A 230,686-nucleotide genomic window follows, 5' to 3' on the forward strand; every position below is an offset into this window, starting at 1 on the left:
ACAGACGATAATTTTTCACCAGAAGAATTAGATGTAGAAAAAAAGTTAAGACCTTTATCATTTGATGATTTTACGGGTCAGGATCAAGTGTTGGAAAATCTTCAAATTTTTGTTCAAGCAGCAAATTTAAGAGCAGAAGCACTAGACCATACATTATTTCACGGTCCTCCAGGATTAGGAAAAACAACCTTAGCGCATATTTTAGCTAACGAATTAAGCGTTGGAATTAAAGTAACCTCAGGACCTGTGTTAGATAAACCAGGAGATTTAGCTGGGTTACTTACAAATTTAGAAGAACGTGATGTGTTATTTATTGATGAAATCCATCGATTAAGTCCAATAGTAGAAGAGTATTTATACTCTGCTATGGAAGATTACAAAATAGATATTATGATTGAATCTGGACCAAATGCCCGTTCGGTTCAAATCAATTTAAATCCATTTACATTAGTTGGTGCAACAACACGCTCAGGTTTGTTAACAGCGCCTATGCGCGCACGTTTTGGTATTCAAAGCAGATTGCAATATTATAAAACCGATTTACTAACAACCATTGTACAGCGAAGTGCAGAAATTTTAGATGTTCCCATTTCTATGGAAGCAGCAATAGAAATTGCAGGACGAAGCCGAGGTACACCTCGTATTGCTAATGCCTTATTGCGTCGTGTTCGAGATTTTGCTCAAATAAAAGGTAATGGTTCAATTGATATTAAAATTGCAAAGTATGCTCTAGAAGCTTTAAATGTTGATGCACACGGATTGGATGAAATGGATAACAAAATTCTATCAACAATTATAGATAAATTTAAAGGAGGTCCAGTAGGTGTTTCAACTATAGCAACTGCGGTTAGTGAAAGCTCAGAAACTATTGAAGAGGTTTATGAACCTTTTTTAATTCAGCAGGGTTTTATAATGCGTACACCTCGAGGAAGAGAGGTTACAGAAAAAGCTTATAAGCATTTAGGAAAAATTAAAGGACCAACTCAAGGTGGTTTGTTTTGAACTAATTTTACCATTTTAAGAATTAATTGTTATATATAATAATTAAGAAATTAATTTTATTTGTATGCAATAATTTAAATTAGAATTAGTTATTTAATTAAGCTTCATATTATTTCTTATTCTTAGAATATGCCAATTTATATGGATTTACATATAGTCCCAGGGGTTTCTGCTAAAATGGCTGCTGAAGCTCATCGAGAAGATCATAAAGTCCAAAATGAATTTGGATGTCGGTGTATGACCTACTGGGTTGATGAAGAAAGAGGACGCGCATTTTGTTTAATAGAAGCACCAAATAAAGAAGCTATTAATAAAATGCATACTAAGGCATATGGAGCAAAGCCTCTGGAAATAATTGAAGTAAATAGCTCTGCTGTAGAAGCCTTTTTAGGTAGAATTCATGATCCTGAAACCATTGTCGATTTATCAAATCCTGATTTAAAAATTTTTAATGATCCCGCATTCAGAATTATTTTGGTAATCCAAATGATAGATGAAAAATTACTTGAATTTCAAGTAGGAAAGGAAAAATCTAAAGAATTACTCTTTCTTTTTAAAAATGTTGTTAGATCACAAATAAAAAAATATGGAGGTAATGAGGCTATTTCTAAAGGTGTAAGTATTATTTCTTCATTTGGATCGTCATTTCAAGCGGTAAAATGCGCCTCTGCTATTAAAGATGAACTTCAAAAAGAATCAAAAATCATCAATTTACACTTAGGTTTACATGCAGGTAATCCAGTTACAAAAGATGGAAGTTTATTTAGCGATGTTGTAAAATTTGGAAAATTTCTTTGTTCAATTGGTAACGAGAATGAAATTATTTTATCTCCAATCACTTTTGATTTATATAAAAAAGAATATCAAAGAATAGTTGAACCTGAGAGTTTTAGGTATATTGACGCTGAAGATGAAAAATTCCTTGAATCTTTAATGAATACTCTTTCAGAAAATTGGAATGACACAGCATTTAATGTTGTCCAATTAAGTAATAAAATGATATTGAGTAAATCAAGATTATATAGAACATGTATATCAAGGCTTGGAAAGTCTCCAAATTCAATAATTCTTGAGTATAGGCTAAAAAAATCACTTCAATTATTAATAAGAAAAAATACAAATGTTGCACAAACAGCTTTTGATGCTGGATTTAGTAGTGCTTCTTATTTTACTAAATGTTTCCGAAAGCACTTTGGACTACAGCCTTCAACCTATCGTTTAGGTTAATTTTCTTTGGTCAATTTTTACTACTATTAGAATTATTTTTAATAGATTCTTCAAATTTAACTATATAATTTAGTGCTGTTGATAAGGCAGATAGAATTTGTTTTAAATAGCAGTCTATTAATTTTTCAACATAATTACTAACGTTTAGAAAATAGAAATCATGTCCATTCACGATGGTAGTTTAAGTACAATTATGAGTGTGACTATATCCGAAAATTTAGGAGTCAAACCTATAGGTTTTACAAGTTGGAGGCAAGATTTTAATGTTAAGTCAGTATTTTTTATGATGTCTATAAAATGAAAGAATTTGAGAATAGCATTAAATGATAAACCGAATTTCGGAAAATATTATCGGAAGCATAAAAATCAAATATTAATTTAAAAACCTTCTTTATGAAAAATTTAAAAACTTATAAAATGTTACAGCATTATAACATTTTAGCTACTATTATATTAGCTTTTTTTTTGGTAGGCTGTAATAACGATGATGATTCTACTCAGGTTCTTGAAGCCTGGGAAATTGAAGTAAATCAACTTAAAAGTACAATAATTCCAATAAGTGATATTGATGATGCAATGGCAGCTGGCTGGAATATTGATGCCACTGGATATAGACCACATATGGGACATCATTTTATTAAGTTAGAATTAATAGATAATGTTTTTGAGTTAGAAAAACCAGAAGCGTTATTGTTTGTTCCCGATGAAAATGATGTTATGCAGTTTGTGGGAGTAGAATATTTAGTGCCAATAGAAAACCTAGATAATCCACCACCAACTCCTGAAGGCTACACTGGCAATAAAGATGTTTGGGAAATAAGTACAATAGATAGCATGTGGACACTTCACGTATGGATTGGTTTAGAAAATCCTGATGGAATTTTCGCAAAACTAAATATGACGCTGGATTAATCTTGTAATATTTTTTAAAAGCGTTAAAATAAATTAATTAGTTTTTTTGATTATTAGATAGTCGTACATTGGTCTTAAAGTTATTGAGATTATTTGATGAATCAAAAAGTAAGTTACACAAACCTTATCAAAACCGAAGCCAAACGCCTCGGTTTTTTGTCTTGCGGCATTAGTAAGGCTCAATTTTTAGAAGAAGAAGCACCTCGTTTAGAAAAATGGTTAAACAAAAATATGCATGGAGAAATGCGTTACATGGAAAATCATTTCGATAAACGTTTAGACCCAACTAAGCTTGTTGAAGATTCTAAAAGTGTTATTTCATTATTGCTAAATTATTATCCAGAAGAAAAACAAAATGAAAACAGTTTTAAGTTGTCAAAATATGCTTTTGGAAACGATTATCATTTTGTAATAAAAGATAAACTTAAATCACTTTTAAATTTTATTCAAGAAGAAATAGGTGAGGTTCATGGACGTGCTTTTGTAGATTCTGCGCCAGTTTTAGACAAAGCTTGGGCGGCGAAATCTGGTTTAGGCTGGATTGGTAAACATAGTAATTTGCTAACACAACAGGTAGGATCTTTTTATTTTATTGCTGAATTAATAATCGATTTAGATTTAGAATATGACACACCAGTTACAGACCACTGCGGAACATGTACAGCGTGTATTGATGCATGTCCAACACAAGCAATTACAGAGCCATATGTAGTTGATGGAAGCAAATGTATTTCTTATTTCACAATAGAATTAAAAGAAAATATCCCATCAGAATTTAAAGGAAAAATGGACGATTGGATGTTTGGTTGCGATGTTTGTCAAGACGTTTGCCCATGGAATCGGTTTTCAAAATCACATAGTGAACCGCTATTCAATCCGCATCCAGAATTACTTTCAATGACAAAAAAAGATTGGGAAGAAATTACCGAAGATACCTTCAAAAAAGTATTCAAAAATTCCGCAGTAAAACGCACAAAGTTTTCAGGCTTAAAAAGAAACATCAATTTCCTAAAAGAATAGTAATTTCCTTAATAGGATTATTATATTTGTTGGTTTAGTTAATTAACCATTCTTATGAGCGAAGAAAGCAAACGTAGAGAAGCCCTTATATATCACGCAAAACCAACTCCAGGGAAAATTAAAGTTGTACCAACCAAAAAATATGCGACTCAAAGAGATTTGTCTTTAGCATATTCTCCAGGTGTTGCAGCACCTTGTTTAGAGATTGATAAAAATAAGGATGATGTTTATAAATATACAGCTAAAGGTAATTTAGTTGCTGTAATTTCTAATGGAACAGCCGTTTTAGGTTTAGGAAATATTGGTCCTGAAGCTTCAAAACCTGTTATGGAAGGTAAAGGATTGCTTTTCAAAATTTTCGCAGATATAGACGTTTTTGATATTGAAGTAGATACTGAAAATATTGAAGAGTTTATTCAAACCGTAAAAATGATTGCTCCTACATTTGGTGGTATTAATCTTGAAGATATAAAAGCGCCAGAAGCTTTTGAAATTGAAAGACGCTTAAAAGAGGAATTAGATATTCCTGTTATGCATGACGATCAACACGGTACTGCTATTATTTCGGCAGCAGCTTTATTAAACGCGGTTGAACTTGCAGGAAAAAAACTAGAAGAAGTTAAAATAGTTATAAGTGGCGCTGGTGCTGCGGCTATTTCATGTTCACGATTATACCAAGCTTGTGGTGCAAAACGTGAGAATATGGTAATGCTAGATAGTAAAGGCGTTATTAGAGATGATAGAGAAGTATTATCTACAGAAAAAGCAGAATTTGCTACACATAGAAAAATAGATACACTTGATGAAGCCATGAAAGATGCCGATGTTTTTATTGGTCTTTCAATGGCAAATATTGTGTCGCCAGAAATGTTACTAGCTATGGCAAAAGATCCAATTGTATTTGCGATGGCTAATCCAGATCCTGAAATTAAATACGATATCGCTATTGCGACACGTAAAGATATTATCATGGCAACGGGTAGAAGTGATCATCCTAATCAAGTAAATAATGTACTAGGATTTCCTTTTATTTTTAGAGGTGCATTAGATGTTAGAGCTACAAAAATTAACGAAGCTATGAAAATGGCTGCCGTAAGAGCTTTAGCAAAATTAGCCAAAGAACCAGTTCCAGAGCAAGTTAATATTGCTTATGGAGAAACTAGATTAACTTTTGGTAAAGATTACATCATTCCAAAGCCTTTCGATCCACGTTTAATTGCGGAGGTTCCACCAGCAGTTGCAAAAGCAGCTATTGAAAGCGGTGTTGCTAAAAAACCAATTACAGACTGGGAACGTTATACAGATTCATTATTAGAGCGTTTAGGTTCCGATAATAAATTAGTTAGACTATTATTAAATAGAGCTAAACTAGATCCAAAACGTATTGTTTTTGCTGAGGCAGACCAATTAGATGTTTTAAAAGCAGCGCAAATAGTTTATGAAGAAGGTATCGCGACTCCTATTCTTTTAGGTAGAAAAGAAACCATAGAATCTTTAATGACAGAGATTGAGTTTGATGCAGATATTCTAATTATTGATCCTAAAACAGAAGAAGAAAACGAGCGTAAAAATAAATACGCTAAGGTTTATTGGGAGCAACGCAAACGTAGAGGAGTGACTTATTATTCGGCACAACGTTTAATGCGAGAACGAAACTATTTTGGTGCAATGATGGTTAATGAAGGTGATGCAGATGGTTTAATTTCAGGATATTCTCGAAATTATCCAACGGTAGTTAAGCCTATGTTGGAGCTTATTGGTATGATGCCAGGCGTAAGTCGTATAGCAACAACAAATTTAATGATGACAAAAAGAGGTCCTATGTTCTTAAGTGATACCTCAATAAATATAGATCCAGACGCTAAAACGTTAGCTAAAATTACACAAATGACTTCTAGAGTCATTAAAATGTTTGGCTTAAAGCCTGTATTAGCCATGGTTTCTTATTCTAATTTTGGATCATCAAGTAATGATAAAGCATCCAAGGTAAGAGAAGCAGTATCTATGTTGCATCGCAGTCATCCAGAAATGGATGTTGATGGTGAGTTGCAAACAGATTTTGCTTTAAATGATACTATGCTTCGCGAAAAATTTCCGTTTTCAAAGCTTGTTGGTAAAAAAGTAAATGCGCTTATTTTTCCAAATTTAGATTCTGCAAACATTACTTATAAGTTATTAAAAGAATTAAACGAAGCAGATTCTATAGGACCCATAATGATGGGAATGAGAAAGCCAGTTCACATTCTGCAACTAGGAGCTAGTGTGGATGAAATAGTAAACATGACAGCTATTGCTGTTATTGATGCTCAGCATAAAGAAAAATGGGAGGAAGAACATCCCGAAATCAACTAAATCTAATGCAAATAATTTTATTACTTTTGGTAGGTTAACCAATAACAATTCATGATAACACACATTCAAGGAAAACTTACTGAAAAAAATCCAACTCACGTTGTTATTGATTGTAATGGTGTTGGCTATATGCTTCATATTTCATTACATACATATTCTCAAATTCCAGAAGGAGAAAACTTAAAATTGTATACACATCTTCAAGTTAAAGAAGATTCGCATACATTATATGGGTTTTCATCACTTGCAGAACGTGAAATTTTTAGACTATTATTATCCGTAAGTGGTATTGGCGCTAGTATTGCACGTACTATGTTATCATCTTTAACTCCAAAACAAGTAAGAGAAGGGATTGCGAGTAGTGATGTGGCTTTAATTCAATCTATAAAGGGTATTGGAGCGAAAACAGCACAGCGTGTTATTATAGATTTAAAGGATAAAATATTAAGGATTTATGATATTGATGAAGTTTCAGTTTCTAAAGACAATACCAATAAAAATGAAGCGTTATCTGCTTTAGAAGTGCTTGGATTTGTCAAAAAACAAGCTGAACGTGTTGTGGATAAAATTATGATAGCTCAACCAGATGCTAGTGTTGAAACTATTATAAAGCAAGCCCTTAAAAATTTATAATATATTTTGAATAGAACTAAACTAACTTTTTATAAGCCACTTAAACAGTATACTTTTTTTGTTTTTGTGCTATTTTGTTCAGTTGTTGGCTGGTCTCAGGAACCCGTTCAAGATTCTGTTCAAACAGGTTTTAGTTTAGGTAAAATAAAATTACCAAATCCCAATAGTGTAGAGTCTAAATATACTTATGATCCAGAAACAAATAGATATATTTACACTGAAAAAATAGGAAGTTTCAATATAAATTATCCAGTTATATTAACGCCTAGAGAGTATTATGATTTAGTTGCTAAAGAGAATCTTAGAAGTTATTACAAAGAAAAAATTGATGCTTTTGATGGCAAAAAAGAGGGTGCAGATGATGCGCAAAAAAATCTATTACCAGAGTTTTATGTGAAATCAGATTTTTTTGAAACTATTTTTGGTAGTAATACAATTGAAGTAACGCCTACTGGTTCTGTTGAAATGGATTTAGGAGTGTTATTTTCAAAACAAGATAACCCATCATTTTCACCAAGAAATAGAAGTAATTTTACCTTTGATTTTGATCAACGTATCAGTTTAAGTTTGTTGGGTAAAGTTGGAACTAGATTACAAGTAACGGCAAATTACGACACACAATCTACATTCGATTTTCAACAACTTATAAAATTAGAATACACACCAACCGAGGATGATATTATTCAGAAAATAGAAGTAGGTAATGTTAGCATGCCATTAAACAGTTCTCTAATAACAGGAGCACAAAGTTTATTTGGTGTAAAAACACAATTACAGTTTGGTAAAACTAGTGTAACCGCTGTGTTTTCGGAACAAAAATCCCAATCTAATACGGTTGTTGCTCAAGGTGGAGGAACCTTAGAAGAATTTGAATTGTTTATTAGAGATTATGATGAAAACAGGCACTTCTTTTTAGCACAATATTTTAGAGATACTTATGATACCTCATTACAGAATTACCCTTTAACAAATAATCGTGGATTGCAAATAACCCGATTAGAAGTTTGGATGACTAACAGAAGTAACCGAACAGAAAATGTTAGAAATATTATAGCGCTTCAAGATTTAGGTGAAAGTGGTAAAGTGGGTTCTGCGGTTAATGTTTTTGCTGCTCCAGGAGCTTTTCCAAATAATGCAAATAATGCATTCGATCCAACCAATATTAATGCATCAGCACCTAATTCTCAATTAAATCAAAATATTAGAGATATTTCTACTGCTCAGTCTGGTATAGAAGTCGCAAATACCAGAGAAGGTTTTGATTATGCAAAACTTGAAAACGCAAGAAAATTAACCAATGGGCAAGAGTATACTTTAAATACCGATTTAGGTTACATTTCTTTAAACCAACGTTTAAATAATGATGAGGTTTTAGCAGTTGCATTTCAATATACTTTAGGAGGAAAAGTGTATCAAGTAGGTGAATTTGCAAATGATGGAATTGATGCAACTAATGTAACCACCAATGCTGATGGTGATGTAACAAATGTGGTAAATTCCAATTTAGTTTTAAAAATGTTAAAAAGTAGCATCACCAATGTAAACCAACCAGTTTGGGATTTGATGATGAAAAACATCTATGATACAGGGGCTTATAATTTAAGTCAAGATGATTTTAAATTAAATATTTTTTATAACGAAGCATCACCTTTAAACTACATAACACCCGTTGGCACAACTCCATTTCCAGCACCAGCAACAAATGAAGATCCTTTAGAAGAGACGCCGTTATTACGAGTTTTTAACTTAGATAAACTAAACTTTAATAATGATCCACAATCAAAAGGAGATGGGTTTTTCGATTTTGTTCCAGGAATTACGGTAATACCTCAAAACGGAAAAATAGTTTTTACAAGTGCAGAACCTTTTGGAGAATATCTCTTTAATAAGTTATCCCTAAATGTAAGCGAAGATTATAACGACACTAGTTCGTATAATGAAAACCAAGCCAAGTATGTTTACGATGTGCTTTACAGTAGTACAAAAACAGCAGCTTTAGAAGAGATTGAAAAAAATAAATTCAAACTAAAGGGACGTTATAAATCTACAGGTGGTGATGGTATTCCTATTGGGTCTTTTAACGTGCCAAGAGGTTCGGTTAGAGTTACTGCTGGTGGTCGTGTTTTAGTAGAAGGAATTGATTATACGGTTAATTATAATTTAGGTCGTGTTCAAATTTTAGACGAAGCGTTAAAAGCATCAAACACTCCAATAGAAGTTTCTACCGAAAATAATGCTGTTTTTGGGCAACAAACAAGACGTTTTACAGGCTTAAATGTAGAGCATAAATTTAATGAAAACTTTGTTTTAGGTGGAACGCTTTTAAATTTAAATGAACGTCCAATTACTCAAAAAGCTAACTATGGTACAGAGCCAATTAACAATACTATTTTTGGGCTAAACGGAAATTACTCAACCAAAGTCCCATTTTTAACACGATTAGCCAATAAGTTACCAAATATAGATACCGATGTAGAATCAAATTTATCACTCAGAGGAGAATTTGCATATTTAGCACCAGGAGCTCCAAAAGGCACAAATCTTAACGGAGAAGCCACATCGTATGTTGATGATTTTGAAGGATCACAAAATGGTATCGATTTAAAATCGCAACAATCTTGGTATTTATCTAGTAGACCTGCAGATTTAGATGGAGATGGAGAAACAGATCCAGAATATGTTAATGGTATTGAAAGTGGTTATGATAGAGCGTTGCTGAATTGGTATAGTATTGATCCTATTTTTTATAGTAGCCAGCGTCCTAGTGGTATTTCAGATGATGATGTTTCTGGCTTGTATACAAGTCGTGTATTTATAAATGAACTTTTCCCAGATAGAGATTTAGTTCAAGGACAAAATTCGGTATTATTCACACTAGATTTAGCATATTATCCAACAGAAAGAGGGCCTTATAATTTTGAGCCTAATGCTGCCGGTGGTACAATTAGTAATCCTCAAAATGCTTGGGCAGGAATTACACGTCAATTAACATCTACAGATTTTGAACAACAAAATGTTGAGTATATTGAGTTTTGGTTACAAGATCCATTTCAAGAAAATCCATCAAACCCTGGAGGAAAGTTAGTATTCAATTTAGGTAATATATCAGAAGATATCATTAAAGATGGTAAAAAATTATATGAAAATGGATTGCCAAAAGATGGAGATGTAAGTTTACTTCAGCCTACAACTTGGGGAACTGTGGTGCCACAAAATCAGTCCTTAATTTATGCTTTTGATACAACAGGGCAAGAACGAACCAATCAAGATGTTGGTTATGATGGTTATAACGATGTTGAGGAACGTACTATATCTGATGCTTTTAGCGCTTTAGAAGATCCATCAAACGATAATTACGCATACTTTTTAAATGCAGAAGGAAATGTTTTTGATCGTTATAAAAAATATAATGGAGCAGATGGAAACACACCAGACACGTTTTCAGACACCAATAGAGGTGCTAATACACAACCCGATGTAGAAGATATTAATCGTGATAATACCATGAACACGATTGATAGTTATTATGAGTATGAATTAGATATTACAAGACAAAACTTGCCAATATCTCAAGCGGATTTTGAGAATCTACCCAATAGTAACCCTTTAAAAGAGTATTTAAGAGATTTTAAAGATAGACCACGTATACTACCAAACGGAGAAAGTGTTAATGTAAGATGGTATCAATTTAGAATTCCTGTTCAAGGAAGCTTAGCAACACCAGTTGGAGGAATTACAGATTTAAGATCTATTCGTTTTACAAGATTATATCTTAAAGAATTTACACAACCTACAGTATTTCGTTTTGGTACTTTAGACTTAGTTAGAAGTGATTGGAGACGTTACTCACAAACTTTAGAGTTTGATAAAGATGATCCGGCTGATGATGATACCGATTTTTCAGTTGGTGTTATTGGTACATTAGAAAATGAAGGAAGTTATGATAGACCTCCAGGAATTGAGCCAGAGGAATTATTTAATAATAATACTGTAGTTCGTCAAAATGAACAATCGTTAGTTGTAAAGGTTTGTAATTTAGAGTCTGAAGATTCTAGAGCAGTTTACAAAAACATAAATGTAGATATGCGACAGTATAAACGTATAAGAATGTTTATGCATGCTGAAGATGGCGAATCTGGAATAGGAAATTTAAATGATGATGACTTAGTAGGTTTTATTCGAATGGGTAACGATCTTACTGAAAATTATTATCAAATAGAAATACCATTACTAATTTCACAATCAACAACAAGAGATGGATTGTGGCCAACAGAAAATGAAATTAACTTACCTATTGATATTTTAGGAAAAGTTAAAGCACAAGGTATTTCAGATATGACCTTGAGTAATGTAAATCCAACGTTTTATGATGTTATTAATGGCGATATTGTACTGGCTACAGACCCATTTAGTGGTTATGCTATTGGCCAGCATCGTGTAGGAATTAAGGGAAATCCTAATTTTGGAGATATTAGAACCCTTATGGTTGGTGTTAAAAATAGATCTAACGGTGAAGTTTGTGCAGAACTTTGGTTTAACGAATTACGTTTATCAGATTTAGATAACGAAGGTGGTTGGGCAGCCGTTGTAAGTATGGATACTAATATTGCAGACTTTGCAAATATTAGCGCAACAGGAAGACAAAGTACTTCTGGTTTTGGTTCGTTAGAGCAAGGTCCTAGTCAGCGTAGTTTGGAAGATGTACAACAATATGATGTTGTTACTAATATAAATATTGGGCAGTTATTACCAAAAAAATGGGGTATTCAAGTGCCATTTAATTATGGACAGAGTGAGGAGTTGATTACACCAAAATATGATCAGTTTTATAAAGATTTAACTTTAGACTCTAGACTTGAGGCTGCTAATGATAATGCTGAAAGAGAGAGAATAAAAGAGCAATCGGAAGATTACACAAAACGACAAAGTATCAATTTTATAGGGGTTAGAAAAACCAGAACAACCGATGCTAAACCACGTTTTTATGATGTTGAAAATGTCACTTTTAACTATTCGTATAACAAAGTTGAGCATAGAGATTTTGAAATTGAAAACTCAGTTAATAAAACCCTTCGAGTTGGTGCTAATTATGCACATAATTTTAATCCAGTAACTGTTGAGCCATTCAAGAAAAACGATTCCTTATTCACGGGTAAGTATTGGAAGTTTTTAAAAGATTTTAATTTTAACTTACTACCTACAAGTTTTACAGTTAATACAGATATTAACAGGCAATTCAACAGGCAAAAATTTAGAGAAGTAGATTTAACAGGTTCAAATATTGGTATTGAGGAATTATTCAGAAGAAATTACACTTTCGATTTTCAATATGGTGTAAACTATAATCTAACAAAATCATTACAATTCAATTTTACAGCAGCAAACAATAATATTGTTAGAAATTATTATAAGGATAATGATTTAATAAGAGGAGAACAAGATGATGAGCTTGATGTTTGGGATGGTTTACTTGATATTGGAGATCCAAATAGACAAAGTCAAAATTTGGGTGTCACCTATCAATTGCCAATAAACAAAATACCAACATTTAGTTTTATAGATGCCACTTATCAATATACTGGAAGCTTTTTATGGCAAAAAGGTTCAGATTTATATGGCGATTTAGATCTTACTTATACAGATCCTAACGACCCTAATAATCAACTTACAGGAAACTTCGATTTAGGAAATACTATTCAAAATTCAAACGTTCATAATATTAGTACCACTTTAGATATGAACCGTTTGTACAAATATATTGGATTAGTGAAAAAACCTATTAGAACGGTTAGAAGAAGAACAACTCCGGGAGGAGGACCTCCAGGACCAGATCAAAATAAATCACCAACACCAAAAGCAAAAAATCAATCGGTTACAAAAATATTAAATGCAGGAGTTGATATTTTAACAAGTATTAAGAGAATTCAGTTTAATTATTCAGAAAATAATGGAACATTTTTGCCAGGTTATACACAAACTCCAGGTTTTATAGGCACTTTAAAACCAACTACAGGTTTTACTTTTGGTAGCCAAAGTGATGTTAGATATTTAGCAGCAAGAAGAGGTTGGTTAACATTATTTCCAGAATTTAATCAGCAGTTTACAACTACTAATACAAAACAATTGGATGTTTCTGCTAGCTTAGAGCCTATTCAAGATTTGAAAATTGATTTAGTTGGAAATAGAGCTTATTATGAAAATTATACTGAGAATTTTAGAGTAAATGATATAGGTGGGAACTATGAGTACGAATCCTTAACACCTAATACATTTGGAAACTTTAATATCTCAACCATTTTAATTAAAACAGCATTTAGTAAAAGTGATGAAAATATAAGTGATGCTTTCAATGATTTTAGAGCTAACCGATTAAAAATAGCTGATAGATTAGCTGAGGATTTTTATGGTACACCTTCTTTTGATAGAGATGCAGAAGGTTACCCACTAGGTTTTGGTAAAAATAACCAAAAGGTTTTATTGCCAGCATTTTTAGCTGCTTATTCAGGACAAGATGCTAGCAAAATTAAAACCAGTGCTTTTAGAGATGTGCCTATTCCAAACTGGGATTTAAAGTATACAGGTTTTATGAAATTCAATTGGTTTAAAAAGCGTTTCAAACGTTTTTCATTAACCCATGGCTACCGTTCTACATATACAATCAATCAGTTTAGCACTAACTTAAATTTGGAGGATGGTAATAGGCCAGTACAAGGAATGCCTTATACAAGTCAGCCACAGGGAGCACTAGACCAATCAGGAAATTATAAAAACGAGCGTTTATTTAGTAATATCAACTTAACAGAAATGTTTAGTCCTTTAGTTCGATTAGATTTTGAAATGAAAAATTCAGTTAAAATTCTAGCTGAAATTAAAAAGGATAGATTGCTATCATTGAGTTTTGACAATAATTTAATGACCGAAGTTCAAGGAAACGAATATATTATTGGTTTAGGTTACAGAATTAAAGATTTACGCATTCGTTCTAATTTGGCAGGCCCACAAAAACGTATTGTTAGTGATTTAAATATGAAGGCAGATATATCTGTAAGAGATAATAAAACTATTATTAGATATTTAGATTTAGAAAATAATCAAATTACATCAGGTCAAACCATTTGGGGTTTAAAATATTCGGCAGATTATGCGTTTAGCAAAAACTTAACTGGGATTTTCTATTTTGATTATACGTTTTCAGAATATGCTATTTCAACAGCATTTCCACAAACAACAATTCGTTCAGGATTTACCATCAGATATAATTTTGGGAATTAACAAATAAGGGTTTGAATTTAAACTTTGAATAAATACATTTGTTGAATAAACGAACTTAAATTAAAAACATGAATATTCCATCAGATTTAAAATATACTAAAGACCACGAATGGGTTAAAATAGAAGGCGATGTAGCAACTATTGGTATTACAGATTTTGCACAAGGTGAGTTAGGTGATATTGTTTACGTAGAGGTTGAAACTCTAGATGAAACTTTAGACGCAGAAGAAATTTTTGGAACTGTTGAAGCTGTGAAAACTGTATCAGATTTATTTTTACCATTATCTGGTGAGATTATTGAGTTTAATGAAGCTTTAGAAGATGAACCAGAAAAGGTAAATTCTGATCCTTATGGAGATGGTTGGATGATAAAAGTTAAGTGTTCTGATATGTCTCAAACAGAAGCACTAATGTCTGCCGATGATTACAAAGCATTAATTGGTGCTTAAAAAATTAGCGCTAATACTAACAATAATATATTCAATAGCATTAGCTACAGTTAGCTTAATTAGAATGGATGATCTTCCTGATATAGGGGTTTCTTTTGGAGACAAAATATTTCATTTTTCAGCTTATTGTTTACTAACCTATTTGTGGTTTAGTGCGTTTTTATATTCTTTTAAATTTAAAAAAAAACAGGCTATTTTTTTAGCATTTATAGTATCAGTAATATTTGGTATAATTATTGAAGTATTACAAGATACCATGACAGTTTCAAGAACCTTAGATGTTTGTGATATTACAGCTAATACCCTTGGAGCATTATTGGCATCGACAGCACTGTGGTTTAAAAAGGGTTTACACGTTAAAAACTATTAAACACTTGCTTTTTTGATAAATAAATAGTTATTTTAGCAATCTTGATAAATGATTTAAATTATGGAACCTAAAAAAAATCCTAAAGCAAATGTTGGACGTAACAGTTCACTTTATTTCGCAATTGGTCTAGCTTTAATGTTATTTTTAACAAATTATGCTATCAATTACAAAACGTATGATAAGTCTAACATAGATATAGGGCAGTTAAACCTTGATGAGTTAGATGATGAAGAAATTCCAATCACAGAACAATTACAAACACCACCACCACCACCACCACCACCTGCAGCGCCAGAAGTGATAGAGATTGTTGAGGATGAGGTTGAAATTGAAGAAACAGTTATTGAATCTACAGAGGTAGATCAAGAAACTGAAATTGTAGAGGTTGAAGAAGTAGAAGTAGAAGAAGTAGAAGAGGATATTGACGTGCCTTTCTCAGTAATTGAAAACGTACCAGTATTTCCAGGATGTGAGAGTGGTAATAATACTCAAAAAAGAGATTGTATGTCTCAAAAAATATCACAATTTGTAAATAGAAAATTTAATACAGACTTAGCTAGTGATTTAGGATTATCAGGAAGACAACGTATTAATGTAATTTTCAAAATAGACAAAACAGGTAATATTGTAGGTATACGTGCAAGAGCACCACACCCAGGTTTAGAAAAAGAAGCAGCTCGTGTTATTGGGTTGTTACCAAAAATGAAACCAGGAAAACAACGTGGTAAACCAGTAAACGTTCCATATTCGTTACCTATTATTTTCCAAGTTCAAGATTAACATAAAGAGAAATTTCTTTATATATAAAATCCCGTTACAATTTTGTAACGGGATTTCTTTTTTGGTATACTTATTGTGACTTTACCATAATATTAACATTTAAACTATAAATATTATGAGTAATCTTAAGAAAACTCACGAAACCATTCGGCAAAATGGAGAAACCGTGAAAAAATCACAAAAGCATGAAGCAAATTTACAAAAAAACTCCACCCTTTATTTTCAAATAGGGTTAATTGTTTGTTTACTGGCAGCCTATGGTTTGCTTGAAATGAAATTTGAAACGACTATTCCTAAGCTTGTTGAAGTTATTCCGTCAGATGGTCCTATTGAAATTTCAATTGAAAACTTCAAGGTTTATGAAGAACCTTTGCCAAAGTCTGAACCTGAAATTCAAAAAAAGACTGTTTTGATTGATAAGATAAAAGAAGTAGACAATGATTATGAAATTAAAAAAGCATTAGAAATTATTACAAGTGACCAAAACACATCACCAGATGCTCCAATAGATCCAAGTCAAGTTAGTGTAATTGATATGCCAGATGATGAAACAAATGTCCCTTATAATTTTATACAAAATGTTCCAATTTACCCAGGTTGTGAAAAAGCAAAAGGTAATGATGAAAGAAAAAAATGTATGTCTGAAAAAATAACAAAGCTAATTCAACGCAAATTTAATAGTGATATCGCTTCAGATTATGGTTTGTCAGGAAGACAAAAAATTGATGTACAGTTCACAATTGATAAAACAGGTCATGTAAACAATATTAAAACTAGAGCACCACATCCTAAATTACAAGACGAAGCTGTTCGTGTTATTAATATGCTGCCAGAAATGACACCTGGCAAACAAAACGATAAAAATGTAGGTGTTATTTACACGCTACCAATAGTATTTCAAGTGCAGTAAAAAGTAAAAATTATAATTTCAGGCTTTCAAAACCGTTATCAATTTAGTGATAGCGGTTTTTTAATGTTGCATTATTAAAAATATAGTATCTTTCACTTTTAAATTAATTCTCAATCATAAAAAATGAAGCAATTCATTGTACTACTCCTACTTTTAGTTCAATATAATAGTTACTCTCAAAATGCTTTTTTACCAGAAAAACCACCTGTGTTTCCAAATTGCGAGAACATAGAAATAGATTCTTTACAGAATTGTTTTGATAAGAATGTTTACAGACTCATTTATGAGAGCTTTAAAGTGCCAGAGCAAGTTGTTAAAGAAAATTATAAAGGTGAAGTTGTGGTGCTCTTTGAAGTTGATACTATTGGAGAATTTAAAGTTATTTATACAGATGCTGTTTACAAGGAATTAAAAGAAGAGGCTAAAAGAGTTTTTTCGGCCTTTCCAAAAATAAAACCAGCAACCTATAATGGTAGAAAAACTTTTAAACAATATTCTTTACCAATTAAAATTCCTTTGGTAAATCAAAATGTGGTTACACAAGATGTAGAAAAATTAAAAGAAATATCTAAACTAGAAGATGCTGCAAAAAAAGAGTTTGATAATGTGAATTCTAGTCTAAAAGCTTTTGAAGATAAAGCATATAGTAGTCAATTAAATATTCAATTTACACATAGTGATTATTCTAGGTTTGATAGAAGTATGAATCTTGTTGGAACAAATAGTCATACAGCATCAAAACCTTTTGTTTATGAGGAAGTTTCAAAATATTACGATTTTAAAGCCGAAAAAGAAAAACTAAAAAAAGAAACCGATGCTTGGGCTGGTAGAAAACTCTGGAATGAACATTTAGTTCAATTACAAACTGAAGATTATTGGTTTACTATAGATCCTATTTTCGATTTAGAAGTTGGTAAAGATTCTGAAGCCAATTTTAGTTCTACTTATAACAATACCAGAGGGTTTTTGGTTCAAGGTGGACTCGGGAAAAAGTTTAATTTTTATGCTTCTGTTTTTGAAAGTCAAGGGCGTTTTGCACAATATGTAAATGAGTATGCTGAAAGTTTAAGGGGTTTTGGTCCAGATCCCGCTATAATTCCAGGGCGTGGTATTGCGAAACGTTTTAAAACAGATTCTTACGACTATCCAGTGGCAGAGGCTTATTTATCGTATGCACCAGCAAAGTTTATTAATATTCAATTTGGGCATGGTAAAAATTTTATTGGTGATGGATATCGTTCTTTATTACTTAGTGATGTAGCAAGTCCACACCCATTTTTAAAGTTAAATACAAAATTCTGGAAAATAAAATACACCAATACTTGGATGTGGTTAAAAGATGTAAGACCAGAAGTTACAGAAGATGGTGCTTTTTTAACCAAATATATGGCAAACCATTATTTAAGTTGGAATGTTTCTAAACGATTTAATTTAGGGTTATTTGAATCTGTAATTTGGACAAACACAAATGATCGTGGTTTTGATGTGAACTATTTAAACCCTATTATTTTTTATCGCGCTATTGAGTTTGAAACAGGTCAAGCTTCTGGTAATGCTATAATGGGAGCTTCAGCAAAATATAAATGGAATGATAATGTCAATTTATATAGCCAGTTTGTTTTAGATGAATTTTCGCTAAATGATGTAAAAGGTGGAGAAAAAAGTTGGAAGAATAAGTTTGGCTATCAATTAGGAGTTAAATATTATAATGCTTTTAAAGTTGATAACTTATTACTTCAATTTGAATATAACCGAATTCGACCTTATACCTATTCCCACAATACTATAGCAACAAATTATGGGCATAATAACCAATCTATGGCACATTTATGGGGCGCTAATTTTAGTGAAGCTATTTTAATTGGACGCTATCATTATAAACGTTGGTTTGCCGATGCTAAATTAATTTTTGGTACTCGCGGATTGGATATTAATGATGGAACCGATAATTTTAGTTACGGAGGCGATATTTATAGAAATTATAATGACAGACCTTTTGATACGGGTGTGGAAGTTGGTCAAGGTATTAAAACAAAAATATTTAATGGTAATTTACAGGCAGGTTATCTTATAAATCCAGCATCCAATTTGAAGATTTTTACAGATATTACGGTTAGAAATTTTAATCCTGATGCAACAACATCTTCAACGTTTAAGAGTGATACGGTTTGGTTTAATTTTGGAATTAGAACCGATTTGTTTAATTGGTATTTTGATTATTAGAAAATTACTTTTTCAAACTCTTATAAAAAGTTCGTCGTATTTTTTCGCCATTAATAAATCCAGTGCCATAACCTAAATCGTCAAACGTTTTGGTAATGCTTTCATTGTTTGCCACATCATCTTCAGTTTTGCCTTTTTTAATTTCTTCTAAAACATTTGTTTTTAGTGTTTGAAGCATTTTTAAAAAAGAATCATATTCTGCTTTGTTTGATAAGTCTCCATGTCCGGGGATAATTTTAGTATTATCGTCTATAACCATTAAACTAGATTTCACTGCATTAATATAACCATCAACACTTCCTCCAGAATTTAAATCGATATAAGGAAAGCGTCCATTAAAATAAGTATCACCTGTATGTAACACGTTACTATCAGTAAAATATAGCATAATATCACCATCAGTGTGTGCATTTTCAACATGAAAAACAGCAACTTGTTCTCCATTAATTTCTAAGTTCAATTTATCATTAAACGTAATAACGGGTAGTGCTATTTTTGGTCTTTCGCTTTCAAGACGTTTTCTAACATTATCATGTGCAATAATAGTTGAGCCTAATTCCCCGAAATTCTCATTACCACCAGTGTGATCTCCATGATGGTGTGTGTTCATTACAATTTTCACAGGTTTATCACTAAGTTTTTTTATGGTCTCTAAAATTTTAGGTGTTAATGGTGCAAATTGGTTGTCAATAACTAGTACGGTATCATCGCCAGCCGAAACGCCAATATTACCACCGCTTCCAACTAGCATATAAATATGGTCTGAAAGCTTTGTGGTTACAATGGTTACATCATCAAAATTGCGTTGCGCACAACTTGAAAAAGATATTGAAATAAAGAATAGAAAAGTTAAGCATTTGAATACTTTCATGAAATGGAATTTTTTATCATTATTATAAAGATATTAAAAATACACTTACCATTGCTCAAATTGCTTTTATGAAGTATATTTGCACTCGCAATACAAAAGCGATTAAGGTAACAACATATTGAGTAATTCAAAATCTTCATTAACAAGCCCTTCTGTAATTACAGATTTTAAAGAAATCACAAAAATGCGATTAGCATTAAGTGTTGTTTTTTCATCTATTGCAGGTTACTTGCTTGGGGTTGATACGGTTGATTATAAAACCTTAATATTACTAGCGTTTGGTGGTTATTTTATGGTTGGAGCTTCTAACGCTTTTAATCAAATTATTGAAAAGGATTTGGACGCCTTAATGGATCGTACTAAAAACAGGCCTATTCCAGCAGGACGCATGTCGGTAACTACTGCTTTTATTATTGCTTCAATTTTTACACTCGCAGGTATTATTATTTTATACACTATAAACAAGCAAACGGCTATGTTTGGTGCTATTTCTATTTTTTTATACACCTGTGTTTATACACCATTAAAAACTAAAACACCTTTATCTGTTTTTGTAGGAGCTATTCCGGGAGCTATTCCATTCATGTTAGGTTGGGTTGCTGCTACAGATGATTTTGGAATTGAGCCAGGAACCTTATTTGCATTACAGTTTTTTTGGCAGTTTCCTCATTTTTGGGCAATTGGGTGGTTTTTATTTGAAGATTATAAGAAAGGTGGGTTTTTTATGCTACCAACAGGAAAGCAAGATAAAGGAACCGCTGTACAAACTATTATGTACACCATTTGGACAATAATAGTTTCAATTATTCCAGTATTTGGATTTACTGGACGATTAGAATTATCGATAGTAGCTGCAGTTATAGTATTTGTAATAGGTTTGTGGATGCTGTATTTTGCTATAAGATTATTTAAAAAAATGACCGAAAAGGCTGCAAAACAATTAATGCTGGTAAGTGTATCGTACATTACTTTAGTTCAAATTGTTTATGTAATAGATAAATTTATAAGATAACCATGGATTTAACTCAAGGTACTCAAGAAGAAAAAAATAATAGAGCGAAAAAAATGATGCTATGGTTTGGTATTATTTCTCTTGTCATGTCGTTTGCAGGATGGACAAGTGCTTTTGTGGTAAGTAGTTCTAGACCAGATTGGTTAAAAGATTTTGTGTTGCCAAATGCTTTTATAATTAGTACCGTGGTAATTGTATTAAGCAGCATATCTTTTCTTTTGGCTAAAAATACTTTAAAAAAAGGGAATAACTCAATGACTACAGTATGGTTATTTGTTACCCTTATTTTAGGTGTTGTTTTCATTTATAATCAATTTTCAGGCTTTCAACAAATCATAGATTTAGGCTACAATTTTACAGGACCAACCAGTAATGTAACCATGTCTTACATTTATTTAATAGCAGTTGTGCATATTTTGCACGTTATTGTTGGATTAATTTGTTTGTTAGTAGTAATTTATAATCATTTTAAACAAAAGTATAATGCAACTAAAATGCTTGGTTTTGAACTAGCAGCAACTTTTTGGCACTTTATAGATATACTTTGGGTGTATCTCTTTTTGTTTTTATATTTCATTAGATAAATAAATTGATTATTTTTGTGCAACTTTTAAATAACAACCATTATATATGAGTACTACAGTTGTAAATACTGGAACAGAAGGTAAAGCATGGGGAGGCGGTAACCAACCACTTAATGCAAGTTATGGCAAAATGATGATGTGGTTTTTCATCGTATCAGATGCTTTAACATTTTCAGGTTTTTTAGCAGCCTACGGGTTTTCAAGATTCAAATTTATTGATGCATGGCCAATTGCCGATGAGGTATTTACCCACGTGCCATTTTTACATGGGCAAGAGTTGCCTATGATTTACGTAGCTTTTATGACATTTGTTCTTATTATGTCATCAGTTACAATGGTACTAGCAGTTGATGCAGGTCATCATTTAAACAAAAGTAAAGTAACCATTTACATGTTTTTAACCATTATTGGTGGTTTAATATTTGTTGGTTCTCAAGCTTGGGAATGGGCAACATTTATAAAAGGCGATTATGGTGCTATTCAAACAAAGGGAGGTAATATTTTACAATTTGTTGATACAGATGGACGCCGTGTAGCATTAAGAGATTTTGTGGTTGCAGGAGAGCATGAGCGTGTACAGCAAGAACAAAAAAACGGAATATGGTTTGTTAGTGAAGGAACTTTACCAACATATACAGTAGAAGAAGTTATACATGGTCTAGAAGCTCATGATAATATATTAATTAGAACTCAAACGCTTACTGAACATGGGCACAAAACAGTTCTATCTAGAGAAGAATCATTAAAACAAATAAAACTAAACGGTAAGGCAGTAGTAGAGGGAGCAAATTTACATGTTAATGAATATGGTTCGCCATTGTTTGCAGACTTCTTTTTCTTCATAACAGGATTTCACGGATTTCACGTATTTTCAGGAGTCGTAATAAATATCATTATTTTCTTTAATGTTATTTTAGGAACTTATGAAAGAAGAAAAAACTACGAAATGGTTGAAAAAGTTGGTTTATACTGGCACTTTGTAGATTTAGTTTGGGTATTTGTATTTACATTCTTTTATCTGGTTTAATTTTTATAATTGTATTAAAAAATGGCACACGCACATAAATTAGAAATATTTAGAGGTTTAGTTAAGTTCAAATCCAATACTCAAAAAATTTGGGGTGTTTTAATTTTCTTAACAATTGTTACAACTATAGAGGTCGTATTAGGTATTTATAAGCCAGAACCTTTAATGGCTCATTTTTTAGGAATGAAAATATTAAACTGGATTTTCATTATACTAACTTTAGTAAAAGCCTATTATATTACATGGGATTTTATGCACATGAGAGATGAGGTAAAAGCATTGAGACGTATGGTGGTATGGACAGCAGTTTTTTTAATTATATATTTAATCTTTATATTATTACAAGAAGGTGGTTATATTTTTGAAGTATATGATAAAGGTTTTATTAAAAGAGATTTTTAACAAATTCCATAGTTAAAATATAGATATTAAGGCGGTTTTTAAACCGCCTTTTTTTATTTTTGTAAAGTAAAAATCACAGAAGAAACACATTAATTAAATGGATAAAAAGAAAGTTAGCAGATATGTTGTTTTAGGAGTTTTATTCTTTCTTCCTGTAATATTTTTATTGTTTTTATATCCTGCAACACATAATTATACTCCGCTAGATATTGTAAATGAAAATGTTTTAGATTTAGATAAATTTTCATCAAACACTCAAGAAAAAATACTTTTAAAAGATCATATTACAGTTTTAGGTTTTTTAGGAACTAATCCTATTGACAAAGTAATTACGGCGTCTAATTTAAAAGAACTAGTGTACGATAAGTTTAAAGGCTTTAAAAAATTTCAAATCGTGATTTTAATGCCAAGAGGAACAGAAGATGCCGTTGATAATCTTAAAGCCGAAATTAACAAGTATGAAGATTTGAGGTTTTGGTATTTTGTTTTTGCTGGATCAAATGATATTCAACAAGTATTTTATAGTTTAAAAAGTAAAACAAAACTTAATTCAGATTTATCATCAAATAATGTATTTTTAGTTGATAAAGATTTAAACCAAAGAGGACGATTAGACGATAGAACAGATAATGAATTAGAAAAAAACAAACCTAATTATGGTTTGTATTCTTATGATTGTATTGAAGTAGCAGAAATTAAAAATAAAATGAGTGATGATTTACGTATTTTATTCACAGAATATCGCCAAAAAAGAAAAGGTGAGTTTAACTCTGATACAAGAAGAGCAAACGATTTAAACAAACAAGATGAAGAAAACTAATTATTCATACATAGGAATTGCTTTTATTATTCTAGTTTTTGGAATCATTTTTATTCCTAAAATTGTTGATAGAATCTCTAATGGAGATATAATAAGAAATGAAAGCAGAAGTGATTATGCCGATGATAATAAACCTACCATTTCAGATTTAGTTTTTATTGAAAATAATGGAGAAAAAAGAAAAGTTCCAAATTTTAGCTTTACAAATCAAGATGGAAAAACTATTACCAATCAAGATTATTTAGGAAAAGTTTATGTTATAGAATTCTTTTTTACAACCTGTCCTACTATATGCCCAAGAATGAATTTAAACTTAGTTCAAATTCAAAATACTTTTAAAGATTTCGAAAATTTTGGTGTAGCGTCTTTCACTATAAATCCAGATCATGATACGCCTGAAGTTCTTAAAGCATATGCTGAAAAATATGGTATTACAAACCCGAACTGGAATTTGTTAACAGGTAATAAAGAGGAAATTTATAGTCTTGCAAACGGTGGTTTTTATATTTATGCAGCCGAAAATAAAGATGTTTTGGGCGGTTTTGAGCATTCAGGTAATTTTGCTTTAATTGATAAAAAAGGGTTTATACGATCCAGAAAAGACGAATTTGGAAACCCAGTTATTTATTATAAAGGTATAATTTCTGAAGCTGAAAAAACAGATGATGATGGCGTTGAAGAAGAAATAAGTACATTAAAAGAAGATATAAAAAAATTGCTTAATGAATAAAAATCAGAAAATTTTAGACGATAAAAAATATAATAAATTAATTGTAATATTATCTATTGCTATACCAATAGCTGTTGCAATTTTATTTGGTGTTAGAATTCCTAATGTAGAACCCTTGTCATTTTTGCCACCAATTTATGCTACCATAAATGGTTTGACCGCTGTTATTCTTGTTATTGCTTTTTTTGCGATTAAAAATAAAAACGTGGTGCTTCATGAGAATTTAATGACAACAGCCATCTGGTGTTCAGTTGTTTTTTTAGTAATGTATGTTGCTTACCATATGACGAGTGACTCTACAAAGTATGGAGGCGAAGGTATTTTAAAGTATATATATTATTTTATTCTTATAAGCCACATATTACTATCTATTATCATTATTCCTTTTGTGCTTATTACTTATGTTAGGGCTATAACTAATAATATTGAAAAACATAAAAAAATAGCAAAAATCACGTTTCCATTATGGCTTTATGTGGCAGTAACAGGAGTCATTGTTTATATTATGATTTCACCTTATTATATTTAAAATGAAGCAAAGAATTGTCTTTTTTCTTTTATCTCTTTTCCTTTTTATAGAAGGTAATGCGCAATGCGCAATGTGTCGTGCCGTTTTAGAAAGCGAAGAAGGGCAATCTGCAGCAAAAGGTATAAATGATGGAATTGTTTACTTAATGACAATACCATACATACTTGTTGCGGGTATTTGTTACTTCATTTATAGAAAATATAGTACGTTAAAAAAGTAATAAAAATTTTTCTACTAATTTTTTGTAACATTTCTTTGCTTCGCTAGTCTAACTAAAAAGACTATTTAGCTCCAAAAATTAATCAAAGTAATGCTTAAAATTAATCAACTTCACAAATCCTATCCCATAGGTGACTCTAGTTTACATGTTTTAAAAGGAATAGATCTTACAGTAGATGAGGGTGAGATGGTTGCTATTATGGGGTCTTCGGGCTCAGGTAAATCAACACTTTTAAATATTATTGGAATGTTAGATGAAGCCGATGAAGGTGAGTATATCTTAGATGGCTTACCAATAAAAAATTTAACCGAAAAAAAAGCTGCAGTTTACAGAAATAAGTTTTTAGGATTTATTTTTCAGTCCTTCAATCTTATCAATTATAAAACAGCACTTGAAAACGTTGCATTGCCTTTATATTATCAAGGAATGAAACGTAAAGAACGTTTAGAGAAGGCATTATTTCATTTAGAAAAAGTTGGTTTAGCAAATTGGTCACATCATCTCCCAAAAGAGCTTTCTGGAGGACAAAAACAACGTGTAGCCATTGCTAGAGCTTTAGCCGCAAATCCCAAATTATTATTGGCAGATGAACCAACAGGAGCTTTAGACACTAAAACTTCTTATGATATTATGGCGTTTATTCAACAATTAAATGATGAAGGAAAAACTATTTTAATGGTAACACACGAAGAAGATATTGCAAATATGTGCAAGCGTATTGTAAGACTTCGAGATGGTGTTATTATGGAAGACAAAAAAGTAGAACAAGTAAGGGCAGAACAATATGTTTGATTTAGATCTTTGGCGAGAAATATTCCAAAGTATTAATAAAAACAGAACTAGAAGTTTACTTTCTGGATTTACTGTGGCATTTGCTATACTTTTATTTGCCATACTTTTTGGGATTGCTAATGGATTAAAAAACACATTTAAAGAAGCATTTGGAACAGATGCAAATAATTCTATTATAGTATATCCTGGCAGAACTACCAAGGCTAACAACGGTTTACAAGCAGGTAGGCAAATTCAGTTTAAAAATGAAGATGAGCAATTTGTGTTAGATGAGTTTGGAGAAAAAGTACAGTACATAACCTCAAAAGTAAATAGAAGCGTAACAGCTTCTTTTAAAGGCGAAAAAAACAATTACGAGCTTAGAGCAGTTCAGCCAGACTACATGTTTATTGAAAACAATAAGGTAAGCGATGGGCGTTATATAAATCAAAATGATTTAGATAATAGAACCAAGGTTGCTATTATTGGTCGCATTGTTAATGATGATTTGTTTTTAAAGGAAAGCGCAATAGGCAAGTATATAAATCTAAGTGGTATCCCTTATAAAGTTGTAGGTGTTTTTACCGATGATGAAGGCGATAACGAGGAAAGAGTTATATACATACCTATTACTACAGCTCAATTTGTATATGGTAATAATGATTATATCGATTTATTGCATTTAACATATAATCCTGACATGAATGTTGATGAAGCTTTATCTTTTGGTTCATTACTTACAAAAAAATTAAAGGATAGATTTTCGGTAGCCAATAGCGATCAGCGAGCGATTAGAGTGCAAAACATGGCACAAGGAATGAAACAAGTAGATATTATGACTTTCAGTTTAACAGTAATAATATTAGTTATTGGTTTAGGCACTCTTATAGCAGGTATAGTTGGAATTAGTAATATTATGATTTTTATAGTAAAGGAGCGTACTAAAGAAATTGGTATACGAAAAGCCTTAGGAGCATCACCAAAATCAATTGTTTCAATCATTTTAATTGAATCTGTACTAATCACAACAATAGCAGGTTATGTTGGTTTATTAGTAGGTGTAGGTGTTTTAGAGATTGCAGGCCCTAGTTTAGAAACTTATTTTATAAAAGATCCAGGAGTAAGTAATAGTCTTGTTTTTGGAGCAACTTTTACTCTAATAATTGCAGGAGCAATAGCAGGTTATTTACCTGCCAAAAAAGCATCACAAATTAAACCCATTGTAGCACTTAGAAACGATTAATTATGTTTAAATTTTTATTCGATAGAGATACTTGGCAAGAAGTTTTTGATAGCTTAAGTAAAAACAAACTAAGGTCAGCACTTACTATGGTTGGGGTTTGGTGGGGGATTTTGTTATTGATTGGGCTTTTAGGATCTGCAAGAGGATTAGAAAACTCATTCAATCGATTATTCGGAGACTTTGCAACAAACAGTGTGTTCTTTATGGGAAGCACTACAAGCATGCCTTTTAAGGGTTTTCAAGAAGGAAGAAGAGTACAGCTAAAAATTCCAGACATAAAAAAGGTAGAAGAAAATGTAGAAGGAATTGAATTTGTAGTGCCAAGAAATATGAACTTAGGCACTGTTAATAGAAACTTACTTTCAGGTACTTTTAATGTTTTTGGAGACTTTCCAACTTTAGATGAAGTTCAAAAAAAGAAATTAATTCATGGCCGTTTTATCAATCAGAATGATATTGATAATAGAAAAAAAGTAGCAGTTATTTCAAAAAATATTTATGAACAACTTTTTGAAAAAGACGAACAAGCCGTAGGGACTCGTATAGAAATAAATAATATTAGTTACATGGTAATTGGTTTATTTGATGTTGGTAATGTGAATTTCGGACCAAGTGAAGATGTACATATACCCTTTACTACATTTCAGCAAGTATATAATCAAGGTGATAAAATTGGTTTTATGATGATTACTGGTAAGCCAGAATATGATATTACACAAATTCAAAAAGACACAGAATTAATACTTAAAAACCTTAATAATGTTCACCCAGAAGATACAAGAGGTTTTAGAAGTTTTAACCTAGGTAAAGAGTTCGGAAAAATTACAGGGTTTTTAACAGGTATGCAATTTTTAACTTGGTTTGTAGGTATTGCTACATTAATTGCAGGAGTATTTGCTATTGGTAATATTTTACTAATTACAGTAAAAGAGCGTACTAAAGAAATTGGTGTACGCCGAGCCTTAGGAGCAACACCTTTTGAAATTAAAAGACAAATAGTTGTTGAAGCTGTGTTTTTAACATTAGTAGCTGGAATATTAGGAATTATAACAGGTGGATGGATATTAATTTTATTAGACCATTTCTTTGGTCAGGGTGATGATGCCGCCATAGTTAATGCATCAGTATCCATTGGTGTTGTATTTATAGCATTAATTATATTAGTTATTTTAGGAAGTTTAATAGGTTTAATTCCAGCGTTTAAAGCAACAAGTATAAAACCAATAGAAGCATTAAGAGAAGAATAAACAATCAAAAAAATGAACAAAACAGTAAAAATTATTTTAGTTTTAGTTGCTATTATAGCATTAGCTTTCGTGTTAAAGTATTTTAAAGATGCTAACTCAAAAGCCATTGAAGATTTTAAAGTAGAAGAGCCTTTCTATACCTCAATAAATACAAAAGCAGTTGCTACAGGGAAATTAAACCCTGAAGAAGAGATTGAATTAAAACCACAAATTTCTGGAATTGTTGACGAAATACTAGTTGAAGAGGGAGATATTGTTAAAAAAGGCGATTTAATTGCAAAAATTAGAGTGGTACCAAACGAGCAAAGTTTAGTAAGTGCAAAAAGTAGAATTTCATCATCTAAATTGTCATACGACAACTCGAAAATTCTTTATGATAGAAACAAATCCCTTTTTGAAAAAGGTGTAATCTCTCAACAAGATTTTGAAAACAGCTCCTTGTCTTTTAATCAAGCGAAAGAATCACTTAACCAAGCCCAAAATGATTACCAAATAATCAAGCAAGGGTCATTATCTGGCGGTAATTCTGCAAACACAAATATTATAGCACAAATATCTGGTACCGTATTAGAAATTCCTGTTCGAGAAGGCGATCAAGTTATAGAAAGCAACAACTTTAATGCAGGTACTACTATAGCAACTGTTGCCGATATGAGTAAAATGATTTTTGAAGGAAAAGTTGATGAAGCAGAAGTTGGTAAATTACAAGAAGGCAAAGAAATTAAAGTATTACTTGGAGCCATTATGGGTAAAGAATTTCCAGCAAAATTAACTTTTATTGCACCAAAAGGAAACGAAGAAAATGGCGCAGTTCAATTTACTGTAAAAGCAGATGTTACTATCGAAGAAAACACAAAAATAAGAGCAGGCTATAGTGCAAATGCTGAAATTGATATAGAAAGTAAAGACAGTGTTTTTGCCATTAAAGAAGCATTGCTTCAATACAATAGAATAACAGAAAAACCTTTTGTTGAAATATTAGAAGACAATAATAAGTACAGAAAAGAGAATGTTGAATTAGGCTTATCTGATGGTATTAATGTTGAAATTCTTGAGGGCGTTAAAAAAGGTGATAAAATTAAGGTTTGGAATAAAGCTTCAAAAGATGATGAAGGTGATGAAAAAAAGAATGACTAATTTGAATGTAAAGTTTATGAAAAATAGTTTAATAATATGTTTGTTGTTGGTTGCTGTATCGTCTTTTGCACAACAAAAGAAATGGACATTACAAGAATGTGTAGACTATGCACTAGAAAATAATATTTCTATTAAACAATCATCTTTAGACATAGAAATTTCAGAAGAAAATATAACAAGTGCAAAGGGTAATTTTTTACCAAATGTAAGTGGTTCAACGTCTGGTAATTTTAATTTTGGATCCTATCTTGGTCAAGATGGAAGTAGAATTTCTAGTAACACATTTGGCTCCAACCTAAGTTTAAATGTTGGTGTTACATTATTTAACGGTTATAGAAATACAAATTTATATAAGCAAGCAAAATTAGGTTTAAAATCTAGCGAATTACAATTCCAAAAACTTAAAGATGATATTTCATTATATGTTGTAAATAGTTATTTAAACGCATTGTTAAGTAAAGAAAATTACAAAATAGCCGAAGATCAAGTAAAGGTTACACAACAGCAAATAAATAACATACAAACCTTAGTTGATGAAGGTGTAAATCCAAAATCAGATTTATATAATGTTCAAGCTCAATTAGCAAGTAATAACGAACAGTTAATTACAGCTCAAAATGGTATTGATTTGGCTTTATTAAATTTAGCACAATTATTACAAATACCTCATTCTGGATTTGATATTGAAGATGTTACATTTAATTTGTCATCAGCTGAATTAGCCTATGAAAATACCGACAAGATATTTAATAAAGCAGTACAAGATAGACCGGAAATAAAAGCAGCTGAAATTAATATAGAAAATTCTGAATTAGATATAGAATTAGCAAAAGCTGCATTTTTCCCAACTGTAAGTTTAGGTGGTGGTTTAGGCACATCATATCAACATACTTTAGGTGAAAAAGATAGACGTACAATTATAGACCCAAATACGGGTATGGTTAGTTCTATTCCAAATGGTTTTGGTAAACAATTTGACGATAATCTGGGTTACAATATTGGTGTTAGTGTGAGCATTCCTATTTTTAATGGAAATAGAACAAGATCTAGTGTAGACAGAGCTATTATAAGTAATAAACGTGTGGCTTTTGGATTGGAGCAAGCTAAACAAGATTTGCTTTCTACCATTGAAAATGCATATCTTGATGCAAGAGCAGCATTAAATCAATATCGTGCTTCAGAAGCATCATTAACAGCGCAAGAAGAAGCTTTTAGAGCTGCTCAAGAAAGTTATAACTATGGAGCAATGACTTCTTTTGAATTTGAACAAGTTCGTAATAGATTGATAAGTGCTCAATCTACATTAGCAAATTCAAAATTTAATTTTGTATTTAAAACAAAGTTATTAGAGTTCTATTATGGGATTCCAATAACCTTAGAATAAAAAATATTTCTTTAATTTGTAATTCCCGCTTTTGTCGGGAATTACTTTTTTAAATAATATACAATTGGCATTAATACTCAATATAGAAACCGCAACTACAAATTGTTCAGTATCACTTTCAAAGGATGGTAAAACATTAATTTTAAAAGAAGATAACGATAAAAGCTATTCGCATGCAGAAAGACTTCATGTTTATATTGGAGCTATTTTAAATGAAGCCAATGTAAGCTCAAAAGATTTAGATGCGATTTCTGTAAGTAAAGGACCTGGGTCTTATACGGGTTTGCGTATAGGCGTTTCTGCAGCAAAAGGACTTTGTTTTGCTCTAGACAAGCCTTTAATTTCAATTGCTACTTTAGAGGCTTTAGCTCGTCAAGTTGAAGCTAATGAAGGTGTTATTGTTACTATGTTAGATGCTAGACGCATGGAAGTGTATTCTGCTATTTATGATTCAGATTATAATCAATTAAGAGAAACCCAAGCACAAATTTTAGATGAAAGTGCTTTCGCTGAATATTTAGAAAAAGGGAAAGTCTATTTTATTGGCAATGGTGTTGAAAAAACTAAAAGTCTAATAAGTCATCCAAATGCTATTTTTATTGAAGACAAACTACCATCAGCCAATGAAATGAGTTTGTTAGCATATAATAAATACAAAAAAAGCGACACTGAAGATGTCGCTTATTTTGAACCTTATTATTTAAAAGATTTTGTGGCTTTAAAACCGAAGTCTAAATCTTAACCTTTCTTTTGTATTTCAACTTGATGTGGATAAGGAATATCAATTCCAGCAACATCAAGAGCTTCTTTTGTTTGTTCTGTAACATCAAAATACACCGACCAGTAATCAGCAGTTAAAGACCATGGTCTAACAGCAAAATTAATAGAGCTATCCGCTAATTCTAATACCGTAACAGACGGTGCTGGATCTTTTAATATTTTTGGATGCGAGGTTAAAACGTTCATTAAAACCTCTTTAGTTTTCTTAATATCAGAATCATAACCAACACCAAAAACTAAATCTACACGTCGAGTTCCTTCAGTAGAATAATTAACAATATTCCCGTTAGATAATGCGCCATTAGGTATTATAATTTCTTTATTTGAAAGACCTGTTAACTTGGTTGTAAAAATTTCAATTTGTTTAACAACACCAATTTCACCTTGAGCTTCAATTAAATCACCAATTTTTATGGGTTTAAAAATCATAATTAAAACACCACCAGCAAAATTACCTAAAGAGCCTTGTAAAGCTAAACCAATAGCTAAACCTGCTGCTGCAATAATAGCTGCAAATGATGTAGTTTCAACTCCAACTGTGCCAAGAACGACTATAATTAAAACTATTTTTAAAACCCAATTTAATAGATTTAATAAAAATTTTTGAAGACTTTCATCATAACTTCCTTTGGTCATAACTTTTCTTGTGCCTTTCAATAATTTTTTAATAACCCAAGAGCCAATAATCCAAATAGCAACAGCAGCTATTACTTTTGGGCCAAAGTTTATAATTATTTCGTAACCTTTATCAATCCATTTTTCTAAATCCATAATTTTTATTTTAACTTTTAATATACAAAACTAAGGCTATTGTAAGTTTTTAGCTATTTGATAAAGTGAAAAAATAGTTAAACTTCTAATAAAAGAGACTTATCAAAGCCAGAATAGCAGGAATTGCTTGAATATAAAACAACTTTATTTGCTTTGTAGAATAAGACCCATAAATACCAGCAATAGTCACACAAATTAAAAAGAAAGTTGCAATTTTAATATCATTTTGTATAATAGCAAATATGAGTCCAGATGCTAAAAAACCATTATATAAACCTTGGTTTGCAGCTAAAACTTTGGTGTCTTCGGCAAATTGATTAGACTTTAATCCAAATGCCTTAATACCTTTGGGTTTTGTCCAAAAAAACATTTCTAAAATTAAAAAATAGATGTGTTCAATAGCAACAATTGCTATTAAAATGATTGTTAATAGTGTCATTTTTCTATGAATTTTAAAGCGTCATTTACTTCTGAAACAGGAAGCTTACAGGCTTTGTTTACACATACATAAATTAAAGTTTTTTCAGGATTATATCTGTTTTCTAATAAAGCCATATTGTTTTCTGATGTACTTGCTGCAATTAGCTTATTTGGTATATAGGTGTTATTTAAGTCAGTTATTTTTTGCTTAGCATCTTTACCAACTATAGCAACTTCGTAAAAAGGATTGGAATAATTTAACATTAAATCAAACCAATTTGAATACCCAGAAGGGTATTCCTGCATTTCAGGTTTTACATTATTTAGCATAGTGATAGCTGTATTTTCGAAATGTTCGTTATCAAAATAATGCGATAGTTTAAATAAGCTTTTAGCTATTATGGAGTTACTTGATGAAATTACATTATCTCGATATTCAATACTCCTTGAAACTAATGAAGCATCTTCATTAGAAGTGAAAAAGAACATTTTGCTTTTCTCATCATAAAAATGATCAAAAGAATAATTAGCTAAATCTCTTGCATTTGTTAGCCATTTTCCATCTAAAGTACTTTCGTAAAGCGCTAAAAAGGCATCAATTGTGGTTGAATAGTCTTCTAAATAACCATTTATTGTACTTGTACCATTTTTATAATTATGATACAAACCTCCATCTTCTTTTAATTGATTATTTAAAATGAAATTTGCATTTTTTTCTGCTGAAGCAAGATAATCAGAATCATCTAATACGCGATAAGCATCTACATAGCCTTTTAGCATAATTGCATTCCAAGAGGTTAAAGTTTTATCATCAAGTCTTGGTTTTGCTCTCTTGTTTCTAACTTCAAGAAGTATAGTTTTCCATTTAGTTTTCTTTTCACTTAAAACAGCCTCGGTTATATTGTGTTTTTTTATAATAGAAGCGTCATCATCTTTTCTAATTAACACATAATTATCATGTTCCCAATGGCCATAACTATTTACATTGTAGTAATCTGAAAACAATTCGAAATCTTCTTTTAAAAGAGTTTTAAGTTCCTCTTTTGTCCATACATAAAAAGCGCCTTCTTCTAGCTCACCTTCGGGTGTGTTGCTATCTGCATCAAGAGAAGAGTAAAATGCACCATTTTGGGTAGTCATATCACGTTTTATATATTCTAATGTTTCTGTAACAACTTCTTTATATAATTCGTTTTTTGTGATGAGATATGCATCGGAATATAAACTGACTAATTGCCCGTTATCGTAAAGCATTTTTTCAAAATGAGGAACATGCCATTTTGTATCAACCGAGTATCTTGAAAAACCACCACCAATTTGATCAAAAACACCTCCATGAGCCATTTTTGTGAGTGTTAAGTTTACATAATCTTGTAGCTCTTTGTCATTGTTTTGGAAAGCATATCTCAATAAAAAATGATAATTATTAGGCATCATAAATTTTGGAGCACGGTTCATTCCGCCAAAACTGTTATCAAATTGTTTTGACCAATTTTCAACAGCTTCTTCTATGTAATTTGTTTCAAAAACGGGTTCATTAGTATTAACCTCCACAACATCTAAAGCCTTTATGCCATGTTCTAATTTATCAGCATATTCTTGAAGTTTTTCAGGGTTTTCAGTATATAATTTAGAAATTTGTTCTAAAGCACTAATCCATTGCTCTTTTTTAAAATATGTGCCACCCCAAACTGGTCTGCCATCTGGTAAAGCCACAACATTCATAGGCCAACCACCTTGACCCGTCATAAGTTGTACAGCGCTCATATAAACTTGATCGATATCTGGACGTTCTTCTCTGTCAATTTTTATATTTATAAAGTTTTTATTCATGACTTGTGCCACTAAGCTATCTTCAAAACTTTCGTGTTCCATAACATGACACCAATGACATGCTGCATAACCAACACTGATTAGCATTAATTTATTTTCAGATTTAGCCTTTGCCAACGTTTTTTCATTCCAAGCATTCCAATTCACTGGATTGTGAGCGTGCTGTAATAAATACGGGCTAGTTTCATTTATGAGGGCATTTGTATATTGATGTTCCATGGATTTTGAATTCTGTCCTTTACAACTTATAATTAAAATAATAAGCGTTAATAATTGTAGATACTTCATGTATCAAAGTTAGCGAAATTTGGGCATAAAAAAAGCGTTCAGTTAATGAACGCCTTTATAAATTTTTAAGAATGTTATTCTACTTCAAAAGTGATTTTTAAGTTTACTCTAAAGTCTACTACTTCGCCATCTTTAACGCTGGCACTATGCTCTTTTACATAAACAGATCTTATGTTCTTTAAGCTTTTTGATGCGTGTTTTACTGCTTTTTTTGTTGCATCTTCCCAACTTTTATCTGAGTTTGATAAAATCTCTATTACTTTTAATACTGCCATAATTATTATATTTATTTAACTTAATTGTGTTCTTTAAATATAATGGTTTTTTCTCACAAAAACAATATAAAAGCAGATTGATTTTTAGCCATTAATAGCTTCAACCATCTCTACTTTACCAGGAAGCATTTCTTTAAGCATATTTTCAATACCGCTTTTTAATGTGTAGGTTGAAGAAGGACAACCACTGCAAGCACCTTGAAGCATAACGCTTACATTTTTAGTGTTTTCATCATAAGAAATAAATTGAATGTTACCACCATCACTAGCGACAGCAGGTTTTACATATTCTTCAAGAATATTTATTATTTCTTTTGAAATATCATCTAAATTTTCAAAATGGCTATCTAACTGGGTAGTTGATTTTTGAAGTGTTTCAGCTGCATTTGGTAAAACGACTTCTTTGCCATTTTCAATATAACTTCTTATAAATTCACGAAGTTCAATAGTGATGTCTTGCCATTCGGCTATATCGTATTTTGTTATTGATACGTAGTTTTCGTCAATAAAAATACTTTTAACAAAAGGGAAATGAAACAATTCTGTTGCTAAAGGTGATAGTTTTGCATCATCAATTGATGTGAATTCAAAAAGGGTAGTTACTATTTTTTTATTAGCAACAAACTTCATCACAGATGGGTTTGGAGTGCTTTCTGCATAAACGGTTACAGGAACTTTTTTAGCTGCAGCAGATTCTTCAACTACAATGCCACCATCGTTTAAATAGGCTTCAATTTGTTCTGCTACTTCATCTTGTACATCATTCCATTCAACAATATTATAACGCTCTACAGCAATAAAATTACCAGAAATGTAAACTTTTTTCACAAACGGTAAATAAAATAATTGTTGTGCTAAAGGTGATTTTTTAGCTTCATCAATATTGTTAAATTCGAAACTTTGATGTTGTGTTATAAATTGATTTAATTCGAATTTTACTATAGTATTATTTGATGTCTCCTGCACGGAAACCTTGAAAGTGTTCATTTTAACTAATTTTTTACAAAAATACTAAAAGAAAACCTTACTTGTTTATATATTTGGGTTTTGTTCCCTGTTAATAAAACCTAAAAAGATAAATATAAACTTTGTCTTTTTTTATGTGTAATTTTTTAAGAAACAGCACGTTTATATTAAACTATAATCAACTTGGTAATAAATTTATGAAATTGAAAAATAACATTATAGCACTACTTTTTATATTAGTATCTTATTTAGGAACTTCGCAAGAAGGATTGCCAATATACACTGATTACCTTACAGATAATTATTATTTAATTCATCCATCAATGGCTGGTATTGCTAATTGTTCTAAACTTAGAATAACTGGTCGCCAACAGTGGTTTGGGCAAGATGATGCGCCTAAACTATTAACCATGAGTGTTAATGGTAGAATTGGAGACTCTCCATCTGCTATTGGAGCTATTTTGTTTGCAGATGAGAATGGATATCATTCTCAAAAAGGAGCTTATTTTACTTATGCCCATCACCTTTTGTTTTCAAGAAGTGAAGTAGATTTGAATATGCTTTCTTTTGGTTTAAGTGCAGGTTTTATACAATATCAGCTAGACGAAACGACCTTTTTATTTGATGGCCCAGATCCTATAGTTGAAGGAATTGTGCAGAACGAAACGAACTTTAATATTGATTTTGGATTCTCATATCATTATCTTGATTTTTATGCGCATGGTACTATTAAGAATGTGCTTAAGAATGCTGGAGTGAATAATGATATAGAAATAACTAGTAATTTAACACGTTATTTATTGTCTTTAGGAAATGTGTTTAGCAAATTTGGAAGCACCTGGAGTTATGAGCCTTCTGTAATGTTTCAATATAAAGATGGAACTAAAGAATCTACAATAGATTTGAATGCTAAGGTTTATAAACAAATGGATTTTGGTAAAGTATGGGGTGGTTTATCTTATAGACAAAGTTTAGACGGAGCTGAATATTTAACTAGTTCAAATAGCGTTAATAGTCAAAAACTTCAACAGCTTTCACCAATTTTAGGGGTTAATTACAACAACTTTATGTTTGCTTATAATTATACCTATCAAACAAATTCTGTAGTGTTTACAAGCGGAGGTTTTCATCAATTAACATTAGGATATAACTTTAATTGTAGACGAGAACGATATGAATGTAATTGCCCTGCAGTTAATTAAGTATCGTCAAACTGAACTTGTTTCAGTTTCTCATAATTTTTTAGATAAGCTATTTTGTTTTAACACTAAAATAAATTCAGAATGACGTCTTAATAGGAAATTATTCCCAAGTGTATTTTTTCTTTTTAGCCTGTTCTTTAATAGCTTTTGTCATGGCGTTTTCTAAGCTATTAGAGTTTTCTTTTTGATGTTTTAAAACATAATCTTTACGTTTCGTATTTAATTCTTGAATTTGTTTTTGAATCGATTCTCTTTCTTTACTTTTTTTAGAAACATAAGTTTTAATTTCTTCTTTTGTTTTTCCTTTTAATTCTGTTGGTAGAGCATCATCTTTTAAATCTTCAACTACAACTTCCTCTAATTCCATAGCATCTACTAAATCCCAACTTTCATTTTTATATAAATGCGAACTTTTGCTTACTGTTCTTTTTACGGCATTAGCTTTACTGTATGAACCAGCATTAGTGTCTTGTTCTGCTTGTAGCGCTTGTTTTTGACTTCCTTTAGAACCATAAATAACATAGGTTTTGTTTAGTTTTTGATTTAAAATTAAAATGTCATCATCATAAGGTGAAACAATATGTACTGTTTTACTGTTTTGATTAATTGCCATATAATCACCATTGGTTAATTGAGCACCATCTTTCCAATAGGTTGAAATTCCTTGGTTATAATCACCACAGAATATAGTATTTACAGTCACGTCTTTCTCATTAGCATTTACAGAGGCATCTTTATAATTTATCTCTCCTTGGGTAAAGGGTTCATTTCCTGCAATAAAAATTAGTTTTAAATCATCAGCGTTTTTGCCCCAGTTTAGTTGATTTAATGAAGTTTGTATAACCTGTCCACAATACTCATTTCCGCCATTTGTGGTTAATGAGAATAACTCTTTTGATATTTCATCTAAATCATCGCTAAAAGCTAATACTTGTCTAATAAAACCTTCATCACCATTTAATCTGTCATTTCCATATTCATATAAAGCAATTTGTAAATTGGGTTTATTAGCACCACATTTAGCATAAGATAATTCGTTTACAATATCCCAAAGTTGTGCTTTAGCTTGATCTATAAGCCCATCCATACTATTACTAGTGTCTAATAATAAGGCTACTTTAATAAACTGTTTATTAGGTTCTATTTTGAGTGTTTTTACTTCGTTATAAGCCGTGTTTTGTTTTTTAGTATTAGCGTTACACGAAGTAATTGCGATTAATGCGCTACAAAATAGAATTGTTTTAATTGATGTTTTCATAATGTCTTTGTTTTTTTGATTAACACTATAAAACTATGCGTAACATAGTTCTTAAAAAAAGTAGAATGAGTTAAGTAATCATTTCATTGAGTAAACCAAACCTTTAAATGCGTGGGTGCGCATTCTTAGCATAAAAAACTGTGTAATTTGTAAAATCACCATTTTAATATACCAAGTAAAGTGCGTAAGTTTAGCTATTATAAATGAGTGTATGCAGTCAGTTTTTAAATACATATGGGTTTTAGGTGCTTTGTTAAGTACTGTTTTTTTGTTTTCACAAGAAAATAGTGGGTTTTCAAATCAAGGACCAAAATTTACAATAAGAGGATCGGTTATTGAAAGCGATACAAAACAGCCTATTCCAAATGTAAACATTGAAGTCAATGGTGGTGCATATACTATAACAGATAGATTTGGTGATTTTAGAATTGAAGCCAAAAAAGGTGATGAACTTACTATAAGACATAAAGATTTTGAAACCGTTTATTACATCATACAAAGTAATGAGCGTATTAAAGTTGAGGTACAGCCAAATAAAGAAGAAACTAAATATTCTAAGCTTAAAAAGGAATCAAGGTCCAAAACAGAATCGTTTAAAACATTGATAGACTCTGCGGAAGCATATTTAAAAAAAGACGCTAAGACAAGTATTCAATTTGCAGGAGAAGCCCTTGCCGTAAGTAAGTCTGTAAAAGAAAATGGCGAAGCTTATGAGGTTTTAGGTGATATTTATATGTTTTGGAAACAGTATGATTTAGCAGTTTCAAACTATAGAATTAGCCTTCAAAACATAAGCACTAATACCGTTAAATTAAAACTTGCAAAAGCTTATAAACAAAATAAAAACTATCAAGAAAGTTTAGAAATATATAACAACACTAATAAAAATGAATTATCCAATTGGCAATTAATTGAACTCTACGAAGGAATTGGTGATGTGCATTTTTCAACCAAAGGGTATCAATTGTCAATTAATGCTTATGAAGAAGGCTTAAAAGTGGCAAAAATATATATAATTACCCCTAAAATAACCGACTTAAATTCTAAAATTGCTCAAACTTATAATGCAAAGGGGGAAACTGAAAAAGCTAAAGGATTTTTTAATAAATCGATGAAATTGGCTAATACAGAAAATCAAAAAAGGGCGGTTGAAGAAAAAATAAAGGTAGCAGATTTCGAGAGTGAAAATCGGAATTATTCTGATGAAATTGAATTAAGAAAAGAAGTTTTAAATTCAATAAGTGAGATAGAATCAGATTCAGTTTTCGATAATGAAAGCGCATTAACATCACAAAAACAAAATTATAAAATAGGTAATGCCTACGCTTCTCAAAAAGATTTTGGTAATGCTATTCCATACCTCCAAAAAAGTATTGCTGAAGCAGACAGTAAAGACGATTTAATTGTTCAAAAAGATGCTACTAGAAGATTGTCTGAAGTATATCGAGATGCTGGACAATTTGATAAAGCCTTATCTGCTTACCAAGAATATGTAGAATTGGTAGATAAGCTTTATTCTAAAAAAGAACAAGAAATATCGCAGGCAGCAAGGTTTAGTAAAGATATAGTTAGTAAGCAAAATAGAATTTTAAGTTTAGAAAGCGATAGAGAGCTTTCTGAAAGTAAATATGAACTTACCATAGAGCAATCAAAGCGCCAAAAACTCATTATTTATTCATTAATTGGTGGTGTTTTGTTATTATTAGTTACTGCATTTTTAATGTTTAAATATATTAAGCAACAACGTTTGGCAAACAATTTATTGGCCTTAAAAAGTTTGCGAAGTCAAATGAATCCACATTTTATTTTTAATGCATTAAACTCTGTAAATAGTTTTATAGCATCAAATGATGAGCGGACAGCAAATAAATATCTTACCGATTTTTCATTACTCATGCGGGCCGTTTTAGAAAATAGTGAAGAAGATTTTATTCCGTTGGAAAAAGAAATTGAATTAATACAACTATACACAAAACTTGAGCATTTTAGATTTCAGGATAAATTTGATTATGAAATAAATATTAATGAGAATATTAACGTTCAAGATTTTGTAATTCCGCCAATGTTATTACAACCTTATATTGAAAATGCAGTTTGGCATGGCTTAAGATATAAGAAAACGAAAGGACATTTAGAAATTAGCATTGCCCAAAATACTGCTGATGAAATTAAAATTACTATTAGCGATAATGGTATTGGAAGAGAAAAATCAAAAGCTTTAAAAACTGAGAATCAACAAAAGCAAAACTCAAAAGGTATGGGGAATATTAAAAAGCGCGTGTCTATTTTAAATAATATGTATAAAGATAAAGTAGATGTGTTTATTGACGATTTTCAAGATGAAGAAGATACTGGAACCAAAGTTGTTGTAACTCTTAAAAAGGATTAAATGAAACTAACATCAATAATAGTTGAAGACGAAGAAACAAGTAGAGATATTCTAAAAAATTATCTCAAAAAATACTGTCCAAACGTAACTGTTTTAGGAGAAGCGGCAAACGTGGAAGAGGCTTTAGTTTTGATAAGAAATAACGACTTAGATTTAGTGTTTCTAGATGTAGAAATGCCATATGGCAATGCTTTTGATTTATTAGACAAGGTAGGCGACATTAATTTTGAAACCATTTTTGTAACTGCCTATAATCATTATGCAATTGATGCTTTAAACGCTCACGCATCATACTATTTAATGAAACCTATTTCAATTGATGAGCTTATTAAAGCAGTAGATTATGTTACTGAAATTAAAACCAAAGAAGATGCGCTTCAAGATCAAGTATTAATTCCAAAAACAAATAGTGTTAATGGTAAAATAACCATTCCGCAGTTAGATGGGTTTGAAGTATTAAATACTTCCGATATTTTATACTGTAAAGCAGACGATAATTATACAGAAATCTATCTTAATAATCATAAAAAGAAATTGGTAAGTAAAACACTAAAACACTTCGAAGATATTTTATCAGGTTCTAGTTTTGCCCGTGTACATAAATCTTATTTAGTTAATGTAAATGAAGTTGTAAAATACATAAAAGGAAAAGGAGGAAGCGTTGTACTTAGTAACGGAAAAGAAATTATGGTTTCAGCTTCAAAAAAATCAGAATTATTATCATATTTTAAATAAAAACCAATGCCAATTATAAAACCAGTAAACGGAAAATCACCTCAATTACCAGACGATTGTTATATAGCCGAAAACGCTACCATAGTTGGCGATGTCGTTGCCGGGAGCCAATGTAGTATTTGGTTTAACGCAGTTATTCGTGGCGATGTAAACTATATAAAAATGGGCAACAAAGTAAATGTGCAAGATGGCGCAGTTATACATGCCACTTATTTAACGGCGCCTACAAATATTGGAAATAATGTCTCCATTGGGCACAATGCCATAGTACATGGTTGCACGATTCACGACAATGTTTTGGTAGGTATGGGAAGCATTATTATGGACGATTGTGTGATAGAAAGTAACAGTATTATTGCAGCTGGAGCAGTAGTTACACAAAATACTAGAGTAGAATCTGGGAGTATTTATGCAGGTGTTCCGGCAAAAAAAATTAAAGATATTAGTCAGGAATTAATTTCTGGTCAAATAGATAGAATTGCCAATAACTATATAAAATATTCCAGTTGGTTTAAAGAATAGGGCGTTACCACAAGGGTCGCGCTTTCCATTTCAATCTTTTGCGAAAAGCAAAAGGATTTTCATTGCAATCGCTAACGCAAATAAGAGATTAAATTAAAAATCTAAATATTCAACATCAAACTTATTATCTAAAAGTGATGCCATAACTTCTGTATTGCCGTTTGTGAAGAATTCATTTTTTTGCTTATTGAAACCTAAGTTTAATATATCATGTTTTTCTAAAATAGCTTTTGTTTGTCTCGCCACAGCTTCACCAGAGTCTATAATTTTTACATGTTTGGGAAGTAATTCTAATAGCAAAGGCATTAAATAAGGGTAATGCGTGCAACCTAAAACCAAATAATCAATACGTGCATTAATCATAGGTTTTAAATATTCTTTTAAAAGTGAAGTCATTTCATTAGAGAATAGTTTTCCACTTTCAATAAGTTCTACAATACCATCACCATGTTGCTCAATAACATTAACATTACTAGCAAATAGGTTTGAGGTTTTAGAGAATAGTTGGCTACTTAAAGTGCCTTTTGTTGCTAAAATACCAATAGCATTACTTTTGGTTTGTAAAGCAGCTGGTTTTATAGCAGGCTCTATACCAATAAAAGGGATTTTGTAGTTTTCTCGAAGATAATCTATCGCATTTGTGGTAGCGGTATTGCAAGCTATTACAATGAGTTTGCATTTTTTTTTTAGTAGGTATTCGGTGTTTTTAATACTTAAATCTATAATAGCATCTTTACCTTTTGGTCCATAAGGCGCATTAGCACTATCGGCTAAGTATAAAGTGTTTTCATTGGGTAAAAGCGCATGTATTTCTTTCCAAATAGATGTGCCTCCTACACCAGAATCAAAAATGCCAATAGGTTGTGTGTTCATAGTTTAACAAAAATAAAAAAGCTGCCTTGTAAAAGACAGCTTTAAGTATATTTTATTTGTAATCTAAAATTAGATACCTAATTGTTTTTTAACATCAGCTAAAATATCTTTTCCATCAGCTACAATTAAAGTAGCTCTGTCTAAAACATATTGATAACCTTGAGCTTTAGCAACTTCGCTAATAGCTTTCATTGCAGCTTCTTGAATTGGTTGAAATAACTCAGCTTCTTTTTCAGCTAAATGTTTTTGAGCATCTGCTCTAAATTGTTGAATACGCTGTTGCTTTTCTTGTAACTCTAAACCTCTTTTTTGGTTTTCTTCATCAGTTTTAGTTGCAGCTTCTGCTTCGTATTGTTTTACAGTGTTTTGGTATTCTGTAATTGAAGCTTGAATATCTGTTTGATATGTTTTTCCTAAAGTTTCAATTTCAGCTTGTGCTACTTTAGCTGCGGGCATTGCTGAGATTAATTCTTGTGTATTTATATGAGCAACTTTGCTTTGTGCTTGAGTAAAGCTAATAGTTCCAATGCATAATGCAGTTGCTAATAAAATAGTTTTTAATTGTTTCATTTTAAATAGTATTAATAGTGTTATAAATTGTTAATTGTTATTTGTACTGTCCTTTGCTTTTTGACGGTCTTCTATAATCTTTTTCTTTTTATCTTCAAGAGCTTTTTTTCTAGCTTCTCTTTCTGCTAATTTTTTTTGTCTATTTTCTTCGATTAATTGTTCTTTTGTTTTTGTTTCACCTTCAGCTTTTGTTTCCTCAGATTTTGTGCTTTCACCCTCATTTTTTACCTCTTCATTTGTACTGTTTTCAGCACCTAATTTATCTTGTTTCGCTTTTTTACGATCGTCTAATATTTTTTGACGCTTTTCTTCTGCAGCTTTTACTTTAGCGGCTCTTGCATCAAGTTTTTCTTGTCTAGCTTTTTCAATAGCACTTTCTCGTTCAGCTTTCTTTTCCTCAAGGGCTTTTTGTCTTGATTCTAATTCTTCATTAATTTCAGGAATTAATTCCTCCTCTTCTGCCGTTTTACGTTCTGCTTTTGATTGTGCTTGTGTACGTTTTGAAGCTCTTGTTATACTACGCAATATTTGTTCACTTACATCGTAGGCTTTGTTAGAATATAACAGATTAGTTTCAGACTTATCTAAAACAAGGTCATATTTTCTACCTTCTGCCAAATCTTGAACTGCTGAAAATATTTGATCTTGTAAAGGTTGCATTAATTGCTTTTGTTGAATAAATAAATCACCATTTGGACCAAAGCGTTTTTGTTGGTAATCTAAAATTTCTTGCTCTTCAAAATCAATATCTTCTTCACGCTCATCAATAAGCTCTTTTGTTAAAAGGGCTTTTTCATTGCTCAAATCTTTTCGCTTTTGTTCAATTACAGCTAATTTTTGATCAATTTCAATTTTCCATTTTTGAGCTTTATCATTTAATTGCGTTGTAGCTTCTTGATATTCTGGAACATTCTCTAAAATATATTCAGTATCTATATAAGCTATTCTCACGCCACGTTGTGCGTAAGTTGAAAGGCTTAGCATAAAAACTAATGTCAGTAAAAAAAGAACTTTGTTTCGCATCTGTTTATATTTTATAATTTATCAACTTGTAAATTCTAAAAAATGACAGATGATTTTTTCTGCCTTTTTGAATTGTGTCTTCAAAATTAACGAATTTTAATCTTAAAAATTTTAATCCTCATGCAAATCATTAAAGTGTTATTAGAAAATATCGTGCCAAAGTGTTTTTTTTGATTAAAACTGTTGTCCAATAATGAAGTGAGTTTCCCAACCATGTTTAACAGTTTCTCCAGGTAAAGGGTCGAAACCATGACCAAAATCAATACCTAATAAACCAAATGCTGGCATGAAAATACGAATACCTAATCCCGCAGAACGTTTAATGTTAAAAGGATTATAATCTCTAAAATTATCATATGAAGCACCACCTTCTAAAAAGCCTAGGGCATAAATTTTAGCTGATGCTTTTAGAGTAACAGGATAACGAAGCTCTAAAGAAAACTTATTATATATAGTACCACCATCTTGATTTGAAAGAGATTGATTTGGATAGCCACGTAATTGGATAGATTCTCTACCATCTAAACTATAGTTACCTAATCCATCACCTCCTACAAAGAAACGTTCGAATGGAATAACACCTCTAGCATTGTTATAAGCTCCTAAAAACCCAAATTCTACACTTGGTCTTAATACAAGGTCTTTAGCAAGCTGAGTGTACCAATCACCTTTAAAATTTATTTTATAAAATTCTAACCACTTGTAACGTTCTTGGTCTATTTCTGTTATTTGTTTATTAGCTTCAATATATTCTCTATCTGCAGTACTAGTTGCATTTGCTCGTCTTACTAAAGCATCATCATAATCCTCAGATAATTGATCATAATCAACACCATTAAATAAAGAGTAAGGAATAGATAATTTAGCTGTAACCCCAAAGCTAGAACCAGCTGTTGGATAAATAGGATCTACGCTCGTGTTATTTCTGCTTAGACCTATAGTATATGATAAGTTATTAGAATATCCATCTCCAAAAGTAAATAGGCCAGTGTTATAATTATTTAAATCATAACGTTGGAAACTTACAGCTTGTGAAAGTGTAAAATAATCATCTGGAACAGATAAACGTTTTGCTAAACCAAATGTAATTCCTGTAATGTTGAAACTTCTACTTTTATCTGCATTTCTTGTACTAGGATTGTATAAAAACTGTTTTGTATGAGATAAAGAAGTTGAAAATTGAACAGGGCGTTTCCCTCCTAACCAAGGCTCAGAAAATGAAAAGCTATAGGTTTGGTAAAATCTACTAGCTTGTAAACGTAACGCTAGTTTTTGTCCGTCTCCCATTGGGATTGGTTTGTAAGCATCTTTCTTAAAAATATCTTTTATAGAAAAGTTATTAAAAGATAACCCAAGCGTACCTATAAAGCCACCACCACCGTAACCACCTTGTAATTCAATTTGGCTAGATCCTGTTTCTTTAACAGCGTATTCCATATCTATAGTACCTTCATTTGGATTTGGATTAATGAAGTTTGGAGATATTTCTTGAGCATCAAAAAATCCTAATTGACCAAGTTCTCTTACTGTACGAACTACATTTGCTTTGCTATATAATTGTCCTGGACGAGTACGTATTTCTCTGTATACAACATGATCATTAGTTTTGTCGTTTCCAACAACTGAAACACTATTAAAATAAGCTGGTTTTCCTTCAGATATTCTAATTTCTATATCAATAACGTTATTATCTGCACTAACTTCAACAGGGTTTATACTAGAAAATAAATAACCATTATTTTGATATTGATTTGTTATATCGAAAGCATCAGGTTTTGAATTATCTGCAATACGTTTTTGTAATTCAATACCATTGTATGTATCGCCTTTTCTAATACGTAATAGTCTACTTAATTGCTCATTAGTATATACGGTATTACCAATAAATGTAATATCTCCAAAAGTATAAAGTTCACCTTCGTTTACATCAATTTTTAGAGATATGGTTTTGTCGTTATTTATTATGACACTATCAGAAATAATACGCGCATCTCGATAACCATTTTCTTTATATTTATCTATAAGATGACCTAAATCTGCCTGATAAGCAGAATCAATAAATTTAGAGCGTTTTAAAATTCGAAGACGGTTAATTTTTTTAGTGTTTTTCATGGCTTTTCTAAGTTTTTTATCATTTAAAACTTCATTGCCATTAAATACAATATTTTTAATTTTAACTTTCTCTCCCTTGTCTATATTAAGTACCATATTAACTCTTGCTGTTTCAATAGAGTCTTTAACTTCTATGGTGTTAATATGTACTTTAGTATTTATAAAACCATCTTTTTTATACTTTCTTGTAAGGAAATTTTTTGTAGTTGTTATAAGATTTTCGGTTACTTTAACACCTTTATTAAGCTTTGCTTCTTTAATGATGCTTTCTTTTTTACCTTTTTTTACACCGTTAATTTTTAGCTCGTTAAGTTGAGGTAAATCAGACAATCTTATTTGTAAATAAGCGACATCACCTTCTATTTTGGTAATGTAGACTTCTATGTCATTAAATAATTTAGAGTTCCAAAGTTTTTTAATAGCATTACTAATATCTTCACCAGGAATAGTCATTTCCTTTCCTTTTCTTAAACCAGAGTAGGTGATAATAGTTTGCTCGCTAAATGATGTATTTCCAGAAACAGAGATGTCTCCTAAAATGTATTTTTTACCGTTGCTATATTCTAACTCTTGTGCTTGAGTGCCGAAGCTTAGTACAAAAAATAATATTGCTGTGCAGTACTTTAAATATGTTTTTACTGGTAAAGTATTAACTAAGTTGTTCACTTGTTTTCCCAAATCGTCGTTCTCTTTTTTGATATTCAATAATAGCTTCATACAAATGTTGCTTGGTAAAATCTGGCCATAATACACTTGTAAAATATAATTCGGCATAAGCGATTTGCCACAACAAAAAATTACTTATACGTTGCTCCCCACTTGTTCTAATAAGCAAATCTACATCTGGTAAATTTCGCGTGTAAAGATGCTCATTTATAATTGATTCTTCAATATTTTCGGGCGAAATTATATTATTTTTAACTTTAATACTAATCTCTTTAACAGTATTTATGATTTCTTCTCTAGAACCGTAGCTTAAAGCAAGTGTTAGAGTCATTCTAGTGTTATTCTTTGTGTTTTCTATAACCTCAAGTAGTTCTTTGTGTACCTTTTTTGGTAGTGAGCTTAGATTGCCTATAGCTAAAAGCTTGATGTTGTTATCTTGAAGTGTTGCAATTTCTTTTTTTAATGAAGACACTAAAAGCCTCATTAAGGTTTGAACTTCTAGTTTTGGTCTGTTCCAATTTTCAGTTGAAAAAGCATAAAGGGTTAGGTTTTCTATGCCTAATTCTGCACAAGTTTCAACTGTTTGACGTACAGATTTTGTGCCATTTTCATGTCCAAAAGCACGCATCATACCTTTTTGTTTTGCCCAACGCCCATTACCATCCATAATAATGGCTATGTGTTTGGGTAATAATTTTTTATGTATGCTGTCTTTTAAATCCATTTTATTCTACACAATAACAAGGGTTTTCTCCAAAGGTGTAAGTTAAGGTAATGCCAGTAAACATATACCAGTCGTTATTGTTTATATTTCCAAATCTGTATTGTTGTCTAAATTCAGCATCAGGAATGCTTCCGTCAAGCTCATCAGAAAATGTATAACGTGCACCAACTTCAAGTCCTAAAATTAAATTTCCTAAAAAATTTGTTTTAAAACCTATTGCCATAGGAATTCCATAGGCCCAACTAGATGTGTTTTCAGGAGTTTGTGTGCCATTTAAAAAATAATGGTTATCATGGTTTGTTACACTTAATCCTGTATATAGATATGGTGTGCCAATTTTTTCGCCAGAATGCAGGTCGAAATCCATAAAGGTAAACTCCATACCTATTGAAGCTTCTATGATTTTGCTAGAAAACTCATAACCTCTTTGAATTCGCCTTGGGTCATCTGAATTTACATCAATACCTTCTAATTCACTAAAAATTAAAGAAGCTCTATAAGAGTGTCTTTTACTTCTATTCCATTTGTAAATACCACCAATAGCTAATTGGTTTGGTGAAATGTAATCTGTGGCTCCAACATCTCCAATAAAATTACTACCGCCAACAAAAACACCTATTTCATTAATTTGAGAATAGCTTAAATGTGCGCTTAAAATGCTTAATGTCAATATGATTAAATGCCTCATAAATATTGAAAAGTTTGCAAATATAATAAATAAGATTAGTTCATAACAATCTGAACCTATTAGTATGAGTTTAAAACAGTTTTTCTTTTGAATTATTGTTTAATTGCGCTTGTCTTCCCCCCAAAGTAGTTTTTTTCTAAGCGTGTCTAAAAAGCTTTCACCAAAAAGATCAATCATTTTAATTTTAAAATTTGCCTTTTTAATTTTAATGAGAGTACCATTATCTAAAGTTGCTATTCTTGAATCTAAAGAGACTAAATGCTGATCTTCTCTTCCGTCAACTTTTAAATGAATTTCGGTTGAATCTGGAATTACTAATGGTCGTGCACTTAAATTATGTGGCGCAATTGGCGTTAAAACAAAACTATTGGTGCCAGGTGTTATTACTGGTCCGCCACAACTTAAAGAATAACCTGTAGATCCGGTTGGAGTAGAAACAATTAAGCCATCACTCCAGTACGATGTTAAATATTCGCCATCTAAATAGGTTTCAACAGTAATCATAGACGTTGTATTTTTTCTACTTACTGTAATTTCATTTAATGCGAAATTAAGTGATGTGATATCGTTATTTTCTGGAACAGTTTCAATTGAAAGTAAACTGCGTTCTGATATTTTGTATTTGCCATCAATTATATTTTGGATAGCATGTTCTATGGCATCCACTTGAATGGTTGCCAAAAAACCAAGGCGTCCAGTATTAATACCTACAATAGGTATATCTATATCTTTAACAAAGGTTATGGCTCTTAAAATAGTACCATCGCCACCAATGCTAACAAGTAAATCGAAAGAAATATCTAAAGTGTCAAACTTTTTAAAAGATTCAAAATCTTTAATGTTATGAGACTCATCTTTTATAAGATTATAGAATTCGGTTTCTATATAAGCATCTGCATCTTTTTTTGTTAGATAATTAAAAAGAGTTTCTACCGAAGTACTTGTGGTTTTATTATAAAATCGTCCGAAAACAGCAACCTTCATATTTTAAATGTTTAAATATCGTTTTAAGTAATCAGAACGCTCTTTCAAACTTTCAACATAACTATCTTCTTCATGTCCAGAGACTATGTTGTAGCTATATCTGCGAAAGGTTTGTATAATTTCATTAAGTCCTGTGTTGCCAATTTTTAAAGTTATTTGAATCAAGTCAGTATTCATTTTAGATATGAAAGCGCCTAGTAATTTCCCGTCGTTAGACTCAACTATTTGGCTTATTTCACTAAAAGAATAGTCGTTTACGCCTTTTTCAACAACTAGAATACCTCCAGCTTCAGAGAAAAAGGGTGATTCATTAAATAAACTAATAACATCGTTAAGCTCATAGTAACCCAAATACTTATTCTGTTCATTTAAAACAGGCATAATATTAGCAGAATTTACTGCAAATGCCTCTAAAACATCAAGCCATAATGTGTTGTCTCGTACAAAAAAATCTTCAAGAGCATATTTGTATTCGTCAAGAGGTTTTTTACTTTCAAAGCAATGCGCATCGGTTTCAGAAAAACATCCTAAGTATGTTTTATTCTCATCTTCAATAGGGATATGAGAAAAAGTTAACTGATTAAATAGTAATTGTAAATCGCTGACTTTGTTTTTACTATTTAATGGTTTTATGTCGTTTATAATGAGTTCTGAAAGTTTCATGCTTATGCTTTAATAGAAGTGCAAATTAATCAAAAAAATAGTATGTAAGCGTGTTCTACTTTGTATTTTTGTAATTTAAAATTTGTTAAATGACAAAGTTAAGTGTTAATATTAATAAGATTGCTACATTAAGAAACTCAAGAGGTGGCGATGTGCCAAATGTTGTTGAATTTGCAAAAGATGCGCAACGTTTTGGAGCCGAAGGAATAACTATACATCCAAGACCAGACGAACGCCATATTCGTTACCAAGATGCACGCGATTTAAAACCTCAAGTCTACACCGAATATAATATTGAAGGAAACCCAATAGAATCTTTCATGAAATTGGTTTTAGAAGTAAAACCAACGCAAGTTACTTTAGTACCCGATGCTCTTGATGCTATAACTAGTAATGCAGGTTGGGACACTATTAAGCATAAAGATTTTTTAATTGATGTGATTAAAGAATTTCAACAAAATAATATTCGTACTTCTATATTTGTCGATCCTGTTTTGAAACAAATTGAAGGCGCAAAGGAAACAGGAGCAGATAGAATTGAATTATATACAGAAAGTTTTGCGCATCAATACGATTTAGGACATAAAGATGCTATAAAGCCTTATGTTGAAAGTGCAGAATTAGCCAATAAGCTAGGTTTGGGAATTAATGCCGGACACGATTTGGCGTTAGATAATATTAAATTTTTTAAAGATAATATTCCAGGTTTGTTAGAAGTATCTATTGGGCATGCTCTTATTGCAGAAAGTTTGTATTTAGGTGTTGAGAATGTTATTCAAATGTATTTACATAAACTTAAATAATGCAATTATATTCCAATATATTAGGAGAAGGGAAGCCATTTATTATTCTGCATGGATTTTTAGGTATGAGTGATAATTGGAAAACATTAGGAACTCAATTTAGCGAACAAGGTTTTCAAGTACACTTAATAGATCAGCGAAATCATGGGCGTAGTTTTTGGAGCAATGAATTTAATTATGAAATTCTTGCAGAAGATTTAAAGCAGTATTGTGAGGAGCATGATTTAAAAGATATCATTTTACTTGGGCATTCCATGGGCGGAAAAACAGCGATGTTATTTGCAACAGAATATCCAGAACTTCTTTCAAAATTAATGATTGCAGATATTTCACCACGTTTTTACCCAGTACATCATGATGCTATTTTAAATGGTTTAAGTGCTTTAGATTTTAGTGAAATTAAAAGCAGAGGACAAGCCGATAAAATTTTAAGCAATTACGTAAGTGATTTGGGTACACGTCAATTCTTATTAAAAAATTTGTATTGGGTTGAAAAAGGTCAGTTAGGATTACGAATTAATTTAGATGTTCTTAAAAATGAAATAAGCGAGGTTGGAGAGGCGTTACCAAGTTATGCGACTTTTAGTGGCGATACCTTGTTTTTAAGAGGAGACCGATCGGAATATATTGGTGTAGGAGATGATGGTATTATTAAAAATCATTTTCCAAAAGCTGAAATTGCCACAATTTCTAATGCAGGACATTGGCTGCATGCCGAAAACCCAAAAGACTTTTTTGAAGCCGTCATGAAGTTTGTGGTATAGTTTTTTGTATATTTAATAAAACACATAATTTATGAAATTAATCATCAGACTATTATTAAATGCTATAGCAGTATTTGTTTTAGCACAGGTTTTAAGCGGAGTAAGTGTAGATACTTATATTACTGCAATTATTGTAGCCGTTGTTCTATCTGTTCTAAACTTATTAGTAAAACCTATTTTAGTAATTTTAACATTACCAATAACTATAGTCACATTAGGCCTATTTCTACTAATAATTAATGCTATAATAATATTATTAGCCGATAAGTTAATCGACGGTTTTTCGGTAAGCAGTATTTGGACTGCAATATTATTTAGTATTCTGCTTTCTATCTTACAATCTATACTACATTCACTTTTTAAAGAAGATAAAAAATAGCTCTAAATCAAGCAATTAAAAACTTTGTTGGGATGTAAAAATATACTATTTTTGCATCCCAATTTTGGTTACAAAATATAGGCTTAAAAACCAATTGTTAAATTCCCGTAAAGGGTTTCATATTATTTAAAATGAATATTACAAGAGAAAACGTTGATGCATTAAATGCTGTAGTAAAAGTAGATATTGCTAAAGAAGATTATAGCGATAAAGTTGAAAAAATCTTAACAGATTACCGTAAAACAGCAAATATTCCAGGTTTTAGAAAAGGACATGTTCCAATGGGTATGGTAAAAAAGCAATATGGAAAAGCAGTTTTAGTTGATGAAGTAAATAAGCTTTTACAAGATGCTTTAAATAAATACTTAACTGAAGAAAAGTTAGATGTTCTTGGGCAACCATTACCAAAAACACAAGATGAAATAAACTGGGATGCTGATAAATTTTCTTTCGAATTTGAATTAGGTTTAGCACCAGAATTTGATGTTGAGTTAAAAAGTAAAAAATCGATCACACAATATAATATCGTTGCTGATGATAAAATGATTGATGAACAAATTGAGCGTATCCAAAAGCAATACGGTAAACTAGTGTCTCAAGATACTGTTGAAAAAGACTCTGAAATCACAGGAACTTATACAAACGAAGAAAAAGAGATTGATAATAAAGTAACTTTAACTTTAGATAAATTTAAAGGAAAAGCAACAGAAAAGCAGTTTATTGGAGCAAAAGCAGGTGATGTTATTACTTTAAAAACAAAAGGACTTTATGACGATGAGCATGAATTAATGCATGCTTTAAAATTAAGTCATGATGATGTTCATGGTCTTGATATTGAGGTTAATTTTACAATTAATGAAATCAATACACGTGAGTTAGCAGATCTAGATCAAGATTTGTTTAACAAGCTTTTTGGAGACGGAACAGTAACAAGTGTTACCGAATTAAAAGCAAAAATAAAAGAAGATGCTGAAAAGCAATTTGTGCAACAAGCAGATCAAAAATTGTTAAACGATGTTACTGAGTATTTAGTAGAAAATACAAAGTTTGATTTACCAGCTGAGTTTTTAACAAAATGGATGCAAACTGCAGGTGAACAAGAAATGGATGCAGACCAAGCTAAGGAAGAATATGAAAAGTCTGAAAAAAGCTTGCGTTACCAATTAATTGAAGGTAAGTTAATTGAAAGCAATAACGTTCAAGTCACTATGGACGATATTAAAAATCATGCAAGAGAAATGATTAAAGGGCAAATGGCTCAATTTGGTCAAATGAATCCTTCAGATAAAGAGTTAGATGATATCGCAGAACGTGTATTATCAAATCAAGATGAAGCACGTCGTATTTCAGAGCAATTAATTAGTCAAAAACTATTAAATGTTTATAAAGAAAAAGCAAATCTTAAAGTTAAAGAATTAAGTTACGAAAACTTTGTTAAAGAAGTTTATGGTGACAAATAAGTAAAGAATAATTGCTTATATTTAGGCGCTTAAATCTATTGATTTAAGCGCCTTTTCATTCAAAAGTAAATCTTGATTAAATAAGATTTTAGTGCATCTTAATGTAAGTCAAGACTTTAATCAAAATAAATTACAAAATAAACTATGGATTACGCAAAAGAATTTGAAAAATTCGCGATAAAAGACCAAGGTATAAGTAGCACATACTACAATAAAATTATAAGTAGCATGTACCCAGAAAATATGACGCCTTATATTATTGAAGAGCGCCAATTGAATATTTCTCAATTAGATGTGTTTTCTCGTTTAATGATGGATCGTATTCTTTTTCTAGGAACAGGAATAAATGATAATATTGCTAACATTGTGCAAGCACAGCTTTTGTTTTTAGAAAGTGTAGATGCTAATAAAGACATACAAATGTACATTAATTCTCCAGGAGGAAGTGTTTATGCTGGGTTAGGAATTTATGATACTATGCAATTTATTAAACCAGATGTTGCAACTATTTGTACAGGTATGGCAGCATCAATGGGAGCTGTATTATTATGTGCTGGTACAAAAGGAAAACGTAGTGGTTTAACACATTCTCGTGTTATGATTCACCAACCATTAGGTGGTGCTCAAGGTCAAGCAAGCGATATAGAAATTACAGCTAGAGAGATACTTATTTTAAAAGAAGAACTTTATAAAATTATAAGTAAGCATTCAGGTCAGGATTACGACAAAGTATATGAAGACAGTGATAGAGATTACTGGATGAAAGCGGATAAAGCTAAAGAATATGGCATGATTGACGAGATTTTAGCCCGTAATTAAATAAAAATTAGTAATTTTAAAGAATTGTTATAGAGGGATTTATAATTAATTACTCCCAAAATAGATAAGATTAATGGCAAAAGAAGAATTAGAATGTTCATTTTGTGGTCGTAAAAAGCCTGAAACAAACTTGTTAATTGCTGGACTAGATGCTCATATATGCGATAGATGTATAGAGCAAGCACACGGTATTGTAATTGAAGAATCTAAACAAAGTGATAGTAGTGATTTATCTGCAGAATTAAAACTTCGTAAACCACAACAAATTAAGGGTTTTCTTGATGAATATATTATTGGGCAAAACATGACTAAAAAGGTTATGTCTGTTGCTGTATATAATCATTACAAACGTTTATTACAACCTGCTACAAAAGATGATATTGAAATACAAAAAAGTAATATCATTATGGTTGGTCAAACAGGTACAGGAAAGACATTAATGGCAAAAACAATTGCCAGAATGTTAAATGTTCCTTTAGCTATAGTTGATGCTACTGTTTTAACAGAAGCAGGTTATGTTGGAGAAGATGTAGAAAGTATTTTAACACGTTTACTTCAAGCAGCAGATTACAATTTAGAAAAAGCTGAAAAAGGCATTGTTTTTATAGATGAAATAGATAAAATAGCTCGTAAGAGTGATAATCCATCTATTACAAGAGATGTGTCTGGTGAAGGTGTGCAACAAGCGCTTTTAAAACTTCTAGAAGGTACGGTTGTTAATGTGCCACCAAAAGGAGGACGTAAACACCCAGACCAAAAATTCATTGAAGTTAATACAGAAAATATTTTATTTATAGCAGGAGGTGCTTTTGATGGTATTGAACGTGTTATTTCTAAACGTTTAAATATGCAAGCTGTTGGTTACAGTGCGTCAATATCTGATGATGTTGTAGATCAAAATCACTTATTACAATATATTATTCCTAAAGATTTAAAAGACTTTGGTCTAATTCCTGAAATTATTGGGCGTTTACCAGTTTTAACATATATGGATCCTTTAGATGCAGATACACTAAGAGCGATTCTTACTGAGCCTAAAAATGCTATTATTAAACAATATAAGAAGCTGTTTTTGATGGATGAAATAGATTTTAGTATAACAGATGGTGCTTTAGATTTTATTGTAAATAAAGCTATTGAATATAAACTAGGAGCAAGAGGATTACGTTCACTTTGTGAAGAAATTTTAACAGATGCTATGTTCGAATTACCAAGTAGCGACGAGAAAAGTTTAAATGTAACTAAAGTTTACGCTGAAGATAAATTAACTAAAACTACTTTAAAGAAACTTAAAGCAGTTTCATAAGAAAGTTTATAATTTTAGACATAAAAAAACCACGCTATTAGCGTGGTTTTTTATTTGTTATGGATTTTAATTAATAATGGACATTATGGATAAATTTTCATTCTGCTATTATAACTTTTGGTAAAGGTATATGTTACTTAGAAGCTGTGCAAAGGGCTTTGTTAGCTTTTAGATTATAAGACGAAATACTCGTTTAAAAACTTTTCAAGAAACACTTCATCGTTTTTATAACAAATCAACGGATTTTTATTCTTTTAAAATAACAAATTCAACACGTCTGTTAGCTTGTAAATCTTCATCAGAACAATCATTTTTACAATCTACTAATGGTTTAGTTTCTCCAAAACCATTAGACTGTAGTCTCTTTTTACTAATACCATTTTTAATTAAATACTTAACCGCTGATACAGCACGTTTTTGAGATAAGCCTAAGTTATAAGAATCTCTACCTTTATTATCTGTATGGGCATTAATTGCTAATGTCATTTCTGGATGATCTTTAAGGACTTTAATTATTTTATTTAATGAAATAAATGATTCCTCTTTTACATTCCATTTATTGAAATCAAAATAGATGTTTTCTAAAACAATTCTTAATTCGTTATCAACTTTGGCAATTACAGGTTCGGTGGTAAGTAGTTCTATATTTTTATTATAGTTGTTTCAATTCCTCTGTAAGCCAAAAAACCTACCAAAGTATCTTTAAACCCATCTTTATAGGTTGAGATGGTATAGTTTTCAAAAGGGTCTACTTTAAAGCTATAAATGGCATCTTCTCGAGTTATTGTTCTATCTATTTCTATACCATCAATATCTTTTAAAATAACAACTGTATTTGGAAGTTTTATTTTTGTTTCTAAATCTAGAATTTCACCTTCTATTTTTTGAGTCACTTCTTCATTAATAGCCGTATAAATATCATAACTACCCTTTCCGTTTTGTCTGTTTGATGATACATAGCCTTTATTTCTGGCGGCTAAAAAATAAGCAACTTCATCATATTCAGTGTTTATGGTGTTACCTAAATTTCTAGGTATACTATATCCATTATTAGAAATTCTGCTTGCAAAAAGATCAAAGCCTCCAATATTATCATGTCCTTTTGATGAAAAATATAAGTATTTATCATCAATTGAAAGTGAAGGGTATTTGTCGTCCAAATTAGTATTAACAGTACTTCCTAAATTTTTAGGCGTTCCTAAAGAGCCATCTGCATTAATTTCTGAAACATAAATATCGTATCCACCAATAGCATCTGGCATATTTGCAGAAAAATACAGTTTATCACCTTTATGGGTTACATAAGGGTTTTCAATAGAAATATTTATATTGTTTATATCTAGTAATTCTTGATTTATCCAATTACCATGTGAGTCTTCTTCTAAAACAGCCTTATATAATTTGTATTCTAAAGAGTTTTCTCTGCTACTTCTTGTATAATAAACTGTTTTTTGATCAGGTGAAAAGGTTAATTGGTCTTCACTATCGTTAGTGTTTAATATTCTTGAAAATAGTTGTGGCGTACTTAAATGTCCATTTTGTCAATGTTTAAGCAAAATAATTCTTTGTAAGCTTCATTAGTATTAGGGTCAATTTTTGCTAAACCACCTAATTTTTTTGAAGAAATCATAATTAATTTATTTCTAAAAAAACCTGAACCAATTTCAGAATATGGAGAATTAACTCCTGCATCTAGAAGTTCAAACCCAAATCCATTGGTGTCAATTACTGTTTCAGACAGGGTTGAAAACGTGGTACTATTATTTGTATAATAGGAATGGTTTGTTGCAATTAAATCTGAGGGTTCTTGACTAATTACAATATTGGATAAAAGGAAAATGAAAAAACATAATTTAGTTTTCTTCTTGAGAGAGGGTTTGGATTAGTTAAACATAAATATAGAACTACTACTAAGATTTTTATAAAAATCTTAGACCAATAGCCATTTAATTCGGTAAGTTATTGTTTTACAGGCGTTTATTGTTAAAAATCTTACAAATTCATTTTTAAGAGCTCTTCCATGTAATCTCTTGTATTCGATAGTCTTGGTATTTTGTGTTGTCCTCCTAATTTGTTGTTTTGTTTTAACCAATCATAAAACAAATTTTCTCTGGCTATATTAATTTTAGGCTTGTTGAGTGTAATGTTGTTAAAGCGTTTAGCTTCATAATCAGAGTTTAAAGATTTTAAAGTGTCATCAAAAATTTTATTAAAATTTTCTATGTCTATAGGTGGTGTTTTAAATTCAATTAACCATTCATGTGCTCCTTTTTCTTTGCCTTCCATAAAAATAGGAGCCGCAGTAAAATCCTTAATTTCGGCTTGGGTGTGTTTGCATACTTTCTTTAATGCATCCTCTGCATTTTCAATAATAAGCTCTTCGCCAAAAACATTAATATGATGTTTTGTTCTTCCCGAAATCTTTATTCTGTATGGATTTAATGATGTAAACCTAACTGTGTCGCCTATTTTATAACGCCATAAACCAGCATTTGTAGTAATAATAACAGCGTAATTTATGTTGAGTTCTACCTCACTAAGCGGAATTGCTCTTTCTTCAATAGTGGCGTAAACATTCATGGGAATAAATTCATAGAAAATCCCGTAATCCAACATGAGTAATAATTCATTTGAATTGTTTTGATCTTGAATCGCGAAAAAACCTTCGGAAGCATTGTAAATTTCATAATATTTAAAATCCTTTTTAGGAAGTATTTTTTTGTATTGATCTTTATAAGGTGTAAAGCTAACGCCTCCATGAAAATATACTTCCAAATTAGGCCAAATGTCAAGCAAACTTTCCTTTGCCGTGGTTTCTAAAACATTGTTAAGTAAAACCAACATCCAGGAAGGGACACCTGCAAGGCTTGTAACATTTTCATTAATGGTTTCATTAACTATAGCCTGCATTTTATGCTCCCAATCGCTCATTAGCGATACTTTACTACTTGGAGTGCTACTAAATTCTGCCCAAAAAGGCATATTGTCAATTAAAATAGCCGACAAATCGCCAAATGCGGTTCCGTTTTCTTTGTATAATTCTTTACTTCCGCCAAGTCGTAAACTTTTACCTGTAAATAATTGAGAATCTTCATTGTTGTTTAAGTACATACAAAGCAAATCTTTACTAGCAGCATAATGGCAATCTTCTAGAGATTCTTGACTTACAGGAATAAATTTGCTTTTTGAACGCGTTGTTCCGCTAGATTTTGCAAACCATTTTATTGGTGTAGGCCAAAACAAATTATTCTCACCACCACGAGAACGCTCTATAATATCTTGCCAACCATCGTAATTTTTTATGGGAACACGTTCTGCAAACGTGTTATAATTTTTTATAGATGCAAAATCATGTTGTTTACCAATTTCGGTATTTTTTGCCATATCTATTAGGCTTAATAGCAGCTCGTTTTGAACTTCATTTGGGTATTTTAAAAACAATTCTATTTGATGGAATCGCTTTTTTAAAAACCAAGAAGCAATCGAATTCACTATAGGTATTGGCATATTTAGTTTATCTTTAAGATTTTTAAAAATAATACTTTTTTTTCATGTTCTACCAAGGTGTTTTAACAAAAATGGTAACCGAATTTTCGCAGCCTATACAATACTATTTAGTTTTTGAAAACGATTTTATAAATATGAATCAGTTACTAGATAAAAACATTACAATTCAATTTGTTAAATACCAATGTTTGAACTGTAAATTAGATAAACCTATTTACCGACAAGGGTTTTGTAAGAGTTGTTTTTTTGATATTCCACAAGCAGCCGATTGGATTATGAGACCAGAATTAAGCACTGCGCATTTAGATCAAGAAGATCGTGATTTAGAGTACGAAAAGAAAGTGCAACTACAACCACACATTGTTTATTTAGCAAACTCTAGCAATGTTAAAGTTGGTGTAACTAGAAAAAGTCAAGTGCCTACACGTTGGATAGACCAAGGTGCTCATGAGGCAATTGAAATTGTTGAGGTGCCAAATAGATATTTAGCAGGTATTACAGAGGTGGCCTTAAAAGATTATGTAAGTGATAAAACCAATTGGAGAACCATGCTTAAAAATGAAATTGTAGATGAAAATTTAGTAGAGTGGCGAGAACGGTTGAAGCAATATATTCCTAATGAAGCAAAAGACTATTTTATTGAAAATAATACTGAAACTAATTTAGATTTTCCAGTTAATAAATATCCAGAGAAACCAAAGAGTTTAAATATAATTAAAGAACAGCAATACAAAGGAAAACTAGTAGGGATTAAAGGGCAATATCTTATTTTTGATGATCAAACCGTTTTTAATATTCGAGCTAATGAAGGTTTGGTTGTAAATCTTTCTATAAAATAAAAAATCCCACTTACAACTTATAGGTAAACGGGATTTATATTTTGTTTCAAACAAATAGGAGATTAAATATCTTCTTGATCTCTTAAGTTTTGAATGTATTCTGCTTTTTGAACTTCGCGACGTCTTCTAACAGATGGTTTTGTGAAAAATTGACCGTCTCTTAAATTTTGCATCACTTTAATGTTACGGTGTTTTCTTTTATAACGTTTTAATGCACGTTCTATGTTTTCTCCGTCTTTTACAATAATTTTTAACATGTATTTTTTTTAATTATTTAATTTACTTTTTAGGATTATCCTAAATACGTTTTTAGTACTTTACTTTTTGAGGCATGCCTTAATCTACGAATACCTTTTTCTTTTATTTGTCTTACTCGTTCTCGAGTTAAACCAAAAGAATCTCCAATTTCTTGAAGGCTCATAGGTTGTTTTTTACTAATACCATAATAATGGCGAATTACTTCAGACTCTTTTTCTGAAAGTGTATCTAATGCTCGATTTACTTCAACATTTAAAGAATCTTTCATTAAATCACTATCTGGTCTAGGCGATTCACTCGAATTTAAAACATCATATAAATTTGACGTTTCACCTTCTTTAAAAGGCGCATCCATTGATAGATGTCTGCCAGAAATTTTCATAGATTGCTTTACATCGTTAATGGTAAGGTCTAATCTCTTTGCTATTTCATCTGCACTAGGTGGTCTTTCATGTTCCTGTTCTAAAAATGAATAAGCTTTGTTTATTTTATTAATAGAACCAATTTTGTTCAAAGGTAATCTAACTATTCGAGATTGTTCTGCTAAAGCTTGAAGAATTGCTTGTCTAATCCACCAAACTGCATAAGATATAAATTTAAAACCTCTAGTTTCATCAAAACGTTTAGCCGCTTTTACTAAACCAGCATTACCTTCGTTTATTAAATCTGGTAGGGTTAAACCTTGATTTTGATATTGTTTTGAAACAGAAACTACAAAACGTAAGTTAGCAGTTGCGAGTGTGTCTAAAGCTTTTTGATCTCCTTTTTTAATGCGTTGTGCTAATTCTACTTCTTCCTCGGCAGTAATTAAAGGTATTTTACTAATGTCTTGTAAATATTTGTCTAGAGATTTAGATTCTCGGTTGGTAACTTGCTTTGTGATTTTTAATTGCCTCATATATTATATTAAAGTTTAAAATTTATCCCAATGTATAATGTAACCTTTTTATTGAGAAAACCTAATAAATACGCGACTTTATTTTAGAAAACACTAAAATTAATACAGAATATTATTTAACGGTATCTTGTACTTTTTTCTTTTTACCTAATAGGCCACCAAGTACATTTTTAACGGCGTCTTTTGTTGTATTTGTTTTGGTAGTAGAATCGGTTTCTGTTTTATTGTTGCCAATAATGCCTTTTAAAACATCTTTAACAGTGTTGTCTTGCTCTTTTTTAATAGAGTCTGTTTTTGTTTTATTACTACCAATAATATTACCTAACATGCCCTTTACTTTGTCTTTACCTTGATTAAGTAGTTTTTGCTTTTCAATTTCAATAAGTTGTTTTGTTAAATTTGAAATACCACTAGTTAAATCGGTTTTAACATTTGGGCTAGTTAATGTACCACCAATATTTGCGGTTATTGGTATGGTTATGTTTTTTGCTTCATCAGTATCTATTTTACCAATTAAGCGGTTTACTTCACTACCTAAATATTTTGCAGGGACATTAAAAACAGCGTTGTAATCCATAGTTTTATCAAAACCATGAGCACCAGAAACTGTAATAGCAATGTCTTCATACTTTAAATCGAAAGGTTTTACACTTACTTTGCCATTTGCAAAAGTTAGATTGGTTTTTAAATCTTTTAAATTGAGTTTGTCAAAATTTATAAAACTTAATGCGCCTTCCAGTTTATTAAATAACTCACCTTTATTGGCGTTAATTTGAGTTGTTAAAAGTTCTGCTAAAGCATTTCCAGACATGGTGCTTAAATTGGGCGAGAACTCTTTGTCTAATTCTCCTGAAAGATTAAGAGTCGTGTTTAATTTTCCGTGAAACAATTTAGCAATAGGTGCTAAGTTTTGTAGTAACTCTAAGTCTTTAAATGATTTTGCAATGTCAAATCCATTGGCTCCAAGATTTAAATTAAAAGTAGGTGTTTCGTTTTTTGTTGAAACATCTCCCGAAATAGATAATGCGCCATCAAAAATACTTGATGTCATATTTTGTAGTGATGCTTGCTGATCTTTTATATATAATGTGCCTGTAACGTCTTTTAAATTTAAATTATCGTAAACAACTGTTTTTGCATTGGCATTTATGGCACATTCCAAGAAAGCAGGAATTTTTAATGAAGCTTTATCAGAAGTTGTTTTGTTTTCAGTTGCTTTTTCATCATCGGCACTCATAAAATCACTTACTTTAAAGAGGTTTGAATTCACATTAAATTCACCTTTTAGAGTATTATCGCTTAATAAAAAGCCAAGTAAATTTTTTATTGTTCCTGTGGCATTCAAGTCACTTTCTCCTGTTTTAGCTTTAAAGTTGTTAAGTGAAACGGTTTCAGGATTGAATGTCATACTTGCCTCTGAAATATGGATAGGATTTACAATATCTTCAGAAGAAAAAACAAAATCTGTAATACTTGCAGAACCATTATTTTTAATGCGTTCGTAGGCATTAGTTTCAATCGCATTCATATCAAAAGATGTATTTATTTTTCCTTTTAAAATACCACTTAACGTATTATCAAATTCAATAGGGTACACTTTTGTAATGTTTGCTAAATTTAATATACCATCAATATTAGCATTTACAAGCATGTTTTTGGTAATGTTTTTTATGGTAGCAGACGATTTAAAAATATCATCATCAATTTTAAAATCTAACCTTTTAATATCAACATAGGTGTCATCAACATTTCCTGTTGTATTTTTTATAGAAGTATTTATAGTAATATTACTTACACGTTTTGGTAAATCTGGATATTTAAAAGATGAATTGTTTGATGTAATACTTATGTCTAAATTAGGAATAGTTTCATCTGAAATTAAGCCTTTAACAATACCTTTTATTTTAAAATCTCCCGTGGTTTGAACGTTTTCAATGGTTTTAGAATATTCTTTTGGAATAACAGCTAAGAAATCTTTAAAATCAGAGCCTGGATTTTCAAAAGAAATATCAATATCCTGTCCGTTTTCAAGCTGTTGTACATAACCTTTAAATTCTATTGGCAACTGATTTATAAATGCTTTATTTTCTTTAAAAGTGTACTTGCTGTTGTTTAAGTCTAGACCAATTATAGCGTCTAATTTTACCGGATTGCTGCTTAAGTAGTTTGTGCTATCTAAGCTAAAACTTACATTCGCTTCACTTTTTGTGTCTAGTTCTGAAACATCGGTAGAAAATATACCTTTTCCTTCGTGGTTTAATTCGGTAATATAAATTTGAGTTTTAGAAACTTCATCTATATACGTTAACGCACTATTGTTTATTTTGTAATCTTCAATATCAAAAGCGAAACTTTGGCTGTTATCTGCGGCAACTTGATTTTCTTTTTCTTTAGTAATATCATAATTGTTATTACCAAATTTATCTGTTTTTAAAGTTAAAAGCGCTTCATCAATATTTATTGAATTTACAATAATAGGATCTTCTTCCGCTTTTTTAAACAACTCTTTAATAGACATGGTAAACGAAATGTTTTTAGCTGTTACAAAAGTTTCATCTTCAAAAGGTTTAAAGTTTGTAATAACCAGGTCTGAAACACTTACATGAGCTTGTGGAAAACTTCTAATAAAACTTAAACTAACATCGCTAAATTCAACTTTTGCGTTTAAGTTATCATTTATAAAACGTTTCACTATATCTTTTATTTGACCTTGAAAAGCAAAAGGAATAGCTACTAAAAGAGCGATAACAATAAGTAATGTAATGCCAATAATTTTTAAAGCCTTTTTCATTTGGTTAATTTGTTTATCTGTTAAATGTATTTTGCCAAGTAACTAAAGATTATTTTTTGAAGTTAATTTTATGCTCAGTTATTAACACACATTTTATATAAATATACGTTGGTGTTTATTTTTTAGGCTAAGTAAGAGAAAAGTTTAATATAAATTTAACCTAAGTCGTATTAATATTAACGCATACCATTATAGTAAGTTAATCTCTTCGTTTACCTTTAAATTAAAGCGTTTTTTGAATAAATAAACACCTAAATACATAAAAGGAGTATCGCAAATAGCGATGAGTACTTTAAATAAAAAACCACTAATTAGTAATCCTGTGAATTTATCCCACTCAATAATATTAAATGAACAGAGTAAAATTAAAATGGTAAAAGTGTCTATAAATTGTGATAAAAAAGTAGAAAAGTTGTTACGTAACCATAAATGTTTGCCTTTAGTTAACCGTTTCCAAAAGTGATAAATTTGGATGTCTATAAATTGCGCAAATAAATAGGCTAGCATACTTGCGGTTACAGCTATAACAGTACTACCAAAAACATCATTAAATATTTTATCTGATACAGGTGACCAATTTGTAGCCGGAGCAATATCCGCAATAAGAACAATTGAAAGCGAAAAAATAGAAGCAAAAATACCGGTTGCAACAACATCATTAGCTCGTTTTTTACCATAAATTTCACTTATTAAATCGGTGATTAAAAAGGTAATTGGGTAAGGTAAAATGCCTACTGAGATTTCAAATAGTTTGGTTCCAAAAATTTCAATATGAAATGGGTGCCAATAAAAAAATTTCTGAAAAATGAGGTTTGAAACAACTAAAGATGTGATGAATAGAGCTCCTAAAAGCATGTAAATACGTTGTGCCGCGAGTTTGTCTTTTACAGTCATTTATAATTGTGAATAAATAGGTCTTGTAAATATAAAGTATTAAAAATTGTTTTAGTTATTTTGCTCTCCATGATTAAACCAACAACATATTATATTGCTTTAGGTAGTAATAAGGGTGATAAATTTAAAAATTTGCAAGATGCCATTGATGCTATACACCTAGCCTTAGGTAATGTTAAGCTAATTTCTAAGGTTTATAAATCGCCTGCATTTGGTTTTGAAAGCGACGATTTTTTTAACTGTTGTTTGGTTTTAGAAAGTTATTTAGAACCCCAAGAAGCACTTGATATTTTATTAGAAATTGAAACAGCTTTGGGGCGTGTTAGAACTAAAAAGAACACTTACGAAGCTAGAATAATAGATTTAGATATTGTTTTTGTTGAAGATAAAATTATAGACACAGAAACATTGCAATTACCACATCCTGAAATGCAAAAACGTAAGTTTGTTTTGCAACCGCTAAACGATGTGGCTTCAAAAGTAAAACACCCAACGTTTAATAAAGAAGTGGCTGTTTTATTAAATGAATGTGAAGATGATTCTGTTTTAGAACCTATAAGTATTTGGTTGAAAAACCCAAGTAAAAACTTCAACTTTACACAATATAATTACATTGCTATTGAAGGAAATATTGGTGCAGGAAAAACCAGTTTAGCTAAAAAAATAGCACACGATTTTAATGCGAAACTCATTTTAGAGCGTTTTGCAGACAATCCGTTTTTGCCAAAGTTTTATGAAGATGCTCACAGGTATGCCTTTACTTTAGAAATGTCTTTTCTAGCAGACCGTTACCAACAAATTAGTGACGATTTATCGCAACTCGATTTGTTTAAAGATTTTATTGTGAGTGATTACGATGTGTTTAAATCGCTAATATTCTCTAAAATTACTTTGCAGGAAGATGAGTTTAAACTCTATCGAAAGCTTTTTTACCTGATGTATAAAGATTTACGAAAGCCAGATTTGTATGTGTATTTATACCAAAACACAGAACGCTTACAAGAAAACATAAAAAAACGCGGACGTGACTACGAACAAAATATTGATAACAACTATCTAGAAAAAATTAATACAGGGTATTTAGATTTTCTAAAATCGCAACCCGATTTTAACGTAAAAATTATTGATATTTCTGACAGAGATTTTATAGATAATAGATCTGATTATTTATGGGTTTTGGGTGAGATTTGTGGGGAGTAAGTAGCAATTAAAAAGAAATAGATTTAATCAAAATATTCAATTTCACGATATATTGATTTAACTAATGATTTCTTTTCATAGCATTTGAGGATTGTCCAGTTATTCTTAGAGTCAAAAATATATTTATAAATATTTGTTTTTATTAGATTGCCATTTTTATCATATTCCTTTTCTTTAGTGATTCTTCCTTTTCGATTTCTAAAATGCACTATTCTATTATACTTATAGCTGCTATCAGATTTAGTCCAATCAGATTCAATTAACTGTTCTTTTTTATTATATGTAAAGAGAGCATTTAAATCTCTTTGACCAATATAAGAATCTAAATATTTTTCTAAATATAAATAATTGCTTTTTGTTAATTTCCCATCTTTATCATAAGAATATTTTTCATTATAATTTATTTCCTTTTCATTAATAATGTAGTAAGCACTTTTCTTAACAAGTTTGTTGCTTGTGTAAAAGTAGTTCACCTTGTATCGAATAGAGTCTTTTAAATTAAAGTTATCTGTGTAGTCAATTTGATCTTCTTTGTTATAAAAATAATTAGTTTGAGTAGTTCTGTATGGTTTTTTATTATAATATGTCTTTGCAAGATTAGAAATCTCTTGCCCCTTAATGTTGTAATTGTATTCATTAATTTCAGACGTATAAACATACCTTTTATTATCAGATGAAGTGACTTCATAAGTTTGAGTTTCAATAATTTTTTTAATTTTTGAGTTAGAAGAATTATTTTGGCTAAAGCAAGCAAAAAACATGGAATAGAAATAAAAGCAAAAGAATTTTTTTTTCATTTAGAGTGTTTTATTCGCTTTACTTTTAGTGTGATATGTTTGTTTTTAAGGCTGCATTTTCTTTATATATTTAGCAACATCTACCATAGGTGCAATCCATATATCGTTTTCATGTTCAGCTAAATATTTAATTAATTCGTTATGTGCTTCAAGCGATACATTAATATTATGTTCGCCACCAACACCATGAAATAAAAAAACAATTAAGGTTTTAGATTCTACTGCTTTTTTAACAAGATCAATCATATAATCTCCTGAATTCCCATCAATATAATAGCAATTAACATCATCTAAATCAACATTATTTAATGGTTGCATACCTGCATTAACGCCTCTTGCTGCAACGAAATCATTTTTTAAAGCATCATAATAATTTACACTATCAATTTTTTTGTCTCCACAAGGGTAAGCAAAAGTTCTTTCTGTTTTGCCATCAATGGCTCGTAAAAGTGTATTGGTAATTCTTATTTCGTTTACAGCGCGTTCAACAGAATAGGTGCTTAAATCTTTTTCGGGTTGTACCCACGATCTGCCTTCAACTTGTCCGTTACAAGGATGTGTTAAACTATGGTTTCCCAGTTCGTGTCCATTTTTAGCAGCAGCTCTCCAATCTAATAACCTATTACTAGTTACTTGAGCTTCTCCAATTAAATAAAAGGTTCCTTTAATGTTGAATTTATTAAGATATGGTATCACATTATCTAAATGTACATTAAGAGCGTCATCATAGGTTAAAACAACGGCGCTACGTTTACCATTCCATATATTCTGTTCTTGCGCTTTTATTGTTTTACAACTGGTGATTAATAAAATTAGAAGTAGAATAGAAGTAACTCTCATAATTATAAATTTAAATCGGTTTTATATTCAGTGATAAGCTAAGTTATATTTTTTAGTTTTAAAACCAAGCTTAATTCTAATTAAAACACTCTATATAATGTTGTAACAATACGTCCTTTATTATTTTCTAAAATATATTCTTCAAGGACTGTTTCTTCTTTAGTTTTAAAATTAAAAGGTGCTTCTAGAATATTAACACCACTGTTTTGTTTTATTCTAATACCTTGTCCCGAAATAATGTCTTGGTTTGGAATGAAGTTTCCTAAAGGGATATGTTCGGTTAAAATGATATATTTATAAGCAGCCATTTTTTTAATGATGATTTGTATTTCTTTATTAGATAAATGCTGTAAAACTTGACGTAATATAATACAATCACCATGCGGAACCTCTTCTTTAGCAATATCTAAACAGCTAAACTCTAGGTTGTCTTCTTTATATTGTTTTTTATTTCTAGTAATAAGTTTTTCAACAATATCTATTGCAATATATTTTTTGGCGTATTTAGTTAAGTGTTTTCCAATATTGAAATCACCACAGCCTAAATCGCAAACAATTAAATCGTTGTTGTGTGATTCTAAAAATGAAATTAAAGTACTTAAATAAGGGTTTATAATTTTTGGATCGTGAGAACCTGCTCCAGAATAAAAATCTAATGTTGTACCACCCCAAAGTTTCATTTCATAAACCTGATCCATCACATCTTTAGTAGGCCAAGGTTTCTTTGTTTTTTTAACCACTTTTAGCTGTTCACTTTTAATTTTGAGAAAATATCCCAAACTACAACACCACAACTCACAGATATATTAAGTGAATGTTTGGTTCCAAATTGTGGGATTTCAATCACCACATCACTCTCGTTAACCACATTTTGAGCCACTCCTTTTACTTCATTTCCAAAAACTAAAGCGTATTTAGTATTGGGTTCAACCTTAAAATCATTTAGCATTGTGGCGTTTTCAGCTTGTTCAATAGCGCAGATTTTAACGTTTTCAGCTTTTAGTTTTTCAACTAAATCCATCGTGTTTTCAATATATTCCCAGTCAACTGTATCGGTGCTTCCTAAAGCAGTTTTATGAATATCTTTGTTTGGAGGAGTTGCTGTAATACCGCAGAGGTAAATTTTTTCAATTAAAAAAGCATCACTTGTTCTAAATACCGAACCAATGTTGTTTAAACTTCTAATATTATCCAATACAATAATAATGGGTGTTTTTTTCGTGTCTTTAAATTCATCAACACTCAATCGGTCTAATTCGCTATTTTTTAGTTTACGCATTTAATAATTGGTTAATAATTGTAGATAACTTCTAAAGGATGTTCTTCAAAAAAAAACAAAATAATGCTACATTAGCATTCTTACAATTTTCACAAAAATAAGACTAAAAAACCACTTTTCCATTGGCTAAAAAAGCAAAAAAAGAAACTCCGTTAATGAAACAATACAATGCAATAAAAGCAAAGTATCCTGATGCTTTGTTGTTGTTTCGTGTTGGCGATTTTTATGAAACCTTTGGTGCAGATGCCGTTAAAGCTGCTGGCATTTTAGGTATTATTTTAACCAAGCGAGGTGCAGGAAGTGATAGTGAAACGGAGTTGGCAGGATTTCCGCATCATTCAATAAACACTTATTTGCCAAAGTTGGTTAAAGCAGGACAACGTGTTGCTATTTGCGACCAATTGGAAGACCCAAAATTAACTAAGAATATTGTAAAAAGAGGTGTTACCGAGTTGGTAACTCCTGGTGTTGCTTTAAATGATGAGGTTTTAGTATCTAAATCTAACAACTTTTTATGTTCGGTTTATTTCGATAAAAAATATATAGGAATATCGTTTTTAGATATTTCAACAGGGGAGTTTTTGACTTCACAAGGTAATGCGGAGTATATAGATAAGTTGCTTCAAAATTTTAGCCCAAGTGAAGTGTTGGTTTCTAAACAAAAACGAACACTTTTTAAAGATACTTTTGGTGATGATTTCCATACGTTTTATATGGAAGATTGGGTATATCAAACCGATTATGCTTATGAAACTTTAATTAAGCATTTCAATACAAAAACACTTAAAGGTTTTGGCGTTGAAGATTTATATGAAGGTATTATAGCTTCAGGTTCTATTCTCCATTATTTAGGTGAAACACAGCATAAAAAATTACAACATATTACCTCAATTTCTAGAATTGCTGAAGATGATTATGTGTGGATGGATAAGTTTACCATTAGAAATTTAGAGCTTTATAATTCTACAAATAATAATGCTGTAACGCTTTTAAATGTTATTGATAAAACCATTTCGCCAATGGGCGGAAGACTTTTAAAGCGATGGTTGGCATTGCCTTTAAAGAATGTAGAAAAGATTAAACAGCGCCATGAAGTGGTTAGTTTTTTAACTAAAGAAAACACCGTTCTACAAAAAATTCAAAATCACATAAAGCATATTGGAGATTTAGAGCGATTAATATCTAAAGTTGCGACGGGAAAGGTGAGTCCGCGAGAGGTTATTCAACTTAAAAATTCTTTAGAGGCTATTGTTCCTATAAAATCACTAGCATCCAATTGTGATAACGAATCGCTTAAAATTATTGGAGATACGCTTCAAAGTTGCGATGTGCTTCGTGAAAAAATTAAGGAAACTTTAAACGAAGATGCACCAGTAAATGTATTGAAAGGACATAGTATTGCTGCTGGTTTTTCTGTGGAATTAGATGAATTAAGAGGGTTGTCAAAATCAGGGAAAGATTACCTAGACAAAATGTTGGAGCGTGAAAGTGAGCGTACCGGTATTACATCTTTAAAAATAGCATCAAACAACGTATTTGGTTATTATATAGAAGTTAGAAATACACATAAAGACAAAGTGCCAGAGGAATGGATTAGAAAACAAACCTTGGTAAGTGCAGAACGCTATATCACAGAAGAACTAAAAGAATACGAGGCTAAAATTTTAGGTGCGGAAGATAGAATTCAAACCATAGAACAACAATTGTTTGGAGAGTTGATCGGTTGGATGAATCAATACATAAAACCGGTGCAGCAAAACGCTTATTTAATTGGTCAGTTGGACTGTTTATGTGGATTTGCACAACTTGCCAAGGATAATAATTACATCTATCCTAATATTGATGATTCTTTTGATTTAGATATTAAAGATGGACGCCATCCAGTTATTGAAAAGCAATTGCCAATAGGCGAGGCATATATAGCTAATGATGTATTTTTAGATAGAACTTCTCAACAAATTATTATGATTACCGGTCCCAATATGTCTGGTAAATCTGCGATTTTGCGTCAAACCGCTTTAATCGTTCTATTGGCTCAAATAGGGAGTTTTGTTCCTGCAAAAGAGGCTAGAATAGGTTTGGTTGATAAAATATTTACCAGAGTAGGAGCAAGTGATAATATATCAATGGGCGAATCTACTTTTATGGTAGAAATGAATGAAACAGCGTCTATTTTAAATAATATTTCTGATAGAAGTTTAGTATTGCTTGATGAAATTGGACGTGGTACAAGTACTTATGATGGTATTTCTATAGCTTGGGCAATTAGTGAATACATTCATGAGCATCCTGCAAAACCAAAAACGCTTTTTGCAACGCATTATCATGAGTTAAATGAAATGAGTGAAACTTTTGAGCGAATTAAAAACTTTAATGTTTCTGTAAAAGAGTTAAAAGACAATGTCCTCTTTTTAAGAAAGCTTGTTGAAGGAGGAAGTGCACATAGTTTTGGTATTCATGTTGCAAAAATGGCAGGAATGCCACAGCAAGTTTTGCATCGTGCTAATGCTATTTTGAAGAAATTAGAGAAGTCTCATTCAAGTGAAGAGCTCACAGATAAGGTGAAATCGTTAAAAGATGAAATGCAACTCAGTTTTTTTAATTTGGATGATCCATTATTAGAAAATATTAAAGAAGAGATTTTACACATTGATATTGATACACTTACACCCGTTGAGGCACTCATGAAATTGAATGAAATTAAGCGTATGTTAGTCAAGAAAAAACGCGCTTAAAATATTTTATATTTATTTTTCTAAAAAGGCTTTGGTTTTAGGAGAAAAATTTTAAATTTGCATCCGCAATAGCGATATTGCTCGTTCATTAAAAACTGCGAAAGTAGCTCAGGGGTAGAGCATCACCTTGCCAAGGTGGGGGTCGCGGGTTCAAATCCCGTCTTTCGCTCTGAAACTTTCTTAAAAATATACCAATGCTGAAGTGGTGGAATTGGTAGACACGTTGGACTTAAAATCCAATGTCCATTAGGACGTACGGGTTCAAGTCCCGTCTTCAGTACTAAAGCCTTATCTTTTATTAGATGAGGCTTTTTTTATTCAATACATTTTAGTTTATCAATAAAAAATTCTTTGTAATCAATATCAGAAATAGTTACAGATTTTTTTGTCCCTCTTAGTTCTAAGGATTTTATTGGAGAATTTTTTAATTGGTCTATTTTAGATGCTGATATTATAGCCTTTAAGCTAAAATCATTACAATCTAAACTACCGGAATGGTATAAAATAATTACCTCATTGTTTTCAAGTGTAATTCTTGCACTAGACCTACTGCTTGGAACGTAATTAGTACAACCTAAATTTTCCAATAAATTTATGTGAATTCTAGAAGTACTTCCTTCTCTTAATAATTCAATATTCAAATTTTGGTTAATAAAATATTTATCTGTTATTATAACCTCTCGTTTATAATATTGATCATATTCGTTTATTAAATAATGGCAAGTACTTCGAGAGTTTAATTTTTCTTGTTCCTCTTCAGTATTTTTAACAATAGAATTTGGTTTTTTTTGTTGCTCTAGTTGAACTTCATTTAAGTAGTCTTGTTTTCTTTGCTTTTCTCTAGCAATTTTTTGGATTTCAATTTGTTTCTTTAGATCATCTTCAGCTTTAGCAATGGAATCAATCTTTCTTTGTTTATTTAATTGAATATGCTTTTCATTGGCAATTCTGAGTGTTTCAATTTGTTTTTGTTGTTCATCTTCAGCTTTAGCAATGGAATCAATTTTTCTTTGAGTATTTAACTGAATTAATTTTTCATTGGTAATTCTGAGTGTTTCAATTTGTTTTTGTTGTTCCTCTTCAGCTTTAGCAATGGAATCAATCTTTCTTTGTTTATTTAATTGAATATACTTTTCATTAGCAATCCTAATTGCTTCAATCTTTTTTTGTTGCTCTTCTTCAGCTTTAGCAATAGAATCGAGTTTTCTTTGCTTGTTTAATTGAATATACTTTTCATTGGCAATCCTAATGGTTTCAATTTGTTTTTGTTGCTTTTTTTCGGCTTCAGTAATAGAATCGAGTTTTCTTTGCTTGTTTAACTGAATATACTTTTCATTGGCAAACCTAATAGCTTCAATTTGTTTTTGTTGCTCTTTTTCGGCTTTAGCAATAGAATCGAGCTTTCTTTGCTTATTTATTTGACTTTCACCTGCTTTTGCAATATTTTTTCTTTCTTTTAGCCTGTTTTCTTTTTCATTAATAGCCTTAAGTCTTTGTTTTTCCTCAAAATCAAAATACAAATCCATCATACTTTCATTAACAAGTATGTATTGATCTTTAACATAGCCTTCCCATTCTTTATATTTTATTTTATAAATATTTTGACCTAAATAATCGGTTACTATACAGTTTTCTCCCTCTTTAAATTGTGTTAGTGGCTTAGAGAAGTCGTTAAAATTTGCATAAAGTTGACCGTTCTCAATAAATTTAGTAGAAATAGAAGTCTCTTGTGTGAAAGAGTCATAAGTAGTTAAGGAAAAAAGAAATAAAGAAAATACTACTTTTGAAATTAGTTGCATGTTATTAATTAGAATCAATTTGGGTTAAGAAGATAAAATTAATAAAAAAAACCGCCAATTGGCGGTTTTTAAAATTGAAACAGTCTAATTAAATTAGTGTTCTGCTTTTACTTCATTTATTTTATTTTCTGCAGTTTCACCAGCTTTTTTAACAGCATCAGCAGCTTTGTCCATAGTTTCTCCAGCTGCATCAACAGCACTATCTACAGCTTCTCCTGTTGCATCAACAGCATCGTCAATAGCATCACCTGCATCATCCATAGCATCTTCTGTAGCATCAACGGCATCGTCAACAGCATCTTGTACATCATCAGCAGCGTTTTCAAGAGTTTCTTCAATAGAGTCTCCTTTTTTAGTGTCTCTACAAGATGTGAAACTTAAACTTAAAGCTAATAATAAAACGGTACTTAATAATAATTTTTTCATCGGTTTTTGTTTTAGTGTTAATTATTTATAGTAAAAGTCAATTTTATGACTTTTTATTAAAAATTAATAGTTTGCTAAATAATTCTTAATATAAATACACTATATACGAAGGTGATTAAGTATTTGGATGACAGCGCCTTTGTTTTTTTTAATAAAATCACTGTTTTTATTTCCAGAGTTAGATCTTTTTTCTTTATTCTCAATTAATTCTTTTAAAATAATATCAAATTCTATTTGATTTGAAACTGAAAACATGCCGCCATTATCTATCATGGCTTTAGCTTCGGGAAATTTTTGATGGTTGTTGCCTATAATTATTGGAACTCCAAAAACGGCAGCCTCTAAAGTGTTATGTAAACCAGTGTTTCCAATAGCTCCACCAATGTATGCGATATCTGAGTAATTATAAATTTTTGAAAGAATTCCTATAGTATCAATTATAAATACTTTTGCGTTTAATACTTTTTTTTGATCTTTTTCTGAAAACAATATAACTTCATCATTAATATTATCCTTAATGTTTTTTATTTGAGAAGGTTTAATATTATGTGGTGCAATAATAAATTTAACTTCAGTTGATGCTTCAGAGTTTATGAAATTAATTAATAACGTTTCGCCTTCAGGCCAAGTGCTTCCTGCAACAACACAAAGTTTTCCATCTTTAAATTTTTCAATATAATCTAAAGTATTATCTAATTTTAATTGACTAGAAACACGGTCGAACCTGGTGTCCCCAGAAACGGTTACATGATTGTAATTTATAGATTGAAGTAGTTTTTTTGAACTTTCGTTTTGTGTAAAAATATGTTCAAACGCAAATAATGCTTGTCTAAGTTCTTTTCCATAAAATTTAAAATAAGATTGATTTTTTCTAAATACTGCAGAAATTAAAATAGCTTTTAAGTTTCTACGTTTTAATTCATTTAAAAAATTGGGCCAAATATCATATTTAACAAATACAGTAAGTTCTGGGTTTAAAATATTTAAAAATTGCTTTGCATTGCTTTTGGTATCTAAAGGCAAATAAACAACCACATCTGCAATAGGTGAGTTTTTTCGAATTTCATAACCCGATGGCGAAAAAAAACTTAATATAATTTTATGGTTGCTATAATGTTTTCTAAGCTCTTTAAAAGCGGGTAAACCTTGTTCGTATTCACCTAAAGAAGCACAATGAAACCATAGTGTCTTATCGCCTTCAGTTATGCTTTTTTGAAGAGTTTTAAAAGTTCTTTTTCTGCCGGCAACACCATTTTTAATTTTTTCGTTAAAAATGGAACCACATTTTAGAGCAAAATGGGTTAAATGTATTCCGATGTTATAAATTAGGCTCAATTTTTTTTATGCTAAAATACATTTCTTTAAAATAATTTCATTGGTTAACGTAAACGAATTTCGTAATTTTGATGCTTATGAAAAAAATACAAATGGTTGACCTTAAAGGTCAGTATAACGATATAAAAGATGAGGTAAATGCTTCAATTCAGGAAGTTATCGAAACTACATCATTTATAAATGGACCAAAGGTTCATGAATTTCAAAAAAACTTAGAATCATATTTAGGTGTTAAACATGTTATTCCTTGTGCAAATGGCACTGATGCTTTGCAAATTGCTATGATGGGTTTAGGTCTAAAACCAGGTGATGAAGTTATTACTGCAGATTTTACTTTTGCAGCAACAGTTGAAGTGATTGCGTTGCTCCAATTAACACCCGTTTTGGTTGATGTAAATGAAGACGATTCTAATATAAACATTGAGGCTGTAAAAAAGGCCATTACTCCAAAAACAAAAGCAATTGTTCCAGTTCATTTATTTGGGCAATGTGCTAATATGGAAGCTATAATGGAGATTGCTAAAGCACATAATTTATATGTAATTGAAGATAATGCTCAAGCTATTGGCGCAACTTATACATATCAAAATGGCGAAAAAGTTAAAGCAGGAACTATAGGTAATGTTGGAGCAACATCATTTTTTCCTTCTAAAAACTTAGGATGTTATGGTGATGGAGGAGCAATTTTTACAAATGACGATGATTTAGCACATACCATTAGAGGTATTGTAAACCATGGCATGTACGAGCGTTATCATCATGATGTTGTAGGAGTGAATTCACGATTAGATAGTATTCAAGCAGCGGTATTAGATGCAAAATTACCGCTTTTAGATACTTATAATAAAGCAAGAAAAAATGCTGCAAGAAAGTATAATGATGCTTTTAAAACTATTGAAAGTATAATTACACCTAAAACTGTAAATGGTTGTGAAGGAATATGCGATACTTGTGATTGTCATGTTTTTCATCAATATACTTTAAAACTTAAAGGTGTAGATAGAGATGCTTTGGTAAAACATTTAAGTGAAAAAGGTATACCTTGTGGTGTGTATTATCCAATTCCGCTTCACAGGCAAAAAGCGTATTTAGATGAAAGATATAATGAAGCTGATTTTACAGTGACAAATCTCTTGGTTAAAGAAGTTATTTCATTGCCAATGCACACAGAATTAAATGATGAACAAATAGAGTTTATTACTTCAACAATTATAAAATTTATAAATGGATAAAATATTAGTTACGGGAGGATTAGGATTTATCGGTTCACATACCGTTGTAGAATTACAAAATGAAGGCTACCAAGTTGTTCTTATTGACGATTTATCAAATTCTTCAATTAATGTTTTAGAAGGTATTACTGCTATTACAGGTAAAACACCAATTTTTGAAAAGCTAGATTTAAAAGAAAAATCTGGAGTTGAAGCCTTTTTTGCAAAACATAAAGATGTAAAAGGTGTTATTCATTTTGCAGCTAGTAAAGCAGTTGGCGAAAGTGTAAAAGAGCCTTTATTGTACTATGAGAATAATATTAATACTTTGGTTTATGTTTTAAAAGAATTGAAAAAATTACCTGAAGCTAGTTTTATATTTAGTTCATCATGTACGGTATATGGTCAAGCAGATGAATTACCAATAACTGAAAATGCACCAGTAAAGCAAGCTGAATCGCCTTACGGAAATACGAAACAAATTGGTGAAGAAATAATAAAAGACACTTGTAAAGTTATGCCTAATATTAAAGCTATTGCCTTACGCTATTTTAATCCAATTGGTGCGCATGAATCTGTTAATATTGGTGAATTACCAATGGGAGTTCCACAAAATTTAGTGCCATTTATTACGCAAACAGCAATTGGTTTGCGTGAACAATTATCTGTTTTTGGAGATGATTATCCAACTTCTGACGGTACTTGTGTTAGAGATTATATTCATGTAGTAGATGTCGCAAAAGCGCATGTTATAGCTTTAGAGCGCTTGCTTGAAAATAAGAATAAAGAAAATTACGAAACCTTTAATTTAGGCACAGGAAAAGGAAGTTCTGTTTTAGAAGTTGTTAAATCTTTTGAGAAGGTTTCTGGTAAAAAATTGAACTATAAAATTGTAGCAAAAAGAGAAGGAGATGTTATTTCTGCATATGCAGATACTAATAAAGCTAACAATGAACTAGGTTGGAAAACCGAATTAACATTAGATGATGCTATGAGTTCTGCATGGAAGTGGGAGCAAAAAGTTAGAGCTAAAAAATAAGTTAGATTCAACAAACATGAATAAAAAAAAGGTTGCTAATAAATTAGCAACCTTTTTTTTATTCAATAATTTTCTTCTTCCTAAAACTCACAAAAACTAATATAATCATACCAGTAGTAACCGATAAATCGGCCATGTTGAAAATACCTGTTTTAAAAACACCTCCTAAGTCTACGAAAAAAAAGTCGGTTACAGAACCACGAACTATTCTATCAAAAACATTAGCAATACCGCCACCAATAATACTAGCAAAAGCAAAAAGGGACCAATTGTCTAAGTTTTTATCTTTTAAAATATAACGAAGTACAAAGCCGAGAACAAATATTGGTAAAATAAGTAATAATATAATCCTTAAAGTGGGATTCAAATCACTACCCATTCCTAAAAAAGCGCCTTCATTTTCGACATTCAACATGATAAAGGCATCACCAATTAAAGAAATACGTTCACTTGCTCTAGTTTCAGTTTGTCCAATAATGTTTGCTCTAACAATTATTTTTGAAATTTGGTCAACCGCAATAGTTAAAATAGTAACTAGTGTAATAAATATTGAGCGTTTAGATAATTTCATTTAGCTATTAGTCTCTAAAGTTGCTGAAGTTGTTTCAGATTCTCTGTTAATTTTCTTTACTAAACCTTGTAATACTTTACCAGGGCCAACTTCAGTAAATAGAGTTGCACCATCTGCAATCATTTGTTGTACAGATTGTGTCCAACGCACAGGTGCGGTTAATTGAGAAATTAAATTTGCTTTTATTTGAGCTTCATCAATTACAGCATTGGCGGTTACATTTTGGTAAATAGGACAGTTTGGTTTACTAAAAGTAGTGTTTTTAATAGCTGCAGCTAATTCTTCTCTTGCAGGTTCCATTAATGGCGAATGAAAAGCGCCACCAACCGGCAATATTAAGGCGCGACGAGCTCCTTCTTGTTTTAAAGTTTCACACGCTTTGTTTACGGCTTCTACCTCACCAGAAATAACTAATTGCCCAGGACAGTTATAATTAGCAGCGACAACAATACCATCGGTTGTTGCACATATTTTTTCAACAATATCATCATCTAAACCTAAAACTGCCGCCATTGTACTTGGTTGCAATTCACAAGCTTTTTGCATAGCTAAAGCACGTTGAGATACTAATTTTAATCCATCTTCAAAGTTAAGAGTGCCATTTGCCACTAATGCTGAAAATTCGCCAAGCGAATGCCCTGCAACCATATCTGGTTTAAAACTATCACCTAAAGTTTTAGCTAATATTACCGAGTGTAAAAAAATAGCAGGTTGTGTTACTTTAGTTTCCTTAAGAGCTTCAGCAGATCCCTCAAACATAATATCAGTAATTTGAAATCCTAAAATTTCATTTGCTTGTTCAAAAAGTTCTTGTGCTAAAGATGAGTTTTCATAAAGATCTAAACCCATTCCAGAGAATTGGGCACCTTGACCTGGAAATATATATGCATTCATTTTGATTCGTTTTTTGTGGTGCAAAAATAGGAATAATATTAGGAATTAAAATATTAAGCGCTTAATCGTTATTTATAGTTTTAATAATTTTTGCCGGATTACCAGCAATCATTACGTTGTCTGGAAAGCTTTTAGTAACCACAGCTCCAGAACCAACAACAACATTGTTTCCTAAAGTTACTCCAGGGCATATAGTGGCATTACCACCAATCCATACATTATTTCCAATAGTGACAGGTTTTGCATATTCTTTGCCACTATTTCTTAATTTAAATTCTAAAGGGTGTGTAGCTGTATAAATTTGTACATGTGGAGCAAACATACAATTATCGCCAATAGTCACTTGAGCGACATCTAAAATACAGCAGTTGAAATTCATAAACAGGTTTTTACCCGCTTTGATATTGGTGCCATAATCACAATGAAAGGGAGGTTCTACGATTAAATTTTCGTCTGCATTTTTGAATATTTTATATAATATGTTTTGACGTTCTTCTAAATGTTCTTCACTTAAATTATTGAATTTATGAAATAATAATCTAACAGTATGCCTTTCTTTTGCTAATTCAGGATCTGATGGATTGTACATTTCTCCTGCTAACATTTTATCTTTTTCTGTCATAATTTTCAATAATTATTAGTGTTATTAAAAAATTGCACTAGCAGCTTCTGCACAGCGTTCACCATCCATGGCAGCAGATACAATACCACCAGCATAACCGCCACCTTCCCCACAAGGATATAAATTTGAGATTTGGGGATGTTCTAAAGTTTCAGTTCTTGGAATTGAAACAGGAGATGAGGTTCTAGATTCTACGCCCACAATATTAGCTTCTTCGGTATAATAACCTTTCATTTTTTGTCCGAATGCTTGAAATCCTTTTCGCAATCTACTTCCTATTAGTTTTGGTAAAAGTGAATGCAATGGCGCTGAATTTAATCCGGGTTGATAAGAGGTTGGATTCAAATCTATTGATAACTTACCATCAACAAAATCTGTTAAACGTTGTGCTGGCGCAACTTGACTTCTGCCGCCAGATGTAAACGCTAATTTTTCTAAGTTTTTTTGGTATTCTAAGCCTTTTAAAGCACCAAATTGTTCGTATTTTGGTAAATCTTTATTAACATCAATTTCAACAACAATTCCCGAATTTGCATATAGATTATTTCGTTTAGATGGAGACATACCATTTACAACGATCTCTCCATTTGCAGTAGCAGCAGGAACAATAAAACCTCCTGGGCACATACAAAATGAATATACACCACGTTCATTAACTTGTTGCACTAAACCGTAAGATGCCGCAGGTAAAAGGGCATCGCGTTCTCCTGAACAATGATATTGAATAGAATCAATAATATGTTGTGGGTGTTCAACTCGAACCCCCATAGCAAACGACTTAGCTTCTAAAGCAATTTGTTTTTTGTGAAGTAGATAAAAAATATCTCTGGCTGAATGTCCTGTTGCCAAAATTACTTTTTCAACAGTTATTTCTTCACCATTATTAAGTTGAATGGCTTGAATTTTATTGTTTTTTATAATGAAATCTGTAACTCGTGTTTCAAAATGAATTTCACCACCATAATTCAAAATGGTTTCACGAATATTTTGTACCACTTTAGGAAGTTTATTTGTCCCAATATGTGGATGTGCATCAATTAAAATTTGATCTGTAGCACCATGAAACACAAGGTTTTCAAAAATACGACGAACATCACCACGTTTTAAACTTCGTGTATAAAGTTTACCATCACTATAAGTTCCTGCACCACCTTCTCCAAAGCAATAGTTGGAATCTTCGTTTACAAAATGATCTTGATTAATGGCTTTTAAATCTCGTCTGCGGTCTTGCACATTTTTACCACGTTCTAAAACAATGGGTTTAAAACCAAGTTCTATACAGCGTAATGCAGCATACATGCCTGCTGGACCAAATCCAATAATATGAATAGATTTCGCTTTGGAAACATCTTTATAATTAAACTGATATTCAGAATTTTTTGGAAGAGCCTCTCTAATATAAACGGCTACTTTGTAGTTAAGTATTATTTTAGGCTTTCTTGCATCAATAGATTTTCGTAGAATTTTTACACCTGTAATATCTTCTCTATCAATATCTAATTTTAAGGCTGATTTTAAAACTAAAATATCACTACGCTTTTCATCTTTAAGTGTTATACGTAACTGAACTTCTTTTATCATGAGACAAAATTAATCATTAAAAACTCTTATCAAATCGTTTGTAAAGCATTTATGCCAAACATCCCAATCATGACCACCATTAATTACTAAAACTTCATTTTTTATATTCTGTTCAATAAAAAAAGCTCTTAAATCTGCAATGACTGTAAAAATATTATATGAATCATCATCACCAGTAGATATATAAAATGTAGGATAATTAGTGATTTCTTTATTGGAATCTATTAGTTTTTTATATGAGTAGGATTGCCAAACGGAATCGTTAAATATACCATCTGTTTTGAAAACATCTATTTTTAGAGAAGAAGAAGTTTCTGGAGGTGATGGATAATAGGCTGCGGGACTTAATAAAATCGCTGCTTTAAATAAATATGGATATTTTAAACTATAACCTAAAGCACCGTAGCCACCTGCTGAATTGCCTGCAATTAGTCTAGTTTCCTGATTAGTTTTAATATTGTAATTTGTTTCTATAAAAGGGATGAATTCTTTTATATAAGCAGATTCCATATTTGTTTTGCTGTCTACATACCACGAGTTTTCTGCATTAAGAGTTACAGCTATTAAAGGTTTTATGGCTTTAATCTGGATAAGGCTATCTAGTAGAATTTTTGTGTTACCTTCTTTTTTGCTAAACCAATCGTCTTCGCTTCCTCCATGACCATGAAGCAAATATATTATATGATTTTTTTTTTGGTTATTGTAATTAGCAGGAAAATATATTTCATAATTAACCGATTTATTTAATTCTTTAGAGAAGAAGCTTTTTTTTAAAACTTTTGATTCTAAATTTTCATTTATTTTAGAAGCATGACATCCTAGAAGAAAAATAAAACAAATAAAAATTACTTTCTTCATTTTTTTTGATACGTTATAAACGAAAATTCAAAGGCATGATTATCGTCTTTTGCATGAAATGTATTTGCAGTTTCTTTCCAAATTGATGTATCGATAGATGGGAAAAATGTATCAGCTTCAAAACTTTCATGAACACGTGTTAATTCAATTTTATCTACAATAGTTAATGCTTGTTTGTAAATTTCGCCACCACCAATTATAAAAGGCTGTGAATCATTTTTTGAAGCATCAATAGCATCTTCTAAACTATTAACTACAATAACACCGTCTGGTACTTTGTAATTTGCTTGTCTTGTAATTACAACATGCGTTCTATTAGGTAATGGTTTTGGGAAGCTTTCAAAAGTTTTGCGTCCCATAATAATATGATGTTCGTTTGTTAGGTTTTTAAAGCGTTTTAAGTCATCACTTAAGTGCCAAATAAGCTGGTTGCCTTTTCCAATAGCATTATTCTCAGCAGCAGCAACAATAATAGTAAGTTTAGACTTTTTAGTCTCATTTTTAGATTCGTTATAGACCTCACTTTTAGCGATTATTTTTTCTTCTTTTACAAAACTAGATTTAAGTTCTTCTATGCGTTGTTTTTGTTTAGAAACTAATTTTTCTAATTGTTGTTTTTCCCAAGCTTTACCCATAAATTTATGAGTGATAAACACATTAAATAAATGATAAAGAAAAAAGAATAACCATAAAAGTATGGCATATAAAAACCATTCTTTCCCAAAAAATGTTACATTTTCGCCAATACCAAGAACGGTATTAGCAACAATTAAAAAGATGGCTCCAATTAAAAAAACTACAAAATGTACATATAAACGTTTTTTTTGTTTGATGCGTTTTTGAGCATTTTCAATTAGCTCTAATTGATCTTTATCTATTTGCGGAGTTGGTTTCTTTTTTCCAAACATAAAATTAAAATAATAGGCGTAAAGTTAAGGCTTTTTTATAGATGTTTTAATGATTTAATAAATAGCAAAAAACAAGAGATTGGTGAAAATGTATTCATTTAAAAACTCCTGAAAATCAGTTAAAAACATTTTTTTTCATTGATAATAACATAATTTTTGCATTGATTTTTTTTGTTACATTAAATTTATGTGAATTCATATTATTAAATTGATAATTCTTTGTAAGTAAGGTTTATAAATCACTTTGCGTAATAATTGTTTTATAAATTTGCGCTGTAAAACAACACTTTAAAATTAAAATTATGTCTATTAAAAAGCAATATTTAAAAAGTAAACCAGTATGTAAAGTAACTTTTTCTTTACCAACTGAAGATGCAAAAAAAGTATCAGTTGTAGGAAGCTTTAATGAATGGAATGAAAAAAAATTGCCTCTTAAAAAATTAAAAAATGGAACTTTTAAAGGAACTATTGATTTAGAAACTGGAAGTTCTTATGAGTTTAAATATATTGTTGATGGTGTTTATGTTAATGATGATGCCGCTGATGCTTATGCTTGGAATGATTTTGCTGGTGCGGAAAATAGTATTATAAATCTTTAGTTACTAAATAATTAAAAATAATATAAAAAAAGCACTTTAAGGAAAGTGCTTTTTCTGTTTTATACTGCCACAACACCTTTTATATGTGGGTGTGGATTATAATCTACTAAAGTAAAATCATCAAAAGTAAAGTCAAAAATATCTTTTACTTCAGGGTTTAGTATCATTTTTGGAAGAGGTCTTAAATCTCTTGAAAGTTGAAGCTCTAATTGCTCGTAATGATTGCTATAAATATGAGCATCACCAAAAGTGTGTATAAACTCTCCTGCTTCGTAGCCACAAACTTGTGCCATCATCATAGTAAATAGAGCATACGAACCAATATTAAATGGTACACCTAAAAATATATCGGCACTTCTTTGATATAATTGGCAGGATAATTTTCCGTCAGCCACATAAAATTGAAAAAAGGCATGACAAGGAGGTAATGCTGCTTTGCCATTGGCTACATTTTCACTAAACGATTTTGAAGTGTCTGGTAATACAGAAGGATTCCAAGCAGAAACTAACATTCTACGGCTGTTTGGATTATTTTTTAGAGAATGTATAACTTCTTTAATTTGATCAATTTCATCATCATTCCAGTTTCTCCATTGATGACCATAAACAGGACCCAAATCACCATTTTCATCTGCCCATTCATTCCAAATCCGTACACCATTTTCAGTTAAATAGTTAGTATTTGTGTCGCCTTTTAAAAACCAAAGCAACTCATAAACAATAGATTTTAAATGTAGTTTTTTTGTAGTTACCATAGGGAAACCTTCACTTAAATCAAATCTCATTTGGTATCCAAAAACACTTTTAGTGCCTGTTCCTGTTCTATCTCCTTTTTCGTTACCGTTTTCTAAAACGTGTTTTACTAAATCGTGGTATTGCTTCATAATTTTTCCCACGAAAATGGGAATCTCATTAAATTAAACTTGATTTTACAATCGAAATGGAATCTTTAATAATAGATGCTTCAATTGTGGTTAGCATGACATAAATTTATCAGCGGTTAAAAATAAAAAAAAGCATCAAAAACGAGTCTTGATGCTTAAATATATTATAATAAAGTTATTAACTTAAATTTTATAAGAGAGATTTCTACCCTTCGAAGGAATTTGTTAGCCAATAATCATTCCTGCAATAGTTGCAGAAATTAATGAGGCAATAGTGCCTCCAATTAAAGCTTTCATTCCGAATTTAGATAACGTTTTACGTTGCCCAGGAGCCAAAGAACCAATACCTCCAATTTGAATACCAATAGAAGCAAAATTAGCAAAACCACAAAGCATATAAGTCGCCATAATTATTGACTTTTCATAGTTAAGGTGAACAGCGTTAGTTACATTTTTTAAATCTCTTAATTGAATGTATCCAATAAATTCACTAGCAGCTAATTTAATTCCTAAAAGTTGCCCCATTAATGCGATATCTTCACTAGCAACACCAATTAACCACATAAGTGGAGCAAAAACATATCCTAGTATAAGTTCTATTGAAAATTTATCGTATGATGTGTTGTTTGCAATCCAATTATTTATAGTAGTAATATCTCCAACCCAACCTAAAATTCCATTAAACATAGCTATAAAGGCAACAAAAACCAATAGCATTGCACCAACATTAACCGCTAGTTTTAAGCCTTCGGTTGTACCATTAGCAATAGCGTCTAAAAAGTTTGAACCAATTTTTTCTTGAGAAACAGTTACATCTGTATTTACATCTTCGGTTTGAGGATATAATATTTTAGAAATAACAATAGCGCCGGGAGCTGCCATTACTGAGGCTGCTAATAAGTGTTTTGCATAAAAAAGTCTTAAAACAGGATCATCACCACCAAGAAAACCTATGTATGCTGCTAATACGGCACCTGCAACAGTTGCCATACCGCCAATCATAACTAAAAGCATTTCAGACTTATTCATCTTTTCTAAATAAGCTTTTATTAAAAGAGGTGCTTCAGTTTGTCCCAAAAAAATATTTCCTGCAACACTTAAACTCTCTGCTCCAGAAATTTTTAAGGCTTTGGATAACAACCAAGCCATTGCTTTAACTACTTTTTGAATAATGCCTAAATAAAATAATACAGATGTTAATGCCGAAAAGAATATAATAGTTGGCAATACTTGAAATGCAAATATGAAACCGAAAGTATCCATATCTACAACTAAACCTTCGAATAAAAATTTACTACCAGCTCTCGTAAATTCTAGTACTTCAACAAATAGACCTCCAACAAATTCAAAAATATTTTTAATGAATTCAACTTTTAATACACCTATGGCAATAAGTAATTGAAAGGCTAAACCAATACCTACAATTTTCCAATTAATGGCTTTTCTATTACTACTAAAAAGGAAGGCAACGAAAACTAAAGTAACCATTCCTAAAACACCTCTCCATAAACTGTTTATTGAAAATCCTTGACTAGGTATAATAGCATTTGCTGGTGTGTTAGTAATATTGGATTTAGATGTTTCTTCAATTTTAACTTCAGAAATATTATCGCTAATTGAATCTATTGCTTCAGTTTCAACAATAGAAGTACTTTGAATAGTATCTGAGTTTTGCGATGTAATTATTGAAGTAAAAAGTAAAAATAGGGTAACAAAAAACAAATACTTCTTTCTCATAATTTAAAATGGGTGTTATTCTCTTTTGGAGATTTCGTCACGAATATGTGCTGCCTTTTCATAATCTTCGTTAGCAACTGCTTCGTCTAATAAACTATGAAGCTCTTCAAGTGTTTTTGATTTAAAATTTTCGCGAGGTTCGTTTGGTTCAAGCTCGTTAGCAACTAGCTCGTCCATTAAAATGCTATCTTGATTTTCTTCATCTTCATCCTCTTTTTTAGGATTCACTTTTAGGTAAATTCCTGCTTTATCAAGAATGTTTTTATATGTGAAAATTGGCGCTTGAAAACGAAGTGCTAATGCAATAGCATCACTAGTTCTGGCATCAATAATCTCTTCAATTTTATCGCGTTCGCATATTAAACTTGAATAGAAAACACCATCAACTAGTTTGTGAATGATCACTTGTTTTACAACAATTTCAAATCTATCAGCAAAATTTTTAAATAAATCGTGGGTTAAGGGTCTTGGCGGGCTAATCTCTTTTTCTAAGGCTATTGCGATAGATTGAGCTTCAAAAGCACCAATGACTATGGGAAGTTTACGGTCTCCATCTACCTCATTCAAAATTAAGGCGTATGCCCCATTTTGGGTTTGGCTGTAGGATATTCCTTTTATATTTAATCTTACTAAACTCATAATTTATAAAAACGCAAAGAACTGTTTAAATTGGGACTTTACCAAACTGCTTTTAACAGATAGGGAACAAAAATACCAATTTTAACAGCCTTTTTGTTAATACAATTTATAAAAAATAATTTATTGTTGCGCTTTAAACGCTTTTAATTTTTCAATAAGCTCTGGTACAACTTGAAAAGCGTCACCAACTACTCCATAATCTGCAGCTTTAAAGAAAGGTGCTTCAGGATCAGTATTAATTACCACTTTTACTTTTGATGCGTTGATACCTGCTAAATGTTGAATAGCACCAGAAATACCAATAGCAATATAAAGGTTTGAAGCTACAGGTTTACCTGTTTGCCCAACATGTTCACTGTGTGGTCTCCATCCTAAATCTGATACAGGTTTAGAGCATGCTGTTGCAGCACCTAAAACATCTGCTAATTCTTCAATCATTCCCCAATTTTCTGGGCCTTTTAAACCACGACCTGCTGAAACTACAATTTCTGCATCTGCAATAGTTACTTTATCTGTTGCTTTATCTACTGACTCAACAGTAACGCCTAATTCAGGAATTGAAGGTGAAAAGTCTTCGGCAGAAGCGCTACCACTATTTTCAACCAATCCAAATGAATTATTAGAAACACCAACAATTTTTACATCGGTATTTATTTGAGCTATTTCAAAAGCTTTGTTTGTAAATGCTGAGCGTTTTACTGTAAATGGACTAGTGTTAGAAGGAGCTTCAACAACATTTGAAGCATAACCAGCATTTAAACCTACAGCTAAAAGCGGTGCTAAATATTTGCTATCAGCACTTGAGCTAACAACAACTACTTTTGAACTTTCACTTTCTGCGGCTTGCTTAATTGCAGCAGCATAAGCGTTAGCATTAAATTTATCTAACTGTGCATTTTTTACACTTAAAACTTTATCAACACCATAGTTTCCTAAAGTAGAAACATCATCTGCATTTATAGCAATAGCTGTAACGGTTGTTCCTAATTGGTTGGCAATGGCTTTAGCGTAAGATGCTACTTCTAAAGCTGTTTTTTTAAAGCTTCCTTTTTCTGATTCTGTATATACTAAAACTGACATATATCTTTATTTTTTAAATCACTTTAGCTTCGTTATGAAGCAAGCTTACTAGTTCATCTAAATTATCTGGAGACACTAAAGTAACCGCGCCTTTTGGAATCGGTTTTTCAAACGAAACAGAAGTTGTTTCAGCACTCACATCAATTGGTTCAACAACAGTTAATGGTTTTTGACGTGCCATCATAATACCTCTCATGTTTGGAATACGTAAATCACTTTCTTCAACCAATCCTTTTTGTCCGCCAATAACTAGTGGTAACGATGTAGAGACAGTTTCTTTTCCGCCATCAATTTCTCTTATCGCTTTCGCGGAAGTCCCATCAACTTCAAGATTTATACAGTTATTTACAAAATTAGCTTCGGTTAAACCCGCAATCATACCAGGAACCATTCCACCATTATAATCAATAGATTCACGACCGGCAATAACCAAATCATAACCACCATCTTTTACAACTTTTGCTAATTGTTTTGCTACTGAAAAAGCATCAGTTGCTGGAGTATTTACTCGTATTGCTGCGTCTGCACCAATTGCTAAAGCTTTTCTTAATGTAGGTTCTGTTTCTGCACCACCAACATTCACAACACTTACAGTTGCACCTTGTTTTTCTTTAAACCACATAGCTCTTGTTAATCCAAATTCATCATTTGGGTTGATAACAAACTGTACACCATTGGTATCAAACTTTGTGTCACCATCAGTAAAATTGATTTTTGATGTGGTGTCTGGTACGTGACTAATACACACTAATATTTTCATAATTAATATATTAAAATGTCTTATTTTTTATATGGCTACGAAGTTAATTATTTTATTTTGAAAAATACTATGCACGCATAATAAATTTTAAAAAAATCTTTTGAAACGGTAACTCATTTATTGTTATTTTTGCTATTCGAATTAAAAAGAACTTTAATGAAGACAATTCAATTTAGAGAAGCTATTTGCGAAGCGATGAGCGAAGAAATGCGCAGAGATGAAAGCATTTATTTAATGGGTGAGGAAGTAGCAGAATACAATGGTGCTTATAAAGCCTCAAAAGGTATGTTAGATGAGTTTGGTGCTAAACGTGTTATTGATACGCCAATTGCAGAGCTTGGTTTTGCAGGTATTGCGATAGGTTCTACAATGACAGGAAACAGGCCAATTGTTGAGTATATGACCTTTAACTTCTCGTTAGTTGGAATTGATCAAATAATAAACAATGCTGCAAAGATTAGACAAATGTCTGGCGGGCAGTTTAAATGTCCAATTGTTTTTCGTGGACCAACAGCTTCTGCAGGACAATTAGGAGCAACACACTCACAAGCTTTTGAAAACTGGTTTGCTAATACACCTGGTTTAAAAGTGGTAGTACCTTCAAATCCATATGATGCAAAAGGTTTATTAAAAGCAGCTATTCGCGATGACGATCCAGTTATTTTTATGGAAAGTGAGCAAATGTATGGTGATAAAGGCGAAGTGCCAGAAGGAGAATATATTTTACCTTTAGGTGTTGCCGATATTAAACGTGAAGGAACTGATGTTACTATCGTTTCTTTCGGAAAAATAATTAAAGAAGCATACAAAGCGGCTGATGAACTTGAAAAAGAAGGCATCTCATGCGAAATAATCGATTTACGTACTGTTCGTCCAATGGATAGAAAAGCTATTATAGAATCGGTTAAGAAAACAAATAGATTAGTAGTTTTAGAAGAAGCATGGCCTTTTGGAAATGTAGCTAGCGAAATTACATATTTGGTTCAAAATGAAGCTTTTGATTACTTAGATGCCCCAGTTCAAAGAATAAATACAGCTGATACACCAGCACCATATTCACCAGTGTTATTGGCAGAATGGTTGCCAAACTATGAAGATGTTATTAAAGCTGTTAAAAAAGTAATGTATAAATAAATCGTAATTTTTTACGTTATATAAACTTCATTAGCACATTTGTTGATGAAGTTTTTTTGTAATATGAATATAAGACTACTTATTGCCCTTTTTTTTCTCGGAATAATTTCCGCTTTCTCACAAACCAAAGTTAGTGGTTATGTGTTTGACGAATATAATGAACCCGTATCTTTTGCAAATGTTATATTTAAAGGTTCTACACAAGGAACTATTACTAACGAAGAAGGAAGATTTTATTTAGAATCTGATGAAACTTGGGAAACTTTAACTGTATCGTTTATAGGCTATGAAACTTTAACTATCCCTTTGGATAAAAAAGTAAACTACAATTTAAAGTTCACGCTTAAAGAGGAAGCTGCTCAATTAGATGCAGTTGTTATTGTATCAGGAAAACAATCAAAAAAGAATAATCCAGCTATAGATTTACTCAGAAAAATTTGGGCAAATAAACGTAGTAATGGTTTAAAACAATTTAAACAATACGAATTCGATAAATACGAAAAGGTAGAATTCGATATCAATACCATAGATAGTGCACTTATTAAAAGTAAGCTTTTTAGAGGTATGGAGTTTGTTTTTAATGAAGTAGACACCTCGCGAGTTACGGGTAAAACCTATTTACCTATGTTTATTAATGAAGCAGTTTCAAAGGTTTATGGTGATAATTTAATTAATAAAACTAAAGAGGTTTTAGAAGGAAACAAAAACTCTGGTTTTAGTGATAATCAAATTATTATTGATTTTGTAGATGATTTGTATTCAGATTTTAATGTTTACGATAATTACTTAAAATTCTTTGATAAAAGCTTTGTAAGTCCACTATCAAGAACAGGCATAAACACCTATAATTATGTATTGTCAGATAGTGCTTTTATAGATAATAAGTGGTGCTATAATGTTATTTATTATCCAAGACGAAAAAACGAATTGACTTTTAAAGGTGATTTTTGGGTTGCAGATACTACATATGCGATTAAAGAAATTAATCTTCAAGCTTCAAAAAGTGCCAATATAAACTGGGTAAAAGAGATTTATATTGAGCAAGAGTTTGAGGTGTTAAATGACTCATTATTTCTTGTAAAAAGAGATTATATGATGTCCGATTTTGCCTTCAACAAAAAAGAAAAGTCAAGAGGTGTTTATGGGAAGCGAACTACATTATATGATAATTATAAATTCGATTTAGAAAAAGATAAAAAATTCTATGAAACCGAAGTTTATAATTACGATAAAGATGTGTACGATAGAGATGATGCTTTTTGGAAAGAAAACCGATTAGAGTCTTTAAATAAAGATGAACAAGGTGTTTACAAAATGCTAGATACCTTAAAAACGGTTAAAAAGTTTAAAAGGCTTTATAACCTAGGAAGCATTTTAGCATCAGGATATATTGAGTTTAATGAGTTGCCTTTAGATTACGGTCCCATTTTTTCAACTTTTGGTTATAATGAAGTCGAAGGACTTCGTTTGCGTGCAGGAGGACGTACTTATTTTGGACGAAACGATCTTTGGAGACTTGAAGGCTTTTTAGCTTATGGTTTTAAAGATGATAAATTTAAATACGGTATTTCAGGAAAATGGTTGCTAGACAAAAAAAATCGTTTAATTATATCTGGAGGAAATAGGCGTGATGTCGAGCAAATAGGTGCCAGTTTAACCACAAGTACCGATGTTTTAGGACGTAGTTTAGCATCATCATCAGTAGTTGGTACAGGCGCGAATGATAAATTAACATCTATTAACTTAACTAGTTTAGCAGTTGAAGCAGAACCTTGGCGGAATGTTATTTTTAGATTAGGCGGAAATTACAGAACTCTTGAATCGGCTTCTTCAACATTTAGCTTAGATTATAACACAGTAAATGGAGTTGAATCTGAAATAAAACAATTTGAAAGTTCTCTTTCAGTATCATATTTTCCAAAACGAAAAATGACAGGTTTTGGTGTAGAACGACAAACAGCTAATGACGATTTTGCGCATTTGTTTGTACAACTAAGTCGTGGAGATAAAAGTATATTTAATAGTGATTTTAATTATACAAAAGCTCAATTCTCATACACACAACCATGGCAAATGGGAGGTTTTGGAAGGCTGTATACTACTGTTGAAACAGGGAAAACCTTTGGTGAAGTGCCACTTGGTTTACTAAGTGTTATTCCAGGGAACCAATCATATTTTTCAATTTATCAAACTTTTTCTCAGTTAGATTATTATGAATTTGTATCTGATACATATGCTTCTTTTCATTTAGAGCATAATTTTAACGGACGTTTATTTTCTAGAATACCTTTTTTAAGAAAGTTTAATCTTCGTGAGATTGTAAGCTTAAGAGGTGTTTGGGGAGATATTTCAGAGGAGAATATTGCATTGAATACTACAAATAACCCAAATAATATATCGCTTATTGCACCAAATAATAAACCTTATTACGAGTATAGTTTTGGGGTAGGAAACATTTTTAAAGTGTTTAGAATAGACTTTAACTTTAGAGGTAATTATTTAGATGAAGTTAAAAACCCTGATGCTCGTAAGTTTGGTGTTACTGGTTCTTTTGGGTTTTATTTTTAAAAGTATTCTACTATAATTTTAGCAAAAAAAGAGGCTTTTTTAAAAGCCTCTTAGTAAGTTTAATTTTGTTAAAATAATAATTTAATTATTATTCACGTAATTTCTTAATTCCAAAAGCAGCAGCTCCTACTAATAAAATAGAAAGACCACCATCTAACGGAATTGAATCACCAGACCCATGATCACAATTTTTGTTGTGAACGTGCCCATAACCATTTCCATTTCCATGGCTCGTATGACCGTAACCATTTCCGTTTCCATGACTTGAATGCCCTTTGCCGTTTCCGTTGTTTCCTTTTTTATTGTTTGACAAAGCATTCATGTTAATTGAAAATGCTAGAATCGCTAGCAGTACAATTAGTTTTTTAAATATATTTTTGTTTTTTGTCTTCATTTTAATTACTTATTAATTTAAGCAAAAATATTACAACTTAAAGTACTAATTTACTTTTTTCGATATAATGCATTTTTAAACTTCAAATTGATTTGAGTTTTAATTTAATCCCTTATTATCTTGTTTTCAACGTCTGTGCTATGAATAAAAGTATATAAATACGAGCGGGTTACAATAAATTAATGTTCCTTTTTATTATCTTTAAAAGTGTCAAATTCCGATTTGGTTTCTTCTTTTGGAAAAGTATTGTTATCCATATTAGTATCGGCAAATTCGAAATTTGGATCTAAATTTACTTTGCTAACCTCTTTCTCTTTTATAAAAGTATGTTGAATTTCATACTCATTTCTACGCCAAATTTCAACAGGTAAAGTGTCAATTTCTGTAGAGCCATCAGTAAAAACCCATTCAATAGTAACAGGCATTACAAGCCCACCTTTATTTTTTATTGTGATTTCATAAATGTTTTTATTAGAAAGTTGTTTTCTAACTTCGGGTTCATCTAAACGGGATAAAAACTGACCATAAGCGGCATCAGGTGTAGAAGTCATAGTTATTACTTCAGGACCATTTGAAAAATCTTTTGATTCAGCCTCAGTGCTATTGCTATTTGCTTTAATTTTTACTTGTGATGATTTATTTTGATCTTCAATATTTGTGTTTTCTTCAAAAACCTTAAACCATTTTACATTGCTAAGTTCCATGTCTACATTATCGGTAGTAAAAAACCAACCTCGGTAAAACCAATCTAAATCTGTAGCAGTGGCGTCTTCTAAAGTTCTGAATAAATCTGATGGATTTGGGTGCTTGTATTTCCATCGGTTAGCATATTCTTTAAAAGCTTCATCAAACAATTCTTTTCCAATAATTGAGTTTCGCAGCATTTGCAAGCCTACAGTTGGTTTTTGGTAAAAATTTGCTCCAAACTGTTGAAGTAATTCATTATCTGAAGTCGTCATAACTGGGCGTAAAATGTTTTTATCACCACTCATAAACGGAACAATACTTTTTGGAGTTGTGTGGTTGAAATCTGGATAACGTTCTGCTACAGTGCGTTGGTGTAAAAAAGTATTTAGACCTTCGTCCATCCACATCCATTTGCGTTCGTCTGAACTCACAATCATAGGAAACCAATTGTGTCCAACTTCATGAATAATGGTTCCTATCATACCTTGTTTTGCACGATCACTAATTTCTCCATCTTTATCAGGGCGTCCACCATTAAAGCTAATCATTGGGAATTCCATACCAATATTTGACGTATTGACTGAAATAGCTACTGGATATGGATAATCAAAAGTAGCTTCAGAATACACTTCCAAGGCTTGAGTTATTGCTTTTGTAGACTCTCCTTGCCATACAGGTAGGCCTTCTTTAGGGTAAAAAGACATAGCCATTACTGTATTGGTTGGTAGTTTTACCGCTTGAGCATCCCACATAAATTTTCTTGATGAAGCAAAAGAGAAGTCTCGAACATTGGTTGCATTAAACTTCCATGTTTTTTGTTTTGTAGATTTTTGTTTTTCGTTAGCTAAAGCTTCTTCTTTTGTAATAATCATTACGGGTTTGTCAAAAGATTTTTTAGCGTCATCAAAACGCTTACGCTGTGTTTTAGTTAAAACTGACTCACTATTTTGAAGCTCTCCAGTTGACGCTATAATATGATCTTCTGGCACAGTAATTTCAACTTCATAATTGCCAAACTCTAATGCGAATTCCCCCAATTTTTGAAATTGTTGGTTTTGCCAACCTTCGGTATCATTATAAACAGCCATTCTAGGAAACCAATGTGCAATTAAGTAAACTGTATTGTCATCTTCTGGAAAATATTCATAACCTTCTCGAGATAGTAAATACATGCTTCTATCTGTAATTGGATAAGACCACGAAATAGCTAAAGTTGTTGACTCACCAGATTTAAGAATGGTATTTAATTTAACCTTCATCATGGTATTATTTACCATAGTTCTTAAATTATTACCAGTGGCATCTTTTACATATTTAATAGAATAACCAGCAGGAAAATTAATAGCTCTAGTTAAAAATTGCATTTGCCTAGTGGTTATAGAGTCTTTTATGCTATTATTTATAGCACCAAAATCTTCATTGCCTTTTTTGTTAACATTTTGTTCCAGTTGCATCCAAACATAACTTAAGTCATCAGGTGAATTATTAAAATAAGTAATGGTTTCTTCGCCCGTTAGAGTGTTGTTGTTCTCGTTAAGTATAGCTTTAATTTTATAATCGGCACGTTGTTGCCAATAGGCTTTTCCTGGTGCGCCACTTGCAGTTCTGTAAGTGCTTGGTGGTGCAATCATGTTGTCAATAGGTTCAAATTTTCCTTGCCAAGGCTGAGTTTGAGCTTGAAAATTAGAATAGGAAAAAGTAGTAATAAGAAGTAATAATAGTAGTCGCATTTTTATTGAATTAGTCATTTTCAAATTAGAGCAACAAGATAATAATATTATGAGTAAAATTTAGTATTTGTCTATGATAATCAGTTGACTTATTAATAAATCCGACATGCTTAGTTTGAAATTTAAAGTATTCAAAAAAATCAAATTTTTAAAATGCGAGAATAGTTTTAACGTTAAGAAGGGATGAATTTAGATTAAACACCTAAAAAATCCTTTAAAACAACAGGTTTTGACTTGTTTGCTGCTTTGGTGTTCAGTACATTTGTAGCCCTAAATAGAAATAAAAATCATGAGTAAAAAAGAAATATTAACGTTTGATGTTTTAATAGAGATCCCTAAAGGAAGTAGAAATAAGTACGAGTACGATTTTAAATTACATAAAATTCGTTTTGATCGTATGTTGTTTTCATCAATGATGTATCCTGGTGATTATGGATTTATTCCAGAAACATTAGCTTTAGATAAAGATCCATTAGATGTTTTAGTGTTAGGTCATCAACCAACATTTCCAATGGTTGTTATGGAGGTAAGGCCTATTGGTGTTTTTCATATGACGGATGAAAAAGGTCCAGATGAAAAAATTATTTGTGTTCCTGTTTCAGATCCTATATGGAGCAATAATCACGACATAAGTGATTTAAATCCACACAGATTAAAAGAAATTGAGCACTTTTTTCAAGTATATAAAGATTTAGAAGAGAAAAAAGTAGATACAGGAGGTTGGGGAAATGCAGAAGAAGCTGTTAAAATTTACCATGAATGTGTAAAAAGATACGACGATAGCGAACATAAAGAAAAACGCACTTTCACTATCTAATAAACACATATATTAGCATATTCTTAATATATCTCAATATAATTGAACCATCTTAAATTTAAGGTGGTTTTTTTTATCACTTATATTTTCCTATTTTTAGCTTTGTTAAAAAATCAATTAACTTAAACTAACTAACTAATATGGAATTAATAGTAAAAATTTTACCGCTTTTTGGTGTTGTAGCTTTAATTTTCGTTTTTCTAAAAAGCGGATGGGTTTCAAAACAAGACGTAGGTAATGAGAAAATGTCACGTATAGCTAAGAATATAGCCGATGGCGCCATGGCATTTTTGAAAGCCGAATACAAGGTTTTAGCAATTTTTGTGGTAGCAGTAGCTATCTTACTTTTTTTTAAAGGCACAAATGAAGTAGGCTCAAACGGTATGGTAGCAGTATCATTTGTTGTTGGAGCTATCTGTTCTGCCTTAGCAGGGTTTATAGGTATGAAAGTAGCTACCAAAGCCAATGTTAGAACTACGGAAGCTGCAAGAACATCATTAGGACGTGCATTAGAAGTAGCGTTTGCTGGTGGCGCTGTAATGGGATTAGGTGTTGTAGGTTTAGGTATTTTAGGATTAAGTGGTCTATTTATAGCATATCAAATGATGTGGCCTGGGGCTGAAAATTTATCAATGGTACTAAATGTACTTTCAGGATTTTCATTAGGAGCTTCATCTATAGCTTTATTTGCACGCGTTGGTGGTGGTATTTATACCAAAGCAGCAGATGTTGGTGCTGATTTAGTTGGTAAAGTTGAAGCTGGTATTCCAGAAGATCATCCGTTAAACCCTGCAACTATAGCAGATAACGTTGGAGATAATGTTGGAGATGTTGCTGGTATGGGAGCCGATTTATTCGAATCGTATGTGGGTTCTATTATAGGAACTATGGTATTAGGAGCTTTTATTTTAACACCAGATTTTGATGGCTTAGGAGCTGTGTACTTACCTTTAGTACTTGGTGCTGTAGGTATAATAATGTCTATACTAGGAACCTTTTTTGTAAAAGTAAAAGATGGTGGAAATCCACAAACAGCATTAAATATTGGAGAATTTGGTTCAGCTGGATTAATGGTTGTGGCGTCTTATTTTATTATTAATGCTTTAATCCCTGAGACTGTTGAAGGTTTACCTTTCGGAGCAATGGGTGTATTTTGGGCAACAATAGCTGGTTTAGTTGCTGGTTTAGGTGTTGGTAAAATAACAGAATATTATACAGCTACTGGAAAAAAACCTGTAATGTCTATTGTTAAACAATCTGAAACAGGAGCTGCTACAAATATTATTGCAGGTTTAGGTGTTGGTATGATGTCAACAATGATTCCTATTCTTTTAATTGCTGCAGCTATTATGGTTTCACATCATTTTGCAGGTTTATATGGTATTGCAATTGCAGCGGTAGGCATGTTAGCAAACACAGGTATTCAATTAGCTGTTGATGCTTACGGACCGATTTGTGATAATGCAGGTGGTATTGCTGAAATGGCTGAATTACCAAAAGAAGTGCGTGAACGTACAGATAAATTAGATGCTGTTGGTAATACAACTGCTGCAGTTGGTAAAGGTTTTGCTATCGCTTCTGCTGCCTTAACAGCTTTAGCATTATTTGCTGCTTTTATGAAGACTGCTGGTGTAATAGCAATTGATGTGTCTCAGCCTAAAATTATGGCGGGATTACTCGTAGGTGGTATGTTGCCATTTGTGTTTTCTGCTTTATCTATGAATGCTGTTGGTCGTGCTGCTATGGCAATGATTGAAGAGGTAAGACGTCAATTTAGAGATATTCCACAATTAAAAGCTGCACTAGAAGTTATGCGTAAGTATGATTCTGATATGACCAAAGCATCCGAAGCAGATAGGAAAATATTTGATGAAGCTGACGGTGTTGCAGATTATGGAAAATGTATTGATATTTCTACGAAAGCATCTATTAAAGAAATGGTGTTACCAGGTTTATTAGCTATTGTTGTTCCCGTAGCTGTTGGGTTTTTAGGTGGAGCAGAAATGTTAGGAGGTTTGCTTGCTGGTGTAACAACTTGTGGTGTACTTATGGCAATCTTCCAATCGAATGCTGGTGGTGCATGGGATAATGCTAAAAAAACTATTGAAGAGCAAGGTAAAAAAGGAACAGACGTTCATAAAGCAGCTGTTGTAGGAGATACTGTTGGAGATCCTTTTAAAGATACTTCTGGACCATCTTTAAATATTTTATTAAAATTAATGTCGGTTGTGGCACTCGTTATAGCACCAAGTATTGCAATGTCTTCAGATGTTGTTACTGCTTACGCTGATGATGTTAATAAAAATGAGATGACTAAAGAAGTTAAAGTTGAAATGACTATAAACACTGATAATACCGTTAAAGCAGTGGTAACTACTATTACTAATAAAAATGGGAGTGAAACAACAAGTTATGAGACTTTTGAAGGAACTGAAGAAGAAGTTAAAGCTAGTATTGAAGCATTAAAAGGTAATGCTAACAACATTAATTTGAAGGTTGAAAAAGTTGTTGAAGAAAAAAATGTAAACTAAATAAAATAGTTGCTTTTTAAATATAAAACCACGCGAATAGCGTGGTTTTTTGTATTTTTATTTCAAAATAAGAACATTGAATGTTTAAAAAAGATGCGCTTCAAATAATTGTTTTTCAAACTTACGGGACTTCAAATCATTTGTATTTAAGAGGAAGAGCTATTGAAGATGAAAGCATTAATCTAGAACAAAAAGGGGCGTTTAAATTACTTTTCAACGCTTGGAAACGCTTTGAAACTGACGAAATAAAAAATACTCAAATTAGAGTAAAAGTTGGAGATGATAAATTCTTCTATACAAATACTGATGATAGAGGTTATTTTTTATTAGATGAAAAAGTTGAAAATTTAAGTGATTATGTAACTGAAGAAGGTTGGATTCATTTAGTGTTTTCTTATAGTGCTGAAAATCTTAAAAGAACTATTCAATCGGATAACAGATTTCCAGGAGAAATACTTATTCCATCTAAAAAAGCAGCTTTTGGTGTTATAACAGATATTGATGATACTATTTTACACACTGGATTAGTTTCAATATTAAAATGGCGAGTTCTTTTTAATACCCTATTAACGTCAGCAGGAAAACGTATGCCTTTAGATGGTGCTCCAGAGTTTTACCATTTGTTACACCAAGGAAAAACAGGTGAAGAATCTAACCCTATTTTTTATGTAAGCCATAGCCCATGGAATTTATACCGATATTTAGAATATTTTTTAAAGAAGAATAATTTTCCAAAGGGCCCAATTATTCTAAGAAATTTCCCAAAACCTTTTTCGAAAAAAGCTAAAGGCGAAATACCTCAAAAGCAAAAGGAGATTTCAAATATATTAAAAACATACCCTGAATTAAAGTTTATACTTATTGGTGATAGTGGAGAACATGACCCCGACATTTATATGCAAATAGTGAATTTATTCCCAAATAGAATATTAGCAATTTATTTAAGAAGCGTTAATCACAAAAAGAAAATGCTTCGTGTAAAAGGTCTTTATGAAAATTATAAAACTATTCCTGTCTTGTTGGTGGACAAAAGTGAAGAAGCTATAGAACATGCGAAATTGCATGGCTTCATTTCACTAAAATAATTTTATTGAATATACTTTTAGAACTGGTTAAAATAGTCCGTTTATTTCAGCGTCAATAGTATTTATAATGCTTCCTAAATCTTCGGGATTATCTACAAAATCTAAGTTATCTACATCTATAATAAGAAGTTTTCCTTTATCATAACCATGTATCCAAGCTTCATAACGCTCGTTTAATCTACTTAAATAATCAATACTAATAGAGTTTTCATAATCACGCCCGCGTTTGTGTATTTGCGATACTAAATTAGGTATTGAACTTCGTAAATAAATCAAAACATCAGGCCCTTGAACTAACGACTCCATTAAATCGAAAAGAGATTTATAATTCTCAAAATCACGATTTGTCATAAGACCCATAGCATGTAAGTTGGGTGCGAAAATATGAGCATCTTCATAAATGGTTCTATCTTGAATAATTTCTTTTCCGCTTTCACGAATTTGTAAGACTTGACGAAACCTACTATTTAAGAAGTAAACCTGTAAATTAAAACTCCAACGTTCCATTTGATTGTAAAAATCATCTAAATAAGGGTTGTCTACAACATCTTCAAGTTGTGCTTCCCATTTATAATGTTTTGCTAGTAATTTAGTGAGCGTTGTTTTTCCAGCGCCAATGTTTCCGGCAATAGCAATATGCATAGTTTATTTGATTTTTAATTGGAGTTGTTGCAAGGTTTCATGGCTGTAAATATACAAGGTTTGATTGGTTACAAAAAACTGATTTATCAACAAATTTGATGTTTTGATTGGCTGAGGTTTATCGGCATCTTTTTTTAGATAAAATAATGCATTTTCACTTTTTAAGATGATATTCTCGTTGCTTTCAACAATTGATGTGTAACCTTCATTTTTTATTTTCTTAACCAAACTTCCAAAGTAATTATACATGTAAAGAAATTTCTGTGTAAGTAACCAGCAATAATTATAATTGCTTTTTAAATCTAAAACTTGGCTTTGTACAGGTAAAGTTTGCGCCCGGATAGTTTTAGATTTGTAATCGAAAAGTTCTAGTTTTTGTAAATCTTGATTAAATAGCCACACTGTATTGTCTGAACCTGTTGAAACATACGACACATTTTTATAAGGCGTAAGCGTATTAAAATCTATTTTAAATATTTCGGCTAATCTATTATCAAGAATAATAACAGTATTAAAATCTTTGTAAAAAAGATTTATTTTTAATGGATTAAAAGCGTTAGCAAAAGTAAGATTACCAAGTTGTATATTGTTGTAGGTTATAGTTTTATTAGCTGTTTTTTTACTAAAAACGTTATTGTTTACATAATATATAGTTTCAAAATTATCTATTGAAATTAGATCATTTGCCTTAAAAACGGTTTCTTTTATAAAAGAAGTTTGAATACTATCTTGAGCATTTATTATAGCAGAAAGAAAAAAAAGAATGTAAATTGTGTATTTCATTGTAGTTTGAAAAATACAAAAATCAAACCACTTTCAACAAATTAGTTTGTAACCAAAACCACGAACATTAATAATTTCAATATTACTATCTTGTTTGAGTCTTTTTCTAAGTTTTGTAATAAATACATCCATACTTCGTGCATTAAAAAAATCGTCGCTTCCCCAAAGTTTATTTAATATTAAAGACCTATCTAAAACCTTGTTTTTGTTTTTTATAAGATGAAACAATAAATGTGCTTCGCGATGTGTTAATTGAGTTTTTTCCTCAATTTTAAATTGAAGTGTTTGTTTGGGGAAATTAAAAGTATAATGACCAATTTCTATTGTTTCAGAATGTTTTTGCTCTTTAGTCCGGCTAAGTAAATTGTTTATTCTAACAATTAATTCTTCCATGCTAAAAGGTTTTTTTAAATAATCGTTACCGCCAATAGTAAAGCCTTCAACCACATCTTGAGTTTGAGATTTAGCCGTTAAAAATATAATGGGAATAGTATCATCAATCTCTCTAATTTCTTTTGCTAATGTAAAACCATCTTTTTTTGGCATCATCACATCTAAAACCAATAATTCAGGCATTTCAGTTTGATACGTTTTAAGAGCAATGTCTCCATTTTCACAAAGTAAAACCTTAAAATTTCTCGTTTCCAGACTTTCTTTAATAATTTGTCCTAAAGCAGGTTCGTCTTCTGCTAATAATATTTTGCGAGGATTAGCCATTAGGAAGTGATATTTTAAAAGTGGTTAGGTTATTTTTTAAATCGAGTTGTATGGCTCCTTTATGTTTTTCAATGATAGATTTTGTGTAATACAAACCAATACCAAAGCCTTTTACATCATGTGTATTTCCTTTTGGTATGCGATAAAATTTTTCAAAAACGCGAGTTTTATTGTCTTTGTTTAATGTGTTTCCGTTATCTGAAATAAGTATTTCTATGGAGTTTTCTTTAGTGAATAAATCTACTGAAATTTTATTGCCTCCATATTTTACTGCATTATCAAGAATGTTATTTAAAGCATTTTCAAAATGAAAGGAGTCTATATGTATTAAAAGACTTTCAGTTTCAATATTACTGGTAAAGGTTTTATTTTGATGTTGAATTTTATAATTATTAAATAAAGTTTCTAACAAGGCAACCAAATCTATTTCTTCTTTATTTAACTCTAAGGTTTCACTATCAAGCGTTGCAGTTTCTAATAATTTTTCAACCATTACATTTAATTTAGAAAGTTGATTAGAAGATATGTCTACATACTTTTTTGTTTTCTCTTTATCATTAATAACATTAAAGTTACTTATGCTTTCTAAAGCAACGCCAATAGTAGCAATAGGCGTTTTAAATTCATGAGTTATATTACTTATTAAATCGTTTTTTACTTCTGCAAGTTGTTTTTGTTTTTGAATAATTTTTAAAAGATAGAATAAACAACTTATTACAGCTAATACCAATAAGGTAGAAATTAAAATACTATTTAAGCCTTGTTTTAAAATGATAGTTGTAGCGTTGGAATAATTTATTTCCAACTGTTCATTTTTTTTCAAGAAGGTTGATTTTGAGTTAGTTTTTAAAAAATCTGGTTGAATATTTTCAGAATTGTATGAGTTAAAAATACTATCGTTTTTAAAATGTTTTAATGCATAATTTATATCTAAATGCTTTCGTTTTAATTCGGTATTTAAAACAGGTGTTAGTTTTGTAAAATCTAATGTGTCGTTTTTAATAGAAATAAAAATAGAAGTTATACCCTTCATTAATTTAAGGCTATCAGAAGCTCTTTTACCTCTTAGAACTTTTATTTTCGAAATTTGATTGCTGCCTTTTTTTACGGTATAACCAATAGAATCTGTTATTTGAGAAAAGCCAGAAATGTCTTTATTCTTTAATGAAATATGTTCTTTTTTAACATTTAGAATTAAAGAATCAGAATTTTTATGTTGTAAAACATCTTTGTAATTTAAGGTGTCAATATCTATTAAGGTCATTTCGTTAGACTCTGCTAAATCGGCATAATAAGTATCTAAAGCATTATCTAAACTTACCTGAACTTGATTTATAAAATTTTGTTTGTTTAATAGGTAGTTTTTGTAATTCCAATAACATTGCACAACTATAGTTAAAAGTATAGTTGTTACAATGATATATAAAAGCCACGTATATTTTTTATCATTCATTTACCTCAAAAGTAAAAGTTAAAATGGTATAAAACCAATCGGTTAACACACGTTAACACTTGTTAACTATTAAAAGCCTTTTTAGTTTTCATATTTGTATATCATTAATCAAAAAAAAACAGTTATGTTAAAAATTATTAAAGTAGTGGTTGTTTTAATGTTGGCATGCTTTCAAACCAATGTGATGGCTCAAAACTTTCAAGGTATTGCGACATATAAATCTCACAGAAAAGTAGATTTAAAAGTGAACGATGAAAAAGGCAACTCTGAAATGCAAAAGCAAATTCAGGAACAATTACGCAAACAGTTTCAGCAAGAATATACGCTTACCTTTAATAAAAACGAATCTATTTACAAACGAGAAGAAAAATTAGAAGCTCCAAACCCAGTGCAATCTGGTATTAGAATTCAAGTGTCTCAAGGTTCAGATGTTATGTATAAAAACATTAAAGAGAATCGGTACACCAATAAAACTGAAATTTTCGGCAAGTTGTTTTTAATTAAAGATACTTTGGTAAACAAACAATGGCAGCTTGTAAACGAAACTAAAAACATTGGTGATTACACATGTTTTAAAGCTGTTTTTAGTCATGAAGTAACCTCTCAAACACTAACCGAAGAAGGAGAAATTGAAAACGTAACAAAACCAAGAACTGTTACGGTTTGGTATACACCACAAATTCCTATTAATAACGGTCCAGCAGAGTTTTATGGTTTACCCGGACTCATTTTAGAGGTAAATGATGGAGATTTAACACTAATTTGTACTAAGATAATTATTAATCCAACAGAAGAAGTCTCAATTGACGAACCATCAAAAGGTAAAGAGGTTACACAAGCAGAATTTGATGAAATTAACGACAAAAAATCTAAAGAAATGATGGAGCAGTTTCAATCAAGAAGAGGTAGCGGCGATGGCGAAAGAGTTATGATTAGAATTGGAGGATAATTTTTTATTTCTCAGTTAAACTTTAATCCTAAAAAAGAGTCTAAATTTAAGTTCTAAAACTGTATTAAGACTTTTAAGATGAAAAAACAATCAATATCTCTTTACATTACTATCACAATTATTTTTTTAATTAGCAATTTATTAACTGCTCAAGAATTTAAAGGCATTGCTACCTATCAAACGAAAACAACTCTTAAACTAGATAATTTTGGAGGTCGTCAATTAAGCGAGCAACAAAAAAAGCAAATGATGGAACGTATGAAAAGTTCTTTAGAAAAAACTTATACCCTAACATTTACCCAATCTGAATCTATGTATAAAGAAGATGAAAAACTTGAAGTTGCTACTGGTGGACGAGGAAGAGGTTTTATGTTTGGAGGCGGTGGTAGCTCAGGTCCAGTATATAAAAATATAAAAGAAAAGCAATTAACCCAAGAAGAAGAATTTTTAGGAAAACAATTTTTAATACAAGATTCATTAAAACCTATACAATGGAAAATGGGAAGTGAATCAAAACAAATTGGTCAATATCTATGTTTTAAAGCAACCGCAAGTAAACCTGTTGAAGGTTTCGATTGGCAACGAAATAGGCTTGGTAGCGATGATGAGAATAAAGATGCCGAAAAAGCGACAGACTCTACTTCAGCAAATAAAGAAGTAGAAGAAAAAGAAGAAACACCACGAGAAATTGAAATTGTAGCATGGTATACACCTCAATTAGCGGTTAGCCAAGGACCAGCAGAATATTGGGGATTACCAGGTTTAATTTTAGAGTTAAGCGCAGATAATACTACAATGCTCTGTACCAAAATTATAATAAATCCAAGAGAAGTAGAAGAAATAAAACCTTTAAGTAAAGGAAAGGTAGTTACTAAAGAAGAATATAACGAGATTATGACCACCAAAATGAAAGAGATGAGAGAAATGTATAGACAACGAAGAAACAACTAAGATAAACTTGTCTATTAATCAATTACTAACAATCAAAAAATGAAACAAATTTTCGTACTAGTTTTAGTACTTGTAACAAGCATCTCTTTTTCGCAAATAAAAATAGAAGGGATTGTAAAAGATAGTATCGGTTCTCCTCTAGAATTAGTAAATGTTATTGCTATAAACCAAGAAACAAAAGGGTTAGAGTCTTATGGTATTACCAATGATGACGGACGTTACAAATTATCTTTATCAAAAAACACCACTTACAGTTTACAAGTAAGTTATGTAGGAATGAAAACAGCTACCGAAACGATTACTACAAAAGAAGATGATATTGATAAAGATTTTACTTTACAAATGGATAACGCATTAGATGCTGTTGAACTTACATACGAAATGCCGGTAACGGTAAGTGGAGATACATTAATTTATAATGCAGATTCGTTTAAAAACGGAACAGAAAGAAAACTTGAAGATATTTTAAAGAAACTACCTGGTGTTGAAATTAACGATAATGGACAAATTGAAGTTGAAGGTAAGGTTGTCTCAAAAGTGATGGTAAATGGTAAAGATTTTTTTGATGGTGATACAAAACTAGCAACAAAAAACATTCCTTCAAATGCTGTAGATAAAGTGCAGGTTCTAAAAAACTTTGCCGAAGTGGGGCAATTAAGTGGCGTTACTAATAATCAGGATAATATTGCTATTAATATTAAATTAAAAGAGGGAAAAGAGAATTTTTGGTTTGGAAATGTTACTGCCGGAGGAGGTTCATCAGATAATAATGGATTATACATTGTGCAACCAAAATTGTTTTATTACAGTCCAAAATACAGTGTTAATTTAATTGGAGATTTAAATAATACTGGTGAAATCGCTTTTACAAGGCGAGATTATTTTAATTTCTCAGGCGGATTTAGAAGTCCTAGCAGAAGCAGTGGTACAAACATAAATTTAGGGAATAATGACTTAGGTTTTCTATCACTTCAAAATAATAGAGCTAAGGATATAAACACCAAATTTGGAGCCGCTAACTTTAGTTATTCACCTAAAAAGACTTTAGATATTAGTGGATTTGCTATTTTTTCAAACAGTAAAACAGAGTTACAAGAAAACAACTCGGTACAATATACAGATGAAAGTTTGGGTATTCCAGATGAAGACACAGAAAGCAATACCACGCAACGTAGCGATTTAGGTATGTTGAAATTTAGTGCTAAATATAAGCCAAATGCGAGCAATCAATTAGATTATGATATTTTAGGTAGAATCTCTAAAGAATCGCAAGATCAAGGTTTTTTATCATCTGTATTAGGAAATATCGATCAAGTTGAAAATACGAGTCCGTATAGTATTAATCAGAATATAAACTATTATTACACACTTAATGAAAGAAATATTTTTGCTTTTGAAGCGCAGCATTTATTACAAGATGAAGATCCGTTTTACAATGCTATTTTAGAAGATAAAAGTAATTATCTAAATACTGCTGATGCTTTAGGGTTAGACGGAAATCAGTCTGGATTTAACATCGTTCAAGATAAACGAGTAAAGTCGAACCAACTGGATGCTAAATTAGATTACTGGAATGTGTTAAATCAAAAAAGCAATATAAATGTAACTTTTGGTACTATTTTAAGTAAACAGCAGTTTGATTCTGAAATCTTTCAAATTTTAGATGACGATTCAGAATTCAATCCAACACCCACAATTAATGATGGATTAGATACTAATGATACCGATTATAATTTTAGCGACCTTTATTTAGGTTTACACTATCAATTTAAAACAGGAATTTTTACCTTTAATCCAGGAGTTTCTGCACATGCTTACAGTACAAAAAATACACAGTTTGGTAATACTTATAAAGATAATTTCTTTAGGTTGTTGCCAGATTTTGATATGCGTATGCAATTAAAAAAGAGTGAGAATATTTCATTGCGTTACAGCATGCAAACACAATTTACAGATGTTACCAATTTGGCAAGAGGTTTGGTTTTAAATAATTATAACTCATTATATTTTGGAGATGAAGCTTTAGATAATGCTATTTCTCACAACGTAAACCTATCTTACTTTAGTTTTAATATGTTTAATTACACCAATGTATTTGCTAATTTAAGTTACTCTAAAAGTATAGATCAAATAAGAAACTTAAGTAATTTTGAAACGGTTATACGTACCAGTTCACCTTTTAATTCTTCATTTGCCGACGAAAGTGTTTCGGCAAGAGGACGTTTTCAAAGACGTTTTGGTAAACTTCAAGCGTCGATTAATGGTAATTTTAACTATTCAAAATTCAATCAATTTATACAAAATCAGCGTTCTTTAAATGAAAATTACTCGCAAACTTATAATGCGGAGTTGCGTACAAATTTTAGAGATGCGCCAAACGTAGAGATTGGTTACCGTTACAGTATTTCAGATAATGACCAAGGAACAAGCAGAACAAAGTTTTACACAAAAGCACCTTCAATAGAATTTGATGCATACATCTGGAAAAAACTAACTTTTAAAACAGATTATTCGTATAATAATTTTAGTAATGAAGATAGAACGCTAAATAGTTTTGAGTTTTGGAATGCATCACTATCATATAGAAAAGATAAAGATGCCAAGTTTGAATACGAACTTAAAGCGACTAACTTGCTAAATACCAAATCTACATCACAAAGTAATAATAGTGCTTTTTCTGTAAGTGCAACCGAGTATTTTATTCAACCTAGATTTTTAACACTAAGATTACGATACGAATTATAAAATACTTGCGTTTTTTGTTTGTAGAATTAACAAACAATAATATATTTGCCAACGGTTTTGGGGAGATACTCAAGCGGCCAACGAGGGCAGACTGTAAATCTGCTGACTACGTCTTCGCAGGTTCGAATCCTGCTCTCCCCACTTTAAACAAAAAAAGTCTGCATTTGCAGACTTTTTTTGTTTAATCTATAATTGGAAATTAAATTCTACTAATTTTATTTTCTCGAAATATTTTTATTTCAAAAAAAGTAGTGTCTAATTTATGACATTACTGCAGAAATGTGCTTGTGTTTATTTGTTTAAGAGGTTCTCCTGAAATAAGGACAATCCACAGGGGTAATATAATAATGCTTTAAAATTCTAACTAAAGAATTTTTTCAGCATGCTTGTCTACACATTTTTTCTATAGTTTCTAAATAGCTGTTAGCCATTACTAAATTAGTTATTTGGTGGATTTTATCATTAGCATATAGCCTTCCTCTTAATGTTGCTTTTTCGGGTGAATTATATTAGACATACATCTTCTATTTAAATCCTATATTATAATACTGCTTTAATACGTTTTGGTTAATCTATTCTATGGTTTGAGATAGTTTTAAATGAACTTTTCTTCCTTCTCTTATTATTATTTCAATAATCTCTTCAATGTCTTTTTTGGAGGTTCTGAAATTCACAATACAAGCTCTTAAACAATATTTTTCAAAAACAATAGCATTAGATAAAAACACTTCTCCTCCAGTCTGTAATTTATTTAATACATTTTCATTCAGTTTATTGAGATAATCATTGTTGTTTATATCTAATGGAATGTATCTTAATGTAGTTATACTTAAATTTTGAGAAACAGCTTCCAGTTCTGGGTGTTTTTCAGCTAAGTGATATAAAATTTTAGAGAGTTGAATATCTTCACTAATAAGTTTTTCATAACCACTTCTACCTATTTGTTGTAAGGTTAACCAGACTTTTAAAGCTCTAAAGCCTCTTGAGTTTTGAAATCCATATTCGTAAAAATTTTGAGCTATTTCTTCTTCATTATGACTAAAATTATAATATTCGGGATGAGAACTATATGTGTCGATTAAATGCTGAGGATTTTTCACCAAAGTACATCCAGCTTCAAGCGGACTATATAGCCATTTATGAGGGTCTAGAGCAATAGAGTCGGCTTCTTTAATACCTTCAAATAAATAGTTGAGTTTTGGAATAACTGCTGCAGGTACACCATAGGCGCCATCTATGTGAAACCACAAATCATATGTTTTGCAAATGGTTGATATATGACTCAAATCATCAACAACTCCAGTACTAACGTCTCCAGCTGTACCAATTACCATTATTGGTTTATAGCCGTTTTTTAAATCTTGTTTTATTGTGGTTTCTAATATAGTAGTATCAATTCTATTGGTGGTATCAGTTTGTATCCATCGAATAGATTTAGTTCCTAATCCAAATAAAATAGCAGCTTTTTCAATCCAGGTATGTGTCGTTTTAGAACAGTAAATAGTAAGCTTGTCTGAATTGTTTGAAATACCATTTTCTTTGATGCTTTTAGGTGCTTTTGCTGTTCTAGCAGCTAAGAATGCGGTAAAATTGGCCATATTACCACCACTGACTAATATGCCGCCATAGTTTGGTGAAACACCAATAAATTCAGCTAACCATTTAATAGTTTGTTTTTCAATTTCAGAAGCTATAGGACTTAGAATATGTGCGCCAACATTTGGATTTACGGAAGCTGCTAGTAAGTCTGCCAATGCTCCAATTGGCGCAGCAGAAGAAGTAATATATCCCAAAAATTTTGGATGTCCGTTTAGTAAAGAATGGTTGAATAATAAATTAGTGGTTTTAGAAATTAACTCATTTGATGCTATACCGTTTTCGGGTAATGATGAGTTTCCTAATATATTTTGTAATTGACTTGGGCCTTCATTTGGTGTAACTGGTCTTTTATCTATTGAATCAATAAAATCAGAAATATCATCAATTAATTTATAACCAATTTTTCTAAATTCTTCTTTGCCTATTTCTATAGATGATTCTCTTGTTTCAGACATAATTCTATCTTTTTAGAATGCATCAGAGCTTTTGTATCAGATGCTTAACGAAGTTAACTGAAATTTTTTACAAAGTCAATTTTACACAAAAAAAGACCGCCTTTTTTAAGGCGGTCTTTTCATAATAGTTATAAAAATTTTAGGTTTACAAACCAAAAACTTCTTTTACTTTATCAACATAATCTAGTTTTTCCCAAGTAAAAAGTTCTACATCAAGTGTAATAGTTTCGCCCATAGGTTGAGAAAATGTTTTGGTAACGATTTCATTAACGCGTCCCATATGTCCGTATGCAGCAGTTTCACTGTATATTGGTGCGCGTAATTTTAAACGATCTTCAATAGCAAAAGGGCGCATATCAAATATCTGAGATACTTTTACAGCAATTTCACCATCAGTCATATTAAAAGGACAAGTGCCATAGGTGTCAATAAAAATACCCATAGGTTCAACAACACCAATAGCATAACTTACTTGCACTAAAATTTCATCGGCAACACCAGCGGCAACTAAGTTTTTAGCAATATGTCTTGTGGCGTACGCAGCACTTCTATCTACTTTACTTGGGTCTTTACCTGAGAAAGCACCTCCACCATGAGCGCCTTTTCCGCCGTAAGTATCTACAATAATTTTACGTCCTGTTAATCCTGTATCACCATGTGGCCCACCAATAACAAATTTTCCTGTTGGGTTAATATGATATTTAATACTATCATTAAACAACTTTTGGATGGCTTCTGGTAATTTGGTAACTACACGAGGTATTAAAATTTCAACAATATCTTTTCTGATTTTAGCAAGCATGGTATCATCATCACCAAAATCATCATGTTGTGTTGAAACCACTATGGCATCAATACGTTGCGGAATATTATCATCACTATACTCAATAGTTACCTGACTTTTAGAATCGGGTCTTAAATAAGTGATATCCTCGTTTTCTCTACGTAAATCAGCAAGTTCTTTTAAAATTCTATGCGATAAATCTAAAGCTAAAGGCATAAAGTTTTCGGTTTCATTGGTTGCGTAACCAAACATCATACCTTGGTCTCCAGCACCTTGCTCTTCTTTGCTAGCTCTATCTACACCTCTATTTATATCATCTGATTGCTCGTGAATAGCTGAAAGAACACCACAAGAGTTGCCATCAAACATATATTCGCCTTTGGTATAACCAATTTTGTTTATAGTATCTCGTGCAATTTTCTGTACATCTAAATACGTATGCGATTTAACTTCGCCAGCAAGCACCACTTGACCAGTAGTTACTAAAGTTTCACAAGCGACTTTCGAGTCTTTATCAAATGCTAAAAAATTATCAATTAAAGCATCACTAATTTGATCTGCTACTTTATCTGGGTGTCCTTCAGAAACACTTTCTGAAGTAAATAAATAAGCCATAATTATATATTTTATTCAAGATTTGACGGATAACGTCGAAGGAAGTTGTTCACTGCCTTTAGCATTTTTATTTATACTTAAAAATCAAGTACAAAGAGGTTGCAATCAGTCAAATCTTTCCTCTGTTATTTGTTTAGGCAAAAGTAAAAAAATAAAAGAATATGCAAGTTGATTTTTATTTTTTTATGAAAACAATAGGTATTCAAAAAATATTTATGAATATTTGTTAAACATTTATGAAAAATCAATTAGTAAATATCATTTCTGTCATTGTTATTGTGATTATTTCACAACGATAGGGAATGGTATATTAAAACTTATATAAATTTTAAAGCCTTCCCAAAACGGAAGGCTTTTTTTATGCTTTTTTTTCATTTTTGAACATCATAGAAAAATTGATTTAAATAACTGATAAACAGAATGTTGAATTGATTATTATGTTTGTGAATTTAACCTTAAATAACAATGAATAAACATTATAAAAACCTAATAAATTAATTTCGATTCTTGTTTTGGTTTATTTTTCAAGATTTTTATTTAAAATCCTAAAAATCAGTAAAAAAAACATTAACAATGAAGAGAAGCAATTTTTTGCAATATATATGAAAGAACTAAATAAACATAGTAGAAGATTAACACAAGATGAATCTCAGCCAGCATCTCAAGCCATGCTATATGCGGTAGGATTGACAGATGAAGATATGAAAAAAGCCCAAGTGGGTATTGCTAGTACAGGATACGATGGAAACCCGTGTAATATGCATTTAAATGGTTTAGCTGCTGAAGTTAAAATTGAATGTAAAATAGCAGGTTTGGTAGGCTTAGGGTTTAATACCATTGGTGTTAGTGATGGTATTTCTATGGGAACTTCTGGAATGAATTATTCTTTAGCTTCTCGAGATATTATTGCAGATTCTATTGAAACCGTAATGAATGCTCAAAGTTATGACGCACTTATATCTGTGGTTGGTTGTGATAAAAATATGCCAGGAGCAGTTATTGCAATGTTGCGTTTAAATCGTCCGTCAATAATGATGTATGGTGGTACCATAGCATCTGGAAAATATAAAGGAAGAAAACTAAATATTGTTTCAGCTTTTGAAGCTTTAGGTCAAAAAGTTGCAGGTGAAATTGATGAAGAAGAATATAGAGAGATTATAAAAAATGCCATTCCTGGAGCTGGTGCTTGTGGTGGTATGTATACTGCAAATACAATGGCTTCCGCTATAGAATGTATGGGGTTTGCATTGCCTTATAATTCGTCTATTCCTGCCGAAAATCCTAATAAATTATCAGAAAGTGAAAGAACAGCCATAGCTGTTAAAAACCTTTTAGAATTAGATTTAAAACCTTTAGATATTATTTCTAAAAAATCTATTGAAAATGCTATAGCACTTGTAAATGCATTGGGAGGATCTACAAATGCAGTTTTACACTTTTTAGCAATTGCACATGCGGCAGATATAGAATTCACATTAGAAGATTTTCAACGTGTTAGTGACAAAACACCTTTAATAGCCGATCTAAAACCGAGCGGAAAATATTTAATGGAAGATGTTCACGGCGTTGGAGGAACACCAGCTGTGATGAAATATTTATTAGACAATGGTTATTTACATGGTGATTGTATGACAGTAACAGGAAAAACATTAGCTGAAAATTTAGCAGATGTTGAGCCTCTTAAGTTTGAAAATGATCAAGATGTTATTTATCCAAAAGATAAAGCATTAAAATCTTCAGGGAACTTACAAATCCTTTATGGAAACTTAGCGACTGAAGGTGCTGTTGCTAAAATATCAGGAAATGAAGGCTTATTGTTTGAAGGAAAAGCGGTTGTTTATGATGGTGAGCAAGCAGCAAATACAGGAATTTCGAATGGCGAAGTAGAAAGAGGCGATGTAGTCGTCATTAGATATGTTGGTCCAAAAGGAGGTCCAGGAATGCCAGAAATGTTAAAACCAACGTCTTTAATAATGGGTGCTGGTTTAGGGAAATCTGTAGCTTTAATTACAGATGGGCGTTTTTCTGGAGGTACTCACGGTTTTGTTGTTGGACATATTACACCAGAAGCACAATCTGGAGGAACTATAGGATTATTAAAAACAGGAGATAAAATTAAAATTAGTGCGGAAGATAATTCCATTAACGTATTACTTTCTGATGAAGAGTTAGCAGAAAGAAAAGCACAATGGGTTGAGCCAGAGTTAAAACACAAAAAAGGAATATTATATAAATATGCAAAAATGGTAGCATCAGCTTCAAAAGGCTGCGTTACAGATGCATTTTAAATTTGTGAGTTATGAATACACAAACAGCTAAAAAAACTAAAGAAGTGATAAATAAAACAGAACGTATCACAGGTAGCGAAGCTATTATCAAATGCCTAATTGCTGAGGGCGTAGATATTCTTTATGGATATCCAGGAGGTGCTATTATGCCTGTATACGATGAGTTATATAAATATCAAGATAAAATTCATCATGTATTAACGCGCCACGAACAAGGCGCTACACATGCAGCTCAAGGTTATGCGCGTATTTCTGGAAAAGTTGGTGTTGCTATGGCTACTTCAGGTCCAGGTGCTACAAATTTAGTAACAGGAATTGCAGATGCGCAAATAGATTCAACACCTATGGTTTGTATCACAGGTCAAGTCTTTTCACATTTATTAGGTAGTGATGCGTTTCAAGAAACCGATATTGTTGGTATTTCCACACCAGTTACAAAATGGAATCATCAAGTTACTAAAGCTTCAGAAATCCCAGAAGTTTTAGCGAAAGCATTTTATATAGCAAAAAGCGGACGTCCAGGTCCAGTTTTAATAGATATTACAAAAGATGCCCAGGTTTCTGAGTTAGATTTTGAATACAAAAAGTGTACAGGAATTAGAAGTTATATTCCAGTACCTAAAACAAATCCAGACAAAGTTAAAGCGGCTGCCGAATTAATAAATTCAGCAAAAAAACCAATGATTGTTTGGGGGCAAGGTGTTATTCTTGGTCAAGCAGAAAATGAGTTAAAAGCTGTTATTGAAAAAGCAGGTATTCCATCTGCGTGGACAATTCTAGGGGCTTCAGCAATACCAACTTCACACCCATTAAATATTGGTATGGTTGGAATGCATGGTAATTATGCACCTAATAAATTAACTAACGAATGCGACGTTCTAATTGCTATAGGCATGCGTTTTGATGATCGTGTTACTGGCAGTTTAAATACTTATGCTAAACAAGCAAAAATTATTCATTTTGATATTGATCCTGCAGAGATTGATAAAAATGTAAAAACAGATGTTGCTGTAATAGGCGATTCTAAAGATAGTTTAGCTAAATTATTACCATTATTAAAAGAAACATCTCATGATTCATGGTTAAAAGAATTTAAAGATTTATATGCTATTGAGTTTGAAAAAGTTATTAAAGATGACATAACACCTACTAAAGAAGGTTTAACCATGGGTGAGGTTATAAGACAAATAAATATTGAAACTAAAGGTAATGCCGCCATTGTATCGGATGTTGGGCAACACCAAATGATTGCATGTCGTTATGCCGATTTTAATATTACAAAAAGTAATATTACATCAGGTGGTTTAGGTACTATGGGGTTTGCACTTCCTGCAGCAATTGGAGCTAAAATGGCAGCGCCAGAACGAGAGGTTGTTGCTATTATTGGTGATGGTGGTTACCAAATGACGATTCAAGAACTGGGAACTATTTTTCAGCAAAAAGTACCTGTAAAAATAGTAGTTTTAAATAACGAGTTTTTAGGAATGGTACGTCAATGGCAACAGTTGTTTTTCGATAAACGTTATGCGTCAACAGAAATGACAAATCCTAATTTCGTTGCTATAGCAGAAGGTTACTATATTAAAGCCAGAAAAGTAGTAAAACGTGAAGAATTAGCAGAAGCAGTAAAAGAAATGATTGCATCAAAAGACTCATATTTCTTAGAAGTTTGTGTAGAAAAAGAAGGTAATGTGTTTCCAATGATTCCTTCTGGAGCATCGGTTTCAGATGTACGTTTAAGCTAAAAAATAAAGAAATGAACGAAGATATAAAAACATTCACCATATCAATTTATACCGAAAATAACATCGGTTTATTAAATCGTATATCAGCAATTTTTCAACGCAGACACATTAATATTGAAAGTTTAACAACTTCACAATCTGAAATTGAAGGCGTAAATCGTTTTGTAATTGTTGTGAATATTACGGAAGAACAAGCTAAAAAAATTGTTGGACAATTTGAAAAACAAATAGAAGTTATTCGTGCTTTTTATCATACTGATGAAGAAACTATTTATCAAGAATCATGTATGTTTAAAATCAAATCAAATTTATTGTTTGAGGAGCCACAAATTCAGAATATAATTAAAGAAAGCAATACAAGAATAGTTACTGTAAATAAAGAGTTTTTTGTGCTAGAAAAGTCTGGTAGAAGAAACGAAATTGAATCTTTAAGAAGAGATTTAAATGTTTTTGGCATTATGCAATTTGTACGTTCTGGTCGTATAGCAGTAACAAAAGATGAAATGAAAGTAACAGAAATGCTATTAGCATTTAATAACCAATAATAACTAATAATTAAAAATGGGAAATTATTTTAACACACTATCGTTAAGAGACAAATTAAATCAATTATCGAAGTGTAGATTTATGGATTCTTCAGAGTTTGAAGATGGAGTAAATGCATTAAAAGGAAAGAAAATTGTGATTGTAGGATGTGGAGCGCAAGGTCTTAACCAAGGTTTAAATATGAGAGATTCTGGATTAGATATTTCTTATACTTTAAGACCACAAGCTATTGCAGAAAAACGTGCGTCTTATGTAAACGCAACCGAAAATGGTTTTAATGTAGGAACATACGAAGAGTTAATTCCAACAGCAGATTTAGTATTAAACTTAACACCAGACAAACAACATACAAGTGTAATAAAAGCGATTATGCCTTTAATGAAAAAAGGTGCAACGTTATCATATTCTCATGGTTTTAATATTGTTGAAGAAGGGACTCAAGTTCGTGAAGACTTAACAGTTATTATGGTGGCGCCTAAATGCCCAGGAACAGAAGTAAGAGAAGAATATAAAAGAGGTTTTGGTGTGCCAACTTTAATTGCGGTACACGAAGAAAATGACCCAGAAGGAAAAGGATGGGCTCAAGCAAAAGCTTACGCTGCTGCAACTGGTGGTGATAAAGCTGGTGTATTGGCATCATCTTTTGTTGCTGAGGTTAAATCTGATTTAATGGGAGAACAAACTATTCTTTGTGGTTTGTTGCAAACAGGATCTATTCTTTGTTTTGATAAAATGATTGAAAAAGGAATTGACGCTGGTTATGCTTCAAAATTAATTCAATATGGTTGGGAAACTGTAACAGAAGGTCTTAAATATGGTGGTATTACTAACATGATGGATCGTTTGTCTAACCCAGCAAAAATTAAAGCTTTCGAACTTTCAGAAGAATTAAAAGATATTATGCGTCCGTTATTTCAAAAACATATGGATGACATTATGGAAGGTAACTTTTCTAGTGGAATGATGGCAGACTGGGCTAATGATGATAAAGATTTATTAGGTTGGAGAGCTGCAACAGCTGAAACTGCTTTTGAAAAAACACCTGCTGGTGATATTGAAATTTCAGAGCAAGAGTACTATGATAATGGAGTTTTAATGGTTGCTATGGTAAGAGCAGGAGTGGAATTAGCTTTTGAAGCAATGACGGATTCTGGAATTATTGATGCGTCTGCATACTACGAGTCATTACACGAAACGCCACTTATCGCAAATACTATTGCAAGACGTAAATTATATGAAATGAATAGTGTGATTTCTGATACTGCGGAGTACGGTTGTTATTTATTTGATCATGCTTGTAAGCCATTATTAGCAGATTTTATGACAAAAATTGACACTGATGTTATTGGTAAGGCATATGCAAAAGATAACGGTAAAGGTGTTGATAATGCTAAATTAATAGAAGTAAATAAAGCATTAAGAAATCATCCAGTTGAAAAAGTAGGATCTTTTTTAAGAGCTTCTATGACTGCTATGAAACCAATAGTATAAATTTATATTGAATAACTGCTAGGTTTTAAATCTGGCAGTTATTATTGAATATTTCCAAGATGCAAAATAATAAGTACATAGAACGAGATGGACAAGAAGCATCAAGGATTTTTGATAATAGAAGTTTAAAAGTTGACTACCGAAATCTTGAATCTATTTTGAAGAAAGGGATGTCTGTTTTAGATGTTGGTTGTGGAACTGGTGCAATAACAAAAGATATAGCAGATATTGTAGGTCCTTTAGGGAAAGTTATTGGCATAGATAACACAGCGAAATTTATAGAAAGTGGTAAGGTAACTTATAAAAATACTCAAAACCTACAACTCAGTCATTGTGATATTTTTGATTTTGAATTAGATCAAAAATTCGATTTAATAGTTTCAGCGAGGGTTTTGCAGTGGTTAGCTAACCCCAAGGATGCGTTGTTAAAAATGAAGTCCTTGTTAAAACCAAACGGACAAATTTCTATTCTAGATTACAATCATGATAAATTAGAGTGGAAACCTAAGCCGCCTGAAAGTATGCTATCTTTTTATAAAATTTTTTTAAAATGGAGGAAAGATGCAGGGATGAATAATGCAATTGCTGATGATTTGTCTCATTTATTAAAAGAAATAGGAATGAATGATATTGAAAAAATAAATTCAGACGAACATTATGAAAAGCATCGTTCTGATTTTAGTTCAAAAGTTGGTATTTGGTCTAAAGTCGCAAGTTCTATGCAAATGGTTGAAGAAGGATATTTAGATAATGATTTGCGATTAAAAGCTATAGAAGAATATGATGAATGGGTTAAAAACAATGCAATTTCTATGACAATGAGATTAAACGAAGTTAGAGGGAAGATGTCAGTTACAAGTTCTAAATAGTATAAACTAGAAAACAAATATGAATAAGGAAAACAAAACATATTTTCCTAGTATAGATAATATTAAAGTAGCTGCCGATACCATTAAAAAAGTATCGGCAGTTACGCCTTTAAGCCCTAGCTTAAGATATTCAAAACAATTTAATGCTAATATACTTTTAAAGCGTGAAGACTTGCAGCAAGTACGTTCTTATAAAATTAGAGGCGCTTACAATAAAATAAGTTCTCTAACAGAGGTACAGTCTTCAAATGGTGTAGTTTGTGCTAGCGCAGGAAATCATGCGCAAGGTGTTGCTTTATCGTGCAAATTGTTAAAGATAAAAGGGGTAATATATATGCCAGCACCAACACCTAATCAAAAAGTTGAGCAGGTTAAAATGTTTGGTGAAGACTTCATAGAAATAAAATTGGTAGGCGATACTTTCGATGATGCTTACCATGCAGCTATGTTAGAATGTAATGAGTTAAAGAAAACATTCATACATCCTTTTAACGATGAAAAAGTTATTGAAGGACAGGCAACAATAGGTTTAGAGATTTTAGAACAAACCGATGTGCCTTTAGATTATGTTTTTATTGCTGTTGGTGGTGGCGGATTAGCAGCGGGATTGTCAACTGTTTTTAAAGCATTATCTCCAAATACAAAAATTATTGGTGTTGAGCCAGAAGGAGCTCCATCTATGACTGTTTCTATAAAAAACAATAAAAACACGGAGTTAGAACATATTGAAAAATTTATTGATGGTGCTGCAGTAAAACGCGTAGGCGATTTAAATTTTGAAATTTGTAAAGTAAATTTGCATGCCATGTTAACTGTTCCTGAAGGTAAGGTTTGCGAAACTATTTTAGAACTTTATAATAAAGATGCTATTGTGGTAGAACCTGCCGGAGCATTAAGTATTTCTGCATTAGATTTCTATGCTGAAGAAATAAAAGGTAAAAACGTGGTTTGTGTTGTTAGCGGTAGTAATAATGATATTACACGTACTCCAGAAATAAAAGAACGCGCTTTACTATATGCTAATTTAAAGCACTATTTTATTATAAATTTCCCTCAACGTGCAGGAGCATTAAAAGAGTTTGTGGTTGATATTTTAGGTGAAAATGATGATGTGACTTACTTTCAATATGCTAAAAAAACAAATAGAGAAAATGGTTCTGCTGTCGTAGGTATTCAGTTAAAATCTGCGGATGATTTAGAGCCTTTAATTACCAAAATGAAAACACGTAATTTTTATGGTGATTATCTAAATGATAAGCCAGATTTATTTCAGTTTTTAGTTTAAAAGCTGGTTTTAATTAAACATTTTATCCCTTTTGTTTTATCGCAAACGTTTGAGTTTTAAAGATTTTATTTACTTATTATTAGAATGTTAAGAATATGATATTTTTAAAAGCTCAATGTCCTGTTAGCATGAATTTTAATCAAATATTAAGTATCTTAGCTATAGTTACAATACAATATTATAACCTATGAATTCTACAATAACAGAAATCCCTCAGCAATATAAAATCACATCGCTTTTACATCAAAAAAGCTATTTAGTTTCAGGAGAATTAAAAACTTGGAATGGAGCTACTAGCGAGGTGTATTCAACAATATCATCAACAGAAGATTACAAACCAACATTATTAGGAACTGTTCCTGATTTAGGAGAAAACGAAGCTATGGAGGCTTTGAGTTCCGCTTTAAGTGCATATGATAAAGGTCAAGGTTTATGGCCAACAATGAAAGTTGAAGCACGTATAAAATGCATGGAAAAGTTTGTAGAGCAAATGAAAACCAAGCGTGAAGAAGTGGTAAAACTTTTAATGTGGGAAATTGGTAAAAACCTACCAGATTCTGAAAAAGAATTTGACAGAACAGTTGATTACATATACGATACAATTGAGGATTACAAGCAGTTAGATAGAGACTCTGCAAAGTTTGAAAAAAATGATGGTGTATATGCACATATACGTAGAGGTCCACTTGGAGTTGTATTATGTTTAGGGCCTTATAACTATCCGCTTAACGAAACATTTACATTGCTTATTCCCGCGTTAATAATGGGAAATACAGTGGTTTTTAAACCTGCAAAGCATGGAGTTTTACTTATTTCACCATTATTAGAAGCCTTTCAAAGTAGTTTCCCTAAAGGCGTAGTAAACGTTATTTATGGTCGTGGTCGTGTTTTGGCAACGCCAATTATGCAATCAGGTAAAATAGATGTTTTAGCATTAATAGGTAATAGTAAGTCTGCAAACGCATTACAGTCACAACACCCAAAAGGTAATAGGTTACGTATGGTTTTAGGTTTGGAGGCAAAAAACCCAGCTATTGTTTTGCCAGATGCCGATTTAGATTTAGCTGTAAGTGAATGTTTAGCAGGAACATTGTCATTTAATGGCCAGCGTTGTACAGCTTTAAAAGTATTATATGTACATGAATCTATAGCAGACGAATTTAATAAACGTTTTTCAGCTAAAGTTGATGCGCTTAAATTTGGAAATCCTTGGGAAGAAGGTGTGAAATTAACACCGCTTCCTGAAGTTGATAAACCAAAATATATTCAAGAACTTATTGATGATGCCTTAAGTAAAGGTGCAAGTATTTTAAATAAAAAAGGAGGTGAAACTACCAATAATTTTATTTTTCCAGCAGTTTTGTATCCAATAAGTAAGGATATGAAAGTTTACAAAGAGGAGCAATTTGGACCTGTAGTTCCAGTTATGTCTTTTAAAAATATTGAAGAGCCTTTAGATGATATGGCAGAATCTAATTATGGTCAACAAGTAAGTTTATTTGGTAAAAATGTAAATACATTAGCGCCATTAATTGATACTTTAGTGAATTTGGTATGTAGAGTAAATTTAAATAGTTCTTGTCAGCGTGGTCCAGATGTTTATCCTTTTACAGGAAGAAAAGATTCTGCCTTTGGTACTTTAAGTGTGCATGATGCACTACGTTCGTTTTCAATAAGAACTTTTGTGGCTTCAAAAGATAATGAGTATAATAAAGCGATATTAAATGAACTTTTAGATAAGAAAATATCTAACTTTATAAGTACAGATTATATATTATAAAAACTAAATCAAAATTTGAATATGAAAATTATAAAAATTCAGTTACTATCTATTTTATTAGCCTCATTAATGTTTAATTGTGGAGGTAAAGAAGAGAAAAAGAAAGAAGGTTTTACTTATGAAAAAACTAGCACAACTGAAAAAACAGAATCAAATAAAGCTGATGATAATGTTGCTAATATAGTAATAACATCAAACGACCTAATGCAATATAATATCAAGGAAATTAAAGCCAAAGCTGGTCAAAAAGTAAAACTAACTTTAAGACATATTGGTAAACTTGACATTAATGTAATGGGGCACAATGTAGTTATTCTGAAACAGGGAGTTGACCTTTCTGGGTTTGCAGCAAAAGCAGCTACAGAAAGAGACAATAAATATATACCAAAAGATTCTCAAGACGATATTATTGCACATACAGATTTGATAGGTGGAGGTCAAGTTTCTTCAATTGAGTTTGATGCTCCTGAAGCTGGAACTTATGATTTTTTATGTAGTTTTCCTGGACATTCAGGTTTAATGAAAGGAAAATTTATTGTAGAGTAATTTTTAGTTGAAAGATTAATTTTTTACTCAATTTTAGACTGTTTTAGTCATTTCTAAAAACATAATCAAGAATTGTTTGACAAACATCAATTGCTTCAGCAGGACTATTTATCTTAGTTTCTGCTTTATCGTGAATGAATAATGGGTAATAGTCTTCATCTATATTTATAGCACCATGTGATCCTTTAGGAAGCGTTGCGTCTAGAGGAATAACGTTTAGCATAGTCCTGAAACCAAGTTTCTTTTTTAGCAATTTAAAGGCAATTCTACCGAGCATAAATTTCTTTTTTGGGTCTGTAAATAATTCTACTGGGTCATATCCTGGTTTTTTATGTATATCTACATTTCTAGCAAAATCAGGCGCTTTTTTATCATCAAGCCAGTAATAATATGTGAACCAAAAATCTTTTTTTGCGACTACAACTAAATCACCAGATCGATGATGATTTATATGATGTTTCGTTTGTTCTTCTTCATCTAAAACTAAATCTATTTCTTCGCAGTTCTCAAGTAAGGCTTTTATGTTTTCAAGCTTACTTTTGTCGTTTATATAAACATGAGCTATTTGATGGTCTGACATTGCAAAAGCATCACTAATACCAGAATCGAGTAATTCTAAACCATTTTCCTCTCTAATTTTTATATAGCCATGCTCTCTTAAAAGACGATTGATATGAAAAGGTGCCTTAACAGGATTAATACCGTATTCTGATAAAAGAATAATTTGCACACCTTTCGATTCATAGAAATTAATAAGGTCTTTACAAACCAAGTCTAATTCTTTTAGGTCTTTTAAAATGATATCGTCATTATTGTTTTTTTGTAGCACATAATCTAAATGAGGAAGATAGATTAATTGTAAAGTTGGTTCATGCCAATCGTGGACTAATTTTGAAGCATCGGCAATCCATTTTGTAGATTTTATGGTAGTGTTTGGTCCCCAAAAATTGAATAATGGAAACGTGCCTAGTTTAAATTGAAGCCTATCTCGAAGCTCTTCAGGTTTCGAGTAGCAATCTGGTTTTTTTTGTCCGTCTGCTCTATATTGAGGACGAGGAGTTACATTAAAATCAGAGCCTGAATACATGTTGTACCACCAAAACATATTTGAGCAAGTAAAGTCTGGATTAATAGCTTTTGCCATATCCCAAATTTTAGGTGCTTCTACTAAATGATTTGATTGTTTCCATAATTTCACTTCACATTCATCTTTAAAATACCAACCATTTGCTACAATACCATGATCTTTAGGCCATTTTCCTGTTAAATAAGTTGATTGAACAGCGCATGTAACTGCAGGAAGTACTGGTTTTATTTTAGTTAGTTGTTTTTTTTCAATCCATTGTGTTAAAAAGAGGTCTTTATGCTTAAGCAATGCGTTAGATAAGCCTACAATATTAATAACAACAGTTTGATTCATTTAATGCAGTTTTATAGTTGTTTAGTTACCCATTCTAATTCTCTAATAATTGAATTGGTAATATCGGTTTGTAAATGCTCAGGTAATATCGACCATGTATAGGTCTCAACTTCAAGATGATTACTATATTTTGTTTTTTTCCAAAGTTTAAGAGCATCAATAATATCGTTTTGAGTTGATTCAAGAACTTGAAAATCGGAAATAAAAATTGGAACATGGAAATGTGTTCTAATTTCTTCGAAATTAGGAGCATCCATGAGATTTATGCCTTCTTTTAAATCTGAAAAATGAACTAAACTATCATCAAGTTTAACAACAGATTGATGCAAATAAGTGGGTTCATCAAATTGGCGTAAGCATGATTGTTGTGTGCTAATTGAAACCACTTTAGACTTCTTACATTTTATTGCAGCACTAATTTGAATTTTTCCAATCTTGATACCTTCGTTTTGTAAACTGGAAATGACAAATTTTGGTTTCTCATAAGCCAATGCAAAATGACAAACATCATAACAAATTTGTATATGATTTAGAATATGTGTTTTCGCTGCTTCAGAAGTACAATTTAATTCATTTTGAAGAGTTAAAAGTCCTTCTGTTAGAAGATAATCGTTATAGAAATCAATAACTTCTTGGGTGTTTTCTAAAAAGCCATCAGGTTCGGGTTCCAAGTCCAGATGTAATAATTTGCCTGTATTTTTTTTAATATCAACTAATTGTAAAACAATTTTAATTAAAGATAGGCAAGCTTTTTTTGTGGTTTTGTCTACGTCTAACTGCTTATCAAACCAATATTTATAAGATAAAGGTGATGTTGAAACGCTACCATCCATATTATCTGGAAGTAGGTATGCTAATATTTTCATTAGGTCGTGCGTGTAATTTACACGATCCTCGGTGGTCCAATCGGGTGTGTGAACCTGATCTTTAATAACGGTATTATGAAATTCACCAAAAGGAAATCCATTCATGGTAAAAACGTATAATCCGTTTTTATCGAGCCATGTTTTAAAGTCTAATAAATTATTATCTTGTAATAATGTTGTTGCACTTTTTTGAGATAATCGCAGTCCAATTCCAAATGGTTTTTCTGGAGTTAGATTTTTTTTTACTTTAAGCGTATAATTTTTTAAATTATCAAAGACTTCTTCCCAAGTTTCGCCAGGGTGAATATTTGTGCAATATGTAAGATGCGCATCGTTTTCAATAATCATTATATGGCAATTTTTTTGCTATGGTATGAACTTATATAATTTATAGATTCTAGTACAATATTTTTATCCATTTCATGAACTTCAAAACCAGTTCCTAAAGATTTAAGTAGCATAATGGTTAGTTTTCCACCTAAATGTTCTCTAAATTCTTCCAGACCTTTAATAATTTGCTCATTCATTTGATGGTATGAAATATTAAAACCTAAACCTATAATACAATCTAAAACACGAACAAGTTCAGGTTTGCTTAAATAGCCTTTTAAATATGAATAAGTACTATCAAGAGCAATACCAATAGCGACTGCCTCACCATGCCTTACTTCGAAGTTTGATAGTTGTTCCAATTTATGAGCTGCCCAATGACCAAAATCTAAAGGTCTTGATGAACCTTGCTCAAAAGCATCGCCAGAATTTTGAATGTGCTTCATATGCAAATCGGCACAACGATAAATCAACTCGTTCATAGCGTCCTTATCTCTATTGTTTAAGTCGCTAACTTTTGATTCTATCCATTCAAAAAATGAATAATCTTTTATTAAGGCTACTTTAATGGCTTCTGAAATTCCTGAACGCCAATCACGTTCATGAAGTGTAGATAAAAATGAATCATCATTAATAACAGCAAATGGTACAGCAAAACTACCTGCGAAATTTTTCTTTCCAAAATAGTTGATACCATTCTTAACACCAATTCCTGAATCGTTTTGTGATAAAACCGTTGTTGGAATTCGTATTAATCGAACGCCTCTATGTGCAATTGCAGCGGCAAAACCAACAGCATCAAGTACTGCGCCTCCACCAATTGCAATAACGTAAGAATGACGATCGATTCCGAAGGTGTTAATGTTTTCTAAGATAGATTGAATAAAGGTTTCATCGTTTTTAGATTGTTCTCCTCCCGGTATTTCTAAAACAGATCCTTCTAAAGTTATTGAATCATTATACTGTTTAAAATAATTATCAATATCTTCTTTTAATTGAGGATGTGAATCTATAACTCCAGTATCTACTACGACAATAGCTTTTGTTTTAGATGTTGAATTGCTACTAAGCAAATCTACAAGAATATTATTATCGGTTTCAAATAGCTTACTTGTGAAAATAAGATTAAAATCGAAATTAACCTGAAAGGATTGTTTAATAATTTTCTTTTGATTCATCATTATTAAGTGACTGGGAATTTTTTTGATAAAAATAATGAAATTGGAAGTAAACATAGCACTAATATGGCTATATATACTGAGCTAAATCCTGCCACGTAACTCGCGTTTAGTGGAATAAGTGACAGCACTCCAATTTTTACAGCTTTCATAATTAATTTTGGGCTATTATTTACAATAGCATTTAATTTTGAAATTGCATTAACGGCATACCAAAGCAGTAGAAAAATAAAAGTGTTTTTAATTGAAAAGTTAAAATGCTGCGATATTATCCAAAAGCCAACTACAATACAGGCGTCTAATACCATTGCTAGGCCAATAGCTAATTTGTTTTTACCTTTTGTTTCTTTTTGAGCAGTTAAGGTTATTGCTGAAACAAATATTACTGGTAATATAGCAATTAAGAAATATTTTGGATCTAATTCAGGGTTGATGCTCATGCCTAAAATGAGATTTAAACCTCTGCATAGTCCCATATTTATAGGTCCTAAAAAAGTGTGGTGTTTTCCATATTTATCATACATTAAGGCGCAAATCATTGTAGTAATAGCAATAAATCCGCTAAATATTGAAATACAAAAAGCTGCAATTATACCTAATAAAAAAAGAACAATACCTAGAGTTTTTGCTTTATTCAAACTAAGGCGTCCGCTAGGGATTACACGTTCTGGTCGGTTTATTTTATCTAGATATAAATCAAAAACATCGTTAAAAACAATACCGCCTCCGTATAAACCAGCTGTAGCAATACTTAATAAAATGATTTGAAAAACAATTTGCTGATTTAAAATTTCAGGAGCAAAAAAACCTGCAATAGCTATTCCTGCTAGAATATCGGCAATTGCGGTTATAATATTTGCTGGTCGCATAATTAGTAACATAGCAGACCATGTCTTCATATATTCTATTTTTTATTGCCTTTAAAACTAATTTCTTTAGCTTCTTGACCTCTTAAAACCGAGTTTCCACCCAAAAGATCAGCTTGATTTATTGTTGTTTCCTGCGTCCAGTCAGATTCATTAAACTGTCCGCTTTGACTATAAAAAGATAAAGCATTTTGATAACAAATTTGCTTTACATCTTTTTTTGAGACACCTTTTTTTAGCATTAAAGCTGCTGTTTTAGGAACGGATAAAGGATCACTAACTCCCCAATCTGCAGAACTATCAACAATTACTTTTGTTGAGCCATATTGTTTAGCAACTTCCACCATTCTTTTCTTACTCATTTTTGTTTTTGGATAAATGGTAAATCCTGCCCAAAAGCCACGATCTAAAACAGCCTTTGCTGTTTCTTCATTATTATGATCAATAAGAACTAAATGTGGTGGTATTTGATGCTCTTCAACAACATCCATACTTCTTAATGTTCCTTGTTTTTTATCTCTATGAGGAGTATGAACTAAAACAGGTAAATTGTACTCTTTTGCTAATTCTAACTGTATTCTAAAGTATTTGTCTTCTAAATCAGTTTGGTCATCATATCCAATTTCTCCTATAGCAACAACACCTTCTTTAGCAATAAATTGAGGTAGAATTTCAATAACTTGGTCTGCTACAGCTTCATTATTGGCCTCTTTAGAGTTTAAACCCATAGTGCAGTAGTGTTTGATGCCAAATTGAGATGCTCGAAATCGTTCCCAACCTACTAATGTGCTATAATAATCTTTGAAAGATCCTACATTAGTTCTTGCTTGACCAAGCCAAAAAGCAGGCTCTATAACGGCAACAATCCCAGCGGCTCTCATGTTCTCATAATCGTCAGTGGTTCTGGAAATCATGTGAATGTGCGGATCTATATAATTCATACTATTTTACTTTAATTCGTTTTTCCAATTGTATTCCAATATTCTTGAGATATTGGTTTGTTATGTTCTAAAAGTTCTGTGATAACCTCTTTTTCTGTGCCTTCAAAATGTTTTTCTGAAAATATTTTTTTTATATCCTCACGAAGATAGCCATCAATCATTCGCCATATTTCTAAAGAGACTTGCCTTCCTGCTGCCCAACGTTCTTTAACGTAATCTTGTAGCATGTTAGCTAAATGCTTGTTTTTTCCTTGATCTATATTTTGAATATTATAAATTTTTCTACCCATAAAAAAGGACTTCAAAATTAATTGATTCCATTCTTCTTCTTCTAAATAATTTTGAGCAAATGGATTACCCGAAGCTATAGCGTCAAATACGTTTGCCATATTGGTGCGAATTCCTTCTGCAAATTGATCTTGAAATTCTGTTGCGTTTTCTAAAAAATATAAGCCTTTATATAGAGCTACTTGCTCTTTCATTTCAGCTATTTGAAAAAAGGAATTTAATATTGATTTATTTACTGAAACATCTAAAGCAGTCATTAATAAGCTGCGTGTTAAATCTTGCTTTGTCCATTCTGTTTTGCTAAATCCAGGATAAATATTTTCTAAAATTTCTTTTTCGTTGACTTTCCAAGGAACAATTTCATTGGAAATAAATCTGGATACTAGACTAAAAAACACATTGAATTTAGAAGCTGTCTCTAAGTCTGAAACAATAGCCATTTTCTCATTAACCCATTCTAACTCTGTTGAAGTTAGTTTTGATTTAACAAGCTCTGTAAATTGTTCTTGTTTTACTTTTGAAACCATAATCTATTTAACTTCTTTAGGTCTTTTTAATTGATAAAAAACTCCCAAAGCAGCTAATAATAGACCAAGAAATTCTCTAGATCCTTCAAGGTAAGGTTTTTGATAAACCATTTCACCGAAAAGCTCTTCTTTGTGTTCAGTTTTTAAATAGTCTATAAAAAGAGAGAGGTGAAATAAAGCATACCCAATTAAAAGTATAATAACAGCAACGAGAATTTTTTTAGGAACGATTTTGAAATTTGAATAGATGCAAATGAAACTTACAATTGCATAAATCAAAAACCAAATAATAGCATCTGGATCATTTAACTGTACTAATGCAAAAATGAAAAAGATAATAGCTAATATGACGTTAATCGATTTTTTTGATATTTTCACTTTTTTATTTTTAGGGTTAGTTAAGTAATAAAAAATATTAAATAAAATCTATTTTTAAAAACACATCTATGTTTAAAGAAAGTGTTATGGTAAAATTAACTAATTTTTCAGAGTTTATGTGTAAAATGCGCTGTAAAAATGAGAATTATTTTCCCTTAAAGTTTACTTTTTAATGGAGAAAATATATTCCAGAATAATTTTTATAAACCCACAAAAAGCAAAACCCTTTTTTAGTTTTTATTCTAAAAAGGGTTTTTTGTTAGTATAGTTGATAAAATATTTTTTAGTCTAGTTTCCAGCCTTCTCGATACTCACGTTTTACAAATTGATTAGCTGGTTCAAAGTTTGTTATTTTCATATTTGTACCATCCCAAAGTAGTTTTTTGCGACCAGGATATTCAAATCCATTTTTAGTTTCGTTTCTTAGGTTATAACTTCTTATGGCTAAGTTGCCCATTAAAATAGATTCTGTAAGTGGACCAGCAAAATCAAAAGAAGAGGTAAGAGCTTTATGTTCTTCGCTTCCAAATCCAGCTTTACAAGCTTCAACCCATTTTGTGTGGTGTCCATTTTCTGGTAAAGAGCTTGATTCTTCTGTGTTATTTTTAGGTAAAATGATTTCTCCTGAATTAAGATATATTTTAGGATTTCTACCATAAGTTCCACAAGTCATTATTCCTTTTTCACCCATTATTATAACACCATTAGCACTATTTTCATCGCCTATAGAATGATCTGCAGGAATGAGTTCTGGGTGGAATGGTCTTAATCCACCATCAGTCCAATTTAGTTTAACTTGTGATGGGTTTTTATCTGTAGCTTCAAATTTTAATTGTGTTCTGGATGAAGGCGGACAAGATTCTGGATAGTAATCGGGTGTCCAATCTTGGGTAAATATCGAGCCAACATTACTTTCAACTTCAGTAGGGTAGCCTAAGCCTAAAACTCTGTAAGGCGGATCCATTAAATGACAACCCATATCGCCAAGTGCACCTGTTCCAAAATTCCACCAACCTCTCCATTTAAATGGATGGTATAATGGGTGATAATCTACCCATTCTGCTGGTCCAATCCAAGTATCCCAATCTAAATTATCTAGCATAGCAGGTTTGTCGGTTGGTGTTTTTATACCTTGAGGCCAAACAGGTCTGTTGGTCCAAACATCTACATGATTTACGGTTCCGATTATTCCAGAATCAAACCAATCTATCATGGTTTGAACACCTTTTCCAGAGCCACCTTGGTTTCCCATTTGGGTAACTATTTTATAATTGTTGGCAGCTTCAGTAAGCACCCTAGCTTCATGAATACTATGAGTTAATGGTTTTTGCACATAAACATCTTTATTTAGTTGCATTGCTGCAAGCGTAATTACAGCATGAGTGTGGTCTGGGGTTGATACTGTAATAGCATCAATGTCACTCATTTCATCTAAAAGTTTTCTGTAGTCTTTAAACTGTTTTGCTTCAGGAAATTGTTTAAATGCTTGTGCGGCTCTATTCCAATCTACATCACAAATAGCAGCAATATTCGATGCGCCATTATTCCAAACATTCATCATGTCTGAATATCCTTTTCCTCCAGCTCCAACAACTGCAATATTTAACTTATCACTTGGTGCAATAAAACCTTTTCCCATCACATGCCTCGGAATAATAGAAATTCCTAAGGTTGTTAAAGCTGTTTTTTTTATGAATGAACGTCTATTAATAGAAGATTTTTTGCTCATTTTGAAACGGTTTTAAAGTTAAGAAAAGTTATAATTCTAGTATTTCAATGTTTCGAAATTCTATGGGATGACTTTCACTTTGTAGTGATATATAGCCACTTGTTAATGGTTGCCCATCTTTAGCTTGAATTTCTTTAGAAGTTGTGTCTAAATACTCACCACCAATTGTTGGATTTGAGTAAGAGATAACTGGAATGCCATCAATAAAATGTGTTATAGAATCATTATTATTTACAATAACTTCTGCAGTTATCCATTCTTCACCATAATAGGTTTTACAATCTGCAGTAATGCAATGTTCTGTAATTAAATTACCATCCATAACCACATGTGTTGCAGGTGTACATAAATTTCCAGACGGGCGAGATTCATTTTCATTAACACCACCAAGTAGTTGAAATTCTAAAGAAAGTGGAAATCCTTGATTGACTAACATGCTTTCTGGAGATTGGCAATGTATCATAATACCACTATTTTTAGTAGCCCAACTTTCACCACCTTTAACTTGTTCGCCTATAAATCTATATTGAAGTCTTAATTTATAATTAGAAAAAGGAGTTTTGTAAAATAGGTGCCCAAATTCATTAGTGAAGTTATCATACTTATCATAGGAAACTTTGATAACACCATTTTCGGCTCTAAATGTGTTGTTGTAATTATCATTTAACTCATAACCATTAATTTTTACTAACCAATCATCTAAATTTTCTCCATTAAATAACGATTTCCAATTTTCAGTAGTTTCGGTAATAACTGTATCTGTTTCAGTTTTCTTTTCAGTTTTATCTTTGCAGCTTAAAAATAATGCAAAAACAAACGCGATGATTATGGTTGAATAAAGTTTCATTTACAAAGAATAAGATTTTCCACCAGTTAATTCTTGTAAGTCACCACAGTAATATTGTGATGGAACAGGATCGTAAACCAATACGTTTTCTCCAATTTGCTCTGTTGTAACATAAGAGTTAATGGTCATCCATTTTAAGTTATTTAAAAACTCTGCTTTAGTTGTTTCTAAATCTGGATTAGCCTCTCTTTCTTCGTCGACTTCACCTTTAACTAGCATATATTTATCTAGTAGTGCTTTGTAATCTTCTTGTGTAACCTTATTGATGTTATCGTCAGTATTTGGTTTTAAAACGGCAATAATATTATTAAAGCCTGTTTTTATTTTTTCTTGATCTTCATCATCCATAATTTTATTAATGTAATTGTCAATAAATTGAGGCACATTAAGTTCTGTTGCAGATGGCAAGCCTTCTGTTTTTGGTAAAATGATATCTACTAAATTAGTTAAAACAACGCCTTGCTCTGAGGTTAAAAAGTCTGGTGTCCAAGTTTTAATATCGCTTGTGCAACTTTGCAAAAGGCTAACGATTGTAGGTGTTGCAACAAAAAAACCAGTTGCTAATCCTAAATTTTTTAAAGCTTCTCTTCTTTTCATTTTTAAAGTTTTAAGCGTTATTTTTTTTGAATTCTTCGGCGGCATGATTCGCAGCCCTTGCTGTAAAAGCCATATAACCTAAAGAAGGGTTGTGACACGCAGCAGACGTCATAAAAGATCCATCTGTCACATATACGTTAGTACAAGCATGAATTTGGTTGTATTTGTTTAAAACAGAAGTTTTTGGATCTCTACCCATTCTCGCTGTTCCCATTTCATGTATGCCTAATCCCATTGCTCTTCCTTCAATGCTGTCATAACCTTGAACATCTTTAAATCCAGCCTCTTCAAGTATTTTTACGGCCTGCTCTTTCATGTCTTTTCGCATAGCAAGTTCATTTTCACCAAAATCTGCATCAAAAGTAACCGTAGGCAAACCCCATTCGTCAAGCTTTTCATAATCTAAATACATCCTATTGCTATGGTCTGGAAGTGTTTCACCAAAAGCAGAAAGTCCAACATTCCATTCACCCGGTTTTAAAATTGCTTCCTTTAATTCAGGGCCATATTTTAATTCTGCTACTAATTCAGAAATACTTGATCTTGATGCTCCACCTTGGTAGCCATAGCCTCTTTTAAAATCTTTAACATCTGTTTTTCCTCCTAAATTTCTAAATCGCGGAATATAAATACCATTAGCTCTTCTTCCTTTTGTGTAGTTGTCTTCAAATCCATCAGCCTTTCCGCTTGCGCCTACTTTAAAATGATGATCCATAATATTATGTCCTAATTCACCACTATCATTTCCTAATCCGTTTGGGAAACGTTCAGATTTAGATTGCAATAAAATAGCAGCCGATGCTACAGTTGAAGCACATAAGAAGATTACTTTTGCTTTGTAAATAGTAGTTTCTTTAGTTTCTGCATCAATTACTTTAACGCCTGTTGCTTTTTTTGTGATATCGTCATATATAACTTCATGAACAATAGAGTTTGGTCTTAAAGTCATATTACCTGTTGCTTCAGCCGTTGGTAATGTAGATGAGTTGCTACTAAAATAAGCGCCAAATGGACAGCCTCTCATACATCTATTTCTATATTGACAAGTGCTTCTTCCTAAACCAGGTTTTGAGCCTTCTGTAATATGAGCTGTTCTTCCAATAGTTAAAACTCTACCATCATCAAAATTCTCAGCAATTTTTCCTTTCAAATGTTCTTCAACACAATTAAGATTCATAGGTTTTAATAGCTTTTGGTCTGGAAGCTGTTTTAAACCCAAATTCTCACCACTTACACCAATAAATTCTTCAACTTTATCATACCATGGTTCAATATCTTTATAGCGTACTGGCCAATCTACAGCAATACCTTCTTTTTTATTAGCTTCAAAATCTATATCACTAAGTCTGTAACTTTGTCTTCCCCACATTAATGAGCGTCCGCCAACGTGATAGCCTCTAATCCAATCAAAACGTCTAACTTCATTATAAGGATGTTTTATATCATCTACAAAAAAATGCTTACGCGATTCTCTAGTTACGTAACCAGTTCGGTGTTGTTTGTACATGCGCTCTTTCGTCTCTCGTGTAGGTTCTTCCCCATTTGGGAAATCCCAAGGATCCATATTGGCTGTTGGGTAATCTTCAATATGTTTAACCATTCTTCCACGTTCAAGAACTAATGTTTTCAAGCCGTTTTCACATAGTTCTTTGGCAGCCCAGCCACCAGATATACCAGTGCCAACGACAATGGCATCAAATTCTTCTTCAGAAACTTTAAAATTAATATTGCTCATTTAGACTTAAAATTTTATTAATTTAATAATTTAAGGCGTATATAATTATACATTTCATGCCAAATTAAGTAATTTGCATGTTAATAATGTTTAATTTTTTTCAGTGAAGATAAATGTACAAAAAATAACACCGTTTGAGGCAGACGGTATTGTTTACCAAGCGGACACCTGTTTACCTTTAATTGACGCTGTAAAGAGAAGAAAACTTAAATTTAAAGCTCTTGCCAGGTATACTTATCCTGGTGATCGATTAACAGATGACACATTAGGGTTAAACAGTGTAGGTTATTGGGATGCTAATGAACCGCAAGATTGGGGCTTAGACTGGCATAGAAATGAAGGTATAGAAATTCATTTTCTTGAATCTGGTACAATGCCTTATGCTCAGCAGAATGAAGAAATGGATCTTTTACCTAACTACTTAACCATTACAAGGCCATGGGAAGCGCACAAAGTAGGGAGTCCGTCAATTGGTATGGGCAAGTTTTACTGGGTTATTTTGGACTTAGATGTTAGGCGACCACATCAAAATTGGGTTTGGCCAGAATGGATTATGTTGGCTCCATCAGATCTTGAAAAGCTTACCATGATATTGAGGCATAATGAAAGAATTTTATGGAAAGCAGATAAACGAATACGTGACTGTTTTCAAAGAATAGGTAAAGCTGTTGATACAGATGTTGAAGGGAATAATGCCTCTAGAATACGATTGTTAATTAATTACTTACTAATCCTACTTTTAGACTTGTTGATAGAAGATGAGGTTGAGTTAAATGAGCAACTTACAGATAGTTCTAGAAGTGTGAAATTGTTTTTAAGTGAGCTTGACAACAACTTATCAGAGGCTTGGACTATTGAAGATATGGCTAAGTCTGCAGGCGTTGGAATAACAAGGTTTACATATCATTGTAAACAGTTAACTAACTTAACGCCAATGCGATATTTAATGATTAAACGACTTAAAATGTCAAAGGATATTTTAATAGAGAATGAAAAGATGAGTGTTGCTGAGGTTGCATTTACTTGCGGATTTTCTACAAGTCAATATTTTTCTACCGTTTTTAAAAAGCATGAAAAATGCACTCCAATTGAATATAGGCTAAAACATTCTGTATTGGTTTAAAAAAAATGAGCTTAACATTGTTTAAATTCTTTCAGTGAATAATTATAAACAATAAGAATTATTCAATTTTATAAATTTCAAATTAAATTAACTAACTAAAATAATTAATTAAATGAAACTAAATATTTATTTCAAGAAAATAGTTTTTGCCATTTTATCATTATCACTTGTATTTTTTGTTGCTTGTAAAGATGGTAAAAAAGAAAAAGCTAACGAGGAAGAGTCTAAAGTAGTGGTAGAAAAATCACCGTTTTTTAAATTATCATTAGCACAATGGTCTTTTCATAAGGCAATTAGAGATGATAAAACTATGGATGTTTACGATTTTGCTAAAAAAGCAAAAGAACTAGGTTTTGAAGGGGTAGAGTATGTAAGTCAGTTGTACAAATTAGAAGAAGGTAACGAACAAGCTAGTTTAGATAGTATTGTTGCTCAATTAAAATCACATAGTGAAGCTAATAATATACAGAATGTATTAATTATGATTGACCATGAAGGAGATTTGGCCGTTAATGATAAAGCAGAGCGAGATGAGGCTGTTAGAAAACATAAAATGTGGATTGATGCAGCTGCCAAATTAGGTTGCTCTTCTGTTCGAGTAAATTTATTTGGCGGTGAGGCAGAAAAAGATGCCGCACAATGGCATGCTAATTCTGTAGATGGTTTAGGTCGTTTGGCAGCATATGCTGCTACCAAAGGATTAAATGTTATTGTTGAAAATCATGGTGGACGTTCATCTGAAGCCGATAAAGTTGTTGCTGTTTTAAAAGAAATAAATTATAACAATTGTGGAGCCTTACCAGATTTTGGAAACTTTTGTTATGCAAGAGATACTGGCGATCGTTGGGGCGGTGAATGTACTGGGCAATATGACATATATAAAGGTGTAGCAGAATTAATGCCTTATGCAAAAGGAGTGAGTGCTAAAGCATTTGATTTTGATGAAAATGGAAATGAAACGACTATTGATTATGAAAGAATGTTGAAAATAATTAAAGATTCTGGGTTTAAAGGATTTATTGGTGTAGAATATGAAGGTAATAATTTAGGTGAGGAAGAAGGTGTTATAGCAACTAGAGATTTACTACTAAAATCTGCTAAGACAATTGAGTAATTCATTTTTTTAAAACAACTAACTAAACTATAGATGAAAAAATCAATTCAATTCCAATTGTCTTTTATGATGTTTCTTGAGTTCTTCATTTGGGGAGGATGGTTTGTAACCTTAGGCTCTTTTATGGGGAATAACCTAAGTGCTTCAGGAGCAGAAACAGGAATGGCATATTCAACACAATCATGGGGAGCCATTATTGCTCCTTTTATTATAGGTTTAATTGCAGACCGTTTTTTTAATGCAGAAAAAATATTAGGAGTTTTGCATTTAGTAGGCGCATTTTTAATGTATCAAATGTCTCAATCTACAGAGTTTGCAACGTTTTATCCCTACATTTTAGGTTATATGATAGCTTATATGCCAACATTAGCTTTAGTGAATTCTGTGTCATTTAATCAAATGAATGATCCTGCAAAACAATTCCCAATGGTACGTGTTTTTGGAACTATTGGATGGATTTTAGCTGGATTAATTATCAGTTTTGCTTTTAAATGGGATTCTATTGAAAATATTGGTCAAGGCATGTTGTCTAATACCTTTACAATGGTAGCTATTGCTTCAGCAGTTTTAGGAGTTTTTAGTTTCACTTTACCAAAAACACCTCCAAGTGTTTCGAAAGATGAAAAAGTGACTATCAAGGATATATTAGGATTAGATGCTTTAAAATTATTAAAGGACAGAAACTTTTTAGTGTTCTTTGTGTCTTCAGTATTAATATGTATTCCTTTAGCATTTTACTATCAAAATATAAGTCCGTTTTTAACTGAATATAAAGTTGAAAACTCAACAGCTTGGGCTGCATTAGGGCAAATTTCCGAAGTAGGTTTTATGCTATTATTACCTTTCTTTTTCAAAAAATATGGTTTCAAGAAAACCATCATTTTCGGTATGTTAGCATGGGCAATCAGGTATGCATTATTTGCATTTGGTAACGCAGGAGACTTGTTTTTTATGTTAGTTATTGGTATTGCATTACATGGTATTTGTTATGATTTCTTCTTTGTGTCAGGTCAAATATATACAGATTCTAAGGCTGGCGAAAAAGTAAAAAGTGCAGCACAAGGTTTAATTACATTAGCAACTTATGGTATTGGTATGTTAGTTGGGTTTTGGGTTGCAGGACAAATAGTAGATAAAAATGTATTGGCAGATGGAACGCATGATTGGCTTGATGTTTGGGAATTTCCAGCACTTTTTGCCATAGGTGTATTATTGTTTTTTGCATTATTATTTAAAAATGAAAAAGTAGAATATAAAGACGCATAAAAATAAATGAGTAATAAAATTAGATTAGGAATTTTAGGCGGAGGAGGAGATTCTCTTATTGGGGTATTGCATCGCATAGCATCATCAATGCACGATAAATATCAAATTGTTGGAGGTGTTTTTAATCCTGTTTGGGAAGAAAATATTGGTTTTGCAGAAAAGATAAGCTTACCAACCAATAGAATATATAAAGATTTTGATACACTAGTTGAAGAAGAATTAAAACTTCCGGTCGAAGAAAGAATGCAAATAGTGTCTATTCTTACTCCAAACTTTCTTCATTTTCCTATGGCTAAAAAGCTATTAGAAAATGGGTTTAATGTTATTTGCGAAAAACCAATGACAACCACTTATGAGGAGGCTAAAATTTTAAATGCTACTTTAAAAAAATCTAAAACCATATTTGCTATAACTTATACTTATACAGGTTATCCTATGGTGCGTCAAATGCGCGAAATGATTTTAAACGGAGAGTTGGGTAATATCCAACGAGTAGATGCACAATACTATCAAGGTTGGATTAATCCTGTTATTCACGATAAAGAACAAAGAGCAAATACGTGGCGACTTGATCCCAAAAAAGGAGGTATTAGTTGTTGTATTGGAGATATTGGTACTCACGCTTTTGATATGTTAGAATATGTATCTGGATTAAAAATAGAATCTATTTTAGCTGATTTAAATTATTTATATCCAGACAATAAAATGGATATAGATGGCACTGTTTTACTACGTTGTTCAAATGATGTTAGAGGTGTGATTTGTACAAGTCAAATTGCCACAGGAGAAGAAAATAGTTTTATTGTAAAAATTTACGGTGATAAGGCAGGTTTAAAATGGGAACAAGAAAATCCTAATTTTTTGTATTTAATGGAAGATGGGCAACCACTTCGTGTTTTAAAACCAGGACATTCGTATAATTCCCAATTGTCTTTAGATGGATCTAAGCTACCTCCAGGACATCCAGAAGGCATATTTGATTCTATGGGAAATATTTATAAAGGTATTGCTAAAGCCATTAATAATGAGCCTTATAATCATGGTGAATTCCCAACAATTATTGATGGTGTAAGAGGTATGGGTTTTATTGAAAAAGCTGTAGAATCTCATCAAAAAGGAAATGTTTGGGTAGAAATTGAAAACGTAGATTAATGAAAACTATAAAAGGACCGGCTATATTTTTAGCACAATTTATGGATGATAAAGAGCCATTTAATTCACTTGATGGGTTATGTAAATGGGCTTCAGATTTAGGTTATAAGGGTATTCAAATTCCAACGTTAGATAAATCTATTATTGATTTAGATATTGCTGCAGATAGTCAGACATATTGTGATAGCTTTAAAGGGAAAATAAATAGTTACGGACTAGAAATTACAGAGCTTTCAACACATATTCAAGGTCAGTTAGTAGCAGTACATCCTGCTCATGATATTATGTTTGATGTTTTTGTGCCAAAGGCATTACAAGGAAAACCAAAAGAGCGTACAGCTTGGGCAACAGATCAAATGCATAAAGCAGCTAAAACTAGTAAACGTTTAGGATTAAATGCTCATGCCACATTTTCTGGGTCATTACTTTGGCCTTATGTACATCCTTGGCCACAACAACCAAAAGGTTTAATAGAGCTAGGTTTTAAAGAATTGGCAGATCGTTGGAAACCTATTTTAAACACTTTTGAAGATAATGGCGTAGATGTTTGTTATGAAGTCCATCCAGTTGAAGATATTCACGATGGTGATACGTTTGAGCGTTTTCTTGAAGCTACAGGAAATCATAAAGCGGTAAATATTCTTTATGATCCCTCACACTTTGTATTGCAACAGTTAGATTATATTAAATATATAGACCATTATCATGAGTTCATTAAGGCGTTTCATGTAAAGGATTCAGAATTTAATCCATCAGGAAAAAAAGGAACATTTGGAGGGTATAATGACTGGAAAAATAGAGCAGGGAGATATCGTTCGCTTGGAGATGGACAAGTCGATTTTAAAAAAGTATTTTCAAAATTAACCGAATATGGTTGCGATGTTTGGGCTGTTTTAGAATGGGAATGTGTTATTAAAAGTCCAGAGCAAGGTGCAAGAGAAGGCGTAGATTTTATTCAAAACCGCATTATAGAAGTAACAAATAAACGTTTTGATGATTTTGCAGGTGGTGAATCTGATGAAAAACAACTAAAAAAGATATTAGGATTATAAACAATTTAATTATTTAAAAATGAAGAATTTTATTTTACTAGCAATATTTGCAGTTGCATTTACATCATGTAAAGAAAAAGTAAAACAGTTATCAGAAACTAGTGCTGAGGTAGAAAAGGTAATTGAGATTGATACTACAGATGAATGGGTTTCTCTTTTCGATGGAACATCTTTAGATAAATGGAGAGGATATTTAACAGATTCAATGTACCCAGAATGGACTATTGATGATGGAGCAATGCTTTTTACACCAGGAGAAGACGGCGGAAAAAACATCATAACTAAAGAAACTTATACCAATTTTGAGTTATCATTAGAATGGAAAATTTCTGAAGGTGGAAATAGTGGAATATTTTGGAGCGTATTTGAAGATCCAAAATTTAGCGAAGCTTATCAAACAGGACCAGAAATTCAAGTATTAGATAATGAACGTCATCCAGATGCATTGGCAAATCCTAAATATCATCAGGCAGGAGCATTATACGATTTAGTTCAGCCAGAGCATGATGTTTGCAAGCCAGCAGGAGAATGGAATTTATGTGTTGTTAAAGTTAACCATAAAACTAATAAAGGTTCTATAACTTTAAACGGAACAGAAATTGTTAGCTTCCCAGTTCATGGAGAAGAGTGGGACGCTATGGTTGAGAATTCTAAGTTTAAAGGATGGGAAGGATTTGGTACACACCAGACAGGACATATTGGTTTACAGGATCATGGAAACAAGGTGTGGTTTAAAGATATTAAAATAAAAGAGTTATAAAAACATACATATATGTTGTTTTATAGTGTAAAATGGAGTTCAGTTTTTGAACTCCATTTTTTTATATAATAAAATAGATAAGTAAAAAAGCACATTATTTTTAACAAACACCATTTTTTTGTTAAATATTAATAATTTTTTCAAAAAAGTAATCGTGTTTTATTAGTTGTATTAAATAAAATTATAGTTTTACATTATGAAAATTTTAAAAAATAAAATACGTTGTTCTATACCCGGTTTGCCCGTGCGCAATCGCCGCCGCAGTTTCTAATACTTCAGATTAGTAAAACAATAACGTAATTTTAATTTTTCATAGTGTCCAAAAATTTTATCATAGTATTTCAAAATAGAGTTAATTTAATAATTAACAATCATTCTATGCGTCGTTATTTTCCTCGTCGCCCGTAAGGGTGTATGTCAGTTTATAGAACTAGGTGAGTCCAGTTCAGCTATCAAAAACAAAACAATAATTATTATTCAATACAAATTAGGAAATGAAGGTTGTAATAGCCAATAAATCACATATTAAATACGCAGAAATTATTTGCGAAACCATTGCAGAATCTGCAGCTGTTAGAGGCACAGGTATTGCTAGACGCACTCCAGAGTATATTGCTACAAAAATGGAAAATGAAAATGCTGTTATTGCTTTAGATGGCGATAAATTTGCAGGTTTTTGTTATATAGAAAAGTGGGGTCATGGAAAATTCGTTGCAAATTCCGGATTAATTGTGCATCCAGATTATCGAGGTGATGGACTTGCAAAACAAATTAAACATAAAGTTTTTGAACATTCAAGAAATAAGTTTCCAGATGCTAAAGTTTTTAGCATAACTACTGGTTTAGCTGTAATGAAAATGAATAGTGATTTGGGTTATAAACCTGTTCCTTTTTCAGAATTAACAGACGATCCTACCTTTTGGGATGGTTGTCAAACTTGTAAAAATTATGATGTATTAACACGTACTAATAGAAAAATGTGTTTGTGTACAGGGATGTTATATGATCCAGATAAACAAGTTAAAAAAGAACATGATCACGATTACGATAAGAAGGTTTGGACTAGATTAAAAAACATCAAGCAAACTATGTTTCTTAAAAAAGATAAAAAATAATTCAATGAAAAAATTAGTAATAGCATATAGTGGCGGATTAGATACATCGTATTGTGCCGTAAGTTTATCAAAAGAATATGATGTTCATGCAGTAAGCGTAAATACAGGTGGTTTTACAAAAACGGAAATTGATAAAATTGAAGCTAACGCCTATAAAATGGGAGTTTCAACTTATAAAAATATTGATGCTGTAACAACTTTTTACAACAAGGTGGTTAAGTATTTAATTTTTGGTAATGTTTTAAAGAATAATACTTATCCTTTATCTGTAAGTGCAGAGCGAATTATTCAAGCTATTGAAATTGTTGAATATGCTAAAAGTATAGACGCAGAATATATAGCACACGGAAGTACAGGAGCAGGAAATGACCAGGTACGTTTCGATATGATTTTTCAAACCTTAGCGCCAAACATTAAAATCATCACACCAATAAGAGATGAAAAATTAACTAGACAACAAGAGATTGACTATTTAAAAGCAAACGGAATTGATATGTCTTGGGAAAAAGCAAAGTATTCTGTTAATAAAGGACTTTGGGGAACAAGTGTTGGAGGTTCAGAAACGTTGACTTCGGAAAAACCATTACCAGATAGTGCTTATCCATCTCAGCTTAAACATGCCGAAGATGAAAAAGTAAAATTAACTTTTGAAAAAGGTGAACTATTAGCTATAAATGGTGTTGAAAATGATCCTGAAATTAACATAGAAACCTTAAATAATTTAGCTTCAGCTTATGCTATAGGTAGAGATATTCATGTGGGAGATACAATTGTAGGAATTAAAGGTAGAGTTGGTTTTGAGGCTCCAGCGGCATTAATTACAATTAAAGCACACCATTTATTAGAAAAACATACGCTTACTAAATGGCAATTACAACATAAAGAATATTTAGCAAGTTTTTTTGGGATGCATTTACATGAAGGTCAGTATTTAGATCCTGTAATGAGAGATATGGAAGCCTTTTTGCAAAGTAGTCAAGATAAAGTTTCTGGTGATGTAACGGTTACATTGAAACCTTACCATTTTTCTTTAGATGGGATTTCTTCTAAACATGATTTAATGAATGCGAAGTTTGGAAGTTATGGTGAAGAAAACAAAGGCTGGACAGCAGATGAAGCTAAAGGATTTATAAAAATTTTAGGAAACCAGAATAAAATATATCAACAAGTAAACTCAGAATCATGATTGAAGTAGGTATTATTGGAGGCGCTGGTTATACTGCGGGCGAATTAATTAGACTGTTAATTAATCATCCACAAACAAACATCAATTTTGTTTACAGTACATCTAACGCTGGCAATAAAATAAGTAAGGTTCATCAAGATTTAATAGGGTCATTAAATTTAGAATTCACGAATACAATCAATCCAAAAGTCGACGTGCTATTCTTATGCTTAGGTCATGGAAATTCTGTGAAGTTTTTATCAGCTAATACATTTTCAGAAAACACTAAAATCATTGATTTAGGAAACGATTTCAGACTTGAAAATGATAAAGTTTTTGAAGGAAAAACATTTGTTTACGGTTTGCCAGAATTACAAAAAAATGACATCAAAAAGGCTAATTATATTGCAAATCCTGGTTGTTTTGCTACAGCAATTCAATTAGCAATTTTACCATTAGCAAATAAAGGTTTATTGGGTAACGATGTGCATGTTAATGCGGTTACAGGAGCAACAGGTGCTGGAACTTCATTGTCTGAAACAACACATTATACTTGGCGAGATAATAATTTTTCGTATTACAAACCATTTACACATCAGCATTTAGGAGAGATTAATCAATCTGTAAAGCAATTACAAAATAATTTTTCTTCGGATATTCTTTTTATGCCAAATAGAGGGAATTTTTCAAGAGGTATTTTTGCAACTGTTTATACAGATTTTGAAGGTTCTATTGAAGAAGCAAAAACGATTTATCAATCATTTTATAGTGATGCTAAATTTACGTTCGTTTCAGATGAAGAATTGCATTTAAAACAAGTAGTAAATACTAATAAATGCTTAATTCATTTACATAAACATAATGGTAAATTATTAGTAACAAGTATTATAGATAATCTTTTAAAAGGTGCGTCAGGTCAAGCTATACAGAACATGAATTTAATGTTTGGTTTGGAAGAAACAACAGGATTACAATTAAAAGCAACCTATTTTTAAAATAATAGTCATGCTGAACTTGTTTTAGTATCACATAACAGTGGTGCGTTAGCGATTGAAGCGGCATCCTTTTTTGAAGTAGAAAAAAAGATATAGCGGAAAGCGCGACCCATAGGGAAACGCCAAAAAAATAAATTTAGAATATCATGAAAATAGCCATTATAGGAACAGGGAATTTAGGGAGTTCAATCGCAAAAGGACTTATTAAACACAAATCGTTTACGTCATTATATTTAAGTGATAAAAACACAACGGCAGTTAAAGCTTTTTATGATGAAGATTATGTGACTATAACTAACGATAATATTCTAGCTGTTAAAGAATCAGACATGGTCATTTTTGCGCTTCAGCCTAAACATATAGATAGTGTTTTAGAAAGTGTTGCTTCAAAAATAACTAAAAACCATGTGGTTATTTCGGTAGCTGCTGGTGTTGATATTGCTAGAATTGAAAATATTATAGGAAGTGATAAAAATATTATTCGTGTTATGCCTAATACAGCTATTTCTATTGGAAAGTCTATGACGTGTATTGCTGCTAATGAGAAAGCACAAGATAAAGTAGAATTAGCTCAAAAAATATTTAATCAGTTAGGAACAACTATGGTTATTTCTGAGGATTTAGTGCAAGCAGCAACCGTTATTTGTGCTAGTGGTATTGCCTTTTGGATGCGCTTAGTGCGTGCAACAACTCAAGGTGCTATACAATTAGGTTTTGAAGCAGAACAAGCCCATGAATTAGCAACACAAACCTGTTTTGGTGCAGCTAGTTTGTTACTCGAATCAGGTAGACATCCAGAGCAAGAAATAGATCGTGTAACAACGCCAAGTGGCTGTACTATTGAAGGTTTAAATGCCATGGAACATCAAGGATTAAGCTCTGCTTTAATTCAAGGAATTGTGGCTTCATTTGAAAAAATTAATCAAATTAAAAATAATTAAAATGCCATTATTTGACGTTTATCCATTATATAATGTAACACCAGTTTCGGGTAAAGATATTTATGTTTACGATGAAAATTCTACCGAGTATTTAGACCTTTACGGAGGTCATGCAGTGATTTCAATTGGGCATGCACATCCTAATTATGTTGAGGCTGTTACAAATCAAGTTAAAACTTTAGGGTTTTATTCTAATGCCATTCAAAATCCATTACAAGTTGAATTAGCTGATAAAATTGAAGCACTTTCAGGTTGTAAAGATTACGAATTATTTTTATGTAATTCTGGTGCTGAAGCGAATGAAAATGCTTTAAAATTAGCATCATTTAAAACAGGTAAGTCTCGTGTTATTGCTTTTAAAAATGGTTTTCACGGGCGTACATCAGCAGCTGTAGCAGCAACTGATAATCCTAATATTGTGGCGCCAATAAACGCTCAACAAAAGGTAACTATTTTAGAACTTAATGATATTTTAGGCGTAAAAGCTGAACTTGAAAAAGGTGATGTTTGTGCGGTAATAGTAGAATTTATTCAAGGAGTAGGTGGTTTGGATCAAGGTACTTCAGATTTTTTCGAACAAGTTTACGCATTGTGTAAAACAAATAACACCATGTTTATTGCAGATGAGGTGCAATCGGGTTATGGGCGTTCGGGGAAATTCTTTGCTTTTCAGTATTATAATGTAACACCAGATATTATTTCGATAGCAAAAGGTATGGGTAATGGTTTTCCTATTGGAGGTATTTTAATTCATCCCGATATTGAAGCCAAATATGGTATGCTAGGAACTACTTTTGGTGGTAATCATTTAGCTTGTGCAGCAGGTTTAGCTGTTTTAAATACTATTGAGGAAGAAAATTTAATAGATAATGTTAACGCCATGTCGGAGTATTTTATTTCGATAGCTAAAACAATTCCAGAAATAAAAAATATTAAAGGAAGAGGTTTAATGCTTGGTTTAGAATTCGATTTTGAAGTTGGCGACCTTAGAAAAAAACTTATTTATGATTATCATATTTTTACTGGAGGAGCATCAAATAAAAAGCTATTAAGAATTTTGCCACCTCTTACAATAAAAAAAGAACATATTAATCAGTTTTTTGAAGCCTTAAAAAAAGCCTTGTAGAAATTTTAACATAAAATTATAAAATTGTAGTCGGGTTTCGGCTTTAAAAATTGTAGAATACCCGGATATAAACAAAAAAAGAAACAAGAAATGAACACCTTACTATCTATTGAAAAACGAAATGCTGTATTATTAAAAATGGCATCACTTTTACAAGAAGAAAGGAACGCTATTATTAAAATTAATAAAACAGATTTAGAAGCTTACAAAGGAGATGATATTTCCATGTACGACCGTTTAAAAGTTGATGATTCTAAAGTTGATGACATGATTGCTTCGGCAACACATTTAGCATCACAAGAAGACCCTGTTGGAAAAGAACGGTTTAGCTTTAAACACGATAACGGCATGCAGGTTTATAATAAAACAGCATCATTTGGTACAGTTATGATTATTTACGAATCGCGACCAGATGTAACGGTTGAAGCTGCGGGAATTGCATTTAAATCAGGAAATAAAATATTATTAAAAGGCGGAAAAGAGTCTTTAAAATCAAATTTAAAAATAGTTGAATTGTGGCATAAAGCTTTAGAGGCTAACGATGCATCAACCGATTGGGTAGAATATTTACAATTTAACAGAACAGAAACCCAAGCTTTTTTAGAAAATCCTACGCAAAAAGTCGATTTAATTGTGCCTCGTGGTGGAGAGCGTTTAATTGCATTTGTAAAAGAGAATGCGACTTGCCCGGTTATTATTAGCGGTCGAGGAAATAATTTTGTGTATGTACATGAGGAAGCCGATTTAGAGATTGCTTTAGATGTTATATTGAACGGGAAAACAGCAAAAATATCAGCTTGTAATGCTGTAGATAAGGTTTTGATTGACGGAAATCTTCCTAATAAACAAGCATTTATTCAAAAGTTAATTTCAAAACTTAAAGAATTTGATGTTGAGATTTTAGGTGATGAAGCATTGTCTAAAAATGATGAAATAGAAAAGATTCAATCTAACGATATTTGGTACAAAGAGTTTTTAGATTATAAAATTGTAATAGGTGAAATTAACTCAAATGAAGATGCTATTGCCATGATAAATAAATATTCTGGCGGACATTCATCATCAATAATCACTAAAAACTCAGCCCAAGCTAAGACGTTTATGGAAAATGTAGATACAGCGGCAGTATATCATAATGCATCAACGCGATTTACAGATGGAAGTCAGTTAGGTCTTGGTGGCGAATTAGCGATTAGTACAGATAAATTACACCAACGCGGGCCAATTGGTTTACAACATTTAGTAACCAATAAATGGTACGTTTACGGTAACGGACAAATAAGATAGCATGCAAAAAAAGAAGCGCATTTTGCTTAAGGTAGGTTCAAATACACTTACTAAAGAGACCGATAATATTTCTAGAGGTAAGATTGAAGATATAGCCAATCAAATAGCGCACCTTAAAGATACCTGTGAGTTTGTTATTGTAAGTTCTGGCGCTATTGCGGTAGCAAAACAGTTTGTAAAGCTGGAAAGTAAGGGAAAGGATATTAATGTAAAACAAGCTTTAGCATCTATTGGGCAACCACATTTAATAAGAATTTATCAAGAAATTTTTAGAGAATATGGGTTGTTAACATCGCAGTGTTTATTATCGTATTCCGATTTTGAAAAACAAGAAAGTAAAACCAATATTGTAAACACTATAAATGTTTTAGTTAGTAATAGCTATATTCCAATTATTAATGAAAATGACACGGTTGCAACCGATGAAATTAAATTTGGTGACAACGATAAATTAGGAGCATTAACCGCATCACTTTTAGATGTTGATTTGTTTATTATAGCAACAAATACAAACGGAATTTACACCAAAGAATCTATTGAAAGTAATGCGCCAAAAACTATAGAAATTGTTGAAGATTTTGAAGCTTTGAAAAATGAAATTGTTAACTCAAAATCATCACATGGAAGTGGCGGAATGGAATCAAAAATTGAAGCTGCTTCAGTCGCTAAAAACTCAAATATTGAAACTTGGATTGTAAATGGTTTAGAAGATAATTTTATACTAAATGCTTTTGAAAATAAAGCGCCATTTACTAAAATAAAATAAGTATTAAAATGAAGAATTACACCTCCATACACGATATAGATAATATCAATTCTTGGATTGAGGAAGCTAAAGCGCTAAAGGAAAATCCGCTTAAGTTTAAAAAATTAGGTAAAAATAAAACCCTAGGTTTATTGTTTTTTAATTCAAGTTTACGAACGCGTTTAAGTACACAAAAAGCAGCATTAAATTTAGGAATGGATCCAATAGTTATGAATGTTTCAGGCGATGCTTGGGGTATTGAGTTTGGCGATGGAACTATTATGAATGGAAATACAGCAGAACATATTAAAGAAGCCGCCGCAGTAGTTTCACAATATTGCGATATTATTGCGGTAAGAGCATTTCCAACACTAACAGATAAAGAAAAAGACGAAAGCGAACACGTTTTAAATTCGTTTAAAAAATATGCGTCTGTTCCAATTGTTAATATGGAAAGCGCGACAGGACATCCATTACAAGGTTTAACAGATGCTATTACAATATCTGAACAAGCAAACGTTTCAAAGCCGAAAGTCGTTTTAAGTTGGGCACCACATGTAAAAGCGTTACCTCATGCTGTAGCCAATAGTTTTGTTCAAGCCATGCAGAAAATGGATGTTGATTTTGTTATTGCAAATCCAGAAGGTTACGATTTAAATCCAGAAATTACAGTAAATACGACAATAACCCATAATCAAGAAGAAGCTTTTAAAGATGCTGATTTTGTTTATGTGAAAAATTGGAGTAGCTATTCTGACTACGGAAAAATTTTAAATACAGATCCAAATTGGATGGTTACTAAAGATAAAATTGGCGATGCTAAATTTATGCATTGTTTGCCAGTACGAAGAAATGTTGTTGTAGAAGATGCGGTTTTAGATAGCGATAGCTCTTTGGTTATTCAACAAGCCAATAATAGAACTTATGCAGCGCAATTAGTCCTTAAAAAAATATTAGAAAATTTATAAAATGGAAACGATCAAAATCATAAAAGTTGGCGGAAACATTATTGATAATGATGCGGCTTTAGAAAAGTTTCTGTCACAATTTTCAACCGTTAAAGGACCAAAAATTTTAGTTCATGGTGGCGGAAAATTAGCAACAAAACTTGCTAAAGATATGGATGTGCCTGTAAATATGATTGATGGTAGACGTATCACCGATGCTGATACTTTAGATATTATCACCATGGTTTATGCAGGTAAAATAAATAAAAATATTGTAGCTAAACTGCAATCAAATAAATGTAATGCTATAGGTTTCACAGGAGCCGATGGGAATACTATTGTATCTGTAAAACGTCCAGTTAAAAAGATAGATTATGGTTTTGTTGGCGATGTTAAAAAAGTAAATACCGGAGCAATAACTGCGTTATTAGATAATAATATTACGCCCGTTTTTTGTGCTATTACACACGATGAAAATGGACAGCTTTTAAACACTAATGCAGATACCATCGCCTCAGAATTAGCCATTGGGTTGTCTAAGCATTATCAAACAGAACTAATTTACTGTTTCGAGAAAGATGGTGTGCTACTTTCAATAGATGATGATAACTCGGTAATTGATTATATGGATACAGGTACTTACGAAACTTTAAAAATTAATAACACATTTGCCGATGGCATGCTTCCTAAATTAGAAAATTGTTATCATGCGTTAAGCGAAGGTGTTTCAAAAGTTATTATAGGAAATCCAACAGTTATTAGTAATAGAGACCAAAAATTTACAACTTTGTTTTTATGATTCAACAACTAACAAACGAAGCACTAGAGTTACTTAAAAAACTCATCGAAACGCAATCTTTTTCTTCAGAAGAAGATCAAACTGCGATGCACATTGAAAATTGGTTTAAGAATTATAAAATAGATTATAAAAGAACCAAAAATAACGTTTGGGCCACCAATAAGTTTTTTGATAAAAGTAAACCGACATTGCTTTTAAACTCGCATCACGATACGGTTAAGCCTAATTCTGCCTACACTAAAGATCCATTTAAAGCTATTGTAGAAGATGGAAAATTATACGGTTTAGGTAGCAACGATGCAGGTGGGTGTTTGGTGTCTTTAATAGCAACATTTACTTATTTTTACAATCAAAAAAATTTAAAATATAATCTAGTTATTGTCGCTTCTGCGGAAGAAGAAAGTAGCGGTCCCAATGGGCTAAATAGTATGTTAGCTGTAATCCCAAAGGTTGATGTTGCAATTGTTGGAGAACCAACTTTAATGAATTTAGCTGTTGCCGAAAAAGGCTTAGTAGTTTTTGATGCAGTGGTTGAAGGTACACCAAGTCACGCGGCGCATCCAAACGATAATAATGCGATATATAATTCCATTGAAATCTTAAAATGGTTTAAAGATTTTAAATTTAAAAAAGGATCTGAAGCTTTAGGTGATGTAAAATTAACAGTAACACAAATTAATGCAGGTTCACAACATAATGTGGTGCCAGCAGATGTGAAATTAGTAATAGATGTTCGCGTAAATGATGCGTATACTAATTCTGAGATTGCCGAAATTTTACAAAAAGAAGCGCCTTGTACAAGTATGACACCGCGTAGTTTGCGATTAAATTCATCATCAATTCCAGTAAATCATGATTTGGTTAAAGCAGGAATTGCTATGGGAAGATCAACTTATGGGTCGCCTACATTATCAGATCAAGCGGCGTTATCTTGTCCGTCATTAAAATTAGGACCTGGAGATAGCACACGTTCACATTCGGCAGATGAATTTATTTATATAAATGAAATCGAAGAAGGTATTAAAATATATATTGAATTGTTAAATCGAGTAATCGTATAAACAAATAAACATTCAAACGAAATGAAACTCTGGGATAAAGGTATATCAATCGATAAAAAAATAGAACAATTTACTGTTGGAAACGATAGAGAAATAGATATTCATATAGCAAAATACGATGTTATTGCATCGAAAGCACACGCCAAAATGCTTCAAAAAGTAGGGATTATTTCTGTTGAAGAATTGGTAGGCTTACTAAGTGGTTTAAAGGTATTAGAAAACCAAATTAAAGAAGGCACTTTTGTGATTGATGAACAGTTTGAAGATGTACATTCTAAAATAGAATTTGAACTTACTAAATCGCATGGCGAAGTCGGAAAAAAAATCCATACAGCTCGTTCTAGAAACGACCAAGTTTTAGTTGCTCTTCATTTATATTACAAAGATAATTTAGGGTTAGTTAAAGAAAAAACAAAAGCTCTTTTTGAAACCCTTTTAACTTTAGCTGATACTCATAAAAACAAAGTCTTACCGGGTTATACGCATTTACAAGTGGCCATGCCATCATCTTTTGGGTTGTGGTTTTCTGCATACGCAGAGTTGATGATTGATGATGTGTACTTGCTAAATGCAGCGATTAAAACCGTTGATCAAAACCCTTTAGGTTCTGCAGCAGGTTATGGAAGTTCATTTCCAATAGATAGAGAATTTACTACTAAAGAAATGGGTTTTGAGACTTTGAAATATAATGTGGTGGCGGCTCAAATGGGACGCGGCAAAAACGAACGCACCATTTCTGCGGCATTAGGTGGTTTGTGTAATACTATGGCGCGATTTGCTATGGATGTGTGCTTGTATATGAGTCAGAATTTTGGATTTATTTCTTTTCCTGATGAATTAACTACAGGTAGTAGTATTATGCCTCATAAAAAGAATCCTGATGTTTTTGAATTGATTCGTGGTAAATGCAATAAAATTCAAGCTTTACAAACCGAAATGATTTTAATAACAAATAATTTACCTAGTGGTTATCATAGAGATTTTCAGTTATTAAAAGAAAATATTATTGCTGCTTTTGAAGATGTAAAAGACATTTTAGATATTTTTAATTATTCAATTCAGCAAATTATTGTTAAAGATGTTGATGTAAATAGTGACTTATATAAATATTTATTTACTGTAGATAATATTAACACACTGGTTGTTGAAGGACAAAGTTTTAGAGAAGCTTATCAAAAAATTGGTGGACAAGTACAAGATGGTACTTATGTTCCAGATACCTCTAAAAAACATACACATGTTGGTAGTATTCATAATTTGAGTTTAGATAAGATTAGAGATAAGTTTCCTAAATAATTGATTTTTATATCAATATAATTTAACTTGTTGCATAATTAATTATTACTCAAATCATGCAGAACATTTTTCGATTATTTATACTAAGCTTTTTAGTCTTTAATGTTAGTTTTTCCCAAACTGGTAAAGTTTTTGATCAACTATCACACGCTAGCAAAATTTTAAAAACTGATCGTAATTTCGCTGTTTATTTACCGCCAGATTACGACACTTCGCAACGTAGTTACCCAGTATTATATTTACTTCATGGAGCAGGAGATGACCAAACAGGTTGGGTGCAGTTTGGTGAAGTTTTAAGTATAACAGATAAAGCTATAATGGAAGGTACTGCAACTCCTATGATTATTGTTATGCCCGATGCTTTTACAAGTAGATTGGGTTATTTTAATGATATTCAAGGTGATTGGAATTACGAGGATTACTTTTTTAAAGAGTTAATGCCTTACGTAGAGAATAAGTATCGTATAAAAAAAGAAAAACGTTTTAGAGCTGTAGCTGGTTTGTCTATGGGTGGTGGTGGCTCGTTTATGTATGCTTTGCATCATCCAGAATTATTTGCTTCAGCTTGCCCTTTAAGTGCTTACATTGGTCCGTCATCGGTTGAAGCTTTTAAAGAAAGATTAAAGAGTAATAATGTTGAGGTTAATGATGTAGATGCGGAAACCTATTTCCCAAAGCATAACGCATTATCTTTAATTGATAACATGACCAAAGAACAAATAGAATCCGTACGCTGGTATATTGATTGTGGTGATGATGATTTTTTATATGAAGGAAATAGTTTGGTTCATGTCGCTTTGAGAAATAAAGATGTAAAACACGAATTTAGAATTAGAGATGGCGGACATACTTGGACTTATTGGCGAGAATCTTTGCCGGAGGTTTTAAAATTTGTGTCTGATGGGTTTCATCAGTATTAGATGTTTTTTTAAAACTCTAATTTTTCATTCTATTAGTTAAAAAAGCGCATTGGTTAAATGCGCTTTTAAGGAATCCATTAAGTTTAGTTTAATTTGTTTGCTGACTAACTCAAATAATTAAATGATTGTGGATTGTCCTAAATGAATGTTGGTAAAATTCAAGTTGGTTTCATCAGGATTATTTATAAAATCTTCAATGAAATCACCAACTTTTGTGGTGGTAATATTATCGTATTTGGTATTTAAGTCTGGAGTGGTTATATGAAGCTTCAATGATTTGTCTACTGCTTCTCTTATTAATGCCGCTTCATCGTCTAATCCAAAATGATCTAATAACATGGCAGCAGATAAAATAGAAGCAATAGGGTTTGCAATGCCTTTATTGGCAGCTTTAGTATAAGCACCGTGTATTGGTTCAAACATGGCATGGTCTTTACCAATTGATGCCGAAGCTAATAAACCAATAGAGCCTACAATAACACTAGCTTCTTCAGATAATATATCACCAAACATATTTTCGGTTAAAATAACGTCAAATTGTTTTGGGTTTATAATAAGCTCCATCGCAGCGTTATCAATATACATATATCTCAATTTCACATCAGGATATTGAGGCGCAAGTTCTTGTACAACACGTCTCCATAATCTTGAACTTTCTAAAACATTGGCTTTATCAACCAAAGTTAATTTACGTTTTCTAGATTGTGCTGCTTTAAAAGCTAAATGCGCAATACGTTCAACTTCATCTCGTGTGTATTCGCAAATATCTGATGCTATGTTACCATCTTCACTAAGTGTTTTTTCGCCAAAATAAATACCGCTTGTTAATTCTCTATAGATAAGAATATCGGTATCTTTTATTTGGGTTTTTTTTAAAGATGATTTAGTTAGTAAGTCTTCATACGCGATAACTGGCCTTATATTAGCATATAAATCAAGTGTTTTGCGAAGTTTTAAAAGACCTTGCTCTGGCCTTACTTTGGCGTAAGGATCTAAATCGTAAGATGTTTTGCCAATAGCTCCAAATAAAATAGCATCTGCTTTTTTGCAAATGCTAATGGTTTCTTCTGGAAGTGGATCTCCTGATTTGTCTATGGCACAAGCACCAACTAATGCGTTATGAAAAGTAAATACATGGTTAAATTCCATAGCTATAGCTTTCAAGACTTTTACTGCTTGAGCTATAACCTCTGGGCCAATACCATCACCTGGTAGAACGGCAATATTTAATTTCATAAATTAAAATAATTAAGCAGAAATAATTTCATTATATACTTTGCTATTTTCTATAATTTGATGGATATCACTATCACCAACTTCTTTTTTCTTATCGGCAAAATCTAAAAAGTTAGTATAGATTTCATCTAATTGAAGTTTAGTTAATTCGTATCCAATATTTTTTGCTCTGTACGCTAATGCAGCTCTTCCGCTTCTTGCAGTTAAAACAATGGCAGATTCTGTTACACCAACATCTTTAGGATCTATAATTTCGTAAGTTTCACGATTTTTAATCACACCATCTTGATGAATTCCAGAACTATGTGCAAACGCATTGGCACCTACAATAGCCTTATTTGGTTGTGTGTAAATACCCATACTATCAGATACCAATTGGCTAATACCATAAAGCATTTCCGTTTGAATTCTAGTATCTAAATTTAAGTAAGGGTGTTGTTTTAAAATCATAACAACTTCTTCTAAAGCTGTATTTCCTGCACGTTCACCAATACCGTTTATAGTGCATTCTATTTGTCGTGCACCATTAATAACACCTTCAATAGAATTAGCTGTTGCTAATCCTAAATCGTTGTGGCAATGACAAGATAAAATTGCTTTATCTATACCTTTTACGTTTTCTTTTAAATATTTTATTTTTGCACCATATTCACTTGGTAAGCAATATCCAGTCGTATCTGGAATATTTAAAACTGTTGCACCAGCCTTAATTACGGCTTCACAAACGCGAGCTAAATATTCATTATCTGTTCTACCAGCATCTTCAGCATAAAACTCAACATCTTCAACAAAAGACTTTGCATAACTTACAGCTCTTACAGCACGCTCAATAATAGCATCTTGATTTGATTTGAATTTATACTTTATATGAGATTCAGATGTTCCAATACCTGTATGGATTCTGGGTAATTTAGCATATTTTAAAGCTTCAGCAGCTACTTTTATATCGTTTTCAACCGAGCGTGTTAAACCACAAACTGTTGCGTTTTTTATAATTTTAGAAATTTCTTCCACCGATTTGAAATCACCAGGACTAGACACGGGAAAACCTGCTTCAATAATATCTACCCCTAAATTATCAAGCTGCTCAGCAATTATTAATTTCTGTTCAGTATTTAACTTGCAACCAGGGACTTGCTCACCATCTCTAAGAGTAGTATCAAAAATTTGGACCTTATTATCAGACATTTATTAAAATATATTTTCTTATTGTTCTACGAAGTTATATTTTGGTTTGCTAAAATGAGAATTAAAGGTGATGTTATTACGATGTTTAACGCAATAATAATTCAATTAAAAACTTGAAAATCAATATCTTAATATTGTTTTTATACTATGACAAAAGAGCAAAAAGATAATTTGTTTGTATTAATAAAGTCATTGTCTAAGTCAGAAAAAAGACAATTCAAGCTTTATGTGGGAAGATTGGGGGTAAATGAGGATTCAAAATTCTTAACACTTTTCAATATTCTTGATAAACTTTCTATGTATGACGAATCTGCAATTCTTAAAAAAGGTATTGTAAAAAAGCAGCAATTATCTAATTTAAAAGCACATTTATACAAACAAATTTTAATTAGTTTAAGATTAAATCCTTCACACCAAAATATTAGAATTCAAATTCGAGAACAACTTGATTTTGCTACAATTCTTTACCATAAAGGACTTTATAAGCAGAGTTTAAAAATTTTAGATAAAGCTAAAAGTTTAGCGATTGCAAATGAAGAAAAGAATATAGCTTACGAAATTGTTGAATTGGAAAAAGTTATTGAGTCTCAATACATTACACGTAGTTTGAGTAATAGAGCAGACGAGCTAACGATTCAAGCGAAAGAGTTGAGTTTACAAAATGTTTTAGCAAGTAAACTATCTAATTTATCGCTTCAGTTATATGGATTGTTTTTAAAAACGGGTTATGTTAAAAACGATGAAGAACATCAAATAATAACAAAGTATTTTAATGACAGACTTCCAAAATATGATATTAATAAATTAGGTTTTAGAGAAAAATTATGGCTTTACAAATCATATTTATGGTATAGTTTCCTAACAGTAGATTTTTTATCATGTTATAAATATGCATCAAAATGGGTTGATTTATTTTATGAAAATAAAGACATGATTGTATTAAATCCTGTGTTTTTTTTAAGAGGAAATCATTATTTATTAGAAACGCTTTTTTATTTAAGACAATACGAAAAATTTAAAAACACCTTATTGCAATTAGAGGAAATAACCAAAGAAAAATGGTTTCCATTGGATGACAATAACGAAAGTTTAGCATTCTTATTTATATACAACAATAAGTTTAATCTCCATTTTATGGAAGGCAGTTTTAAAGAAGGTTTGCCGCTTATTGATGAGGTTTTAGAGCGTTTAAAACGTTTTAAAGACCGTATTGATGAACATCACGTTATGGTATTTTATTACAAGATTGCTAGTATGTATTTTGGTGCAGGAGAAAACAAAAAGTGTATTCAATATTTAGAAAAAATAATAAGTAATAAATCATTACAAATGCGTGAAGATTTATTGTGCTTTTCACGTATTTTAAATTTGGTAGCACATTACGAAGCCGGATTAGATTATAACTTAGATGTTTTAATTAAGAGTACTTATAAGTTTTTAATTAAAATGGAAGATTTATATGAAGTACAAAAAGAATTTATTCGGTTTTTAAGAGGATTAGGAGATATATATCCAAGTGAAGTTAAAAATGAATTTATTAAACTTCATAAAAAATTAAAGGAATTTGAAGATGATCCATATCAAAGTCGTGCATTCCTTTATTTAGATATTATTTCATGGTTAGAGTCTAAAATTCAAGGGAAACCCGTTGGATTAGTTATAAAGAATAAGTTTAATGCTTTGCAACATGAACGATGATAATTAGCTTTTAAAATAAAATTTTCATCAAAAAATTTGGATATTAACTTTTTCTGAACGAATATTTGCATTCACAAAGTTCAAACACTTACTGAAATGTTATCAAGAAAGGCGGAGGGATTAGACCCTGCGAAGCCTTAGCAACCCTTTATTCGTAAAGAAGGTGCTAAATTCTACTTAAACATTTGTTTTAGATAGATAACCAAATGAAATTACTTTCTGTAGTTTCAATAATTCTTTTTAACATTTTTCTATTAAGTACGTTTTTTAAAAACGCATTTGGCTTTTGGTTTAATTTATTAATTCAAAAAAATTAGAAAAATGAGTACACAAAAATTAGCAACAAACGCATTGCACGCAGGGCACGATTTTAAAGCAAACGGGGGTACTAGAGCAGTTCCCATTTATCAAACAACATCGTATGTTTTTAATAACTCAGATCATGCAGCAAATCTATTTTCGCTTAAAGAACTAGGATTTATTTACACCCGATTAAATAATCCTACAAATCAAATTTTACAGGATCGTTTAGCTGCTTTAGAAGGCGGTGTTGGAGCTGTAGTTTTTGCATCAGGAACAGCAGCAATTTCTACTGGACTTTTAACTTTATTAAAAGCAGGCGACCATATTGTAGCATCAAGTAGTTTGTATGGCGGGACTTATAATTTGTTAAAAGTAACCTTGCCAAGATTAAGTATTACAACCACATTTGTAGATGCAGATAATCCAGATAATTTCGCAGGTGCAGTTCAAGATAATACCAGAGCATTTTTTGTTGAATCTTTAGGGAATCCAAAATTGGATGTATTGGATATTGAGGCAATTGCAGAACATTCTAAAGCTGCTAGAGTACCTTTTATCGTTGATAACACCGTAGCAACTCCAGCTTTATTAAATCCTATTAAACACGGTGCAAATATTGTCATTCATTCGTTAACAAAATATATTGGAGGACAAGGAAATTCTCTTGGAGGAGCAATAATTGATGGTGGTAATTTTGATTGGGCAAACGGGAAATTTCCAGAATTTACAGAGCCTTCAGCAGGCTACCACGGTTTGAAATATTACGAAACTTTGGGGGCAGCGTCTTATACGTTTAAATTAATTTTAGAAGGTTTAAGAGATTTCGGTGGCGCTTTAAGTCCAACAAATGCGTTTAATATTATTCAAGGTTTAGAAACTTTATCTGTTAGAATAAAACAACACAGTGAAAATGCACTTGAAATTGCAAAATGGTTAGAGCAACAAGATGAGGTGACTTGGGTAAATTATCCAGGATTAGAAAGCAGTAAATACAAAAAGTTAGCAGATAAATATTTAGTAGGTGGGCAAAGCGGATTAGTTACCTTTGGAGCAAAAGGTGGTTTTGAAGCCGCAAAATCTATTGCCGATAATACGAAGTTGTTTTCATTATTAGCTAATATTGGTGATACAAAATCGTTAATTATTCATCCATCAAGTACAACGCATCAACAGTTAGATGAAGCAGAGCAAGAATCTGCTGGAGTAACTGCCGATTTAATTCGTTTGTCTGTAGGTATTGAAGATGTTGAAGATTTAAAAGCCGATTTAAAAGAAGCATTTAGCACAATTAAATAATAAATTTTCTATTGAAAGATACATTTCAAAATATCATCATTAAAAATTATATAACGGAAAGTAAAGTCTCTATTCCTGAGATAGAACTTAGTTATCAGGTTTTTGGTAAAACTTTAGGTTCAGCGCCTATTGTTTTGGTAAATCACGCCTTAACTGGCAATAGTAATGTCGCAGGAAAAGATGGCTGGTGGAAAGATTTGGTGGGCGATGATAAAGTTATTGACACGAAACTTTATACGGTTTTAGCTTTCAATATTCCAGGAAACGGTTTTGATGGTTATGTTATTGAAAACTACAAAGATTTTGTTGCTAGAGACATTGCTAATTTGTTTTTAATTGGACTTAAAGAATTGAAAATCGAAAAGCTTTTTGCAACAATTGGAGGTTCATTAGGTGGTGGTATTGCATGGGAAATGGCAGTTAATAAGCCAGATTTTACCGAGCATTTAATAACCGTAGCAACCGATTGGAAATCTACCGATTGGTTAATTGCCAATTGCCAAATACAAGAGCAATTCCTATTGAATTCTAAAAATCCTGTTCACGATGCACGCATGCATGCTATGTTGTGTTACAGAACGCCTGAGTCTTTTAATGAGCGTTTTCAGCGTTCAAAAAATGAAGATTTAGAGATTTTTAATGTAGAAAGTTGGTTGTTACATCATGGTAAAAAGTTGCAAGAACGTTTTCAGCTTTCGGCTTATAAATTGATGAATCAGTTGCTTAAAACCATTGATGTTACTAAAAACCGAAAAGTAGATTTAAATGTTTTAGAAGCTATTGAAGCAAACATTCACATTGTTGGAGTAGATTCAGATTTATTTTTCACAGCAGAAGAAAACAGACAAACACATAAACAACTAGCGGTTACGCATGCAAATGTGACATATAACGAAATACATTCGGTACATGGACACGATGCATTTTTAATGGAGTACGAGCAGTTAGAAAAAATTATAGAAGGCATTTTTGTGCCAAATTCTAAAAAGAAAAAAATGAAGGTATTAAAGTTTGGGGGAAAATCTTTAGGAAATGGAGAAGGATTGAATAAAGTGATTTCAATCATTGAAAATAAAGTGAATGCAGGTGAAAAAATAACGGTAGTCGTTTCTGCACGCGGAAATGCAACCGACGAACTTGAAGATATTTTAGAAAGAGCACATAAAGGAAAGGATTATAAATCTGATTTTGAAACTTTTAAAAACTATCAAAAAGAACCTTTACCAACAGTTGATTTTTCTGATGAATTTTCAGTTTTAGAAAAGCTCTTTGAAGGCGTTAGTTTATTGCGTGATTATAGTAAGAAAACCAAAGATGAAATTTTAGCTCAAGGCGAATTATTATCTATTAAATTGGTTTCAGAATTATTGAATCAAAAAAATATAAAAGCCAAAGCTACCGATGCAAGACAATTGATTAAAACTGATGATGTTTTTGGGAATGCACAACCTATTTCTCAACTTTCAAAAGATAATGTTAAGAACTATTTTAAACAAAATAATAGCGATACGGTTAATGTAGTTACAGGTTTTATTGCTTCAAATTCTAAAAATGAAACCACAACATTAGGCAGAAACGGAAGTAATTACACAGCAGCTTTATTGGCCAATTATTTAGATGCTGAAGAGTTACAGAACTACACACATGTTAGTGGTATTTACACAGCAAATCCAGATTTGGTTGAAGATGCTCAAAAAATTAGAGAATTATCATTTAGTGAAGCTAACGAGTTAGCCAATTTTGGAACAACAGTTTTACACGCAAAAACCATTATTCCGTTAGTTGAAAAAAACATCAATCTTCGTATTTTAAATACTTTTAATACAGATGATGAGGGTACATTGATTACTGCAAAACCAAGTTCAAAAGAAGTCACGTCTTTATCAGTTTTAGATAATGTGGCGTTGTTAAATTTAGAAGGCCGCGGATTGTTAGGGAAAAGTGGTGTTGATGCTAGAATATTTGGTGCTTTAGCAAGTAAAGATATTAGTGTGAGCATCATTTCTCAAGGGTCTTCAGAGCGTGGTATTGGGTTAATTATTGATGCAGACCAGGCAACTCAAGCTGTGATTGCTTTAGAACGCGAGTTCGAAAAAGATTTTTATTCGCAAGACGTTAATAAAATTCATGTGGTTGATGATGTATCTGTGATTTCAATAATTGGTATCGAGTTAAGTTCGTTTCACAAGCCATTTAATGCGTTAATAAAAAACCAGATTACACCATTGTTATTCAATAATACTGTAACAGGTAGAAATGTGAGTTTGGTGGTTAAAAAGAGTCAACTTCATAAAGCTATGAATGTGATTCATGGAGAGGTTTTCGGGATTTCTAAAAAGATAAATATTGCCATTTTTGGTCATGGAGGCGTTGGAAGTGCTTTAATAAATCAAATTTTAAAGTCGAAAAATGAGATTGAAAACCGAAAAGGAATTAATCTTAATGTCTTTGCAATAGCCAATTCAAAACAGTTGCTTTTAAACAAAAAAGGCGTTGATGTAAATTGGAATGAAGCTATTAAATCGACATCTATTGAAAGTTCTGTTGACGATATTATTGCTTTCGCAAAAGCACATCATTTAGAAAATTTAATTGCAGTTGATAATACATCGAGTGCTAATTTTTATCAAAATTACATCCCGTTAGTTGAAGCTGGTTTCGATTTGGTATCATCAAATAAAATAGCAAATACTATTTCTCACGATTTTTATAAGGAATTGAGAGTTCAATTAGAAGCTCACAACAAGCAATATTTATATGAAACTACGGTTGGCGCAGGTTTACCTTTAATTGATACGATTAAATTATTACACGAATCGGGTGAAAACATTACCAGAATTCGTGGCGTTTTCTCTGGAACATTAAGTTATTTATTTAATAATTTTTCGGTTCAAGACAAGCCATTTAGTGCTATTGTTCAAGAAACTATTGATAAAGGTTTTACAGAACCAGACCCAAGAGAAGATTTTTCAGGAAATGATGTGGCTAGAAAATTGTTAATTCTTGCAAGAGAGTTAGATTTGCAAAATGAATTTGAAGATGTTTCAGTTCAAAATTTAATACCAGAAGCGTATCAAAATATTGAAGTGCAATCTTTTTTAAGTCAGTTAGATGTGCTTGATGATCAATTTCAAAAGATAAAAGACCAACAAGAAAAAGGTTATGTATTGCGATATGTTGGAGATTTGTCAGGAGATTTATCACAAGACAAAGGGAATTTAGAAGTGAAATTAGTATCCATTCCAGAGGATAGTACATTAGGACACGTAAAAGGAAGTGATGCGATTTTTGAAATATTTACAGAAAGTTATGGCGAACAACCTATAGTCATTCAAGGGGCAGGTGCAGGAGCAGAAGTAACGGCACGTGGCGTTTTTGGAGATATTTTAAGGTTGTCTAAACATATTAATTAGAGTTATGAGCGAGAATAAAAAGAAGTTTGAAACCGAAGCAATCCGTACCCAATTAGAGCGTACCCAATTTTTAGAACATACAAGTCCGTTATATTTAACGTCTAGTTTTGTATTTGAAGATGCCGAAGATATGCGAGCTTCATTTACAGAAGAAAAAGATCGTAATATTTATAGTCGTTTTACAAACCCAAACACAACCGAGTTTGTAGAGAAAATTTGTAAAATGGAAGGTGCGGAAAGCGGTTATGCATTTGCAACTGGTATGGCAGCAGTGTTTTCAACGTTTGCAGCGTTATTAAGCAGTGGTGATCATGTAGTTTCTGCACGTTCGGTTTTTGGTTCTACACATACTTTGTTTACTAAATATTTACCTAAGTGGAATATTGAAACTAGTTACTTCAATATAAATGAACCTGAAACTATTGAAAGTTTTATAAAGCCAGAAACTAAAATTTTATACGCTGAATCGCCAACAAATCCAGGTATTGATATTATAGATTTAGAATTGCTAGGAAACATTGCAAAAAAGCACAATCTTATTTTAGTAATTGATAATTGTTTTGCAACACCATATTTACAACAACCTATTAAGTATGGAGCACATTTAGTTATTCATTCGGCAACCAAGTTAATTGATGGACAAGGGAGAGTTTTAGGTGGCGTAACGGTTGGAAATGCAGATTTAATTAGAGAGATTTATTTATTCGCTAGAAATACAGGTCCAGCATTATCACCGTTTAACGCGTGGACACTTTCTAAAAGTTTAGAAACACTTGCAGTAAGAGTAGACAAGCATTGCGAAAACGCTTTAAAAGTGGCTGAGTTTTTAGAAAATCACCCAAAAGTAAATTGGGTAAAATATCCTTTTTTAAAATCGCATCCTCAATACGAAGTTGCTAAAAAGCAAATGAAATTGGGTGGAAACATTGTCGCTTTTGAAGTAAAAGGCGGTATTGAAGAAGGGCGAGAATTTATTAACGCTATTAAAATGTGTTCACTGTCGGCTAATTTAGGAGACACAAGAACTATTGTAACGCATCCAGCTTCAACAACACATAGTAGTTTAGTAGAAGCAGACAGATTAGTGGTTAATATTACTGATGGTTTGGTTAGAGTTTCTGTTGGTTTAGAACATGTTGATGATATTATTGGAGATTTGGAGCAGGCTTTGGGATAATCATCAACTAGCTTTGGTTTTAAATACTAATGCTTATTCGTTTCAATACTTCTGGCATCAGATATTAAATGAGCAATGATTTCCCAACCAGAATTTTTTCTAAACAACCTATGATGAGTTGTTTGTCGAGAACCTAATTCAGAGTCATTACTCAATTTTTGACCTACCCTTGAAACGGTTGAAATTACTAATATTGAATTTTCTGAAATATGTTTAAGTTTTAATGAAGTTTGCTCTGAATCACCAGCCATCACAAAATTCATTTTAAAAACTCTAGATAAATATTTTTCGATTGCAGATTTACCAATCATGCTAAAACCAAAAGCATTTGTAAAGTCGGCATCGTTCGAGTACCATTTTGCTGCTAAACTAGAATCTTTAATCTTCCAAGCTTTATTCCAATCATCAATTTTTTGAACAATTTCAGTACTATCTTTTACAGATATGTTCTGAGAATTCCCAATAAATAAACCCATAAAAAAAATGAATAAATACAGTATTTTTTTCATAATTATTAATTTAAAAGTCTAAAAATGAATTATATAGATGCTAAAATAATCATTATTCATTAAAGTTTTCAGGATATTAATTACTTTTCCTAAAATAGCTATATTAGCATCATGTTATCCAAAAAAACTAAATACGGCTTAAAGGCTCTTACTTTTATTGCTAGAAGCGAAGGTGATATGCCTGTGCAAGTAGGTGCTATTGCTAAAGGCGAACAAATACCGCAAAAATTTTTAGAAAGCATATTACTTACTTTAAGAAAATCTGGAATTTTAGGTTCAAAAAAAGGAAAACACGGTGGTTATTATCTAAGAAAAGAACCTTCAGAAATTTTAATGACCGAAGTGATGCGTGTTTTAGAAGGTCCAATTGCAATGGTGCCTTGTGTGAGTTTAAACTTTTACGAAAAGTGCGACGACTGCCCAGATGAACATGCTTGTAGCGTAAATAAACTCATGATTCAAGTTAGAGATAGTACACTCAACGTATTTAGAAATACCACTTTAGCAGATTTGTCTAGCAAATAACACTGAGAATTTCATAAAATAATCTTTAAATCTTGCTTATTTTCTTCTGTTTACTATAAAACTTTCCATAATTCTAAAAAATTGTTAAGACTCTTTTTTGTTTCATAATAAGTTATATATTTGTAATTCCTATTAAATCGGTAGGATTAATATAATATCAAATAAAATGATTAGTCAAGTGTTAATAAAATCATCAGAAAAAGACAAAACGACTTATAAAAGTGATACAGCTTCAGAGAAGCCATTAAGAAGTGTGGTTAAATCTTTAAGTTGGAGAACTATAGGTACTTTAGATACTATTTTAATTTCATGGTTAGTTACTGGAAAATTAGAGTTGGCCTTTTCAATAGGTGGTATTGAGTTGGTTACAAAAATGGTGTTATACTTTTTTCACGAACGCATTTGGAATTCAATTAAATGGGGGAAATAATGATAGATCAGAACACAATAGACGATTTAAACAAACAATATAAAAACGCATCACCTGCAGAAATTATTAAAAAAGCTTTTGAGCTTAATAATAAAGCAGTGGTAACTACTAATTTTAGACCATACGAAGCAGCCATTTTACATGCTGTAAATTCTGTAGAATCTAAAACTCCAGTAGTTTGGTGTGATACAGGTTATAATACACCACAAACTTACAGGCATGCAGAACAGGTAATTAAAGATTTGGATTTAAACATCTTTTTATATGTTCCCAAACAAACATCGGCACATCGCGATGTGGTTATGGGAATTCCTAGTGTTGAAGCGCCAGAACATGCTTTGTTTACAGAACAAGTAAAACTGGAGCCTTTTAAACGTGCTATGGATGAGCATAAACCAAAAGTATGGTTTACAAACTTGCGCCAAGGGCAAACAGCGTTTAGAGATAGTATTGGTATTTTTAGTGTAAGTAAAGATGGTGTTTTAAAAGTAAGCCCATTTTACTATTGGTCTGATGAAAAATTAGATACATATTTAGAAGAAAATAACTTACCAAACGAGTTTAAATACTTCGACCCAACAAAAGCTTTAGAAAACAGAGAGTGTGGTTTACACGCTTAAGATAATTGATAAAATGAATATGATGAACAAAGATACATCACATATAAATTCGCTTGAAAACGAAGCTATTTATATTATGAGAGAAGTAGCAGCCCAATTTGAAAAACCGGTGTTGTTATTCTCTGGAGGAAAAGATTCTATTACTTTGGTAAGATTAGCTGTAAAGGCATTTTACCCAGCAAAAGTTCCTTTCCCTTTAATGCATATTGATACAGGACATAATTTTCCTGAAACTATTGAATTTAGAGATCGTTTGGTTGAAGAATTAGGTTTGGAATTAATTGTTAGAAACGTACAAGATTCTATTGACGAAGGAAAAGTTAAAGAAGAATCTGGACGTTATGCAAGTAGAAATATGTTGCAAACTACTACACTTTTAGATGCTATTGAAGAATTTAAATTTGATGCTTGTATTGGTGGTGCGCGTCGTGATGAAGAAAAAGCAAGAGCTAAAGAACGTATTTTTTCTGTACGTGACGATTTTGGACAATGGGATGAAAAAAACCAACGTCCAGAATTATTTGATATGTTGAATGGTGAAATTGAGCACGGACAAAATGTGCGTGTATTTCCAATTTCAAACTGGACAGAATTAGATGTTTGGTCTTATATAGAAGAAGAAAATATTGAAATTCCATCAATCTATTTTGCGCACAAACGTAAAGTGTTTTTAAGAGATGGCATGATTTGGTCTGCAGATGATGAGGTTGTTTACAGAGATGCACACGAAGAAGTTCTTGAAGAAATGGTGCGTTTTAGAACCGTAGGTGATATGAGTTGTACAGCTGCTGTACTTTCTGAGGCATCAACAATTTCTAAAGTAGTAGAAGAAATTAGAGATTCTACAATTTCAGAACGTGGCGCCCGTATAGACGATAAACGCTCTGAAGCAGCTATGGAAAAACGTAAACAACAAGGGTATTTTTAAAAATTTGTGAAACAAATTTTTGCCTTTAGCTTTTGGTAGTTAGCCATTAGCAAAAAATTAAAAGAAATATTTAATAAGCTAAAAGCCAAGAGCAAATAGCTAACAGCCAAATAAAAATGGAAGTATTAAAAATTGCAACAGCAGGAAGTGTAGATGATGGGAAAAGTACCTTAATTGGACGTATACTTTACGATACAAAATCATTAACTACAGATAAATTAGATGCTATTAAAAAAACAAGTAAGCAACGTGGTTACGATTACTTAGATTTTTCATTAGCAACCGATGGTTTAGTTGCCGAAAGAGAACAAGGAATCACAATTGATGTGGCTCATATTTATTTTTCAACTAATAAAAAAAGCTACATTATTGCCGATACTCCAGGTCATGTGGAATACACACGTAACATGGTAACAGGCGCTTCAACTTCACAAGCTTCAATAATTTTAATTGATGCGAGAAAAGGGGTTATTGAGCAAACTAATCGTCATTTTTTCATCAATAATTTATTGAGAATTAAAGATGTTGTTGTGGCGATTAACAAAATGGATTTGGTTGATTATTCCGAAGAAACTTATAATAAAATCAAAGCAGATTTTTCTGAGTTGATGAGTAAGCGTGATTATCAAGACCAAAAAATAACATTCATTCCTGTAAGTGCATTAAAAGGTGATAATGTTGTAAATAGATCTAATAATATGTCTTGGTATACAGGAGAATCTTTATTAGAACATTTAGAGCAACTTGATAAAAAAGATATTTACAATGTGGGAACACCACGTTTTCCAGTGCAATATGTTATTCGTCCAAAAACTGAAGATTTTCACGATTTTAGAGGCTATGCAGGAAAAGTTTATGGTGGTGAGTTAAGTGTAGGTGACGATATTGTGGTATTGCCATCAAAAACTAAATCAAAAATAAAAGATATTTATTTCTATGATGAGAAGTATAAAACGGCTTCAAGACGTTCTTCAGTAACCATCACTTTAGAAAATGATATTAATGTAAGTCGTGGAGACATGATTGTTAAAGAAGGCGATTTGCCAACTATAGACAAGCAATTTACAGCCAATGTGTGTTGGATGGATTCTGAAAACTTAACCGTTGGAGGAAAATATGTAGTACAACATGGCATCAATAAAGTATTAGCTAAGGTTGATAAAATCAATCATAAAATTCATCCAGATTATTCAGGTATAGATTCTGAAGCAACATCATTAGGTGTTAACGATATCGCATCGGTAACCTTTAAATTAAACAAGCCTATTTTTTACGATCAGTTTAAAAATCATAGAACAAATGGCTCTTTTATTTTAATAGATACACAAAATAATAATACCGTTGGTGCTGGCTTCATTCAATAAAAAAAGAATATGCAAAGTTTTAGAACAGAAATAGAAAATCCAGTTGTTGAGAACGACATTATAGAATTAGCTAATAAAATTGAGCTGTTTCATAATGGGAAAATTGACGAGGAAAAATTTAGAAGTCTTCGTTTAGCACGTGGTGTTTACGGTCAACGTCAAGAAGGCGTACAAATGATTCGTATAAAATTACCTTACGGAAAAGTTAAGAGTAATCAATTACGAAGAATTTCTGAAGTTTCTGATGAATATTCTCGTGGGCGTTTACACATTACAACACGTCAAGATATTCAAATTCACTATGTCGATTTAAATAGAACGCCAGAACTTTGGGCAGAATTAGAACGCGACGATGTTACGCTTCGTGAAGCTTGTGGAAACACCGTTCGTAACGTAACAGCTAGTGAAACTGCGGGTATTGATGTTAACGAACCGTTTGATGTGTCTCCTTATGCAGATGCATTATTCAAGTTCTTTTTACGTAACCCAATTTGTCAAGAAATGGGACGTAAGTTTAAAGTGTCTTTTTCATCTTCAGATGAAGATACGGGATTATCTTACATGCACGATTTAGGTTTTATTGCTAAAATCCAAAATGGTGTTCGTGGTTTTAAAGTGATGATTGGTGGTGGGTTAGGTTCACAACCACGTCATGCCGATGTGCTATATGATTTTTTAGAAACAGATAAAATAATTCCAACAATGGAAGGTGTTTTAAGAGTTTTTGACCGTCATGGTGAACGTAAAAGTCGTGCCAAAGCACGTATGAAATTCTTAATAAAAGATATAGAATTAGATGCTTTTAAAGCTTTAGTTGAAGAAGAGCAAAATGCTATAGAGTTTAAATCGGTTGCTATTGATGCTGATGCTTATGAAGTTTCAAAACCAGTTTCAGTTGAAGCACCAAAAGTAGAAATTAAAAATCAGGCAGCTTTCGATTTATGGAAATCAACAAATCTAATCCCACAAAAACAAGCAGGTTATTTTGGTATTGGTATTAAAGTGCTTTTAGGAGATTTTTATACAGATAAAGCAAGACTTTTAGCTGATTTAGTAGAGAAATATGCAGCAGGAGAAATTCGCTTATCACTTCGTCAAAACATTGTTATTCCTTTTGTAAAAGAAGATTTAATACCTTTCTTTTATAAAGAATTAGAAAAACTTGGTTTTGTTGAAGCAGGTTATAATAAGGCAGTTGATATTACAGCTTGTCCGGGAACAGATACTTGTAATTTAGGTATTGCAAGTAGTACAGGAATAGCAGATGAGTTAGAGCGTGTTTTAAAAGCAGAATACCCACAATATTTAAAAAATAATGATTTAGTTATTAAAATAAGTGGTTGTATGAATGCTTGTGGGCAACACAATATGGCAAATATTGGTTTTCAAGGAATGTCTGTTCGTACGCCAGATAAATTAGTTGCTCCAGCTTTACAGGTATTGCTAGGTGGTGGTAATTTAGGTGATGGAAATGGTTTGTTTGCAGATAAAGTTGTGAAAGTGCCAAGTAGAAGAGGTCCAGAAGCTTTACGTAGAATCTTAAACGATTTTGAAGCTAACGCAAGCGGAAAGCAATTTGTAGAGTATTATAAAGAAAAAGGTGATCGATATTTTTACGATTTGTTAAATGATTTACAAGATGTTACAAATTTAACTCAAGAAGATTTTATTGATTGGGGAGAAGAAGAAAAATATGTTAAAGAAATAGGTATTGGTGAATGTGCTGGTGTTGTTATCGATTTAATTGCAACTTTGTTTTTAGAAAGTGAAGAAAAGATTGAAAATGCTAGAGAATCATTCAATAATAAAGTATATTCAAGTGCTATTTATCATGCATATAGTTCTTTAGTTAATTCCGCGAAAGCGTTATTATTAGCTGAAAACAAGAAAACAAATACGCATGCGGGAATTATAAGTCAGTTTGATGAGTTATTTGTAGAAAGCGGACGCATTGATTTAGGTGTTTCTTTTTCAGAATTGATTTATCAAATTAATAAATTTGCTCCAACTGAGGATTTTGCATCAAAATATATAGAAAATTCAAACGAGTTTTTACAAAAAGTTAGAACTTACAGAGAAAACGAAACAAACACGCTTGGAAAAAAAGCAGTTTAAAAAATAGAGATGAGTTTAAAAACCCCAAAGTTAACTGTTGTAGGTGCAGGTCCTGGCGATGTCGATTTAATTACGCTTAAAGCAATAAAAGCAATTGAATCTGCAGACGTAATACTTTACGATGCACTTATTAACGAGGAGTTACTTAAATATGCTTCCAAAAAAACGGAGCTTATTTTTGTGGGTAAACGTAAAGGCTGTTATGCATTTCAGCAAGAACAAATTAACGAACTTATTGTTAGTAAAGCTAAAGAAAAAGGTCATGTGGTGCGTTTAAAAGGAGGTGATCCTTTTGTTTTTGGACGCGGAGCAGAAGAGATTGATTATGTAAGGGAATTTGGTTTAGAAACATTTGTGGTTCCAGGAATTTCATCAGCTTTAGCAGTTCCAGCATATCAAGGTATTCCGTTAACTAAACGAGGTTCATCCGAAAGTTTTTGGGTAATTACAGCAACTACAAAAGCACATCAATTATCGACCGATATTGCACTAGCAGCAAAATCAACAGCGACTGTTGTTATTTTAATGGGCATGCATAAATTGAGTGAGATTGTTAAAGTGTTTTATGCAGAAAATAAGAGAAATACACCAATTGCAATCATTCAAAACGGTACAAGAGAAGATGAAAATGTAGGTATAGGAACGATTCGCGATATTCAACAAATTGTTAAGGAAAAGGAATTATCATCGCCAGCAATTATCATTATTGGAGATGTTGTTAAAGAGCGTGTTGTTCTAGATTCAATTTATAAAGAAGTTATTTCAAAAGAATAAGTTGTGGAAAGAAATAATTTATATCCCATTTTTTTAAAAGCAAAAAACCTAAATGTCCTTATTGTAGGAGGTGGTTTTGTAGCTGAAGAAAAATTAACTTTTCTTCTAAAATCAAGTCCCGATGCAAATGTTACTATGGTATCACCAATGTTTAGAGAAGGTACAGTTGAGCTTGCAAAAAAAGGGAATGTTAAATTATTGAAAAGAAGATATAGTAAACGGTATCTAAAAGGAAAGCATATTGTTGTCGCTACGACTGATGTTCCTAGAGTTAATGTTGAGGTTTATAAACATTGCCGTAAAAGAAGCATTTTAGTAAATGTAGCAGACAATCCACCATATTGCGATTTTTATATGGGTGGTATAGTAACAAAGGGTAATGTGAAAGTGGCTATTTCAACAAATGGTAAATCGCCAACAACAGCCAAAAGATTACGTCAATTTTTTGAGGATGTTATTCCAGAAAATGTAGACGATTTAGTGAAGAATTTAAACGAATATAGAAAAACAATAAAAGGAGATTTCGAAGAAAAAGTGGAAACGCTAAACGAATTCACCAAAGGATTAATTGAAAAGAAAGAGTATTAAAATGATTAAAACGGATATACTTATCATAGGCGCAGGACCTACAGGATTATTTACAGTTTTTGAAGCAGGATTATTAAAATTAAAATGTCATTTAATTGATGCATTACCACAAGCAGGTGGGCAATGTTCAGAGATTTATCCAAAAAAACCAATTTATGATATTCCTGGTTTTCCAGAAATATTAGCAGGCGATTTAACTAAAAATTTACTAGAACAAGGCAAACAATTTGAGCCTGGTTTTACTTTAGGTGAACGTGCCGAAACTATAGAAAAACAAGAAGATGGTTCTTTTATTGTAACAACAAATAAAGGAACACAACACCAAGCACCAATAGTAGCAATTGCAGGAGGTTTAGGGTCTTTCGAACCTAGAAAACCAGCTATTGAAGGTATTGCAGATTATGAAGATAATGGTGTTGAGTACATAATTAAAGATCCAGAATTTTATCGCGATAAAAAAGTAGTGATTTCTGGTGGTGGAGATTCTGCTTTAGATTGGAGTATATTTTTGACAGATATAGCTTCTTCAGTTACCTTAATTCACAGAAGAAATGAGTTTAGAGGTGCTTTAGATTCTGTAGAAAAAGTTAGAGAATTAACACTTCTAAATAAAATAAAATTAATCACACCAGCTGAGGTTACAGGATTAAATGGTGATGGTAAAATAGAATCGGTTACAGTGACTAAAGATGGCGAAGAAACTATTTTAGAAACCGATCATTTTATTCCATTATTTGGCTTGTCTCCAAAATTAGGGCCTATTGGTAATTGGGGATTAGATATAGAAAAAAACGCTATAAAAGTTGATAATTCATTAAACTATCAAACTAACATTCCTGGTGTTTTTGCTATTGGTGATGTAAATACTTATCCTGAGAAATTAAAATTAATTCTGTGTGGTTTTCATGAGGCAACATTAATGTGTCAAGCGGCTTACCGAATTATAAATCCAGGTAAAAAGTATGTTTTAAAATACACAACAGTTAGTGGTATTGATGGATTTGATGGAACACGTAAAGAAGCACCTAAAGCAGTTGTGCAATCTATTTAGTAAGTTTTTATAAATTCGCAAATATTATTGTGATTGAAATATATGAAAAGTTATAATGTTTGCTTAAAAGATACCGTTAAAACGTTTACTAAAAAACTCTTTTATTCGCTGTTTGATTGTGACCAAGAAGTAGCTCATGAAGATTATTTAGAAAAAACATTTCTAAAAATACTGACTAAGTTAGAGATTGAAAATGGTGATAACATTTGGAAAGAATTTAAATCTGAACTTCCAGGAATAAGAAGAAAATTAGATTTAGACGCCATTGCTTTTGAAAGTAATGATCCTGCATCTCACAGTTTGGAAGAAATCTATATGGCATATCCTGGGTTTCACGCCATTTCAATTTATAGGCTAAGTCATGCGCTTTATAAATTAAATGTGCACATTTTACCAAGGATGATGAGTGAATATATTCATGGTATTACAGGTGTTGATATTCATCCAGGAGCAACTATTGGCGAGTCTTTTTATATTGACCACGGTACAGGAATTGTAATTGGAGAAACGTCAATAATAGGTGACAAGGTTAAAATTTACCAAGGGGTTACTTTAGGCGGAATTCAAGTTTCTAAAGATTTAGCAAAAGTAAAAAGGCATCCAACAATTCAAGATAATGTAACTATTTATGCAAATGCAACAGTTCTTGGTGGAGAAATTGTAATTGGTGCAAATAGTATTATTGGTGCAAATGTTTGGATTACACATTCGGTTCCAGAAAACTCACTAGTTACCTACCAAACTGAAATTAAAATCAGACCTAAAAAGAATGGAATTTGAGAACAGTATTATTGGCGAAATAGGAAATACACCTTTAGTTGAGGCTATTCATCTTATTTCAAAAAAAGGTGTGCGATTGTTTTTAAAATTAGAAGGTAACAATCCTGGTGGCAGTGTAAAAGATAGACCTGCTTTTAACATGATTAATGAAGCCTTAAAAAGAGGCGATATTAAAAAAGGCGGAACTCTAGTTGAGGCTACCAGCGGAAATACAGGCATTGCTTTGGCTTTTATCTCAAAATTATTAGGTTTAAACATGGTTTTAATCATGCCTGAAAATTCTACTGAAGAGCGTGTAAAAACCATGCGTGCTTATGGCGCTGAAGTTATTCTAACACCAGCGGATATTGGAATTGAAGGGTCACGTGATTTAGCGTTTAAACTTCGAGATGAAAAAGGATATACGCTTTTAAATCAGTTTGAAAATGATGATAATTGGAAAGCGCATTATAAAACAACAGGGCCAGAAATTTGGGAAGCTACTAAAGGTGAAATAACACATTTTGTAGCAACTATGGGTACAACTGGAACTATAATGGGAAGTTCTACTTATCTAAAAGAAAAGAATAAAAACATAACAATTGTAGGCGCACAACCAGCTGATGGTGCAAGAATTCCAGGTATTAGAAAATGGTCTCCAGATTATGTTCCTAAATTTTTTGATCGTTCTAAAGTAGATATCGTAATAGATGTTACTGAAGAAGATGCGAAAGTAACAACACAACGCTTAGCAAAAGAAGAGGGTGTTTTTGCAGGTATGAGTAGTGGCGGTTCAGTGTTTTGTGCATTAAAAATAGCAGAATCTATAGAACAAGGGGTTATTGTGGCTATTATTTGCGATAGAGGCGATCGTTATTTGTCTTCATCATTGTTTGAGTAAAACAGGAAATCATGATAAAAAAAGCATTAATATTTTTTTTAGCCATAACTGTTCTAGCTTGTAAGAAAAAAGACGAAATTAAAACTCAATCCAATTTCCAAATTGGTATCGTTTCCGATTGTCAATACTGTTATTGTGAGCCAAATAAAGATTTTAAGAGATACTATAAAAATTCCACCTCTAAATTCAAAAAAGCTATTCAAGAATTTAATAGTAATAATTTAGATTATACCATTCATTTGGGTGATTTTATAGATCAAGATTTTAATAGTTTTGATTCTGTTTTGCCTATTTGGAATACTTTAAAATCGCAGCATTATCAAGTTTTAGGAAATCATGATTTTAGTGTGGAAGATTCATTAAAAGAAAGCGTTCCTAAAAAAATGGGAATGGACAATAGGTATTATAGTATTAAAAAAAATAATTGGCGATTTATTGTGTTAGATGGTAACGACCTTAGTTTTTTTGGAACCACTTCAAATAAAAAGAAACAAGAAACAGATTCTATATATAAATTACTTAAAAGCGAAGGTTATAAAAATATACAAACTTGGAATGGTGGTTTAAGTTTAGAGCAATTAAAATGGGTTCAATCAGAACTAGATTCTTCTTTAATTAAAAAAGAAAAAGTTGGATTTTATTGTCATTTTCCAGTAGCAGCAAACGATACCATGCATAGTTTGTGGAATTATAATCAGTTTTTTAAATTAATAGACCAATATAATACAGTAAAATTCTATTTTAACGGACACAATCATGCCGGAGGTTACTTTACTAGAAATGGTGTTCATTTTTTAACTTTTAAAGGAATGGTCGATTATGCAGATAGTACAGCATATTCTGTTGCAACTATTTCAAAAGACTCTATTTTTATTAAAGGCTATGGAAGAGAAAAATCGAGAAATTTAGAATTATAGTATAAAAAATATACTTATTTGTGTTATTTTTGTTCACTAGTTCATAATAGTATTAATGTTATCAAGAAAGGTAGAGGGAATAGACCCGCTGAAGCCTTGGCAACCCTTTAACTTTAAAGAAGGTGCTAAATTCTACTAATAATTTAAAATTATTGGAAAGATAACGAAAAGTGTTTTCCTTACTTTTCTTGATGACATATAGATATAACATAAGTAATATGTCAAACATAAAACAAGCTTTACAAGAACGTATTTTAGTGCTCGACGGTGCGATGGGTACAATGCTTCAACGTTATAAATTCACTGAAGAAGATTTTAGAGGTGAACGCTTCAAAGATTACCCAACGCCATTGCAAGGGAATAACGATTTACTGTCTATTACTCAGCCAGAAGCTATTAAAACCATTCACGGAAAATATTTTGAAGCAGGAGCAGATATTGTTGAAACTAATACGTTTTCAGGAACAACAATTGCTATGGCAGATTATCAAATGGAAGATTTGGTATATGAGTTAAATTACCAATCGGCTAAAATAGCTAAAGAAGTTGCAGATGAGTTTACCGCTAAAGAACCTCATAAACCTCGTTTTGTAGCAGGTTCTATTGGCCCAACAAACCGTACAGCAAGTATGTCCCCAGATGTAAACGATCCTGGTTATAGAGCAGTCACTTTTGATGAGTTACGAGTTGCATACAAACAACAAGTTGAAGCTTTGTTAGATGGTGGTGCAGATTTATTGTTAGTAGAAACGGTATTCGATACTTTAAATGCCAAAGCAGCACTATTTGCTATTGAAGAAGTAAAAGAAGAAAGAAATATAGATGTGCCAATAATGTTAAGTGGAACCATTACAGATGCTTCTGGTAGAACTTTATCAGGTCAAACAGCTGAAGCTTTTTTAATTTCGGTATCGCATATTCCATTACTGTCTATTGGTTTTAATTGTGCTTTAGGTGCTAATTTATTACAACCACATTTAGAAGCTATAGCTAATAAAACGGACTTAGCTATTTCAGCACATCCTAATGCAGGTTTACCAAATGCTTTTGGAGAATATGATGAGTCTCCAGAGGAAATGGGCGAGCAAATTGAAGAATATTTAAAAAGAGATTTAATAAATATTATTGGAGGTTGTTGTGGTACAACACCAGATCATATTAAAGTTATTGCAAAAATAGCAGCAAAATACAAACCACGTCGTCATGCTGAATTTGTTTCAGCATCACATTAAAAAAGGATAACATGGTATTAGAAGTAGCTATTTTAAATATCAAGAAAGGACTTTCAGTAGGTTTTGAAAATAATTTCAAAAAAGCAGAGATTATTATTTCTTCAATGAAAGGCTATATGTCTCATGAGTTGAAAAAATGTATCGAACAAAACGATAAATATATATTATTAGTGAACTGGGAAACGATTGAAGATCATGAAATAGGGTTTAGACAATCGGAAGAGTACCAAAAATGGAAAGCGTTATTACATCATTTTTACGAGCCTTTCCCTACAGTAGAGCATTATAGATAATGAAAATAAAACAAACAAAATATATGAAATTGTCTGGTTTAGAGCCTTTGGTTTTAAACGAAAACAGCAATTTTATAAACGTTGGAGAACGAACAAACGTAGCCGGATCAAGAAAATTTTTAAGGCTTATTAAAGAGGAGAGATTTGATGAGGCTCTAGATATAGCACGTCATCAAGTAGATGGAGGTGCGCAAATTATTGACATTAATTTTGACGATGGTCTTATTGATGGTAAAGAGTCTATGGTGCGTTTTTTAAACCTCATAGCTGCCGAACCAGATATTTCTCGTGTTCCTATAATGATTGATAGCTCAAAATGGGAAATTATTGAAGCAGGTTTACAAGTTGTTCAAGGAAAATGTGTGGTAAATTCTATTTCTCTAAAAGAAGGTGAAGAGAAATTTATATGGAAAGCTAAACAAATAAAACGTTACGGAGCTGCAGTAATTGTTATGGCTTTTGATGAAGTTGGGCAAGCCGATAATTATGAGCGTAGAATTGAAATAGCAACAAAATCTTATAGAATATTAGTTGATAAAGTTGGTTTTCCTTCAGAAGATATCATTTTCGATTTAAATATATTTCCTGTAGCAACAGGAATGGATGAGCATAAAAAAAATGCTATCGATTTTATTGAAGCAACACGTTGGGTTCGTCAAAATTTACCAAATGTAAGTGTAAGCGGAGGAGTTAGTAACGTGTCGTTTTCATTTAGAGGAAACGATGGTGTTCGTGAAGCCATGCACTCGGTATTTTTATATCATGCCATTCAAGCAGGTATGAATATTGGTATTGTTAATCCTGCCCTTTTAGAGGTTTATGATGATATTCCTAAAGATTTATTAGAACATGTTGAAGATGTTATTTTAGATAGACGAGATGATGCAACCGAAAGATTACTTGATTTTGCTGAAACCGTTAAAGGTTCTAAAGTTGAAAAAGGAGTCGATTTATCTTGGCGAGAAAACCCTATTCAAGATCGTATTACCCATGCTTTAGTAAAAGGAATTGATGCTTTTATTATTGAAGATGTTGAAACGGCAAGACAAGAAGCAGAAAAACCAATAGATGTTATTGAAGGGAATTTAATGATAGGCATGAATGTGGTTGGAGATTTATTTGGAGCAGGGAAAATGTTTTTGCCTCAGGTTGTAAAATCGGCAAGGGTAATGAAAAAAGCTGTAGCCTATTTAAATCCGTTTATTGAAGCCGAAAAAGGTGATAAGCAAGAGCCTGTAGGGAAAGTGCTAATGGCAACAGTTAAAGGAGATGTGCATGATATTGGTAAAAATATTGTGAGTGTCGTTTTAGCTTGTAATAATTACGAAATAGTCGATTTAGGCGTTATGGTTCCGCCAGAAAAAATTATAGCAATGGCTATAAAGGAAAAAGTTGATATCATTGGTTTATCTGGTTTAATAACACCATCACTTGACGAAATGGTGTATTTAGCAAAAGAAATGCAACGTGAGAATTTTGAAATTCCTTTATTGATTGGAGGCGCAACAACATCAAAAGCACACACTGCAGTAAAAATAGATACACAATATACAAATGCCGTTGTGCATGTTAACGATGCATCTAGAGCAGTTACGGTTGTTGGAGATTTGTTAAATAAGAAAACATCCAACAATTATGTAGCAGCAATGAAAAAAGATTATGATGAATTCCGCGCCAAGTTTTTAAAACGAGGTAAGGAGAAATCATATATTTCATTAAACGAAGCAAGAAAACGTAAGTTTAAAATAGATTGGAAAACTTCTGAAACGATAAAACCTAAAGAAATAGGTGTTCAGATTTTAAAACAATTAAGCTTAAAGGAATTAGTGCCTTTTATAGATTGGAGTCCATTTTTTAGAAGCTGGGATTTACATGGTAAATATCCTAATATTTTAACCGATGAGGTTGTTGGAGAACAGGCCACGCAATTGTTTGCAGATGCTCAAGAAATGTTAAGTGAAATTATAGCTAAACAATCATTAAAACCAAAAGGCGTTTTTGGATTATTTGAAGCAAATGCTATTAATGAAGATGATATTTCAGTTCAGAAAAAAGGAAATGAAGTTGCTGTTTTTAGAACGTTGCGTCAGCAATTAAAGAAACGAGACGGTATTCCTAACATCGCATTAGCCGATTTTATTGCACCTAAAGATACTGGTAAAACAGATTATATTGGAGCCTTTTGTGTTGCTATATTTGGCGCACAGGAATTAGCAGAAAGTTATAGGTCTAAAGAAGATGATTATAACGCGATTATGGCGCAAGCGCTTGCAGATCGTTTTGCTGAAGCTTTTGCAGAATACTTACACAAACAAATAAGAATTAAACATTGGGGTTATGGTGCTAATGAAAATTTAACAAACGAAGATTTAATCAAAGAAAATTACAAAGGCATTCGTCCAGCACCTGGTTATCCAGCATGTCCAGACCATTTAGAAAAAGAAACCATTTGGGAGTTATTAGAGGTCGAAAAACTAATAGGTGTCACACTAACCGAAAGCTTAGCCATGTGGCCAGCAGCAGCAGTTTCTGGTTATTATTTTGCAAATCCTGAAGCAAAATATTTTGGTTTGGGGAAAATTACCGATGACCAAGTAACAGATTTTGCGTTGCGCAAAAATATAGCAAAGGATAAAGCAAGGAAATGGTTGCATCCAAATATTGCTGAAGAGTAAAAATTAGAATTATAAAATTAACAATTTGTTTTATTTTAAATAACAAATCTATCTAAATGAAATAAGAATTTTGCAGTAAAAAAAAGATGAAAAAACTTAGAACGGAGGTAATATTCTTTATCCAACTTTTAATGCTTACCATTACTGCACTAACAATCGCTTATTTCACGTAAAATAATATTATTTAAAAGAAATTATGCAAAATAGTATTTATGGAATTTATTGAATTAAGTTTAGGAAGTCATATGATTTCTCACGGGTACGATAGTGAGAATAAGGAAATCGTAGAGCATGTTTCAGTTGAAACATTTTCGAAGAAACTTGTCGCTATTTCCAGAATAAAATCTGTAAGTGAAAAATATATTTTGACTGATTATTTAGATGGTAGATGGATTTATTGGGAGTATAAGGGAGAATTTGAAGTATTAAAAAAAGCATTAATTAAGTAAATGAAAGTAACAGACCATATTAAAAAGGCAAACGGAAAAACTTTGTTTTCTTTTGAGATTATACCGCCACAAAAGGGAAGAAATATTCAGGAATTGTATAATAATATTGATCCTTTAATGGAGTTCAATCCGCCATTTATTGATGTTACGACATCACGTGAAGAGTATGTTTATATTGATAAAGGCGATGGGCTTTTAGATAGAAAAGTGACTCGTATGCGACCTGGGACGGTTGGTATTTGTGCTGCTATTAAACATAAATATAATGTGGATACAGTACCACATGTTTTGTGTGGAGGTTTTACAAAAGAAGAAACTGAATATTTGTTGGTAGATTGTCATTATCTTGGTATTCATAATGTTATGGCATTGCGTGGTGATGCTATGAGTCATCAAAAATATTTTGAGTGTACAGAAGGAGGTCACCAATATGCTGTGGATTTAGTGTCTCAAATTCAGAATTTGAATACAGGTAAATATTTGCATGATGTTATGGAGGCGGAACATAAATCGGAATTCTGTATTGGTGTAGCAGGTTACCCTGAAAAACACATGGAAGCCCCTTCGTTAAATACAGATTTGAAACGTTTAAAAGCAAAAGTTGATGCTGGAGCAGATTATGTCGTAACTCAAATGTTTTTTGATAATAATAAATTCTTCGAGTTTGTAGATAAAGCTAAAGCAGCAGGTATTAACGTTCCTATTATTCCAGGTATAAAACCTATTGCTGTAAAACGACATTTACAATTGTTGCCACAGGTTTTTAAAATTGATTTACCAGAAACTTTAATAAATGAAGTTGAAAAATGTAAAGACAATAAAGCAGTTAGAGAAGTAGGTATTGAATGGGCAATTAAACAATCAGAAGAACTTAAAAAAGCTGGCGTACCCGTATTGCATTATTACTCTATGGGTAAGAGCGATAATATAAAAGCTATTGCATCGCAGTTGTTCTAATTATTCTGTTATTTTTGCTTTTTTATAAGCAAATCTATTAATGCGTCATTTTCTATTAGGTGTTTTTTATGTAATGTGTAGTTATTCTTTCTCACAAGATAAAGCGCATACTTCTTATGTTGATGTTAATTATTTTAAAGGCAATATTGCACTGCACAATAATGATATTCTACATTTAATAAAAGGACATCCAGAAGGTTTTATTTTAAGTTGGAATAAAAAAACTTATGGTTTTAATAACTGGGAACAACGGTTTAACTATCCTGATTATGGCGTTTCTTTCGCCTATCAAAATTTAAAAAATGACGTTTTAGGAAATAATTATTCACTTTATGCGCATTACAATTTCTATTTTTTAAAGCGGAATTTAATGTTACGTATTGGTCAAGGATTAGCATTTACAACCAATCCTTATGATAAGGAAGAAAACTATAAAAACATTGCTTTTGGTTCTAAATTACTGAGCAGTACCTACTTGATGCTTAATTATAAAAAGGAGCGTATTTTTGATAATTTTGGATTACAAGCAGGCTTTTCACTACTTCATTATTCTAATGCTAATGTAAAAGCACCTAATGCAAGTGTGAATTCAATAACTTTTAATTTAGGGCTGACTTATAATTTAGATGAAGAAAAACTTGAATTTCAAGACACCTTAGATGAAACTGATAAAAAGTTTACACAACCTATAAAATATAATATTGCTTTTAGAGCAGGTATTAATGAAAGTGATGTAGTTGGAAGCGGTCAGTTTCCTTTTTATATAGTTTCGGCTTATGCAGATAAACGTATTAATAGAAAAAGTGCATTGCAGTTAGGTACAGATGTTTTCTTTTCTAAATTTTTAAAAGAACTAATTTATTATCAGAGTGTTTCATTACCTGAAGAAAACGTATCAGGAGATGAAGATTATAAACGCGTTGGAGTTTTTGTAGGACACGAATTATTTATAAATAAAACGTCTTTGGAAACCCAACTAGGATATTATGTTTATTATCCTTTTCATTTTGAAGGAAGAACTTATTCTAGAATAGGTTTAAAACGTTATTTGAATGATAAATGGTTTGGTGCTTTAACATTAAAAACACATGGGGCAAAAGCTGAATGTGTTGAATTTGGAGTAGGTGTAAGATTATGAAAAAACTAGTTTACATATTTGTTTTTAGTTTCCTCATTGCTTGTAATAGTGAAAATGCTGGTGATTGTTTTCAAAAAACAGGAAATATTATTCAGCAAGAAGTTGTGGTTTCTAGTTTTGATAAAATATTAGTTAATCGTGATATCGAATTAATTATTGAAGAAGGTCCAGTTCAAAGTGTAATAATTGAAACAGGTGAAAATTTAATTAATGATGTTAGTGCTATTGTTGTTGATGCTAAACTAACTTTAACAGATGATAATACTTGTAATTATGTTCGAGATTATGGCATTACAAAGGTTTATATAACATCATCAAATATTACTGAAATTAGAAGTTCTACACAATATACAGTAAGTTCAAATGGTGTTTTAACTTACCCTAATTTAAGTCTTTTATCAGAAGATTTTAGTACACCAGATTCGTTTACCAATGGAGATTTTAGATTACAAATTGATAACAATTCATTTCGAGTAGGTTTTAATAATATATCTAATTGTTTTATCTCTGGAAAAACACAAAATCTAAACGTCAGTTTTTATGCAGGAACATCGCGTTTTGAAGGACGAGATTTAATTGCTCAAAATGTTACTATTTGGAATAGAAGTTCTAATGATATGATTGTGAATCCACAACAATCTATTAAAGGGAAAATATCTGGAACAGGTAACGTAATTTCTGTTAGTCAACCTCCAATTATTGAAGTTGAAGAACAATATAAAGGACGACTTATTTTTGAAGATTAATCACTAGTTAACTCTCTAAATAAGCTTTCTAAATTTGCGTTTTTTTGATTGAGTTGAAGAATCTTTAGTTGGTTATCATGTGCAAAATCAAATACATAAGAGCGCATGTCTTCAGAAGTTTTAAAAGTGATTTCGTAAACAAAGTCGTATGTATTTGTGACACTTTTTACTTTAGGTAATTTTAATAGAAAAGCATCTTCAACACGATAATCAAATTCAACAATCACAACTTGTTCTTTTTCGTCTCTAAGATCTTTTAGTTTTTTATCAGCAACAATTTCTCCTTTATTAATAATAATAACTCGTTCACAAATAGCTTCAACTTCTTGCATGATGTGTGTTGAAAGAAATACAGTTTTAGTTTTGCCAATGGTTTTAATAAGATTTCTAATATCTACTAATTGGTTTGGATCTAAACCAGTAGTTGGTTCATCTAAAATTAAAACATCAGGATCGTGTAATAACGCATTAGCTAAACCGACACGTTGGCGATAGCCTTTGGAGAGTTGTCCTATTTTTTTATGAGATTCAGGTGTTAAACCGGTTAGTTCAATAACTTCATCAATGCGTTTTTTGCTTATGTTATAAATATGAGCATTAAAAGCTAAATATTCTTTAATATACATATCTAAATACAAAGGGTTGTGTTCGGGTAAATAACCAACACTTTGTTGTACTTGTTGCTTATTTGTGTCAACATCATATCCATTTACTTTTGCACTGCCTTCATTGGCATTTAAGTAAGTGGTTAGAATTTTCATCATGGTAGATTTTCCAGCACCGTTAGGGCCTAAAAAACCAACAATTTCTGGTTTTTCAACTTTAAAAGATATTTGGTTTAAAGCCTTTTGATTTCCGTAAAGTTTTGAAATCCCTTTTACTTCAATAGACATAATTAAAATTATTTGTTCAAAAATAATGATTATCTAATGTAATATAAGTTTTGCTGTAAAATCTTTAAAACTTTTAATAAAAACGCAAAAAATATTTCATACGGCTTTGTTTTCTTAAATAATTAATTACATTAGCGCCTTAATTATGACAATGACAGTACATTATACATATTTTAACAATTGGTTTTATTTCTTTTTTAGCAAAAGAAACGAGGCGTTGTATGTATAATTTATAACAATAAATTTAAATATGAGTCTCGATGAAAATCGGGACTTTTTTTTGTTCAACAATTGAATAAATACTTTAAAATAAGACTAAATAATTGATAAAAACAGTAGCCATACAAGGAGTTATAGGATCTTTTCATCATATTGTATCTGAACAATTTTTTGAAAAACCAGTGGAAGTTATTGAATGTTTGACATTCGATAGGGTTGTCGATTCTTTAATTACAGAAGAGTGTGACGCCGCTATAATGGCTTTAGAAAACTCTATTGCGGGTTCAATTATACCAAATTATGCGCTTATTGATAAATACGGTTTACATATAGTAGGTGAGCATTATTTAGATATTCAACATAATTTAATGGTACTGCCAAATCAAAGTATTTCAGACATAAAAGAAGTGTATTCACACCCAATGGCATTGCTGCAATGTAAAGAGTTTTTTAAGCAATATCCTAACATTAAATTGATTGAAGATAAAGACACTGCCGAGGTTGCGCAACGTATACAAAAAAAGCAACTAAAAGGTGTTGGAGCTATTGCAAGTGTTAAAGCAGCAGAAATTTTTGAATTGCATATTTTGGCACATAGCATTCAAACTATCAAGCATAACGAAACACGTTTTGCTATAGTTAAACGCACAAATTCAGAAGTGCCTGAAGTTGAAATTAATAAAGCTTCGGTGAAATTTGAAACCGATCATAAAAGAGGCAGTTTAGCAACTATTTTAAATGTGATGAGTGACTGTAAATTGAATTTAACTAAAATACAGTCTTTACCTATAGTTGAAACCCCTTGGAAATATGCTTTTTTTGTTGATATCACTTTTGATAAGTATGCAGATTTTAAAAAAGCAAAATCTATAATAGATATTATGGCAGAAGGTTTTAAAGTGTTAGGAGAATATAAAAATGCTAAATTATGATTGAAGCAGCTAACAGGCTACAAACCGTTGAAGAATACTACTTCTCTAAAAAATTAAGAGAAGTAAACTTGCTTATTGCAAGCGGTAAACCAGTCATTAATTTAGGAATTGGTAGTCCAGATATGCAACCACCTCAAAAAGTTGTGGATGCTATTTCGGAGAGTTTTAAAAACCCCAATGCGCATAAATATCAAAGTTATCAAGGGCTTCCAGAACTTAGAGATGCAATCTCTGGGTTTTATAAAGAACATTTTTCGGTGTATTTAAGTTCTTCAACAGAGGTTTTACCTTTGATGGGAAGTAAGGAAGGTATTATGCATATTTCAATGGCATACCTAAATGAAGGAGACGAAGTTTTAATTCCAAATCCTGGATATCCAACTTATCAATCGGTTACAAAATTAGTAGGAGCAAAAGGTGTTTTATACGAATTAGATGAAGCAAATAACTGGATGCCAGATTTTGATGCTTTAGAAAAATTAGATTTAAGTAAAGTGAAACTCATGTGGGTAAATTATCCGCATATGCCAACTGGAGCTCAACCAACAAAAAATGTATTTGAAGAGTTAGTAGCATTTGGTAAGCGTCACAATATTTTAATTGTAAACGATAATCCATATAGCTTCATATTAAACGATTCACCAAAAAGCATATTGAGTGTTGAAGGCGCAAAGGATGTTTGTTTAGAGCTAAATTCGTTAAGCAAAACTTTTAATATGGCTGGTTGGCGTGTAGGTATGGTTGTTGGAGATAGCATTCATATAAATAATATTTTAAGGGTAAAAAGTAACATGGATTCTGGTATGTTTTATGGCATTCAAAAAGGAGCCATTGAAGCGTTAAAGTGCTCTGAAATGTGGTTTGCTACACTAAATAATGTGTATAGAGAACGTCGAAATTTAGTATGGCAATTGGCTGATGCTTTAAATTGTACATATGATAAAAAAGCAACAGGGCTTTTTGTTTGGGCAAAATTACCGGCGTATGTTAAGTCGGAAGAATTTATAGATTTAATATTAAAAGAGAGTCATATATTCATTACTCCAGGAACCATTTTTGGAAGTAAAGGAGAAGGTTATATAAGGTTTTCTTTGTGTGCATCAACTGAGGATTTAGAAGAAGCAATAGCAAGAGTAATATGAAAAATATATACATCATAGGAGTTGGTTTAATTGGTGGTAGTCTTGCTATTGATATTAAAAAGAATAATCCAGAAGTGGTTATTCATGGTATCAGCAGAAAAGAAGCAACATTAGATGAAGCTTTATCGCTTAAGCTAATAGATAAAAAGGCAACTTTAGATGATATAGAAAATGCCGATTTAGTTATTATAGCCATTCCTGTAGATGCCACTGTAAAGTTATTGCCAACTATTTTAGATAAGGTGTCAGATTCTGGTTTGGTTGTAGATGCAGGTTCAACTAAAGTAGATATTTGTAAAATAGTTGAAAATCATCCTAAACGTAGAAATTTTTTAGCAATGCATCCTATTGCAGGAACAGAATATTCTGGACCGAGTGCAGCAATAAGTGGTTTGTTTGAAGGTAAAACTAATATAGTATGTGAAGTTGAAAAAACAACGTTTAAGCTTCAAGAAAAAGCATTAAAGCTATTTACAGATATAGGAATGCGAATTAGATATATGAATCCTGAAGCGCATGATAAACACATTGCTTACATGTCGCATTTATCGCATATCAGTTCATTTATGCTAGGAAAAACAGTTATTGAAAAGGAGAAAAATGAACGCGATATTTTTGATATGGCAGGAAGTGGATTTGCTTCAACTGTGCGATTAGCAAAAAGTTCACCAGCCATGTGGACACCTATTTTCAAACAAAATAAAGCGAATGTTATTGAAACATTAGAAGAGTATATTACAAACCTCACTCATTTTAAAGAGCTGATGAAACAAGATGATTTTGACGCTATTTTTAATGAAATGGAAAACACCAATCATATAAAGGATATTTTAAAAGGAATTAGTTAAGAGTAAAATTATGGAAAACAAAAAAGAAATGAGAACATGGTTAGATGATTTAAATTTAAATCATCCGTTAGTAATTGCAGGACCATGTAGTGCTGAAACAGAAGAGCAAGTTTTAAAAATAGCACACGAGTTAAAAAATACAGATGTTAGCTATTTTAGAGCAGGAATTTGGAAACCAAGAACACGTCCAGGAATGTTTGAAGGTGTTGGAGCTTTAGGTCTAAAATGGTTGCAAAAAGTAAAAGCAGAAACAGGGATGAAAACTTGTACAGAAGTAGCAAATGCAGCACATGTAAAATTAGCTTTAGAGCATGATGTAGATTTATTATGGATTGGTGCACGCTCTACAGTTAGCCCATTTATAATGCAAGAAATTGCAGATGCTTTACAAGGTACAGATAAGCCTGTATTAATAAAAAACCCAGTTAATCCAGATTTAGCATTATGGCTAGGTGGTATAGAAAGAATTTATAAAGCAGGAGTTAAAAATATTGGAGCGATTCATAGAGGTTTTTCAACTTATGAAAAAACAAAATACCGTAATACTCCAGAGTGGCAATTAGCAATCGAGTTTCAAAATAAATATCCAGATATTCCTTTAATTAACGATCCTTCTCATATTACAGGAAAAAGAGATATGATTTTTGATGTTTCTCAAACCGCTTTAGATTTGAATTTTGATGGGTTAATGATTGAAACTCATTATGATCCTGAAAATGCATGGAGTGATGCTGCACAACAAGTAACGCCTTCTACTTTAATTCAAATCATGAAGGATTTAAAAATTAGAAAAGAAAGTGATTCTGAAGCAGATTATAATAAATCACTTGATAATTTAAGAGCACAAATTGATGTAATAGATAATCAAATTATAGAGTTATTAGGAAAACGAATGAAGTCGGCAGATGGTATTGGAGCACTTAAAAAGCAAAAGAATGTTGCTGTTTTACAATCTAAACGTTGGAACGAAATTTTAGGTAAAATGGTTCTCGAAGGAGAAGCAAAAGGATTAAGTGAAGAGTTTATCTTAAAAATGTTTAAAGCGATTCATCAAGAATCTATTAATCATCAAGAGAAGGTTATAAACGGATAATCCAATAAGACCTTTTAAATATTAAAAAATGCCTCACAATTGTGAGGCATTTTTGTTTGTATTACAGACTTATTATTTTCATCTTTGTTGTAATGAGAGGACACGTTTACAAATCTACAGGTAGCTGGTACACAGTTAAAACCGATTTAGGGCATACTTATGAATGCCGTATAAAGGGTAAATTCCGTTTAAAAGGTATTAAAAGCACGAACCCAATTGCTGTTGGAGATTTTGTGGATTTTGAGGTTGAAACTGATAACGATCAAGAATCCGGTGTTATTCATAACATACATGATAGAAAAAATTATATCGTTAGAAAGTCGGTAAATCTATCAAAGCAAACACATATTATTGCAGCTAATTTAGATCAGGTTTTTTTAATAATTACTATTAATAATCCGCCAACATTAACCAGTTTTATAGACCGATTTTTAGTAACAGCAGAAGCTTATTCCATAAAAACAGTATTACTATTTAATAAAATAGATACTTATGATGAAGAAACCCTAAATGAAGTAAAGTTTTTAGCTCATATATATAGAAAAATCGGCTATGAGTGTATAGGCATATCAGCAAAAACAGGTAAAAATATAGATAAGGTAAAGGCATTAATGCTTGATAAAGTAAGTATGTTTTCAGGACATTCAGGCGTTGGTAAATCGACACTAGTAAATGCTATTGAGCCAAATTTAAATATTAAAACAAAAGAAATTTCTACGCAACATATGCAAGGGCAGCATACTACAACTTTTGCAGAAATGTTTGATTTAAGTTTTCCTGCGCAAATTATAGATACACCAGGAATTAAAGGCTTTGGTGTGGTAGATATGGAAAAAGAAGAAATTGGCGATTATTTTCCCGAAATTTTTAAATTAAAACAAGATTGTAAGTTTAATAATTGTTTACACATTCAAGAACCTAATTGTGCTGTAAAGGAAGCTTTGGATAATGATGAAATTGCATTTTCGCGTTACCGCAGTTATTTGCAAATTGTTGAAGGAGAAGATGAACATTACAGAACCGATATTTGGGATAAAGAATAAGAATGAAAGTAGTTATTCAAAGAGTTTCTAGTGCAAGTGTTACAATTGAAGGAGTTAAAGTGGCTTCAATTTCAAACGGAGTTTTAATTCTTTTAGGTATTGTAAATGATGATGCCCAAGAGGATATTAATTGGCTTTCAAACAAAATAGTAAACCTTCGAATTTTTGGTGATGAAAATGATGTGATGAATAAATCTCTTTTAGATATTAATGGAGATGCAATTGTAGTAAGTCAGTTTACATTGCACGCTTTAACAAAAAAAGGAAACAGACCAAGTTACATAAAAGCAGCAAAACCAGAAGCTGCCATTCCACTTTATGAAGCCTTTGTGAAACAACTAGAAATAGACTTAGGTAAACCAATTCAAACAGGGCAATTTGGAGCAGATATGAAGGTTGAGCTTCTTAATGATGGTCCCGTAACGATTATAATAGACTCAAAAAATAAAGAATAATGGCATCTATTTTTGGTCATAGCATTGTTGGGTTTACGTTAACAAAAGTTATTGATTCAAAAAACACAAAATGGTTATTACTTGCTGCTATTTTTTCAACTATTCTACCAGATTTTGATGTTATTGCTTTTCATTTTGGAATACCATATGAGGCTCCTTTTGGTCATAGAGGTTTTACGCATTCCATCTTTTTTGCGATTATATGGGCATTATTTTTAATGTTTTTATTAGATAGAAAACATAAGCTAATATGGTTTTCAGTTATTTTTTTATCTACTTTTTCTCACGGACTTTTAGACGCTATGACATCAGGTGGCAAGGGCGTTGGGTTTTTAATTCCTTTTTGCAATGAACGTTTCTTTTTTTCATTCAGAGGTATAAAAGTATCTCCAATAGGTATTAATAAGTTTTTTTCTAATTGGGGAGTTCAAGTTATTTTAAGTGAATTAAAGTATGTATTTCTGCCATGTTTTTTTATATTTGGTTTAAGAATCTTAATTAAACCTAATAATAGCTAAGGGTTTTACTCTCGAATTAATTGTTCTTAAATTTTACTAAAAATTAGTATATAATAATTTTTAACTATTATTTATGATTAATAAAAATTACGTTTATTTATTATTCCTACTTTCATTTTTATTCACTTTTTCTCAAGAAAACTTATATTCAAGTTTAACAATTCCAGATAATTTAAAAGAAAATGCTAATGCAGTTATTAGATTGAACGAAATTACCGTTTCGTTAAGATCTCCTAACGAATTGTATGTGAAAGAAAAAAGAATTATAACTATTTTAAATGAGCAAGGGGATAGGAATATTGACGCTTACTTACATTATGATAATAATGTAAGTATAAAAACATTGCAAGTTTTAGTTTTTGATGCTTTTGGTGAAGAAATTAAAAAAATTAGGACTAAAGATTTTAAAGATGTTAGTGCTGTAAATGGAGGTACATTATATTCAGATTCTAGAGTAAAATATTTGGAATACACATCAATTTCTTATCCATATACTATAGAATTCATAAGTGAAACAACTAACAGTAGCACAGCATTTTTACCGTCTTTTAGACCAATTGATGATTATTTTGTAGCTATAGAAAACAGTAGCTATTCAATAAGCTATTCAGAAAACATTTCAATTCGGAAAAAAGAAAAAAACTTTGAGGAGATTGAAATAGAAAAAGAAGATATAAATGGTCATGTAGCTTATAAAGTTAAAGATGTAAAAGCCTTTAAACCTGAAGATTATAGTCCATCTTTAATAGACATTACACCAAATGTATTATTTGCTTCAAAGCAATTTACTTTAGAGGGGGTTTATGCAGAAGTTGAGAATTGGAATGATTTTGGAAAATGGATGTATCATGATTTGATTAAAGGGACTTATGATTTACCTGAAAGTACCATAATTAAGATAAGAGATTTAGTTAAAGATGAAACAAATAATATTGATAAAGCAAAAAAAATATACCAATATGTTCAAGATAAAGTAAGATATATTAGTGTACAAGTAGGTATTGGAGGCTGGAAACCTTTTAATGCTTCTTATGTTGATGCGGTTAGTTATGGTGATTGTAAGGCACTAACAAATTATACAATGTCACTTTTAAAAGCGGTAGATATTGAGTCAAATTATAGTGTGATATATGCCGGTAAGTCACAAAGAAATTTTGAAAAGGATTTTGCTATAATGCAAGGAAATCATGCCATTTTATCCATACCTAATGGAGATGAAACGCTTTGGCTAGAATGTACCAGCCAAAAATTACCATTCGGGTTTATTGGTGATTTTACAGATGATAGAGATGCATTAGTAATAACTCCAGAAGGGGGTGAAATTCAACATACAAAAAAATATAAAACCGAAGATAATAGACAGTTAGTAAAAGGAGAATGTATAATTGATGATGGTGGAGCAATTCAAGTAAATGTAAATATAACATCAGAAGGTATTCAATATAACGATAAGTATTGGTTAGAAACCGAAATTGAACGTGATTTAGATTTGCATTATAAAAAAAGATGGAGATATGTTAATAATATTATCATAGATAGTTTTAATATTATAAATGATAAATCTAACATTAAATTTATTGAAGACATTAGTTTTAACGCAACTAATTACACAAAAAAAGCAGCAAATAGAATGTTACTAACCGTTAATGTCCTAAATAGAAATACAAATATTCCAGATCGTTATAGAAGTAGAAAATATCCTTTAAAAATTAAAAGAGGTTTTATTGATGAAGATGAAGTTGAAATTAAATTACCAGAAGGTTATAAAATTGAGTCATTACCAAAAAATATAGTTTTAGAAAATAAGTTTGGTAGTTTTAAAACAGAAATTATAGTAAAAAATGAAAATACAATAATTTATAAAAGGGAATTTATTATAAAGGATGGTGACTATCCGAAAGAAGATTACAGCAACTTTAGAGATTTTTATAAAGAAGTATTAAAACAAGATAATGCAAAAGTAGCATTAATTAAAAGCCAACCATAGATGAGATTTTCAATTTTTTTACTAGTATTCAGTATAGGTGTTACAGGGTTTTCTCAAGATTATGATTTTGGAAAAATTTCAGAAGAAGAATTACAAGAGAAATTTAACCCTTTAGATTCTTCAGCAAGTGCAACCTATTTATACAAATACAGAAGAACATATTATAATTATGTTCAAAATCAAGGCTTTCAATTAATAACAGATGTCCATGAAAGGATTAAAATTTATAATAAAGAAGGATTTGATTATGCAACTAAATCTATAATGCTTTACAGGGATAATTCAATTAGAGAAAAGGTAAATAGTTTAAAAGCTTACACATACAATTTAATTGATAATAAGATAGAAGACGTAAAGTTAAAAAAGGATGGTATTTTCGATACAGAAAAGTCTAGTTTTTATGATGAAACTAAATTTACAATGCCAAATGTAAAGGAAGGTTCAGTAATTGAATATCAATATAAAATGGTTTCTCCATTTTATACAAATGTTGAAGAATTTCAATTTCAGCATGATATACCAATTAAAAAATTGACAGCAAAATTTGAAGTTCCTGAGTATTTCAATTTTAAAGTAAATACAAAAGGATTTTTACAAGTAACACCTAAAACAATACCCAAAAGAGATAAAATAATTTTTAACGATAAAGAAAGAGTGTATGACGGGAGAACAGTAAGTACAAAATTTAGTTCATCTAACTTAGAATTTACAAAGGATATTACTACATATGATTTGGAAAATATACCATCATTAAAAGACGAACCCTATGTGAATAATATTGATAATTATAGATCGTCAGTAAAATATGAAATATCATATGTTAAATTTCCAAATTCTCCAATAGATTATTATTCAACGACATGGGAAGATGTGGTTAAGTCAATTTATAAAAGCCCAAATTTTGGAGAAGAATTAAATAAAACCGGTTATTTTGAAAACGATATAGATGCTCTGGTAAATGGAGTTTCAGATCCAGTAAAAAAAATATTTTTAATTTTTAATTTTGTTAAATCAAAAGTAAAATGGAATGAATATTATGGAAAATTCGCAGAAGATGGTGTAAGAAAAGCTTATAAAGATCAGGTTGGGAATGTTGCAGAAATTAATTTAATGCTAACTTCTATGCTTCGTTATGCAGGTTTAAACGCTAATCCAGTTTTAATTAGTACAAGAAATAATGGTATTCCATTATTTCCAACAAGAGAAGGGTATAACTACGTTATTTCTTGTGTTGAAATGCCAGAAGGAACTATTTTACTAGATGCAACAAGTAAATACGGCTCTCCCAATATTTTACCTTATAGAGCTTTAAATTGGGATGGTAGAATTATTACAAAAGACGGGAATTCAACTTTAATAAATTTATACCCGAAAACGAACTCAAAAAATACAGTAACCCTAATGGTCAAATTAGATGAAGAAGGAACTGTTGAAGGGAATTACCGAATTATAAAAACAAACCATAACGCATTATCTTACAGAGGACAGTATAATGATACCGATGAAGATGCCTTTTTAGAAAAGCTGGAAAATAAATATGGAGGTTTAGAAATTTCGGAATTTATGGTTACTAATGCAAAAGATTTATCTAAACCAGTTGCGGAAACCTATAAGTTTGTAAAAGAGAGTCAGGCAGATATTATTGGGGATAAAATTTATTTTTCACCATTATTCTTTATGGCTACAAAAGAAAATCCTTTTAAACTGGAAAAAAGAGAATTCCCAGTAGATTTTGGTTATCCTTCAGAAAGTGTTTATAGAGTTATAATAAATTTGCCTGAAGGATATGCTGTTGAATCATTGCCAGAAACTACTGCAATGGCATTACCAGATAATTTAGGGACATTTAAATATGAAATATCACAAAAAGGATCAATTATTAATTTATACATAAGTACTGAAATTAATCAATCAGTAATTTCTCCAATATATTATGATGCCTTGAAAGAGTATTTTAAATTGTTAATTGAAAAAGAAAATGAACAAATAGTTTTAACTAAATCATAAATGAATATTCAAGACGCACAAAAAGAAGTAGATAACTGGATAAAAGACCACGGTGTACGTTATTTTAACGAGCTTACTAATATGGCACAACTTACAGAAGAAGTTGGTGAAGTAGCTCGTATTATAGCTCGTAGGTATGGTGAACAAAGTGAAAAAGAAAGCGATAAAGATAAAGACCTTGGAGAAGAACTTGCCGATGTATTGTTTGTTGTATTATGTTTAGCAAACCAAACAGGTGTAGATTTACAAAAAGCATTTGATAAAAGAATGGATAAGAAAGCAAAACGCGACCACGATAGGCATCATAATAACGAAAAATTAAAGTAAATTTGCAGCTTGTTTAAATACACATATTTATAAGTTAGATGCATATTACACTTCAAAAATCTAAAATTGCAAAGCAATCTTCAATAAAAATAACGGGATCAAAAAGCGAATCTAATCGCTTGTTGTTACTCCAAGCATTATACCCGGATTTTAAATTAGAAAACGTTTCAAATTCAGATGATAGTAACTTAATGACTAACGCTTTAAGCTCTCAGTCAAATTTAGTTGATATTCATCACGCAGGAACAGCAATGCGATTTTTAACGGCTTATTTTTCAATTCAAGAAGGTCGGCAAGTTGTGCTTACAGGTTCTAAACGTATGAAAGAACGACCAATTAAAATTTTGGCGGAAGCACTTCAGGATTTAGGAGCAGAAATTAGTTATGTAGAAAATGAAGGTTTTCCTCCAATAAAAATTAAAGGAAAAAGTCTAACTAAAAACAAAGTATCCTTAAAAGCGAATGTAAGTAGCCAGTATATTTCGGCATTATTGTTAGTCGCATCCAAACTTGAAAACGGTTTAGAATTAACACTTGAGGGAGAAATAACATCTATTCCTTATATAAATATGACTCTAAGTTTATTGGATGAAATTGGAGTAGAATCATCATTTATTAAAAATGTTATTACTGTAAAACCGAACACTAAATCTTTAAAGCCAAAAACACTTACTGTTGAGTCAGATTGGTCGTCGGCATCATACTATTTTAGTATTGTAGCCTTAAGTGAGGTAGGGACAGAAGTAACCATATCATCTTATAAAGAAAGCTCATTACAAGGCGATTCAGTTTTGGTTAATATTTATAAACACTTTGGAGTTACTTCTAATTTTAAAGGTAATAGTTTAACATTAAAAAAGGAAGCTATAGATCTTGAGCCTCTAATATTAAATTTAAAAAACGCTCCAGATATTGCACAAACGATAGCCGTAACTTGTTTTGCTTTAGGAATGTCTTGCAATTTAACAGGGCTTCATACACTTAAAATTAAAGAAACAGATAGATTAGTTGCTTTAAAAAAAGAGATTGAAAAATTAGGTGGTAAAGTAGAAATTACTAATGAATCTTTAAAGTTGGAGCCATCAAAAAATATTAAAGAATTCGTTTCAATTGAAACATATAACGATCACAGAATGGCTATGGCATTTGCACCATTAGCACTTAAAACATCAATTCTCATTGAAGATGCTGAAGTGGTTTCAAAATCTTATCCTACCTTTTGGGACGACCTAAAATCTATTGGATTTAAAATAACTAAATAATAATCACGCTTTTACTTGACAACCCCTACTCTCAGATTGTATATTTGCAATCTTGTTAAAAAAAAGCAAAATTTAATATATGAAATTATCACACTTCGGTTTCAATTTGCCAGATGAATTATTAGCAGAATATCCAGCAGAAAATAGAGATGAATCTCGTTTAATGGTTTTAGATAGAAAAAAACAAACCATCGAACATAAAATGTTTAAAGACATTATCGATTACTTTGATGAAGATGATGTTTTAATTCTAAACAACACTAAAGTATTTCCTGCTAGATTATACGGTAATAAAGAAAAAACAGGTGCCAGAATTGAAGTATTTCTTTTAAGAGAATTAAATGAAGAGCAACGTCTTTGGGATGTTTTAGTAGATCCTGCACGTAAAATAAGAATTGGTAACAAGCTATATTTTGGAGATGATGATACATTAGTAGCAGAGGTTATTGATAACACAACATCTAGAGGACGTACACTACGTTTTTTATATGATGGATCTTACAGAGAGTTTCGTTTAAAATTAACCCAATTAGGAGAAACACCACTTCCTAAATACATAAAAAGAGGAGTTGAGGCAGAAGATGAAGAGCGTTATCAAACAATTTTCGCAAAAAATGAAGGAGCTGTAGCTGCACCAACTGCAGGACTTCACTTTTCAAAACATTTACTAAAACGCTTAGAAATTAAAGGAGTAAACTTTGCTGAAGTTACATTACATGTAGGTTTAGGTACGTTTAACCCTGTTGAGGTAGAAGATTTATCCAAACATAAAATGGATAGCGAAGAGCTTAAAATTGATGAAAAAGCAGTAAATATTGTAAACACAGGTATCAAAAATAAAAAACGTGTATGTGCAGTAGGAACTACTGCAATGAGAGCAATAGAAACAGCTGTGTCTTCAAGTGGCAAGTTAAACGAAATAGATGGCTGGACAAATAAATTCATTTTTCCTCCATACGATTTTAGTATAGCAAACTGTATGATAACTAATTTTCATACACCAAAATCGACTCTATTAATGATGGTTTCAGCATTTGCAGGGCATGATTTTATTAAAAGAGCTTACGAGGAAGCCGTAAAAGAAAAGTACAAGTTTTACAGTTATGGCGATGCCATGTTAATTATATAAATTTTAAAAAGCCTTGTTTATTCAAGGCTTTTTAGTTTTTACTGTATTCCCAAATTAAATTCAGTGGAGTATTATATTAAAATCTTTTTGCTCTAATTCCAAAAGTAAATCATAGCTGCAATTATAATTCGTTAATCAAAATCCCTTTCACTATTTTTGCATCACTTATGGCAACAGGTAAAAAAGACATACGCGCATTAACCAAAGAGCAATTAAGAGATTTCTTTGTAAAGGAAGGAGATAAAGCCTTTAGAGGAAATCAAGTTTATGAGTGGCTTTGGCAAAAATCGGCACACACTTTTGATGATATGACTAATGTTTCAAAAGAAACTCGCCAAATGCTCGAAGATAACTTTGTTATCAATCATATAAAGGTTGATACTATGCAGCGTAGTAGTGATGGAACGGTTAAAAATGCAGTGCGTTTACATGATGGCTTAATAGTAGAATCGGTTTTAATACCAACTAAAACTAGAACGACAGCTTGTGTTTCAAGTCAAGTAGGTTGTAGTTTGGATTGTAAATTTTGTGCAACGTCGCGTTTAAAACGTATGCGTAATTTAAATCCAGATGAAATTTACGATCAAGTAGTTGCAATTGACAACGAAAGCAGATTATATTATAATAGACCATTAAGTAATATTGTATTTATGGGTATGGGAGAACCACTCATGAATTATAATAATGTTATAAAAGCTATAGATAAAATTACTTCAGATGAAGGTTTAGGTATGTCACCAAAGCGTATTACGGTTTCAACTTCTGGAGTACCTAAAATGATTAAAAAAATGGCAGATGATGAAGTTAAATTTAATTTAGCAGTTTCATTACATTCAGCTATTGATGAAGTAAGAACATCTATAATGCCGTTCAATGAAACCTTTCCTTTAACGGATTTAAAAGAAGCTTTAGAATATTGGTATGCTAAAACCAAACGCAAAATAAGTTATGAATATGTGGTTTGGAATGGTATTAATGATTCACAAAAAGATATTGATGCCTTTGTTGAGTTCTGTAAATATGTGCCTTGTAAAGTCAATATTATAGAATACAATCCAATTGATGATGGCGAATTTCAACAAGCTACAAATGAAGCTTTAGAAAATTATATTAGTAATTTAGAGAAAAATAGAATAGTAGTTAATGTGCGCCGAAGCAGAGGTAAAGATATTGATGCAGCTTGTGGGCAATTGGCAAATAAAAGCTAAATTGAGCTAGTGAAAATAGTAGAACAAATAAAGCAACCTATAGCTTATGAAATGGATCTTTTCGAGCAGAAGTTCCAGCTTTCAATGTCTAGTAAAGTAGCTCTACTTAATAGAATTACCCATTACATAGTAAATAGAAAAGGAAAACAAATGCGACCAATGTTTGTTTTTTTGGTTGCAAAAATGGTTTCAAATGGTGAGGTTAGCGAGCGTACTTATCGAGGAGCATCAGTAATTGAACTCATTCACACAGCAACTTTAGTACATGATGACGTTGTAGATGATAGTAATCGTCGTCGTGGATTCTTCTCTGTAAATGCACTTTGGAAAAATAAAATAGCGGTTTTAATTGGTGATTATTTACTATCAAAAGGATTACTGTTATCAATTGATAATAATGATTTTGATTTACTGAAAATCATTTCAATTGCTGTGCGTGAAATGAGTGAAGGAGAACTTTTGCAAATTGAAAAAGCACGCAAATTAGATATTACCGAAGATGTTTATTATGAAATTATTCGTCAAAAAACAGCAACTTTAATTGCTGCTTGTTGTAGTTTGGGGGCAGCATCGGTTAAACCAGAATCACAACATGTTGAAGCCATGCGTAAGTTTGGCGAACTTATAGGGATGGCATTTCAAATAAAAGATGATTTGTTTGATTATGGTGATGACCAAATAGGTAAGCCTACAGGAATAGATATTAAGGAGCAAAAAATGACTTTACCTTTAATTTATGTGCTTAATCAAGCTTCAAAACAAGATAAGAAATGGCTTATTAACTCTATAAAAAACCATAATAAAGATCTCAAAAGAGTTAAAGAAGTTATTACTTTCGTTAAAGAAAATGGTGGTTTAGATTATGCTATTAATAAAATGAAAGCTTTTCAAGATGAAGCTCTAGAACTTCTAAAAACTTATCCAGAATCAAACTATAGAAATTCACTTGAGCTTATGGTTAATTATGTGATTGATAGAAAAAAATAAAGTTTTTAAGATAAAGAAAAACGAATTTCACATATCAATTAATCCTATTTTTGTACCAGATATTACTATAAATAAATGCAACAAACTACAAATACTATTTTAATGATTCGTCCAACAAATTTTAGGATGAACGAACAAACGGCAGTTAACAATTACTATCAAAAAATTTTAGATAATATGTTGCCAGAAACGGTTAACATAAAAGCCCAAAAAGAGTTTGATGATTATGTTGAAAAGCTAAGAAGTATTGGTGTAAATGTAATTGTTGTAAACGATACAAATGAGACCGATACTCCAGATTCTATTTTTCCAAACAATTGGGTTTCGTTTCATGAAAATGGTAATGTAGGTTTGTATCCTATGTTTGCAGAAAACAGACGCTTGGAGCGAAGGGAAGATGTTTTGGAAACCTTAGAAGAAAATGGTTTTACAATTAATAATATTTTTGATTATACAAGTGCTGAAGAGGAAGGCATTTTTCTTGAAGGTACAGGCAGTTTAATTTTAGATAGAGTTAATGGTAAGGCTTATTGTGCATTATCTCCTAGAGCAGATGAAGATTTGTTTATAGAGTTTTGTGAGGATTTTGAATACACACCTGTAATTTTTACATCAAATCAAACGGTTAATGGAGTACGAAAAGCCATTTATCATACAAATGTTATGATGTGTTTGGGTGAAACTTTTGCAGTTATTTGTTTAAGTAGTATAGATGATAAAAAAGAACGCAAAAACGTAATTTCTCATTTAAAAGAAGATGGAAAAGAGATTATAGATATTACAGAAGCACAGGTGAATAATTTTGCTGGTAATATGTTGCAAGTAAAAGGTGCTAATGATGTTCGTTATTTAATCATGAGTCAAGCTGCTTATAATTCTTTAACAGATAAACAAGTAAAGACTTTAGAAAAACATACTAAGATACTATCAAGTTCTTTAGATACTATTGAGGCTTGTGGTGGAGGTAGTGCACGTTGTATGATGGCAGAAGTGTTTTTGCCTAAAGCATAAAAACGATTAAGATGGTTTAGATTTTGGTAATTGTACATAAAATGTACTTCCCTTACCTAGAGTGCTTTCAACCCAAATTTTACCATTATTAAGTTCAACTAATTCTTTACAAATAGAAAGACCTAAACCAGTGCCTTTTTCGTTATTGGTTCCAACAGTTGTGTAGGAAGTGTTTTTAAATAATTTTTCGATATTCTCTTTTGATATTCCAATACCAGTATCTGAAACACTAATAATGCAGCTACCATTACTAATATGATTAGATACGGTTATGGTGTCTCCATTTTTACTAAATTTTAATGCATTAGCCAGTAGATTTTGAATAACTATTTCAAACATGCTTCTATCTGCATAAGCAAAGTCTCTTAATGAATGATCAACCAAGTTGATGCCTTTATTTTCCATGCGTTGTTCAACAAGTTTTACTTTGTCTTCAAAAACCTCTTGAACATCAAATAAACTAGGTTTAGGCTCTAACGATTGCATTTGAGATTTAGACCAATTAAGTAAATTAAACAATAACAATGATGCGTTATTAGCATTTTCACTTAACTCAGGAATTAAGTTATCAAATTCTTCTCTAGATAAAGAGCCGTCTTTTAATAAATCTATAAAGCCATTAATAGAGGAAAGAGAGTCTTTTAAATCGTGAGATACAATAGAGAATAGTTTGTCTTTAACATTATTTACATTTTCAAGGTGTTTGGTTTGTTCTAAAAATGCCTCGTTTTGTAATTCAATTTTAATGTTTTTTTCTTCTAATTCTTGTGTGTATTTAATATTGTTATTCCGTTTTAAATAAATTAAAATTAAAAACGTAGATACTATGGCAAGGGCAGCTAGTAATGCATAAAAAATTAATTTGAATTTATTATACTTTTCGTCTGTTTCAAGCGTGCTGTATATTTTGGTTTGTTCAGTGGTATTATTAGCTATGGGCTTATCAAAATTTGGGTTTAATTCAAGTTGTTTTGAATCAATAGTAGTTGAATTCACAGAAGACATCTGGCTTCTTTTGAGACTATTGTTTAACTCATAATACTCTCTTTGCCATACAAAAGCTTTGTCAAACCGTTCTCTTGTAGAGTCTAAAGTTTTTAACAGTTTATAATGCTTAAGTAGCTCTATTTTATTATCAATACTCTTAGCAATATCACCAGCTTCAAGTAGTTGCTTTTCGGCTAAAACCAATCGATTTTGTCTTAAGTTTAAATCGCCCAAGTTATTTAAGGCTATTAATAAATTGGCTTTGTTCTTATTACGGATGTTTATATTATAACCTTGTACTAAATATTTTGAGGCTTTTTCATAATCGTTAAATTTTAAATATTCGCCACCTAATTTTGATAATACGTATCCACGAATTGAATCGTTTTTAGATTCACTACTTCCTAAAACTTTTTCATAAAATTCAATAGCTTTTCTATATTCCTTTTTCTCTGAGTAAAGTTCAGCTAACTTACTATTAGATTCATTAATCCCTTTAGTATCATGCAACTGTTCTTGTGTTTCTAGTGCTTTTGTATAAAACTCTATAGCTTTATCATTTGCATTAACATTATAATAGGCTTTAGCTAAGTTGCTGTAAGCTAAATTAAGATCTTTAACTAGGTTTCTGTTTTCTAATTCTTCAATAGCAGCAAGTGAGAATTGTAAACCTTTTGCATAGTTACCTCGTTTTATCTCTATTAAACCAATACTATTATTAACTCTAGCAGTGCTTAAAGTGTCTTTTAATGTTTTAAATAATCTTTTAGATTTTTCATAGCCACTTATTGCGTTTATGTAATCTCCTTTTTGAGCGTAAATTAGTGATTTGTAATAAGTGATTTTAGCAATGCCTTTACTGTAGTTAATACTGTTAGATAACTTTTCACTTTCAATAATATATTTTAGAGCTCTATCATATTCATTGGTGTCGTAAAGCGATTTTATAAGTTTTAGGGAGGTTTCTATTTTAGAGGAATCCTTTTCTTGAAACGCAAGTTCTATGGCGAGACTGTCTATTTCATTAGTTTGCGAGAAACAAATAAATGTATATAAACATAATATAATTAAGATAATTATTCTCCTCATAAAACATTATAAATTACAACTGAATAATTAAAGGGTCTTAAATTTGAGGGAAAATAAGAATACTTTATTAAGTTGTAATTTAGTTGATTAGTTTTAAATATTGTCCAAATTAATGGGTCTTTAATAGCTTTACCTCACAAAAATTGGAAAAAGGAGTATTAAAATCTAATTTCTGCGTTTTAATACCAATAAATTAGATGAAAGGGGTACTGAAAAATAGCTTAAAAATCGACGAATAGATAAACGGCAAGAATCATAGAAAAAGAGCATTTTATCGGTGAAATACATGCTGATTTTTATTGCTTTAGGGAATTTTATTAAAAACGAGAATTTTAATATTTATTAGTTCATAATAAGCTTGCTTTAAGAATATCAAGCATTTTTGTTATTACTAGAAAAACTTAAAAAACTTACTATCTTTGCACGCTCATAATACCATAAAAATGAATCTTCAAGATACCTTATCAAATAATGTAAAACAGGCAGTAAAATCTAATTATAATGTAGAATTAGAAACTGTAGAATTTCAAGCTACAAGAAAAGAATTTGCAGGAGATATTACGGTTGTTATTTTTCCTATGTTACGTTTTGTTAAAGGTAATCCTGTACAAATTGGTGAAACTATTGGGAAGTATTTAGTTGAAAATGTTACTGAGGTTGATGCTTTTAATGTGGTAAAAGGCTTTTTAAATATTGAAATAAGCGATTCATATTACCTTGATTTTTTTAATGGTGTGAAAAATGATAAAACTTATGGTTTTGTTTCGCCAACAGTAAATGAAAAAGCCATTATGGTTGAATATTCATCACCAAACACAAACAAACCTTTGCATTTAGGGCATGTTAGAAATAATCTTTTAGGTTATAGTGTTGCTGAAATTATAAAAGCATCTGGTAAAAAAGTTTACAAAACTCAAATTATAAACGATAGAGGTATTCATATTTGTAAAAGTATGTTGGCATGGAAGCGTTTTGGAAATGAAGAAACACCCGAAAACACAGGTTTAAAAGGTGATAAATTGGTTGGGAATTATTATGTGAAGTTTGACCAAGAATATAAAAAAGAAATTCAAGATTTAATTTCAAAAGGACAAACGGAAGAAGAAGCAAAAAAGAATGCTCCTATTTTACTAGAGGCTCAAAACATGCTTTTAAAATGGGAAGCTGGTGATGACGAAACTGTTGCACTTTGGGAAAAAATGAACGGTTGGGTTTACGAAGGCTTTAATGTAACTTATAAAAATTTAGGTGTCGATTTTGACACACTTTATTATGAAAGTAATACCTACTTATTAGGAAAAGAATTTGTTGCCGAAGGATTAAAATCTGGTGTTTTTGTAAAAGAAGATGACGGTTCAGTTTGGTGCGATTTAACCGAAGACGGGTTAGATAAAAAAATAGTGCAACGTGCTGATGGTACCGCTGTTTATATGACTCAAGATATTGGGACAGCGATACAACGTATTAAAGATTTTCCAGATGTTGGCGGAATGGTTTATACCGTAGGTAATGAGCAAGATTATCACTTTCAAGTGTTGTTTTTAATTCTGAAAAAACTTGGTTTTGATTGGGCAAAAAATCTATATCATTTAAGTTATGGTATGGTAGATTTACCAAGCGGAAAAATGAAAAGTCGAGAAGGTACTGTTGTTGATGCAGACGATTTAATTGATGATATGGCAACTACTGCCGAAGAAATATCAGAAGAATTAGGTAAACTTGATGGCTATTCAAAAGAGGAGAAAAAAGTACTTTTTAAAACGATTGGCTTAGGTGCTTTAAAATATCATATCCTAAAAGTAGACCCTAAAAAACGAATTTTATTCGACCCAAAAGAATCTATCGATTTTCAAGGTAATACAGGACCTTTTATACAGTATACCTACGCTAGAATTCAGTCTATTTTAAGAAAAGCAGATTTAGATGCAAATAGCAAATTAAATGTAGTTGATATTGAACTTCACCCGAAAGAAAAAGAACTAATCAAGCAAATTCAGTTATTTCCAGAAGTAGTTCAAAATGCTGCTGAAAATCATAGTCCTGCTTTAATTGCTAATTATACTTACGATTTGGTTAAGGAATTCAATTCTTTTTATCAAAATGTATCTATTTTAGGAGCAGATAACGATACCGAAAAAGCGCTTAGAGTTCAACTTTCAAATATGGTTGCTAATATCATAAAAAACAGTTTTAGCTTATTAGGAATTCAGGTTCCTGAGCGTATGTAATTTTCAATTTGTAATTTATGTTTTTCTAATAATTTATTGAAGCCCTTCTTTTTGTATAAAATGATACCTTATATTTATAAAATATAAAGGTTATTGTATATTAAAATGAAGATTATCCTACGGATAAAACATTACGCTACTTTACTCATACTTTTGGTTTCTTTTTCTACATTCTCGCAGGAAAAAGAAGTTCCAGAAACCACGGTTATATTCAACTCTACAGACACATCTCTAAAAAAATTATATGATAGAGCCGAAAAGTTAGCACAACAAAACATTGTGTATTACGGAGATAGAAATGTATTAATTGAAGGTGCTGAATATACCAGTGTTTGGTTAGAAACGCAGCCAATGGGCGGTTATATGTATGCCAAACGTAATTTGGAAATTGCTAAAAATAACATCAATATTTTTATAGATAATCAAAGAGATGATGGACGATTACCTGGTGTAATATATAAAAAAAACGAAAAAACAAATCCTAATTATGCGCAATTTCAAGGGTTGTATTTTGCAATGCCAGCTTTTGAAATGTACTATTTATTAAATAAAGATTTGATTTACTTAAATAGGGTTTATAATGCTTTAGAAAAATTCGATAATTACTTATGGAAAACCCGAGATTCAGATAATAACGCATGTTTAGAAACTTGGTGTGTTTATGATAATGGAGAAGATGGTAGTGTAAGATTTAATGATTTTCCAAAAGCTTGGTCGTTTGATTTTCCTCCGAGTAAAGAAGCAGCCTCTAAGCTTTCAAAAGAAGCATTAAAATTACATTGTAAAGAAGATTTTTACGATAATACAATAGAAATGACAGTTCCCATAGAATCGATGGATGTGATGTCTTATTCTTATTCATGTAGAGATGTTTTAGCTTTAATCTCAAAAGAACTTAATAATGGTAAAGCACAATTTTGGAGAAAGAAAGCTAATAAGGTGCAGGCAAAAATTAAAAGCTATTTATGGGATAATGATAAGCTTGCTTGTTATGACAAGGATAAAAACAATGAAACCATGCCTGTTTTGCTTCATAATAATTTACGTTGCATGTATTTGGGGAGTTTTGATGAGCAAATGGCAAACGATTTTATTAGACATCATCTTATGAACCCTGATGAGTTTTGGACACCAATGCCATTACCTTCTATTGCTGCAAATGATCCTTCATTTAAAAACATTTCGGGGAATAATTGGAGCGGACAACCACAAGGGCTAACCTATCAAAGGTCTATAAGAGCGTTGGAAAACTATGATCATTATGCAGAATTGACTCTTATTGGTCAAAAATTTATAAATGTTTTAAAAGATTCTCAAAAATTTACGCAACAGTTTGATCCTTTTAAAGCAACGACTAACAATTCAAAAGATGGATACGGACCAACTATTTTAGCAACTCTTGAGTTTATTTCAAGATTTTATGGTGTTCATATTACACAAGACAAAATTTATTGGTCTTGTTTAGATGATAATTTCGAATATGATTACACTCAAAAATGGAATGGGTTTGACTATAAACTACAAACAAAAGGCGATACCGTTTTTTGTTCAATTAATGGAGAGTTAATTTTTTCTTTTTCAAAAGGAGCGAGAGTTGTAACAAATTTGGTTGGGGAATTAATAGAAGTTGTTGGTATTGATGTGGAAGAAAAATCATTTCAATATAAAAAAGATAATAAATATTTTTTCTTATTAAAACCTAATAGCATTTATAAAATGAAGAATGATAAAGCGTTTGAGGAATCTAGTTCGGTCGGATTTTATCATAATTAATCGTAAGCTTATGAAGACATGTTTTCTATTAATTTTAATACCTTTTTTTCTACAATGTGCTACTTCAGAAAAACAGGCAATCACATATAATGTCTATGATTATGGAGCAAAAGGAGACGGCATTACTAATGATCAAGAAGCTATTCAAAAAGCTATAGATGTCTGCAAAGATTCTGGAGGAACAGTATTGTTTTCAAAAGGCATTTTTTTAACAGGGCAATTATTGCTTGGTAATAATATGACTTTGAAAATTGATAGCACAGCTGTAATTAAGGGAATACAATCAGATTCTGAAACAGCATATCCGCACCACATGATTGAAACTAAGTTCCCAAACCGTATGCTACAAGATTGCCAACGACGATTAATTTACGGGAATCATGTGAGAAATGTAACCATTACAGGTAAAGGTAAAATTGATGGACAAGGAGATTATGAACCTTGGATGAATGTTAAAGAACTAGGAACCGAAAAAGATAGACCTTCTATTTTAGCATTTGTTGGGTCTAAAAATATAACAGTTTCAGATATTACAATGGTTGATCCTGCTTGTTGGACTCAGGTTTATATTGAGTCGGATAGTATTAACATTCGTAATATAAAAGTGCATACGGGTAACCTAACACCAAACCGAGACGGCATTGATATTGTAGATTGCCATAAGGTTTTAATTGAAGATTGTGATATCAAATCTGAAGATGATGGTATTTGTTTTAAAAGCGGAAGCGAATATGGTTGTAAAGATGTTGTAGTGCGTAATTGTATTATTGATAAATTGAATGTTAATGCTGGTAATTGTTTTAAGTTGGGAACAGATGGTTTAGGAAGTTTTATTAATTTTGAAGTTTCTGGGTTAACGTTAAAAAATGCCTATCAAAATTCGGCTTTAGTTATCGAGTCTATGGATGGAGCAGTGATTGATAATATACTTATTAGAGATTGTGAAATAACCAATTCTGGGCAAGCCATTTTTATGCTTTTGGCTGATAGAAAACGAACTGTTCCAGGAAGAAAATCTCGAATAGGAAGTATTTCGAATATCTATTTTAAAAATATTAGAGGTAAGGGATTTACCCAAGAATACCCATCTATAATAACAGGGATTTCTGGTCATCATATTCAAAATGTGACATTCGAAAATTTAAACTTTCAACTAAAAGGAGGCATTAACACCACAAACCAAACGGTAATGGAATATGATGGTAAATACCCTGAAGGAAGCAAATTTGGAAATACAAACGCTCATGCCTTTTTTATAAGACATACCGATAACGTGGATTTTATTAATTGTAAGTTTTCTACAGAATTGCCAGATTCTCGACCGTGGCTTATGCAAGAAAATGTTAGATTGGTTAATATTAATTGAATGATTGCCTAAACTCTGAAGGCGAAAGGTTGGTTTTTGTTTTAAATAATTTGCTAAAAGATTGCGGGTGTTCAAAACCAAGAGCATAAGCAATTTCACCTACAGATAACTCAGTTGTAGATAATTTTTCTTTGGCTTTTGTAATTAATTTTTCATGAATATGCTGTTGCGTACTTTGCCCAGTTATAGACTTAAGTGAACTACTTAAATAATTTGAAGATAGGTTTAGTGCATCAGCAATAAATTCTACAGATGGTAAACCTTGATTGGAGTTTTCATCATTAAAATACTGGTTTAAAGCCTCATCTAAACGCGATAGAATTTCATGATTACTTATATTCCTTGTAATGAATTGACGCTCGTAATATCTTTCAGCATAATTAAGTAATAATTCAACTTGAGAAAGAATAATACTTTGACTGAATTTATCAATATTCGATTGGTATTCCTGCTTTATATTCTTTAAAATATTTGCAATGGTAAGTTCTTCTTTTTCAGATAAAAATAAGGCCTCTGTTAATGAATAATTAAAAAAAGCATAGTGTTTTATAGTTTTAGCTAAAGGCGTATTCCAAAGAAAATCAGGATGGATGAGTAATATCCATCCTGACGGTTCTTTTGTGATATCTTTTTCTACATATTCTATATTTAAAATCTGATTTGGTGCGAAAAACGACATTAGGCCATCATCAAAATCATAGTCTTGCTGACCATATCTGTACTTACCCGGAACATCCTTTTTTAAGGCAATAGAGTAGTAGGTTTGCAACCAACTAATTCTATCATTTTCTGGTGTATGAATTATAGCTGTATAATCAATTAAACTAATTAGTGGATGTTCTGGTTTTGGCAGGTTTCTTAATTTATGAAACTCGCTAATTGAATTTATTTTATGGATGGTTTTGTTTTTCATCTTCAAAGCGATTTTTTATAAAAGTATCCCTCCTGAAGCTTCTATACGCTGTCCGTTAATCCATCTTGCATCATCAGAACATAAAAAAGCAACAACACCCCCAATATCTTCGGGTTCTCCAACACGACCTAATGCTGTTACGCTAGAAACTACTTTTCTTTTTTGCTCGTTTGTTTTGTTTTCACCACCACCAAAATCGGTCGCAACAGCACCTGGCGCAACCACATTAGCAGTAATTTTCCTATGAGCTAATTCTTTAGCTAAGTACCTTGTAAATACTTCTACAGCTCCTTTCATTGAAGCATAAGCAGATGAATTAGGAAATGTAAACCTTGCTAAACCAGAAGAAATATTTATAATTCTACTTCCATCATTTAAATACGCTAAAGCTTTTTGTGTTAAGAAATAAACACCTTTAAAATGAATATTAACCATTTCATCAAATTGCTCTTCTGTAGTTTCAACAAAAGGCGTGTAAATTCCAGTTCCGGCATTGTTTATTAAAAAATCGAAATGGTCTTGACCTGTTTCCAATTTTAAATAAGATGAAAGCTGAATAAAAAAAGCATCAAACGTATTAATTTTACTAGTATCTAGTTGTAATGCGTGAGCTGTTCTACCTGTTTTTTTTATCTCTGCAACAACATCATCTGCTGCAGTTTTGTTAGAGTGATATGTGATAATAACATCGATACCTTTTTTTGCGATATTAATGGCCATATCTCGTCCTAAACCTCGGCTTCCGCCTGTTACTAATGCAATTTTGTTTTTTGACATTTTAATAGATTTTTGTTTTTGTAAAATTCTATAATAATTGAGAGTACGATGTAGCCAAATTTAATTTTGTTGTAGTCAAAATTATTGTTTGTTGTAATTTATACATTACTGGAAATTAGTTGTGTAGATTAAAGATTACTTAACCCTTACGCTGTCTGGAACTAATTTTGTATAATCGCCATTATTTCTAATCACATCGCGCACAATGGACGAAGAAATATAAGAAGTGCTTGCTGCTGTTAATAGAAAAACGGTCTCAATGGTCGATAAATGTCTGTTGGTATGTGCGATGGCCTTTTCGAATTCAAAATCGGCCGGATTTCTTAACCCTCGTAAAATAAACTCAGCGCCAATTTCTTTACAGAAATCGACCGTTAAGCCTTTGTAAATAACTACTTTTATTTTAGGTTCATCAGCAAAAGCTTTTTCAATAAAAGCTTTACGTTCATCTAGTGAAAACATATATTTTTTATCGGCATTTACGCCAATTGCTACTATAACTTCATCAAAAAGTGTAACGCCACGTTTTATAATATCGTAGTGTCCTAATGTTAATGGATCAAAAGATCCAGGGAATAAAGCTCGTTTCATGATTTAAAATTACAACTTTTATTTTAAGGCTTCTTCAATAGCATTGTCAAATAAATCGCTCATACTAATACCGGCTGCGGCGGCTTGCTGTGGTAAAATGCTTTCTCTTGTTAATCCGGGTACAGTATTTACTTCTAGTAAATGAGGTTCATTATCTTTAAAAATAAATTCACTTCTGCTAAATCCTTTCATTTTTAAAACCTCATAAACTTTTTTAGCCATGATATTTACTTTGTTTTCTTGCTCTTGAGTTAATCTTGCAGGCGTTATTTCTTGAGATTTCCCTAAATATTTTGCTTCATAATCAAAAAAATCATTTTCACTAACAATCTCTGTAATAGGTAATACTTTGGTTTCTCCTTTATATGTAATAACACCAACAGAAACTTCGGTGCCATCTAAAAATGATTCTATAATAATTTCATCATCTTCTTTAAAAGCAACATTCACTGCGTTTTGTAAATCTTCTTTTTTATGTACTTTAGTGACTCCAAAACTACTACCGGCTTTATTGGCTTTAACAAAGCAAGGCAAGCCAACTTTTGTAATTATATCACTTTCATTAACAGTATCACCTAAATTTAAATAGTAAGATTCCGCAGTTTTAATTCCGTAAGGTTTTAAAACACTTAAACAATCACGTTTATTAAATGTTAGACTTGCTTGGTACATATCGCAGCTAGTTTGAGGGATATTTAATAGTTTAAAATAGCCTTGCATAAAGCCATCTTCTCCTGGAGAGCCATGTATGGCATTAAAAACACAATCAAATGTTATAATTTGATTATCTATTTTAACAGAAAAATCATTTTTATTTACAAGGAATTCAATGTCATTGTCGTTAACGTAAACCCATTTATCTTTAAAAATATGAATACGATAAGCATTGTATTTTGAAGAGTCAAGAGTTTCATAAACAACGTTTCCGCTTTTTAAAGAGATTTGATATTCGCTTGAATATCCTCCCATAATAATGGCAATATTTTTTTTCATTGATGCAGAAATAAATTAGTATCGGTCTAAAACAAGCAATAAAACGTATCTAATATTAGTTAAGCTAAAATATCATATAAATTGCAAAAGAAAAAACAGTTCTGTTTTTATATATTTGCCTAATTGAAAATACTATAAATGAGCATCATTAAATTTCTTACCAGTAAAACATTTTTAAAACAAATTTTATTGGCAGTTGTAGCACTAGTTGTATTGTGTTTTATTTTGTTGAAGTGGTTAAATGTAACAACTAACCATGGAGATTTTGAAACCGTGCCAGATTTAAAAGGAAAATCCATAAGCGTTGCACAAGTAGAATTGGAAGATAATAATTTGGTTATGCAAGTTCAAGATTCTGCAAATTATAATCCAGATTACCCTAAATTTTCGGTTATAGAACAAGAGCCGCTTGCTGGAGCAAAAGTAAAAGAAGATAGAAAAATATATATCACTTTAAATCCATCAGGTTATAGAAAAATAAAAATCCCAGATGGATTAATCGATAAAACATTTAGACAAGTAAAACCAACCCTAGAAGCAATAGGTTTTAAAGTGGGAAAAATAACTTATGTTGATAACATTGGGAAAGACATGGTTTTAAAATTAACAAACAAAGGAACTACTATTAAGTCTGGTGATAAACTGCCAAAAACATCTGTTATTGATTTAGTACTTGGTAATGGGAATAGACCTTAAATAAATGGAAGATTATACACCAGAATTACCAGAAGAAGAGGATAATGATCTTTACGAGCATCATGCGTTTACTGTAGATAAAGGGCAAACACCACTTCGTATTGATAAATATTTAATGAATTTTGTTGAGAATGCTACACGAAATAAAATTCAAGCAGCAGCAAAAAATGGAAGTATTCATGTAAATGATGCTCCAGTAAAATCAAATTATAAAGTAAAGCCTTTTGATGAGATAAGAGTGTTATTCGCACACCCGCCTTTTGAAAATTTATTGGTTGGAGAAGATATTCCTATTGATGTAGTTTATGAAGATGATACCCTTTTAGTGGTAAATAAACCACCAGGTATGGTTGTGCATCCTGGCCATGGAAACTATTCTGGTACGCTTATAAATGCATTAATATACCGATTTGATAATTTACCAAACAACTCTAGCGAACGTCCTGGATTAGTACATAGAATTGATAAAGATACAAGCGGACTTTTAGTGGTTGCAAAAACCGAACAAGCCATGGCGCATTTATCATTACAATTTGCAGAGAAAACTAGCGAACGCGAGTATGTGGCTATTGTATGGGGAAATATGGATGAAGAAGAAGGAACTATTGAAGGTAATATAGGTCGACACCCAAAAAATAGATTACAAAACACTGTTTTTTTAAATGATGAAGCTGAAAAAGGAAAACCTGCAGTTACGCATTACAAGGTTTTGGAGCGTTTAGGGTATGTTACTTTAGTGTCTTGCAAGTTAGAAACCGGTCGTACACATCAAATACGTGTGCATATGAAACATATTGGTCACACACTATTTAATGACGAACGTTACGGTGGTGAAAAAGTATTAAAAGGTACAACGTTTACTAAATACAAACAATTTGTAGATAATTGTTTTAAAGTTTTACCACGTCAAGCTTTGCATGCTAAAACACTTGGTTTTAAGCACCCTAAAACAGGTGAATTTATGCGATTTGATACTCCAATACCAGATGATATGCAGCAGTGTATTGAAAAATGGAAAACCTATTCAAAACATCAAGAAATAGAATAGTTTTTTAAAATCTAAAAAATTATTTTTAGCTATTTAAGTTCAATATTATCAATTTGTAATTTGAAGGATTCTGCTTTTTTGTTTCCAATTAAAAAGGCAATCATTTCCATTTGTTTGCCTGGGTAGTTTTCAGCATTTAATTTTCTACCGCGAAATGCAGGATACATGGTGTTAAAAGGAATTTTAATAGTTTGCCATTCTGTATTAGTTTCAAAAGGTATTACATAAGAGTAATCATCACTATTACTTGTTTTAACTCGAAATTGATATTTTTTACCATCGCCTTTTAGCCTAATGCAAATTTCACTAAAAGCATTAACTTTTTTGGTTTCAAACTTATATTGCACCATTGAAAAACCACCATTATTTTCTAATGATACGAGGCCTTCAAATACACCAAAACCACCATTGTCAATACTAAAGGAGCCATTAGAGCGCCCACCCATTACAACATCATCTACAGTGTTCCAATTTGTAACATTGCTTTTGGTATTAAAGTCGAAGAGTATCATTGGTGTTTGGATTGAGATTAATATTATTAACAAAAATATAGCTTTCATTTATATTTAAAATTTGTTTAAGGCATATTGAAGGATAAAGTTAACTAATATATTAAATGAAAATTAGAAGAAAATTTTTAAAAAAATTAAATTCTACCAGAAAGGGTAATCATTTATTCGCTTTTTTTGTGCATAAACATCCAATCGTAAATAGTCATATTAAAAGCATCATAATCTGAGCTTTCATCACCCATTCCGCTAGAGTCATAAGTTCTAGACCAAGAATTATGAGAAACACCTGGATATATTGTTAATTTGGCTCTAGTTTCAGGATTTGCTTCATTTATTGCATTTATCATATTAATGGATTGGTTGTGTGAAACTGTAGTGTCGTTATCGCCATGAAATGCCCAAACGGGTGTTGTAGTAAACTTGTTTCCAGAATTTGTGCTTCCACCACCAGCAATAGGAACAATAGCAGCAGCATAAGAATCAAATCCATAGGTAGAAATATAACTGAAGCTTCCAAAGCCACCAAGGCTTAGACCTGTTACATAAATTCGCTCAATGTTTATATTATAATTTGCGATTAAATAGGTTATAAAACTGTGAATATCATCTGGATTCCAATTTCCAGAAGGTAATTGTGGAGAAGCAACTATCATAGGGTATTTTGGGTGCCATTCTTCTTTTTCAATCAATTTAGGAGGACCATTTGCTAATACTTTATTTAAAATATCTGGGTTTGTTTCACTATTGCCTCTTTCTCCAGATCCGTGTAAAAAAACAAGTAATGGATATTTTGGTGAATTATTATTGTAATTACTAGGCGTGTAAATGTAATGCCCAAAAACGGCGTTGGTAGCGCCTAGAATATTTGCTTTTTGCATACCTCCTGTATCTTCCGGTAAAAATTCTAAATCGTTTTGATTTTGTTTTGAGTCCAAATCATCACTGCTACAGCTTAAAAACAAGCAAGGTAACAGTATTATTAAGTAAGTAAAAGTTTTCATAAGTAGGTTTTTATGTAAACTAATATACGATAAGAGTAAGTGTTTTGGATTATAAATTCAATATATTTTCAATTCAAATGCCTGATTATGAGTTGTGTATTTTGGTTTTGTAGATGTTTAATTACCAGCTATTGGAGTTCCAAAAATACCAACGGAGAGTTCTAACCAAATAAAAAGTAAAGTAATTATGATAGCGACAGTTAAAATAATTCGATATTCTTTTTTTAGAACTTTTTTTAATATGAGTTCATAAAATAAACTAGTCCCATAAAGTAAAGCACCTGCTGTTATAAAATCTGATAAAGACCATTTTACTTGTTTTGAAAATTGCATAGCAATTAAAGGAATAAGTAATATAATTGTTGCAAAAACTAAAATAGATATAAATCTTTTGTTTTGCATTAGCTATTTTTTTTGAGCATCAACAACTTCCTTTTTTAGGTGATCTAAGTATAAAATACCATTTAAGTGGTCTATTTCATGTTGAAAAATAACCGATGTAAAATCTTCTATAGTTTCTTTAATATGTTTACCAGTCATGGTGTCGTATTCAATATCAATTGTAAAAGATCTACTATTCAAAGTATCTCTTCTATTTGGGATAGATAAACAACCTTCTCTTACAGTTTGTTTTTTATTAGAATACTGTGTGATTTTTGGATTTAAATACACTTCAAAAGGAAAAGTTTCTTTATCAAAACGTTGTACCCAAATAATGCTTTTTAAAACACCAACTTGAGGTGCTGCGATACCTACACCTAAAGACATACTATCTCTAACAGTGGCAAAAAGACGTTTTACAAAATTTTGTAAAATAGGATTATTGGGATTTGGTTTTATATAAGCGCTTTTTTCCTAAGCAATAATGAGTCTTTATTGTTTGTTATTTTATAAACTCGCATAGGTTTTAAACTATCTGCAGTCATAATTATTTGAACCTCTTCTTTAGAAAAACTATGTTTTACAGTGTTTTTGGTGCCTGAACATGCTGATGCTAAAATTATAAAGAGAATTAAAAAGAAGTAATTTTTCATTTAAGTGAAATAATTAATTGTTGATTAAAGACCTACCATTCGTTGATTCTGTTAGAATCTAGTTTTATAAAGATAAAAATTAAAATAGTAAACGCCCAAAGTCCAGAACCGCCATAACTAAAAAGAGGTAAGGGAATACCAATGGTTGGAATTAATCCCATTACCATACCAATATTTACAAGAAAATGTATGAAGATTATGGATGCTACACCATAACCATAAACTCTACTAAATTGCGATTTTTGTAACTCTGCTAAATGTAAAATACGTAGCAATAATAAAACAAAAACTATTACAACAAAGGCGCTTCCTAAGAAACCCCATTCTTCACCAACAGTACTAAAAATATAATCTGTATGTTGTTCTGGTACAAACTTCCCAGTAGTTCTTGTGCCTTCCATAAAGCCTTTTCCAGAAAATCCACCAGAACTAATAGCTTTTTCAGACTCGTTTAAGTTGTAGGCAAAAGTTTGCTTCATTTTCTCAAGCTTTTGAGGATCCTTTTCTAAGCGTAACCAAAGGCTTATTCTGTCTTGTTGATGAGGTTGTAATATGCTTTGATAAAAGAATTTTACGCCAAATGAAATAGCAATAGCAGCAATTGAAATCAATATGGATTGATATATTCTTATTTTTTTCTTGTTTAAAAAATGATAAACAACAATAAGTATTATTGCAATTAAAGAGGTAATTATATATCCGAATTTTAATGATAAAACAGATAATATGATAATTGAAAGCCCTATGGTTAAATAGTATTTAGGTAAGCCTTCTCTATATAATACAAAAAAGAAAGCACCATAAACAATCGTACTACCAGTATCATTTTGTAATAATACTAAAAGTGCAGGTATAATTATAATTAAAAAGGTTTGTAATTGGTCCTTAAATGAATTTATGTTTGTATTTAAATCACTTATATATTTTGCTACAGCAAGTGCAGTTGCTGCTTTGGCAAACTCACTAGGTTGTAGAGTCATTCCGCCAATTGCATACCAAGATGTAGCTCCATTTACATTTTTACCAAAAATAAAAAGACCTACAAGAGATAGCATGGAAATAATATAAATTAGACTGGAAAACCGCTCGTAAAACTTGGCATCTATAGCTAATAAAAGAATTATTAATCCGAAGGTTAAAAAAATAAAAACAAGCTGTTTTCCAAAAGGTTGTGAGAAATCCAAATAATTTATAGTTGCTCCATTATGTGAAGCAGACAAAATGTTTAACCAACCAAAACCAACTAATAGGAAGAAAAGAAAAATGGTAATCCAATCAAATTTAAAATGTCTGTTAGTTTCCCTAACCATTAATTATCGGCTTTATTAATTTTATTTAATTTCTCTTTTAACTGATTGTATTCTTGTTCTTCAACAATTTGTAGGCTAGTTTCTCCATTAATTCTAAATGGTTCGCCAGAATATGGTTTATTATATTCATTTTCTAAACTATGTTTTAAGAGCCATTCTTCTAAATCGGTTCTGGTTACTTCTCCTTTAATGTGTTTTTCTATCATTAAACTAGCTACTCTACCAGCAAACCTACTTCCCCAATATCCGTTTTCAACAAAAACGGCAATAGCAATTTTAGGGTTGTCTTTAGGTGCGAAAGCAACAAAGATAGAATGGTCTGAAAGCTGTGTTTTTACACTATCTATTATAGCATAATTTTCCACAGTTCCTGTTTTTCCACAAATATCAATATCTTTTATTTGTAAAGAAGAAGCTGTTCCATTTTTATAAACTTGTAACATGCCTTCAATTACAGGTTCAAAATTTTGCTTGTCTATTGTGGTGTACTTTGGTTTTGTAAATTGCTCTGGAAGTGTTTCTCCTTCAATACTTTTTATAATATGTGGTGTATAATAATAACCTCTATTAGCAATAGCTGCTATCATATTTGCCAATTGAATAGGGGTAGTTGCAACTTCTCCTTGTCCAATTGCGTTTGAAATAGTATAGGTTGAATAAAATGTTTTTGGATAAAGACGTTTGTAATAATCTCTATCAGGTATTCTTCCTTTTTGTCCTACTTTTAAATCGTATCCCAAGAAATCACCTAAGCCAAAACTTTTGGCATGTTTACTCCAAGCATCAATACCATCTGAAGCATTACCGTTTTTGTCTAAAATTTTTCTATAAGTAGTTGCAAAATAAGCATTACAAGATCTTTGAATACCTGTAATCATATCATTTCTGGTTCCATAATTACAGTGGCATTTCATAAATCTGTTTCCATATTTATAACCTCTGTAACAAGTGACAGATTCGTTTGGAGACATCACGCCTTCTTGAAGGGCAATTAAGGCATTCATTAATTTAAAAGGTGAGCCGGGTTCATAAACACCCTGTAAGCTTCTATTAAATAAAGGTTTAGCAATAGAATCGTTATAAAGTTTTGTAAAGTTTTTTGATCTACCTCTTCCAACCAAAATATTAGGATCGTAAGTTGGTGCAGCAACCATGGCTAATATTTCTCCAGATGATGGCTCAATAGCAATCACGCCACCACGCTTATTTTTCATTAATAACTCACCATATGCTTGCAGTTGAGCATCAATGGTTATGGTTATATCCTTACCTTGTTCTGGAATAGTATCAAATTTCCCGTTCTTGTATGGACCTATATTTCTGTTAAATCTATCTTTTTGAATGAATTTAATACCTTTTACACCACGTAAAGTATTTTCATAAGAAGCCTCAACACCTTGTTTACCAATTAAATCACCCATTTTGTAATAAGGTTCTCTATTCATTATGGCATTATTAACTTCACCAATATCTCCTAAAACATTAGCTCCAATAGTAGTTTGGTAGTGCCTAAGCGAACGTTTCTGTATGTAAAAACCATGAAATTTTCTCATTTTTTCCTGTAAAACAGCATAGTCTTCCTTCGATAAATGTGAAACAAAAACAGAAGGTAATCTTGGAGAATAATGGTAAGCTTTTTTATATGTCTTTATAAATTGTTCTTTGTCAATTTTTAATAAAGAACAAAATTCTAATGTGTCTAACGGCTCTACTTCTCTTGGAATTACCATAACATCATACGATGGTTGGTTGGCAACTAAGAGTTCGCCATTTCTATCGTAAACAAATCCACGTTTTGGGTAGTCATAAACTTTTCTTATGGCATTATCTTCAAATAAATTATTTGCACTTGCATTGTAGACCTGCAAATAAAATAGTCTTGAAATAAATAAAAGGCCAACACCAATTATAGTAATGAAAAGTAAAAATTGTCTCATTTGTTTTTTCTACTGAAAATAATAGTTATAGATATACTTATTAAAATAGTAAATATACTTGAGAATAACGCTTTTTGTAGTATTAAAATTATTTTAGAAATGCTAAATATTTCTAAAGAAAAGAAAACAATATGATGTAAAACAGTAATTAGAGTGAAGTAGGTGAGTTTAGAACCAAAATCTACAGTATTAAATTTTATAGTTTGGTATTCGTAAATAGTACCAAAAGAAGATTTTAAAATTACCGGTCTTATGTATGCTATAAAAACAGATGCCGCAGCATGAATGCCACCAGTATCTAAAAATAAATCAATAGTCAGACCTAATAAAAAGCTGAGTGAAATTAAAATGAGACGGTTATTTTTGACCGGAAATAGGGCAATAAACAATATATAAGCATATGGGTTTATATAGCCTAGAAAATTTATATGGTTAAAAATTAAAACCTGCACAAAAACCAATGCAAAAAAACGAATGGTATGTATAGATAGTATACTATTCATTTATGCCGTTTTGTAAATTAATAATCTCATTTTTATCAACGTTTTCTATAATGTAGACATGCTCAATATTTGTCATATCGTTAAATAGTTTGACGTTAATTTCATAGTAATTTTCAGCAGCATCTAGTTGAAAGTTTTCAATAACTCCAACATTAATACCCTTAGGAAAAATAGAAGAACGACCAGAAGTGATTATGGTGTCTCCAATTTTAATTGGTGCTATTTTTTCAATATCAATTAGTTGAATAATATTAGGATTGATAGAGTTCCATTTTAAAGAACCATAGTGATTTGTCTTTTTTAACTGAGCACTAATTCTACTTGTTGTATTTAAAATAGATAAAACAGTAGCATAGTTTTTGCTTGTTTTGTCAATGATACCAATAATACCTTTTGATGAAATAACTCCAAAATCTTGTTTAATACTATCTTTTTTTCCTTTGTTGATAGTTAAAAAATTATCTGTTAAAGAGTAGCTGTTTTTTATAATATTCGCATTGTGAAATCTATAAGCCTTATTAAAAGATAAACTATCAATATAAGTAGAATCTACTTTTATTCCTGAATTACTTAAAAGAGAACGCAATCTTGTGTTTTCTTCAGCTAATAATTGATTTTGAGATTTTAAGTTGAAATATCCGCTTATGTTGTTAGCAGAATTATAAACACCACCTGTTAAAAAGTTTGCCGAATTAATGAACTTACTTTTATGGTAGGAATGTGTTTGAATAGTGAATAAAATTGAAACACCAAATAGCAACAAGAACAACAAAAAGTTTTTGTTTCTTATTATGAAATTAATAATTTGTTGCATGGATTATTGACCTATTTTGTGCTTTTATTTAATCAATACACTTTTGTATTTAGATAAATTTTTAAGTGTGATACCAGTGCCTCTTACAACAGCCCTTAAAGGATCTTCAGCGATATATACAGGTAAATCTGTTTTTTGAGACAGACGTTTGTCTAAACCACGTAGCATTGATCCACCACCAGCTAAATAAATACCAGTATTATAAATATCGGCAGCTAATTCAGGAGGTGTTTGTCCTAAAGTTTCCATCACCGCATCTTCAATTCGTAAAATAGATTTATCTAAAGCTTTAGCAATTTCTCTGTGAGAAATTTGAACTTGTTTTGGTTTTCCAGTAAGTAAATCACGCCCTTGAACACTCATGTCTTCTGGAGGTAATTCTAAATCTTCAGTAGCAGCACCAATTTGTATTTTTATTTTTTCAGCAGTACGTTCACCTACGTATAAGTTATGTTGGGTACGCATGTAGTAAACAATATCGTTTGTAAATACATCACCTGCAATTTTAACCGATTTATCGCAAACAATACCACCAAGAGCAATAACAGCAATTTCGGTAGTACCACCACCTATATCTACTACCATGTTTCCTTTTGGTTGCATAATATCCACGCCAATACCAATTGCAGCAGCCATAGGTTCATGAATTAAATAAACTTCTTTACCGTTAACACGTTCACAAGATTCTTTTACTGCACGCATTTCAACTTCAGTTATACCTGAAGGAATACAAACAACCATTCTTAACGCTGGGGTAAAAAATTTCTTTTTTAATGCAGGTATGTTTTTAATAAACAGACTTATCATTTGCTCAGAGGCATCAAAATCGGCAATTACACCATCTTTTAACGGTCTAATGGTTTTAATGTTCTCATGGGTTTTACCTTGCATTAAACTTGCTTCTTGCCCAACGGCAATTATTTTTCCAGAAATTCTGTCGCGAGCTACTATAGAAGGGGCGTCAACAACAACTTTGTCGTTATGAATTATAAGAGTATTTGCAGTACCTAAATCAATTGCAATTTCTTCGGTTAGGAAGTCAAAAAATCCCATGCGCTATTAATAATTTTAAGTGGTTTAAAAACGAATTCAGTAAATGTAATAAAAGTTAATAAATATATGCGTTTAATAAGGATTCAAAATTTTATTAAAATATAGTATCCTGTTTTTATACGCTTTTTATCGGTTTTTAGACTATTTAAAATGTTTTAATGTTTAAAGTGACGGGTTCCTGTCATAACCATAGCGACATTGTTTTCATTACAATAATCAATACTTAATTGGTCTTTTATAGAACCACCTGGTTGAATTACAGCTGTAATGCCTGCATTTTTAGCAATTTCAACACAATCTGGGAAAGGAAAAAAGGCATCACTTGCCATAGCAGCACCATTTAAATCGAATTTAAAAGTTTGTGCTTTATGAATAGCTTGCTCTAAGGCATCAACACGACTGGTTTGTCCGGTTCCACTTGCTAATAATCGCTTGTCTTTTGCAAGAACAATAGTATTAGATTTAGTATGCTTACAAATTTTTGAGGCAAATATTAAATCTTCTAATTCGTTTTGAGTTGGATTACTATTAGTCACATTCTTTAAACCATCAATAGTATCTGTAATGTTATTTCTGTCTTGAAGTAAAATACCATTTAAACAGCTTCTAACATTCATTTTTGGCATTTCAATGTCGTGAAGTGTTAAAATAATTCTGTTCTTTTTGCCTTTAAGAGTTTCTAAAGCATCAGCAGTAAAAGAAGGCGCGATAACTACTTCGCAAAATAGTTTGTGAATTTCTTCGGCAGTTGCTAAATCAATTTCTTTATTGCTAATTAAAACGCCACCAAAAGCTGAAACTGGGTCGCCTGCTAGTGCATCAACATAGGCTTGGTGTAATGTGTCTCTTTGTGCTAAACCACAAGCATTGTTGTGTTTTAAAATAGCAAATGTTGGTGCATCGTTTTTAAATTCTAAAATTAAATTTACAGCAGCATCAACATCTAAAAGGTTGTTGTAGCTTAATTCTTTACCATGAAGTTTTGTGAAAATTTCATCAAAATTCCCAAAGAAAAATCCTCTTTGATGTGGGTTTTCACCATAACGCAATACTTTTCCATTAGTTTCACTAATTTTTAAAGCCGCTTCATCATGGTTTTTGTTGAAATAATTAAAAATAGCAGTATCGTAATGTGATGATATGTTAAATGCTTTTCCTGCAAAACGTTTTCTGTTTTCTTCAGAAATGGTTCCGTTATTTTCAGAAATCAATTCTAAAAATTCAGCATAATCATTAACTGAAGATACACAAATAACATCGGCATAATTTTTTGCAGCAGCACGAATTAACGAAATACCTCCTATATCAATTTTTTCAATAATATCTTGGTTACTTGCGCCTGAGGCAACAGTTTTTTCAAAAGGATATAAATCAACAATTACCACATCTATTTGCGGAATTTCATATTCTGCTAATTCAGCTATATCACCTTCATGGTTTTGTCTGTTTAAAATACCGCCAAATACTTTTGGGTGTAATGTTTTAACTCGACCACCTAGTATAGAAGGATAAGAAGTAACATCTTCAACAGGAACAACTTTTATACCTAAATCATTAATAAATTTTTCTGTACCTCCAGTAGAGTAAATAGTAACGCCTTGTTTGTTTAATTCTTTTACAATTGGTTCTAAACCGTCTTTACTAAATACGGATATTAATGCAGATTTGATGGTTTTCTCGTTGCTCATTAGTTGTTGTGTTGTTTTAAATTTAAGTGCTTTCGCTAAGATTTATAAGTCATAGCAAAAGTACTTATTTCCTTTAAAAAAACGAGCTAAGAATTATGAAAAACGAGGTGTTTTTTCAACTAAAAAAAGAAGTTGTTAACAACTATAAAATTTCTGCAACTTTAGCGCAAACAAACTCTAAAAAACGTTCATCAGCATCAGTAAATGGGTTTGGAGTATTAGAGTCTATATCAATTTGTCCAATATTTTCACCATTAACAAAAATTGGCACAACAATTTCTGCTTTAACAGTAATGCTACATGCTATATAATTATCTTGAGCAGAAACATCTGGTACAACAAAGTTTTGGTTGCTAACAGCTACTTGCCCGCAAATACCTTTTCCAAAAGGAATAATCGTGTGGTCTGTTGGAGCACCAACGTATGCATTTAGTTTTAATTCTTCTTTATCACCATTTTTAAAATAAAAGCCTACCCAATTATAATATGAGATATTAGCTTCAAGTAGTTCGCATATTTGTAATAAACAATCATGTAATATAAGTACATTACTATTTTTAACAATAGTTTCAACTTGCGGTTTTAGTGCTTCAAAATTCATAAATAAAAAAGTTTTGGTAAAAGTATTTAAAAAGGCTTAATTTCGATATTTAGTTTCATATTTTTTTGAAAACACTTTTTATAAAATACAAGTCGGTTATAAAATTTATACTTACATTTTTGTTGGTGTATATCTCTTTTTCTGTGCTTTATAAATTCTATTTACAATTTTCTGATGGCTCAAAATTCTATCCAGATTATATAACGCATTTGGTTTCTAAACAAACAGAAGCATTGTTGAATACTTTTGGTTATAACGCAGAAGTATTGGCACATCCAAATGAGCCATCAATGAAATTAATACTTAACGGAAAATATCTAGCCAGAATTATTGAAGGCTGCAATTCTATAAGTGTAATTATTCTATTTGTATCGTTTGTAATTGCTTTTTCAGGAAAACTAAAAACGACTTTTTTTTATATTCTTTCTGGTAGTGTTTTAATTTATACGGTTAACTTATTGCGCATTGTTATTTTAAGTATAGGATTATATCATTACCCAGATTACTCAGAGTTTTTGCATACTGTTGTTTTTCCTGGCATTATTTACGGCATGGTTTTTTTACTGTGGATTTTTTGGGTGAATCGTTTTTCTAAGTTAAAATCGAGAAATGAATAAAGCTATTAAATACATATTGTTGCTTTTGTTATTTGGATTACTAATTTTAATTAGATGGTTTGAAAACGATTTATTTTACGACCCATATTTAACTTTTTTTGAAAACGACTATTTATATATTGATAGCCCTAGGCGAGAGGTAGCAAAACTGGTAGGTTTTACAACATTGCGCTACTTTTTAAATGTTATAATTTCTGTAGTTATTTTATATGTATTTTTTAAAGATAAAAGCATAGTGAAATTTTCCAGCTTAATTTACGGAATCGCTTTTGTTGTGCTAATAATTCTTTATTTGTATTTTGTTATTAACCCAAGGCAAGAAGATTATTATTTGTTTTTTAATATACGTCGTTTTTTAATTCAACCTATAATTTTAATCCTTTTGATTCCAGCGTTTTATTACCATAAAATAAAAAGTAATTAAATTTTCTGTTTTTTGTATTTTTGCGAGGTGATAAAACTCATATTATATAAAAGTTTTTCAATGCTATTGGCATTACTAGTTTTGTTTTCAACGGTTTCTTTTACTGTTGAAAAGCATTATTGTGGTGATATTTTAGTTGATGTTTCTGTATTTACAGATGCTGAAAAATGCCCTATGGAACACCTAGAAATACTTCAAAAGAAAACTTGTTGCAAACACGAGATAGATGTTGTTTTAGGCCAGAACGAATTAAAATTTTCATCGTTTGAAGATTTAGTTTTTTCACAACAATTCTTTTTCACAACATTCACTTATACATTTGGTGACTTTTTTAAAAGTTTACCAAAAAAAATAATCCCTCATAAAGATTATTCTCCACCAAATTTGATTGCCGACATTCAGGTTTTAGACCAAGTTTTCATCATTTGATTTTTCATTCTTTCAATCAAAGCGTTAAAAAAAATGAAAATAACATTATAATTATTATGGCAATTATAATGGGTATAGAAACCTACAATTAAAATGAAATACATATTATATATAGTAATATTACTTCCAGCGTGTCTTTTTTCTCAAGATAATATTAAAGGCATGATTATGGAAGCCAATGAAAAAAAGGAACATATAGGGTTGGCTGGTGCAAATGTTTATTGGTTAAACACAGAAGTTGGTTCAGTTACAGATCTAGATGGGTCTTTTACAATTCCGTATAAACCAGATTACAAAAAATTAGTGATTAGTTACATAGGTTTTAAAACAGATACCATAAGTATTACTGAACCTAAAATGATACATCATTGGTTGCAACCAACCGATAATTTGGATGAGATAACAGTAACTTCACGAAAGCAAACGACATCAAAATCATATTTCCAAGCAGAAAATGTGATAAGAGTGAGTAGCGATGAATTATTAAAAGCAGCATGTTGTAATCTCTCAGAAAGCTTTGAAACCAATCCATCTATAGATGTGAATTTCGCTGATGCAGTAACTGGCACCAAACAAATAAAAATGTTAGGGCTTACAAGTCCGTATATTTTAATAGCAACCGAAAATATTCCATCTATTCGTGGTGCTTCTCAAGCTTTTGGTTTAAGTTTTATTCCAGGTACTTGGGTAGAAAGTATACAGATAACCAAAGGCGCAGGTAGTGTGGTTAATGGTTATGAAAGTATTGCAGGACAAATTAATGCAGAACTTGTAAAACCTTCAACCGATGATAAATTGTTTGTTAATTTTTATGGAGCATCTAGCGAAAGGTTAGAATTAAATACACACATAAATACAAAAGTGAGCAATAAATGGCATACAGGTTTTTATTTACATGGCAATACACACAATAAAAAACATGATGTTAATGATGATGGCTTTTTAGATATGCCATTGTATAATCAAATTAATATTATGAATCGTTGGCAGTATACAAATACAGAAAAAGGTTTTGTAAGTTTCATTAATTTTAAATTTTTAAATGATGAAAAACAAACGGGTCAAGTTAATTTTAATCCTGATAAAGATAAGTTAACTGCCAATTCATGGGGAAGTGAAATTGATACTAAACGTTATGAGGTTTCAGCTAAATTAGGATATGTAAATCCAGAAATTCCTTGGCAAAGTATTGGTGTTCAAACGGCATTTAGTAGTCATAAACAACAGTCATATTTTGGTATAAATCAATATCATATTACACAGAATAGTTTGTATGCTAATGCCATTTATAATTCTATTATAAGTGATTCCAGACATAAAATAAAAACAGGAATAAGTTATACTTATGATCATTATGATGAGTTTTTAGAAGCTCAAAATCTGGATTCAAACTATAAAAGAACTGAGCGTTCTGCGGGTGCTTTTTTTGAATACAATTTTGATAATTTAGAAAAATTGAATCTAACAGCTGGTTTACGTATCGACAATCATAATTTATTAGGCACTTTTGTAACGCCTAGGCTTCACGCGCGTTATACACCTTGGGAAAAATCAGCTTTAAGAGTGTCTTTCGGACGCGGAAAAAGAAGTGCTAATATTTTTGCCGAAAACCAAAGTATGTTTTCTACATCAAGAACCATAAATATTTTAAATACAGGTGGAAAAATTTATGGTTTAGATCCTGAAATCGCATGGAATTATGGTGTTTCTTTTTTGCAAGGCTTTAATCTTTTTGGAAGAAAAGCGGATGTGACTTTAGATTATTATAAAACCGATTTTAAAAATCAAATTGTAGTAGATTATGAAAATCCACAAGAGGTTAATTTTTATAATTTAGATGGGAAAAGTTATGCTAATAGTTTTCAATTAGAATTTAATTATAACGCTTTTGAGCACTTTGATTTGCGAACAGCATATAAATATTACGATGTAAAAACAGATTATAATGTTGGTAAACTGGAAAAACCGTTAATGCCAACACATCGTTTGTTTGCGAATGTTTCATACGAAACAGGAAAAGAAGATAATGGTAGTCATTGGAAGTTTGATGCAACATTTAATTGGCTAGGAAGTCAAAGGTTTTCTTCAACTGCAACAAATCCTATTCAATATCAATTACCAGAACGTACTCCAACAGTTGGGACTTTGAATGCCCAAATAACCAAAGTATTTTCTCCAAAATTTGAATTATATTTAGGAGGAGAAAATATAACAAATGTAAGACAGTCTAATCCTATTTTAGGAGCAGATGATCCTTTTGGTTCGAATTTTGATACTAATTTTGTATACGGGCCAATTTTTGGAAGTATGTATTACGCAGGACTAAGATTTAAAATAAAATAAAAGAAATGAAAAAAGTAATAACAATAACTTTACTATTTATAGGAGTAGCAACATATGCACAAAACAAAAATGCTAAAGCATCCATTGAGGTAGATGGTGTTTGTATGATGTGTAAATCTAGAATTGAAAAGGCATGTTTAAGTACTAAAGGTGTAAAAAGTGCTATTTGGAATGTGAAAACACATGAGTTAAAACTGTTTTTTGATGAACGTAAAATAGATTTAAAAACGATACAATCTAACATTGTAGCTGTTGGTCATGATACTAAAGAATTAAAAGCAACAGACGAAATATATAATAGTATTGATCCGTGTTGTAAGTATAGAGATGAAGAGGTGGTGAAAGATCATGAAGACTAATAAAAACTAAAAAAAGCCTGAACTTAAATTCAGGCTTTTTTTAGTTAATTATTTGCTAATAAAATAATAACGAATCATAATAATTTGTAAATTTAAGTAGTTCTTAAAATGATATATATTATGGAACAACAAAAGCCAAAAGGAAAGTCGGTTTTACCAAAACAAACGGTAAAAAAGACAATACTGTCTGCTGCTAAGAAGAAGTAGTCAGTTATTAGGGATTATTAGTAATAAGCCCTGATTTTAAGGAAAGTAATTTTTAAGTACCACCTTCCAAAGAGGTGGTTTTATATTTTATTAAACTGTTGTTTTAGCATCATAAAAAAAACGCCCCAAAATAAATTGAGGCGTTTTTAATATAATTGTGTATCAAAAAATTGATTACATCATTCCTGGCATACCGCCACCCATACCACCTGGCATTGAAGGAGCGTCTTCTTTAATATCAATTAAAGCACATTCCGTAGTTAGAATCATACCAGCAACAGATGCAGCATTTTCTAAAGCAATACGTGTTACTTTTTTAGGATCGATAATACCAGCTTTAAGCATATCAACATAAGTTTCAGATTTAGCATCAAAACCAAAGTCTTTTTTACCTTCAAGAACTTTGTTTATAACAACAGATCCTTCACCACCAGCATTTTCAACTATAGTACGTAATGGTGCTTCAACAGCACGTGCTACGATTTGAATTCCTGTAACTTCATCTAAATTATCAGCAGTTAATTTTTCTAAAACCGATTTAGCTCTAACTAAAGCAACACCACCACCAGCAACAATACCTTCTTCTACAGCAGCTCTTGTTGCGTGTAATGCATCATCAACACGGTCTTTTTTCTCTTTCATCTCAACCTCACTAGCAGCACCAACATAAAGAACAGCAACTCCACCTGCTAATTTAGCTAAGCGTTCTTGCAGTTTTTCTTTATCATAATCACTAGTTGTTGTTTCAATTTGTGCTTTAATTTGGTTTACACGTGCTTTAATATCTTTAGCATCACCAGAACCATTTACTATAGTTGTATTGTCTTTATCTACAGTTACAGTTTCAGCAGTACCTAACATGCTTAAATCTGCGTTTTCTAAAGTAAATCCTCTTTCTTCAGAAATAACAGTTCCACCAGTTAAGATAGCGATATCTTCTAACATAGCTTTACGTCTGTCTCCAAAACCAGGTGCTTTTACAGCAGCAATTTTAAGTCCGCCACGTAATTTGTTTACTACTAAAGTAGCTAATGCTTGTCCATCAACATCTTCAGCAATAATTAATAAAGGTCTTCCAGATTGAGCAACTGGCTCTAATATTGGAAGTATTTCTTGTAAGTTTGAAATCTTTTTATCAAATAATAAAATGTATGGATTTTCTAAATCAGCAATCATTTTATCAGCATCTGTTACGAAGTAAGGTGATAAATAACCTCTGTCAAATTGCATTCCTTCTACAACATCAACATAAGTTTCCATGCCTTTTGCTTCTTCAACAGTAATAACACCTTCTTTACCAACTTTTCCAAAAGCTTTAGCGATTAACTCTCCAATAGTGTCATCATTATTGGCAGAAATAGCAGCAACTTGTTTAATCATTTCTGATGAGTTACCTACTTTTTTTGCTTGCTTTTCTAAGTCTTTAACAATGGCTTCAACCGCTTTATCTATACCACGTTTTAAATCCATTGGGTTTGCACCAGCAGCCACATTTTTCAAACCTTCTTTTACAATTGCTTGAGCTAATACTGTTGCAGTAGTTGTACCATCACCAGCTAAATCATTGGTTTTAGAAGCAACTTCTTTAACCATTTGTGCTCCCATATTTTCAAGAGCATCGTCAAGTTCAATTTCTTTTGCTACAGATACACCATCTTTTGTTACTTGAGGTGCTCCAAAACTTTTTCCAATTATTACATTACGTCCTTTAGGGCCTAATGTTACTTTTACTGCATTAGCTAATGCATCTACACCACGTTTTAAACCGTCGCGTGCTTCAATATCAAATTTTATGTCTTTTGCCATTTTATTTTAGTTTTTTAACTGTTTATTAAACAATTGCTAATATGTCGCTTTCGCGCATGATTAAATAATCTTTACCATCTAGTTTAAGTTCTGTTCCGGCATATTTGCCATATAAAACAGTATCGCCAACTTTTACAGTAATAGGTTCGTCTTTTGTGCCTTTTCCAGCAGCAACAACAGTTCCTTTTTGTGGTTTTTCTTTAGCGTTATCTGGAATAATAATTCCTGAAGCTGTTTTAGTTTCAGCTGCAGCTGGTTCAATAAGAACTCTATCTGCTAATGGTTTAATGTTTAATGCCATTTGTTATATATTTTTAATTTAAAAATTAATGTTAACGCTTAAGCGTTGTGCTAAAAATGTGCCAATACTTATTAACTGACAAACTTTCAGAAACAAAAAATGCCAACTGTAGCAGTTGGCATTTTTTTTATTTTTTACATGAAGTTATTTTTCTGTTGAATCAGCAGGTGTTGCTGTGTCATTAGTTGCTGGAACTTCTGGTAAAGGTTGTGTAGTTGTTGCATCAGGATCTAATGCTTTTGAATCTACACTTTCTCCACCTCTGTTAATAGCTACGTTTGATAGTAAAATTAATACTAATAATAATGTTGCTAAAGTCCATGTGCTTTTGTCTAAAAAATCGGTTGTCTTTTTTACACCACCTAGTTGTTGAGTGCCACCGCCACCAAATGATGATGATAATCCGCCTCCTTTAGGGTTTTGTACCATGATTACTACGATTAGTAGAAATGCTACCACAACTATTAGTGCTAAAAATATTGTAAACGTACTCATTATTCTTTATTGTTTTGTTCTTGTAATTGTTCTACTGCCTTAATTTGGTTTGCAAAGAAACTACTTTTTTCTGGATATTTCAAACTTAAAATCTTATAAGATTGAATTGCTTTTTTATAGTTTTTTTGCTCTACATAAATACGTGCTAAAGTCTCTGTCATTAATGACTCTGGCTGTATCATTTGTGCTTTAGCTAAATTGCCTTTTTGTGTTAAGGGTTTAGCAGGGCTTATCTTTGGTTTTTTTAAAATGAATTTATCAATCAATTCAAATTTTTTCTCTTTATCTAATGCGTCTGTGGAGCTAATATTAACTTCAGCTTCTTTCTCGTTTTCTTTGTTTTCTGCTTCTCTTTGGATAGGTTTGAAACAGGTTAGCTTTAGCCATTCATTAAAAGAGTGATTTTCTTTTTTATCAAAAGGAAGCGGTTTGCCTAAGTTTAGTATTTCATCGGCAGAAGCATCTTGAGTTTTTGTTTCTTTAGTAGCTTTTTCAATAGTTTCAGATTCATCTAAAATAAAACTTTTTACTGGTCGAGCTTCTTTAGGTTGAAATAGAGCAGGGTCTAAAACGCCATCGGTATCGTTAATTTGCTGTTTTAGGGCATCATCAATAGAAACACTTTTTTCAACAGAAATATCTTCAATATCAACATCAATATCTTTTAAATTAGCGATGTTTTGTTTTATAAATTGTGAGATTTCATTTTGTATAAAGGCTTCTGATGTTATAAAATCGAATAGAATACTTCTATCGGTTGTATAGGCTGCAGTAGTTTTAAGTTCTTGATTGTAATTAATGCTACTTTGGTCTTTTAAACCTTTAAGGTAAATGGCGCGTGCCGATTGAAAATAAGGAAATTCATCAGTAATAGATTTTACAGCTTCTGTTTGATTGTGCGTGATAGCTTGCGGGTGTTGAAGTATATATGTGAAATCTGTTTGAGTCATTACCATTTCGCTAAGGTTGCATTAAAAATATCTTGCGTGATGCGTTCAAAAATCTCTTCATGTGCAGCAGTTTTTTGAGAGCCAACTAGCTGTGAACTTCCTGGGTAATCGTAATAAAAAGAAAAGGATTGATCTAAATCATCATCTTCATTTTTTTTATTATAAAATCGAAGCTTAACACTTATTGTTAATCTGTTTTGTGCTGCTGTATTCTGTGATGTTGCTGTGGTTGGAGAAATTCTATAATCTGTTATTTCGCCTTCGTAAACCAAGTCGCCATTTGAGGGCACTAAATTTAAGTTGGTTTGATTTTGAATTAAATCTTCAAGAGCCAATTTAAAATCACGCTCTAAACCAGGCTC

General features: G+C 31.3%; 210 protein-coding genes, 3 tRNA genes and 2 riboswitches (2 of these 215 cut by a window edge). Of the genes, 128 read left to right on the forward strand and 85 right to left on the reverse strand.

Going from position 1 to position 230,686, the window contains the following annotated elements:
- The 13 genes from ruvB to BT151_RS05535 form a co-directional block, all read left to right on the forward strand.
- A protein-coding gene (ruvB, locus tag BT151_RS05480) for a Holliday junction branch migration DNA helicase RuvB (RefSeq protein ID WP_072400733.1) crosses the window boundary here: on the forward strand, positions 1-1,002 show its 3' portion. The gene continues 21 nt to the left of window position 1, outside the view; 1,002 of the gene's 1,023 nt are visible here — the last part of the coding sequence; its start codon lies beyond the left edge, outside the window; its stop codon occupies positions 1,000-1,002.
- A 141-nt stretch (positions 1,003-1,143) separates the two neighbouring features.
- Positions 1,144-2,229, forward strand: coding sequence for a nickel-binding protein (locus BT151_RS05485; RefSeq protein ID WP_171946612.1), 1,086 nt, complete (start codon positions 1,144-1,146; stop codon positions 2,227-2,229).
- A 160-nt stretch (positions 2,230-2,389) separates the two neighbouring features.
- Entirely contained in the window at positions 2,390-2,530 is a 141-nt protein-coding gene (locus tag BT151_RS18575) for a hypothetical protein (protein ID WP_171946613.1), read from the forward strand.
- Between the two features lie 92 nt (positions 2,531-2,622).
- Positions 2,623-3,141: a hypothetical protein gene (locus BT151_RS05490; RefSeq protein ID WP_216231074.1), complete on the forward strand. Its 519-nt coding sequence runs from the start codon at positions 2,623-2,625 to the stop codon at positions 3,139-3,141.
- A gap of 96 nt (positions 3,142-3,237) precedes the next feature.
- Positions 3,238-4,161 (forward strand): tRNA epoxyqueuosine(34) reductase QueG, encoded by a 924-nt coding sequence (gene queG / locus BT151_RS05495; protein WP_072400735.1) that lies wholly within the window; start codon positions 3,238-3,240, stop codon positions 4,159-4,161.
- Between the two features lie 54 nt (positions 4,162-4,215).
- The gene (locus BT151_RS05500; protein WP_072400736.1) at positions 4,216-6,513 is read left to right on the forward strand and encodes an NADP-dependent malic enzyme; all 2,298 of its coding nucleotides are present in this window, start codon (positions 4,216-4,218) and stop codon (positions 6,511-6,513) included.
- 51 nt (positions 6,514-6,564) lie between these two features.
- Positions 6,565-7,146 carry a Holliday junction branch migration protein RuvA gene (ruvA, locus tag BT151_RS05505; protein WP_072400737.1) on the forward strand — a complete coding sequence of 194 codons (582 nt, stop codon included), beginning with the start codon at positions 6,565-6,567 and terminating at the stop codon, positions 7,144-7,146.
- Positions 7,147-7,152: 6 nt separating this feature from the next.
- Positions 7,153-14,418, forward strand: a complete 7,266-nt coding sequence (gene sov / locus BT151_RS05510; protein WP_072400738.1) for a T9SS outer membrane translocon Sov/SprA — start codon at positions 7,153-7,155, stop codon at positions 14,416-14,418.
- Between the two features lie 68 nt (positions 14,419-14,486).
- Positions 14,487-14,867, forward strand: a complete 381-nt coding sequence (gcvH, locus tag BT151_RS05515) for a glycine cleavage system protein GcvH (protein WP_072400739.1) — start codon at positions 14,487-14,489, stop codon at positions 14,865-14,867.
- A gap of 64 nt (positions 14,868-14,931) precedes the next feature.
- A complete protein-coding gene (locus tag BT151_RS05520) occupies positions 14,932-15,237 on the forward strand; it encodes a VanZ family protein (RefSeq protein ID WP_072400740.1) in 306 nt (101 codons plus the stop codon).
- A 60-nt stretch (positions 15,238-15,297) separates the two neighbouring features.
- Positions 15,298-16,017, forward strand: a complete 720-nt coding sequence (locus BT151_RS05525) for an energy transducer TonB (RefSeq protein ID WP_072400741.1) — start codon at positions 15,298-15,300, stop codon at positions 16,015-16,017.
- A 115-nt stretch (positions 16,018-16,132) separates the two neighbouring features.
- A complete protein-coding gene (locus BT151_RS05530; protein ID WP_084647866.1) occupies positions 16,133-16,927 on the forward strand; it encodes an energy transducer TonB in 795 nt (264 codons plus the stop codon).
- Between the two features lie 123 nt (positions 16,928-17,050).
- Positions 17,051-19,150, forward strand: coding sequence for an energy transducer TonB (locus tag BT151_RS05535; protein WP_072400742.1), 2,100 nt, complete (start codon positions 17,051-17,053; stop codon positions 19,148-19,150).
- Positions 19,151-19,154: 4 nt separating this feature from the next.
- Here BT151_RS05535 and BT151_RS05540 read toward each other — a convergent pair whose 3' ends face one another.
- The gene (locus BT151_RS05540) at positions 19,155-20,021 is read right to left on the reverse strand and encodes an MBL fold metallo-hydrolase (protein WP_072400743.1); all 867 of its coding nucleotides are present in this window, start codon (positions 20,019-20,021) and stop codon (positions 19,155-19,157) included.
- A 118-nt stretch (positions 20,022-20,139) separates the two neighbouring features.
- On the opposite strand from BT151_RS05540, the gene cyoE reads away from it, so the two are divergent.
- From cyoE to tsaB, 14 genes are all read left to right on the forward strand, one after another.
- Complete coding sequence (gene cyoE / locus BT151_RS05545) at positions 20,140-21,033, forward strand: heme o synthase (protein ID WP_072400744.1); 894 nt, start codon at positions 20,140-20,142, stop codon at positions 21,031-21,033.
- Positions 21,034-21,035: 2 nt separating this feature from the next.
- The gene (locus BT151_RS05550) at positions 21,036-21,617 is read left to right on the forward strand and encodes a cytochrome c oxidase subunit 3 (protein WP_072400745.1); all 582 of its coding nucleotides are present in this window, start codon (positions 21,036-21,038) and stop codon (positions 21,615-21,617) included.
- Between the two features lie 46 nt (positions 21,618-21,663).
- Positions 21,664-22,644, forward strand: coding sequence for a cytochrome c oxidase subunit 3 (locus BT151_RS05555; RefSeq protein WP_072400746.1), 981 nt, complete (start codon positions 21,664-21,666; stop codon positions 22,642-22,644).
- Between the two features lie 21 nt (positions 22,645-22,665).
- Positions 22,666-23,046 (forward strand): cytochrome C oxidase subunit IV family protein, encoded by a 381-nt coding sequence (locus BT151_RS05560; RefSeq protein ID WP_072400747.1) that lies wholly within the window; start codon positions 22,666-22,668, stop codon positions 23,044-23,046.
- Between the two features lie 97 nt (positions 23,047-23,143).
- Positions 23,144-23,866: a hypothetical protein gene (locus BT151_RS05565; protein ID WP_072400748.1), complete on the forward strand. Its 723-nt coding sequence runs from the start codon at positions 23,144-23,146 to the stop codon at positions 23,864-23,866.
- Complete coding sequence (locus BT151_RS05570; RefSeq protein WP_072400749.1) at positions 23,853-24,596, forward strand: SCO family protein; 744 nt, start codon at positions 23,853-23,855, stop codon at positions 24,594-24,596. The genes BT151_RS05565 and BT151_RS05570 overlap by 14 nt, the downstream gene beginning before the upstream one ends.
- A complete protein-coding gene (locus BT151_RS05575) occupies positions 24,589-25,125 on the forward strand; it encodes a DUF420 domain-containing protein (RefSeq protein WP_072400750.1) in 537 nt (178 codons plus the stop codon). The genes BT151_RS05570 and BT151_RS05575 overlap by 8 nt, the downstream gene beginning before the upstream one ends.
- A gap of 1 nt (position 25,126) precedes the next feature.
- A complete protein-coding gene (locus BT151_RS05580) occupies positions 25,127-25,345 on the forward strand; it encodes a hypothetical protein (RefSeq protein WP_072400751.1) in 219 nt (72 codons plus the stop codon).
- A gap of 90 nt (positions 25,346-25,435) precedes the next feature.
- A complete protein-coding gene (locus BT151_RS05585; RefSeq protein ID WP_072400752.1) occupies positions 25,436-26,137 on the forward strand; it encodes an ABC transporter ATP-binding protein in 702 nt (233 codons plus the stop codon).
- Complete coding sequence (locus BT151_RS05590) at positions 26,130-27,359, forward strand: ABC transporter permease (protein ID WP_072400753.1); 1,230 nt, start codon at positions 26,130-26,132, stop codon at positions 27,357-27,359. Before BT151_RS05585 ends, BT151_RS05590 begins: the two co-directional genes overlap by 8 nt.
- A 2-nt stretch (positions 27,360-27,361) precedes the next feature.
- Positions 27,362-28,606 (forward strand): ABC transporter permease, encoded by a 1,245-nt coding sequence (locus BT151_RS05595; RefSeq protein ID WP_072400754.1) that lies wholly within the window; start codon positions 27,362-27,364, stop codon positions 28,604-28,606.
- A gap of 12 nt (positions 28,607-28,618) precedes the next feature.
- Positions 28,619-29,743: an efflux RND transporter periplasmic adaptor subunit gene (locus tag BT151_RS05600; RefSeq protein WP_072400755.1), complete on the forward strand. Its 1,125-nt coding sequence runs from the start codon at positions 28,619-28,621 to the stop codon at positions 29,741-29,743.
- Positions 29,744-29,759: 16 nt separating this feature from the next.
- Positions 29,760-31,127, forward strand: coding sequence for a TolC family protein (locus tag BT151_RS05605; RefSeq protein WP_072401008.1), 1,368 nt, complete (start codon positions 29,760-29,762; stop codon positions 31,125-31,127).
- Positions 31,128-31,191: 64 nt separating this feature from the next.
- The gene (gene tsaB / locus BT151_RS05610; protein WP_072401009.1) at positions 31,192-31,869 is read left to right on the forward strand and encodes a tRNA (adenosine(37)-N6)-threonylcarbamoyltransferase complex dimerization subunit type 1 TsaB; all 678 of its coding nucleotides are present in this window, start codon (positions 31,192-31,194) and stop codon (positions 31,867-31,869) included.
- Here tsaB and BT151_RS05615 read toward each other — a convergent pair.
- The 5 genes from BT151_RS05615 to BT151_RS05635 form a co-directional block, all read right to left on the reverse strand.
- A complete protein-coding gene (locus BT151_RS05615; protein ID WP_072400756.1) occupies positions 31,866-32,678 on the reverse strand; it encodes a mechanosensitive ion channel family protein in 813 nt (270 codons plus the stop codon). The genes tsaB and BT151_RS05615 overlap by 4 nt on opposite strands.
- 85 nt (positions 32,679-32,763) lie before the next feature.
- Positions 32,764-33,117 carry a DUF1304 domain-containing protein gene (locus BT151_RS05620; RefSeq protein WP_072400757.1) on the reverse strand — a complete coding sequence of 118 codons (354 nt, stop codon included), beginning with the start codon at positions 33,115-33,117 and terminating at the stop codon, positions 32,764-32,766.
- A complete protein-coding gene (locus tag BT151_RS05625) occupies positions 33,114-35,219 on the reverse strand; it encodes a thioredoxin domain-containing protein (protein WP_072400758.1) in 2,106 nt (701 codons plus the stop codon). The genes BT151_RS05620 and BT151_RS05625 overlap by 4 nt, the downstream gene beginning before the upstream one ends.
- 74 nt (positions 35,220-35,293) lie before the next feature.
- On the reverse strand, positions 35,294-35,494 hold the full coding sequence (locus tag BT151_RS05630) for a dodecin family protein (protein WP_072400759.1): 201 nt from the start codon (positions 35,492-35,494) through the stop codon (positions 35,294-35,296).
- Between the two features lie 84 nt (positions 35,495-35,578).
- The gene (locus BT151_RS05635; RefSeq protein WP_072400760.1) at positions 35,579-36,481 is read right to left on the reverse strand and encodes a NifU family protein; all 903 of its coding nucleotides are present in this window, start codon (positions 36,479-36,481) and stop codon (positions 35,579-35,581) included.
- A 176-nt stretch (positions 36,482-36,657) separates the two neighbouring features.
- On the opposite strand from BT151_RS05635, the gene BT151_RS05640 reads away from it, so the two are divergent.
- Positions 36,658-37,662: a PorP/SprF family type IX secretion system membrane protein gene (locus BT151_RS05640; protein ID WP_072401010.1), complete on the forward strand. Its 1,005-nt coding sequence runs from the start codon at positions 36,658-36,660 to the stop codon at positions 37,660-37,662.
- A 100-nt stretch (positions 37,663-37,762) separates the two neighbouring features.
- Here BT151_RS05640 and BT151_RS05645 read toward each other — a convergent pair whose 3' ends face one another.
- Positions 37,763-38,920, reverse strand: a complete 1,158-nt coding sequence (locus tag BT151_RS05645) for a vWA domain-containing protein (RefSeq protein ID WP_072400761.1) — start codon at positions 38,918-38,920, stop codon at positions 37,763-37,765.
- A 211-nt stretch (positions 38,921-39,131) separates the two neighbouring features.
- On the opposite strand from BT151_RS05645, the gene BT151_RS05650 reads away from it, so the two are divergent.
- Genes BT151_RS05650 through BT151_RS05660 form a run of 3 tightly spaced genes read left to right on the forward strand, consistent with a single transcriptional unit; the run spans position 39,132 to position 42,566 of the window.
- Entirely contained in the window at positions 39,132-41,309 is a 2,178-nt protein-coding gene (locus BT151_RS05650; RefSeq protein WP_072400762.1) for a histidine kinase, read from the forward strand.
- Positions 41,310-42,044: a LytR/AlgR family response regulator transcription factor gene (locus tag BT151_RS05655; protein ID WP_072400763.1), complete on the forward strand. Its 735-nt coding sequence runs from the start codon at positions 41,310-41,312 to the stop codon at positions 42,042-42,044.
- Positions 42,045-42,050: 6 nt separating this feature from the next.
- Positions 42,051-42,566 (forward strand): gamma carbonic anhydrase family protein, encoded by a 516-nt coding sequence (locus tag BT151_RS05660; RefSeq protein WP_072400764.1) that lies wholly within the window; start codon positions 42,051-42,053, stop codon positions 42,564-42,566.
- A 93-nt stretch (positions 42,567-42,659) separates the two neighbouring features.
- Here BT151_RS05660 and murI read toward each other — a convergent pair whose 3' ends face one another.
- From murI to BT151_RS05700, 8 genes are all read right to left on the reverse strand, one after another.
- Positions 42,660-43,439, reverse strand: coding sequence for a glutamate racemase (murI, locus tag BT151_RS05665; protein ID WP_072400765.1), 780 nt, complete (start codon positions 43,437-43,439; stop codon positions 42,660-42,662).
- 69 nt (positions 43,440-43,508) lie between these two features.
- Positions 43,509-44,009 (reverse strand): OmpH/Skp family outer membrane protein, encoded by a 501-nt coding sequence (locus BT151_RS05670; RefSeq protein WP_072400766.1) that lies wholly within the window; start codon positions 44,007-44,009, stop codon positions 43,509-43,511.
- Between the two features lie 30 nt (positions 44,010-44,039).
- A complete protein-coding gene (locus tag BT151_RS05675; RefSeq protein WP_072400767.1) occupies positions 44,040-45,032 on the reverse strand; it encodes an OmpH/Skp family outer membrane protein in 993 nt (330 codons plus the stop codon).
- A gap of 174 nt (positions 45,033-45,206) precedes the next feature.
- The gene (gene bamA, locus BT151_RS05680) at positions 45,207-47,861 is read right to left on the reverse strand and encodes an outer membrane protein assembly factor BamA (RefSeq protein ID WP_084647868.1); all 2,655 of its coding nucleotides are present in this window, start codon (positions 47,859-47,861) and stop codon (positions 45,207-45,209) included.
- A complete protein-coding gene (locus BT151_RS05685; protein WP_072400768.1) occupies positions 47,794-48,534 on the reverse strand; it encodes an isoprenyl transferase in 741 nt (246 codons plus the stop codon). Before BT151_RS05685 ends, bamA begins: the two co-directional genes overlap by 68 nt.
- Position 48,535: 1 nt before the next feature.
- Positions 48,536-49,222 (reverse strand): type IX secretion system protein PorG, encoded by a 687-nt coding sequence (gene porG / locus BT151_RS05690; RefSeq protein WP_072400769.1) that lies wholly within the window; start codon positions 49,220-49,222, stop codon positions 48,536-48,538.
- Positions 49,223-49,321: 99 nt separating this feature from the next.
- On the reverse strand, positions 49,322-50,206 hold the full coding sequence (locus BT151_RS05695; protein ID WP_072400770.1) for an NAD kinase: 885 nt from the start codon (positions 50,204-50,206) through the stop codon (positions 49,322-49,324).
- A gap of 3 nt (positions 50,207-50,209) precedes the next feature.
- Positions 50,210-50,869, reverse strand: coding sequence for a CBS domain-containing protein (locus tag BT151_RS05700; RefSeq protein ID WP_072400771.1), 660 nt, complete (start codon positions 50,867-50,869; stop codon positions 50,210-50,212).
- A gap of 89 nt (positions 50,870-50,958) precedes the next feature.
- Here BT151_RS05700 and BT151_RS05705 point away from each other — a divergent pair, with 89 nt between their 5' ends.
- The 6 genes from BT151_RS05705 to clpX all read left to right on the forward strand — a co-directional run bounded on the left by BT151_RS05705 (position 50,959) and on the right by clpX (position 56,400).
- Positions 50,959-51,672, forward strand: a complete 714-nt coding sequence (locus BT151_RS05705) for a pyridoxine 5'-phosphate synthase (protein ID WP_072400772.1) — start codon at positions 50,959-50,961, stop codon at positions 51,670-51,672.
- Positions 51,672-52,436, forward strand: coding sequence for an alpha/beta fold hydrolase (locus BT151_RS05710; RefSeq protein WP_072400773.1), 765 nt, complete (start codon positions 51,672-51,674; stop codon positions 52,434-52,436). Before BT151_RS05705 ends, BT151_RS05710 begins: the two co-directional genes overlap by 1 nt.
- A 31-nt stretch (positions 52,437-52,467) precedes the next feature.
- Positions 52,468-52,815, forward strand: coding sequence for a phage holin family protein (locus BT151_RS05715; protein WP_072400774.1), 348 nt, complete (start codon positions 52,468-52,470; stop codon positions 52,813-52,815).
- A 131-nt stretch (positions 52,816-52,946) separates the two neighbouring features.
- Positions 52,947-54,275 (forward strand): trigger factor, encoded by a 1,329-nt coding sequence (gene tig / locus BT151_RS05720; protein ID WP_072400775.1) that lies wholly within the window; start codon positions 52,947-52,949, stop codon positions 54,273-54,275.
- Positions 54,276-54,419: 144 nt separating this feature from the next.
- Positions 54,420-55,094: an ATP-dependent Clp endopeptidase proteolytic subunit ClpP gene (gene clpP / locus BT151_RS05725; protein ID WP_072400776.1), complete on the forward strand. Its 675-nt coding sequence runs from the start codon at positions 54,420-54,422 to the stop codon at positions 55,092-55,094.
- A gap of 73 nt (positions 55,095-55,167) precedes the next feature.
- Positions 55,168-56,400, forward strand: coding sequence for an ATP-dependent Clp protease ATP-binding subunit ClpX (gene clpX, locus BT151_RS05730; RefSeq protein ID WP_072400777.1), 1,233 nt, complete (start codon positions 55,168-55,170; stop codon positions 56,398-56,400).
- 246 nt (positions 56,401-56,646) lie between these two features.
- Here the strand turns inward: clpX and BT151_RS18400 are convergent, their stop codons facing one another.
- The 3 genes from BT151_RS18400 to BT151_RS05745 form a co-directional block, all read right to left on the reverse strand.
- Positions 56,647-57,045, reverse strand: coding sequence for an OmpA family protein (locus BT151_RS18400; protein WP_084647869.1), 399 nt, complete (start codon positions 57,043-57,045; stop codon positions 56,647-56,649).
- On the reverse strand, positions 57,042-57,662 hold the full coding sequence (locus tag BT151_RS05740) for a TolB-like translocation protein (RefSeq protein ID WP_072400779.1): 621 nt from the start codon (positions 57,660-57,662) through the stop codon (positions 57,042-57,044). The genes BT151_RS18400 and BT151_RS05740 overlap by 4 nt, the downstream gene beginning before the upstream one ends.
- A 730-nt stretch (positions 57,663-58,392) precedes the next feature.
- A complete protein-coding gene (locus tag BT151_RS05745) occupies positions 58,393-59,907 on the reverse strand; it encodes a GH3 auxin-responsive promoter family protein (protein WP_072400780.1) in 1,515 nt (504 codons plus the stop codon).
- A gap of 44 nt (positions 59,908-59,951) precedes the next feature.
- On the opposite strand from BT151_RS05745, the gene BT151_RS05750 reads away from it, so the two are divergent.
- On the forward strand, positions 59,952-60,746 hold the full coding sequence (locus tag BT151_RS05750; RefSeq protein WP_072400781.1) for a DUF2797 domain-containing protein: 795 nt from the start codon (positions 59,952-59,954) through the stop codon (positions 60,744-60,746).
- 62 nt (positions 60,747-60,808) lie between these two features.
- Here the strand turns inward: BT151_RS05750 and rpsU are convergent, their stop codons facing one another.
- The 4 genes from rpsU to BT151_RS05770 form a co-directional block, all read right to left on the reverse strand.
- A complete protein-coding gene (rpsU, locus tag BT151_RS05755) occupies positions 60,809-61,003 on the reverse strand; it encodes a 30S ribosomal protein S21 (protein WP_072400782.1) in 195 nt (64 codons plus the stop codon).
- 35 nt (positions 61,004-61,038) lie between these two features.
- Positions 61,039-61,902 (reverse strand): sigma-70 family RNA polymerase sigma factor, encoded by an 864-nt coding sequence (locus tag BT151_RS05760; RefSeq protein ID WP_072400783.1) that lies wholly within the window; start codon positions 61,900-61,902, stop codon positions 61,039-61,041.
- Between the two features lie 112 nt (positions 61,903-62,014).
- Positions 62,015-64,693, reverse strand: a complete 2,679-nt coding sequence (locus BT151_RS05765; RefSeq protein ID WP_072400784.1) for an AsmA-like C-terminal region-containing protein — start codon at positions 64,691-64,693, stop codon at positions 62,015-62,017.
- 189 nt (positions 64,694-64,882) lie between these two features.
- Complete coding sequence (locus BT151_RS05770) at positions 64,883-65,587, reverse strand: queuosine precursor transporter (RefSeq protein ID WP_072400785.1); 705 nt, start codon at positions 65,585-65,587, stop codon at positions 64,883-64,885.
- Positions 65,588-65,656: 69 nt separating this feature from the next.
- On the opposite strand from BT151_RS05770, the gene folK reads away from it, so the two are divergent.
- Complete coding sequence (folK, locus tag BT151_RS05775) at positions 65,657-66,787, forward strand: 2-amino-4-hydroxy-6-hydroxymethyldihydropteridine diphosphokinase (protein ID WP_072400786.1); 1,131 nt, start codon at positions 65,657-65,659, stop codon at positions 66,785-66,787.
- Positions 66,788-66,810: 23 nt separating this feature from the next.
- On the opposite strand, the gene BT151_RS05780 is transcribed toward folK, so the two are convergent.
- The 4 genes from BT151_RS05780 to BT151_RS05795 form a co-directional block, all read right to left on the reverse strand.
- Positions 66,811-67,584 (reverse strand): hypothetical protein, encoded by a 774-nt coding sequence (locus BT151_RS05780; protein ID WP_143144256.1) that lies wholly within the window; start codon positions 67,582-67,584, stop codon positions 66,811-66,813.
- Positions 67,585-67,629: 45 nt separating this feature from the next.
- Positions 67,630-68,424 (reverse strand): polysaccharide deacetylase family protein, encoded by a 795-nt coding sequence (locus BT151_RS05785; protein WP_072400788.1) that lies wholly within the window; start codon positions 68,422-68,424, stop codon positions 67,630-67,632.
- An 80-nt stretch (positions 68,425-68,504) separates the two neighbouring features.
- Positions 68,505-69,164, reverse strand: a complete 660-nt coding sequence (locus BT151_RS05790; protein WP_072400789.1) for a class I SAM-dependent methyltransferase — start codon at positions 69,162-69,164, stop codon at positions 68,505-68,507.
- Between the two features lie 2 nt (positions 69,165-69,166).
- On the reverse strand, positions 69,167-69,703 hold the full coding sequence (locus tag BT151_RS05795; RefSeq protein WP_072400790.1) for an RNA methyltransferase: 537 nt from the start codon (positions 69,701-69,703) through the stop codon (positions 69,167-69,169).
- Positions 69,704-69,825: 122 nt separating this feature from the next.
- Here BT151_RS05795 and mutS point away from each other — a divergent pair, with 122 nt between their 5' ends.
- The 3 genes from mutS (at position 69,826) to BT151_RS05810 (ending at position 72,718) form a co-directional block, all read left to right on the forward strand.
- The gene (mutS, locus tag BT151_RS05800; RefSeq protein ID WP_072400791.1) at positions 69,826-72,438 is read left to right on the forward strand and encodes a DNA mismatch repair protein MutS; all 2,613 of its coding nucleotides are present in this window, start codon (positions 69,826-69,828) and stop codon (positions 72,436-72,438) included.
- 97 nt (positions 72,439-72,535) lie between these two features.
- Positions 72,536-72,607 (forward strand) — tRNA-Gly (locus BT151_RS05805).
- Between the two features lie 27 nt (positions 72,608-72,634).
- Positions 72,635-72,718 (forward strand) — tRNA-Leu (locus BT151_RS05810).
- A gap of 34 nt (positions 72,719-72,752) precedes the next feature.
- Here BT151_RS05810 and BT151_RS05815 read toward each other — a convergent pair.
- The 3 genes from BT151_RS05815 to BT151_RS05825 all read right to left on the reverse strand — a co-directional run bounded on the left by BT151_RS05815 (position 72,753) and on the right by BT151_RS05825 (position 75,998).
- Positions 72,753-74,237 carry a hypothetical protein gene (locus BT151_RS05815; protein ID WP_072400792.1) on the reverse strand — a complete coding sequence of 495 codons (1,485 nt, stop codon included), beginning with the start codon at positions 74,235-74,237 and terminating at the stop codon, positions 72,753-72,755.
- Positions 74,238-74,330: 93 nt separating this feature from the next.
- Positions 74,331-74,663 (reverse strand): hypothetical protein, encoded by a 333-nt coding sequence (locus tag BT151_RS05820; RefSeq protein WP_072400793.1) that lies wholly within the window; start codon positions 74,661-74,663, stop codon positions 74,331-74,333.
- Positions 74,664-74,762: 99 nt separating this feature from the next.
- Complete coding sequence (locus BT151_RS05825; RefSeq protein ID WP_072400794.1) at positions 74,763-75,998, reverse strand: 3-deoxy-D-manno-octulosonic acid transferase; 1,236 nt, start codon at positions 75,996-75,998, stop codon at positions 74,763-74,765.
- A gap of 77 nt (positions 75,999-76,075) precedes the next feature.
- Here BT151_RS05825 and BT151_RS05830 point away from each other — a divergent pair, with 77 nt between their 5' ends.
- Positions 76,076-77,230, forward strand: a complete 1,155-nt coding sequence (locus BT151_RS05830; protein ID WP_072400795.1) for a DegT/DnrJ/EryC1/StrS family aminotransferase — start codon at positions 76,076-76,078, stop codon at positions 77,228-77,230.
- The gene (galE, locus tag BT151_RS05835) at positions 77,223-78,248 is read left to right on the forward strand and encodes a UDP-glucose 4-epimerase GalE (protein WP_072400796.1); all 1,026 of its coding nucleotides are present in this window, start codon (positions 77,223-77,225) and stop codon (positions 78,246-78,248) included. Before BT151_RS05830 ends, galE begins: the two co-directional genes overlap by 8 nt.
- A gap of 58 nt (positions 78,249-78,306) precedes the next feature.
- Here the strand turns inward: galE and lspA are convergent, their stop codons facing one another.
- The 6 genes from lspA to BT151_RS05865 form a co-directional block, all read right to left on the reverse strand.
- Complete coding sequence (gene lspA, locus BT151_RS05840) at positions 78,307-78,819, reverse strand: signal peptidase II (RefSeq protein ID WP_072400797.1); 513 nt, start codon at positions 78,817-78,819, stop codon at positions 78,307-78,309.
- The gene (gene fabD, locus BT151_RS05845) at positions 78,820-79,713 is read right to left on the reverse strand and encodes an ACP S-malonyltransferase (RefSeq protein WP_072400798.1); all 894 of its coding nucleotides are present in this window, start codon (positions 79,711-79,713) and stop codon (positions 78,820-78,822) included.
- 61 nt (positions 79,714-79,774) lie between these two features.
- Positions 79,775-80,335 (reverse strand): sugar O-acetyltransferase, encoded by a 561-nt coding sequence (locus BT151_RS05850; RefSeq protein ID WP_072400799.1) that lies wholly within the window; start codon positions 80,333-80,335, stop codon positions 79,775-79,777.
- Between the two features lie 24 nt (positions 80,336-80,359).
- Positions 80,360-81,916 carry an NAD(P)/FAD-dependent oxidoreductase gene (locus BT151_RS05855; protein WP_072400800.1) on the reverse strand — a complete coding sequence of 519 codons (1,557 nt, stop codon included), beginning with the start codon at positions 81,914-81,916 and terminating at the stop codon, positions 80,360-80,362.
- A gap of 9 nt (positions 81,917-81,925) precedes the next feature.
- Positions 81,926-82,774: an alpha/beta hydrolase gene (locus tag BT151_RS05860; RefSeq protein WP_072400801.1), complete on the reverse strand. Its 849-nt coding sequence runs from the start codon at positions 82,772-82,774 to the stop codon at positions 81,926-81,928.
- Positions 82,771-83,682, reverse strand: a complete 912-nt coding sequence (locus BT151_RS05865) for a dihydrofolate reductase (protein ID WP_072400802.1) — start codon at positions 83,680-83,682, stop codon at positions 82,771-82,773. The genes BT151_RS05860 and BT151_RS05865 overlap by 4 nt, the downstream gene beginning before the upstream one ends.
- Positions 83,683-83,984: 302 nt before the next feature.
- On the opposite strand from BT151_RS05865, the gene BT151_RS05870 reads away from it, so the two are divergent.
- Positions 83,985-84,281 carry an isoamylase early set domain-containing protein gene (locus BT151_RS05870; protein WP_072400803.1) on the forward strand — a complete coding sequence of 99 codons (297 nt, stop codon included), beginning with the start codon at positions 83,985-83,987 and terminating at the stop codon, positions 84,279-84,281.
- A 59-nt stretch (positions 84,282-84,340) separates the two neighbouring features.
- On the opposite strand, the gene BT151_RS05875 is transcribed toward BT151_RS05870, so the two are convergent.
- The 5 genes from BT151_RS05875 to BT151_RS05895 all read right to left on the reverse strand — a co-directional run bounded on the left by BT151_RS05875 (position 84,341) and on the right by BT151_RS05895 (position 89,381).
- Positions 84,341-85,165 carry a thymidylate synthase gene (locus tag BT151_RS05875; protein ID WP_072400804.1) on the reverse strand — a complete coding sequence of 275 codons (825 nt, stop codon included), beginning with the start codon at positions 85,163-85,165 and terminating at the stop codon, positions 84,341-84,343.
- Positions 85,166-85,390: 225 nt separating this feature from the next.
- On the reverse strand, positions 85,391-86,902 hold the full coding sequence (locus BT151_RS05880; RefSeq protein ID WP_084647870.1) for a NupC/NupG family nucleoside CNT transporter: 1,512 nt from the start codon (positions 86,900-86,902) through the stop codon (positions 85,391-85,393).
- A 15-nt stretch (positions 86,903-86,917) separates the two neighbouring features.
- Positions 86,918-87,541, reverse strand: a complete 624-nt coding sequence (locus BT151_RS05885; RefSeq protein WP_072400805.1) for a bifunctional nuclease family protein — start codon at positions 87,539-87,541, stop codon at positions 86,918-86,920.
- A gap of 120 nt (positions 87,542-87,661) precedes the next feature.
- Entirely contained in the window at positions 87,662-88,621 is a 960-nt protein-coding gene (locus BT151_RS05890; protein WP_072400806.1) for an electron transfer flavoprotein subunit alpha/FixB family protein, read from the reverse strand.
- A 13-nt stretch (positions 88,622-88,634) separates the two neighbouring features.
- Positions 88,635-89,381 carry an electron transfer flavoprotein subunit beta/FixA family protein gene (locus BT151_RS05895; protein ID WP_072400807.1) on the reverse strand — a complete coding sequence of 249 codons (747 nt, stop codon included), beginning with the start codon at positions 89,379-89,381 and terminating at the stop codon, positions 88,635-88,637.
- A 156-nt stretch (positions 89,382-89,537) separates the two neighbouring features.
- On the opposite strand from BT151_RS05895, the gene BT151_RS05900 reads away from it, so the two are divergent.
- Both BT151_RS05900 and BT151_RS05905 read left to right on the forward strand, forming a co-directional pair.
- Positions 89,538-90,515: a pyruvate dehydrogenase complex E1 component subunit beta gene (locus BT151_RS05900; RefSeq protein ID WP_072400808.1), complete on the forward strand. Its 978-nt coding sequence runs from the start codon at positions 89,538-89,540 to the stop codon at positions 90,513-90,515.
- Positions 90,516-90,578: 63 nt separating this feature from the next.
- Positions 90,579-93,083 carry a DUF5686 and carboxypeptidase-like regulatory domain-containing protein gene (locus BT151_RS05905; protein WP_072400809.1) on the forward strand — a complete coding sequence of 835 codons (2,505 nt, stop codon included), beginning with the start codon at positions 90,579-90,581 and terminating at the stop codon, positions 93,081-93,083.
- Between the two features lie 88 nt (positions 93,084-93,171).
- On the opposite strand, the gene BT151_RS05910 is transcribed toward BT151_RS05905, so the two are convergent.
- Together BT151_RS05910 and BT151_RS05915 are read right to left on the reverse strand one after the other, a co-directional pair.
- Positions 93,172-93,477 carry a PID-CTERM protein-sorting domain-containing protein gene (locus BT151_RS05910; protein ID WP_072400810.1) on the reverse strand — a complete coding sequence of 102 codons (306 nt, stop codon included), beginning with the start codon at positions 93,475-93,477 and terminating at the stop codon, positions 93,172-93,174.
- Positions 93,478-93,656: 179 nt separating this feature from the next.
- The gene (locus BT151_RS05915; protein ID WP_072401013.1) at positions 93,657-95,894 is read right to left on the reverse strand and encodes a M1 family metallopeptidase; all 2,238 of its coding nucleotides are present in this window, start codon (positions 95,892-95,894) and stop codon (positions 93,657-93,659) included.
- Positions 95,895-96,183: 289 nt separating this feature from the next.
- Between BT151_RS05915 and BT151_RS05920 the strand changes: the two genes are divergently transcribed.
- The 3 genes from BT151_RS05920 to BT151_RS05930 all read left to right on the forward strand — a co-directional run bounded on the left by BT151_RS05920 (position 96,184) and on the right by BT151_RS05930 (position 100,327).
- Complete coding sequence (locus BT151_RS05920; RefSeq protein ID WP_072400811.1) at positions 96,184-96,711, forward strand: inorganic diphosphatase; 528 nt, start codon at positions 96,184-96,186, stop codon at positions 96,709-96,711.
- A 140-nt stretch (positions 96,712-96,851) separates the two neighbouring features.
- Positions 96,852-99,242 carry a sodium-translocating pyrophosphatase gene (locus tag BT151_RS05925; RefSeq protein ID WP_072400812.1) on the forward strand — a complete coding sequence of 797 codons (2,391 nt, stop codon included), beginning with the start codon at positions 96,852-96,854 and terminating at the stop codon, positions 99,240-99,242.
- Positions 99,243-99,322: 80 nt separating this feature from the next.
- Positions 99,323-100,327 carry an App1 family protein gene (locus BT151_RS05930; protein WP_072400813.1) on the forward strand — a complete coding sequence of 335 codons (1,005 nt, stop codon included), beginning with the start codon at positions 99,323-99,325 and terminating at the stop codon, positions 100,325-100,327.
- Positions 100,328-100,354: 27 nt separating this feature from the next.
- On the opposite strand, the gene BT151_RS05935 is transcribed toward BT151_RS05930, so the two are convergent.
- The 4 genes from BT151_RS05935 to BT151_RS05950 are packed head-to-tail and all read right to left on the reverse strand — an operon-like array spanning position 100,355 to position 103,922.
- Entirely contained in the window at positions 100,355-100,969 is a 615-nt protein-coding gene (locus BT151_RS05935; protein WP_072400814.1) for a deoxynucleoside kinase, read from the reverse strand.
- A gap of 3 nt (positions 100,970-100,972) precedes the next feature.
- Positions 100,973-101,752 carry a hypothetical protein gene (locus tag BT151_RS05940; RefSeq protein ID WP_072400815.1) on the reverse strand — a complete coding sequence of 260 codons (780 nt, stop codon included), beginning with the start codon at positions 101,750-101,752 and terminating at the stop codon, positions 100,973-100,975.
- 33 nt (positions 101,753-101,785) lie between these two features.
- On the reverse strand, positions 101,786-102,469 hold the full coding sequence (locus BT151_RS05945; protein WP_072400816.1) for a response regulator transcription factor: 684 nt from the start codon (positions 102,467-102,469) through the stop codon (positions 101,786-101,788).
- Positions 102,462-103,922, reverse strand: a complete 1,461-nt coding sequence (locus BT151_RS05950) for a sensor histidine kinase (protein WP_072400817.1) — start codon at positions 103,920-103,922, stop codon at positions 102,462-102,464. The genes BT151_RS05945 and BT151_RS05950 overlap by 8 nt, the downstream gene beginning before the upstream one ends.
- A 124-nt stretch (positions 103,923-104,046) precedes the next feature.
- On the opposite strand from BT151_RS05950, the gene BT151_RS05955 reads away from it, so the two are divergent.
- The 4 genes from BT151_RS05955 (at position 104,047) to BT151_RS05970 (ending at position 108,708) form a co-directional block, all read left to right on the forward strand.
- Complete coding sequence (locus BT151_RS05955; RefSeq protein ID WP_072400818.1) at positions 104,047-104,871, forward strand: GLPGLI family protein; 825 nt, start codon at positions 104,047-104,049, stop codon at positions 104,869-104,871.
- A gap of 78 nt (positions 104,872-104,949) precedes the next feature.
- Positions 104,950-105,822 (forward strand): GLPGLI family protein, encoded by an 873-nt coding sequence (locus BT151_RS05960; RefSeq protein WP_072400819.1) that lies wholly within the window; start codon positions 104,950-104,952, stop codon positions 105,820-105,822.
- 39 nt (positions 105,823-105,861) lie between these two features.
- Entirely contained in the window at positions 105,862-108,567 is a 2,706-nt protein-coding gene (locus tag BT151_RS05965; RefSeq protein WP_072400820.1) for a TonB-dependent receptor, read from the forward strand.
- 59 nt (positions 108,568-108,626) lie between these two features.
- Positions 108,627-108,708: transfer RNA gene (locus tag BT151_RS05970), tRNA-Tyr, on the forward strand.
- A 431-nt stretch (positions 108,709-109,139) separates the two neighbouring features.
- Here the strand turns inward: BT151_RS05970 and BT151_RS05975 are convergent.
- Together BT151_RS05975 and metK are read right to left on the reverse strand one after the other, a co-directional pair.
- Positions 109,140-110,621 (reverse strand): pyridoxal phosphate-dependent decarboxylase family protein, encoded by a 1,482-nt coding sequence (locus tag BT151_RS05975; protein ID WP_072400821.1) that lies wholly within the window; start codon positions 110,619-110,621, stop codon positions 109,140-109,142.
- Between the two features lie 145 nt (positions 110,622-110,766).
- On the reverse strand, positions 110,767-112,020 hold the full coding sequence (metK, locus tag BT151_RS05980) for a methionine adenosyltransferase (protein ID WP_072400822.1): 1,254 nt from the start codon (positions 112,018-112,020) through the stop codon (positions 110,767-110,769).
- 602 nt (positions 112,021-112,622) lie between these two features.
- Between metK and ilvD the strand changes: the two genes are divergently transcribed.
- The 8 genes from ilvD (at position 112,623) to BT151_RS06020 (ending at position 122,570) form a co-directional block, all read left to right on the forward strand.
- Complete coding sequence (ilvD, locus tag BT151_RS05985; protein ID WP_072400823.1) at positions 112,623-114,308, forward strand: dihydroxy-acid dehydratase; 1,686 nt, start codon at positions 112,623-112,625, stop codon at positions 114,306-114,308.
- An 11-nt stretch (positions 114,309-114,319) separates the two neighbouring features.
- Positions 114,320-116,053, forward strand: a complete 1,734-nt coding sequence (gene ilvB, locus BT151_RS05990) for a biosynthetic-type acetolactate synthase large subunit (RefSeq protein ID WP_072400824.1) — start codon at positions 114,320-114,322, stop codon at positions 116,051-116,053.
- Positions 116,054-116,064: 11 nt separating this feature from the next.
- Complete coding sequence (gene ilvN, locus BT151_RS05995; protein ID WP_072400825.1) at positions 116,065-116,598, forward strand: acetolactate synthase small subunit; 534 nt, start codon at positions 116,065-116,067, stop codon at positions 116,596-116,598.
- Positions 116,599-116,614: 16 nt separating this feature from the next.
- The gene (ilvC, locus tag BT151_RS06000; RefSeq protein WP_072400826.1) at positions 116,615-118,090 is read left to right on the forward strand and encodes a ketol-acid reductoisomerase; all 1,476 of its coding nucleotides are present in this window, start codon (positions 116,615-116,617) and stop codon (positions 118,088-118,090) included.
- Positions 118,091-118,149: 59 nt separating this feature from the next.
- Positions 118,150-118,959 (forward strand): class I SAM-dependent methyltransferase, encoded by an 810-nt coding sequence (locus BT151_RS06005; protein WP_072400827.1) that lies wholly within the window; start codon positions 118,150-118,152, stop codon positions 118,957-118,959.
- Between the two features lie 19 nt (positions 118,960-118,978).
- Positions 118,979-120,244, forward strand: coding sequence for a threonine ammonia-lyase IlvA (gene ilvA, locus BT151_RS06010; protein WP_072400828.1), 1,266 nt, complete (start codon positions 118,979-118,981; stop codon positions 120,242-120,244).
- 187 nt (positions 120,245-120,431) lie between these two features.
- Complete coding sequence (locus BT151_RS06015) at positions 120,432-122,024, forward strand: NADP-dependent glyceraldehyde-3-phosphate dehydrogenase (protein ID WP_072400829.1); 1,593 nt, start codon at positions 120,432-120,434, stop codon at positions 122,022-122,024.
- 21 nt (positions 122,025-122,045) lie between these two features.
- Positions 122,046-122,570, forward strand: a complete 525-nt coding sequence (locus BT151_RS06020) for a plastocyanin/azurin family copper-binding protein (RefSeq protein ID WP_143144257.1) — start codon at positions 122,046-122,048, stop codon at positions 122,568-122,570.
- A 43-nt stretch (positions 122,571-122,613) separates the two neighbouring features.
- Here BT151_RS06020 and BT151_RS06025 read toward each other — a convergent pair whose 3' ends face one another.
- The 11 genes from BT151_RS06025 to BT151_RS06075 all read right to left on the reverse strand — a co-directional run bounded on the left by BT151_RS06025 (position 122,614) and on the right by BT151_RS06075 (position 134,272).
- Positions 122,614-123,990 carry an alkaline phosphatase family protein gene (locus BT151_RS06025; protein WP_072400830.1) on the reverse strand — a complete coding sequence of 459 codons (1,377 nt, stop codon included), beginning with the start codon at positions 123,988-123,990 and terminating at the stop codon, positions 122,614-122,616.
- An 11-nt stretch (positions 123,991-124,001) separates the two neighbouring features.
- A complete protein-coding gene (gene eboE / locus BT151_RS06030) occupies positions 124,002-125,204 on the reverse strand; it encodes a metabolite traffic protein EboE (RefSeq protein ID WP_072400831.1) in 1,203 nt (400 codons plus the stop codon).
- Positions 125,204-126,367 carry a 3-dehydroquinate synthase gene (locus BT151_RS06035; protein ID WP_245794729.1) on the reverse strand — a complete coding sequence of 388 codons (1,164 nt, stop codon included), beginning with the start codon at positions 126,365-126,367 and terminating at the stop codon, positions 125,204-125,206. The genes eboE and BT151_RS06035 overlap by 1 nt, the downstream gene beginning before the upstream one ends.
- A gap of 2 nt (positions 126,368-126,369) precedes the next feature.
- Positions 126,370-127,263 carry a UbiA-like protein EboC gene (eboC, locus tag BT151_RS06040; RefSeq protein ID WP_084647871.1) on the reverse strand — a complete coding sequence of 298 codons (894 nt, stop codon included), beginning with the start codon at positions 127,261-127,263 and terminating at the stop codon, positions 126,370-126,372.
- Positions 127,264-127,268: 5 nt separating this feature from the next.
- Positions 127,269-128,171 (reverse strand): TatD family hydrolase, encoded by a 903-nt coding sequence (locus BT151_RS06045; RefSeq protein WP_072400832.1) that lies wholly within the window; start codon positions 128,169-128,171, stop codon positions 127,269-127,271.
- Positions 128,172-128,182: 11 nt separating this feature from the next.
- On the reverse strand, positions 128,183-128,986 hold the full coding sequence (locus BT151_RS06050) for an EboA domain-containing protein (RefSeq protein ID WP_072400833.1): 804 nt from the start codon (positions 128,984-128,986) through the stop codon (positions 128,183-128,185).
- Between the two features lie 3 nt (positions 128,987-128,989).
- Entirely contained in the window at positions 128,990-129,364 is a 375-nt protein-coding gene (locus tag BT151_RS06055) for a transmembrane 220 family protein (RefSeq protein ID WP_072400834.1), read from the reverse strand.
- A 283-nt stretch (positions 129,365-129,647) separates the two neighbouring features.
- Positions 129,648-131,093, reverse strand: a complete 1,446-nt coding sequence (locus BT151_RS06060; RefSeq protein WP_072400835.1) for a Gfo/Idh/MocA family protein — start codon at positions 131,091-131,093, stop codon at positions 129,648-129,650.
- Positions 131,094-131,121: 28 nt separating this feature from the next.
- On the reverse strand, positions 131,122-131,940 hold the full coding sequence (locus BT151_RS06065) for a 3-keto-disaccharide hydrolase (RefSeq protein WP_072400836.1): 819 nt from the start codon (positions 131,938-131,940) through the stop codon (positions 131,122-131,124).
- Positions 131,941-132,537, reverse strand: coding sequence for a gluconate 2-dehydrogenase subunit 3 family protein (locus BT151_RS06070; RefSeq protein WP_072401017.1), 597 nt, complete (start codon positions 132,535-132,537; stop codon positions 131,941-131,943). It lies immediately after the preceding gene.
- Between the two features lie 10 nt (positions 132,538-132,547).
- On the reverse strand, positions 132,548-134,272 hold the full coding sequence (locus tag BT151_RS06075) for a GMC oxidoreductase (protein ID WP_072400837.1): 1,725 nt from the start codon (positions 134,270-134,272) through the stop codon (positions 132,548-132,550).
- A 103-nt stretch (positions 134,273-134,375) separates the two neighbouring features.
- Here BT151_RS06075 and BT151_RS06080 point away from each other — a divergent pair, with 103 nt between their 5' ends.
- From BT151_RS06080 to BT151_RS06165, 18 genes are all read left to right on the forward strand, one after another.
- On the forward strand, positions 134,376-135,395 hold the full coding sequence (locus tag BT151_RS06080; RefSeq protein WP_072400838.1) for a helix-turn-helix transcriptional regulator: 1,020 nt from the start codon (positions 134,376-134,378) through the stop codon (positions 135,393-135,395).
- A 112-nt stretch (positions 135,396-135,507) separates the two neighbouring features.
- Entirely contained in the window at positions 135,508-136,509 is a 1,002-nt protein-coding gene (locus BT151_RS06085) for a sugar phosphate isomerase/epimerase family protein (RefSeq protein ID WP_072400839.1), read from the forward strand.
- A 33-nt stretch (positions 136,510-136,542) separates the two neighbouring features.
- On the forward strand, positions 136,543-137,775 hold the full coding sequence (locus BT151_RS06090; protein ID WP_072400840.1) for a nucleoside permease: 1,233 nt from the start codon (positions 136,543-136,545) through the stop codon (positions 137,773-137,775).
- Positions 137,776-137,781: 6 nt separating this feature from the next.
- Positions 137,782-138,927: a Gfo/Idh/MocA family protein gene (locus tag BT151_RS06095; protein ID WP_072400841.1), complete on the forward strand. Its 1,146-nt coding sequence runs from the start codon at positions 137,782-137,784 to the stop codon at positions 138,925-138,927.
- A complete protein-coding gene (locus BT151_RS06100; protein WP_072400842.1) occupies positions 138,927-139,979 on the forward strand; it encodes a sugar phosphate isomerase/epimerase family protein in 1,053 nt (350 codons plus the stop codon). Before BT151_RS06095 ends, BT151_RS06100 begins: the two co-directional genes overlap by 1 nt.
- 19 nt (positions 139,980-139,998) lie before the next feature.
- Positions 139,999-140,739, forward strand: a complete 741-nt coding sequence (locus BT151_RS06105; RefSeq protein ID WP_072400843.1) for a 3-keto-disaccharide hydrolase — start codon at positions 139,999-140,001, stop codon at positions 140,737-140,739.
- Between the two features lie 494 nt (positions 140,740-141,233).
- Positions 141,234-141,854, forward strand: coding sequence for a GNAT family N-acetyltransferase (locus BT151_RS06110; protein ID WP_072400844.1), 621 nt, complete (start codon positions 141,234-141,236; stop codon positions 141,852-141,854).
- Between the two features lie 4 nt (positions 141,855-141,858).
- Positions 141,859-143,040 carry an argininosuccinate synthase gene (locus tag BT151_RS06115; protein ID WP_072400845.1) on the forward strand — a complete coding sequence of 394 codons (1,182 nt, stop codon included), beginning with the start codon at positions 141,859-141,861 and terminating at the stop codon, positions 143,038-143,040.
- The gene (gene argC, locus BT151_RS06120; protein ID WP_072400846.1) at positions 143,037-144,014 is read left to right on the forward strand and encodes an N-acetyl-gamma-glutamyl-phosphate reductase; all 978 of its coding nucleotides are present in this window, start codon (positions 143,037-143,039) and stop codon (positions 144,012-144,014) included. The genes BT151_RS06115 and argC overlap by 4 nt, the downstream gene beginning before the upstream one ends.
- Positions 144,015-144,160: 146 nt before the next feature.
- Entirely contained in the window at positions 144,161-144,955 is a 795-nt protein-coding gene (proC, locus tag BT151_RS06125; RefSeq protein WP_072400847.1) for a pyrroline-5-carboxylate reductase, read from the forward strand.
- Between the two features lies 1 nt (position 144,956).
- Positions 144,957-146,081 carry an aspartate aminotransferase family protein gene (locus tag BT151_RS06130; RefSeq protein WP_072401018.1) on the forward strand — a complete coding sequence of 375 codons (1,125 nt, stop codon included), beginning with the start codon at positions 144,957-144,959 and terminating at the stop codon, positions 146,079-146,081.
- Between the two features lie 90 nt (positions 146,082-146,171).
- On the forward strand, positions 146,172-147,368 hold the full coding sequence (locus BT151_RS06135) for a glutamate-5-semialdehyde dehydrogenase (protein ID WP_072400848.1): 1,197 nt from the start codon (positions 146,172-146,174) through the stop codon (positions 147,366-147,368).
- Between the two features lies 1 nt (position 147,369).
- The gene (gene proB, locus BT151_RS06140; RefSeq protein WP_072400849.1) at positions 147,370-148,134 is read left to right on the forward strand and encodes a glutamate 5-kinase; all 765 of its coding nucleotides are present in this window, start codon (positions 147,370-147,372) and stop codon (positions 148,132-148,134) included.
- A gap of 8 nt (positions 148,135-148,142) precedes the next feature.
- Positions 148,143-149,081 carry an N-acetylornithine carbamoyltransferase gene (locus BT151_RS06145; RefSeq protein ID WP_072400850.1) on the forward strand — a complete coding sequence of 313 codons (939 nt, stop codon included), beginning with the start codon at positions 148,143-148,145 and terminating at the stop codon, positions 149,079-149,081.
- Between the two features lies 1 nt (position 149,082).
- A complete protein-coding gene (gene argB / locus BT151_RS06150; protein WP_072400851.1) occupies positions 149,083-149,859 on the forward strand; it encodes an acetylglutamate kinase in 777 nt (258 codons plus the stop codon).
- Positions 149,856-150,920, forward strand: coding sequence for a M20 family metallo-hydrolase (locus BT151_RS06155; RefSeq protein ID WP_072400852.1), 1,065 nt, complete (start codon positions 149,856-149,858; stop codon positions 150,918-150,920). The genes argB and BT151_RS06155 overlap by 4 nt, the downstream gene beginning before the upstream one ends.
- 21 nt (positions 150,921-150,941) lie before the next feature.
- On the forward strand, positions 150,942-152,216 hold the full coding sequence (gene argH, locus BT151_RS06160) for an argininosuccinate lyase (RefSeq protein WP_072400853.1): 1,275 nt from the start codon (positions 150,942-150,944) through the stop codon (positions 152,214-152,216).
- Between the two features lie 56 nt (positions 152,217-152,272).
- Complete coding sequence (locus tag BT151_RS06165; protein WP_072400854.1) at positions 152,273-153,136, forward strand: alpha/beta hydrolase; 864 nt, start codon at positions 152,273-152,275, stop codon at positions 153,134-153,136.
- Between the two features lie 117 nt (positions 153,137-153,253).
- Here BT151_RS06165 and leuB read toward each other — a convergent pair whose 3' ends face one another.
- Together leuB and BT151_RS06175 are read right to left on the reverse strand one after the other, a co-directional pair.
- Positions 153,254-154,372: a 3-isopropylmalate dehydrogenase gene (leuB, locus tag BT151_RS06170; protein WP_072400855.1), complete on the reverse strand. Its 1,119-nt coding sequence runs from the start codon at positions 154,370-154,372 to the stop codon at positions 153,254-153,256.
- 12 nt (positions 154,373-154,384) lie between these two features.
- Positions 154,385-155,560: a 2-isopropylmalate synthase gene (locus BT151_RS06175; RefSeq protein ID WP_072400856.1), complete on the reverse strand. Its 1,176-nt coding sequence runs from the start codon at positions 155,558-155,560 to the stop codon at positions 154,385-154,387.
- A gap of 147 nt (positions 155,561-155,707) precedes the next feature.
- On the opposite strand from BT151_RS06175, the gene BT151_RS06180 reads away from it, so the two are divergent.
- From BT151_RS06180 to BT151_RS06195, 4 genes are all read left to right on the forward strand, one after another.
- Complete coding sequence (locus BT151_RS06180; protein ID WP_072400857.1) at positions 155,708-157,258, forward strand: hypothetical protein; 1,551 nt, start codon at positions 155,708-155,710, stop codon at positions 157,256-157,258.
- 96 nt (positions 157,259-157,354) lie between these two features.
- A riboswitch (SAM riboswitch) is annotated at positions 157,355-157,463 on the forward strand.
- 116 nt (positions 157,464-157,579) lie between these two features.
- Entirely contained in the window at positions 157,580-158,857 is a 1,278-nt protein-coding gene (locus tag BT151_RS06185) for an O-acetylhomoserine aminocarboxypropyltransferase/cysteine synthase family protein (protein ID WP_072400858.1), read from the forward strand.
- 11 nt (positions 158,858-158,868) lie between these two features.
- Positions 158,869-162,270, forward strand: a complete 3,402-nt coding sequence (gene thrA, locus BT151_RS06190; RefSeq protein WP_072400859.1) for a bifunctional aspartate kinase/homoserine dehydrogenase I — start codon at positions 158,869-158,871, stop codon at positions 162,268-162,270.
- A gap of 4 nt (positions 162,271-162,274) precedes the next feature.
- Positions 162,275-163,447 carry a trans-sulfuration enzyme family protein gene (locus BT151_RS06195; protein WP_072400860.1) on the forward strand — a complete coding sequence of 391 codons (1,173 nt, stop codon included), beginning with the start codon at positions 162,275-162,277 and terminating at the stop codon, positions 163,445-163,447.
- Between the two features lie 26 nt (positions 163,448-163,473).
- Here the strand turns inward: BT151_RS06195 and BT151_RS06200 are convergent, their stop codons facing one another.
- The gene (locus tag BT151_RS06200; RefSeq protein WP_143144258.1) at positions 163,474-163,956 is read right to left on the reverse strand and encodes a YybH family protein; all 483 of its coding nucleotides are present in this window, start codon (positions 163,954-163,956) and stop codon (positions 163,474-163,476) included.
- Between the two features lie 111 nt (positions 163,957-164,067).
- Here BT151_RS06200 and BT151_RS06205 point away from each other — a divergent pair, with 111 nt between their 5' ends.
- The 19 genes from BT151_RS06205 (at position 164,068) to BT151_RS06295 (ending at position 182,418) form a co-directional block, all read left to right on the forward strand.
- Positions 164,068-164,481, forward strand: a complete 414-nt coding sequence (locus BT151_RS06205) for an RrF2 family transcriptional regulator (protein ID WP_072400862.1) — start codon at positions 164,068-164,070, stop codon at positions 164,479-164,481.
- Between the two features lie 166 nt (positions 164,482-164,647).
- Complete coding sequence (locus tag BT151_RS06210) at positions 164,648-164,911, forward strand: DUF2061 domain-containing protein (RefSeq protein WP_072400863.1); 264 nt, start codon at positions 164,648-164,650, stop codon at positions 164,909-164,911.
- Positions 164,911-165,531: a phosphoadenosine phosphosulfate reductase domain-containing protein gene (locus tag BT151_RS06215; RefSeq protein WP_072400864.1), complete on the forward strand. Its 621-nt coding sequence runs from the start codon at positions 164,911-164,913 to the stop codon at positions 165,529-165,531. The genes BT151_RS06210 and BT151_RS06215 overlap by 1 nt, the downstream gene beginning before the upstream one ends.
- Positions 165,532-165,553: 22 nt before the next feature.
- Positions 165,554-166,459, forward strand: coding sequence for a sulfate adenylyltransferase subunit CysD (gene cysD / locus BT151_RS06220; protein WP_072400865.1), 906 nt, complete (start codon positions 165,554-165,556; stop codon positions 166,457-166,459).
- Between the two features lie 116 nt (positions 166,460-166,575).
- The gene (locus BT151_RS06225; RefSeq protein WP_072400866.1) at positions 166,576-167,823 is read left to right on the forward strand and encodes a sulfate adenylyltransferase subunit 1; all 1,248 of its coding nucleotides are present in this window, start codon (positions 166,576-166,578) and stop codon (positions 167,821-167,823) included.
- A 9-nt stretch (positions 167,824-167,832) separates the two neighbouring features.
- On the forward strand, positions 167,833-169,938 hold the full coding sequence (locus BT151_RS06230) for a HEPN domain-containing protein (RefSeq protein WP_072400867.1): 2,106 nt from the start codon (positions 167,833-167,835) through the stop codon (positions 169,936-169,938).
- Between the two features lie 9 nt (positions 169,939-169,947).
- Positions 169,948-170,712 carry a uroporphyrinogen-III C-methyltransferase gene (cobA, locus tag BT151_RS06235; protein ID WP_072400868.1) on the forward strand — a complete coding sequence of 255 codons (765 nt, stop codon included), beginning with the start codon at positions 169,948-169,950 and terminating at the stop codon, positions 170,710-170,712.
- A gap of 3 nt (positions 170,713-170,715) precedes the next feature.
- A complete protein-coding gene (locus tag BT151_RS06240; RefSeq protein WP_072400869.1) occupies positions 170,716-171,300 on the forward strand; it encodes a precorrin-2 dehydrogenase/sirohydrochlorin ferrochelatase family protein in 585 nt (194 codons plus the stop codon).
- Between the two features lies 1 nt (position 171,301).
- Positions 171,302-172,351, forward strand: coding sequence for an NAD(P)/FAD-dependent oxidoreductase (locus tag BT151_RS06245; protein WP_072400870.1), 1,050 nt, complete (start codon positions 171,302-171,304; stop codon positions 172,349-172,351).
- A 42-nt stretch (positions 172,352-172,393) separates the two neighbouring features.
- Positions 172,394-173,131 (forward strand): serine O-acetyltransferase EpsC, encoded by a 738-nt coding sequence (epsC, locus tag BT151_RS06250; protein WP_072400871.1) that lies wholly within the window; start codon positions 172,394-172,396, stop codon positions 173,129-173,131.
- Entirely contained in the window at positions 173,121-174,011 is an 891-nt protein-coding gene (gene cysM / locus BT151_RS06255) for a cysteine synthase CysM (RefSeq protein ID WP_072400872.1), read from the forward strand. Before epsC ends, cysM begins: the two co-directional genes overlap by 11 nt.
- 11 nt (positions 174,012-174,022) lie before the next feature.
- Positions 174,023-174,928, forward strand: coding sequence for a metallophosphoesterase (locus tag BT151_RS06260; RefSeq protein WP_072400873.1), 906 nt, complete (start codon positions 174,023-174,025; stop codon positions 174,926-174,928).
- Positions 174,929-174,983: 55 nt separating this feature from the next.
- A riboswitch (SAM riboswitch) is annotated at positions 174,984-175,095 on the forward strand.
- Positions 175,096-175,146: 51 nt separating this feature from the next.
- Positions 175,147-176,160, forward strand: a complete 1,014-nt coding sequence (locus BT151_RS06265; RefSeq protein WP_072400874.1) for a homocysteine S-methyltransferase family protein — start codon at positions 175,147-175,149, stop codon at positions 176,158-176,160.
- An 11-nt stretch (positions 176,161-176,171) separates the two neighbouring features.
- The gene (locus BT151_RS06270) at positions 176,172-176,453 is read left to right on the forward strand and encodes an antibiotic biosynthesis monooxygenase family protein (RefSeq protein WP_072400875.1); all 282 of its coding nucleotides are present in this window, start codon (positions 176,172-176,174) and stop codon (positions 176,451-176,453) included.
- The gene (gene metH, locus BT151_RS06275; RefSeq protein ID WP_072400876.1) at positions 176,453-179,128 is read left to right on the forward strand and encodes a methionine synthase; all 2,676 of its coding nucleotides are present in this window, start codon (positions 176,453-176,455) and stop codon (positions 179,126-179,128) included. Before BT151_RS06270 ends, metH begins: the two co-directional genes overlap by 1 nt.
- A 212-nt stretch (positions 179,129-179,340) precedes the next feature.
- Positions 179,341-179,577: a hypothetical protein gene (locus BT151_RS06280; protein ID WP_072400877.1), complete on the forward strand. Its 237-nt coding sequence runs from the start codon at positions 179,341-179,343 to the stop codon at positions 179,575-179,577.
- Complete coding sequence (gene metF / locus BT151_RS06285) at positions 179,578-180,534, forward strand: methylenetetrahydrofolate reductase [NAD(P)H] (protein ID WP_072400878.1); 957 nt, start codon at positions 179,578-179,580, stop codon at positions 180,532-180,534. It begins immediately after the preceding gene.
- Positions 180,535-180,574: 40 nt separating this feature from the next.
- Positions 180,575-181,672, forward strand: a complete 1,098-nt coding sequence (locus tag BT151_RS06290; RefSeq protein ID WP_072400879.1) for an acyloxyacyl hydrolase — start codon at positions 180,575-180,577, stop codon at positions 181,670-181,672.
- The gene (locus tag BT151_RS06295; protein WP_072400880.1) at positions 181,669-182,418 is read left to right on the forward strand and encodes a head GIN domain-containing protein; all 750 of its coding nucleotides are present in this window, start codon (positions 181,669-181,671) and stop codon (positions 182,416-182,418) included. Before BT151_RS06290 ends, BT151_RS06295 begins: the two co-directional genes overlap by 4 nt.
- On the opposite strand, the gene gldA is transcribed toward BT151_RS06295, so the two are convergent.
- On the reverse strand, positions 182,415-183,311 hold the full coding sequence (gene gldA, locus BT151_RS06300; protein WP_072400881.1) for a gliding motility-associated ABC transporter ATP-binding subunit GldA: 897 nt from the start codon (positions 183,309-183,311) through the stop codon (positions 182,415-182,417). The genes BT151_RS06295 and gldA overlap by 4 nt on opposite strands.
- A gap of 323 nt (positions 183,312-183,634) precedes the next feature.
- Between gldA and BT151_RS06305 the strand changes: the two genes are divergently transcribed.
- The 15 genes from BT151_RS06305 (at position 183,635) to ctlX (ending at position 199,479) form a co-directional block, all read left to right on the forward strand.
- Positions 183,635-184,462 carry a prephenate dehydratase gene (locus tag BT151_RS06305; RefSeq protein ID WP_072400882.1) on the forward strand — a complete coding sequence of 276 codons (828 nt, stop codon included), beginning with the start codon at positions 183,635-183,637 and terminating at the stop codon, positions 184,460-184,462.
- Positions 184,459-185,604 (forward strand): pyridoxal phosphate-dependent aminotransferase, encoded by a 1,146-nt coding sequence (locus tag BT151_RS06310; RefSeq protein WP_072400883.1) that lies wholly within the window; start codon positions 184,459-184,461, stop codon positions 185,602-185,604. The genes BT151_RS06305 and BT151_RS06310 overlap by 4 nt, the downstream gene beginning before the upstream one ends.
- Positions 185,601-186,452 (forward strand): prephenate dehydrogenase, encoded by an 852-nt coding sequence (locus BT151_RS06315; RefSeq protein WP_072400884.1) that lies wholly within the window; start codon positions 185,601-185,603, stop codon positions 186,450-186,452. The genes BT151_RS06310 and BT151_RS06315 overlap by 4 nt, the downstream gene beginning before the upstream one ends.
- A gap of 10 nt (positions 186,453-186,462) precedes the next feature.
- Positions 186,463-187,545: a bifunctional 3-deoxy-7-phosphoheptulonate synthase/chorismate mutase type II gene (locus BT151_RS06320; RefSeq protein WP_072400885.1), complete on the forward strand. Its 1,083-nt coding sequence runs from the start codon at positions 186,463-186,465 to the stop codon at positions 187,543-187,545.
- A gap of 92 nt (positions 187,546-187,637) precedes the next feature.
- Positions 187,638-188,588, forward strand: coding sequence for a ribosome small subunit-dependent GTPase A (rsgA, locus tag BT151_RS06325; RefSeq protein WP_072400886.1), 951 nt, complete (start codon positions 187,638-187,640; stop codon positions 188,586-188,588).
- 2 nt (positions 188,589-188,590) lie between these two features.
- Positions 188,591-189,043 (forward strand): D-aminoacyl-tRNA deacylase, encoded by a 453-nt coding sequence (gene dtd / locus BT151_RS06330; protein ID WP_072400887.1) that lies wholly within the window; start codon positions 188,591-188,593, stop codon positions 189,041-189,043.
- On the forward strand, positions 189,043-189,561 hold the full coding sequence (locus BT151_RS06335; RefSeq protein ID WP_072400888.1) for a metal-dependent hydrolase: 519 nt from the start codon (positions 189,043-189,045) through the stop codon (positions 189,559-189,561). The genes dtd and BT151_RS06335 overlap by 1 nt, the downstream gene beginning before the upstream one ends.
- 73 nt (positions 189,562-189,634) lie before the next feature.
- Positions 189,635-191,548, forward strand: a complete 1,914-nt coding sequence (locus BT151_RS06340) for a DUF3857 domain-containing protein (RefSeq protein WP_072400889.1) — start codon at positions 189,635-189,637, stop codon at positions 191,546-191,548.
- Positions 191,549-193,555, forward strand: coding sequence for a DUF3857 domain-containing protein (locus BT151_RS06345; protein WP_072400890.1), 2,007 nt, complete (start codon positions 191,549-191,551; stop codon positions 193,553-193,555).
- Positions 193,556-193,882 (forward strand): nucleotide pyrophosphohydrolase, encoded by a 327-nt coding sequence (locus BT151_RS06350; RefSeq protein ID WP_072400891.1) that lies wholly within the window; start codon positions 193,556-193,558, stop codon positions 193,880-193,882.
- A gap of 38 nt (positions 193,883-193,920) precedes the next feature.
- A complete protein-coding gene (locus tag BT151_RS06355; RefSeq protein WP_072400892.1) occupies positions 193,921-195,144 on the forward strand; it encodes a 3-phosphoshikimate 1-carboxyvinyltransferase in 1,224 nt (407 codons plus the stop codon).
- 79 nt (positions 195,145-195,223) lie between these two features.
- Positions 195,224-196,273, forward strand: a complete 1,050-nt coding sequence (queA, locus tag BT151_RS06360; RefSeq protein WP_072400893.1) for a tRNA preQ1(34) S-adenosylmethionine ribosyltransferase-isomerase QueA — start codon at positions 195,224-195,226, stop codon at positions 196,271-196,273.
- A gap of 167 nt (positions 196,274-196,440) precedes the next feature.
- Positions 196,441-197,481 (forward strand): dual-specificity RNA methyltransferase RlmN, encoded by a 1,041-nt coding sequence (gene rlmN, locus BT151_RS06365; protein WP_072400894.1) that lies wholly within the window; start codon positions 196,441-196,443, stop codon positions 197,479-197,481.
- A gap of 9 nt (positions 197,482-197,490) precedes the next feature.
- The gene (locus BT151_RS06370; RefSeq protein ID WP_072400895.1) at positions 197,491-198,468 is read left to right on the forward strand and encodes a polyprenyl synthetase family protein; all 978 of its coding nucleotides are present in this window, start codon (positions 197,491-197,493) and stop codon (positions 198,466-198,468) included.
- 75 nt (positions 198,469-198,543) lie between these two features.
- Complete coding sequence (gene ctlX, locus BT151_RS06375) at positions 198,544-199,479, forward strand: citrulline utilization hydrolase CtlX (RefSeq protein ID WP_072400896.1); 936 nt, start codon at positions 198,544-198,546, stop codon at positions 199,477-199,479.
- A 6-nt stretch (positions 199,480-199,485) separates the two neighbouring features.
- On the opposite strand, the gene BT151_RS06380 is transcribed toward ctlX, so the two are convergent.
- Complete coding sequence (locus BT151_RS06380) at positions 199,486-201,555, reverse strand: tetratricopeptide repeat-containing sensor histidine kinase (RefSeq protein ID WP_072400897.1); 2,070 nt, start codon at positions 201,553-201,555, stop codon at positions 199,486-199,488.
- 443 nt (positions 201,556-201,998) lie between these two features.
- On the opposite strand from BT151_RS06380, the gene argS reads away from it, so the two are divergent.
- From argS to BT151_RS06395, 3 genes are all read left to right on the forward strand, one after another.
- The gene (gene argS / locus BT151_RS06385) at positions 201,999-203,783 is read left to right on the forward strand and encodes an arginine--tRNA ligase (RefSeq protein WP_072400898.1); all 1,785 of its coding nucleotides are present in this window, start codon (positions 201,999-202,001) and stop codon (positions 203,781-203,783) included.
- A gap of 105 nt (positions 203,784-203,888) precedes the next feature.
- Positions 203,889-205,556 (forward strand): MGH1-like glycoside hydrolase domain-containing protein, encoded by a 1,668-nt coding sequence (locus BT151_RS06390; protein ID WP_143144259.1) that lies wholly within the window; start codon positions 203,889-203,891, stop codon positions 205,554-205,556.
- A 10-nt stretch (positions 205,557-205,566) separates the two neighbouring features.
- Positions 205,567-206,922, forward strand: a complete 1,356-nt coding sequence (locus BT151_RS06395; protein ID WP_072400900.1) for a glycoside hydrolase family 28 protein — start codon at positions 205,567-205,569, stop codon at positions 206,920-206,922.
- Here BT151_RS06395 and BT151_RS06400 read toward each other — a convergent pair.
- From BT151_RS06400 to BT151_RS06415, 4 genes are all read right to left on the reverse strand, one after another.
- Positions 206,915-207,835 (reverse strand): helix-turn-helix domain-containing protein, encoded by a 921-nt coding sequence (locus BT151_RS06400; RefSeq protein ID WP_072400901.1) that lies wholly within the window; start codon positions 207,833-207,835, stop codon positions 206,915-206,917. The two genes, BT151_RS06395 and BT151_RS06400, sit on opposite strands and share 8 nt — an antisense overlap.
- Before the next feature lie 15 nt (positions 207,836-207,850).
- Positions 207,851-208,612 (reverse strand): SDR family oxidoreductase, encoded by a 762-nt coding sequence (locus tag BT151_RS06405; protein WP_072400902.1) that lies wholly within the window; start codon positions 208,610-208,612, stop codon positions 207,851-207,853.
- 135 nt (positions 208,613-208,747) lie between these two features.
- The gene (gene coaD, locus BT151_RS06410; protein WP_072400903.1) at positions 208,748-209,203 is read right to left on the reverse strand and encodes a pantetheine-phosphate adenylyltransferase; all 456 of its coding nucleotides are present in this window, start codon (positions 209,201-209,203) and stop codon (positions 208,748-208,750) included.
- 18 nt (positions 209,204-209,221) lie between these two features.
- Positions 209,222-210,196, reverse strand: coding sequence for a D-alanine--D-alanine ligase (locus BT151_RS06415; protein ID WP_072400904.1), 975 nt, complete (start codon positions 210,194-210,196; stop codon positions 209,222-209,224).
- A gap of 138 nt (positions 210,197-210,334) precedes the next feature.
- Between BT151_RS06415 and BT151_RS06420 the strand changes: the two genes are divergently transcribed.
- Together BT151_RS06420 and BT151_RS06425 are read left to right on the forward strand one after the other, a co-directional pair.
- Entirely contained in the window at positions 210,335-210,892 is a 558-nt protein-coding gene (locus BT151_RS06420) for a PASTA domain-containing protein (protein ID WP_072400905.1), read from the forward strand.
- Between the two features lie 4 nt (positions 210,893-210,896).
- Positions 210,897-211,940: an RluA family pseudouridine synthase gene (locus tag BT151_RS06425; protein WP_072400906.1), complete on the forward strand. Its 1,044-nt coding sequence runs from the start codon at positions 210,897-210,899 to the stop codon at positions 211,938-211,940.
- A 29-nt stretch (positions 211,941-211,969) separates the two neighbouring features.
- On the opposite strand, the gene BT151_RS06430 is transcribed toward BT151_RS06425, so the two are convergent.
- The 12 genes from BT151_RS06430 to BT151_RS06480 form a co-directional block, all read right to left on the reverse strand.
- On the reverse strand, positions 211,970-212,452 hold the full coding sequence (locus BT151_RS06430) for a CIA30 family protein (protein ID WP_084647874.1): 483 nt from the start codon (positions 212,450-212,452) through the stop codon (positions 211,970-211,972).
- A gap of 161 nt (positions 212,453-212,613) precedes the next feature.
- Positions 212,614-213,453 (reverse strand): dienelactone hydrolase family protein, encoded by an 840-nt coding sequence (locus tag BT151_RS06435; protein WP_143144260.1) that lies wholly within the window; start codon positions 213,451-213,453, stop codon positions 212,614-212,616.
- A 117-nt stretch (positions 213,454-213,570) separates the two neighbouring features.
- On the reverse strand, positions 213,571-213,855 hold the full coding sequence (locus tag BT151_RS06440) for a hypothetical protein (protein ID WP_072400909.1): 285 nt from the start codon (positions 213,853-213,855) through the stop codon (positions 213,571-213,573).
- Between the two features lie 3 nt (positions 213,856-213,858).
- Positions 213,859-214,221: a peptide deformylase gene (gene def / locus BT151_RS18790; RefSeq protein WP_245794732.1), complete on the reverse strand. Its 363-nt coding sequence runs from the start codon at positions 214,219-214,221 to the stop codon at positions 213,859-213,861.
- Between the two features lie 68 nt (positions 214,222-214,289).
- Complete coding sequence (locus tag BT151_RS18795) at positions 214,290-214,487, reverse strand: hypothetical protein (RefSeq protein WP_245794734.1); 198 nt, start codon at positions 214,485-214,487, stop codon at positions 214,290-214,292.
- A gap of 32 nt (positions 214,488-214,519) precedes the next feature.
- Complete coding sequence (rodA, locus tag BT151_RS06450; protein ID WP_072400910.1) at positions 214,520-215,797, reverse strand: rod shape-determining protein RodA; 1,278 nt, start codon at positions 215,795-215,797, stop codon at positions 214,520-214,522.
- Positions 215,797-217,734, reverse strand: a complete 1,938-nt coding sequence (gene mrdA / locus BT151_RS06455) for a penicillin-binding protein 2 (protein WP_072400911.1) — start codon at positions 217,732-217,734, stop codon at positions 215,797-215,799. Before mrdA ends, rodA begins: the two co-directional genes overlap by 1 nt.
- Entirely contained in the window at positions 217,731-218,237 is a 507-nt protein-coding gene (locus BT151_RS06460; RefSeq protein ID WP_072400912.1) for a rod shape-determining protein MreD, read from the reverse strand. The genes mrdA and BT151_RS06460 overlap by 4 nt, the downstream gene beginning before the upstream one ends.
- Positions 218,230-219,051: a rod shape-determining protein MreC gene (gene mreC, locus BT151_RS06465; RefSeq protein ID WP_072400913.1), complete on the reverse strand. Its 822-nt coding sequence runs from the start codon at positions 219,049-219,051 to the stop codon at positions 218,230-218,232. The genes BT151_RS06460 and mreC overlap by 8 nt, the downstream gene beginning before the upstream one ends.
- A gap of 24 nt (positions 219,052-219,075) precedes the next feature.
- The gene (locus BT151_RS06470) at positions 219,076-220,104 is read right to left on the reverse strand and encodes a rod shape-determining protein (protein ID WP_072400914.1); all 1,029 of its coding nucleotides are present in this window, start codon (positions 220,102-220,104) and stop codon (positions 219,076-219,078) included.
- 155 nt (positions 220,105-220,259) lie between these two features.
- Complete coding sequence (purH, locus tag BT151_RS06475) at positions 220,260-221,792, reverse strand: bifunctional phosphoribosylaminoimidazolecarboxamide formyltransferase/IMP cyclohydrolase (RefSeq protein WP_072400915.1); 1,533 nt, start codon at positions 221,790-221,792, stop codon at positions 220,260-220,262.
- Positions 221,793-221,934: 142 nt separating this feature from the next.
- On the reverse strand, positions 221,935-222,393 hold the full coding sequence (locus BT151_RS06480) for a GAF domain-containing protein (protein WP_072400916.1): 459 nt from the start codon (positions 222,391-222,393) through the stop codon (positions 221,935-221,937).
- Positions 222,394-222,458: 65 nt separating this feature from the next.
- Here BT151_RS06480 and xrtF point away from each other — a divergent pair, with 65 nt between their 5' ends.
- From xrtF to BT151_RS06505, 5 genes are all read left to right on the forward strand, one after another.
- Positions 222,459-223,010 carry an exosortase family protein XrtF gene (xrtF, locus tag BT151_RS06485; RefSeq protein WP_072400917.1) on the forward strand — a complete coding sequence of 184 codons (552 nt, stop codon included), beginning with the start codon at positions 222,459-222,461 and terminating at the stop codon, positions 223,008-223,010.
- Positions 223,003-223,434: an exosortase F system-associated membrane protein gene (locus BT151_RS06490; protein ID WP_072400918.1), complete on the forward strand. Its 432-nt coding sequence runs from the start codon at positions 223,003-223,005 to the stop codon at positions 223,432-223,434. The genes xrtF and BT151_RS06490 overlap by 8 nt, the downstream gene beginning before the upstream one ends.
- Before the next feature lie 27 nt (positions 223,435-223,461).
- Positions 223,462-223,863: an HYC_CC_PP family protein gene (locus BT151_RS06495; protein ID WP_084647875.1), complete on the forward strand. Its 402-nt coding sequence runs from the start codon at positions 223,462-223,464 to the stop codon at positions 223,861-223,863.
- A 93-nt stretch (positions 223,864-223,956) separates the two neighbouring features.
- A complete protein-coding gene (locus tag BT151_RS06500) occupies positions 223,957-226,206 on the forward strand; it encodes a TonB-dependent receptor (RefSeq protein WP_072400920.1) in 2,250 nt (749 codons plus the stop codon).
- Between the two features lie 5 nt (positions 226,207-226,211).
- Positions 226,212-226,565, forward strand: coding sequence for a heavy-metal-associated domain-containing protein (locus BT151_RS06505; RefSeq protein ID WP_072400921.1), 354 nt, complete (start codon positions 226,212-226,214; stop codon positions 226,563-226,565).
- A gap of 381 nt (positions 226,566-226,946) precedes the next feature.
- Here the strand turns inward: BT151_RS06505 and groL are convergent, their stop codons facing one another.
- The 5 genes from groL to lptE form a co-directional block, all read right to left on the reverse strand.
- Positions 226,947-228,578, reverse strand: coding sequence for a chaperonin GroEL (groL, locus tag BT151_RS06510; protein WP_072400922.1), 1,632 nt, complete (start codon positions 228,576-228,578; stop codon positions 226,947-226,949).
- Positions 228,579-228,603: 25 nt separating this feature from the next.
- On the reverse strand, positions 228,604-228,879 hold the full coding sequence (locus BT151_RS06515; protein ID WP_072400923.1) for a co-chaperone GroES: 276 nt from the start codon (positions 228,877-228,879) through the stop codon (positions 228,604-228,606).
- 144 nt (positions 228,880-229,023) lie between these two features.
- Positions 229,024-229,374, reverse strand: coding sequence for a preprotein translocase subunit SecG (gene secG, locus BT151_RS06520; RefSeq protein ID WP_072400924.1), 351 nt, complete (start codon positions 229,372-229,374; stop codon positions 229,024-229,026).
- Positions 229,374-230,330, reverse strand: coding sequence for a hypothetical protein (locus BT151_RS06525; RefSeq protein WP_317041224.1), 957 nt, complete (start codon positions 230,328-230,330; stop codon positions 229,374-229,376). Before BT151_RS06525 ends, secG begins: the two co-directional genes overlap by 1 nt.
- On the reverse strand, positions 230,324-230,686 hold the 3' portion of the coding sequence (gene lptE / locus BT151_RS06530; RefSeq protein ID WP_072400926.1) for an LPS assembly lipoprotein LptE. The gene runs 147 nt beyond the window's last position; 363 of the gene's 510 nt are visible here — the last part of the coding sequence; the start codon falls outside the window, past its right edge; it ends in the stop codon at positions 230,324-230,326. The genes BT151_RS06525 and lptE overlap by 7 nt, the downstream gene beginning before the upstream one ends.

The organism is Flaviramulus basaltis (assembly GCF_900114265.1).
GTDB lineage: Bacteria > Bacteroidota > Bacteroidia > Flavobacteriales > Flavobacteriaceae > Flaviramulus > Flaviramulus basaltis.

Excerpts from the sequence above, each read along its gene's own strand:
- BT151_RS05485 (WP_171946612.1), top strand. The coding sequence starts at position 1,144 with ATGGATTTACATATAGTCCCAGGGGTTTCTGCTAAAATGGCTGCTGAA.
- BT151_RS18575 (WP_171946613.1), top strand. The coding sequence starts at position 2,390 with ATGTCCATTCACGATGGTAGTTTAAGTACAATTATGAGTGTGACTATA.
- BT151_RS05490 (WP_216231074.1), top strand. The coding sequence starts at position 2,623 with ATGAAAAATTTAAAAACTTATAAAATGTTACAGCATTATAACATTTTA.
- queG (WP_072400735.1), top strand. The coding sequence starts at position 3,238 with ATGAATCAAAAAGTAAGTTACACAAACCTTATCAAAACCGAAGCCAAA.
- BT151_RS05500 (WP_072400736.1), top strand. The coding sequence starts at position 4,216 with ATGAGCGAAGAAAGCAAACGTAGAGAAGCCCTTATATATCACGCAAAA.
- ruvA (WP_072400737.1), top strand. The coding sequence starts at position 6,565 with ATGATAACACACATTCAAGGAAAACTTACTGAAAAAAATCCAACTCAC.
- gcvH (WP_072400739.1), top strand. The coding sequence starts at position 14,487 with ATGAATATTCCATCAGATTTAAAATATACTAAAGACCACGAATGGGTT.
- BT151_RS05520 (WP_072400740.1), top strand. The coding sequence starts at position 14,932 with ATGGATGATCTTCCTGATATAGGGGTTTCTTTTGGAGACAAAATATTT.
- BT151_RS05525 (WP_072400741.1), top strand. The coding sequence starts at position 15,298 with ATGGAACCTAAAAAAAATCCTAAAGCAAATGTTGGACGTAACAGTTCA.
- BT151_RS05530 (WP_084647866.1), top strand. The coding sequence starts at position 16,133 with ATGAGTAATCTTAAGAAAACTCACGAAACCATTCGGCAAAATGGAGAA.
- BT151_RS05535 (WP_072400742.1), top strand. The coding sequence starts at position 17,051 with ATGAAGCAATTCATTGTACTACTCCTACTTTTAGTTCAATATAATAGT.
- BT151_RS05540 (WP_072400743.1), bottom strand. The coding sequence starts at position 20,021 with ATGAAAGTATTCAAATGCTTAACTTTTCTATTCTTTATTTCAATATCT.
- BT151_RS05550 (WP_072400745.1), top strand. The coding sequence starts at position 21,036 with ATGGATTTAACTCAAGGTACTCAAGAAGAAAAAAATAATAGAGCGAAA.
- BT151_RS05555 (WP_072400746.1), top strand. The coding sequence starts at position 21,664 with ATGAGTACTACAGTTGTAAATACTGGAACAGAAGGTAAAGCATGGGGA.
- BT151_RS05560 (WP_072400747.1), top strand. The coding sequence starts at position 22,666 with ATGGCACACGCACATAAATTAGAAATATTTAGAGGTTTAGTTAAGTTC.
- BT151_RS05565 (WP_072400748.1), top strand. The coding sequence starts at position 23,144 with ATGGATAAAAAGAAAGTTAGCAGATATGTTGTTTTAGGAGTTTTATTC.
- BT151_RS05570 (WP_072400749.1), top strand. The coding sequence starts at position 23,853 with ATGAAGAAAACTAATTATTCATACATAGGAATTGCTTTTATTATTCTA.
- BT151_RS05575 (WP_072400750.1), top strand. The coding sequence starts at position 24,589 with ATGAATAAAAATCAGAAAATTTTAGACGATAAAAAATATAATAAATTA.
- BT151_RS05580 (WP_072400751.1), top strand. The coding sequence starts at position 25,127 with ATGAAGCAAAGAATTGTCTTTTTTCTTTTATCTCTTTTCCTTTTTATA.
- BT151_RS05585 (WP_072400752.1), top strand. The coding sequence starts at position 25,436 with ATGCTTAAAATTAATCAACTTCACAAATCCTATCCCATAGGTGACTCT.
- BT151_RS05590 (WP_072400753.1), top strand. The coding sequence starts at position 26,130 with ATGTTTGATTTAGATCTTTGGCGAGAAATATTCCAAAGTATTAATAAA.
- BT151_RS05595 (WP_072400754.1), top strand. The coding sequence starts at position 27,362 with ATGTTTAAATTTTTATTCGATAGAGATACTTGGCAAGAAGTTTTTGAT.
- BT151_RS05600 (WP_072400755.1), top strand. The coding sequence starts at position 28,619 with ATGAACAAAACAGTAAAAATTATTTTAGTTTTAGTTGCTATTATAGCA.
- BT151_RS05605 (WP_072401008.1), top strand. The coding sequence starts at position 29,760 with ATGAAAAATAGTTTAATAATATGTTTGTTGTTGGTTGCTGTATCGTCT.
- BT151_RS05615 (WP_072400756.1), bottom strand. The coding sequence starts at position 32,678 with ATGGATTTAGAAAAATGGATTGATAAAGGTTACGAAATAATTATAAAC.
- BT151_RS05620 (WP_072400757.1), bottom strand. The coding sequence starts at position 33,117 with ATGACACTATTAACAATCATTTTAATAGCAATTGTTGCTATTGAACAC.
- BT151_RS05625 (WP_072400758.1), bottom strand. The coding sequence starts at position 35,219 with ATGAAGTATCTACAATTATTAACGCTTATTATTTTAATTATAAGTTGT.
- BT151_RS05630 (WP_072400759.1), bottom strand. The coding sequence starts at position 35,494 with ATGGCAGTATTAAAAGTAATAGAGATTTTATCAAACTCAGATAAAAGT.
- BT151_RS05635 (WP_072400760.1), bottom strand. The coding sequence starts at position 36,481 with ATGAACACTTTCAAGGTTTCCGTGCAGGAGACATCAAATAATACTATA.
- BT151_RS05640 (WP_072401010.1), top strand. The coding sequence starts at position 36,658 with ATGAAATTGAAAAATAACATTATAGCACTACTTTTTATATTAGTATCT.
- BT151_RS05645 (WP_072400761.1), bottom strand. The coding sequence starts at position 38,920 with ATGAAAACATCAATTAAAACAATTCTATTTTGTAGCGCATTAATCGCA.
- BT151_RS05650 (WP_072400762.1), top strand. The coding sequence starts at position 39,132 with ATGCAGTCAGTTTTTAAATACATATGGGTTTTAGGTGCTTTGTTAAGT.
- BT151_RS05655 (WP_072400763.1), top strand. The coding sequence starts at position 41,310 with ATGAAACTAACATCAATAATAGTTGAAGACGAAGAAACAAGTAGAGAT.
- BT151_RS05660 (WP_072400764.1), top strand. The coding sequence starts at position 42,051 with ATGCCAATTATAAAACCAGTAAACGGAAAATCACCTCAATTACCAGAC.
- murI (WP_072400765.1), bottom strand. The coding sequence starts at position 43,439 with ATGAACACACAACCTATTGGCATTTTTGATTCTGGTGTAGGAGGCACA.
- BT151_RS05670 (WP_072400766.1), bottom strand. The coding sequence starts at position 44,009 with ATGAAACAATTAAAAACTATTTTATTAGCAACTGCATTATGCATTGGA.
- BT151_RS05675 (WP_072400767.1), bottom strand. The coding sequence starts at position 45,032 with ATGCGAAACAAAGTTCTTTTTTTACTGACATTAGTTTTTATGCTAAGC.
- bamA (WP_084647868.1), bottom strand. The coding sequence starts at position 47,861 with ATGAAGCTATTATTGAATATCAAAAAAGAGAACGACGATTTGGGAAAA.
- BT151_RS05685 (WP_072400768.1), bottom strand. The coding sequence starts at position 48,534 with ATGGATTTAAAAGACAGCATACATAAAAAATTATTACCCAAACACATA.
- porG (WP_072400769.1), bottom strand. The coding sequence starts at position 49,222 with ATGAGGCATTTAATCATATTGACATTAAGCATTTTAAGCGCACATTTA.
- BT151_RS05695 (WP_072400770.1), bottom strand. The coding sequence starts at position 50,206 with ATGAAGGTTGCTGTTTTCGGACGATTTTATAATAAAACCACAAGTACT.
- BT151_RS05700 (WP_072400771.1), bottom strand. The coding sequence starts at position 50,869 with ATGAAACTTTCAGAACTCATTATAAACGACATAAAACCATTAAATAGT.
- BT151_RS05705 (WP_072400772.1), top strand. The coding sequence starts at position 50,959 with ATGACAAAGTTAAGTGTTAATATTAATAAGATTGCTACATTAAGAAAC.
- BT151_RS05710 (WP_072400773.1), top strand. The coding sequence starts at position 51,672 with ATGCAATTATATTCCAATATATTAGGAGAAGGGAAGCCATTTATTATT.
- BT151_RS05715 (WP_072400774.1), top strand. The coding sequence starts at position 52,468 with ATGAAATTAATCATCAGACTATTATTAAATGCTATAGCAGTATTTGTT.
- tig (WP_072400775.1), top strand. The coding sequence starts at position 52,947 with ATGAATATTACAAGAGAAAACGTTGATGCATTAAATGCTGTAGTAAAA.
- clpP (WP_072400776.1), top strand. The coding sequence starts at position 54,420 with ATGGATTACGCAAAAGAATTTGAAAAATTCGCGATAAAAGACCAAGGT.
- clpX (WP_072400777.1), top strand. The coding sequence starts at position 55,168 with ATGGCAAAAGAAGAATTAGAATGTTCATTTTGTGGTCGTAAAAAGCCT.
- BT151_RS05740 (WP_072400779.1), bottom strand. The coding sequence starts at position 57,662 with ATGCCAGATGCTATTGGTGGATACGATATTTATGTTTCAGAAATTAAT.
- BT151_RS05745 (WP_072400780.1), bottom strand. The coding sequence starts at position 59,907 with ATGCCAATACCTATAGTGAATTCGATTGCTTCTTGGTTTTTAAAAAAG.
- BT151_RS05750 (WP_072400781.1), top strand. The coding sequence starts at position 59,952 with ATGTTCTACCAAGGTGTTTTAACAAAAATGGTAACCGAATTTTCGCAG.
- rpsU (WP_072400782.1), bottom strand. The coding sequence starts at position 61,003 with ATGTTAAAAATTATTGTAAAAGACGGAGAAAACATAGAACGTGCATTA.
- BT151_RS05760 (WP_072400783.1), bottom strand. The coding sequence starts at position 61,902 with ATGAGGCAATTAAAAATCACAAAGCAAGTTACCAACCGAGAATCTAAA.
- BT151_RS05765 (WP_072400784.1), bottom strand. The coding sequence starts at position 64,693 with ATGAAAAAGGCTTTAAAAATTATTGGCATTACATTACTTATTGTTATC.
- BT151_RS05770 (WP_072400785.1), bottom strand. The coding sequence starts at position 65,587 with ATGACTGTAAAAGACAAACTCGCGGCACAACGTATTTACATGCTTTTA.
- folK (WP_072400786.1), top strand. The coding sequence starts at position 65,657 with ATGATTAAACCAACAACATATTATATTGCTTTAGGTAGTAATAAGGGT.
- BT151_RS05780 (WP_143144256.1), bottom strand. The coding sequence starts at position 67,584 with ATGAAAAAAAAATTCTTTTGCTTTTATTTCTATTCCATGTTTTTTGCT.
- BT151_RS05785 (WP_072400788.1), bottom strand. The coding sequence starts at position 68,424 with ATGAGAGTTACTTCTATTCTACTTCTAATTTTATTAATCACCAGTTGT.
- BT151_RS05795 (WP_072400790.1), bottom strand. The coding sequence starts at position 69,703 with ATGCGTAAACTAAAAAATAGCGAATTAGACCGATTGAGTGTTGATGAA.
- BT151_RS05815 (WP_072400792.1), bottom strand. The coding sequence starts at position 74,237 with ATGCAACTAATTTCAAAAGTAGTATTTTCTTTATTTCTTTTTTCCTTA.
- BT151_RS05820 (WP_072400793.1), bottom strand. The coding sequence starts at position 74,663 with ATGAAAAAATTATTATTAAGTACCGTTTTATTATTAGCTTTAAGTTTA.
- BT151_RS05830 (WP_072400795.1), top strand. The coding sequence starts at position 76,076 with ATGAAAAAAATACAAATGGTTGACCTTAAAGGTCAGTATAACGATATA.
- galE (WP_072400796.1), top strand. The coding sequence starts at position 77,223 with ATGGATAAAATATTAGTTACGGGAGGATTAGGATTTATCGGTTCACAT.
- lspA (WP_072400797.1), bottom strand. The coding sequence starts at position 78,819 with ATGAAATTATCTAAACGCTCAATATTTATTACACTAGTTACTATTTTA.
- fabD (WP_072400798.1), bottom strand. The coding sequence starts at position 79,713 with ATGAATGCATATATATTTCCAGGTCAAGGTGCCCAATTCTCTGGAATG.
- BT151_RS05850 (WP_072400799.1), bottom strand. The coding sequence starts at position 80,335 with ATGACAGAAAAAGATAAAATGTTAGCAGGAGAAATGTACAATCCATCA.
- BT151_RS05855 (WP_072400800.1), bottom strand. The coding sequence starts at position 81,916 with ATGATAAAAGAAGTTCAGTTACGTATAACACTTAAAGATGAAAAGCGT.
- BT151_RS05860 (WP_072400801.1), bottom strand. The coding sequence starts at position 82,774 with ATGAAGAAAGTAATTTTTATTTGTTTTATTTTTCTTCTAGGATGTCAT.
- BT151_RS05865 (WP_072400802.1), bottom strand. The coding sequence starts at position 83,682 with ATGTTTGGAAAAAAGAAACCAACTCCGCAAATAGATAAAGATCAATTA.
- BT151_RS05870 (WP_072400803.1), top strand. The coding sequence starts at position 83,985 with ATGTCTATTAAAAAGCAATATTTAAAAAGTAAACCAGTATGTAAAGTA.
- BT151_RS05875 (WP_072400804.1), bottom strand. The coding sequence starts at position 85,165 with ATGAAGCAATACCACGATTTAGTAAAACACGTTTTAGAAAACGGTAAC.
- BT151_RS05880 (WP_084647870.1), bottom strand. The coding sequence starts at position 86,902 with ATGAGAAAGAAGTATTTGTTTTTTGTTACCCTATTTTTACTTTTTACT.
- BT151_RS05885 (WP_072400805.1), bottom strand. The coding sequence starts at position 87,541 with ATGAGTTTAGTAAGATTAAATATAAAAGGAATATCCTACAGCCAAACC.
- BT151_RS05890 (WP_072400806.1), bottom strand. The coding sequence starts at position 88,621 with ATGTCAGTTTTAGTATATACAGAATCAGAAAAAGGAAGCTTTAAAAAA.
- BT151_RS05895 (WP_072400807.1), bottom strand. The coding sequence starts at position 89,381 with ATGAAAATATTAGTGTGTATTAGTCACGTACCAGACACCACATCAAAA.
- BT151_RS05900 (WP_072400808.1), top strand. The coding sequence starts at position 89,538 with ATGAAGACAATTCAATTTAGAGAAGCTATTTGCGAAGCGATGAGCGAA.
- BT151_RS05905 (WP_072400809.1), top strand. The coding sequence starts at position 90,579 with ATGAATATAAGACTACTTATTGCCCTTTTTTTTCTCGGAATAATTTCC.
- BT151_RS05910 (WP_072400810.1), bottom strand. The coding sequence starts at position 93,477 with ATGAAGACAAAAAACAAAAATATATTTAAAAAACTAATTGTACTGCTA.
- BT151_RS05915 (WP_072401013.1), bottom strand. The coding sequence starts at position 95,894 with ATGCGACTACTATTATTACTTCTTATTACTACTTTTTCCTATTCTAAT.
- BT151_RS05920 (WP_072400811.1), top strand. The coding sequence starts at position 96,184 with ATGAGTAAAAAAGAAATATTAACGTTTGATGTTTTAATAGAGATCCCT.
- BT151_RS05925 (WP_072400812.1), top strand. The coding sequence starts at position 96,852 with ATGGAATTAATAGTAAAAATTTTACCGCTTTTTGGTGTTGTAGCTTTA.
- BT151_RS05930 (WP_072400813.1), top strand. The coding sequence starts at position 99,323 with ATGTTTAAAAAAGATGCGCTTCAAATAATTGTTTTTCAAACTTACGGG.
- BT151_RS05935 (WP_072400814.1), bottom strand. The coding sequence starts at position 100,969 with ATGCATATTGCTATTGCCGGAAACATTGGCGCTGGAAAAACAACGCTC.
- BT151_RS05940 (WP_072400815.1), bottom strand. The coding sequence starts at position 101,752 with ATGAAATACACAATTTACATTCTTTTTTTTCTTTCTGCTATAATAAAT.
- BT151_RS05945 (WP_072400816.1), bottom strand. The coding sequence starts at position 102,469 with ATGGCTAATCCTCGCAAAATATTATTAGCAGAAGACGAACCTGCTTTA.
- BT151_RS05950 (WP_072400817.1), bottom strand. The coding sequence starts at position 103,922 with ATGAATGATAAAAAATATACGTGGCTTTTATATATCATTGTAACAACT.
- BT151_RS05955 (WP_072400818.1), top strand. The coding sequence starts at position 104,047 with ATGTTAAAAATTATTAAAGTAGTGGTTGTTTTAATGTTGGCATGCTTT.
- BT151_RS05960 (WP_072400819.1), top strand. The coding sequence starts at position 104,950 with ATGAAAAAACAATCAATATCTCTTTACATTACTATCACAATTATTTTT.
- BT151_RS05965 (WP_072400820.1), top strand. The coding sequence starts at position 105,862 with ATGAAACAAATTTTCGTACTAGTTTTAGTACTTGTAACAAGCATCTCT.
- BT151_RS05975 (WP_072400821.1), bottom strand. The coding sequence starts at position 110,621 with ATGTCTGAAACAAGAGAATCATCTATAGAAATAGGCAAAGAAGAATTT.
- metK (WP_072400822.1), bottom strand. The coding sequence starts at position 112,020 with ATGGCTTATTTATTTACTTCAGAAAGTGTTTCTGAAGGACACCCAGAT.
- ilvD (WP_072400823.1), top strand. The coding sequence starts at position 112,623 with ATGAAAGAACTAAATAAACATAGTAGAAGATTAACACAAGATGAATCT.
- ilvB (WP_072400824.1), top strand. The coding sequence starts at position 114,320 with ATGAATACACAAACAGCTAAAAAAACTAAAGAAGTGATAAATAAAACA.
- ilvN (WP_072400825.1), top strand. The coding sequence starts at position 116,065 with ATGAACGAAGATATAAAAACATTCACCATATCAATTTATACCGAAAAT.
- ilvC (WP_072400826.1), top strand. The coding sequence starts at position 116,615 with ATGGGAAATTATTTTAACACACTATCGTTAAGAGACAAATTAAATCAA.
- BT151_RS06005 (WP_072400827.1), top strand. The coding sequence starts at position 118,150 with ATGCAAAATAATAAGTACATAGAACGAGATGGACAAGAAGCATCAAGG.
- ilvA (WP_072400828.1), top strand. The coding sequence starts at position 118,979 with ATGAATAAGGAAAACAAAACATATTTTCCTAGTATAGATAATATTAAA.
- BT151_RS06015 (WP_072400829.1), top strand. The coding sequence starts at position 120,432 with ATGAATTCTACAATAACAGAAATCCCTCAGCAATATAAAATCACATCG.
- BT151_RS06020 (WP_143144257.1), top strand. The coding sequence starts at position 122,046 with ATGAAAATTATAAAAATTCAGTTACTATCTATTTTATTAGCCTCATTA.
- BT151_RS06025 (WP_072400830.1), bottom strand. The coding sequence starts at position 123,990 with ATGAATCAAACTGTTGTTATTAATATTGTAGGCTTATCTAACGCATTG.
- eboE (WP_072400831.1), bottom strand. The coding sequence starts at position 125,204 with ATGATTATTGAAAACGATGCGCATCTTACATATTGCACAAATATTCAC.
- BT151_RS06035 (WP_245794729.1), bottom strand. The coding sequence starts at position 126,367 with ATGATGAATCAAAAGAAAATTATTAAACAATCCTTTCAGGTTAATTTC.
- eboC (WP_084647871.1), bottom strand. The coding sequence starts at position 127,263 with ATGAAGACATGGTCTGCTATGTTACTAATTATGCGACCAGCAAATATT.
- BT151_RS06045 (WP_072400832.1), bottom strand. The coding sequence starts at position 128,171 with ATGAATTATATAGATCCGCACATTCACATGATTTCCAGAACCACTGAC.
- BT151_RS06050 (WP_072400833.1), bottom strand. The coding sequence starts at position 128,986 with ATGGTTTCAAAAGTAAAACAAGAACAATTTACAGAGCTTGTTAAATCA.
- BT151_RS06060 (WP_072400835.1), bottom strand. The coding sequence starts at position 131,093 with ATGAGCAAAAAATCTTCTATTAATAGACGTTCATTCATAAAAAAAACA.
- BT151_RS06065 (WP_072400836.1), bottom strand. The coding sequence starts at position 131,940 with ATGAAACTTTATTCAACCATAATCATCGCGTTTGTTTTTGCATTATTT.
- BT151_RS06070 (WP_072401017.1), bottom strand. The coding sequence starts at position 132,537 with ATGAAAAGAAGAGAAGCTTTAAAAAATTTAGGATTAGCAACTGGTTTT.
- BT151_RS06075 (WP_072400837.1), bottom strand. The coding sequence starts at position 134,272 with ATGAGCAATATTAATTTTAAAGTTTCTGAAGAAGAATTTGATGCCATT.
- BT151_RS06085 (WP_072400839.1), top strand. The coding sequence starts at position 135,508 with ATGAAACTAAATATTTATTTCAAGAAAATAGTTTTTGCCATTTTATCA.
- BT151_RS06090 (WP_072400840.1), top strand. The coding sequence starts at position 136,543 with ATGAAAAAATCAATTCAATTCCAATTGTCTTTTATGATGTTTCTTGAG.
- BT151_RS06095 (WP_072400841.1), top strand. The coding sequence starts at position 137,782 with ATGAGTAATAAAATTAGATTAGGAATTTTAGGCGGAGGAGGAGATTCT.
- BT151_RS06100 (WP_072400842.1), top strand. The coding sequence starts at position 138,927 with ATGAAAACTATAAAAGGACCGGCTATATTTTTAGCACAATTTATGGAT.
- BT151_RS06105 (WP_072400843.1), top strand. The coding sequence starts at position 139,999 with ATGAAGAATTTTATTTTACTAGCAATATTTGCAGTTGCATTTACATCA.
- BT151_RS06110 (WP_072400844.1), top strand. The coding sequence starts at position 141,234 with ATGAAGGTTGTAATAGCCAATAAATCACATATTAAATACGCAGAAATT.
- BT151_RS06115 (WP_072400845.1), top strand. The coding sequence starts at position 141,859 with ATGAAAAAATTAGTAATAGCATATAGTGGCGGATTAGATACATCGTAT.
- argC (WP_072400846.1), top strand. The coding sequence starts at position 143,037 with ATGATTGAAGTAGGTATTATTGGAGGCGCTGGTTATACTGCGGGCGAA.
- proC (WP_072400847.1), top strand. The coding sequence starts at position 144,161 with ATGAAAATAGCCATTATAGGAACAGGGAATTTAGGGAGTTCAATCGCA.
- BT151_RS06130 (WP_072401018.1), top strand. The coding sequence starts at position 144,957 with ATGCCATTATTTGACGTTTATCCATTATATAATGTAACACCAGTTTCG.
- BT151_RS06135 (WP_072400848.1), top strand. The coding sequence starts at position 146,172 with ATGAACACCTTACTATCTATTGAAAAACGAAATGCTGTATTATTAAAA.
- proB (WP_072400849.1), top strand. The coding sequence starts at position 147,370 with ATGCAAAAAAAGAAGCGCATTTTGCTTAAGGTAGGTTCAAATACACTT.
- BT151_RS06145 (WP_072400850.1), top strand. The coding sequence starts at position 148,143 with ATGAAGAATTACACCTCCATACACGATATAGATAATATCAATTCTTGG.
- argB (WP_072400851.1), top strand. The coding sequence starts at position 149,083 with ATGGAAACGATCAAAATCATAAAAGTTGGCGGAAACATTATTGATAAT.
- BT151_RS06155 (WP_072400852.1), top strand. The coding sequence starts at position 149,856 with ATGATTCAACAACTAACAAACGAAGCACTAGAGTTACTTAAAAAACTC.
- argH (WP_072400853.1), top strand. The coding sequence starts at position 150,942 with ATGAAACTCTGGGATAAAGGTATATCAATCGATAAAAAAATAGAACAA.
- BT151_RS06165 (WP_072400854.1), top strand. The coding sequence starts at position 152,273 with ATGCAGAACATTTTTCGATTATTTATACTAAGCTTTTTAGTCTTTAAT.
- leuB (WP_072400855.1), bottom strand. The coding sequence starts at position 154,372 with ATGAAATTAAATATTGCCGTTCTACCAGGTGATGGTATTGGCCCAGAG.
- BT151_RS06175 (WP_072400856.1), bottom strand. The coding sequence starts at position 155,560 with ATGTCTGATAATAAGGTCCAAATTTTTGATACTACTCTTAGAGATGGT.
- BT151_RS06180 (WP_072400857.1), top strand. The coding sequence starts at position 155,708 with ATGACAAAAGAGCAAAAAGATAATTTGTTTGTATTAATAAAGTCATTG.
- BT151_RS06185 (WP_072400858.1), top strand. The coding sequence starts at position 157,580 with ATGAGTACACAAAAATTAGCAACAAACGCATTGCACGCAGGGCACGAT.
- BT151_RS06195 (WP_072400860.1), top strand. The coding sequence starts at position 162,275 with ATGAGCGAGAATAAAAAGAAGTTTGAAACCGAAGCAATCCGTACCCAA.
- BT151_RS06200 (WP_143144258.1), bottom strand. The coding sequence starts at position 163,956 with ATGAAAAAAATACTGTATTTATTCATTTTTTTTATGGGTTTATTTATT.
- BT151_RS06205 (WP_072400862.1), top strand. The coding sequence starts at position 164,068 with ATGTTATCCAAAAAAACTAAATACGGCTTAAAGGCTCTTACTTTTATT.
- BT151_RS06210 (WP_072400863.1), top strand. The coding sequence starts at position 164,648 with ATGATTAGTCAAGTGTTAATAAAATCATCAGAAAAAGACAAAACGACT.
- BT151_RS06215 (WP_072400864.1), top strand. The coding sequence starts at position 164,911 with ATGATAGATCAGAACACAATAGACGATTTAAACAAACAATATAAAAAC.
- cysD (WP_072400865.1), top strand. The coding sequence starts at position 165,554 with ATGAACAAAGATACATCACATATAAATTCGCTTGAAAACGAAGCTATT.
- BT151_RS06225 (WP_072400866.1), top strand. The coding sequence starts at position 166,576 with ATGGAAGTATTAAAAATTGCAACAGCAGGAAGTGTAGATGATGGGAAA.
- BT151_RS06230 (WP_072400867.1), top strand. The coding sequence starts at position 167,833 with ATGCAAAGTTTTAGAACAGAAATAGAAAATCCAGTTGTTGAGAACGAC.
- cobA (WP_072400868.1), top strand. The coding sequence starts at position 169,948 with ATGAGTTTAAAAACCCCAAAGTTAACTGTTGTAGGTGCAGGTCCTGGC.
- BT151_RS06245 (WP_072400870.1), top strand. The coding sequence starts at position 171,302 with ATGATTAAAACGGATATACTTATCATAGGCGCAGGACCTACAGGATTA.
- epsC (WP_072400871.1), top strand. The coding sequence starts at position 172,394 with ATGAAAAGTTATAATGTTTGCTTAAAAGATACCGTTAAAACGTTTACT.
- cysM (WP_072400872.1), top strand. The coding sequence starts at position 173,121 with ATGGAATTTGAGAACAGTATTATTGGCGAAATAGGAAATACACCTTTA.
- BT151_RS06260 (WP_072400873.1), top strand. The coding sequence starts at position 174,023 with ATGATAAAAAAAGCATTAATATTTTTTTTAGCCATAACTGTTCTAGCT.
- BT151_RS06265 (WP_072400874.1), top strand. The coding sequence starts at position 175,147 with ATGTCAAACATAAAACAAGCTTTACAAGAACGTATTTTAGTGCTCGAC.
- BT151_RS06270 (WP_072400875.1), top strand. The coding sequence starts at position 176,172 with ATGGTATTAGAAGTAGCTATTTTAAATATCAAGAAAGGACTTTCAGTA.
- metH (WP_072400876.1), top strand. The coding sequence starts at position 176,453 with ATGAAAATAAAACAAACAAAATATATGAAATTGTCTGGTTTAGAGCCT.
- BT151_RS06280 (WP_072400877.1), top strand. The coding sequence starts at position 179,341 with ATGGAATTTATTGAATTAAGTTTAGGAAGTCATATGATTTCTCACGGG.
- metF (WP_072400878.1), top strand. The coding sequence starts at position 179,578 with ATGAAAGTAACAGACCATATTAAAAAGGCAAACGGAAAAACTTTGTTT.
- BT151_RS06290 (WP_072400879.1), top strand. The coding sequence starts at position 180,575 with ATGCGTCATTTTCTATTAGGTGTTTTTTATGTAATGTGTAGTTATTCT.
- BT151_RS06295 (WP_072400880.1), top strand. The coding sequence starts at position 181,669 with ATGAAAAAACTAGTTTACATATTTGTTTTTAGTTTCCTCATTGCTTGT.
- gldA (WP_072400881.1), bottom strand. The coding sequence starts at position 183,311 with ATGTCTATTGAAGTAAAAGGGATTTCAAAACTTTACGGAAATCAAAAG.
- BT151_RS06310 (WP_072400883.1), top strand. The coding sequence starts at position 184,459 with ATGATTGAAGCAGCTAACAGGCTACAAACCGTTGAAGAATACTACTTC.
- BT151_RS06315 (WP_072400884.1), top strand. The coding sequence starts at position 185,601 with ATGAAAAATATATACATCATAGGAGTTGGTTTAATTGGTGGTAGTCTT.
- BT151_RS06320 (WP_072400885.1), top strand. The coding sequence starts at position 186,463 with ATGGAAAACAAAAAAGAAATGAGAACATGGTTAGATGATTTAAATTTA.
- rsgA (WP_072400886.1), top strand. The coding sequence starts at position 187,638 with ATGAGAGGACACGTTTACAAATCTACAGGTAGCTGGTACACAGTTAAA.
- dtd (WP_072400887.1), top strand. The coding sequence starts at position 188,591 with ATGAAAGTAGTTATTCAAAGAGTTTCTAGTGCAAGTGTTACAATTGAA.
- BT151_RS06335 (WP_072400888.1), top strand. The coding sequence starts at position 189,043 with ATGGCATCTATTTTTGGTCATAGCATTGTTGGGTTTACGTTAACAAAA.
- BT151_RS06340 (WP_072400889.1), top strand. The coding sequence starts at position 189,635 with ATGATTAATAAAAATTACGTTTATTTATTATTCCTACTTTCATTTTTA.
- BT151_RS06345 (WP_072400890.1), top strand. The coding sequence starts at position 191,549 with ATGAGATTTTCAATTTTTTTACTAGTATTCAGTATAGGTGTTACAGGG.
- BT151_RS06350 (WP_072400891.1), top strand. The coding sequence starts at position 193,556 with ATGAATATTCAAGACGCACAAAAAGAAGTAGATAACTGGATAAAAGAC.
- BT151_RS06355 (WP_072400892.1), top strand. The coding sequence starts at position 193,921 with ATGCATATTACACTTCAAAAATCTAAAATTGCAAAGCAATCTTCAATA.
- queA (WP_072400893.1), top strand. The coding sequence starts at position 195,224 with ATGAAATTATCACACTTCGGTTTCAATTTGCCAGATGAATTATTAGCA.
- rlmN (WP_072400894.1), top strand. The coding sequence starts at position 196,441 with ATGGCAACAGGTAAAAAAGACATACGCGCATTAACCAAAGAGCAATTA.
- ctlX (WP_072400896.1), top strand. The coding sequence starts at position 198,544 with ATGCAACAAACTACAAATACTATTTTAATGATTCGTCCAACAAATTTT.
- BT151_RS06380 (WP_072400897.1), bottom strand. The coding sequence starts at position 201,555 with ATGAGGAGAATAATTATCTTAATTATATTATGTTTATATACATTTATT.
- argS (WP_072400898.1), top strand. The coding sequence starts at position 201,999 with ATGAATCTTCAAGATACCTTATCAAATAATGTAAAACAGGCAGTAAAA.
- BT151_RS06390 (WP_143144259.1), top strand. The coding sequence starts at position 203,889 with ATGAAGATTATCCTACGGATAAAACATTACGCTACTTTACTCATACTT.
- BT151_RS06395 (WP_072400900.1), top strand. The coding sequence starts at position 205,567 with ATGAAGACATGTTTTCTATTAATTTTAATACCTTTTTTTCTACAATGT.
- BT151_RS06400 (WP_072400901.1), bottom strand. The coding sequence starts at position 207,835 with ATGAAAAACAAAACCATCCATAAAATAAATTCAATTAGCGAGTTTCAT.
- BT151_RS06405 (WP_072400902.1), bottom strand. The coding sequence starts at position 208,612 with ATGTCAAAAAACAAAATTGCATTAGTAACAGGCGGAAGCCGAGGTTTA.
- coaD (WP_072400903.1), bottom strand. The coding sequence starts at position 209,203 with ATGAAACGAGCTTTATTCCCTGGATCTTTTGATCCATTAACATTAGGA.
- BT151_RS06415 (WP_072400904.1), bottom strand. The coding sequence starts at position 210,196 with ATGAAAAAAAATATTGCCATTATTATGGGAGGATATTCAAGCGAATAT.
- BT151_RS06420 (WP_072400905.1), top strand. The coding sequence starts at position 210,335 with ATGAGCATCATTAAATTTCTTACCAGTAAAACATTTTTAAAACAAATT.
- BT151_RS06425 (WP_072400906.1), top strand. The coding sequence starts at position 210,897 with ATGGAAGATTATACACCAGAATTACCAGAAGAAGAGGATAATGATCTT.
- BT151_RS06430 (WP_084647874.1), bottom strand. The coding sequence starts at position 212,452 with ATGATACTCTTCGACTTTAATACCAAAAGCAATGTTACAAATTGGAAC.
- BT151_RS06435 (WP_143144260.1), bottom strand. The coding sequence starts at position 213,453 with ATGAAAACTTTTACTTACTTAATAATACTGTTACCTTGCTTGTTTTTA.
- BT151_RS06440 (WP_072400909.1), bottom strand. The coding sequence starts at position 213,855 with ATGCAAAACAAAAGATTTATATCTATTTTAGTTTTTGCAACAATTATA.
- def (WP_245794732.1), bottom strand. The coding sequence starts at position 214,221 with ATGTCTTTAGGTGTAGGTATCGCAGCACCTCAAGTTGGTGTTTTAAAA.
- BT151_RS18795 (WP_245794734.1), bottom strand. The coding sequence starts at position 214,487 with ATGAAAAATTACTTCTTTTTAATTCTCTTTATAATTTTAGCATCAGCA.
- rodA (WP_072400910.1), bottom strand. The coding sequence starts at position 215,797 with ATGGTTAGGGAAACTAACAGACATTTTAAATTTGATTGGATTACCATT.
- mrdA (WP_072400911.1), bottom strand. The coding sequence starts at position 217,734 with ATGAGACAATTTTTACTTTTCATTACTATAATTGGTGTTGGCCTTTTA.
- BT151_RS06460 (WP_072400912.1), bottom strand. The coding sequence starts at position 218,237 with ATGAATAGTATACTATCTATACATACCATTCGTTTTTTTGCATTGGTT.
- mreC (WP_072400913.1), bottom strand. The coding sequence starts at position 219,051 with ATGCAACAAATTATTAATTTCATAATAAGAAACAAAAACTTTTTGTTG.
- BT151_RS06470 (WP_072400914.1), bottom strand. The coding sequence starts at position 220,104 with ATGGGATTTTTTGACTTCCTAACCGAAGAAATTGCAATTGATTTAGGT.
- purH (WP_072400915.1), bottom strand. The coding sequence starts at position 221,792 with ATGAGCAACGAGAAAACCATCAAATCTGCATTAATATCCGTATTTAGT.
- BT151_RS06480 (WP_072400916.1), bottom strand. The coding sequence starts at position 222,393 with ATGAATTTTGAAGCACTAAAACCGCAAGTTGAAACTATTGTTAAAAAT.
- BT151_RS06490 (WP_072400918.1), top strand. The coding sequence starts at position 223,003 with ATGAATAAAGCTATTAAATACATATTGTTGCTTTTGTTATTTGGATTA.
- BT151_RS06500 (WP_072400920.1), top strand. The coding sequence starts at position 223,957 with ATGAAATACATATTATATATAGTAATATTACTTCCAGCGTGTCTTTTT.
- BT151_RS06505 (WP_072400921.1), top strand. The coding sequence starts at position 226,212 with ATGAAAAAAGTAATAACAATAACTTTACTATTTATAGGAGTAGCAACA.
- groL (WP_072400922.1), bottom strand. The coding sequence starts at position 228,578 with ATGGCAAAAGACATAAAATTTGATATTGAAGCACGCGACGGTTTAAAA.
- BT151_RS06515 (WP_072400923.1), bottom strand. The coding sequence starts at position 228,879 with ATGGCATTAAACATTAAACCATTAGCAGATAGAGTTCTTATTGAACCA.
- secG (WP_072400924.1), bottom strand. The coding sequence starts at position 229,374 with ATGAGTACGTTTACAATATTTTTAGCACTAATAGTTGTGGTAGCATTT.
- BT151_RS06525 (WP_317041224.1), bottom strand. The coding sequence starts at position 230,330 with ATGGTAATGACTCAAACAGATTTCACATATATACTTCAACACCCGCAA.